The following is a 220,388-nucleotide window of genomic DNA, read 5'->3' as shown; positions in this document are numbered from 1 at the left end:
CGCTCAGCGGCATCGAGTCCTGGCTGCTCGACCACATCGCCCAGCCGTGAAGGGCCTCGACCGCGATCAAGGCGCCTCCGGCCTACTACGCCAGCCCACCGCACGCCGGCGCAGCCCCGCCCGGCAACGCACCGAGGCCCCGCGCTGCGGCATCACCGCAGGTCGTGGCTATGAACGGTCGCGGCGTCCCGGGGCTTGGTGCGGCGGCTTCCATCGTGCATGGCGTCCTACTCCCGAAGCTGACCCCAGCCCCAAAGTGTCGTCCTGCTGCCTAGGCCGCCTGGTCGCCCGCCATCGCTCAGTCAGCGTCTTCCAGGAAGGCGAGGAGGGCAGCGGTGAGTTCGGCGGGGCGGTCTTCGGGCAGCAGGTGGCCTGCGGTCTCGATGATGTGGAGTTGAGCGCCTGGGATGAGTTCGGCCAGTTCGCGGCCGCGGGCGGCGGGAACCCAAGTGTCGTCGGCGCCCCAGCACACCAGGACGGGAAGGTCGATGGTCGCGTAGCCGTCTTGGATGCGGTCGGTGTAGGACTGGTCGGCGCGGCGCTGGGTGAGCTGGCGGTAGAAGGCGGCCTGTCCGTCCGCACTGAGCCATGGGGCGGTGAGGGCGTCCATCACGTCCGGGTGCAGACCCGGGGAGCTCGCCGTGGCGACGTACTCGCGCAGCAGGGCTCGGTGCAGCGGTCCCGGCAGTCGTCGGAATACTTCGGTGTGTTCTGCGACCAGCGCGAAGAACTCGCTTCCCCACGGCGGCAGCGACACCGCGTCGACCAGGGCCAGACGCTTGTAGGGAACCCCGCGGTCGACGTGCGCGCCCAGTGCGACGGCGCCGCCTGAGTCGTGCGCGATGACATCCGGGCAGGTCAGCTCCCAATGCCGGAGAAGTTCGGCGAAGACCCCGGCGAGTGCGTCCAGGGACAGTTCCTGCCCCTGGTACATGGCGGAGGAGCCGTAGCCGGGCATGTCGAAGACGTACACCGAACGGCTGATGGCCATGGCTCGGGCGATGTCACGCCAGATAAACGAGGAGAACGGCGTACCGTGAAGCAGAACCAGGGGATCGGCACGGGGATCGCCCAGCCGCTCCCACCGGACCTCTCCCAAACCGCTTTTGTAACCCCTGCTCAGCGTCCACTCGCACATCGACTCGCGCCTCCAGTCTGGTGACCGATCGGCCGATCCAGCCCCGGCCGTGTTCCAGTCTGCCGAAAGTTGCCTCAAAAGACCTGAGGGAGCTGCTGGCGGTCCGGCCCGAGGAGAGCGGGGGCAACACTGCCTGGAGTGCGGGGAGTCGATGACGACGGTGGAAACCGCCGCCTCGCGGGCCCACAACTGGCACGGGCGATGCGCCGACTGCCAGGCCGAGCACCTCGCGCAAGCCGCTGACGCCGCGAACCAGGACTGACCGCCGCTCAACACCGCTACGCCACCGACGCCCGACCCGAACGCTCGGGCGTCGGTGCATCTCCCCGTCCAGGAGTTCAAAACCCAGCTGCCGTGCGGCCGAGCCCCACTTTGGGCTGGGGTCAGCTTCGGGAGTAGGACGCCTGGTCGGCCGGATCAGGCGACCCGGCGGGGGCGGTGTTCCCTCGCGTTCCAGCCCCGGACACTGCGGATACAAAACAGCCCCCGCCGTGTGGGGCGGGGGCTGAGCCCTGAAGGGGCCGTTCAGATCATTGTGTCCCCTCACAGGGTCACTACCGGCGTTCTACCTGCTCCTGGATGTTGTCGGGGGTGCCTTCAACGGCGCTGCTAGCTTGAGACGCGGAATCGGTGGACGGCCTCGGCCGCCATCGTTCGCCCCGATGCACAGCTGCATGGCTCACGTCCGTCGTTCGGAAAAGGAGAAGATGATGGCCAAGTACCTGCTGCTCAAGCATTACCGGGGTGCTCCGGCGTCGGTGAACGACGTGCCGATGGAGCAGTGGACGCCGGAGGAGATCTCGGCCCACATGCAGTACATGCGGGACTTCGCCGCTCGGCTGGCGGGCACCGGCGAGCTGGTCGACCATCAGGCGCTGTTGCCGGAGGGCACGTTCGTGCGTTCGGACGGGGAGGGCCGGCCGCCGGTCACCGACGGCCCGTTCGCCGAGACCAAGGACCTGATCGCCGGGTGGATGGTGATCGACGTCGAAAGTTACGAACGAGCGGTCGAGCTGGCCGGGGAGCTGTCCGCGGCTCCCGGGGCGGGCGGCGAGCCGATCCACGAGTGGCTCGAACTGCGCCCCTTCATGTCCGAGCGGCTCCTGGCGACCGAGTGAACGAGTCGCTGCTGCGGGAGCTGGTGCCCGCGGTGATTGGTGTCATCGTCCGCCGCGGGGCCGACTTCGCGGCGGCCGAGGACGCCGTGCAGGACGCCCTGGTCGAGGCCGTGCGCGTGTGGCCGGACGACCCGCCGCGGGACCCGAAGGGCTGGCTGGTCACGGCGGCGTGGCGCAAGTTCCTCGACGCCGCCCGCGCGGAGACGTCCCGGCGGCACCGCGAGGAGCGGGTGGACGGCGAGCCGGAGCCCGGCCAGGGCGGGGCGGTGGACGACACGCTCCAGCTCTACTTCCTGTGCGCGCACCCGTCCCTGACCCCGGCGTCGGCCGTCGCGCTTACGCTGCGCGCCGTCGGCGGCCTGACGACGCGCCAGATCGCGCAGGCGTACCTCGTGCCGGAGGCGACCATGGCCCAGCGGATCAGCAGGGCCAAGCGGACCGTGTCGGGCGTCCGGTTCAACCAGACCGGCGACGTCGCCACGGTGCTGCGCGTGCTGTACCTGGTGTTCAACGAGGGCTACTCCGGCGACGTCGACCTCGCCGCGGAGGCGATCCGGCTGACCCGCCAGCTCGCGGTCAGGACCCACCACGAGGAGGTCGCGGGCCTGCTCGCGCTGATGCTGCTGCACCACGCGCGGCGTCCGGCGCGGACCGGCCCGGACGGCAGGCTCGTGCCGCTCGCCGAGCAGGACCGCGGACTGTGGGACACCCGCCTGATCGCCGAGGGCCTCGACGTGCTCCAGGCCGCCCTCGCCCGCGACCGCCTGGGCGAGTTCCAGGCCCAGGCCGCCATCGCCGCCCTTCACGCCGACGCCCAGAAGGCCGAGGAGACCGACTGGGTGCAGATCGTCGAGTGGTACGACGAACTGGTCCGCCTCACCGGCAGCCCGGTGGCCCGCCTCAACAGGGCCGTCGCGGTCGGCGAGGCCGACGGCGCGCGGGCCGGTCTGGCCGCCCTGGCGGGCCTCGACCCCGCCCTGCCCAGGTACACCGCCGTCGAGGCGTACCTGCGCGAACGCGACGGCGACCCGGTGGCCGCGGCGCGGCTCTACGCCGAAGCCGCCCGATCGGCGTCCAGCCTGCCCGAACGCGACCACCTCACGCGGCAGGCCGCACGGCTCAACGCGCGACTGCGCGGTTGAGCCCGCGGCCGAGATCCGGGCGGACGCGTTCCGTCCGAACCGCATCGCCGCTCCCGGTCAGCTCGACTTGGGGAAGGCGGCGCGCGGGCCGGGGGAACGGGTCAGGAAGGCGACCGCGATCAGGGGAAGGGCCCCTATGGCCTGCATCACCGCGTACCAGGCCGGGCAGAGGCCGGGGATCAGGTCGACGCCGACGATCGCGATCGGCATGATCACGGTGATCGCGCGAACGCGCTCGTAGCTGCGCCGTTCCCCCTGCGCAGCGCGGACGGTCAGGCGGTGGAGCACCGGGGCGGCGGCGAGCAGGACGACCGCCCGGATCCACATGAACGCGGTCACCGTCTGGCCGCTGATCGACAGCAGGACGACGGTCGCGAGCACGATGGCGCAGACCACGCCGTAGAGCGTGACGCACTTCTTCGCCGTTTCGAACGCTTCACGGGTGCGGGGATCGTCGAGGCGTGTCGTGGCGTCGCTGGTGTTGAGCATGTCCTTCTTCCTCCGTCTCGTTGCGGTCTCGACGCTACGGAGCGCGAGGACGGCCCGGTATGGGCCTGGACCCACGGGTGGGTGGGGCTAGCCACACACCCGGGCTGACCAGGGGTGCGGCGGGTTCCGTTCGGTGCAGAGTGGGATCATCGAGTGGAAAGGCGGGGAACGATGCGACAGGTGGGCTCGTGGGCGGTCCGTGCCGGTGCGGGGTTCGTGCGGGCGTGCGTGGTGGCGGCCGTCAGCATGCTCGTCCCGGCCGTCTGGGCCGCCGCCGTGGTGCTGGGGGTCTGGTGGGGAGCCCTGGTCGGCGATCCCGCTGGCGGTGTGGACGTCCATCGGCACGCTCGTTCTGGCCCGCCCGGTCTGCCGGATGGCGCGGTCCCTCGTCGCGAGGTGGACGGGCACCGTGATCCCCGCCGGGTACTGGGAGGCCGGGCCGGTGACGCGGATGTCCACCGGCTACTGGTGGAACGGCTTCACCTACGCGAGCAGCAAGCGTCAGGCGCGCCAGGAGCAGGAGTGGCGGGTCAGGTGGAAGGACCCCGCCAACTGGCGTGACCTGCGGTTCACGGGCATCGTGCCGTTCACCGCGGGACTGGTCGCGCTGGTCCCGCCGGCCGGGGTGGCCGCGGCGGTCCTCGGGCTGGGACGGGAAGGGCTCGCCGCGCGCCTGGCCGGGGCGTTCGGCCTGGTCGTGGCCGTCGCCGCGGCGCCGTACGCCTGGCGGCCGCTCGAACCCGTGGCCGTCCGCTTCCTGCGCCCGTCGCCCGCGATGGCGCTGGCGGACCGGGTGGACGAGCTGACCGCCCAGCGCGCGGACATGACGGTCGCGCAGGCCGCCGAGCTCCGCCGGATCGAGCGGGACCTGCACGACGGGGCGCAGGCCCGGCTGGTCGCGCTCGGGCTGTCCCTGGTGACCGCGGAGAAGCTGATCGAGGCTGACCCCGAGCAGGCCAAGGCGCTGCTGCGGGACGCGCGGGGCGGCGCCACCGCCTCGCTGGCCGAGCTGCGCGAGCTGGTGCAGGGCATCAGCCCGCCGGTGCTCACCGAACGGGGGCTCGTGGACGCCGTCCGGCTCCTCGCCCTGGACCTCCCGCTCGACGTCGAGGTCAGCGCCGACGTCCGGCAGCCCCTGGACGCCCCGATCGAGTCGGCCGTCTACTTCGGCGTCGCCGAGCTGCTGACCAACGCGGTCCGGCATGCCGGGGCGTCCCGGGCGCGGGTCTCGCTCGTCCGGGACGAGGCCGGGATCGCGGTCGAGGTCGAGGACGACGGCCGGGGCGGGGCCGACCCGCGGTCCGGCGGCGGGCTCGCGGGCCTGCGCCGCCGCCTCGCGGTCTTCGACGGCACCCTGGAGATCGCCAGCCCGCCGGGCGGCCCGACCCGTGTGAGGATGGCGGTGCCATGCGAATCGTCGTAGCCGAAGACCTCTACCTGCTGCGCGACGGCATGGTCCGCCTGATCGAGGCGTGCGGGCACGAGGTGGTGGCGACGGCGGCCACCGGGCCCGAGACGCTCGACGCGCTGCGGACGTGGCGTCCGGACGTGTCCGTCATCGACGTCCGGATGCCGCCGACCCAGACCGACGAGGGCCTGAAGGCCGCCCTCGCCGCGCGCGCCGAGATGCCCGGCCTGCCGGTCCTGATCCTCTCCCAGCACGTCCAGCAGCTCTACGCCCGGGAGCTCCTGGCCGACGGGTCCGGCGGCGTCGGCTACCTGCTCAAGGAGAGCGTGTTCGACGCCGACCAGTTCATCGGCGCGCTGGAACGCGTCGCGTCCGGCGGAACCGCCATGGACCCGGCCGTCATCGCCAAACTGCTGAGCGGCGGCTCCCCGGGCCGGATGCTCGACCGACTTACCGAACGCGAGCGCTCCGTGCTGGCCCTGATGGCCGAGGGCCTGTCCAACCAGGCCATCAGCCGCCGCCTCTTCCTCAGCGAGAGCGCGGTCGGCAAGTACACGACGTCCATGTTCGGCAAGCTCGGCATCACCGACGACGAGGACGGCAACCGCCGCGTCCTCGCCGTCCTCACCTACCTGAACGAGCACTGAGCCTGAACGGACACCGAGGGCCGGGCCAATGGTCCGGCGCGGTAGCGGCTGATACCAACGCGTTCCGTGACCAATCGATAATCTGAGCGTCATGGTGTTCGACTCCACGCTGCTGGATCTCCAGCCTTATGTCGGGTTTGACGCGGATCTTTACGTCCGGCGGACGCGTTGCAGCTGGGAGGACCTCGGCTGGCGGTCCCTGCTCGTCCACCGGTTCGAGCACGTCCCGGTCGTCGAGCACATGGAGCTGCCCGGCAAGGCGGACCCGCAACTGGTGCTGCCGGTCGCGGGACGGGCGGAGATGGAGGAACGAGGCGCCGGGGGAGTGAGGCGCTTCACGTGGGCTCCGGGACGGCTCGAATTGCAGATCCCGGATCAGCCCCTCACCTGCCGATATCGCGGGGACGGGACGATGCGGAGCGTTCAGGTCCACATTCCGCGCGGCACGTTCGACGTGGTCGCGGAACAGATGGGCGGACGGCCGGTGGACTACGAGGCCATGGCCGCGTCCCTGGCCGCAGGTGATCCGCTGATCGAGGAGGCCGTCCGGGCGGCCGGCGGCCTCGGCGAGGCCAGCGATCTGTACGCCGAGTCCGTGGCCGCCTTTCTGGCGGTGCACCTGCTGACCCGCCATTCGCCTGCCGCGGATCCGCGCCCGCCGGCGCGGGAGGACGCACGCGTCCACGCCGCCGTCGCGGTGATGCGCGACCGGCTGGCGGACCAGGTCACCCTGGCCGACATCGCCGACGAGGTGCACCTCAGCGTCTACCACCTCGTCCGGGTCTTCAAGGAGTCGACCGGGACGACACCGCACCGGTTCCTCACCCGGCTGCGGATCGAGGAGGCGAAGCGGCTGCTGCGCGTCACCGATCTGGCCATCGCCCAGATCGCGCCGCGGTGCGGTTTCGCCAGTCCGGGCGCGCTGTCGGCCGCCTTCTTGCGGCACACCGGAGAGCGTCCCTCGGACTACCGCAATTCCTGACCGCTGCTCCGCAATCTCGCGCATTGGGGCGGCGGCGGCCCGCGCCTAGGGTCTCTTCCATGATCGACATTCCTGGGGACGAGGCCGCGGCGGCGCCTGGAGTCGAGCCGTTCGCCGTCCGCATTCCCGACCGCGACTTGGCTGATCTGCGCACCCGCCTGGACCGGGTCCGGCTTCCCGAGCCGGAGACGGTTCCGGACGCGACGCAGGGATTGGAGCTGGAGCGGCTCACGGCGTTGTTGGACGTGTGGCGGCAGCACGATTGGCGTGCGACGGAAGCCCGCTGGAACGCGATTCCGCATTACCGGACGCTCATCGACGGGCTCGGCATCGCGTTCTGGCACGTTCGCTCGCCGGAGCCGACGGCTCTGCCCCTGCTGATGACGCATGGCTGGCCCGGGTCGGTGCTCGAGTTCGAGAACGTGCTCGGGCCGCTCACCGACCCGGTCGCGTACGGCGGTTCCGCACGCGACGCCTTCCACGTGGTCGTTCCGGCGCTGCCGGGCTTCGGGTTCAGCGACCGTCCACGCGAACAGGGCTGGAATCCGGGCCGTACGGCTCGCGCGTGGGCCGAGTTGATGACCGTCCTCGGCTACGAGCGGTTCGGGGCGCACGGCGGCGACTGGGGCGCGTACGTCAGCAACGAGCTCGCGCTCATCGCGCCCGAGCGCGTCGCGGGCCTGCACCTGACGATGCCGCTGGCCTCGCCGCTGCCGGAGGACCGGGACTCCGCCGACCCGGCCGAGCAGCGCCTGCTGGACCGGCGCGACCTGCACATGTCGGACGGCTACGGCTTCGGGCTGCTGATGGGCACCCGTCCGCAGACGCTCGGCTACTCCCTGCTCGACTCGCCCGCCGGGCTCGCCGCCTGGCTCGGCGAGAAGTTCGCCGCCTACTCCGACACCCGGCCCGAGACCGGCGGCGGCGTGAGCCTGGCGCGGCAGGTCGACAACATCGCGCTGTACTGGCTGACCGGCACCGGCGCCTCCAGCGCCCGGTGGTACTGGGAGGCGATGCGGTGGGTGCCGCGCAGCGCGGAGGCCGAGAACGCGCAACCGGTGTCCGTCCCGACCGCCTGCTCGCTGTTCCCGGCCGACCCCTGGCCGACCGCGCGCCGCTGGGCCCAGCGCCGCTACCAGGATCTGCGCTCGTGGAACGAGCTGGACCGCGGCGGCCATTTCCCCGGCCTCGAACAGCCCGACCTCCTGGTCTCGGAAATCAGAGACGCGTTCCGTCACGCACGAGATGTGGTCCCCATTTCCTGAACGGCATCACGGCAGGGCAGCGGGCCTGGAATCCCGCGGCCTTTCACGACGGAACACGGTCGAGGAGATCGGATTCTTGCGCGCCCAAGGGGAGTCGACGTTCGTCCCGTTCGTCGAAGGGAAACTCGATGACGCCCCGGAGCACTTCTGATCGCGGTCGCCCACCTCGACGGTGACGCCGCCTGGTGGAGCGAGGGCCCCGAAGGAACGGACCCGTACCTGGCGGACTGGTGTCATGTCACGGGTCGTCGGGCGTGGGCACGTTCCTGCTGCTGCTCTGGCAGATCACCGGGGACGCCCGCTACCTCGACCACGCGCGGAAGGCCGCGGTCGCCGTCCTCGAAGACGCGCCGCGTTCCTACCACGGCGCCTGCCACGGGCTTTCCGCCAACGGCCATCTCCTGCTCGACCTCGCGCAGGCCCTCGGCGAGGACGCCTACGCCCGGCAGGCCGAGGACCTGGCCACCGGCCTCGCAGTCCGTTCCGCGCGGCGGGCCGGACGGCACCTGTTCGGCAACCCGCTGGGACGCCGCGCGACCTTCGGGCACGCGGACGGCATCGCGGGCGCGCTGGGGTTCCTGCTGCGGCTGCGCCACGGCGGTCCCCGCCCTTCACGCCCGTCCCGCCGGCGCCGGCGGCGGGCCCCGAGTCCTGCGGCAGTCAGCCGCAGCCCGCACGCATAACCACGGAGGAGGTGAACCGGACATGAGCAACAGCCAGATCCTGATCGCGCTGCAAAAGATGCGCGACGAGCAGAAGACGGTCGCGCACCCGAACCAGGGGAACGCGCCGGGCGGCTCCCGCGCCAGCCGCCCCTGGACGATCTGATCCAGGCGGACCCCCGTGGGGCGCGCCACCGGCTCGGCTCGGTCGCGCGTGCGGATCTGACGATCGTCATGGACGGGGCCCGCCCTGAGATCGGGACGCACGACGAACTGCTGACCCGTTCGGTCTGCTACATCCACCTGGTGAACCACTGGCTCGCCCGCACGGCCCCCGAACAGCAGGAAGCGTCCCACTGACCCAAGGACCACGGGCGGGAACGGGTCTCGCGCGGCGGCTCTGGAGCGCTACTTCCGGCGGGCTTCGAGCGCGTCCAGGATCAAGTCCAGGCCGTAGCCGAACTCGCCGGTGTGGTCGTAGCCGGGCCGCAGGGCGTGGTCCACGATCATCTCCGTGAGGTACGGCAAGTCGTCCGCCGGCAGGTGCTCAAGGATGCCGCCCGCGACCTCGCCCACGTCGTCCGGCGTCGTCACCGGCAGGTTCGCCTCCTGGAGAACGAAGCCGCCGACGTAGCTGTCGATGAGCGAGACTGCGTGCGCGGCCATCGGCAGCGAGAACCCCGCCCGCCGGAGGACGCCGAGGACGGCGTCGTGGTGGCGCAGCGTCGCGGGCCCCGGGTTGCGACGGGAGTCCATGAGGCCGAGCGCCCAGCTGTGCCGCGCCAGGACCTCCCGCGCGGACGCGGCGCGCGCACGGATCGCGTCGCGCCAGTCGTCCGACCCGTCCCGGGGCAGCTCGATCGCCGCGAACACCACGTCCACCACGCCGTCGAGGATCGCCTCCTTGTTCCGTACGTGGTGGTAGAGCGACATCGCCTCCACACCGAGCTCCTGCGCGACCCGCCGCATCGTGATCGCGTCCACGCCGCCGCGGTCCGCGACCCGGACGGCGGCCTCCAGCACGCGCGCTCTGCTGAGCGGCCGCCGGGTCGGTGGCGAGGGTGGCACGGCGGCTCCCGGGGACGGGCGTATTGACAGGCTTACGAGTGTAAGCCACCCTTACGACCGTAAGCCAACTTACGCTTGTAAGTGGGCTGGAACCCGTTCGACGTCCGACACGCCCCCAGGGGCACGGAGGGAGACCCTCATGCCGATGCCGAGGTGGTGGGGGCACATCAACAAGCGGGTGTTCAATCCCCGCGCGATCGCGGGCGGGAAGTGGCCGGTGCTGATCCACGTGGGCCGCGTCTCCGGCGCGACGTACCGCACTCCGCTCGACGCGCATCCCGTCGAGGGCGGCTACCTGTTCATCCTGGTCTATGGATCGGGCTCCGACTGGGTGCGGAACGTCCTGGCCGCCGACGGCGCGCGGCTGCGGGTCGAGGGACGTGACGTGGAACTCGCCGCCCCGCGCCTCGTCGGGAAAGACGAGGCGTGGCAGGCCCTCCCCGACGGGGTGACCCGTCCACCGAAACTGCTCCGCATCACCGAGTTCCTCCGCATGGACCTGGCCGCGGGCTGACGCGGGCAGTTCGTTCGACCGCACCTCGGACGACCGACTTCCCTCACCTTGTGGCCGACGGTTTGCTGCGCGGGCGGAGATGCGCGCAGGCTGGAGGCACCGCTCTGAGGATTCTCGCGCCCGCTGGCCAGACGGGCCGTCCCATGGTGTGAAGTGAAACGCGACCGCGCTGGAACGAGCGGCGCAGTGAGGCCCGGCGTCCCATGGCCGACGACACGTCCCCGCACGATTCCTTCTGGCACGATCCCGCGCCCGGTGCTCTGGACGACCCCGAAACCGTGAGCGGCCAAGCCGAAGATGCCGAGTACTGGCTGCCAGGTGACGCGGTGGTCGAATTGCAGGATCTGCTGCTGGCCGCCGACGGCGTCGAAGGATTCATGCAGGACATGGCGTACTTGGCCGCCGGAACGGTCGGCGACGGCCTATCGTGCGGGATCACGTTGAAGACGGACGATCAGCCGGTGACGGCGGCGTCCTCCGACGCGCTCGCGCGGAAGGTGGACGAGGTCCAGTACGAGCTGCGGCATGGGCCGTGCCTGCATTCGATGCGTACCGGACAGCGGGTGCTCCTCAACGATCTGCGGCACGCGGACGAGTGGACCGACTACGCCGCCCACGCCCTGGAGCACGGTGTCGGCGCATCGCTGTCGGTCCCGCTGCATCCCGGCCGGGACACCGGCGCGCAGGGGGCGCTGAACCTGTACGCTCCCGTCGCCGACGCCTTCGGGCCCGACCAGATCCGCCGGGCCGAACGGTACGCGCAGGTGGTCTCGGGCGCGGTGGCGGTGGCCATCCGCATCGCCGGCCAGGCCGCGCTGACCGCCAATCTCCAGACGGCGCTCGCCTCGCGCGCCGCGATCGACCAGGCCATCGGCGTCATCATGGCCCGCCGCCGGTGCCCGCCCGGCCAGGCGTTCGAGATCCTGCGGCAGACCTCGCAGAACACCAACGTCAAGCTCCGCGACGTCGCCGCGGCCCTGCTCGCCGACGCGGCCCGCCGTCCGCCCCGCCCTCCCGGCTCCCCGCCCAACGACCACCGATAGCGGAGAGGGCCTGCCGTTTGACGTCGCGGCCTCCAGGCGCGCATCCTGGCTCACAGGTCCGCGGCTTCGCGCCCGGATCCGGGTCCGACAGCGCTAGGCCCTCCCGCACCGATGGATGCTGCCCGGAGGCCCGCAATGCGCGATCGTCCGACCGAAGAAGTCGAATTCCGCTCCGAAGCCGGATCTGAAGACCAGGCGGTACTGGTGTTCCCCGACCAGGTGGACATCGCCAACGCCTCGGAAGTGCGCGCCCACGCGCTGCGTCTGCTCGATCAGGGCGTGCACAGCCTGGAACTGGATCTGACGCAATGCCGGTTCTGCGACTCCAGCGGTGTGAACGTCATCCTGCGCTCGCACATCCGCGCCAAGGCCCTCGGCGTCCACCTCGCGGTCCGGCTGCCACCCACCGGCGTCGTCGCACGCGTCTGCCAGGTCGCCGGCGTCACCCGCGTCGTCCCTCAAGCCCCCGCCCGCTGAACGACCCGGACGCGCCCGCAGCGACGGGCTAGGAATCCGAGGGCGCGGAGTCCTGGGTGAGGGGAGCGAGCGCGGCCAGGAAATGGTCGAAAGCCTGATCGGCTCGCGGTGTGTCACCTGTCGCCTCGATGTCCATGATGAGGCCGCGGACGACCGCGAGCACGAGGGTGCCGAGTTCGGGACGGCCGATGCTTCGCATGCCGTCTTCAAGTGGACGCAGCCAGTCCGTGGTGGCCTCCCGGCGGAAACCCGGCCACAACCGCTGCTCGGCGTCCTCGCGGAGCTTGCCGAACATGCTGAGATACGGCCGACCGGTCGGCCCGGTCATGGCCTGCCAAGCCCGCCGCAGGGTGACCGGATACGGCTCGTCCGCCCGCGGGGCCACGAGTTCCCCGAAGAAGTCGCGCTGGCGGCGGCGCGCCCGTTCCAAGGTCTCCCGCAGCAGCGCGTCCCGGGTCCCGAAGTGGTAGATCAGCATCCGGGTCGAGGTGCCGGAGGCCGTCGCGAACGGCTCCAGGCGGTCGGGCAGCCCGTGCGCGAGCGCGTGATCGACGCACGCGTCGAGGATTCGGTCGCGGATCTCTGGCTGCTTGTGCCGTCCCATCACCGTACTTTTTCACGTAACTGGCGGTACGTCTATCGTTGAGCCAGGTGATATCCCGATCGAGGAGGCAGAGATGCGTGTGGTGTTCGTCCATGGGGCGTGCGTTCGGGACGGGTCGTGGTGGTGGCACCTGGCCGCCGAGGCGCTGCGCGAGCGCGGCATCGGCAGCGCCGCCCCGGCGCTGCCGAGCTGCGGTGAAGGCGACCGGCCGGCCGGGCCGCAGGGCCCCGGGCTGCCCGAGGACGTCGCAGCGGTGCGCGCCGTCCTGAGCGAGGGGGACGAGCCGACCGTGGTCGTGGCGCACAGCTACGGCGGCATCGTCGCCGCCGAGGCGGCGGCGGGCGTGGCGGCGGTGCGGCACCTGGTGCTGGTGTCGAGCTACCTGCCCGAGCCGGGGGAGTCGCTGTCGACGTTCGGCGCCGAGACGCCGCCGCCGTTCCTGGACTTCGACCCCGACGGCGGCACGTTCGGCGCCCGTCCCGAACTGTTCGCCGAGACGTTCGTCCAGGACTGCCCGCCCGACATCGCCCGCGGCGCGGCGGACCTCCTGACCCGGCAGACCCTGGCCGTGACCCAGCAGCCCGTACGGGCGGCGGCGTGGCGCGACGTACCCACGACGTATGTGGTGTGCACCGAGGACCGGGGCACCCCGGCGGCGGCACAACGCGAGTTCTCCCGCCGCGCGGACAAGGTCATCGAGGTGAACGCGGGCCACCACCCGTTCCTGTCACAGCCGCACACCATCGCCGGCATCATCGCGAACCTGCTTTGAACCCCCCACGCCGATTCGCCGTCGTCCGTCGCTGACCTGGGGGGACGGCGCGCTCGAACAAACTCGAACAAACGCGAACGGGGGTGGCGGTTGCCCGCGCCGACCGGGGCGATCAAGTGTCAGGCGATCGCACATTCGGCGACGTTCCTTGAAAGGGGAACCATGACAAGGGCACGCAGAATCGCACTCACGGCGACGGTGCTGGCCGGGGTCAGCTCCATCGCCGGCATCGCCCAGGCCGACGCCACACCACAGCCCGAGACCGCGGCGGGACCGAGCTGCGGCTGGCAGCCCAGCACCAACGGCGGCGGGTCCATGCGCACCAACAAGCCGATGTTCCTGAGGGACGGCCCTGCCGCGGCCTGCGACACGATGGGCTGGGACCCCATGTCCACCGGACAGCTGCTGTGGGTCCGGTGCAAGACCCGCAACGACTCGGGCAACACCTGGTACTACGTCCGTCCGGAACCGCCGGCCGGAGAATACTGGGACCCCGGATGGATCTACTCCGGAAACGTCACCAGCGTCCCCTCCGGAATTCCTTCGTGCTGAAAGACGGCCCAGTCGCGCCGCACGTCCAGCCTGGATCCCGGCCGACAGCATCGACGTTCACGGAGAGAAAGGGGAATGCGTGACTTCGCGAATCCGAACGGCTGCGGCCGTCGCGCTGGGCGGGATCGTCCTGGCGCTGGGGGCCGGCGCGCTGCCCGCCCAGGCGGCGACCTCCGCGCCCCAGGCCCAGCAGCGGGAGGCTGTCTGCGACTGGACCCCGGGTGGGTCCGGCTGGGGAACGGCGTACACCACCAAGGAGATCCGCCTGCGGACCGGACCCTACGCCTCCTGTGACTTCATCGGACTGAGTGACATGGACGTCCATACACAGCTGGTCGTCTGGTGCAAGTTCCGCAATTCCTCCGGCAACACCTGGTACTACGTCGCCGTGCCCGGCACGAGCTGGAAACCGGGCTGGATCTATTCCGGGAACATGGGCAGCGTCGACAGAACGATGCCCACCTGCACCCTGAACTGATCAGGTGATCGACGTGTGACCGGTGGCGGGGCCGTCCTACGGGGGTCGGTCCCGCCACCGCGTTCCACTGCGCCGGACGTTCCCAAGGGCCGCGGAACGTCCGGCGGCATTTTCGCTGAGAGTGGGGTCAGGGCAGCATCCGCGCCAGATCGGTGAGCGCGTCGGCGCGCGGCTGGAGGTTCTGCGGGGTCGGCGCGTCGGAGTAGGCCGAGATCAGGACGCCGGAGGAGATCTCCCAGGCGGGTGCCCGGCCGTCCGTCATCGCCTCCCGTATCGCGGGGGTGAGCAGGCGCGCCGCCTCGTGCTCGCCGGGTCCTCGGACCAGGAACCTCTTGTCGAACGCCAGGTCGCCCGTGCCGACACCGCGTACCGGCATGAAGAGCGCGCCGATGCTCGTACGCCTGACGACCTCGACGTCCGGGTACTCCGCGCCGAGCGACAGGAAGTAGCGGGTCAGGTTGCGGGTCTTCGAAGGGCCGTCGGAATTCGCGGCCGACCTCTCGCTCCACTGATGCCAGACCAGCCATATCGCGTACGGCTGCTCGGTGGCGAACACCAGCTTGGCACGCCTGGAACGTGCGGCCTCCGCCACCGGTTCCGGCATCGACCCGGAGACCGCGACCGGTCGCCAGCCGAGCTCGGCCGCGTGCGTGCGGAGCCGTTCCTTGCGCCTGCCGTCGCTCACCACCGTCCAGACGATGCCCACCGCCACCAGGGCCACGAAGCCCACGACCACGCCGTTGAAGACGGGCAGGTGCTCGGACCAGACGGCCGACGGTGCGATGAGCGGAAGGGATTCTGGGAGCCGGGAACCTGCGATCATGCTCGTTTTCGATGCGTTCGCGCGGCGGCGGGTTCGCTGCGAACGCGGGGACCGGTTCAGCCGAGCGCGATGTCGCCCGACCGGGATTCGACGGCGTCCAGCGCGGCCAGTGCGGCGTCGTCGAGTTCGATCGTTCCGGCGGCGACGTTGGCCTCCAGATGCCCGGCGTTCGCGGTGCCGGGGATGAGCAGCGTGTTCGGCGCGTGGTGGAGCAGCCAGGCGAGGCCGATCTGCGAGGGCGTACGGCCGAGGGACCGCGCGACGGCGGCGACGGCGGGATCGTCGGTCACCTTCGGCATGGTGGGGAAGGCGCCGCCGAGCGGGAAGAACGGCACCCAGGCGATCTGCTCCTGGGCGCAGAGCCGCAGCAGTTCCTCGTCGCCGCGGGACACCAGGCTGTAGGAGTTCTGGACGCAGGCGATGCCGGCGGGCAGGGCCCGGCGCAGCCCGTCGAGGGTGACCGAGCCCAGGCCGATCGCGCCGATCTTCCCCTCGTCCCGCAGGGCGGTCATCACCGCGAGCTGGTCGTCGAGGTCCACCACCTGGTCGCCCTCGGCGCGCAGGCCCGGCCCGGCGTCCAGGCGGCGCAGGTTCACCACCGGGATCTGGTCGAGGCCGAGTGCCGCGAGGTTGTCCTCGACGCTCGCCCGCAGCTGCTCGGGCCGCTGGGCGGGACGCAGCGGAACGGCGCCGCCCGGGTCGGGATCGGCGCCGACCTTGCTGACGACCGTGACGCCGTCCCCGGGCCGGAACGCGTCGCGGATGAGCCCGTTCACGAACCCGTCGCCGTAGAACTGGGCGGTGTCGACGTGGTCGACGCCGAGCTCGACCGCTCGCCGAAGGAGCGCGATCGCGGCGTCGCGGTCGGCGTGCAGGCGTTCCAGTTGCATCGCGCCGTACCCGACGCGGGAGACCGTGCGGCCCGCGATCGTCCCGGCCCCGCCGGGCCGCGGGACGCCGGTGGCCGTGAGCTGCGAGGAGGAAGTGCCGGACAGGGGCATGACAGGTCCAATCCATGTGGGACGATAAAGGAGCGGAGGCACCTCCGCTTTCCTCGACCGACTGTAGCACTTTTACCGGAGGGCCCTCCGCTTTGCCGTCCCGAAGCCCGAGACCCGCACGCGGCGAACCCGGCGAGCAGGAGCGCGCCCCTCGCGCGGACGCCCTGCGCAACCGGGACAAGCTCCTCCAGTCCGCGCGCGCCGCGTTCGCCGCCGCCGAAGGCGCCGTCTCGCTCGAAGGCGTCGCCAGGGAAGCCGGTGTCGGCATCGGCACGCTGTACCGCCACTTCCCGACCCGCGAGGCCCTGGTGGAGGCCGTGTACGCCGCCGAGCTCGATGACGTGGTCGGCAGCGCCCCCGCACTGCTCCAGAAGTTCCCGCCGGACGTGGCCTTCCGGGCCTGGATGGAGCGCTACGCCGCCTTCATCGCGACCAAGCGCGGCATGGCCGACACTCTCCGCGCGAGCCTGGCCTCAGGGCGGATCGTCCGAGCGGCCACCCGGGAACGCATCACCGCCGCCATCGGCACGCTTCTCGCTGACGGGGCCGAGCACGGGACGCTACGCGCCGACGTCGAGCCGGATGACATCACCGTGATGCTGCTGGGGGCCTTCCTCGCCGCCGACACCGCCGAGCAGACCGGACGGCTGATCGACCTGGTCATGGACGCCCTGCGCCCGGCACCGGCAGGCTGACGCCCCCCGGCCAGGGGCCCCGCGCGGCGCGGCGTTCACCAGCCGATACCGGCCGCCACCGGCCGGTGGTCGCTGCCGGTTGCCGGCAGTACCCACGAACTCTTCGGCTCCACGCCGCGGGTCAGGATCTGGTCGATCCGCGCTATCGGGAAGGACGCCGGCCAGGTGAAGCCGAAGCCGGCACCGGCCGCCTCCTGCGCCGAGCGGAGCCGTGACATGAGGCCGGCGAACGCGCGGTCGTCCATGGTGCCGTTCAGGTCGCCGAGCACCACCACCCGCTTGTTCTGCTCGGCGGCGACGGCCTCGCCGAGCGCCTGCGCGTTCCTGTCCCGGTGGCCCGTCGTGAAGCCCCCTCTGGGATTGACCCGTGCGGAGCCCAGGTGGGCCACGTACACCGCGAGCGGCCCGTGCTTCGTGGCCACCGTCGTGCGCAGCGCCCGGGTGTAGGGCAACGTGGCCTCGGCCGACTTGGTGGCCGCCAGCGGCCCGTAGTCCATCTTGGTGTCGACCGGCTTGCTGTCCGACAGCGGCAGCTTGCTCCACAGCCCGACCGTGCCCTGCACCGTGTGGTGCGGGTACGCCTTCGCCAGTTCCTTCTCGTACGTGCCGCGGGCCTGCGGGGTCAGCTCCTCCAGCGCGAGCACGTCCGCCTTGGAGGCGATCAGGTCGCGGGCGGTGCCGGCCGGATCGGGGTTGTCGGCGCCGACGTTGTGGCTGGCCACCGTGAGGTCGCCGCCCCCGCCCGACTTGTCGGTGAGCAGCCCGCCGAACAGGCCCAGCCACACCGCGACCGGCAGCAGCAGCGCCACCGCCGCGGACGCGGAGCGGCGCCACAGCGCCCCGACCAGCAGCACCGGAACGCCCACGCCGAACCAGGGCAGGAACGTCTCCACCAGGCTGCCGAGGTTCCCGATCCGGTTCGGGACGTACGAGTGCAGCAGCATGAACAGGCCCAGCAGCAGCGCCAGCGCGGCGAGCACCAGGCCGCGCTTCCAGGCCCCCGGCCCGGAGCAGGACCGGACCGCCCGGTGGATGCCCGCGCGCCGCGTACCGGAGCCGGTCTCGGTGCCCCCGGCGTCGGCCCTTTCGGCCTCCGCCGTGTCAACCGGTGCCAACGTCTGTCCTCGCTCGCTGCTGGTCACTGCTTCTACCACCTCACAGAATCCTTCTGATCTCCTGGAACTCAGGCTCACAGCACTCGACCGCGCACGCGCCCACGACAGGAAACCTGTGCGCGCCGGGTTGCCGGTCGCCGTTCGTCAGCGCCGGCCCGTGACGGCCCGGGTCTCCTGCTCGACGATCTCCCACAGCGGCGCGCCGTCGGCGTTGACGAGGATGGCGCCGACCCAGCCGGTGTCGGGATAGATGCTCCAGTTGGCGCCGACTCCGGGGTTGGCGCCAGCGCGGCTCCACAGCCACTGGCCGCCGATGAGGCTGATCGGCATCTGGTACGCCCCGAACGACGCGTCGGCGGGAACCGTCCGGCGCGAGGCCGTCCGGCGGGCGCTCGCCCGGCGGGCCAGGCCGCCTCCTCCCTCGGGAGCGAGGGGGATCTTGGGCCCGGTGAACAGCTCGGCGTAGTGCCTGTCCAGCAACGTACCGTCGCCCAGCGCACGCGCGAACCGCACCAGATCCGGCGCGGTGGCGAAACCGCCGTCCCCGGGCGCGTCGATGAAGGCGCGCCCCGGGTTCTTGCCCAGGACGTACGGGTCCGGGCTGCCCTTGTCCAGGTTGCGGACCGCGTCCACGTGGCTGCCGTCGGCCAGTGCCATGTACGGGTGCGCGATGTGTTCGTCGCTGAGCCACTGCGGCCGGGTGTAGAACCCCGAGCCGGTCATGCCGCAGCGCTTGAAGATGTTCTCCTGGACGTAGTCCCAGTACGTCATGCCCGTCACGGCCTCGATGATCTGCGCGGGGATGGCGACCTCGGCGCCGGAGTGGCTGCTGGGCGTTCCGGGAGGGGCCTCCGGCGTCGCCTGCCGGGCCCACTGCTCGTAGAACTCGTGCACTTCCTTCTGGCTCTGGAAGACGCGCCGCACGTCCTCATCCGGGGTCTTCATCCCGGAGGTGCCGGTGAGCATGTGGTGGATGGTCACCTTCTCGGCGATCTCCTTGGCGTAGCCCTTCAGGTGGGCGCCCACCGTGTCCGAGAGCTGTAGTTTGCCCTCCTGCGCCAGTTGCAGGATGGCCACCGCGTGGAACGGCTTGCCCGCCGAGCTGAGGCTGAAGGCGATGTTCTCGCCGTTGGGGACCTTCTTCTCCTTGTCGGCCATGCCGTAGCTGCGCGACAGCACCGTCCGGCCCCGGTACGACAGCATCACCACGCCGGAGAACTTGCCCTCGGCGGCCAGCTTCGCCACGTACCGGTCGTACGCCCCGCCGGGCTTGGTGTCCGGCGGGATGTCGGAGCGCCTCGGGGCCGAGGCGGCGTGGCCGGGCCGGGCGCCCGCCAGCGACCCGCCGGCCGCCACCACGCCGGCGGCGGCCAACCCGCCGCCCCACCCCAGCAGCCGCCGCCGCTCGACGCCACTCACCGAATCCGAGCCCATGCACCCAGTCCTCTCCTGATCGGCGAACCGCGGCCGTTGACGCGCTGCGGTCCGTCCCTCCAGTCAAGGCGGAAGACTGTTGCGACGGCGTATGCGGTTTTCGATATGCCCGCGATACATCCCGAGCCTTAGGATCAAGGACGCGCGCACAGCGCGGTGTCGGCGACCTTCAGGATGCGCCGGAAATCGTCCATGTCGGCGGGCTCGGCGGTGACCGACAGCGCGACGGCCGCACCGAGGCGCGCCCGCCCCCGTGCCCGGCCCCGGTCGAGAACGCCCGCGAGCATCGAGTAGCCGTGCATCTGACCCGCATGGCCGACGAGATCGCCGCAGGACAGGCGGTTGACCTCCAGGCCGAGCCCGTACTCGTCCACGGCGCCGCTCGCGGGGACCGTCCGGCGCATCTCGGCCAGCACGGCGGGACGCAGCAGCCGTCCCGCAGCAGGGCGCCGAAGAACCGGTCGATCTCGGCGGGCGTGGACACCATGTCCCCGGCCGCGTCGAGGTAGCCGGTGTCCTGCTCGGTCACGTCGATCAGGCCGGGCGCCCTCAGGTACCCGCGCGGGTGCGGGCCCCGGATGCGGTACTCCGACGGCTCCGGCGAGTAGGTGTGCCGCAGCCCGAGCGGCCGGACGATCCGGCGGGCGACCTCGTCGCGCCAGCTCCGCGCCTTCGTGACCTTCTCGATCAGCTCGCCGAGCAGCAGGTAGCCGGTGTTGGTGTACGACCAGCGCGCCGTGGTGGGCTCCAGCGACAGCGCGTACCGGATCAGCTCGCCGCGGTCGCGGTGCCGGAACCTGCGTTCCGCCCACGCGCGCCCGCTCGGCAGCAGCGTCCCGGGGTCGGGCAGGCCGCTGGTGTGCTGGAGCAGCTGCCGGACGGTGATCGTCCGCCCGTCGCCGCCGCGCCCGCGGACCACGCCGGGCAGGTACGTCTCGACCGGCGCGTCCAGTGCGACCCGCCCCTCGCCGACCAGTTGGAGAACGACGGTCGCGACGAACGCCTTGGTCGTCGAGCCGACGCGCACCATCGCGTGCCGGGGGACCGGGCGGCCGGTCCGCACGTCCCCGACGCCGCTGCGCACCGTCACCTCCGCGCGCCCGGCCCTGGTCATGATCGCGCCCGGCATCCCGGTGTCGCGCACCGCCCCGTCCAGCTCCCGCTGAAGCGGGGTGGACGAGGCGCGGGCCGCGGGGACGAACGCGGGGCCGAACGTGGGGGCGAGCCCGCAGAGTGCCGTGGTCGCCATGGTCATCGTCGCCAGCCGCCGGAAGCGCACACCGGTTCCTCTCGTTCGGGGGCGGGGCCATCGCGTGGACGCGCCGCCCTCTGCCGTTCCGCCGTCAAAAGTACGGACGGGCGGCGCGCTCGACCGGCAGGCCAGGCGGTGTATCCGGCTACGTGCCCGCTTCCCCCTCGCCCCCCGCCTGGCTACACCTCGGAGATGCCGAACACGTTCATCATCTGCGCGAGGGTCCGGTAGTAGCCGGCGAGGACGACCAGCTCCAGGACGCCTTCGCGTCCGAGCGCGGCGGCGGCCTCGCGGTACTCGGCGTCCGTCAGGGCGTCGTCGCCGTCCAGCAGGCGGGCGCACAACGCGTGGGCCATGGCTTCGGCCGGGTCGCCGCCGGTGAACGTGCCGTCGCGCAGGCCCGCCAGTTCGGCGTCGGTCAGCCCGGCGGCGCGTGCGATCGGCTCGTGCGCGTGCCGTTCGAACGCGCTGCCGGTGGCGGTGGCGACCGTGAGGACCGCGATCTCGCGGACGCGGTCGCTGAGGGTCGTGCGGTAGCGGATCGCGGCCCCGAGCTCCTGGAGCGGGTCGCCGAGCGCGGGGCCGTGCAGCATGACGCCGAACGGGCCGTTGAGGGCGCCGTCGCGGTCCTGGAGGGCGAAGTGCTGCGGCCCGCCGGCGCGGGGCCCGGAGACGATGCGGTGGTAGAGGGCGAGCTGGTCCTCGTCCAGGTCGGCCGGGGTGAGCTTGGGCAGGCGTGGTGCGGTCACGGTGTCCTCGGCGGTGGGGCGGGAGCGGGGACGCGCGGGCGTCCGGCGGGCGCGGCTTCGGGCGCGGCTTCGGGCGGGGCGGCGGGTGCGTCGGTGGCGCAGCGGATGAGCAACCGGGCCGTGAGCGTGATGTGGGCGGCGAGCCGTTCGGCGGCGAGGTCGGGGTCGCGGGCGAGCGCGGGCTCCATCAGCGCGCGGTGGTCGGACGCGGCGGTCTCGGGGGAGCGGCGGCCGAGCGAGACCGACCACTGCCGGTAGAGCTCGGCCTCCTCGCGGTGGGCGCGGGCGACCGCGACGAGGCGCCGGTTGCCGCAGCCCGCGATCAGCGCGTGGTGGAACGCGGCGTGCGCGGCGTTCCACGCGTCGGACGGGTGGCCTGGCTCGCCGCCCGGACGGTCGGCGGCGTCCAGCAGAGGGGTGCGTTCGAGCACGTGGAACGCCGCGACCACGCCGGCCTCCCATGCGGTGTCGCCGTCGCGGACCGACAGCCACAGCGCGCGCGTCTCGACCACCAGGCGGGCCTCGACGAGCTCGGCCAGGTCGCGGTGCGAGAGCGGGACGACGTGGAAGCCCTGGTGCGGGCGGGAGACGACCAGCCCCTCGGAGGTCAGGGCGACCAGCGCCTCGCGGATCGCTCCGGCGCTGGCGGCGTAGCGCTCGCGCAGCTCGCCGAACTTGAGGCGGCGGCCCGGAGCGAGCCGGCCGCCGAAGATGTCGGCGCGCAGCCGGGCGTACACCTCGCGGGCACGCGTCGAGCCGTCTTCGTCCCGGACCATGCGAGCACCGTAGCAGTTTACGACTCTCAGAAAAACTTTCGAAACATTGTTGACGTGTTGAATCTGTCTCCGTAACGATGCTGGGACACCCGAACCCCCTCGGACCTGCGAAGACGGGAGAGCACCGTGGACAGACCTCATGGCGCGGGCCGCGCGTGGCTCATGACCGTCCTGCTCATGGCCGCCATGGCGCTGACGTTCTGGGACAAGGCCGTCCTCGGGCTCGCGGCCGTCCCGATCATGAAGGAGCTGGGGCTGAGCAACGCGGCGTACGGCGCCGCGAGCAGCAGTTTCTACCTGCTGTTCAGCGTGGCCGCCGTGCTGGTCGGGCTGATGACCGACCGGGTCCGCAGCAGGTGGGTCTTCGTCGTGCTGGCGCTGCTGTGGGCCGTCGCGCAGGGCTCGGTGCTGCTCGCCGGAACGGTGGCGGGCCTGTTCGCGAGCCGGGTGATGATCGGCGCGGCCGAGGGGCCGGCCAACCCGCTGGCCGTCCACACGGTGCACGGCTGGTTCCCGCCCGAGCGCCGCAGCCTGCCGACCGCGCTCACCCAGATCGCGTCCGGCATCGGGGCGCTGACCTCGGCGCCCGTCCTCACCTGGGTGATCGTCGAGCACGGCTGGCGGTGGGGGTTCCTCACCACCGCCCTGCTGAGCGCCTGCTGGGCGGTGCTGTACGCGGTCTTCGGGAAGGACCGCCCCGCCGAGCCCGTCCCGGAACGCGTCCCCGCTCCCGTCACGGAGGCCGCGTCCGCGGAGGGCGTGCCCGTCGCCGCGGGGGAGGGGGCCACGTACCGGCGGATCCTGCTCAGCCGCACGTTCGCCGGGGCGGTCGCGATGACGTTCGCCGCCGCGTGGTGCCTGGCGGTCGTGCTGGCGTGGCTGGTCCCGTACTTCGTGAAGGTCGTCGGGTACGACGCGCAGGCGGCCGGCAACATGATCATCCCGCCGAACCTCGTCAGCATCGCCGCGATCCTCGCCCTCGGCGCCGCGTCCGGGCGGCTGCTGAACCGGGGCGTCCCCGACCGGCTGCCGCTCGGCGTCCTCACCGGCGCGACGGTCGCGGCGGGCGGCCTGTGCGCGCTGCTCGTACCGCACCTCGGCACCGGCGCGGCGCTGCTGTGCGGGGTGAGCCTGGCCGCCGGGCTGCCGATGGTGGCGATGACCTCGGCGTTCAACGCCGTCGGGCGGATCTGCCCGCCCGGCCGGCGGGGCGCGGTGATGGGCACGCTGAACGGCCTGTACTCCCTCGGCAGCGTCGGCGGCCCGTACGCGATGGGCCTGATCCTGGACGCCGCGCCCGACGCCGCGACCGGCTACGGCCGGGGCTTCACGATCACCGGCCTGATCGTCGTCGCGGGCGGCGTCTGCGCCGCGCTGTGCGTGGACCCGGGAGGCGACCGCGCCCGGCTCACCGGAACCGGCCCGGGCAGGACCCGCGAGCACCCGGCCGGGCCGCCGTCCCGGCCGCTGAACCAGACAGGAGTCTGAACATGACCGACGTCCATGACGTGATCGTCGTCGGGGGAGGCCCCTCCGGGCTGACCGTGGCGAGCGAGCTGGCCCTCGCCGGCGTGCGGGTCGCCGTGCTGGAGCGCCGCACCGCGCCGGTGGAGTCGCGGGCCGGGACCGTCCTGCCGCGCGTGCTGGAGCTGTTCGACGCGCGCGGGATCGCCGGCCGCTTCCTCGAACGCGCGCGGACGATCAAGGACAACCCGTTGATTCCCGTGCACATCTGGGCCGGGATGAAGCCGGTGCACTGGCACCACCTGGACTCCCGGTTCGGGTTCCGCCTGATCATGCCGCAGAACATGACGGAGGAGCTGCTGCTGGAGTACGCCCGCGAGCTGGGCGTGGACGTCCGGCGGGGCGCGCTGGTGGAACGGGTCGTCCAGGACGGCGCCGGCGTGCGCGTCACCGTCGCGGACGGCACGGGACGCACCGAGCTGCGCGCCCGCTACGCGGTCGGCGCGGACGGCGGGCGCAGCCTGGTGCGGCGCGAGGCGGGGATCGGGTTCGAGGGGCACGGCGCGACGTTCACCGGGATCGTCGCCGACCTGCGCACCGGCGGCCTGGGCGCGGACGGGCGGCTGATGACCGACAACGAGCACGGCTGGGTCACCTCGTTCCCCTTCGGCCACGACGAGGACGGCACGCCGGTGACGCGGTTCAACATCGTGCACGCCGAGCGGCGCCGCGCCCCGCAGGACGAGCCGGTGACCGAGGCGGAGGTGCTCGGCTGCCTGCGCGACGTCCTGGAACGGGACGTGCCGTGCGACGGGCTGCGGTGGGCGTCCCGGTTCACCGACGCGCTCCGGCTGGCCACCGCGTTCCGGGACCGGCGGATCCTGCTGGTCGGCGAGTCGGCCCGCATCCACTACCCGTCGAGCGGCGTCGGGATGAACTTCTGCATCCAGGACGCGTTCAACCTGGGCTGGAAGCTCGCGGCGGTCGTGAACGGGCACGCCGGCGAGGACCTGCTCGACACCTACGAGCAGGAGCGCCGTCCGGTCGCCGAGGAACTGCTGCGCAGTGTGGAGTCCCAGTGCGCGGTGCAGTTCGACTTCACCCGCGAGGGCGTGGCGTTCAAGCGGATGTTCCAGACGCACCTGCTGCCGATGCCGGACGTCAACCGCCGCATCGCGCTGGAGCTGAACGGCCTGACGGTCGGCTACCCGGCCGAGCCCGGCGCCCACCCGCTGACCGGGCGGCGCGCACCCGACCTCGAACTGGTCACGCCGGACGGCGTCCGGCGGGTCGGGGAGCTGCTGCGCGACCAGCGGTTCCTGCTGATCGACTGCACCGGCGACGGCGCCTACGCGGGCCTGGAGACCGGCGCGCCGCCGGTCCGCGCCGTCAGCGGCGTGCCGGTCATGACCGGGCCGGAGCTGCGGGCGGTGCGCAGCCTGCTGATCCGTCCCGACGCGTACGTGGCGTGGGCGGACGAGGGCGATCCCGATCCGAAGGCGGCGTCCGCCCAGGTCGAGCGGTGGATCGGGGACGGCGATGAGCGAGCGGATCCTCGTGCGCGGCGGCCACGTCCTCAGCCTGGACCCGGCGGTCGGCGACCTGCCGCAGGGCGACGTCCTGGTGGAGGACGGCGTGATCCGCGCGATCGCGCCCGCCATCGACCTCGGCGGCGACGCCTCCGGGACCCGGGTCGTGGACGCCACGTCCATGATCGTGATGCCGGGGTTCGTGGACACCCACCGGCACACGTGGCAGACGGCCGTCCGCCACTTCTACGCCGACACCGACCCGCTCCAGTACTTCGCCGAGATGCTCGGCCCGGTCGGCGCGGGATACCGGCCGGACGACGTGTACGCGGGCAACCTGCTCGGCGCGGTGTCGGCGGTCGACTCCGGCGTCACCACGCTGGTCGACTGGTCGCACGTCCAGAACACGCCGGAGCACTCCGACGCCGCGATCGCGGCGCTGGCCGACTCCGGCATCCGCGGGGTCTTCGCCCACGGCTGGCCGCTCGCGCCGGAGTGGACCCGCGACAGCGCGCTCGGCCACCCCGAGGACATCCGCCGCCTGCGCGAGCGCTACTTCGCCTCCGACGACCAGCTCCTCACCCTGGCGATGGCGGCGCGCGGCCCCGAGATGGCGCGGCGGGACGTGTGGCTCGGCGACCTGCGCCTCGCGCGCGAGCTCGGCATCCGCACGACCGTCCACGTCGGCGCGTACGCGCACAACGCCCACCACCGGGCCGTCGCGCAGATGCGGGACGCGGGCGTGCTCGGCGCGGACATGACGTTCGTGCACTGCTGCCAGAGCCACGACGACGAGATCGAGATGATCGGCGAGGCGGGGGCGAGCGTGTCGCTCGGCGTCCAGTGCGAGCTGAACTCGCCGGGCATGGGGGACGTCCCGCTCGACCGGCTGCTCGCGGCGGGCGTCCGGCCGAGCCTGAGCGGCGACACCGAGACCAAGTGCGCGGGCGACATGTTCACGCAGATGCGGGTGCTGCTGGCCTACCACCGCTCGTGGACGGGCGGCGGCCACTCCCGCACGCCCGCTCCGGCGCCGCTCGGGACGCGCGACGTGCTGGAGTTCGCGACGCTCGCCGGCGCGCGGGCGGCGGGGCTCGACCGCCGGACCGGCTCGCTCACTCCGGGCAAGCAGGCCGACCTGATCCTCGTCCGCGGCTCCGACCTCAACCTGGCGCCGGTGTCGGACCCGGCGGGCGCGCTCGTCCTCGCCGCCCATCCCGGCAACGTCGACACCGTCCTGGTCGGCGGCCGGATCCTCAAGCGGGACGGGAAGCTGGTGGGCCTCGACGTCGACCGGGTGCGCGACCTCGCGCGGGTCTCGCAGCGGCGGGTCCTGGCGGCCATCGAGGCGGGCCGCCGGTGACGCCGCGGAGCGGCGCACGGCCGCAGGCGCGGGTGCGCGCCCAGGCGCGGATGCGCGTGCGGTCAGGCCACCGGGGCGTCGGTGGCGTTGCGGATCAGCAGCCCGGCGGTGTGCGCGATGTGCTCGCGGAGCCGTTCGGCGGCCAGGTCGCCGTCGCGTGCGATCGCCGCGTCCAGCAGGGCCCGGTGCTCGCCCGCGATGTCGCGGTCGGGTTCCTGGCCGAACGACACCGACCACTGCCGGTACAGCTCGGCCTCCTCGCGCATGGCGCGCGCGGTCGCCAGCAGCCTGCGGTTGCGGCAGCCTTCGAGCAGCGCCAGGTGGAACGCGGCGTGCGCGGCCGCCCAGTCGTCGGAGGGCCGGTCGGTGTCGTCCGGGCCGAAGAACGGCGTGCGGTCCAGGACGTGGTGGGCGGCCACGGCGCGCGACTCCCACGCCATGTCGCCGTCGCGCACCGACAGCCGGAACACCAGCGACTCGATCTCGACCCGCGCGTCGGTGAGGTCGGCGAGGTCCTCGTGCGACAGCGGAACGACCATGAACCCATGGTGCGACTGGGTCGTCACGAACCCTTCGCTGACGAGCCTGGTCAGCGCCTCGCGCGCGCCTCCGACGCTGCATCCGTACCGTTCGCACAGCTCGGGGAACTTCAGCCGCTGGCCGGGCGCCAGGCGTCCGCCCAGGATGTCGCCGCGCAGCCGCCCGTAGACCTCTCCGGCGCGGGTCGTCCCGCCCTCTCGCTTGGCCATGGCCCCCAACCTAGCAGTCTGCGAATAACCTCCATGCTTTCGAAAACCGGTCGGTCCGTCCGATGAGCCGGCGCCATGCCGTCCGCGTGAAGGAGGGGCTGCGCTACGCCTCTCCCCAGGGGACGGACCTCTTCCTCGATCTCTACATCCCCGAGCCCGCGCCCGCGCCGGGCGACGGACCCGAGCCAGGCGGCGGGTCCGAGCCGGGCGGCGGGCCCGGTGCGCCGCCCGTCGTGCTCTACCTGCACGGCGGCGGCTGGCTGACCGGTGCCCGCGGGGACCATGCCGAACGGCTCGTCCGGCTCGCCGAGCACGGGGTCGCCGTCGCCAGCGCCGACTACCGGTTCGCCCACGTCGCGCCCTTCCCCGCCCAGCTCCACGACGTCCGGACCGCGGTCCGCTGGCTGCGCCGCGAGGGTCCGGCGCACGGGCTCGCGGCCGGACGGGTCGGGGTCTGGGGCGCGTCCGCCGGAGCCCAGCTCGCCGCCCACCTGGCCGTGGCCTCCGCCGGTGACGACCCCGGCGGCGACTACGGCCACGGCGACGGCTGCGAGGACGGCGCGGTGCAGGCGATGGCGGGCTACTTCGGCGCGTACGACGTCACGGCTCGTTCCGCCGAGGCGGTGCCGAATCCCGCGCTGCCCGTTCCCGAGGAGATACGCGCGGCGGTCTGGCCTGCGGGCCTGCCCGTTCCGCCGAGCGCGCGGTTGCGTCACGCGCTGCTCGCGGGCGTTGCGGAAGCCGACCTCGGCGAGGAGCATCTGCGCGCCCTGAGCCCCGTCCACCACGTCGGGCGGGGGTGCCCGCCGCTGTTCCTCCTGCACGGGACGGGGGACGCGATCGTGTCTGCGCAGCAGAGCCGCTGGCTGGCGGAGGCGGCGCGGCAGGCCGGGGCCACCGCCCGAGTCGTCCTCCTGGACGGCGCCAACCATGAGGACCCCGCCTTCGACGCCCACGAGATCGTCGCCTCCGTCGCGGAATTCTTCCTCGGGCATCTCGTTTGTTAACTTTCGAATCTATGACTCACATTCGCAAGCTGATAGGTTACTGACATGCGCATCGCCAATCTCTCCGGCCGCCTCGTCCTGGTCCGCCCCGACGGGACCGCGGTCGACGTCGAACGGGCCAGTGCCGGACGCTTCGCCTCCGAGCCCCAGCGGATCTACGAACGCTGGGCCGAGTTCGCCGAGTGGGCCGCGGACGCCGACCTCCCGAACGGCGTCGCGTTCGACCCCGCGGAGCTGGGCTCGCCCGCGCCCGCCCCGCGCCAGGTGCTCGCCATCGGCCTGAACTACCGCGCGCACGCGGGGGAGTCGGGCTTCGAGGTCCCGGACCGCACGCCGCCGGTGTTCACCAAGTACGTCAGCAGCATCAGCGGCCCGGTCACCACCGTCCGCCTGCCCGAGGGCGGCCACACCGACTGGGAGGTCGAGCTCGTCGCCGTCATCGGGACGGGCGGGTACCGGGTGGCCGAGGCCGACGCGTGGTCGCACGTCGCCGGGCTCGCCGTCGGGCAGGACCTGTCCGAACGGATCACCCAGCTCGACGGGCCCGCGCCGCAGTTCAGCCTGGGCAAGTCGTTCCCCGGCTTCGCGCCCGTCGGCCCCTGGCTGGTGACGCCGGACGAGCTCGCCGACCCCGACGACCTGGAGCTCGGCTGCGCGATCAACGGCGAGGAGGTGCAGAAGGGCCGCACCCGCGACCTGATCTTCCCCGTGCCCGCACTGATCGCCAAGCTGTCGGCCGTCCTGCCGCTGCTCCCCGGAGACGTGATCTTCACCGGGACGCCCGCCGGGGTCGGGCAGGGCCGCGACCCCCAGCGCTTCCTCGCGCCCGGAGACGTGCTGGTCAGCCACGTCGAGGGCATCGGCGAACTCCGCCAGACCTTCACCGCCTGACGAACGGAGCGGTCACCATGGCTCTGCACCGACTGTCATCGGTCACGATGGGCGTCCCCGACCCCGCCGCGACCGCGTCCTACTACACCGAGTTCGGCCTCGCGCCCGACGGCGACGGCTGGTTCGCCACCCGGGACGGCGGGCGCCAGCTCCGGATCGTCCACGCGCCCACCCGGCGGCTGGTCGAGGTGCGGATCGGCGTGGACGATCCCGACGACCTCACCGCCGCGGCGTACCGGCTGAGCCGCTTCGGCATCGACGCGTCCGTGTCGCCGGGCGCGTCCCTGACGGCAGTGGAGATCGCCACGGGCGTCCGCGCGGTGCTCCAGGTGGAGCCGCGCCTCGTCCAGCCTCCGGTGCCGCCCACCCCGTACAACGGGCCGGGCCGGGTCGAACGGCCCGGAGTGCGCGCGCCCGGCATCCTGCGCACCGACCCGGTCCGTCCGCGCAAGCTCGGCCACGCCGTCCTCGGCACCACCGACCTCGCCATCACGATGGGCTTCTTCCGCGACGGCCTCGGCTTCCGGACCAGCGATCTGATGGGCGACGCCGGGGCGTTCCTGCGCTGCTCGACCGACCACCACAACATCCTCGTCCTGACGGCGCCCGTCGCGTTCCTGCACCACACCTCCTGGCAGGTGGACGACGTGGACGACATCGGACGCGGCGCGACGGCCATGCTGGAGGACCATCCCGAACGGCACGTCTGGGGCCTCGGCCGCCACCACGCCGGGTCCAACTTCTTCTGGTACCTCAAGGACCCGGCGGGCAACTTCAGCGAGTACTACTCCGACATGGACTCCATCCCCGACGACCGCCCCTGGACGCCCGAGGTGTTCGAGGGCGCGAAGGGCCTGTTCAACTGGGGCCCGCCGCCCCCGCCCTCCTTCATCAAGCCCGACGACCTCGCCGGACTGATGACCGGCGCGCACACCACCGCCTGAGGACCCATGGACAAAGTGATCGCTTCCGCCGCCCTCGCGGTGGCGGACATCGGGGACGGCGCGTCCCTCGCCGTCGGGGGCTTCGGCCTCTGCGGCGTCCCGGAGACCCTGATCAGGGCCCTGTACGACGCGGGCCCGGCCGGGCTGCGGCTCGCGTCCAACAACTGCGGCGTGGACGGCCGCGGCCTCGGCGTCCTCCTGGAGGCCGGCCGGGTCGCCCGCGTCACGGCGTCGTACGTGGGGGAGAACAAGGAGTTCGCGCGGCAGTACCTCGCCGGTGAGCTGGAGGTCGAGCTGATCCCGCAGGGCACCCTGGCCGAACGGCTGCGCGCGGGCGGCGCGGGGATTCCCGCCTTCTACACGCCCGCGGGCGTCGGCACGCAGATCGCCGACGGCGGGCTGCCCTGGCGCCACGCGGCGGACGGGACGGTGGCGGCGGCCTCGCCCGCCAGGGAGACGCGCGTGATCGACGGCCGCGAGTACGTCCTGGAGAACGCCATCACGTGCGACTTCGCCCTCGTGCACGCCGCGCGCGGCGACCGGCACGGCAACCTGGTCTTCCACCGTTCTGCGGCGAACTTCAACCCGCTCGCCGCGATGGCCGGCCGCGTCACCGTCGCCGAGGTCGAGGAACTCGTCGAGCCGGGCGACCTGGACCCCGACCAGATCCACCTGCCCGGCGTGTTCGTCCAGCGGGTGGTCGCCCTCAGCCCCGCCGAGGCCGCCGACAAGCCCATCGAGAAGAGGACGGTGTCGGCCTGATGCCCTGGAACCGCGACGAGATGGCGGCCCGCGCCGCCGCCGAGCTGGCCGACGGAACCTACGTCAACCTGGGCATCGGCCTGCCGACGCTCGTCCCCAACCACATCCCGCCCGGCGTGCACGTCGTGCTGCACTCAGAGAACGGCATCCTCGGCACGGGCCCGTACCCCCGAGAGGACGGGATCGACCCGGACCTGATCAACGCGGGCAAGGAGACCGTCACGGCGCTCCCCGGCGCCGCGTTCTTCGACTCCGCGCTGTCGTTCGGCATGATCCGCGGCGGGCACCTCGACGTCGCCGTGCTCGGCGCCATGCAGGTCTCCGCCCGCGGGGACCTGGCCAACTGGATGATCCCCGGCAGGATGGTCAAGGGCATGGGCGGCGCCATGGACCTCGTCCACGGCGCCCGCCGCGTCATCGTCCTCACCGAGCACACCGCCAAGGACGGCACGCCCAAGATCGTTGAGGAGTGCGCGCTGCCGCTCACCGGCCGCGCCTGCGTGCACCGCGTCATCACCGACCTGGCCGTTCTCGACGTCACTCCGGACGGCCTGCGGCTCGCCGAGACCGCGCCGGGCGTCACCGAGGACGACGTCCGCGCCGCCACGGCCGCGCCGCTCCTCACCGGAAGCACCGCAGCCCTTCAGCCCTCGTCCTGAACACCGGCTCAACGATCGGGCCCGGCCACCGCGCTCGCGGTGGCCGGGCCCTGGCGTGTCACGGGGCCGTCACGGGTTGACGACCGTCATCCAGATCGGCTCGCTGCGGCTCTGCATGGCCGCCACGGCCTGCGCAGCCTCGGCGAGCGGGAACCGGTGGGTGATCAGCTCATCGGCGTTCAGGACACCGCGCTCCAGAAGGCCGAGCACGTGCTCGGCGTCGGTGCGGGTGCAGGCGCGGGTGCCGACGATCCGCCAGCAGTTGGTCATCAGGACCCGGGCCGGGACGCGCACCACGCCGGGGTTGCCGCCCATGTGCACCATCGTTCCGCCGGTGGCCAGCGCGGCGGTCGCCTGCTCCGCCACCGCCCCGGCGGGCACGTAGTCCAGGACGGCGTGCGCGCCGCCCGGCGCCAGGTCCCGCAGGCGGCGGGTCAGGTCCTGCGAGGTCTCCCAGTCTTCGGGGAGCTCTTCGAGCGCGAGCGTCTCGGTGGGCAGCGGGCCCGCGAGGCGGCGCACGTCGCGGAGCCGTTCGGCACTGCGGCCGACGAGGACGAGCCGGGCCACGCCGAAGTGGGGCGCCAGCTTGACGGTGGCCGTGCCCATCGCGCCGGTGGCGGCGGTGACGACCAGCGTCGCCCCGAGCGGCAGGTCGGCGAGCTTGAGCGCGCGCACGGCGTTGGCCAGGTCGTGCACCTTGGCGGCCACGTCGAAGCCGACCGCGTCGGGCAGCGGGTCCAGGAGCCAGTGCGGCACGCGGACGTACTCGGCGAGGCCGCCGTCGTGGTACTCCTCGTACAGCGGCATCGGCACGTGGCCGAAGGCGGCATGGCCGACCATGGCCTGCTCGGCGCACATCATCTCCCGGTCGGTGCGGCAGTACACGCAGGACCGGCACGTCAGGTTGGGGTGCACGCGCACCCGGTCGCCGAGCGCGAACCCCGGCACGTCCGCGCCGACGGCGGCGACGGTGCCGGCGGCCTCGTGGCCGAGCGTGGTGGGCAGGTGCTTGAACGCGCCCGCCTCCAGCAGCCGCATCATCCCGGGCGCGATGCCGGCCGAGGCGACCTTGACCAGCACGTCGAACGGGCCGGGCTCGGGCACGGGGATCGTGGTGAGGTGCAGCTCGGTGGAGCCCTGGTGGGCGCGGGCTGCGAGCATGGCGTTCATCGGGCTCGTCTCTCTTCGGCGGCGGGCAAGCGGCGGTCGAGGAACGCGTGGGTGCGGCCCCAGGCGGTCGCGGCGGCCTCCTCCCGGTACAGGTGCGGGCGGGCGTCACAGGCGAAGGCGTGCCCGGCGCCCGGGTAGAGATGCTGCTCGAAGTCGGCTCCGGCCTCGCGGAGCGCGGCCTGGATCGCGGCGACGTCGTCCGGCGGGATGACCGGGTCCTCGGCCCCGACATGCAGCATCAGCGGCGCGTCGATCGCCTCGGCGCGGTCCAGGACGGCGTGCGGCCCGGCCGCGATGCCGGGGCCGTAGAACACGACGGCCGCGGCGAGGCCCGGGATCGCGGTGGCCGCCGTGAACGCCGCGCGGCCCCCGAAGCAGAAGCCGACGAGAGCGGCGGCGCCCGGCGCGATGCCTTCTGAGGCGGCCAGGTGGTCCAGGACGGCGCGGACGTCGGTCGCGATGGCGTCCGGTCCGATGGCGCCGATCAACGGCATCGCCTCGGCGTGCCGGTCGTAGCCGAGAACCCCGGCGCCGTTGCGGTGGAACAGGTCGGGCGCGAGGGCGAGACGGCCGCGCGCGGCGAAGCGCCGGGTGATGTCCTGGACGTGGTCGTTGACGCCGAAGGCTTCCTGGAGGACGACGACGGCGCTCCCGGCCCGCGCCCCGGACCCGCCCGCGGGGACGGGCTCGGCCGTGTAGACGCGCATCGGCCCGTCGGCGGTGTCGAGGGTGATCCACGACGCCGTGGTGGGACGGCTCGTGTCCGCGTGGTTCATGCGGGTGCTCCTTCAGGTGGCGGGCAGGGCGTCGTAGTACGCGGCGGCGCCGGGGTGCAGCGGGATCGGAGCGCGGCCCATCGCGGCCGGGTCCAGCGGGTACGTGACCGGGCTGCGTTCGGGGGAAGGTGGCGGTACTGGCGCTCGATGGTGCCGCGCGTCTCGCCGAGCACCCAGGCGATGGCGTAGGCGACGTCGTCGGGGAGATCGGAGCGCGTCATCACCAGGAAGTCGGAGAAGTCCAGAGTGCGAAAGCGCGGGCTCCCGGGGAAGTGGCCCTCCTCGACGATGGCCTCGGGCCAGGAGAAGTCGCCGCGCAGCCCGTCCAGGACGTCCCGCTCGACCTCCAGGAAGTGCAGGTCGCCGCCGAACTCCTGCCAGTGCGGCAGCATCACCGCCTCGTGGATCACCGCGTCCGCGCGGCCGGCCTTCACGTGGGCGAACGTCTCGAACGGCCGCTCGTCCGACAGGAACCGTCCGCCCCAGCCGAGGACGTCGACGCCGGACCGGTCCAGCAGCGCGTGCGCGGCGAGCCCGACGTGGTTCTCCCCGTCGTTGACCGAGGTCGCCAGCGTCAGGGCCGGCCTGCGCGCACGCAACCGCTCGAACGAGGTGATGTCCCACGACCGGTGCACGCCCATCACCAGGCGGTCCCGTTGCGGTACGACGCCGAGCGCCCTCAGCTCCGGGAAGCCCTCGCCGGCGTAGACGCCGCGCCCGTCCAGCGCGGCGGCGGCGAACGCGGCGGGGGTGGTCAGGGCCACGTGGACCTCCCCGCGCCCGACCGCCCGCACCGCGTCGACGCAGCCCCGGCCGTTCCACACGGCCATCCTGGTGTGCGGTCCGCAGCGGTCGGTGAGCTCTTGCGAGATCCAGCCGCAGACCCGGTGCAGGTTCGCCGTCCCCCAGTCGCCGCGCAGGTGCAGCGTGACGGACCGGCCGATCTTCGGCTCGGGCGGGCGCCCGCCCGCCGTGTCGTCTCCCATGGTTCCCCGCTTCACTCTGCCGTCCGCCGGAGCCGCTCGATCTCGTCGGCCGGGAGCCGCTCGGCCGTTCCGGTGGCCTCGGCGACCTGCGGGACCTCCCGCGCGGACACGACGGTGATGTGCGCGCTCGGCCCGCGGTGGATGCTGGTGAACGCCACGCCCACGGGGATCCGGGCGAAGTCGCCGGGCTCCAGCCGGACCGTTCCACGCTGGGTGACCAGGGTCCGGTGCCCGCGGAGCTGGTAGTCGATCTGCTCGGCATTGCGGATCCTGCGGTAGACGCGGCCGTCGGACGACTCGGCGAAGGTACGGCCGATGAGCACGTCCGCCGACCGGTACAGCCAGGTGGTCCCGGGCTCGTCGCCGGGACGCAGGATCTGGAGCCGTTCATCGTGCTCTTCGGCGTACTCCAGCAGCGCGAGCTCGTCGGCCCGGGCGGGGACGATGTCGTGGCCGGGGCCGCCGAGGCACTCGGTGACCAGCTCGTTGACCACGGCGGGCTCCCAGCCCGGGAACGGCGGGATCGCCGGCCGCGAGGTGCGGTCGGCGGGCCGTTCCTCGGTGACGGGTGCGGGCACGTAGAACAGCACGTGGATGTCCTGGCGCCCGTAGTTGTCATGCGCGACCCCGACCGGCAGCCGGGAGAAGTCGCCCGGCTCCAGATCGACGCTGCCGGCCTCCGACATCAGGGTCCGCGCGCCCGTCACCTGGTAGGAGATCTCGTCCACGTCGCAGTTGCGGTGGTAGAACGGCTGCCGTCCCACCATCGACTGCCATTCCAGGCGCATGAAGTCGCTCTCGTAGACGCCGCGCGGCGGTCCGAAGGAGTGCTCCTGGTATTCGGGGTTGAAATGGACGACCTCGATCGGCGGATGGTCGCGCCAGTACTTGCGTCCGCTCGGGCCCGTCGACGGCTCGGCGAGCAGCAGTTCCTCCTGCCGTCGCAGGACGCGGGGAGCGGTATTGAAAGGGAACGTCTCGAAGTGTTCGTGAACGGTGCCCAAGGCCGGTTCTCCTTAACGGTCAAGCCTGGTCGGCGGTGGGGGCGTGCCGTGCGTGTGGAACGACTCGATCGTCCGCAGCCCCCACGCCTGGCCCTTCGCCCGTTCTTCCTGCGACCAGGTGATGGGCTTCCGGTCGGGCGCGAGCACCAGCCGCGCGCCCGCGTTGACCAGCTCGATCCGGTTGCCGCCGGGCTCGTAGACGTAGAGGAAGAAGGTCTGCTGGATCGCGTGCTTGTGCGGGCCGGTCTCGATGAACACGCCCTGGTCCAGCGCGATGTCGGCGGCGCGCAGGATGTCCTCGCGGGTGTCGAGCGCGAAGGCGATGTGGTGCAGCCGCCCGTTGCCGCCGGTCCAGTCCTCGGTGTAGACGGCGTCGTAGCCCTTGTTGGTGAAGGTGAGCCAACTGCCGCTGGTGGTGCCGTCCTCCAGAACGATCTCCTCGGTCACCAGTCCGCCGAGCACGTCGCGCAGGAAGTCGCGGTTGCGTCCGACGTCGGCGCCGAGGTAATTGACATGGTCGAGGCGGCGCACGCTCGCGCCCCGGGCCGGATATGCCTGGGCCTGGTTCTTCAGTGCCGGGCGCAGTTCGGGCGGCGCCTCGTACGGCTCGCTCTCCCAGTACAGGCCCAGTTCGTGCCCGTCGGGATCACGGAACACATAGGTGGGGCCGTAACCGGAATCGCCGTCCCGCCACCCGATGCCGAGCCCGGCGTCCTCGATGGCCCGCGCCCGGCTGTCCAACGCCTCCTGGCTGCTCGCCCGGAAGGTCGTACGGCCGATGCCCGAGGTGCGGTGGGCGGTGAGTTTGACGGTGTGGTGCTCGTAGTCGTCCCATGCGCGCAGGAACACCGAGTCCCCGTGCGCGCCGTTCACGGTCATGCCGAGAAAGGTGGTGAAGAACTCCAGGCTGCGTTCCGGCTGCGGCGTGTAGAGCTCCAGGTTTCCCAGATGGGCTATCTCGTGTCGCAAAGGCATGTCGTTCTCCTTGTGTCCTGTGAAACCGCCGAACGCTGAACGTCGAACGCCGGCCGTTACGCGGAGGCCGTGCCGTCGAACAGCTTCCGGGCGGTGCGGACCACGCCCGAACGCAGCACGCGGGGCGGATCGGCGCGCGTGTCCAGCTCCACCTCGACCGTCAGGTGGCCGGAGGGGTGCTCGATGTCCACCCGCGAGGTGCCGGGCGGCCAGGACGAGGTCAGCTCGTGGCCCACGGCGCCGGGCATCAGCAGTCCGGTGGCGGCGCTGATGGCGGCGAGCACGCCGAGCGCGGCGTGCGGGCGTACGGGGATGAACGAGCGGACGCACAGCATCCCGCCGTCCGCGGGCGGCGCCACCAGCACGGTCTTGGGGACCGAGCCGCCGGAGACGTCGCCGAGCCCCATCAGTTCGGCGGCGCGCGTGCGCAGCGCGTCGATCCGTTCCAGCAGCCGATCGTCGGCGGCCAGGGCGGCGTGCGGTTCGCGGCCGGTCAGGCCGAACGCGTCCGCGGTCGCGACGACCACCGGCATCCCGTTGTCCACGCAGGTGACCTCGATGCCGTCCACCAGGTCGCGCAGCCGCCCGGTGGGCAGCGGCGCGGCGTCCGCGGCGGGGAAGTCCAGCACGATCGGCGCGGCGGTGCCGGGCACGCCGGAGATCGCCGTGTCGCCGTCGTAGCGGACGCCGCCGCCCGGCGTGGCGAACCGCGCCGTGGCGGTGCCGCCGGAGTTGACCATCCGGATCCGCACCGAGGTGTCGGAGCCGCCGGGGCGGACCAGGCCGCGTTCCACCGCGAACGGGCCGACGCCGGCGAGGATGTTGCCGCAGTTCTGCCGGTCGGTGACGGTCGCCTCGCCCACCCCGACCTGGAGGAAGAGGTAGTCGACGTCGGCGTCCGGGGCGGTCGAGGGGGAGACCACCGCGACCTTGCTGGTCAGCGAGTCCGCGCCGCCGAGGCCGTCGATCTGCCGGGGGTCGGGGCTGCCCATGATCCGCAGCAGCGTCGCGTCCCGCTCCGCCCGGTCGGCGGGCAGGTCGCCGGCCAGGAAGTACAGGCCCTTGGAGGTGCCGCCCCGCATCATCATGCAGCGGACGCCCGCGGCGCCGCGGTCAGCGGGCGGCACGGCCGGGCCCTTGCTCGGGACGTTCACCGCGTCCGGCGTCCTCGGTCTCGGACGGCCGGGCGGTGTGCTCGGCGTGGCTGACGTAGGAGATGCCGAAGCCGGCGAGCCGGTCGCGCAGCCCGTACCGGTCGAGGCCGAGCTCGCCGCGCTGGAACGCGGCGCGGCTGGCGGCCTCCTTGTCGGCCCTGGCCCGCGCCGCGCTCAGCGCCCGTCCGACGTCCTCGCGGGGAACGCACAGCACGCCGTCCTCGTCGGCGAGCACCGCGTCGCCGGGCCGGACGAGCCGGCCGCCGATCACGACGGGCACGTTGACCGATCCGGCGGTGGCCTTGACGGTGCCCTGCGCGCTGACGGCGGCCGACCACGCGGGGAAGCCCATCGCCCGCAGCTCGGCCACGTCCCGGACGCCGGTGGACAGGACGGCGCCGCGCACTCCGCGTCGCCGCAGCGCGGTCGCGAACAGCTCGCCGAACAGGCCGTCGGTGCAGGGCGAGGTGGTGGTCACGACCAGCACGTCGCCCTCCCGGCACTGCTCCACCGCGACGTGGATCATCAGGTTGTCGCCGGGCCAGCACAGCACGGTCACGGCGGTGCCGCCGATCCGCGCGCCGGGCCAGACCGGCCGCAGGCCGGGGCCGAGGTAGCCGGTGCGGCCCATCGCCTCGTGCACGGTCGCCACGCCGAACGCGCCGAGCCGTTCGACCTCGCCGATGTCGGCCCGCGGCGGGTCGGTGACCACGACCGCGTTCACGACAGCTCCGCCGTGACCTGCGGGTACAGCCTCATGTACGCCTCGCCCATGGTGGCGTGGGCCAGGCCGAGGTTCGGACCGGCGTTGCGCTTGAGCTGCACGCCGCGCCGCTTGGCCAGGTCGGTGTAGTAGTCCCACATGTGCTGCTGCGCGGGCAGGCACCGCATCGCCTCGCGCTTGCGCTCGAACACCGGCGTGACGTCCAGCAGAACGTTCGGGGTGAAGCCCGACATCTCCGGCTGGTGCGGCTCGAAGCAGAACACCGGCGGAGCCCCGAGCGGCTCGCCCGGCGCCTCGTACCCGATGGCCTGGGCGAGCACGCGGGCCTGCAACGCCATCCGCGCCGCCGCCGGGTGGTCGCCGTTGTAGGGGTCGACCAGGGTGTGGGTCAGCACCGTGGTGGGCGTGACCTCCCGGTAGATCCGTACGAGCCGGTCGACCAGTTCCCGCGACTCCAGCAGCGGGTAGTCGCCGGCGTCCAGGAACACCGTCGTCGCGCCGAGCGCCGCGGCGGCCGCCTCGGCCTCGGCCCGCCGCAGCTCCTTGATCTCCTCCAGTTTCCTGCCCTCGCGCCAGGCGCGCGCCGATTCGCCGCGCTCGCCGTAGCTCAGGCACACCACGGTGACCTCGTCGCCGCGTTCGGCCGCCAGCGCGATGGCGCCGCCCGCGCGCCACACGAAGTCGCCGGCGTGCGCGCTGACCACGAGCAGGGACCCGCGGTCCCCTCCTCGGTCCGGTGCGGTCATCGTCTCTCTCCTTAGCCGGTGGAACGTTGTGGAGACGATGCGAACCTAGAAGTCTGTCGCCGAAATTGTCAATAGTTTTGGCGACAATCTAGAATGCCTGGTCAGCGCGCATTTCCGGGCAGGCGAACGCCGGGCGCCCGCGCGAGGCGCCGAGGGGGACGGGCGTCGTTCCGGCTAGCCGACCGACACGGCCTTGGCGGTCGCTCCCGGATCGGCCGAGGCGGAGGGCTCGCGGCCGAGCATCGCGATGGTGGCGGCGCCGAGCACGGCGGGGACCATGAAGGCGAAGAACCCCGCCCGGTGCGAGGAGAACGTGTCGGTGGCGATGGACAGGTAGGTGGGGCCGACGATGGCGCCCAGCCGTCCGACGCCCAGGCCCACACCGAGGCCGGTGCCGCGCAGCCGCGGCGGGTAGAAGGCGGTCATGCAGGCGATGACCATGTTCTGGCAGCCGAGCGAGCCGAGCCCCGCCAGGGCCGACATCACCAGCAGCAGCGGGCGCGGCTGCGGCGTGCTGAGGACGAACAGCGCGACCGCCGCGAGCAGGAAGCAGCCGAAGGTGACGAGCTTGAGCCGGCCGCGGTCGCCGAGCAGCGAGACGCCGAGGCCGCCGAAGCTGGCGCCGAGCGTGAACGCGATCGAGAACTCCAGGGACGAGCCGAGGTCGTAGCCCGACTTCATCATCACCGTGGGCAGCCAGGCGGTGGTGCTGAAGACCAGCGCCATGCTCATGAACGCCGCGACCCAGAACAGGACCGTGGTGCGCCGGCTCTCGGGGACGAGGAGCTGGAGCACCCGGTTGCGTCCGGCGGGGGTCCTGCCGTGGGCCGCATCGTGCGACGGCGGGCCCGCCGGGATGACCCGCCAGATCAGCGGGACCAGGATGATCGGCACGGCGCCGAACAGGAACAGCCGCTGGAACGGCGTCTCCGGCAGCAGCAGCCGGCCCAGCAGGGCGGACACGGTGCCGCCGACGCCGATGGCGCCCATGGTGATGGCCAGGTGCAGGGTGCGGCGGTTGGCCGGGGCCGAGTCGGTGACGTACGCGCCGACCAGCGGGGCCAGCGCGCCGATGCCGACGCCGGTGCAGAACCGCGCCGCGGCGAACGACGACAGGTCCGGGACGAGCCCCGCGACCAGCATCGACAGCGAGATCCACGTGACCGCGGCGGCGATCGGGGTGCGCCGTCCCCAGCGGTCTGCGGCCCAGCCCGCCAGGATCGACCCGAACGGCATGCCGAGGGCCGTCACGCTGCCGAGCATGCCCAGCGTTCCGGAGTCGGGATGCCATTCGCGGTGGTGCATCAGGCTGGGGCCGATGGTCCCGATGGCGAACAGGTCGTAGCCGTCCACGAACAGGATGAGGCAGGCCAAGGCGAGGACGCCCGCCTGTCCTCTCCCGCGGGCGGACGGTGCGGTTGCGGTCATGGGATCTCCTTACGCTGGTCAGCGCGGCCTTCGGCCGGTGCGGTCGAGGGCCTGGACGTACGGGGCCGAGGGGGTGGGAGCCCGATCCATGCGGAGGCGACCGGACGGCGGGGGAGCCGGTCGAGACGGACCCGCTGAGAGGGCGAACGGGTCGGAAGAACGAGCGGGGCAGAAGGGCGGGCCCGTCAGGGGTGGCCCACGGCCTTGCGCAGCACGTCCCGCGGAACGGCTCCGTCGCCGTCCCGCCAGGCCAGATGCTGGTCGGGCCGTACCAGTGCCAGCTTGGAGCCGGGGATGTCGAAGGTGTCCAGGGGGACGCCGCCCTCGTCGGCCGCCTTGGCGAACTCCGCGGCGGCCGGAGCCGTCAGGTCGCCGACCAGGGTGAAGCCGCGGCCGAGGTGGTCGTAGAGGGAGTCGCCGGGCCCCAGCCATCGGTGCGGCAGCCGTTCGCCCGCCGTCCCGGTGACGATCGGGGAGCCGGCGTAGGTGTGCCCGAGCACCAGGTCCAGGCTGTGGAACTCGCCGTCCTTGGCGCGGTGCACGGCGGCGGCGACGGCCGGGCGGGCGGCGGCGAACGCGGCGTCGTCCCCGGCCAGGCGCGGATCGGCCAGCTCGGGCGCGAGCGTGGCCATGTTGCGCGCGGCCTCCGCGATCGTCGCCTCGGCGACCGGCCGGCGCTCGGCCTGGTAGCTGTCCAGCAGGGCGGCGGGGGCCCAGCCGTTCAGCACGGCGGCGAGCTTCCAGCCGAGGTTGACCGCGTCGCCGATGCCGGTGTTGAAGCCGTGGCCGCCCCAGGGCGGGTTCTGGTGCGCGGAGTCTCCGGCGAGGAAGACGCGGCCGCGCGCGTACCGGTCGGCCAGCAGCATCCGCGCCGTCCACGGGTCGGTGGCCAGGATCTCGGCCTCGATGTCCGCGCCGACCAGGTTGCGGACGAGGCCGAGCGGGTCGGCCTCGCCGGCCGCCTGCGTGACGCCCTGCCCGATGCACCACCAGGTGTCGGCCAGGTCCAGCCGTCCGACCAGGCCGGGCTGGGCCGGGTTCAGGACCCAGTAGTGGACCGCCGGGCCGTGCGGGACGCGCTCGGCGAGGCCGGGCGCGCGGAAGACGACGTTGAAGTTGGGTCGTGAGTCGTTCGCGCCCTCGTAGCGGGAGCCGATGTGCGCGCGGGTCACGCTGCGCGAGCCGTCGCCGCCCACGGCGTACCCGGCCCTGATCTCGCGAACGGCGCCGCCGGGGCCCGCGAGCGCGACCGTGACGCCCTCGGCGCCGTCGGCCATGCCGGTCACCCGCCACCCGGTCAGCAGCGCGGCGTGCGGCGACGCCTCGACGGCCTCCCGGAGCACCTGCTCCACCAGCGGCTGCGGCACCTGCTGCCCGGGTTCGGCGACCAGGTCGTCGCCCGCCAGGTCCAGGCCGAAGCAGCGGTCGAACCGGGTGATCTCCCGGCCGAGCAGGGTCGTGGCGAACACAGCCTCGTCCGACCAGGCGACGGGCAGCGCGGCGCGCTCGCGGATCACCCGGGCCAGACCCCATCGGCGGAACAGCTCCATGGTGCGCGCCGAGGTGGTCTTGGCGCGCGGACGGAGCCAGGAGACCTCCTCGCGGGGCTCGACGACCAGGCTGCGCACGCCGTGGTGGGCCAGTTCCAGCGCGGTCGCCAGCCCTACCGGGCCGCCGCCGGCGACCAGCACGGGCACCGGGTCGGCGAGGTCGGCACTGAGCATCCCCAACTCCTAATTCAGCATGATGATTGCGGTGATAGTGCTCCCAGCACAGCGGACACGTCAAGGGCTCAGCACGATAATGTGCATGATGATTATGGGGAATCGGTTCCGGGGGAGGAGCCGGAGGCTCGCGCGCACCGGCCGGCTGGTGTCGGCAACGGCCGGGCAGATGGTCGATACGATTATCAACAATCTCGTGGCTAATCTATGGCCCGCGGACGGTCCCGGGCCATGGCCGGCGGCACAGTGGCGACACAGCGGCAGGAGAGACCCGACATGCCCCTTGACGGCAAGGCCGGTACGGCCGATCAGCGCAACGCGGCCGCGCAGCAGCGGGCCCTGGACGGCGTGCGCGCGTGCATCCACAGCGGCGAGTACGCGCCGGGGCAGCGGCTGGTGGAGTCGGACCTCATGGAACGCTTCGGCGTCACCCGCGCGGCCGTACGGCTCGCCCTCGCGGACCTGACGACCGAGGGCCTGGTGGAACGGGTCCCCAACAAGGGCGCCCGGGTCCGCGTGGTCAGCGTGGCCGAGGCCGTCGAGATCACCGAGTGCCGGATGGCGCTGGAGGGCCTGTGCGCCGCCAAGGCCGCCGCGCGCGCCACCTCCGCCGACCACGCCGCGCTGCGCGAGCTGGTCGAGCGCATGCGCGCCGCGATCGCCGCCGGCGACCTGCTCGGCTACTCGGATCTGAACCACCTCATGCACCGCCGGATCCTGGACATCTCGGCCCAGCGCACCGCCATCTCGACCATCGAACGGCTCCGCGGGCAGCTCGTCCGCTACCAGTTCCGCCTCGCGTTGCAGCCCGGACGCCCGCAGACCTCGCTGGCCGAGCACGAGAGGATCGTGGAGGCGGTGGTCGCGGGAGACGCCGCCGCGGCCGAGCACGCCATGCGCGAGCACCTGCGGCAAGTGATCGCCGGCCTCGCCACGCCCCCCGCGCCCTGAGGAACGTCCGCCGCGTCCGGTGACCGCGCCGCGGTCCCCCTGCCGGGTCTGATGCCCGGCCCAACCGCCGCGCCAGCCGCCGCGGGGTCCGGCGGCGGCTAGGCATCGATGACTCCGAGCTTCTCGGTGATCTCCGTTCCGGCCTGCTCGACCGCCGCGACCACCCGGGGCACCCGCTCGTCGGGCACCCGGTGGGACAGGGCGGCGACGCTGACCGCCGCGACCACCTCGCCGTCGGCGTTGCGGATCGGCGCGGCGACGCCGAGCACGTCGGCGTCCAGCTCGCCGCGCGAGACCGCCGTCCCGCGCTCGCGGATCGCCGCCAGCCGCTCGCGCAGCACCCCGGCGTCGGTGACGGTGGCTCCGGTGAACTTGGGAAGGCCGCTGTGCAGCAGGATCTCGTCGATCTCCGCGTCCGGCGCCCAGGCCAGCAGGACCATCGCGGACGCTCCCGCGTTGACCGGCAGGACGTGGCCCCGCTCGTAGGAGAGCCGGACGGGACGGTCGGTCTCCTCCCGTTCCAGGCAGACCACCGTGGCGCCGGTCCGGCGGGTCAGCAGCACCGCCTCGCCGACCCGGTCGGCCAGCTCCCGCATCACCGGCCGAGCGATCTCCGACAGCCCGAGCCCCTTGCGGGCCAGCCGCGCCAGCTCGAACACGCGCGGCCCGAGCCGGTAGCCCGCCGGCCGGTGCTCCTCGATGAGGCCCGAGGACACCAGGCTCTGGAGATACCGGTACGCGGTCGACCGGGCGACGCCGAGGTGGTCGGCGACCTCCTGCCCGCCGACCGTGAGCCGGGCGTCCTCGAACAGCAGCAAGATGTCCAGCGCGCGGTCGGCGGTGGAGTTGCGCTCGCGGTAGCCGCCCGCCTGCTCGGCTCGTTGTCCTGCCATACAGGAGAAGCTACATGAGATGCAGGTCTCCGTCTGCGCCGGTCACTCGATTATTCTCATCTCTCAGGACACTAGTCACAATATACGAGACAGGCTAGGCTGCCTGGACTTTCGCAAGCGTCAGGAGAGCGCAGTGGTCGATCTCAAGCTTCTTTGCCCTGGCGGTAACTTCACCAACGTCGGCAGCCTGATCGCGCACGGCATGGCCCGCGGGGGACTGCCGCGCGGTTCGACGGTCTCGGTGGTCACCGGCACGCCGTACGCCGAACTGGCCCTGAACGGCCCCGACCTGGTCAGGCAGGGCCGCTACCAGGTGGCGATCACCACCCCGGCGTGGCATCTGGCCGGTCAGGAAGGGCTGCGCACGCTGGCTCGCTTCGCGCACGACGACCAGCTCGTGCTGGCGGTGCGCAAGGAGCACGGCGTGCGCAGCCTGCACGACGTGCGCGAACGCCGCCTGGGGTTGAAGATCTCGATGCCGACGCGGGACTCGGGCCATCCGGCCGCGATCGCGCTGGAACGGCTGTTCGGCCTGTACGGCTTCACGGTCGCCGACCTGGAGTCGTGGGGCGGACGGATCCTTCACGACCGGCCCAAGTACCCCAACCTGCCCGAGTCGGTCCCGGTCGACCCGTCGTTCGACGCGGTCTTCGACGAGGCCGTCATGACCTGGCGGTGGAAGCGGATCAGCGAGACCTACGACCTGGACTACCTGCCGATCGAGCAGGACGTCCTGGCCCGCTGCGCCGAGCTCGGCATGTGGCCGGGAGTGCTGCGCGAGGGGCGGCTGCGAGGCGTCGAACGGGACGTGCCGACGATCGACTTCTCCGGCTGGATCCTCTACTGCGGCGAGGACCTGCCGGACGGTACCGCGCGCGGCGCCCTGGAGGCGCTGGAGGAGCAGAGGGACCAGATCTCCGGGCGGTTCACCGGGCCCACGGCCGCGATGACCAGCCCGATCGACATGCGCCGGCTGCCGCTGGATCCGCCGGTGCCGCTGCACCCCGGCGCCGCGGCCTTCTACACCGAGAGGGGCTACCTCTGACATGGGCATCGTGCACGAGCACCTGGACGCCTTCCCGTTCACCGAACCTCCCATGGTCCTGGAACGCCGGGAGGAGCTGCTGATCGGCGAACCGCTGCCGATCCGCGCCCGCGCCCTGCGCGACCACGACCCCCTGGAGGTCGTCCACTTCAGTCCCGAGTACGTCGACCGCGGCCGCACCCATCCGAAGGGCCTGTTCCAGAGCGACTCCCTGCGGATGGAGATCCAGACGATGACGGGGCGGCAGGGCTTCTACCACCGCAACGCCGACGTGGAGGAGTTCTCCTACCAGGTGACCGGCAGCCGGGTCCTGATCAGCGAACTCGGAACGATCACCCACACCGCCGGCGACTTCTCCCGCATCCCGACCGGGGTGGCGCACGACAACCTCGGCGACGGCGACATCCACCTGCTCTTCTACAGCCCCGGCCCGGTCGTCGAGCGCCTCCCCGCGACCCGTACCGCCGAGTACCTGGCCACCCCGTTCCCCGGCTGGGAACCGGCCGTCCAGAACGAGATGATCACCGAGATGCGCGGCGGGCAGGGCGAGGGCATCCACGTCGCGGCCGCCGACGAACGGCTGCTCATCGACCGGGCCAAGCGCACCGACGCCCGCCTGCGCCTCGTGCGCTGCGGGCAGACGGCCTGGCTGTACGAGACGCCGCGGATCCTGATCGGGCAGGTCGTGGCCGAGTCGTCCGACGGGCGCGTCTTCCGCCGCCACCTCGACGCCGACGAGATCCAGTACCAGGCCGGCGGGACCCGCACCCTCGTCACGCAGCGCGGAACGGTCGAGCTCGTCCCGGGCGACTTCGTCCGCATCCCGCGCGGGGTCGCCTTCACCGGCGTCCACTCCGAGCCGAGCACCCACCTCGCGGTGGCCACCGCCGAGGCGATGCCGCAGGTGGCCGAGGCGGCGAAGAAGGCCCGCGCCATCACCCCCGCCGAACTGGAGGCCCTGCGGTGACCGACATGCTCGCGGTCCGCGTCCGGGAAGGCTCCCTCGACCTGCACCTGGAGAAGGTGCCGGTGCCCGAGCCGGGCCCCCGGGACGTCCTGGTCAAGGTCGCCTCCGCGGGGCTGGCGCCCAGCATCACCAAGCACCTGGCGCGCGGACGGTTCACGCACCTGCCCAGCACGCCCGGACACGAGGTGGCGGGCACGGTGGTCGAGGCGGGGGCCGACGCGCGGACCGGCTCCGGCCGGCCGCTACCGGGCGCGCGCGTCCGGGTGCATCCGATGCTGTCGTGCGGGATGTGCCGGTACTGCACGACCGCGCGGCAGCAGATGTGCGCCGAGGCCGCGATGATCGGGAACGCCGCGTTCGGCACCGGCCCCATGGAGCTGTACGCCCGCTACCACGACGGCGGGCTCGCCGAGTACGTCCGGGTGCCGGACCGGCTGGTCGACCCGCTGCCCGACCACGTCGGCTTCGACGTCGCCGCCAAGCTCCACGAGCTGGGCAACGCCCACCGCGCGCTGAACGGCGCGGACCTGCACCCCGGCGCGGCCGTCGTGGTCACCGCGGCGACCGGCGCGATGGGCACCGCGACCGTCAAGCTGGCTGAGTCGTTCCAGGTCGGCGAGCTGGTCCTGGTCGGCAGGTCGGCCGAGCGGCTGGAGGCGGTGCGGCCTCTCGCCGGCTCCGTGCCCGTCCGCACGGTCGCCCTGGAGGACCTCGGGCCCGGCTGGGCGGAGACGGGCGCGCTGACCGCCCGGCTCCGCGAGCTGCTGCCCGGCGGCGCGGACGCGGTGCTGGACTACCTGCCGGGCGGCCCCGGCACGGCGCAGGCGGCGGAGGCGCTGGCGACCGGCGGCGCCCTGGTCCACATGGGCGGCAGCGGCGACGTCCTGCCGTTCCCCATCCGCGTCATCATGACCCGGTGCTGGAAGGTCGTCGGAACGCGCGGCTGCACCCGTGAGGACACCTCCGCGGTGCTCGGGCTGCTGGACTCCGGACGGCTCCGGGCGGACGAGCTGATCACTCACCGCTTCGCGCTCCGCGACGCCCCCGAGGCGATGGCGGCCGTCCTCGGCCGCGCCGAACCGATGTGGATGGCCGTCGTCAACCCGTAACCCCGACCCCGGCTCCGAAGGGACCCGGTCGGCCGCCGCGCCGACCGGGCCTTCGGCGCACCCTCAGGAGGGCTCGGGCCACCCGTACAAGGTTGATTCGATTTGCAGGACAAAAGTCTTGACCAGCAGGACTGTGAGTTGGAAACTCGCTGTGACCTGCAACACCACAGTCGAGGAGCCGATCATGTCCAGAGCACCCAGCCCGGTGCCCGCCCCGCGTCGGCGGGGCCCGGCGCACCTGACCGGCCGGCGCGGATGACCGGGCCGAGAGCGCGCGCCGCGTGGCGCGGGGGGCTCGGGCTCGCGGCGCTGGCGCTGATCGTCCAGGCGCTCGCGTGGTGGGGCCCGCGCCGGTGGGCCGTGCCCGGACTGGGCCGGCTCGCCTCCCAGGTGGGCGAGCTGGTCACCGCGGAAGGGTTCGCCACCGCCGCCCTGGCGACGGTCACGGCGGTCGTGATGGCGGTGGTGGCCGGCCTGGCCGCGGCCGTGGTCATCGGCATCGCCTTCGGGTCCAGCCGCCTGGCCTACCGCGCCTTCGGGCTTCCCTTCGAGATCCTGCGTCCCGTCCCGGCGGTCGCGTTCATCCCGCTGGCGATCCTGGCGCTCGGCCAGGGCCGGACCATGGAGGTGGCGGTCGGCGCGTTCGGCTGCTGGTGGCCGATGCTGTTCAACACGATCTACGGTGTCGGGCAGGTCGACTCCCAGGCCCGCGACGCCGGCCGCGTCCTCGGCTGCGGGCGCTTCGCGCTGGTCGCGCGGGTGGTGCTGCCGTCGATGCTGCCGTTCTTGATGGCGGGCCTGCGCACCGCCGCGCCGCTCGCGCTGATCATCGTGATCGGCGCCGAGTACCTGGCCTCGGCCGGGCACGGGCTCGGCGGCGTGCTGATCCAGGCGACCTCCACCGGTGACATCGACGTGCTGTGGGCCACCGCCGTGCTGACCGGCGTCCTCGGCATCCTGATCGGGGCCGTCGTCGCGCTGGCGTCCAGGCTCGCCTGCCCCTGGGCCGCGGAGCAGGCCCGATGAGGCGCGCCGCCGGAATGCTGAGCGGCGCCGCGGTGATGGCCGTGATCCTCGCGGTGTGGCAGTGGCGGGTGACCGCACGGCCGGTGTTCTTCCTGCCCGCGCCGTCGGCGATCTGGGACCGGCTGCGCGCCGACTGGCTGTCGGGCCCCGACGCGCACCTGTTCGTCTCCGAGGCGGCCTGGGCGGCCGTCCGCCAGACGTTCGAGACCGCCCTGGCGGGCTGGCTCATCGCCTCCTGCGCCGGGATCGTCGCCGGCGCGGTGATCGGCGCGCTGCCCGCCGCCCGCGACTACACCGGAGCGCCGCTCCTGCTGCTGCGCAGCACGCCGCCGATCGTGGTGGTGCCGCTGTCCATCGCCGTCCTCGGAGTCGGCACCGCGATGCACCTGACCGTGGTCGTGTTCAGCTGCGTCTGGCCCGTGCTGCTCAACACCGCCGCCGGTGTCGCCCAGATCGAGCCGCTCCAGGTGGACGTGGCCAGGCTAAACCACCTCGGCCCGGTCAGGCGCTTCTTCCGCGTGCTGCTGCCGGCCGCGTCGCCGAAGATGTTCGCCGGGCTGCGGGTGGCGATGTCGCTGGCCATCGTCCTGTCGGTCGGCTCGGAGATGTTCGCCGGCGCGGGCGGCCTGGGCGGCGCCGCGCTCCAGGCCCAGAACACCTTCGACGTCTCCGCGCTGTGGGCGACCCTCGCCGTGCTGGCGTTCTTCGGCGTGCTGTTCAACGCCCTGTTCCTGCTCATCGAGAAATACGCCCTGCGCTGGCATGTCCTAAGGAGCACCCAGTGACCCCTCCCATCCTCGCGGTCGAGGGACTAGAGCACCGCTACGGGACCGGTGAACGGTCACACCAGGCGATCGCCTCCGTCGACTTCGAACTCCAGGCGGCGCAGGCCATGTCCATCGTCGGCCCGTCCGGCGCCGGCAAGACGACCCTGCTGCGCTGCCTCACCGGGCTCATCACCCCCACCGGCGGCACCGTGAGCTTCGAGGGCGAAGCGATCCGCGGGATCCCCAACGGCATCGGGGTCGTGTTCCAGGACTACAGCCGTTCGCTGTTCCCTTGGTTGAGCGTCCTGCGCAACGTGGAGTTCCCGCTGCGCGGCGGGCTCGGCAGAGCCGAACGGCACGAACGCGCCCGCGAGGCGCTGTCGATGGTCGGGCTCTCCGACGCGGCCCGCAAGTACCCCTGGCAACTGTCGGGAGGGATGCAGCAGCGCGTCGCGATCGCCCGCGCCCTGGTCACCCGGCCCCGGCTGCTGCTGATGGACGAGCCGTTCGCCTCCGTGGACGCCCAGACCCGCGCCGACCTGGAGGACCTGGTCCTGACCATCCGGGCCGAGACCGACACCAGCATCGTCGTCGTCACCCACGACATCGACGAGAGCGTCTACCTCGCCGACACCGTCCTCGTCCTGTCCGGCAGCCCCTCGCACGTCATGGCGACCGTCGCCGTCCACCTGCCCTACCCCCGCGACCAGGTCGGCACCAAGCGGCTTGAGGAGTACCTCGACACCCGCGCGAAGATCTACGACCTGATCCACAGCTGCTGAACGCCTTCCCCTTCGCAACGCCTTCCCCTTCGCAACGCCTTCCCCTTCGCCACGTCCCTGGAGCCGTCATGCGTTCTGTTCCCCATGCCCGAACGGCCTGCGTCCTCGCCGTGGCCGGAGCACTGGCCATCTCCGCCTCGGCCTGCTCCGGCTCCGACTCGGCCGGAAAGTCGGGCGACGCCAAACTGAAGATCCTGGTGTCGCCGCAGCCCAATGTCACCCCGATCTACATCGCCAAGCAGAAGGGCATCTTCGCCAAGCACGGGTTGGACGTGACCATCATGGCCGGGCAATCCGGCTCCTCCATCGTCGCCGCCCTGCAATCCGGCGGTGCCAACATCGGAATGGTCAATTACGTCACGGTCTTCTCCGGCGCCTCGCACGGCCTGAAACTGAAGTTCGTCGCGCAGTCGCGGGTGGGCCAGCCCGGGGCGGACGGGCTGTTCACCAAGAAGGGCAGCGCTATCCGTTCCATGGCCGACCTCAAGGGCAAGAAGATCGGCGTCCCCGGCATGGGGTCCGTCGCCGACCTGGTCACCGGCCTCCGGCTCGCCGAAGCCGGCATCGGCCCCAAGGACGTCAAGTTCGTCCAGGTGCCCGTGCCCAACGCCCTGTCCGCCCTCAACAACGGCCAGGTCGACGCGTCCTGGCTCACCGGCACCCAGGAGAGCCAGGCCAAGACGGCGGGCAACCCCCGGGTCGTCGACGTCTGGGCGGGCAGCGCCACCGGCTTCCCGATCGCCGGCTGGGCCGGAACGGACACCTGGATCAACGGCCACCGCAGCGCCGTCACCAAATTCCAGACCGCCCTGAAGGAAGCCTCCCAGCTCGCTCAGAACGACCCGCAACTCGTTCGCAAGACACTGCCCACGTTCATGCACCTCACCCCGGCGCAGGCGACGTCGATCGCCATTCCCACGACCTGGCCGACCGGCAACGACCCCGCCGCCATGAAACGCGTCGGCGACACGATGACCAAGCTCGGATTCCTCGACAAGCCAATCCAGCCGCAATCCGTCCTGGCCCAATCCGCCTGACACCGGAACGGGCACCGGACCGGTCCAGCCGAACCTCCGCGGAGCGCTGGCGGGGGAGGCCCAGCCCGCTCTAGCCTGTCCCGATGCGGTGGTGGACGGCCGGATGCCCGTCGGCGCTGGCCGCGCCCCGACCGGAATTCGTGGCCCAAGGCGAAGGAGGCCGATGAGCACGCAACTCACGATCTACAGCGTGAGCATCCAGAACGCGCAGTTCTGGGTCCGGCACCCGGCACCGGGCTCGGTGGAGGAGACCCGGCGGCGCGCCGAGGCCGTTGACGCGCAAGGGGAGGTGGACGCGTCCCGGACGATGGTCGAGGCCGTCGACGACATCTTCGGCGACCGTCCCAAGCATCCGGAGGGCGGCGACGCCTATGCCCGCGTCTGGCAGGACGTGATCGAGTACGGCGAGTCGACCCGCTTCGATTTCGGGCCTCTGCGGCGGGGCGCGCGTTATCTGGCGGAGGCGAGCGAGGAGTTCCAGGGCGCCGGAGTGCCTCGGGAGCTCACGCCCATGGGATTCATGTACGACAACCCGTTCACCGATACGCCGCAGGCGAGGAACGCTCCGATCATCGGCCACGTAAAGGCTGATCAGGTACCGCCCATGCGCGAGGCGTACGCCGCGATCGTCGACCAGGTCGAGGCGGCCGACCTGGTCAAGGTCCTGTTGGCCGCAGTGGACGAGACGCTCAACTTCAACGCGTTCGCACGCGATTTCCCCGAAGGACCACTGCCGCTCCAGGACCTGGTCACCTTCTACGGCTGACCCGAACCACACCGAGCCCGTGCCCGCCTCCGAAAAGGCGGGCACGGGCTTCTCGTTGTACTACTCAGCTCCGGAACGCGCGATCGTTCTGGAGGCGTGCCGCATGGTCAATACCACCACTGCTGGTTCCATGGGCCACAGTCCCACAACTGCACCTTGCCGCCATTGCCGCCGGTATTGGTGTCCGCATCCAGACACCGCTGGAAACGCACATTGTAAACCGAACCATCCGGGCGGAGAACCCACCACTGCTGGTTCCAGGGACCGCAGTCCCAGAGCTGGACCTTGCCTCCGTTGCCGCCGGTGTTGATGTCCGCGTCCAGGCACCGCTGGAAACGCATGTTGTAGATCGAGCCGTCCGGCCGGACGTCCCAGTCCTGCTGGTTCCAGGGACCGCAGTCCCACAGTTGGACCACGCCGCCGTTGCCGCCGGTGTTGATGTCCGCATCCAGACACCGCTGGAATCGCGCGTTATAGAAGTGCCGTATCCCTAGCGCGCTTTTGGCGCCCTGACCACCCGACGCGGCCGGACGCGGCGCCGGGGTGGGGGCCGGGACCGGAGCCGCCGATGCCACCGCGGTCGGAGCCGCCAGGCCGCCGACCACGAGGCCGATAACGGCCGACAGCGCGGCGATCCGCCTTGGTCTGCCCATAAGAACTCCATCAGAGGACATCGAGGGCCGATGGGGGAGCGGCGCGTTCATCCCGGGGCCCCACCGGAATGCACAAACGCCACGAACAATCATTAAGCGCAGCCACTACGCTCGAAGCGCTACGACCGAAACGCTATGGCTGTTGCGCTACACGCAGAAGGTAAACCGCGCCTTCCGCACCGGCAAGAGCCCAAGAATTCCGGGAAGGCGGAGACGGGAAAGGACGATGGCGCGGACGAACGGCGCATCCTTCCTAGGCGCGGCGATCGAACTGCTGCCCAGCGCGGCGCCCGCAGCGTCACCTCCCGGACGCTGGACGCCCGGGCCGGCGTGCCCACCGGCACCGCGCCGCACCGTTTCCGCAACCGAACAGAACTGTTCCGCCGGCTTGCCCACCGCGCCCTGGAGCGCTACCGGCAGCGCGACCACCGCCCCGTTCCGTCAGGCGGGGGAGTCGGACACATGGACGTGGGCGCCGATGTCGTCGCTGTGGGCGGCGTCCAGGACGGAGTCCAAGAGGCCGGGGAAGCGGGCGTCCAGGTCGTCGCGGCGTAGTTCGACGAAGCAGCGGGTGCCCTCTTGGCGGGTACGGGTGAGACCGGCGTCGCGCAGGACCCGCAGGTGGTGGCTGAGGGTCGATTTGGCCACGGGGGCGTGGAGTTGGCCCCATCCGCGTTCGCGGCCGTCGGCCAGCACGCGCACCAGTCCGACCCGGATCGGGTCGCTGAGTGCTCCCAGGACCGCGACCAGAGTCATCTCGCCCGGTTCCGGATGGCGTGCCTGCTTCATACCGCCGATGCTACCTTGTTCGATGTTTGACGAACATCGAACAATGGAGATGGGCAGTGACCGTTCGGCTTCACGACGGCGTCGAGGGGGAGTTCGCGGGGAAGGTCGTGGTCGTCACCGGCGCGGGCTCGGGGATCGGCCGCGCCGCGGCCGGGGCGTTCGCGGCCGCCGGGGCCAGGGTGCTGGGCGTCGGCCGCCGCAAGGACGCGCTGGAGGAGACGGCGGCCGGCCATCCGCGGATCGAAGCGCATCCGGCGGACCTGCGCGTGCCCGAGGCCGCCGGGCAGGTGGTCGAAGCCGCGGTCGCGCGGTGGGGCGGGGTGGACGTCCTGGTCAACAACGCCGGCGCGACCAAGATGATGCCGTTGGACCAGACCACGGCCGACGGCATCGGCGAGGTGTTCGACCTCAACGTCACCGCGCCCAGCCTGCTGGCCCGTGCCGCGCTGCCGCACCTGCGCCGCGGCGCGGGTTCGATCGTCAACGTCTCCAGCACCTACGGGCACCGGCCGCTGCCGGGCGCCGCGCATTACGCCGCTTCCAAGGCCGCGCTGGAGCAGTTGACCCGGAGCTGGGCGGTGGAGCTGGCCGCGGACGGAATCCGCGTGAACGCGCTGGCCCCCGGCCCCACCGAGAGCCAGGCGCTGGCCGCCGCCGGGCTGGACGAGCCGTCCATCGCCCGGATCAAGGCCGAGGAGGCCGCCCGCATCCCGCTGGGGCGCCGCGGCGAACCCGCGGAGGTCGCGGTGTGGATCCTGCGGCTGGCCGACCCGGCCTCGACCTGGCTCACCGGCCAGGTCCTCACCATCGACGGCGGCCTGGAACTCTCCTGACCGCGCCCCCGCCCCCGCCTGGCACGGCCGGACGGGGACGGCTGGAGCGTGCGGGTCCGTTCCCGCGCGCCGACCGAAACGCGCGCCGGCCAGCCCGCCGACCTGGTACTGCCCGCGCTCCGCGCTAGCGCCGGGTGACCGAGCGGATCCAGGTGAGCTGCTGGGCGATCTCGCCGGCCTCGGCGATCTTGGCCCGGTCGGAGCCGTCGAAGACGCCGAGGAGGGTTTCGGTACCGCGCGGGGAGATGCTCATCACCGGGCCTCCGGAGTCGCCGCCGGCGGGGATCCCCGACACCTTCTCCATGCAGAAGTCCGAGCCGCCCGGGGTGGTGTAGCCCTTGCAACGCGGGTCGTTCGGCCGTACGACCCGCAGGTCCGACTGCTTGAGCACGGGGGACTGGCAGGCGTTCTCGTCCCGGGTGCAGGTGGCGCCCCACCCGTACTGCCGGACGACTTGACCGCGTTGGACGCGGGCCGTGGCCAGGCGCGCCGTACGGACCTTCATCGGCGGGACCTTGATGAGCATCATGTCGGCGCGCGCACTCCCCACGCGCCGGCCGCGCACCGGGCGCACCGTGGTGCCCTTCCGCATGTCGAGGTTGCCGACCCTGAACGAGATCCGCTTGTCGGCGATCGGCTGCGCCTGCTCGTAGAAGCAGTGCGAGGCGCTGATGATCCACTGGCGTGTGACCGCCGTCCCGGTGCACGCCGGTTTGCCGTCGACGAGCATGCGCACCGCCCACGGGCCGTAGGTGCTCTTCGACCCGCCGATGACGGCGGAGGCCGGCGCGGCGGTCATCACCGAACCGGTCACCAGCACCAGTGCGGTCGGCAGCAGCACACGAACGCGAGACATCATGCGGAACAGTTCCTCTCCTCGGTCACGGACGTACGGGTGGTGAGATACTCCGCCGCACCGAAAAGTTCCGAAGAGCTGTCCGTAAACCCGGGCAACGCTGGTGGCTCCCGCAGCGCGCCTCCCGCCACCCGGCCCGCGTGCCCGCGTGCCCGCTCTGAGACCACCGCGCGTTCGGGGAGAACGGGGGGCTGTGTGCTTTCTCAGGTGGTGTGGAGAGTGCGGAAGCGGTCGGGGCTCGCGGGGTCTCTGTCGACGACTTGGATCGGCGTCCTGGACCATTGCCAAACGCTGATGCCCGGCGTGCGGAAGAACTGAATCCGCCCGCGGGTGCCCTCCACTGCAACGCGCGGCCAGGAATCGGCAATGCGCGCCCGGTCCGTACCCTGTGAACGGAGCACATCGGCGAGAACGGTCACCGTGTCGTATCCCTCGAAGGCGACGAACGAGGGCGCTTCCGCAAGCCGTTCACGGAGGGTCGCCTCGACTCGTGCGCCGAGCGGGCTGAGGCGTTCGGGCAGATAGCGCAAGAACGGAATCGCGGCGCCGTCGCCGCCCAGCAGGCTTGCCCATTCGGCGAATTCAGGCTGCCCGGCCGGAGCACCGATCAAGACCTCGCTGAGGCGCTGGTCGCGGCGTACGGATTTGACGATCGACACCGCCGGCTCCGGAGCCCCGACCAGAAGGAGAAGGGCTGTCGCGCGATGTTCGACCAGTTCATCGCACACGGCCGAGGGGGAGAGCGCGCGCATGTCGAGCTCGATGACCGTGCCGCCGCGTGGAGCGAGGTAGTCCCGCAGAACGCGGGTTCCAGACGCCCAGTAGACGCTCGGTTCGGCCGCTACGGCGATTCGGCTGTGACCCGCGCTGAGGAGGAATTCCGCGTAGATCTGCCAGCCGCGTGACTGCGCCGGAGCGAGGCGCGCCACCCAATCCGTCGGCTGTTCGGTGAGCGCGTCGAGAACGGCCGACGAGCAGAGGAACGGAAATCCCAGAGCGTCGGCCCTGGTGGCGGCGGCGCGGGCGACGACGCTGTGATATTCCCCCGCCAAAGCGGCCACGCCCAGCCGCGCCAATTCCTCTACGGCCGCCTCGGCCCTTCGCGGATCGGCCGCGGTGTCTCGGACCACCAGCTCCAGTGGCTTTCCGGCGATCCCGCCAGTGTCATTGACCTCGCGAACGGCCAGTTCGAGCCCAGCGAGCAAGTGCCGGCCCGCCTCGACCCACCCAGGACGAGCCAGCGGAACGAGCGCGCCGATCTGAACGGGTGATCCGTCAGTCCGTTCCGCTCCGGGCGGCGATGGGGGCGTGGTCATGCGCTGGCGTCTCCGTTTGGCGATTCGGTTTAGTTAGCCCAGCTCGCGAAGTGGCGAGGCCCGATGCTACGCGTTCCTCCGAACGCGGGCATCCGGATGAGGCCCCGCGGCCTCTTGAATCGGAGGCTCGCGTGTGTCTTGATGGGCATGGTGCCGCGCCCCCGCCGTTGTGGTCCTTCTTTGCGTTCGTCCACTCGCCGCAGGCGCGGACGACGACCCGCCGGCCCGGATACCGGGCGCCGGAGCTCCGGCAAGGTCACTGCTCAGCCCGGGCGTGTCGTCCCGCCCCGAGAGCGGCGGGGACGGCGCCCTCGCGGTATCGCCGCGCGGGCGCCTCGGAACGAGATGCCCCCTGTGTCCGTACCCCGAACGGGAGGCGTTCCGATGAGAAGGACCCGCATGATCCTCGCCTCGCTGGCACTGGTCGCGTGCTCCGCACCCGGCACGGCCGCCGGCGTTGCCGACAAACCAGACCCGGCCCCGGCGGTCGCCGCGCCCAGCGCTCCCCGCGAGCTGGTCACCGGCCTGAACGTGCCGTGGGGCATCGCGTTCCTCCCGGGCGGCGACGCGCTCGTCACCGAACGCGGCACCGCCCGGCTCCTCCGCGTCACCCCGCAGGGCGGCGTGACCACCGTCGGAACGATCGCGGGCGTCGTGCCGCGCGGCGAGGGCGGCCTGATGGGCGTCGCGGTCTCTCCCGACTACGCCACCGACAAGGCGATCTTCGTCCACTTCACGGCCGCGTCCGACAACCGGGTGGTGCGCTACCGCTACGACACGACGCTCAGCGACGCCACCCCGATCATCACCGGTATCGAGAAGGGCGCCAACCACAACGGCGGCCGCCTGGCGTTCGGGCCCGACGGCTACCTGTACGTCGCCACCGGCGAGGTCTACCGGCGCGAACTGGCCCAGGACAAGAACTCCATGGCCGGGAAGATCCTGCGCGTCACCAAGGACGGCCGGCCCGCCCCCGGCAACCCGTTCGGCTCCCGGCTCTGGACGCTCGGCCACCGCAACGTGCAGGGCCTGGCGTGGGACGAGCAGGGCCGCATGTTCGCCACCGAGTTCGGCCAGGACCTGTACGACGAGGTCAACCGGATCGAGAAGGGCGGCAACTACGGCTGGCCCGTCGTCGAGGGCAACGGCGGCGACCCGAGGTTCGTCAACCCGCTCATCACCTGGCGCACGTCCGAGGCGTCCCCGTCCGGCCTCGCCTACACCCCCGGCTCCCTCTGGGCGGCCGCCCTCGGCGGCCGTCGCCTCTGGCAGGTTCCCGTGACGAACGGCCAGGTCGGCACACCCGTCGCGCACTTCCAGAACACCTATGGCCGCCTGCGCGCCGCCGTCCGCGCCCCGGACGGGTCGGTGTGGATCAGCACCAGCAACCGCGAGAGCCGAGGCACCCCCGGCCCGAACGACGACAGGATCCTCGTCTTCACTCCCTGACACACCCCCGCCGGAGCCCCGCGGCACACCGCCACCGGTGTGCCGCGGCAGTGCGGCCCGTCACCTTCCTGACGGACACCCCCGCGCTCCGCACACCAGGCCAGGCCGATCCCGAACACATGGCCGCCGACCCCATGGGCACGGTGGAGTCTCCGGTCATGCGGCCAGCCGGGTCAGAGATCTCGACGTAGCCCGCGACCTGTCCGGCTGGTCCGGCTCATAGTGGATCGGCACCGCGCGCCGGGCGTCGAGGATCTCCGCGGCCGCGGCGGCCTGCCTCAGGTCCAGCGCGGCGGGCAGTGGGCTCAACGGCTGGCGGTACGGCGCGTCGACCACCGCGCCGCCCCCCGGGGCAGGACCCCGTCCTGACCGCACGCCAGAACGGGCACCGACCGAGCGCGCCGAGCAGGCCGAGCAGGCCGAGCGCGCCCCGGCGCGCAGGTCAGCGGGCTTCGGCGTTGTCGGGTGGGGTGCTGGTGAGGATGTGCGTGGCCCGTTCGAGTAGGTCGCGGAGCTGGTCGAGTTCGTCGGGGGTGTAGGCGTCGACGAGGCGCTGTTCGACGGCCACGGCGGCGGCGTCGGCCTTGCGCAGCAGTGACCGGCCGGCGCGGGACAGGCGGGTGACCAGCACCTGGGAGTGGTCCGGTGAGGGGCGGCGTTCGATCAGGCCGCGGGACTCCAGGGTCTTGAGGACGGTGGTCATGCTCTGCGGGGTGACCGCGCAGAAGCGGGCGAGCCGCGCGCCGGAGATGCCGGGGGACAGCGACAGCGCGTACATCGCGGCGTACTGCGGAACGGTCAGGCCGTAGGGGCGCAGCACGCGCGTCTTCTCCGCGATGAGCGCCTGCTCGGCGCGCTTGATCGTGTTGCCGGGGCGCCATGCCACCGACTCGTCGACCTGCTCCTCGGCTCCCACGCGCGCCTCCGCGTCCCGCGACCATCAGGCCCCTGATGTGCAGCCGAACTCTACCACCCGACTTGACGCGCTCCCCGACATGCAGCCATGCTCTGATGTCCATCAAGGTATTGATGGTTGTGGAACGGGAGGGGTCGAGCTTGTTCACCGAGGTAGCCGCGGTGCGGGGGAGGCCGGGGCCGACGCTCGCCGTGGTCTGCGCGGCCGTGTCGGTCCTGCCGGTGACCGCCACCGGCGCGGCGGAGGCGCAGGCGGACATCGGCGCCGACCTGCACGCCGGCCTGGCCGGCACGCAGTGGGTGGTGAACGCGTTCTTCCTGACCTTCGCCGCGTTCATGGCGTCCACCGGAGCGCTCGCCGACCGCGTCGGACGGCGCAGGATGTTCACCGGCGGGCTGGCCGTGTTCGCGGTGTCGATGCTGATGGCGGCGCTGGCACCGGACATCGGCCTGGTCGTGGCGGCCCGCGCGCTCGCGGGTGCGGGCGCGGCGGCGGCCACCACCGGCGGCAGCGCACTGCTCGCGCACGCGTTCCCCGGCGCCGCCGGGCGGGCCAAGGCGTTCGCCTTGTACGGCACGGTCCTCGGGCTCGGTCTCGCGTTCGGGCCGGTGCTCGCCGGGCTGCTGATCACCACGCTGGGGTGGCGGAGCCTGTTCGCCATCCCGGCGTTCGCGCTGCTGCCGAGCCTGCTGGCCGCGCCGCTGCTGAACGAGTCGCGGCGACCCGGCGGCGGGCCGATGGACTGGGGCGGCGCGGTCACGTTCACCCTCGGGCTCGGCGGCTTCACCCTCGGCGTGGTCGAGGGCCCGGAGCTGGGCTGGGGGCATCCGGTCGTGCTGGCGGGCCTGGCCGGGTGCGTGGTCCTGCTGGCCGCGTTCGGCGTGGTCGAACGGCGCCACCCGGCCCCGCTGGTGGACCTGTCGCTGCTGGCCCGGCCGCGTTTCGTGGCGATCTCGGCGATGCCGTTCCTGCTCGCCTTCGGCTTCCTCGCGCCGACCATCGTGCTGCCGCCGTACTTGATGGCCACCTTGGGCTACACCGCCCAGCAGGCCGGGCTCGCGCTGATGCTGCTCACCGGACCGACGCTGATCATGCCGCCGCTCACCGGCGCCCTGGCGCGCCGCCTCTCCCAGCGAAGCCTGCTGGTGGCCACGTTGCTGCTGGTCGCGGCCGGTACCGCGCTGCTGGCCCTGGTTCCGGGCGGCGCGGGTCCCGCGGCGCTCGCCGGGCCGCTGATCCTCATCGGGACCGGGTTCGGCATCTCGCTGGCGATCATGGACGGAGCCGCGGTCTCCGCCGTCCACGCCTCCCAGGCGGGCATGGCGGCCGGGCTGTTCAACACCGTGCGGATCACCGGGGAGGTCATCGCCATCTCGGTGCTCGGCGCCCTGCTGTCCGCGCTGACCCGAGCGAACCTCACCGCCCGCTACGGGACGACCGCCGCGGCGGCGGCGACCGCGCACCTGCTCCAGGGCGACATGGCCGGTGCGGTCCCGGCCGGTGCCGACCCGACGGCCTTCGGCCGCGCCGCCACCAGCGGATACACCGGCGCTCTGCACGCCGCGCTCTGGAGCCTGAGCGCGCTGTCCCTGCTCGGCGCGCTGGCGGTCGGCCGCATGATGCGCCGACCCGACGCCGGGCCCGTCGCCCCCGGCGGCGACACCCGCCTCCCTGATGACCGGGCTCCAGCCCTCCGCGGGCGGCCGTACGGGGGTGTGAGCGGAGAGGAGGACATCGATGGCAACGCGTAAATGGATCCTGCTGGTCCTGTGCGGCGCGGAGCTCCTCGTCGGTGTCGACTTCGCGATCGTGAACGTCGCGCTCCCGGCCGTTCAGAAGGGGCTGGGCTTCTCCGGCGACGGGCTCCAGTGGGTGGTCACCGCGCTCGCCTTGCCGTTCGGCGGCTTCCTGCTGGTGGGCGGACGGGCCGCCGACCTGTTCGGACGCAAGCGCGTCTTGGTGGTCGGGTTGGCGCTGTTGACGGCGTCCTCGCTGGTGGCCGGGCTCGCCGTCGCACCGTGGATGCTGGTCGCCATGCGGGCGGTGCAGGGACTGGGGTCGGCGCTGGTCGCCCCGGCCGCCCTGTCCCTAATCACGACAGCCTTTCCGGAGGGCCGCGAACGGGAGCGGGCGCTCGGGGTCGCCGGTGCGGTGCTCCCGTTCGGATTCGTGGCCGGGATGGTCCTGGGCGGCCTGCTCACCGCGGTGAGCTGGCGGGCGACGATGCTCGTCAACGTGCCCGCGGGGGCGTTGGTCCTGCTCGGCGCGGTCCGTTCGCTGCCGGCCGACCGCGGCGGGTCCGCCCCGCGACGGCTGGACGTTCCAGGAGCCGTGAGCGGTACGGCCGCGCTGGTGGCCCTGATCTACGGGATCACCAAGATCGGTCCTACGGGGCCGTTCGCCGGGGAGGTCGTGGTGAGCCTCGCGGCGGGCGCGGCCCTCGGCGTGGTGTTCCTGGTGATCGAAGCGCGCACGCCCGCGCCGCTGGTGCCGCTCCGGGTGCTCGTCCAGAGGACGGTGTGGGCGTCGAACGTCCCCGGACTGATCACGTTCGCCGTCTCAGTCGGAGTGATCTACACCCTCAGCCTCTACCTTCAACGGGTCCTGGCCTGCACTCCATGGCAGACCGGGCTGGTCTTCGTGCTGATGGGGCTGGCGTCCATCGCGGCCGGCCGTCTGGCGCCCCGGGCTATCGCCCGGTTCGGCCCGCGGGCGACGCTGGCGGGAGGGTTGCTCGTCCAGGCCGCCGGAACGGTCCTGCTCGTCCTCCTGTCGCCGAACGCGACGAGCCTGGCGATCGTGCTGCCCGGATGCGGGGTCATCGGGTTCGGGCACATCACGTCCGTCGTCGCGTTCCGGACCGCCGCCACCGCCGGACAGCCCGACCACGAACAGGGCCTCGCCACCGCGCTCACGAACCTCGCCCAGCAGATCGGCGCGTCCGTCGGCGTCGCATTCTTCACCGCTATGGCGCAGTCGACCGAACCGGCGAAGAACGCCGAGGCGCGGCTGGTCAGCGGGACCCGCGACGCCGCCGTTCTCAGCGCCGCCCTCCTGTGCCTCGCCGCCCTCTTCACCGTCGTGGCCCTACGCGGGACGAGCACGCGTTCCCGTTCCCAAGGCAAGGCCACGCGAGCCGACCGCCGCGTGCCGACCTGACGCCCTCACGACCGGGACGGCGACGCCCGCCGCAGGGTCATGGTCACCCGCGATCGACCGCAGGGCCTTGCCGTTCAACGCCGCGGGCGGCTGGATGGTCCGGCTGGTCAGGGCTTGCGGGCGACGGCGCAGAACTGGTCGATCGGTTCGGGCGGCCCGAAGGGGGTGGCTTCCGGACGCCACAGTGGACAGGACACGACACCCGGCTCGACCAGGTCCAGGCCGTTGAACAGCTCCGCGATCTGGGCGGGGGAGCGGTGGACGCCGGGCGGTTTGCCGAACCGGTTCCACTGGCGGATCGCCTCGGCCATGCGCTCGCCGGTCACCTCGATCGTCGGGTGGGCGATCGCCAGGTAGCTGCCGGAGGGCACCGCGGCCATCAGGGTGTCGATGATGCCGCGGGCCTTGGCGTCGTCGGTGACGTGCCAGAGCACTCCCAGCAGCGTGATCGCCACCGGCCGGGTGAAGTCCAGGACCTGTGCGGCGCCGGACAGGATCGACTCGGGGTCGTTCATGTCGGCGTCGAGGTAGTGGGTGGCGCCCTCGGGGGCACTGGCCAGCAGCGCCCGCGCGTGCGTCAGCACCAGCGGGTCGTTGTCGACGTAGACGATCTTCGCGTCGGGCGCGAGGCGCTGCGCGACCTCGTGGGTGTTGTCCACGGTCGGCAGCCCCGTTCCGATGTCCAGGAACTGCCGGATGCCCGCCTCGCCGGCCAGGAACCGCACCGCCCGCCCCAGGAACAGGCGGTCGGCGCGAGCCTGGACGACGATGTCGGGCAGCGTCGCGGCGATCTGGTCGCCCAGCTCGCGGTCGACGGGATAATTCTCCCGCCCGCCCAGCCAGTAATCCCAGATCCGTGCTGAATGCGAAACGGTCGTGTCGATCTCGGGCGACGGCGGAACATCCGGCACAGGCGAGTCGGCGGCCATAATCCGTCTGCCTCCATTCGGCGGCGAACTCGGGGCGTGCCCCACCCTAAGGCTTATGCCACCGCAGGTCATTCGGCCTCGCAGCCCACTGCGACTTCACCACTCCACCCATTTCAACCGCGAGAACCTACAGGTCAACGACATCATTGCGCCTCCGTGCGGGGACGGCCGGGGGTGATGATGGCTGCGATCAGAGCTGCGGCGGTCGCCGCGACCGCCGCCAGGACGAAGCCGTCGGTGAATCCCGTCAAAGTCTCCCCGGCCAGGCTGGCCGCCGCGGCGCTGGAGATGACGGCGGCGCCGACGGAAGCGCCGAACTCGTGGAAAGTGCTGACGATGCCCGAGGCGATCCCCGATTCGTGCGGCGCCACCTGGCCCAGGGCGGTGGCGGAGGCGACGACGAAGAGCGCGCCCGTTCCCGCGCCCGCGATCGCCGTGCCGACCGTCACGCTGACCGGATGCAGCGACACGGCGGGAACGGCCATGCCGATCGCGGCGACCAGCAGGCCGCCCACCGCCAGCGGCCGCGTCCCGACGGTGGCGACGGCCCCTCCGGTGAGATGGGCCGCGAGCATCGTCGCCACCGCCACCGGCAGGAACAGCAGGCCCGTTCGCAGCGCGCCGTAGTCTTCGGCGTGCTGGAAGTAGAAGGTGCCCAGGAAGAACACCGCGATCATCAGCGCCGTCGCCATCACGATGAGGAAGGTGCCCGTGGCCACCGGCCGCCGTACCAGCAGGGCCACGTTCATCAAGGGCGACCTGACCGTCTTCTGCCAGACCGCGAACGCCGCGTAGCCGACCACGGCCGCCAGCACCAGCGTCCCGGTGGCGGCGGTGAGCCAGCCGTGGTCACCGGCGCGGATGAACGCGTAGATCAGGGCGACCGACGAGGCGGTGACCAGCACCGCGCCCGGCACGTCCAGCCGCGGCCGGTCCGAGGCCGTGCGCTGGTGCGGCAGCAGGCGGGCCAGGGCGACGAGGATGACCAGCCCGATGGGCACGTTGACGTAGAAGACCCACGGCCAGCCGGGTCCGGACGTGAGCACTCCGCCGAGGAGCACGCCCAGCGCCGCGCCTCCGCCGCCGAGCGCTGACCAGACGCCGAGCGCCTTGTTTCGTTCCTCCCCGTCGAACAGGCCCACCACCAGTGACAACGCCGACGGCGACAGCAGCGCCGCGCCGACGCCTTGGGCGATGCGGCCGCCCAGCAGCAGGCCCGGCGAGTCCGCCGCGTCGGCGATCCCGGTCGCCAGCGACGCCAGCGTGAACACCAGCAGGCCCGCCAGGACCACCCGCTTGGCGCCGAGCAGGTCGGCCAGCCGTCCGCCGAGCAGCATCAGGCCGCCGAACGTCAGGGTGTAGGCGCTGACCGTCCAGGTCACCGCCTGACGGCTCAGGCCGAGGTCGGTCTCGATGTGCGGCAGCGCGATGGCCACCACGGTGACGTCCAGGATCAGCATCAACTGCGCCACCCCGAGGAACCCCAGGATGCGCCATCGCAGCGGATGGACCCCGGGCCGCTGGCCGGTCGGTTCAGAGGTTGTTGAGGTCATGCCGACTCTCCTCGATCAACTCGTACGTCCATGTACGACTTATGAAGGGAGAGTAACACGTACTTTGCTGTACGAGTTATGATGTGGATCATGCCCGCCACCACCGGCCCGCGCCGCCGCGCAGACGCCGAACGCAACATCGCCCGCATCGTCTCCGCGGCCCGTTCCACCCTGAGCGCCGACCCGAACGCCAGCGTCGACGACATCGCCAAGGCCGCGGGCGTCGGCCGGATGACGCTGTACGGCCACTTCCGCACCCGGGCCGACCTGGTGGAGGCCGCGCTGGCCGACGCGCTCCGCGCCGGCGACCAGACGCTGGCGACGGTCGACCTCACCGGAGACCCGCGCCAGGCGCTGGCCCGGCTGCTGGAGTCCAGCTGGTCCCTGGTGGCGGAGTCCGCGGCCCTGCTGACCGCCGCCCAGGAGGTACTTCCGGCCGGTCGCGTCCGCGAGCTCCACACCGCCCCCGCCGAACGCGTCGAAGAGCTCGTCCGCCGGGGCCAGCGCGACGGCGTCTTCCGCACCGACCTGCCGATCACCTGGCTGGTGGGCGTCGTGCACTACGTCCTGAAGGGCGCCGCCGAGGAGAACCGCGCCGGCCGCATCAAAACCGCGGACATCGCCCACCTCGTCACAGCGACCGTCCTCCCGGCCCTGACCGCCTCCACACCAGCCCCCACCAACCGACCTAACGCACCCGCCCCTTGTCCCGCCAACCCCCGAGGTCTGCGCCCAACGCTCACCCGCCTTGGCCCAGGTCCCCGCAGTACCCGCCGAACATCGGGCGGATATGGCCGAGTTGGGGAGGTCGTTCGCGGCGACGCAGGTGTTCGCGGGCGAGGAACTGGAGCGCCTGCGAGGGTTCCCGGAGATCGGCCGGGACGAGGAGAAGAGGCATGCCCCGTTCCTCAACGAGGTGGACTCGCTTTATCAGGCTGGCAGGGCGATCACAGGACGAGCATGAGTTTGCCGCCGGGGCGGCGGGATTGGCTGAGCTCGGCCGCTTCCTGGATCTGGTCGAGGGTGTAGGTGCGGGCGACCGGTACGACCAGGATGCCTTCACCGGCGAGCCGGGCGAACTCATTGAACTGGTCGTAGCGGATCTCGGTGGTGATCCGGACGCCCAGTTCGGCTGCGGCGGCGAAGTCCGAGACGGTGAGGACACGGTCGGGATCCCCGGTCAGCTCGATCAAGGTCGGTAGCGAGCCGCCGGCCGGGCTGGGCTGGTCGGCGCGGTCGATCCGGCCCCGGTCGGCGCGGTGTCCAGGGCGCGGTCGACGTGGCCTCCGGCCAGTGCGCTGACGCGTTCGGCCATGCCCTCGCCGTAGGCGGTCACCTGGGCGCCGATCTCTTCCAGGGCTGCCGCCCGAGTCGGCCCGGCTGTGGCGATCACCCGAATACCCCGGTGCAGCGCGAAGCGCACCGCCGCCTCACCCACGGTGGTGCCCGCGCCGTGGACGAGCAGCAGCTCGCCCGGCTGGGCACCGAGGTCGTCGAGCGCGCGCCACGCCGTCTCGGCCGCCATCGGCAGCGCGGCGGCCTGCTCGGCGGTCACGCCCTCGGGGATGCGTGCCCATGCCGGCATCAGCGCGTACTCGGCGGCGCCGGCCGTCGGCCGTCGAAGGTGGCCGGGCCGAACACGCGGTCGCCGATCTGGACGCCGGTGACGCCCTCGCCGAGCGCGTCGACGGTGCCCGCGACCTCAAGGCCGAGCCCGCGCGGCAGCGGCGGCAGATGGTCGGCGAGGAGACCGTCGACGATGTGCCAGTCGGCCGGTGTCAGGCCGCACGCCCGCACGGCGATCCGGACCTGGCCGGGTCCCGGCTCCGGCTGTGGGACGTCGCGGAGCACGATCACGTCCGGGGAGCCGAACCGGTCGAATTGCAGAGCCTTCATGACGATCTCCTGGCTGATGACAGCATCTGTTGTCATCGACCGTACCAGCTGATGACAGCTCCTGTTGTCGTACCCTGGTGGGTATGCCGCGATGGGAATCTGACGCACAGGGCCGGCTCAAACGCGCGGCGCTCGAGCTGTTCGAGACGCAGGGGTTCGACCGCACCACGGTCGCGCAGATCGCAGGCGCCGCCGGCCTGAAGGAGCGCTCCTTCTATCGCTACTTCTCCGACAAGCGGGAAGTCCTCTTCGCCGGCAACGAACTCGAGGCCCACCTCGTCGCCCAGGTCGAGGCGGCCGACCCGGACCTCGCCCCGATCGAGGCGCTGCTGACCGCGCTGGGAACCGCCGAGGAGGTCTTCCGCCCACGCGAGTTCCTGCTGCGACGGGGAAGAGTGATCGCCGCCAACCCGGCACTGGCCGAGCGCGATCTGATCAAGCTCGCCGCCATCGCCGACGCGCTGGCACCGGCGCTCGAGCGCCGCGGCGTCGAGCCCGGCAAGGCTCGCTTCCTCATCGACGTGGTGCTGGCGATCCACCGGCGCGCCATGCCCCGCTGGCTGGCCGAGCCGGACACCACCCTCGCTCAGCTCATGACCCAGGCCGCCGCCGAGCTGCGCGAGGCGGTCACGCCGCCGGCTCCGACAGGCCGCTGAGTCCGCGGATAGCGCCACATCACGGCAGGTCAGGCATAACCGCCCGTTGTTCGGCGAGCACTACGGGGACCTCTACTCCGTGGTACTGTATAGTGGTACTCGGTAGTACGAGGTACTGGGAGGTGGGGAGGGTCCGCGATGGACGACCTGACGGAGATGTTGAAGGGCACGCTCGAAGGCTGCGTGCTCGAAATCATCGGCAGCGAGGAGACCTACGGGTACGCCATCACGCGCCGGCTGAACGAACTCGGCTTCGCCGACGTCGTCGAGGGGACGGTTTACACCATCCTGCTGCGGCTGGAGAAGAACGGTCTCGTCCAGGTGACGAAACGGCCGTCCGGGCAGGGGCCGCCGCGCAAGTTCTATGCGCTCAACGACGCGGGGCGCAAAGAACTCGCGACGTTCTGGGCCAAATGGGAGTACGTCACTTCACGGATCGACAAGCTCAAGGAGGGCGGGAGATGAACTTCTGGGAGACCGTGACGGGCAGCGATATCACCAGGGAATGGAAGGCGTTCGAAGCCCGAGCCGAGACGTTGCCGGCCGACTACCGGGCGGCGTGGGAAGAGATCAAGGGTCATCTCTTTCCCTACGCGGGCTTCACAGGTCGAAACCTGATGCCGATTCTCGACAATGCTCTGGGTCTGCTCGAAGAGACGGCGTCCGATGGGCAGAGCATTCACGAGGTGCTTGGCGACGACATCGGAGGCTTCTGTGCGGCGCTGGCCGGCGGGGAAGGGGCCCGGACCTATCGCGACCGGTGGCGCGACCAGTTGAACAGGAACGTCGCAAGGAAACTGGCCCGGCTGGGAGGCTGACGTGGGCATCCAGGACATCATCGAGGGCAAGAAGCAGTGGCGGGCGCACATGGCGCGGGTCAAGGCGCTCCCGCCGGACTACCAGATCGTCTACAAAGAGCTTCAGCGGTACATCTTCAAGGTCGGGCCGGTCGACCTGCTCAACGGGCCCCTGCTCTCAGAGATCATCGATTTCTTCGAAGAGGGCGTCGCGTCCAACAAAGGAGTCCTGGAACTCATCGGCAACGATGTCGCCGCCTTCTGCGACGACCTGATCAAGGACTCCCGCACCTACGCGGACCTCTATCAGGAATCCCTCAGCGCCAAACCCGGCACGCCCGAGAAGTAACACCCGCCGCGACCGCTGCCGAACGGCACCGCGAGAACGTCCACCACACCAAGGCCGAACTGAACGGCTGCCGTCCCGCCGCGACCGCCCCCTCCCGGATGCTGTACGAAACCGCCGACCGGGCCACCGGGCTTCTCCCGCTCAACGTCGAGGACGTGGTGTCCAGGGGTCAGTCGTCTGCGGGCTCGGCCGTCGTCGCGCGGGCGAGGGTGTCGGCCACTGTTGTGCAGGCGAGGCGGGCCACGGATCGCAGTTCGGCGTCGGGGGAGCCGGCGCGGCTGAGCACGGCCAGCGACTGGATGATGGCGACGACGAACGTGGCCAACTCGTCCAGGACGCGCGGATCGGCCGGCGCGGACGCCAGAGCCCCGCGGACCCGTCGGCGCTGGGCGTCGAGCAGGGCGCGCACATGGCCGCCGCTCTCCTCCCCGAGGATCGCCGACTGCGCGGCGGACTGGGCGATGAGGCACCCCGCGGGAACGGACGGGTCGGCGATGCGCGCCAGGACGATGTCCAGGAACGCCTCGACGGCCCGCACCGGATCGTCGGAGTGCGCGGCGAGCGCCTCCTCGTACTGAGCGCCGTAGATGGCCGCGTAGCGGTCGAGGCACTGGCGGAACAGGGCGTCCTTGCCGCCGAACGAGCCGTAGATCGAGCCTCGGCCCAGGCCCGTGGCGGCGCCCAGGGCGTCGAGTGAGGCGTCGGTGTACCCGCGCTGCCAGAACACGCGCATCGCCTGGTCCAGGGCAACGTCGACGTCGAACTGCTTGCGGCCTGACATGCCACACCTCCCGGATTCGTGGGCCGCCGTGATTCTACCCACATGTTGGACTGAACGGTCAAACTATCTTTGACCGTTCAGTCCATGATGGTTTAACGTGCTGGACGTACGCGCGAGGGAGAACCACCTAATCGAAGGGAAACGCCGTGAAGGCATCCATGGTCGAAGGTCCCGGATCGGTCAGCGGAGCGCCGCACCTGCCGCCCGGCTTCACCGACACCTTCACCAGTCGCTATGTCGACACCGGCGACGTGCGGCTGCACGCGGTCACCGGCGGCCAGGGCCCCGCGCTGCTGCTGCTGGCGGGCTGGCCGCAGAGCTGGTACGCCTGGCGACTGATCATGCCCGCGCTGGCCGCGGACTTCCAGGTCGTCGCGGTCGACCCCCGCGGCGTCGGGCTGTCGGACAAGCCGCGGGACGGCTACGACACCGGCACCCTCGCCGCCGACATGGTGGCGTTGATGGCGGCGCTCGGGCACCGGCGTTTCTCCATGGTCGGTCACGACGTCGGCATGTGGACCGGCTACGCGCTGGCCGCCGACCACCCCGAGCGGCTCGAACGCCTCGCCGTCGCCGAGGCCGCCATCCCGGGACTGTCCCCCTCACCGCCGCTCTTCCACGGCACCCAGGCCAACGACCGGCTCTGGCACTTCGCCTTCAACCGCCTCAGCGAGCTGAACGAGCTGCTCATCCAGGGCAAGGAGCGCGTCTTCTTCGGGCACCAGTTCGCCACCAAGGCCGTGCGCAAACTCCCCGACCACGCCGTCGAGCACTACGTCGGCCCCTCGCCACCGACCCCGACGCCCTGCGCGCCAGCTTCGCGTTCTACCGCGCCCTCGACACCACCATCGCGCAGAACGAGCGGCGCCAGACCCGGCGGCTGGCCATTCCCGTCCTGGCGATCGCCGGTGCGGGCAACTCCGGAGACCTGGTCGAGAAGACCATGCGGCTCGCCGCCGACGACGTGGAAAGCGTGATCATCCCCGACTGCGGCCACTACCCGGCCGAAGAGGCCCCGAGGAGATGCTGGCAGCCCTCAAACCGTTCCTGACCTCCACCGCGAGCCCGTCGCGCGGAGCCGCTTGACCTGCGCACCACCGGGCCCTCGCCCCGAACGAGCCAGCCGACCTGGCCCTGGTGCCCGGCCTCCAGGGTCACCGCCGAGCGCCGCACCCGCCAGGCAGAGCGCCGCCCCTGAAGAACCTGCTCCCGCACGCCCTGACGCACCAGGGGTTCCAGGCGGGGGAGTGACGCCCATGGCCCTGGTGCAGCGGGCGGCGTCGGCCCCGGCTCGCCAGCGGAGGGCCCCTGTCGCCGCTGCTTTGCGGCAGTTCCTTGACGGCGGTGGAACGGTATATCGCGGGCATATCAAAATTCGCATACGCCACCGCAACGGCCTTACGTCTTCTGTGGAGGTATGAACCACAGTGCATCACTGACAGCGCCAACTCGTCGCACGGGCAGGATCGTACTCGTCGGCCTAGGGATTCTCGGTGTAGCGATCGCTGCGTTCGTCGTTCGCCAATCGCTCGTGACGCTCGCCCCTTCGAGTTCGTCGGTCGGATTCGGCCAGGGGAACGGTAAGCAGAGCGCGCTGAACGAGGATGAGGGCGCCATTCCCGCCGGGAGGGCGGTCTCGGTGTTCGACGATGAAGTACCGGGGGTGGGCAGGCTCGATCCAGACCTTCTCGATGCCTTGCGACGGGCGGCAAAGCACGCGGAGGCCGACGGCATCAGGCTTCGGGTCAACAGCGGTTGGCGGTCGCCCGAGTATCAGCAGCGGTTGTTGCAGGACGCTGTCGCCAAGTACGGCTCGCAGGAAGAGGCCGCGCGGTGGGTGGCCACCGCGGACACGTCCGCCCATGTGTCCGGTAAGGCGGTCGACATCGGCCCGCCCGCTGCCGCGGCCTGGCTGTCTGAGAACGGCGCCGCGTACGGGCTGTGTCAGATCTACGCCAACGAGTCGTGGCATTACGAACTGCGTCCCGAAGCCGCCACCGACGGCTGCCCGCCAATGTATGCGGACCCGACCGAGGACCCGAGGATGCAGCGGTGAATCGGCTCGCTACCGTGCTTCGGCACCGTTCCGGCACCTTTCGGCCGCCGACTCTGCAGACGCTGCCTGCGGCGGTGACGGCGAACGTGGCGGAAGTCCGCGCGCGGACGCGGAGCACGATCATGGCCGTGGTCAAAGCCGACGGTTACGGCCACGGGGCCGTCACGGTCGCCAGAGCGGCCGTTGCCGCCGGTGCCGGGTGGCTCGGGACGACGAGCGTCGCGGAGGCTACAGCGTTGCGCGCCGCGGGGTTGGCGGTGCCGATCCTCACCTGGCTGCACCCCTCCGGGATCGACGCCGAGGAGGCGGCGGACGCCAGGGTCGACGTCGCGGTCGGGTCAGTGGACGAACTCGGCGCGCTCCTTGCGCAAGCCGCGCCGAGGGCTCCTGCGGCGGTGCGGGTTCATCTGCACATGGACACCGGAATGTCCCGTGGCGGCTGCCCCCGCAGGCAGTGGAACGACCTGATCGGACTCGCCCAGCAGGGGCAACAGGCTCGCAGAATCCGTGTCGCCGGGGTCATGGGGCACCTTCCGTTGGCCGACCGAGCCGATCCCGCGGCGAACGCACCGGCGGTCGCCTGTATGCGCGACGCGCAGAAGGCGGTCCAGGCGGCAGGGCTCGGTTCGCCGCTGGCCCATCTTGCGGCCACATCCGGGGCGCTGACCGACCCGGCGACACATTTCGGCATGGTCCGCGTCGGAGCGGGGCTCGTCGGCATCGACCCCTCCGAGACCGTGGAGTTGTACGGGGCGTCCCGGCTGACCGCGCCGATCGTTCACACGACGGCGGTCGGGGCCCGCACGCCGGTCGGTTACGCCGGCACGTACGTCACCGACCGTCCCACCCATCTGAGCGTCCTGCCCGTCGGCTACGCGGACGGGATCCCGCGTGAGTGCTCGCCCCAGGCGGGCGTAGAGATCGGCGGGCGCCGCTTCCCCGTCGCCGGACGGGTCTCGATGGACCAGATCGTCATCGACACCGGCGCCGAATCGTTCCCGGTCGGCACGTCCGCGACCGTGTTCGGCCCGGACGGGGGAGCGGTCCCGACCGTCCACGACTGGGCTCGCTGGGCCGGGACCATTCCGCACACCATCGTCACCGGCATCGGGCCGCGTGTGAGAAGGAGCACCGTATGACACGGCGAATCGTGGTGATCGGCGGCGGAGAGAACGCCGAGCACGACGTGTCCCTGGCCACGGCCGCAGCGGTCGCGGAGGCGCTGCGTTCCAGCGGGTTCCGCGTTGACGAGCTGACCATCGACCGCGACGGGACGTGGCGGCGAGGAGCCGATGCGCTCGGGCCGCAGGCCATCAGTTCCCTGGCGGCGGCACTGAACGCCATCGAACGCGCCGACGCCGTCTTCCCCGCAATCCACGGCCCGTGCGGCGAGGACGGGACCCTCGCGGCGTTGTGCGCCCTCACGCACACGCCGATGGTCGGCTCCGGCCTGCGCGCCGGAGCGCTCGGCATGGACAAATGGGCTACCAAGCTCGTGGCCGAGGCCGTCGGGATCCGCACCGCTCCCGGCCGGCTGGTGGCGGCGGCAGAGATCACCGACGTCGAGTTCGAGAAGGACGTGGTGGTGAAACCGGCCTCGGCCGGATCGAGCTACGGCGTCACCTTGGCCCGCGACGCCTCCCAGCTACGCGACGCGCTGGACTGCGCGGCGCGGTTCGACGACCGGGTCATGATCGAGGAAGTCGTCGCGGGCAGGGAGATCGACGTGGCCGTCCTGCGCGAGGCGGACGGCCGTCGATGGGCGGCGCCACCGCTGGAGATCCACACCGAGGGCCCCTTCGACACCGTGTCGAAGTACGACGGTTCGGCCCGGTTCGGTGTGCCCGCCGACGTCCACGGCGCGGAGCTGGCGGCCCTGACCGGGGCGGCGCTGCGGATGTTCGACGCGCTCGGCTGCGCGGGGGTCGCCCGCGTCGACTTCTTCCTCACCGACCAGGGCCCCGTCCTCAACGAGATCAACACCATGCCGGGAATGACGGCCGAGTCCCAGGTGCCGAGGATGTTCGCCGCCGCCGGGCTGCCGTACGAGCGGCTGGTGGCCCGCCTGGTCGACGCCGCCACCGTCCCCGGCCCCCCGGAAACCGCGAGTTGATCGCACAAGTCCATGCCCCGTCCGGCCGTCCGGCCCGTACGAGGTCGACCAGGAGGGCGCGAACGGACAGCCGACGCTGTTTTGACTCGCACCCCGACGATCGCCGCTCCCAACGGCCGACCGCGCCGGGCCTCGGGTCCGGGACTCGGGTCCGTGATCACCGGCCCCGGTGTCCCGGCCCCGAGTCCCGGCCCGACGGTCACCTCTCCGTCCCGACGCGCCCTGCGCGCCGCCGATGGCGAACGGCACGCCGTTGCGCTTGCTGAAGCGGCAAAGAACTTTGCTGTCGAGGGCGCGGATGGCGCACTCTCTGAGCATGACGAACAACCAGGAAGCCGCACTGCTGTCCGCCGCGCCGGACACGGCGGACGTGGCGGCGGAAGTCGACGTTCTCGTGGTCGGTGGCGGACTGTCCGGTTTGGGGGCGGCGCTCACGCTGGTCCGGGCGCGCCGTTCGGTCCTTGTCGTGGACGCGGGCCAGCCGCGCAACGCTCCGGCGGCCCACTCGCACGGTTTCCTCACCCGCGACGGCGTTTCCCCGCTCAAGCTGTTGGAGATCGGTCGGCTCGAAGTACGCGGCTACGGCGGCACGATCGTCGAGGGCGAGGTCGTTTCGGTGGAGCGGACGGCGGACGGCGGGTTCGAGGCCGTCCTGTCGGACGGCAGCTCCCGCCGTGCGCGCCGGGTGCTGGTGACCACCGGCCTGGTTGACGAGCTGCCCGACATCCCGGGGCTGCGCGAGCGGTGGGGCCGCGACGTGGTGCACTGCCCCTACTGCTTCGGCTGGGAGGTGCGCGACCGCCCGCTCGGTGTGCTGGCCACCGGCCCGCTGGCCGCGGCGCAGGCGCTGATGTGGCGGCAGTGGAGCGATGATGTGATCTTGCTGCGGCACACCGCGCCCGATCTGACCGATGAGCAGCGGAGGCAGTTGGGCGCCCGCGGCATCGGCGTCGTGGACGGCGAGGTGGTCGGAATCGAGGTCAAAGGCGAGAACATCACCGGCGTTCGCCTGGCCTCGGGGGAGGTCGTTCCGCGTGGCGTGGTGGTGGTCGGCCCGTGGTTCGCCGCCCGGCACGGCCTGCTCGACGGGCTGGGCGCCGCCGTGATCGAGCATTCGGCCGGCATCGGTGACCAGGTGCAGGCCGATCCCGCCGGGCTGGCGGCGCCCGGGGTGTACGTCGCGGGCAATGTCACCGACGTCACCGCCGGTGTGATGCAGTCCGCCGCGTCCGGTGTGACCGCCGCGGCCGCGATCAACGCCGACCTGACCGCCGAGGACACCGCCCGCGCCGTCACGGCACACGCAGGCGCCGCCCGCGCCTGACGCTCGGCGCCGCTCGCCCGCCTCTTCACGTCCGGACGCCCGCCGCTTCACGTCCAGACGCCCGGCAGCTCACCCCGACGTTCCTTCAGCTCCATTGCGAGCCGTGCCGCGTCCAATGACAACGGTCTCGTCCCGGACGCGCCGGCCGCGAAAACGCGTTCCCATCGATTGGAGAAACGCATGACCGAGACAACGACCAGCACCGGCGCTCTGTTCGAGCAGGAGTGGCGCGAATGGCGGGCCGGCTGGGAGCAGTTCCTGACGCAGCCCTTCGGCTGGCTCGCCGTGACGTCCACGACCTGGGTGGAACCGGAACCGGGCCACTACCCCGGCCTGCCTGGGCTGTGGTGGCAGGAAGGCGACGAACTCCACATCGATCCGCAAGGGCTGGCGATGTCGTACGGCGGTGAGTCCTTCACCACCGTCCGCGCATTGAACCTGAGTGATGCTCCAGACGACGTCCGGATAACCGCCAGGGACCTGCAAATCGGAGTCACCTACCGGGACCAATATCTGCTCGTCGTCTACGATCCCCGCGCTCTGGCCCGGACCGGTTTCCGGGGTGTGCCGACCTACGCCCCCGATCCTCGCTGGGTACTGGAAGGACGGTTTGAAGCCCACGGCGCGGCGAAGACGGTTTCGCTCGACAGCGTGGGAACCGACAGCCACACCTATGCCTCGCCCGGCATCGTCAGATTCGCCCACGCGGGCCAGGAGCACACCCTCGTCCTCACCAGTTCCGCGAACGGCATGGCCACCGTGTTCAGCGACACGACCAGCGGTGACACCACCTACGGCGCGGGCCGCTCGCTGACGATCCCCAAGCCGGACCGGAACGGGACCGTGGTGCTGGACTTCAACCGCGCGCTGAACCTCCCGTGCGCGTTCAACGACGTGCCCGTCTGCCCGGTGGCTCCGCCGCAGAACCGGCTTCCCTTCGCCGTCGAAGCAGGCGAGAAGACCCCGCCGGACTCGCCCGCATGATCCCCGGGCCAGTTCGCTTCCGAGGCGGCGAACGAGCTCTTAGCGAACTCACCGCCGGAACCAACTAGTGTTCTGCGGCCCCTGCGAACAGAGCGGCACGTTCAAACGGGGGAACGCCCCCTGCACGCCGGTACGGCGTCCTACTCCCGAAGCTGTCCCCAGCCCAAAGTAGGCTCAGATGATCGCGGACTCGCAGGTCGCGTGGTGTCCGGCGCATTCGTCTAACGACCGTCTGATGAACGCGGCCGGGAGCACCTTCAGACGGGCCGCCGTGTCCGGTTCAACCGTTCATCTTGCCGTTCATTTTCCCATAGCGTTCAGCTACCTCACGCGACACGTTTGATGAACGGAGGCGCTCTTCGATGGCGCTCATCGGCCTGGTCCGGGTCAGCACCGACAAGCAGAACATTTAGCGGCAGCACGACGCTCTCGACCCAAGACCTACTGGGGCGTCTCATCAGGAAGCTCGGATTTCGTGGCTCACGGCCTCGAGGTAGTCGTTGATGGCTCGGTGGTTTTTCGTGAGGCATTCGATCTTCTCTGCCATGCGGTCGCGTTCGTGTTCGAGTGTCGCAATCATGTCTGGGGTGACGTACGGCAGGTAGATCTCCCTTGAGCTGTCCAGGCAGGGAAGGATCTGCTTGATGATCCGGGTGGGCAGGCCGACTTCGAGGAGGCCCCGCACTTGCCGCACCCGGTCGACAACGTAGGCCTCGTAGCTCCGGTACCCGTTGGGGAGCCGTTCGGAGTGGATCAGCCCCTGTTCCTCGTAGTAGCGAAGCATCCGCACCGGCGTGTCCGTGCGCTGGGAGAGCTCACCGATCTTCATCCCCACACCCTTCGTGTCTGGCCTCCGATGCAGCCGGACTTGACCCTCACACTAATGTCACACATTGATGGTGAGGGTATGACACGAACGGATTCACCACCATCCCCTTCCGCCGCCGACGCACGGTTCCCTCTCGCGGGTCTGCTGGCTCTGGCTGTCACGGGGTTCATCACGCTCCTGACGGAGACGATGCCCGCTGGGTTGCTGTCGCAGATGAGCCGCGGCCTGGGAGTGAGCGAGGCGGCTGCGGGGCAGAGCGTCACGGTCTTCGCGATCGGGGCGATTCTCGCGGCGGTCCCTCTCACGAGAGCCACGATCGGCTGGCGACGCAAGCACCTGCTGCTGTTCGCGATCTCCGGGTTCGCGGTCGCCAACACGGTCACGGCCTTTTCCGACAGTTTCGCGCTCACCCTGGCCGCGCGGTTCCTCGGCGGGATCGTCGGCGGCATGCTCTGGGCGCTCCTTGCCGGTTACGCCCGGAGGATGGTTCCCGCGCACCAGCGCGGCAAGGCCATGGCCATCGCGATGGCGGGCGCTATCGTTGCATTGTCCGTCGGGGTCCCCGCAGCCGCGTTCCTCGCCAAGGCCGTCGAATGGCGATTCGCGTTCGGGATCATCACGCTGGTCACTCTCGCACTGATCGCATGGGTGATCGCCGCCGTTCCGAACTTCCCCGGCCAATCCAAGGGCGCACGACTGCCGCTGGCCCACACGTTCCGTCTGCCCGGAGTCGCCCCGATCCTCGTCGTGACGTTGACGTTCGTGTTCGCACACAACATCCTCTTCACCTACATCGCCCCGTTCCTGGCCCCGCTCGGCATGGCGGGTCAGATCGATTCGGTGCTGCTCACCTTCGGCCTGGTCTCGCTCGTGAGCATCTGGCTCACCGGCGTACTCATCGACAGGCACCTGCGCATGCTCATGATCCTGGCCTGCGCGCTCCTAGCCACAGCCGCTCTCATCCTGAGCGTCTTCTCTGGCACCCCCGCCCTCGTGTACGCCAGTGCAGCCCTGTGGGGACTCGCGTTCGGCGGTGCGTCAACCCTGCTGCAAACCGCGATCGCTGACGCCGCAGGCGCAGCGGGCGACGTCGCACAAGCACTCCTCACCACATGCTGGAACATCGCGATCGCCGCAGGCGGGATCATCGGCGGTATCACCCTCAACGTGCTGGGACCCCCCTCCTTGAGCTGGATCACACTCGCGCTCCTGCTCCCGGCGCTCGCTATCGTCATCGGCGCACGTCGACACGGATTCACCAACCGCACATTCGAACGCGAGACCGCTTCTGAACCGGACGCGCGACACCAGACAGCCGAAAACGGCGCGCTGGCGTGATCGGTGGCGTCGCCTCTTGCATCCGCCGCCTTGTGGCGAGGACGAGGCGCAAGTCCTTCGATTTTCCCGGTAGAGGCCGCGGAGCGCCACCGCGCTCCTAATGCAGAGTTGTGGAGCTGCGACGATTCGTGACAACTCCCTGCGCTTTGAAGCTGGACGGTTCCGGACTTGTGCGGGGGCGGGGCCTCGTAGCCTTGGTCGGCGGACGGGCCGCACCTGCCCGCAATGGCCCCGTCGCGAGGCCCCGCGCGGGGTCCCCGTACAAGTCGGGAACCGGCCAGCGGCATCGATCCCGGCCGCCCGAGCGGCTCGACGGAACCGACCTCCGCGCGCTGATCATGCCCTGGCCGCCCTCTCGACACCGTCAGACGGCGAGGTCGACGTCGAGGTCCAGGTGCGCCTCCATGTCGATTTCGATGGTTCCGTACAGGTTGGCGTGCGACCAGAACAGCGGGGACAGGGCGCGACGGTCGGCATCGGTGAGCCGGCCGGCCCATGCGGGGTCCTTCAGGATCGACTGGACCAGCAGCGTGTTGATGAACACCAGCGCCGACCGCAGCAGGTGCAGGCAGAGCATGGACACCTCCTGGTTCTCCCGGTCGGTGCCGGTCAGCCTGCCGTCCTTGCCGTAGAACAGGTCGGTGTTGGCGCTGTTCCAGTTCTCCACCACCTGCAGGCCCTCGTGGATCTCCCGGCGCAGATCCTCCGAGGCCATGTACTCGGCGATGAACACGCTCTTGACCGCGCGGCCGACCCCATCGATCGCCCCGTAGGTGGGGTGCTTGGGGCCGCCGCGAGTGAAGCGGCGCAGTCTTAACTCATCGCTACTTTGGGGCTGGGGACAGCTTCGGGAGTAGGACGCCGGTACGCGCGATTCGTGGCGGCCACGAACCGTAACGGTGGTCTAGCTCGTCGCTACTTCGGGGTTGGGGACACGTTCGGGGGCGGGGGGCCGCGGCGGGCAGAGGGCGCCATGGCCCCGCGCCCGGGTTTGCATATGTCAGCGATATGCCGTGCCGCATAACCTTCAGGGATGCGCGTGCTGATCGTGGAGGACGAGCCCTACCTGGCCGAAGCCGTCCGTGACGGCCTCCGGCTGGAGGCCATCGCCGCCGACATCGCCGGCGACGGCGACTCCGCCCTGGAGCTGCTCAGTGTCAACTCCTACGATCTCGCGGTCCTGGACCGTGACATCCCCGGGCCCTCCGGGGACGAGGTCGCCCGGCGGATCGTCGCCTCCGGCAGCGGCATCCCGATCCTCATGCTCACCGCCGCCGACCGGATCGACGACAAGGCCACCGGATTCGAACTCGGCGCCGACGACTACCTCACCAAACCCTTCGACCTCCGCGAACTCGTCCTGCGGCTGCGGGCCCTGGACCGCAGGCGCGCCCACGCCAGGCCCCCGATCAGCGAGATCGCGGGCCTGCGGCTGGACCCGTTCCGCCGGGAGGTGTTCCGCGATGGACGGTACGTCGCGCTCACCCGCAAGCAGTTCGCCGTGCTGGAGGTCCTCGTCGCCGCCGGCGGCGGTGTCGTCAGCGCCGAAGAGCTCCTGGAACGGGCTTGGGACGCCAACGCCGACCCGTTCACCAACGCCGTCCGCATCACCGTCTCGGCCCTGCGCAAACGACTCGGCGAACCATGGCTGATCGCCACGGTGCCCGGCGTCGGCTACCGGATCGACACCACCCACCCAGGCAGTACCGATGAATAGACGCCCGGGGCTCAGCGCCCGGCTGAAACTCACCCTCAGCTACGCGGGCTTCCTGCTCCTCGTCGGCGCTCTCCTGCTGGCCGTGGTGTGGGTGTTCCTGCTGCGCTACGTTCCCGACGGTACGACTCCGGGCGGGCCGCAGGGCTTTCGGCACGGGGGGCCGCCCCCGCTGGTGTCTCCCGACCGTTCCGCCCTCCAGCGCGCGTTCGTCCCCCGCGCGGCCCAGGCGATGACCGTCCTCCTGTTGTTCGGCCTGCTGGGAGGATGGCTCCTCGCCGGCCGGATGCTCGCGCCACTCAGGCGGATCGCGGACGCGGCGCGGTTGGCCGCGGACGGGTCGCTGTCCCACCGGATCCGGATGGAGGGCCCCAGCGACGAGTTCCGCGAGCTGGCCGACGTGTTCGACAACATGCTCGAACAGCTCCAGTCCCACGTCGCCGAGCAGCAGAGGTTCGCCGCGAACGCCTCGCACGAACTGCGCACCCCGCTGGCGATCTCGCGGACGCTCCTGGACGTCGCCCGCAACGACCCCGCGGGCGACCAGGAGGAACTCATCGAACGCCTCCACATCGTCAACACGCGGGCGATCGACCTCATCGAGGCCCTCCTGCTGCTCAGCCGAGGCGACCGCAGGAGCTTCGCCCGCGAGCCCGTCGATCTGTCCCTCCTCGCCGAAGAGGCCGCCGAGACGCTGCTTCCCCTCGCCGAACAGCGCCGGATCGCCCTCGACGTCACCGGCGAGACGACCCAGACCGTCGGGTCCGCGGAACTCCTGCTGCGGGTGGTGACCAACCTCGTGCAGAACGCCATCGTCCACAATCTGCCCGTTCGCGGCACCGTGACGGTCCACACCGAGTCGCAGCCCCACGCGAGCGTGCTCCGCGTCGAGAACACCGGTTATCCGATCCCGCCGGACCTGATTCCGACGCTCACCGAGCCCTTCCAACGCGGAACGCAACGCATACGCATCGACGAGCACGCCGGTGTCGGCCTCGGACTGGCCATCGTGCACAGCATCGTCCGAGCCCACGACGGGACGCTGGATCTCACCCCCCGTCCCGCCGGCGGCCTTCTCGTCACGATCCGCCTGCCCCACCCGCCGCAAGGACCGCTCCCGCCCCGGGTCCGCTGACCCGTCGCTCGGAAATCCGGCCAAGGCCAAAGGCACGTCCGCGACGCGTGCTGGGCCGCGCGGCGATGGCACGTCGTCAACGGGCGGGATGGCTCACTTGGCGGTCCCGTCCGGCGCCGTACCCGGCACCCGCCATGGCGATGCTGAGGACGACCAGGACCACGAGCGGAAGCGCCCAGCCGTTCGCGCTGTCGTGCAGGATGCCGAGCAGGAGAGGCCCGGCCGCCGCCACGAGGTAGCCGACGGACTGCGCCATGCCTGCCAGCGCGGCGGCCTCGCCGGGGCCGGCGGCGCGTTCACTCTGGAAGGTCAGCGCCAGGACGAGGCACACGCCGCCGCCCAGACCGAGCAGCGTGCACGCCAGGACGGACAGCGCGGGGGCGGACAGCAGCACGGCGAAGCCGCCCGCCATGAGGACCGAGGCCCCGGCCGCCGTCCAGCGCTGGTCGAGACGCCCCCGGGTGAGCAGGGGCAGAAGGCCGCTGGCCGCCAGCGCGATCAACTGGTAGTAGAAGAGCATCCATCCGGCCGCGGTACTGGACGTTCCATGGTGGATCAGGATGCTGGGCAGCCACGCGACGGCGGTGTAGAAGGCCAGGGATTGCAGGCCCATGAAGACGCTGACCTGCCATGCGACCCGCGACCGCCAGGGGACCGGACTGTGGGTCGCGCCGCTGGACGCTTGGGGCCTGTCGCCCCGGATCCGGGGCAGCCAGAAGAGGAACGCCGCGACGGTGAAGGCGACACCCCATGCCAGGGCGGTGTGCCAGGAACCCGGCAAGGTGTGGGCGAGCGGCGCGGAGATCCCGGAGGAGACCGCGGCCGTGACGCCCATGACGGTGACGTAGAGGGCGCTGACGCCGTGAATGCGGTGCGCGGGCACGCTCCGCCTGATCAGTGCGGGCAGCAGGACGTTGCCGAACGCGATGGCGGCGGAGAGGATCACCGTCCCCGCGAACAGGCAGACCACGGAGGGAAGCGACCGGACCACCGTTCCGACGGCCAGCGCGCCGAGGGCCGCCACCAGCAGGCGCGCGCTGCCGAACCGGTGAGAGGCCCGCGCCACCAGAGGCGACGTCGCGGCGAACGTCAGCAGGGGCAGGGTGCTCAGCAGCCCGCCCCAGCTCGACGACAGGCCGCTGTCGCGCTCGATCGCCGGGAGCAGCGTGCCGACACCGGTGAGACCGGTACGCAGGTTCGCCGCCACGAGGCAGATCGCGAAGACGAGCCCGATCGTCACGGCGGGACGGTCGCCGTCAGCGGCCCGCCGCGTCGAGGTGGAGTGCTGATCGGATACCGACGTCCGCTCCGGACTCACCGCCCCTCCGCCTCTCGTGGTGCCTTGGCCTCGTGGTCGCGAGTGAGCCGGACGATGGCGGCCGCCGCCTCGCGGGCGCCGTTCGCATCCCGGGCCTCGATCGCGTCGACGAGCCGCCTGTGCAGTCCGGCATGCTCCTCGGCTCCGACGGCGTCCCACGGCAGGCCCCCCAGGGCCGAGCTGAGAGCCGTACCGAGGTAGTCGTACACCTCGATCAGCAGGTCGTTCCCGCTCGCCCGGACGACGGCCCGATGGAACAGGGCGTCGACCTTTCCGGCCGCGGCCATGTCCTCCCCGGCACAGGCCGCGTCGGCTTCGGCCAGCAGCTCTCTCAGCTGGTGCAACTCGTCCTCGCTGCGGCGCAGGGCGGCGGCTCCCGAGGCGTACTCCTCAAGGACGGTCCGCAGTTCGAGAACGTTGTCCCGCTGCGCCGAACTCGCGCGCCGCACCATGACCGACTGGAGCTCACTCGACGAGCGGACGTACGTGCCGTCCCCGACCCGGGGCTCCAGCAGCCCCAGGTGCACGAGCGCGCCGAGCGCCTCCCGCAGCGTGCTGCGGCCGACCCCGAGCTCCTCGATGAGGGTCTGCTCCGGCGGGATCCGCGTCCCCACGGGCCATCCCCCTGCCTCTATGTGCGAACGGAGGCTGTCCACGAGCTGCGAGGACAGACTCGCCGACCTCCGCGGCGTACTGATGCGCTTCATGGTGGACAGCATACATACATCAGACATTTGAACATCACATGGCCGGCCTCCGGGCTGCCGTACGAGCGGCCGGTCGCCCGCCTGGACGACGCCGCCCTCCGCGCCCGCACCCGCGCGCCCGGGACTTGAGCCTGTGAAGCCATGACCCCGCGCCCGAGAAGGCTGGGGCGACGTCGTGAGAAGCAGAGGAGATCGCGGCCACCGTGCCGGGGCGCGGGTCCCGTTTGGATATGTCGGCGATATGCCGTACTGCTTAGGCTTCGGGTATATGGGTGCTGATCGCGGAGGACGGGTCCTGCCCAGCTTGCGGTCTTGGACCGTGACATCCCGGGCACTCCGGGGACGAGGTCGCCCGGCCAATGCCGATCCGTTCACCAACGCCGTCCGCATAACCGTCTCAGCCTTGCGCGAAAAGCTCGGCAAACGATGGCTCATCGCCACGGTGCCCGGCGCCGGGCACCGCACCGGCATTCGACCGGACACCGGACGTGAGGGAGGAGATCGTGGATAGAGCCCCCGGTTTGAGTGTTCGCCTCAAACTCACTCTCAGCTACGTCGGCTTCGTCATGCTCGCGGGTGCCTTGCTGCTCGCGGCCTCGTGGCTGTTCCTCCTGCGAGGCACGTCCGCCGTTTACCGCGTTCCCGAACTCTCCGATTTCCAGCGTGTCTTCTCCCTCGGCAGCTTCGGCCCAGCCGTCTTCGTCCCAGCGGCAGCCGTAGTGCTGGCGTTCCTGCTCGTGTTCGGCCTGGTGGGAGGGTGGATCCTCGCCGGACGGATGCTCGCGCCGCTGACTCGTGTCACGGACGCAACGCACATGGCCGCGAACGGGTCGCTCGCCCACCGGATCCGGCTACCCGGCCGCAGAGACGAGTTCCGTCAACTCGCCGACGCCTTCGACACCATGCTCGAACAGCTCGAATCCCACGTCGCCGAGCAGCAGAGGTTCGCCGCGAACGCCTCGCACGAACTGCGCACCCCGCTGGCGATCTCCAAGACACTCCTGGACGTCGCCCGCAACGACACGGAGCGGGAGCAGGACGAGCTCATCGAACGCCTCCACACCGTCAATTCCCGGGCGATCGATCTGATCGAGGCCCTTCTCCTGCTCAGCCGCGGCGACCGCCAGAACTTCACTCGCGAGCCCGTCGACCTGTCCCTCATCGCCGAAGAGGCCACCGAGACGCTGCTTCCCCTCGCCGAACAGCGCCAGATCACCCTCGACGTCACCGGCGAGGCAACACCCACCGTCGGCTCCGCGGCGCTCATCCTGCGGATGGTGACCAACCTGGTCCAGAACGCCATCGTCCACAATCTCGCCACCGGCGGCACTGTAACGGTCCACACCGAATCGCAGCCCGACGCGAGCGTGCTGAGGGTCGAGAACACCGGCCATCAGGTCCCATCGGAACTCATACCGACGCTCACCGAGCCCTTCCAACGCGGAACGCAACGCATACGCACCGACGAGCACGCCGGTGTCGGCCTCGGACTGGCCATCGTGCACAGCATCGTCCGAGCCCACGACGGGACCATCGACCTCACCCCCCGTCCCACCGGCGGCCTCCTCGTCACGATCCGCCTGCCTCGCACATCGCACGGATCGTCCCCGAACGGCGCCGCCAGATCGTCGATCGAAAACACGGCGGCCGGCTCCACGGGGGAGACCCCGCCGGTGGCGTAGCGTCCCCGGAACGGCCGCTACACGGATCCGGGAAGCCCGGGCTCCTGCCTTTGAGTTCGCCTTTGCGCTTGGCCAGAGGCAGGCGTATCGCGGGCGTATCGAAATACGCATACGCCGCCGCAACATTCTTCCGTCTTCAGTGGAGGCATGGACCGCACCGGTCCGTGCCGAGGGCAATGGCGTCCCGGCCTCAGAAGGTGACCCACGAAAAGGGGAGAAGGCCATGGATAACGACGGAGCATGGGACCGGCGTTCGCTGCTTCGGGGCGCCGCCGTGGTGGCCGGCGCCGCCGCGACCACACCGCTGCTGGGGGAGGCGGCCAGGGCGCAGGCCAGTAGCAGGGACGCGGACGCGCTGTTCAGGGCCGGGAAGTTCGAGCAGGCCGGCCGCGCGTACGAGGAGATCCTCAAGACAGACCCCGCGAACCTGCACGCGGCCCGCCAGCGCGGCTACGTCGGGCTGCTGGGCAACAAGTTCCCCGACGCGGAGAAGTACCTCACGATGGCCCTCGAACTGGCGCCCGACGACAAGCAGACCAACCGGTTCCTGGGCGACTGCTATACCCGGCAGGACAAACTCTCCCTCGCCGTACCGCGCTGGCGGGCGGCCGGCCAGGAAACCCGGGCCGAATGGTTCGCGGCGGTCCGCGGCAAGCCGTATCAGATCCACGGCGACATCGGCCGTGTGCCGTGGAAGCAGATGGACCCGTCACCACTGGTGGAGGTCTCGGTCAACGGCGGTCCCCCGAAACGCTTCATGTTCTACACCGGCGCCCCGTGGCTGGGCATGTCCGCCAAAACGGCCGAGGAAGCCGGACTGCGCGCCGTGGCCAAGCAGCAGATCGAGTACAAGAACGGCACCGCATGGATGTACTTCGGGGTGGCGGACTCGTTCAAGCTGGGCGGCATCGAACTGCGCAACGTCCCCGTCGAGTGGACGCAGACCGACCAGGACGATCCCGCGTCCGGCGACGGCATCATCGGCACGTGGATCTTCTACCACTTCCTGACCACCTTCGACTACGCGGGCCGGTCGCTGATCCTGCGCCGCCGGACCCCCGAGGCGGCCAGGAAAGTACGCGCCGACGCCGTCCGGGCGGGTGCGAAACCCCTGCCGCTGTGGCTGGCCCGCGAGCAGTACGTGCACAGCACGGGCAGTTTCGCCGGCTCCGGCCCACGGATGGTGGGCGTCAACATCGGCGGAGTCAGCGAGTGCGCCGCCGTCATGAAGGGGGAGGTGGCCAAGCGGTTGCGGATCCGCACCGACTACGACCGCCCGCTCGAAACCTTCGGCCATAGCCACCCAACGGTCGTCTACCCCTGCTACCCGTCGGAGATCCGCATCGGCAACGCCGTCGCCAAGGACGTCTACTGCAACGCGGCCCCACAGATGCAGGCCGACGAATACGGATTCGAAACGCTGGGCGGCTTCTTCCACTCCTTCTTCAAGCCGTACAACATCACCCTCGACTTCACCGACATGAACATCTACATCGCCCGCGGCAAAGCCACCTGAACGCCATGCGCCGACACACCGACCCAATACATAACTCATTCTTAAGCTTCTTGCAGTAAAGAGTAACTGGACCTTCCTCTTGCGGTACGGAACGTTGGGCGGCATGATCTCGCGCATCGGTTCCGCTCACGTTCTCGCTCTGGCGGGCACCGTCGTGCTGTGGGCCTCGGCATTCCCCGCCATCCGGGTCGGCATCGACGGTCTGGGAGTGGCGGCGCTGTCGTTCCTGAGGATCGTGGTCGCGGCGATGGCGCTGGCGCTGGTGGCGCCGTTGGCCAAGGTGCGCCTGCCCAGGCGCCGCGACCTGCCGATGATCGCTTTGTGCGGGGCCACCGGCGTCACCGCCTACCAGGCCCTGCTCAACTGGGGCGAGGTCCAGGTGGCGGCCGGGACCGCGAGTCTGCTGATCGCGATCGCGCCCGTTTTCAGCGTCCTGCTGGGAAGTGCGTTCCTCGGCGAACGGCTGACCCGCGACATCATCGTCGGCAGCACCATCGCACTCGTCGGCGCGGCGATGGTCAGCCTGGCCAAGGGCACCAGCGGATTCACCGTCTCCGCCCTCATCGTCCTGGCCGCCGCCGCCGTCCAAGGGACCTACCACTTCGCCACCAAGCCCCTGCTCCGCCGCTACACCGGCCTGGAGGTCGCCACCTACGCGATGGTCGCGGGAACCCTCTTCGCCCTGCCCCTGGTCCCCGCCGCGTGGTCCGCCACCCTCCACGCGCCGGCGGGCGCGTTGGCGTCCGCGATCTACCTCGGCCTGCTGCCGTCCGCGCTCGGCTTCGTCATCTGGGCCTACGCCGTCGCCCGCCTGCCGCTCGCGACCTCCACGGCGGCCCTGTACCTGGTGCCGCCGGTGGCGCTGATCGTCTCGTTCGTCTGGCTCGGCGAGGTGCCCCACCTCGTCGAGCTGATGGGCGGCGCGGTCAGCGTGGCAGGGGTGATCCTCATCAACCGGCACAGGCGGCAGGCTCCGCCTCCTTCCGGAACCTCGTACGGCGACGCGCCCGAGGCCGCCTTCGACCAGGCGGCGAGCCGTCCGGCGCCGACACGGTGAGGATTCTGCTGGTCGAAGGCATCAGGGACACACTTGGAACCCTCGACCCGTTCCGAGCCATCCGAGTAAGGAGCCGTCCGTGCTCGACGTACGCCGCCTGCGGATCCTCCAGCACCTGGCCGCCTACGGCACCGTCGCGGCCACCGCCGAGGCCCTGCACCTGACGCCACCGGCGGTCTCCCAGCATCTCGCCGCCTTGCAGAAGGAAGCGGGCACGCCCGTGGTGGAGAAGGTGGGCCGCACGCTGCGGCTGACCGCGGCCGGGGAACTGCTGGTGGCCCACGCCGAGATCATCCTCGCGGAGCTCGCGGCGGCCGAGGCCGGCCTGGCAGCCCTGCAAACCGGCCGCCGCGGCATCGTACGGATCACCGCCTTCGCCTCCGCCGCCCGCGCCCTCATCGCGCCCCTGTGGCAGCGCCTGGCCGCCACGGACGCCGATCCGGCCCCTTCCCTGCGCCTCTCCGTCCAGGAACCCGACGAAGCCCTCGACCAACTGCGCAAGCGCTCCACCGATCTCGCCCTGGTGCACAGCTACACCGTGCTGCCGCGCAACTTCCCCGCCGCGTGCGAGCAAGCCGTACTGATGGAGGAGCCGGTGCTGCTCGCCCTGCACCCCGCCCAGGCCGAGGCGCTGCACCTGGCCACCGGGCAGCCCGCGGACCTCTCGCGCCTGTCAGATGTGCCGTGGCTGACGCCCGGGCCGGAGACCTCGTGCTACGAGATGGTCCAGCGAGCCTGCGGCACCGCCGGCTTCGTCCCGGACATCCGCGCCCGCAGCAGCGACTTCGCCGTACTGGCCGCCCTGGTCGCGGCAGGAGCGGGCGCCGCCCTGATCCCTCGCATGGCGTTGCCGGAAACCACCGCGCCCCTCAGCCTCCACCCCCTGACCCACCCCGTGTCCCGGACCATCTTCACCGTCAGCCGAGCGGGAACCACCAAGCGCCCCGACGTACGCCGCGTGCTCGAACTGCTACACACCTCGGCCGCCGGTGAACGTTCCTGGATGCGGCGCTAGGGGGTGGTGGTGGGGAGGGGGATGGCGGAGAAGACGGCGTCGGGGTCGATGGTGCTCTTGAGCTTGAGCAGGCGGGCGGTGTTGGGGCCGTAGGCGTGGGCTGTCTGGGCGGTGTCGTCCGGGCCCAGGAGGTTGGGGTAGCCGCCGGGGAGGGCGTACGGGGCGAGGGCCGCGGACGCCGACTCGATCCATCGGCGGTGCGCTTCGCCGCCGGCGGCATCGGTGCGGACGGCGATGAGTTCGACCATCAGGTGCGGCTCGCGTGCCGCGAAGGCGGTGGCGGACGCCGGGATCCGGGCGGCGGCGCCGTGGAAGTGGTGCAGCGAGAGCGCCGACAGCGGTGACGGCAGCGCCGCGCCGTGCTGGGTGAGCGCCGCGACGACCTCGGGCGTCAGCTCGCGCACCGAACGGGTGCCCATGGTGATGTGCCGTCCGGGCGGGAACATGGCCTCGCGTGCGGCGATCGCGGCCGCCAGCGGACCGCTGTCCAGTTGGACGGCCAGCGGCGTGCCCAGCCGGGTCAGCGCCTGCAACGGCGCGTCGTCGGCGTCGGCCGCGCCGGACCAGGTGGGCAGGACCATCACGGCCGGTTCACCGTCCGGGCCGGCGCCCACGGCGGACTGGACGGTCAGCTCGTCCGGTGAGGCCGCCAGGGCTTCACGGAGCCCGCCGAACACCTGCTCCGCCTGCGTCCGCGGGTAGAGCACCACGCCCGTCACGACGGACGGCACCGCGTGCAACCGGATCCGGGCCGAGACCACCACGCCGAAGTTGCCCCCGCCGCCGCGGAGCGCCCAGAACAGGTCGGGCTCGTGTTCGGCGTCGGTGTCCACCACGGAACCGTCGGCCAGCACCACCTCGGCGCCGACCAGGTTGTCGGCGGCCAGGCCGGCGCGTCCGGCCAGCGGCCCGTAGCCGCCGCCGAGGGTCAGGCCGACGATGCCCACCGAGCCGATGGTGCCGGTCGCAGCGACGAGGCCGAACGGCTCGGCCGCCGCGAGGACGTCGCCGGCCGTGGCACCGCCGCCGACCACGGCGTGGCGCCGCTCCGGATCGACCCGAACGTCGCGCATCCCGGACAGGTCCAGCGTCAGCCCGCCGTCGCGCAGGGCGCTTCCGGCCCAGTCGTGGCCGCCTCCCCGCACCGTCAGCGGCAGCCCGAACTCGCGCGCCGTCCGCACGCCCGCCTGGACGTCGGCCACGTCCGCGCACCGGACGACCACCGCGGGACGGCGGACGACCGCCGCGTTCCACAGCGCCACCGCGGCGGCGTACCCGGGCCCCTCGGTCAGCACCCGTTCTGCCGGGATCAGCGCCCGTAGCGCTCGGGCGGCGTCCTGCGCAGCCCGTCCAGCGGCTTCGCTCTGCATCGTCATGGCGTGGCCCCCGATTGTTGAGTTGATCGTCCGGTGGGGAGAGTACAAATCCATTCATCAGAGTGCAACTCTGATGAATGGACAAGTGGCCTGACCTGGGCGGTAGGATTCCGTGGTGCCTTCGACCTCCACCGGCCGCCGCGCCGAGTACGCCGAGCTGACCCGCGAGGCGATCATCACCGCCGCGCGGGAGCTGTTCGCCGAACGCGGGTACTTCGCGACGTCCGTCAACCAGATCGCCGAGCGCGCCAGGGTGGCGCCCGCGACCGTCTACGCCGTCACCGGCGGCAAGCACGGCCTCATCGCGACCCTGGTGGAGCGGTGGAGCGTCGCGCCGATCGTCGCCGAGCGCGGCGCCCTGATCACCGCGTCCCGCGACGCGCGCGAGGTGCTGCGGCTCACCGCCGAGGTCGTCCGGGACATGCGCGTCGAGTACGGCGACATCATGCGCACGGCGCGCAGCGTGGCCCCGCACGACGAGGCCGTCGCCGAGTCCCTGCGCACCGCGACCCGCCGCTACCGGTCAGCGCTGGACGCCGTCGCCGACCACCTCCACGCCATCGGCGCGCTCGGCGTCGACACCGCCCTCGCCGCCGACGTCCTGTGGTTCCACTTCGGCTTCACCGGCTACGAGACCCTGGTCCAAGAGAACGGCTGGCCCTACGACCGCGCCGCCGCCTGGCTGGCGGCCCAAGCCGAACACGCCCTCGGAATACGCCTGTCCTGACCCGGCCGGGCCCCGTACGGGCGAGAACGCGAACGGTCATCTGACGTCCTCCCGTACCGCGTGAGGACGGCGGCGCCGACCTGCTCGGCCGACAGGCACTCCAGGTAGGCGGGTGACCCGCCGCCGGGGAAGAGCCGCTCGCCGGCGCCGACGTCGAACCGCGCGTCGGGGAACGGCTGGAGCCACACGACATCGAGGGCCGGGGTGAGCGGTACCCCGGGATCGTCGCTCGGTGCGCCCAGCCCGGACGGCAACGGCCGCCGCCTACGCCCGCCCAGCGCGGTCAGGCAGACGTTGGTGACGAGCCGGTAGCAGTACGCGACCAGCTCACCTCAATAAGCCTCAAAATCCACGCCCCCATCATGGGGCCACGCGGCAGATCAGCCGCCGTCGCCAAGAGCACACCCGCTCTCGAATCGTTCAACAATTCTTCTAGCCCTTGCATAGTTGTCGGGGTCATCTGGCCCAATGCGTCGCGACCACGAGGGCGATACTCGGGGGTGGGACAGCCTGCGTTCTCGGCTTGGATGTGGGTGCTGACCTGGTGAGTTGCCCTCGGTGCCTGGAAGCCCGAGGGCAACTCGCGTTTGTGGTGGACGTGGTGCCTCTTCCGCCACCGGTGAAGGGCGCATAGCGTCCCAATCACTGGTCGTCGATGCGTTGGGCTGGGCTTCCAGGAACGACACGCACCGGCCCGTTGCTGATCGGCTATCGGTGCATCAACAACACCACATCCAAGCCGTGATCGTTGCAGGGAGCAGATTCACATGCCTGCCCATGCGCTGTCCCTCGCCGTCGGAGGACTCACCGTCCTGGCGTTCGTCGGGCTCACCATGTTCATCGTCCACGCCACTCCCGTCGGGGCGCGGGCGCGGGTGCTGACCGCGACGGCGTCGTTGATGGCGTGCGTGCCGGCCATCCTGTTCGCCCTCTACGGCCGGTGAGTCTCATGGCCGTCGGAGGCGACGCGCGGGGGACCGGCCCGCACGCGGCACACGTCCGCGACTACTGGGGGATGCTCTCCCGCGAGGAGCAGAGCACCCTTCGCGCCCGTACCGCCACCGGCCTCGCCATCCAAGGTGAGGACATCCATGTCGAAGGCGCACCGGTGGACCAGGTGGCCATCATCCGCAGCGGCTGGGCCAAGGCCACGGTGAACAAGGCCGGGCGGAGCCCCGTCCTGCGCCTGTACGGCCCCGGCGAACTCATCGGTGTGGCGGCCGTGCTCACCGGGGCCGACTCGGCCGAGACCGTCACCGTCATCTCCGGCGGGCTGCACATGATGAGCCTGCCCGCGCGCAGCTTCGCCGACTTCCTGCACCGCGCGCCCCACGCCTCGTCCGCCCTGCATCACGTGCAGCTGGCCCGGCTGCTGGAGGCCGATCGGCTCCGTACGATCCGCGACTATCCCACCGCCTCGCAACGCCTGGCCGGCCTGCTGGTGGAACTGTGCCGCCCCGAGAACGGCCCGATCCACCATTCCGACGGCCTACGGATCACCGTTCCCGGCGGGGAGCTGTCCCAGGGAGAGCTCGGCGGTTGGATCGGCGACTCCCGCAAAACCGTGGTCCGGGCCCTTGCCGAACTGCGTGCCGCGGGCCTGGTGTCATGCCATCTGCGTCGCCACGTCACCATTGAGGACACCAGTACGCTCCGCCGGTTCGCCGACGCGGCCGACGACGGCTCAGCCCTGCCCGCGTGACCGCGATGCCCCCCTGCGCGAACTCCCCATCATCCGTTCGACACCGGGTTGCGGGGGAGTTGCCAGTTGCCGCCGCGGTCCGCCTTGGAGAAGCGTGCGGCGAGGTCGGGGACGTGCAGGAAGCAGGCCAGTGCGGTGGCGGCCTGGAAGGCGTCGATGGCACGTTGGGACATCGGCATGCCCAGACGCAGCAGGCGCGGATTGACCTCACCCTGGATCTCGCTGACGAACGGCCGTAGCACGGTGTCGTAGTTCGCCAGCGCCGTCGGCAGATCGTCCGGATGCCGGTTGATCTCACCCGCCAGAACGTGGGCGCCGACCAGGCCGCCCGAGATTCCCATGCCGCTGTAGGGGGAGGCGCAGTGCGCGGCGTCCCCGGCCAGGACCACACGCCCGCTGGACCAGATGTCGGCGCGTACCTGGACGATCTCCTGCGAGTAGAAGAACGGGCTCGTGCTCATCCCGTCGATGAAGCGCTCGGCCTGCCATCCGGCGTCGCGGAACCTGTCGGCCCAGAACTCCTGCTGCCGCTCGACGGGCGCGCGATGGATCGCCGAGGACTCCTCGGAGTCGTCCCGCATCACGAAGTACGCCTGGGTCTCGGTCGGGTTGTGGCTGCGGCGCATGATCTGGCGTCCGCCCGGGGCCATGTAGGTGTCCCGGATGTTGCTGTCGGACGCGATGCGCGGGACGAACCAGTAGGCCATGTGGATTCCGACCCGCCAGTACGGGTCGGAGCCTTCGGGGAGGAGCGCCCGCCGGATCCGCGATCCCTGGCCGTCCGCGCCGACCAGGAGGTCGAACTCGCCGGAGGACCCGTCGGAGAAGTGCGCGACGACCCTGTCCCCGTCCTGCTCGTAGCCGTCGACGCTCTTGCCGAAGACGTACTCGGCGTCGTCCTTCGTCGCGTCGTGCAGGATGCGCACCAGATCGCCGCGCATGATCTCGTACTCGGACGTCAGGGTCTGCCGGCCCCGCCCCGAGGTGTTGGCCATGATCGTCGCCTTGGCCCTGCCGCGGGCGTCGACGAACGCGACGCCCGCCTCGTCCACGAGCTTGCCTCGGACGGCGTCCAGGAGACCCATGGCAGCGATGGCCTGGATGCCCTGCCCCCGGAGGTCGACCTGGGCTCCACTGGCCCGAAGCGCCGGGAAGCGTTCGACAACGGTCACCCGGTGGCCGCCCCGGGCGAGCCAGTAGGCCAGAGCCTGCCCCGTGACCCCGCCACCGGCGACGAGTACCCGCAGCGACCGCGTTCCCGATCCGCCTGCCATGGCCACCACCCCAAAATCTATCGCTGAAAGGTTCCTTTCCACCGTCACCTATCAGCGATAGATTGTCAAAGTGACAAAGATCAACCGTGAGACGGTCATCGCCGAGGCGCTCGATCTGCTCGACGAGGTCGGACTGGACGCCGTCAGCACGAGACGGCTCGCGAAGCGGCTCGGCGTCGAGCAGCCATCGCTCTACTGGCACTTCCGCACCAAGAACGAGCTCCTCGCCGCCATGGCGGAGGCAGCGATGGCACCCCACGCCACCGCGGCCCTGCCGACGCCCGACGACGACTGGCGCGACTGGTTCCTGGACAACACGCGCAACTTCAGGCGCACCCTGCTGATGCGCCGGGACGGCGCACGCCTCCACGCCGGCAGCACCCCCACCGGAGACCTCGACCGGATCCGCCGCAAGATGAACTTCCTCGTCGCCTCCGGCGTCCCCGAGCACGACGCGCAGATGGCCATGCTCACCGCCAGCCGTTTCACGGTCGGCAGCGTCCTGGAGGAGCAGGCGGACACCGCCCACCCGGACACCGGTTCCGACCTACCGGCTGACGTGCCGGCGATCGATCACGAGTCGGCGTTCGAGGCGGGCCTCGCCCTCATCCTGAACGGCCTGCTATCCCGCACCACGCCGTAGACCGCGCACCACGCCGTAGACCGCGCAGCACGTCGTAGACCCCGCACCACGTCGTAGACCGCGCAGCACGTGCTGTACGTCCGGCAACCCGTCCGCCTCGCCCTGCACGTCCACGGCGGCGTATGAGCACGGGTGTACGGTCGGTCGCTCCGTTCCTACAGCGAACCGCTCCGCAGAACGTGATCGAGCGCTGCCCGGCCTGCGGGCCCCCACGTCGGCTTGCCGCCAGGCAGGCCCCGGTCTCCGTTCTGGCCGATCTGCATGAGGACCAGGCTTTTCAGAGCAGCCAGCCCGCGGGCGCGCCGGATCGTCCCCTCGTCCGCACACGCATAGACGTCGAAGAAACGTGAGGCGGTGCCCTCAGGAAGGATCACCCACGCGGCCGCGAGGTCCCATGCAGGGTCGCCGGCGAACATGTCACCGAAGTCGATCACACCTGAGAGCGTCCCGTCCGAGACGACGACATTCGCGGGATGAAGGTCGCCGTGCACCCACACCGGCGGCCCCTGCCACTCGGGCGCAGCAACGGCGCCGTTCCAGACTGCCCGCACGTCGTCGGCGATGTCGCCGGGGACAACGGCTTCAAAGAATTGGTCGAAGCCGTCCGTGTATTCCTTGGGGTGGGCGCCGCGGTCCGTACTGATCGGCGCCTCGCTGGGCGCTTCCACGTGAAGTGCCTTGAGGAACACTGCCAGCGCGTCGGCAGCGTGGTCGCCGCGGCTGATCGAGGAGTGGTCCAGCGGCTCGCCGGGAATCCACGCCATCACGGTCCAGGGCTTGGGGAAGCGCGCGGACGGTTCGCCGAGCCGCACCGGGGTCGGGATCGGGAGCGGCAGGCGCGGAGCCAGGACGGGCAGCCACCGACGTTCCTTGTGCTGGAGGTCCGGAGCCCGTTCCGTGCGCGGCATGCGTACGACCAACTCGTCCCGAGGCGCCACTGCTGGTTGTCCCAGCCACCCGAAACCTCGCGGATGGCCAACCCGGCAAGATCCGGATGCTGCTCCTGGAGCAGGTCGCGGACCAGGTCTGCGGTGATCTCGATTTCGGAGTCGATCATGTGAATCCACTGTACCGGGGGAGGCGAAACGGCTCTCCAACAGCAGCCGGTGGTGCGTTTGCCTCAGGGATGACTGGCACCACCCGCTGGGGGAGCGCCGACCGGGACGGGTCCCGGCGTCGCGGCACTACCGTCTGCCGGGATACGAGACGAGCCAAGCCCCCGTTGCGGGAGGCGAAATGGGCGAGCAGCCGCAGGACGCGGGATTCGGGAACGACCGGCCGCCAGCCGAAGGTGACCGCTCTGGCCAGGAGCCGACGGCTCCCGCCGGAAAGCGACCCGGCCTCCCGCGCCCCACGCTGCCGACCGACCCACAAGCAGAGCGGCAGGCAGCACCGGGGGAGTCCTCCGGTGTGGCGGCGCTGTGGGCCACGCGGCGCCGTCTCCTCCTCGGGGTGGGCGGCCTCCTGGTGGCCGCCGCCGTTCCCGCGGGGATCCTGGCCGCCCGCGACCGCTCCGCCCTGCGAGCGCTCGGCACCCTCCAGCACGGCAACGTGATCAGTGCCCTCAGCTTCAGCCCGGACGGTAAGACCCTTGCCTCCACCGAAACCGGAGGCGGCGCGGTGCGGGTGTGGGACGTGGCGGACCGCAAGGAGCGGGCCAGGACCGTCCCGAGCTCGATGGTCTTCACCCTGGCCTTCAGCCCCGACGGCCGCACGCTGACGACGGGCGGCATCGAAGGGGCCCAGTTCTGGGACGCCGCCACGCTGAACCTGCTGGGGGAGATCACCAGTCCCGGCGGCACCCCAGAAGAGACCTTCGTGACGATCGCCTTCAGCCCGAACGGAAGGTCATTCGCCGCGAGCGGTTTCGACGACAACCAGATTCGCTTCTACAATCCGGACACCCGTGAGCTGGACGGCCCGCCCTTGCCGGGGGCCGCACCTCCACCATGGCGTTCAGCCGGGACGGCGGCACACTCGTCAGCGACTATCAGTCCGTCTCGGGAGGCGACGCCAACAGCAGCGATGTTCTCGATCCGGGCAGCCTGCTGTTCTGGGACGTGGCCGCCCGCAAGCTGCGTTTCGTGCAGCCACTCAACGTCTCCATGGGTGCCGAGAACCTCGTGTTCAGCCCGGACGGCGCCATGGTCGCCGCCAGCGTCGGCCCTCCGACCAACGACGTCCGCCTCTTCAGGACCGCCACAGGCAACGCGCTCGTTCAAACGCTGGGCGGCAACGGCGGCACCATTACCGGCCTGGCGTACGGCGACGACGGCCACACCGTCGTGGTCTCCGACTGGACGGACCTGCACTTCTGGGACACGGCCACCCTCACCAAGCGGAACACCGTCACCATTCCAGAGGCCCCGCCCGCCAAGGGGCGGCAGCACGACGGGGCCACCGCCAAGCCCGGAAACAGAACCATCGGCCTGTTCGCCCAAAGCCCCGACGGCCACACTGTGGCCACCACCAACTCCCAGAACACCATCGCCCTCTGGCACCTGGGGTGAACCCGTACGGCGGGCCGCGTACTGAACGACGACGAACGCGTCCGAAAGCCAGGTCACCAGGGGACGGCCCCGTTGTCGCCGAACAACTGGCCGGTCGGGCCGTCGTCCGGCAGGGACGCCAGCCGGACGGCGATCGCCGCGACGCAGCTCTTCCAACTGATCGCGCTCGGGCGTACCACCGTGGTCGTTCCCGAGTCAGCCGGCGCCGACCTGCGCCGCGACCTCGCCGCCGTGCCGGTCCTGGACGCCCCGCCCGTGACGACGGTGATCGCCCGGCCACCGCACAGCCGCCTCCCTTCCCGCCCGGCCGGACGAAAACACTCGGGCAAGACGAGCCACTAGCCGTCCGAACCGGTGGCCGACTTCGGTGCTTCGACCACGAAGAACAGGAAGTTGGGATGGGTCGAAAGTTCCTGGAAGCCGTCCGGGAACAGCTCACGGGCCGCCGGATCGGGCTGCGGCTCGCTGATCGCAGCAAGGCGGAACCCGGCCGTAATGAAAGCGTCGGTCATCGCGTGCAACGGCCTGCGCCAGAGCTGGATCGGGACGGACCGTCCGTTGAGCATCCAGTCGAAGGTATAGCTGGTGGTCGCGTGGTAGTCGGGCCGAGGATCCCGGTGTGCGTAGGCGGTGAACGGGTGACTCACCGAGGCGATCAGCCGCCCGCCGGGCCGGAGCACACGTCGAAACTCGGCCAGCGTCGGCCCCCAGTCCTCCAGATAATGCAGAACGAGCGACGCCACCACGTCATCGAACGATTCGTCCTCGAACGGCAGGGGGTCGTTCAGATCGACCACGTGCAAGCAGGCGTCGTCACCAAGCCGCCTCCTAGCCATCGCCAGCATTCCGGCGCTGGCGTCAATACCGGTGACGACCGCGCCACGGTCGCGCAGGGCAGCGGTAAGTGGACCCGAACCGCAGCCGGCGTCCAGAATCCGACGGCCAGTCACGTCTCCCGCGAGCGCCAACATCGCAGGCCGCTCGTAGTAAGCGTTCACGAGGCTGTTCTCGTTCTCCGCCGAGTACGTTGCCGCGAAGCTGTCGTAGTCGTTCGTCCGGCCTGCAAACTGCATCGTTGCAGCCTAGATGTACTGGCGCGTAGTCACCATCGCCGCAGCCTCCGCCGACAACGCCTGCGCGCCGGAAGGCGACGATGCCGGGGGAGTGCGTGGACCGGCCGATCGATCACCGCCGGGGTGCGTGTGGCGGGTACCGAACACCTTCGCCGTGCGCGAGGGCGATCAGTGGTTTTGACCGACGCAGGAACGCCCGCCTCTCGGGACGGGCGTTCCTGGTATCGCGGTCGGTCAAGAGTGCTGGGTGATATTGACCATCCAGGTGATCCCGAACTGGTCCACGAGCGAGCCGGCTTCGTCACCCCACGACTGCTTCTCCAGAGGCAACGTCACGGTGCCGCCGACGGACAGCCTCTCGAAGTAGCCACGAAGTGCGGCGTCGTCGCCGCCGAGGAAGACCGCGACGTTGTTGCCCGGGGTGTGGGGCATCTCTTCCCGAACGTCCCACGCCATCAGCGTGTAGCCGTCCGGCGTGCGGAGCGTGGCGTGCATGATGTTGTCGGGGTGAGACACGTCCGGCGAGCCGTATTCGGCGTACGTGCCCATTTCCAGCTCGCCGCCGAGGACAGCCCGATAGAACTCGATCGCCTGCCGCGCGTTCCCGTTAAAGGCGAGGCACGGGTTGAGCTGAGACGCCATCTGATACTCCTTTGTGTAGGTGAATAACGACTGGGATCGCAGAAGCGGACACCGACAGGCGCCCGAACCAGGCAGCGCTAGACCACCGACGTTCGGCCTGCGGGAACTACCTGCGCGCCCAGACCGTATGGAGTGACCGCTCAGGGAAGCTGAAAGATCACTCCGTTAAGCGTCCCAACGAATCACGACATCCTGTGTCGTGTATTCCGTAGAGTTCTCGGAAGCACGCCGATCGGCTGGGCTCACTGGTGCTGCTGCTGCGCCAGCGCGGTCGGCTGTCGGCGGCCACGCTGGCTGGCTGCTCCCCGCACTAGCCGAACATCCTGAGACCACTCGTTGCCCGACCAGCGGCCAACTGCTCGTACAGGCCCGTCGCGGTTGTCGTAGACATACGGCGACACGAACCACACTCCGACGAGGTCCGCGAACGCGAGCCCCAGACCGCACCACAGTCACAAGCACATCGCGCGAACGCCCCGCCCAGCCCTCGGGGACTGCGACCAACGGTCCGTCGCCGCAGGATGGAAAGGGCCCGTGGCAGTTCAACAGGCGCTTTTCGCGTGCAGCCTATTCAGCATTCATCATCAACCCAGTCCGGTAGATGCCTCGTGACCGCTTGTGGTCGTTCTAACGGCTGCAATGGATCTTGTTACAGGTGACACTACTTACTGAGTCAGGTGTGGTTAGTTAGCGAGTTTCCAGCCAATCCGATCCGGCTTGCGGGTGCCGAATTGAAGGGCTACGCCCGCCGCCGGCGGTGACGAGCGCCAGAAAGGGGCCAGCACATGACAAAAATGATCAAAAAAGTGACCGTCGCACTCCGGACGAGCAAGAAGGAGGACGCCGCCAAGATACTCGACCGCGTCGAGCCCCAGACAGCGCACGGCAGTCGGGTCTTTCTCGGCCTTGCGGGCCGTGAACTGCGCTGTTCCCGCCGCGAAGGAAGCACGCTGGAAGCCGGCTCGACCGAGACGTTCGTCTTCGGCCAGGGCGCCACTGTCACATCCGCTGCGGCCAACGACCCGACGACTCGCACGATGGCGGACGTCCACTCCTATCCCGTGTACATCCGTTTCTATCCCATACCCAACGCGAGCGACCCCGGTGAGGACGACTGGTGCCTAGAGCATGTAAGAGTCGTCGTCGAGAGCAGCAAGGGCAGGAAGGTCGAACTCGTTGGGCTAGAAGGATCGGCGCGGATCTTCCTGGGCAGCGAGGGCGGGTATCTCCTGTACCTTCAGCCCGGCGGGCGGGGTCCCACCGTCGTGCGCGGCAGCGTCAACAGGCAGGGCCACCGGGTCGCGGGCAACGGCTTCACGGTGGCCAAGATCGACCCTGCCACCAACAAGGGCACATTCAAGGTCACGTTCAGTACCGCGTTCCTCGAACTGCCCATCGTCGTAGCCACCATCTTCGGCCCGTACCGGCCGCGCGCCAACGCTCATGTCGTCGAGGTCGCCACCACGCACGCCGTCGTCAGCACGGGCGACGACAACGGCAAGCCCGTCCATCGAGACTTCCATTTCACAGCCACGGCCGTGTCCGACAATTGATTCCGGGCCGCGCGCCACGCCTCCGACTCCCGCAGCCTCTCCTGCGCGACGACGTAGTCGCCGAGGTCCGCGTCGAGCGGTGCAGACACCGCGTTTCAGTCTGCGGCGAAGGCCAGCAGCTCGCGGTTCAACAGCGTCGCCGACCAGTCGCCCAGGGTGACCCTGCTTATTGCGGTGTGCAGCCGTCCGCGCCCGCCCGGCAGCAGGCTGAGACGCACGTCGATCCCGGGACCGGTGAGCGGATCGGTCCCGGTGGTGCTCATCTCGGCCCGTACAGCCTGCATCGTGGCGTCCACCTCGGTCTCGTCCGCCTCGCGCAGGCCGGCACGCCGAACCGCGGAACGGTGCCGGGTGCGTCGGGCGGCGGCACGCGCTGCATGCCGTCCCGAATGACCCGGGTGCGCAGCACGGGTGGAGTGCGAGCCGCCGCAGCGCGTCCCGCAGCGCTGCTGCGGCCTCTTCCTCGGTCCGTTCCGGTGAGCGCCACGTCGGCGTAGAAGTGCGCCGGGTACTACGACAAGCTCCCACATGCCCTGCTGCAACGGCAGCAGGGGAACGGGCGTCCAGGGCGGCGCGGCGCTCGATGTCGACCGGCAGCGCCCGCGCAGGTCCGTCCGACCGCCACGCCACCAGCGCCGGCAGCTCCGCCAGGGTGCTTTCCACCGTCACGTCCGCCGGCGCCAGTTCGACCGCGAGCCGTTTGCGGAGTAGCGCTGACATCCGCACGGCCAGCACCGAGTCCCCGCCCCGCGCAGGAAGCCGATGTCGTCGGGGACGGGGCCCGGCTCCGGCCCGAGCAGTTCGCCCCAGATCGTTTCCAGTTCCGCTGCAACTTGGGATCTTCTACCGACCCGCTCTGGGTGACCTGCCTGACCAGAACGGCTGGCGGATCAGCGCTGACGCCGGCTACGGGCCCTTGAACACCCTCGCCCGGGGGGGACCGCGACGGATCAGAGCGACCCGGGCCGAGGGGAGTCGCGGGTGGACTCTGCTGCCCGAGATTGCGTCGTGGCCGCCCAGCTGGCGAGGAGTTTGAGCCGGTCTTCGGATGCGGTGCCGGGTTCGGCGGTGTATGTGATCAGGTCGTGCACGGCTCGGCCGGGGAGGGGCAGGTCGAGGGACTGGAAGGTCAGTTCCAGGTGGCCGACGTCGGGGTGCTGGAGCCGTTTGATGCCGTCGTGGCGGATCAGGACGTCGTGCGCGGCCCACAGGCCGCGGAACTCGGGGCTGAGGGTGGACAGCTCGCCGACGAGTTCGCGCAGGGCCCGGTCGCGGGGCTCGCGCCCGGCCTCGGCGCGCAGCAGGGCGGCGGTGGCATTGCCGGCGGCGTCCCAGTCGACGAAGAAGTCAGGTGCGCCGGGGTCGAGGAAGACGTAGCGGGCGATGTTGGGGCGGCCGCGCTGGTCGGTGGTGGCGCTGTCGAACATCGGCGCGTACAGGGCTCGGGCCAGGGAGTTGCTGGCGACGACGTCTGTGCGGCCGTTGCGTACGAACGCCGAGGACATCGTCATGGAGTCGAGCAGCCACTGGACCTGGGGCGGGACCTCGACGTCCCTGCGACGCGACGGCGTACGGCTCGCGGGCCGCGATGACCGGGCCAGGTCGAACAGATAGGTGCGTTCGTCGTGGTCCAGTCGCAGGGCGCGAGCGACCGCGTCAAGGACGTCTTCGGACACGCCGCCGATGTGGCCCTTCTCCAGCCGCGTGTACCACTCCGTGCTCACGCCGGCGAGGACGGCGACCTCCTCGCGCCGCAGCCCGGCGACCCTGCGCCGGGCGCTGGTCGGCAGTCCGACCTGCGCCGGGGTGATCTTGGCGCGCCGGCTGGCGAGGAAGTGCCGGATCTCGTCGCGGTGTCCGGGCTGCTGATCCATGTCATTCACGGTATCCGCTGGTCCCAGCGCGAGGGGGGTCGAGGTCATACCCCCATAAGCGCGACCTTCTCCGGTGGCGGCGATCGCGGTCTCCTGGGATCGAACGATCCGAGTGGTGATGAGAAATGAGCACGACTGCGGGACGTTATCGACGGCCCTGGCGAGCCGCAGCAGGGCCGGCGCACCGTCTTCGCGGTCGGGGTGATCGTCAAGGCACCGCTGACGGCGATGCCGACACTGCGCCTGCCGAGCCGGTTGACGCCGCGGCCGACCGGGGCGTTCACCACAAGGCGCCACGGCCGAAGAACATGCAATGGAGGTAGGGGACATGACGAGCAAGACGCTGACAGCTCCGGCGGTGGCGCTGGGCACGTGGGCCTGGGGAGACAGCGGCGAGCTGGGCGACGGCTATTTCGGCAGTCAGCTGACCGCGCCCGGCCTGCGAGAGGTCGTCGAGAAAGCGCAATCGAACGGCTTCACCCTGTGGGACACCGCGGTGGTGTACGGCATGGGCCACTCGGAGACGGTGCTCGCTCAGGCGCTGAAGGGCTACGACCGGAGCGAGTACCAGCTGTCGACGAAGTTCACCCCGCAGATCGCGGGCGACGGCGACGATCCGGTCGCGGACATGCTGGAGCAGAGCCTCGACCGGATGGGCACCGACTACGTAGATCTGTACTGGATCCACAACCCCGCCGACGTGGCCCGTTGGACGCCGCTTCTGATTCCGCTGCTGGAAAGCGGCAGGATCAAGCATGTCGGCGTCTCGAACCACAACCTGAAAGAGATCGCTCTCGCCGATCAGATCCTCGGCGAGGCCGGCTTCCGTGTGGAGGCGGTCCAGAACCACTACAGCCTCCTGTACCGGAGCTCTGAGCGCGCGGGCATTCTCGACCACTGCCGCGAGCACGACGTGCGGTTCTTCTCCTACATGGTCCTTGAGCAAGGGGCGCTGACCGGCAGGTACAGCCCGGCCCATCCGTTGCCGGAGGGCAGCAGCCGGGCGGCCGTCTACAACGGCATCCTGCCCCAGCTTCAGACGCTGACGGACAGGATGCGGGCGATCGGCGAGGACCGAGGCGCGTCCGCCGCCGACGTCGCCACCGCCTGGGCCATCGCCAAGGGGGCCACCCCGATCATCGGGGTCACGAAGGCGAGTTACATCGACGGGCTGGTCCGAGCTCGCGGCATCGAGCTCGCCGACGAGGAGATCGCAGAGCTGGAGGCGCTGGCGGACGCGGCGGACGTCGACACGCGCGGCAGTTGGGAGCACGCCATGTAGCAGCCGTCGCCGGACCGACCGCGTGGGAAAGGAGGGGGAGATTCGTCCGCCGCTTCTGACGGCCGAACTCTCCCTCCCGGCCGGTACGAGTCGTTCCACGAGACCCCTCGCGGGTGAAGCTGGAGAGGTACTTCTCCCGGAGGGCCGGCGGCACGCCCCACCCTTGACGACTAATCCCCATCCCGGCATATCATCACGATATGGCGATTGATTCTGATTGTGGAATGACTTCGTTGGACGGGCTGGCGCCGGCGGCGGCGTTGTTCCACTCGCTGGCCGATCCGGTGCGGCTGTCGATCGTGCAGCGGCTGGCGCGGGGGGAGGCGCGGGTGGTGGACCTGACCCGCGAGCTGGGGCTGGCGCAGTCGACGGTGTCCAAGCATCTGGGCTGCCTGCGCGGCTGCAAGCTGGTCGCCTACCGCGCCGAGGGCCGTCAGTCGTTCTACTTCATCGCCGCCCCTGAACTGCTGGATCTGCTGCGCGCGGCCGAGCACCTGCTGGCCGCGACCGGCCGCGCCGTGGCGCTGTGCCCCACCTACGGCGCCACCGGCACCGGCCAGGTCGGGGCCTGCGCACCGCAGACCGCGGGGGCGGGGCGGTCATGACGGCCCTGTCGCTGGGGCCCTCGCCGCGGCGCCGGGCGGTACTGGCCCGCCGGGTGCGCCTGCTGGTGGCCGCCACCATCGCCTACAACCTGGGCGAGGCCGGCGTCGCGATCAGCGTCGGGACGGTGGCGTCCTCGGGCGCGTTGGTGGCGTTCGGCCTGGACTCGGTGATCGAGGTCGCCTCCGCGGCCGCGGTCGCCTGGCAGTTCTCGGCCCGGACCCCGAGCTGGTCGAGCGGCGCGAGAAGCGGGCGCTGCGGATCATCGCGGTCTCGTTCTTCGCGCTCGCCGCCTACGTGGCCGCCGACTCGGTCCGAGCGCTGGTCGGCGGGGGCGAGGCCGGACACTCCACCCCCGGCCTGGTGCTGGCCGCGCTCAGCCTGGTGATCATGCCGTTCCTCTCGCACGCGCAGCGGCGGGCGGGCCGCGAGCTGGGCTCGGCCAGCGCGGTCGCCGACTCCAAGCAGACCCTGCTGTGCACCTACCTGTCGGGCGTGCTGCTGGTCGGCCTGGCGGTCAACAGCCTGTTCGGCTGGACCTGGGCCGACCCGGTCGCAGCGCTGGTCATCGCCGCCGTCGCGGTCAAGGAAGGGCGCGAAGCCTGGCGCGGCGACACCTGCTGCGCCGTCCCCGCCGCGGCCGGGTCCACCGCCGCCGCGGCGGCCACCGGCGCCGACGCCGACTGCCTGTCCTGCCCGCCCGGGTGCGTCTGCTGCTCCTGATCGCGTCCCTTGACCTGCTTTCCCCTCAACGAACTCGGAGGACAACGTGGCGATCGCCGCGCTGGTCATTTCCCTGCTCTGGGTCGTGCTGGCGTTTGGGGCTGCGCAGTTTGCCGCAGTTCGAGTCCGGCGCGCTCGCCCGGCGGGCCCGGGCGTCTGCGTCTCGCGCGGCAGGTCCCCTTGGCGGTCGGCGAGTCGGGGTCAGCCGGTGAGTTCGATGGCGAACTTTTCGATGCGGGTGCGGATCTGGTCGCGGATGGGACGGACGGCGTCGATGCCTTGCCCGGCGGGGGCGTCGCGGTGTCCCGTCGGCGCCCGGGTTGGTCTGGCTCAGGGGTCGGTCTGGCCGTGTCTTCTGTTCGCGGGCCGGTACTTCAAGTCGGATCAGCGGTAGATCAGCATTCCGTGGTGGGTGCCGCCGATGCAGAAGAGGACGGGCCAGCCGGAAGTTTTGGTGTGCGACCGCGAGCGAGGTGCGGCCGTCCGGTGCGGTCCGCCCCTGCTTGCCGCAGGGGCGGACCGTCCTTCCTACGACAGATGCGTGATGGACACGGCGTTGACCCTGCCCCACGGGCAGTAGACGTAGGGGGAGGAGCCCAGTCCTCTCATCGTGCCGCTCGAGTTCGAGGCGCCCAGCGTGCACCACACCTCGACCTTCCACAGGTAGTTGCCGCGTGTGGTGCAGTGGCCGCGGCCCCACGTCCGCCCCTTGGTGGAGTAGCAGTCGGGAGTGGCGGCCTTGCTCTCTGCCGCAACAGCGACGGGGGCCGCAGCCAAGCTGACGGTCCCGGCCGCGGCCAGGGCAAGGGCGATCCCTGCGGCCTTGGTGCGTTGGGTGCGCATACAGACTCCATTCGTCCGGTGGTGCCTTCGATGGCGCTGCGCTTGGAGTTGCGCTGCCAGTAATGAGGCTCAGTCGCGGCTGCGCGGCCGACAAGATTCCCGACTGTTCGAGAACGTACGGGTTCGTACGGAGCGATATTCGCGCACCTCAATAGGGGTGTGTGAAACAGCGCACTCCGCGGACGGGAGTGGCGATCGCGGGCCCGAACGCCCGCCCCCCGCACCCGCCACAGCGCGCGCGGCGGGCCCCTGCGGTGGCAGCGGGGCGCGGCAGCGTCACCGCGTCCGGCACGGGACGAAGGCGAAGGCGACGGCGACCAGTGTGCCCTTGAGCCAGTGAACGGCATAAATGGCTCCGCATGAGGTGACGTGTCCGGCGTGGTGCCGGGATGGTTCACCAGCCCTTGGCCTCGCACTTGCGTGCGGTGTCGATGACCAAGCCCGAGACGACCGCGCACCAGGCCTGGTCTCCCGTTCTGTTCGGATGAAGTCTCAAGTCGGAACAGGTCGACGTTCCTGAGCAGTCCCGGTAGGTATCCGCCACTGACCGATGTCCGCACCTACCAGCCCTGCCCTCGCATCGCTGCGCGAACGCCACACTTGTCGCGACGAACCGTGTGCACCAGCGTTGATTTCCGGCACGGTTCGGGTAGAACCCGGTAGCCCAGCAGGAAGACGCGCTGAAGCAGTTGGCTATCGTGCCCCGCCACCGCGGACCCGTCCATGAGCAGGTCCACTTCCGCCTCCAGGAGCTCCTTGGAGTCGCGTTTGATGCCGCCGCTGTAGACGATGCTGCCGCGGATACATGTGGACGAAGCAGTTGGTGGCATTCGCTGAGGCGGACGGAGCGCCTCCCGGCATGAACAACGCCGTGGCGGTAAGTGAAGTTGATATCACGGCTCTCGTTCTGGAAGATTCCATTGGCTCCTTTGGCGCTCGTCTGCCCGGTTTCCTTGCCGAGTCGGTGCCCCGAGCCTCACCGCCGGGCGAACGAACGGGAAGGGTTCGCCGTGTAGGCCCCTGACCGACCTTGTCCGAGAACGTATTTTCGCAGGTCACAATCCAGTGCGGGCGGCTGTGACGACCCAGCGCCAGGGAAGTCCACCGTGTGTGAGCGGCCATGCGGGCGCAGGCCATCAAGGGCAGCTCGCAGGTAGGATGCGCAGTGTTCCGCACGTGCTTCGAGTCATTCCCTGACGGAAAGAACTGCCATGGGATCTGAGGATTCTTTTCCTTCTCCCCGCTGCCCGCAGGACGTCTCTGATTTCAAGAACGACCTGCGACGACTGAAGGCATGGTCGGGATTCTCGTACCGTGAATTGGAGCGGAGGGTCCAGGCCGCCGGAGATGTTCTGCCCGCCGCGACCATCGCCGACATGCTCAACCCCGCTCGCCCTCGGCTGCCACGAGAAGGACAGGTCCGGTCATTCGCCCGCGCCTGTGGAGGCACCGAGGAGGACCTCGAACCCTGGGTCTTGGCGCGCCGCCGGATCGCGATGAGCGATGCCGCACCCTCGTTGGCGGGGGAAGCGGCCAACGGGAATGGCGCGGGCTCTGCTGGCGAGAAGGCCCCGCCCACCGGTCGTCCCCGCCCGCAGGCCGATTCGACGACCATTCCTCCGAGCGGCCGAACCCCCGATCAGCGCCGACCGTCCGCTGCTCACCGTATGGCCTCGATCGCCGGATGCTGCACGGTGGGCGCCGCGTTAATGTTGACCGCGACAGCCAGCACCCCTCACCCTGGGGCGGCCTCCGGCCAGAAAGCCCGCCTGGCGTACGACCCGTCCTCCGTCGAATCCTCGCCTCGCTCGCCGGCACCGAGCCTGCCCGTCGCGGGACCGTACCGCATTCGCGCAGCGCATTCGGGTTTGTGCCTCTCCGAGCGTCGAGGCGCCAACAGCGGTCTCGTCCTACAGACCTCGTGCGCCCGGGTGTTCCCGCCAATGGCCCTGGAGCGACAGGCATCCGCCCGCTACCGCGTCATCATCGAACACCCTGGGTTCGGGCGGGGCTGCATGGGCATCTCCGAGGCACGCGAGACCCCCGGAGCCTATGTTTTCAACGATCACTGCGGAGATGAGAACAAGGGCGCAGAGGACTTCTCTTTCACACCTGTTAGCAGCCCCAGGCCCGGCTACACCATTCGTGTAGTCCGCAACGGGCTATGTCTTGGATTCCCTGAGAACACTCTGTGAGACGGTGCGCCACTGTTCCAGATGCCGTGTGACGGCAGCACCGGCCAGGTGTTCACCGTAATACGGCGATAAGTGCCTGTGTCACAACCCGAACCATCGCGAATCGCACCTTGGATGCGTTGCCGGCAAGCGATAGGTGACCGGTCTGGCGAGGGTGTTGGGGCTGGCTGGGTCGTGCCGGTGGTGCTTGCATGGATGGGGGGTGCCGCGCCTTGGACCGGTGAGTTGGCGATGGTGCATGCGGCAGGCGCGGGACGTGGCGAACGGGCTGGTGGGCTGCGGTGTTGTCCGAGTTGCGGGCGGGACTTGCCGGGGTGGATGCGAGCTGATGCGAGGTACCGCAGTTCGGCTTGTCGGGCGCGGCACTGGCGGTGGGTGCGCAGTAGTCGGGAAGTGGTGGCGAAGCTGTTGGACGTCTCGCCGGAGTCACGGGCGCGGTGTCCGGAGTGCGGAACCGAATGGGTGATCGGTGCTGAGCGGCAGAGCAGCGCGATCTATTGCAGTCCGGCGTGCCGCACCCGGGCCTGGAGATCGCGGTTAGCCGTTCGCCGCGGCGTCACCGTGACGGAGTTGCGAACGGTTGAATGATCCTCGAACGCCCCGGTCTGACCTGGGGGAAACGGTCCTATATCCAGCCTGTTGTTACTTGTCGCGATCAAGCACACACTCACGGTCAAGCGTTTCCGGGCGGTCCGGGAACCCCGTGAAGGGAGCAGGGATGGACGTCCCTGCTAGCAAGGTAGGGCAGGTGAGCGCCGACCGATACGAGCAGTTGGTGGCCGAGGCGCGGGAGCTGGTCACTGCAGCGACCGCTGCGCAGTTCGGGATCGGTGACCGGGCGCTGGAGATCGAGCCGATGACGGCGGCCGGCTCGGGCGGGACCAGCGACGAGGCATGGGGCGTGACCCGGTCGCTGCAGCGGTTCGCCGACGACATCGGGATGGGCTTCCACTCGATCAAGGAGTATCGGTGGACGGCCTCGCGCTGGCCCAAGCAGTACCGTCGGTCTCACCGAGCTGGCATCGGTGGACACGATGGTCGACGACACACCGGCCGGACGGCTGAAGGCCGCCGCGATCGCACTCGGCTGCGCCGAGACCCAGGCCATGAACGCGACCACCGAAGCAGCCAAAGCCGGGCAGAGTGACGCGGCCCCGATCGCGGCCGAGACCGTCGCGCAGATGGTCGACCCGACCGGCCAGAACGGATGCGTGCAGGCAGGCTGGTGGCTCTGGCACGCCGACCGGCTCCGGCACGTCATGAACGGTCGCGCCGAGCCCGGCACCCTGGCCTGGGCCGCGACCGGAACCGCAGCCGCGCTATGGCGGTTGCTCGCCGCCCACGCCCATGCCGTCCACGGCGCCGTCGACCAGGCCGAGCACACCGCACACCGTGCCACCGAAACCCTTCACGACGTCCTAGGCTTCCTCAAAGACCTGGACGACACCGACTTCCTCAGCGGATACAAACCACCCGAGCAAGACCGAACCACTCACCCCGAAGAGCCCCGCCGTCATGGACGGCGGGGCTCGGCCGTCTCCACACACAACTCACCGAAGATCATTCACCCCAGGGCGCTACTGACGCCATCGCGTATCGAAGGGTCGTGAGTTCGTCGCCCTGACGCGGGTTGGAAGCCCGTAACTGGCCGCGGTGATGGATGGCATGGCAGGCTCCTCTTCGTGGACCACCCGAGACCTCAGTCGCCGATGCGTCTTCGGGGACTTGTGGTGCCGGCCCTGCTGGTGGAGATGCTGGGCGATGGACGTTGGCGTCACCCCAGCGAGCAGGCACTCGACAGGGTCGTGCCCTGGAGGGACGAGCCAGTGCAGTTGTTCATGACGATCGACCAGATGGAGAGGGAAACGGCAGGGCTCTCCCGCGAAACTGAGGACGGCGAACTCGCGCGGATGTTCTGGGTGGCCCGGAGAGGCGCTCAGCCCGAGCCCGTCGAGTTGCCCTGGCTCGACCTCGACCGCGCTCTCCTGGTCGGCGGAGCCCGATACTCCGACTGCATCGCGATCGCGCTGGACTATCGCACCGACGCGGAGGACCCTCAGGTGGTCGTCTTCGGCGAGGAGATGGTCGACCTCCACCAAGGAAGTCGGGGGTTTGTGGGATGGCGCGTCGTCGCGCCGACCTTCCCGGCATTCGTTGCGGCCCTGAACCTGTCGGAGCCGGCGGACTGAATCACCACCCCGGGGCTGGCAGCCCGGGTTGTGACACAGGCACTAAGGACCCGCGCCAAGGATCTCTGGCGTGTGGGGAGGTCGAGCCCGACGGCTCCGAGATCGTTAGATTGGCATGGTTGAGGGTGTGGCGTTCGGTGCGTTCTCGCCCCACCGGCCAGATCACGGCCGATCCACCCTGTGCGTCCGGTCGGGTTGAGCGGCCACCCGTCGGCGTCGACGGGGAACGGGATGAGCGCGTTCGCGCGGCGCGTGGGCAGGTCGGGCAGCGCGGCCGGGGCGATGCACGGCTCGGCCCAGCCCGCGTGCACGGAGGCGTCCAGGCCCGCGCCGGGGCGCAGCTCGGGCGGGGTGATGTCCACTGGCGCGTACGCCGGGTACGGCGTCTCCCACGACCGCAACTCCACCTGCGGCGTGCTCGGCGCGGACGGCGCGGACGGCGCGGGCGGCAGGGTCGGCGCGGCGTCGCGGCCGCGGTGGATGACGGGCTTGTCCAGGTCCCGGTGCGTCAAGGCGACGGGCAGACCGTCCTCCTCCGCCAGGATCGTGGCCACCAGATCCCCCACGCAGGCGTGGTCTCCGCCTCGCATCCAACTCTTCCGTCACGTTAGAGTAGAGATCGTTCGACGGTCCGCCGCCGGCCACGGTCACGCGGGGTGGACCTTCCGGCAGACGACCCGGCGATCTGGACGCTGTCGTCCCCGTTGCCTGCCGCCTTGGGGTGTGCCGCTGACCGGCGCGCCCTGGTTCCCTGTGTCTGGAGTGTCTTGTCTCTGCCTGTCGTGCTGTCCCGCCACGTGGCGTCCGGGATCCCGATCACGCCTCGGCTGCTGCGCACCGAGGTACTGGCCGGGCTGGTGGTCGCGCTCGCGCTGATCCCCGAGGCGATCTCGTTCTCGATCATCGCCGGGGTGGATCCGACCGTCGGGCTGTCCGCCTCGTTCACCATGGCCGTCACCATCGCCATCGTCGGCGGGCGACCCGCGATGATCTCCGCCGCCACCGGTGCGATCGCCCTGGTCGTCGCGCCGCTGACCCGCGAGCACGGCCTCGGGTACCTGATCGCCGCGGTCATCCTCGGCGGCGTGTTCCAGGTGCTGCTCGGGGCGCTGGGCGTGGCGCGGCTGATGCGGTTCGTGCCCCGGTCGGTGATGGTCGGCTTCATCAACGCGCTGGCCATCCTGATCTTCATGGCGCAGGTACCCGAACTGCGGGACGTGCCCTGGCCGGTCTACCCGCTGGTCGCCGCCGGACTGACGCTCATGGTGCTGTTCCCGCGCCTCACCAGGGCCGTCCCGGCGCCGCTGGTGTCGATCGTCATCCTCACCACCATCACCCTGGCCGCCGGGATCGCCGTGCCCACGGTCGGCGACAAGGGCGCCCTGCCGTCCTCACTGCCCACCCCGGGCCTGCCGGACGTGCCGTTCACCCTCGACACCCTCACCCTCATCGCGCCCTACGCCCTGGCGCTCGCGCTCGTCGGCCTGATGGAGTCGCTGATGACCGCCAAACTGGTGGACGACCTCACCGACACCCACTCGGGCAAGACCCGCGAGTCCATCGGGCAGGGCATCGCCAACATCGTCACCGGCTTCTTCGGCGGCATGGGCGGCTGCGCGATGATCGGCCAAACGATGATCAACGTCAAGAACGGCGCCCTCACCCGGATCTCCACCTTCCTGGCCGGGGTGTTCCTGATGGTCGGCTGTATCGTCTTCGGCCCGATCGTCTCCGACATCCCCATGGCCGCGCTGGTCGCCGTCATGATCCTGGTCTCGGTCGGCACCTTCGACTGGCACTCGATCCGGCCCGCCACCCTGCGCCGCATGCCGCTCGGCGAGACGTCCGTGATGGTGATCACCGTGGCCGCGGTGGTCGCCACGCACAACCTGGCCATCGGCGTGGTCGTCGGCTCCATCACCGCCATGGTCATCTTCGCGCGGCGGGTGTCGCGGCTGGTGAACGTCTCGGCCGTGGTCGACCCCGACGGCGGCCAAGCCGTCTACGCGGTCACCGGCGAACTCTTCTTCGCCTCCAGCAACGACCTGGTCACCCAGTTCGACTACGCCGGCGACCCCGGCCACGTCGTCATCGACCTGACCGACGCCCACATCTGGGACGCCTCCAGCGTCGCCACCCTGGACGCCGTCACCGCCAAGTACGCCCAACGCGGCAAGACCGTCGAGATCATCGGCCTCAACCAGCCCAGCGCCCACATGCACGGCACCCTGTCCGGCGAGCTGACCGCAAGCCATTGATCGGCGAACAGGACCGCGCTCCTCTCGGCCCTAAGATGTTCCCGCTGAAAGGGGGCGCAATGGGGCAGGTGCGGATGCAGATCGGCGAGGTCGCCGAACAGACCGGCCTGAGCCTGCGCACCATCCGCTACTACGGCGAGGTCGGACTGGCCCCGCCCACCGCCCGCTCATCGGGCGGATTCCGCCTCTACACCGACGACGACGTCGCCCGCCTCCGGGTCATCATGCGGATGAAACCCCTCGACTTCAGCCTGGAGGAAATGCGCGACCTGCTGGAGATCCTCGACCGGCTCAGCGCCCCCGACACCTCCGGCACCGAACGCGCCGGCCTGCTCGACCGGCTGGCCGACTACCACCATTTGGTCCAGGAACGCACCGCCAAGATCCGCGCTCGCCTCACCGACGCCGAACAGTTCACCGCCGAACTGTCGGCCGAACTCGACAGCCACCGCTGCTGACCACAGCTTCTGAACAGCCCGGCGGCGAGGGCACGATCCGTGGCTGCTTGTTTCACAGGCGAGGACCTATGAAACACCTCGCCCGGCGGAAACCCTCCAGGACGAGCACCGTTTCACGGGTTGCTCCATACGAGTGGATACGCGAAACGCTCACATGTTCCGCTCGCGGTTGAACGATGCCGACTCCACTCGCGTGAAACCCCACGTCTGCCCCATGTCCACCTGCGCCGCCCCGCCCGTATCGCCGGGCCGCACCGGCAAGGGCAAGGTGGCCGTCCAGCACCACACCGCACGGTTCCAGCTCGTGCCGTCCCTTGGCCAAGGCCCTGGGCGTTCCCACCCCGCCGTGCGCAAGCCCGGCATGGTCCGGGTCGAACCGCCGTGCCCTGCGGCCGCCGGTACCGAACCGGCCGGGCGCCTGCGGATCGGCCACACCCGCGCCTCAACCGCCCGCCAATCCCTGGACGCCCAGCTCGACTCGGCTCCGGAAGGAAGGAGTCACCCGGATCTTCCACGAGAAGATCTCCACCCGCGCCACCAAACGGCCCGAGCGTCGAGCCATAGGGCTCGCACGAACCGTCCGGGATCGTGTTCATCGTGCTAGCGGGCATGTCGGGGATGGAACGCGAGTACATCCGCGACCGCACCCTGGAAGGCCACGAATCCGCCCGCACCCGCGGCAAGACCATCGGCGGAGCCAGCGGCACCGACGACGCCATGCTGTCGCACGCCCTCCACCTGCGAGACCAGAACATGAGCCTGCGCGACATCGCCGCCTGCCTGGTCATCACCAAAGGAAAGAAGAAGGGCCAGCACTCATCACCCGCCATCGTCCTGCGCATGCTCCGCGAGCACGGCCAGCAGGCAGCAAATGCCGGCGCGCTCTCATCCCGCAGCACTGACCAGGCTCAACTCACTCGCGTGTACCTGGTGACAGCTTCATTAACGACAGGCCTACTCAGGGGGCCGACCACGGCCGGTGTGTCACCGCCGTCGAAAACGGCCCCCGAAGAGACGACGTCAATTTGCTTCGGATGCGCCGTCCGGTGGGTCAGGGGTGCCGCGGAGGGCGGCGAGTTCGCGTTCCAGTAGGGCGGCGTGGTGTTGGGCCGCGCGGGTGCGTTCTTGTTCGGCTGCGGCGCGTTCGCGTTGCTGGGCGGCGTCGAGCCGCAGGGCTTCCAGGTCGGCACGAACAGTGTCCAGAACCGCGGTAGCGGCGCTGGCCTCCGCAGTGGCGGCGGCCGCACGTTCGCGGTCGTTGGCGGCTTGTTCGGTGGTTGCGGCGAGTTCGCGTTGGGTGGCCCGCAGTTGCGTACGCAGGGTGGCGAGTTCGGACGCGGCGGTCTGTGCCGCGTCGCGGGCCTGCTGTGCCGCGGCCTCGGCGGCGGTACGCACCTCGGCGAGCGCTGCCTCGGCTCGTTCGGCGCGGGCGTTGGCCTCGGCGAGTTCGCTCTCGCGGGCTTGCAGGGCGGCCTTGTCCTTGGCGTGGTCTCGGGCGAGGCGGTCGCGTTCCGCTGTGACCGCGTGTAGTCCGCGTTCGGCGGTCTGCTGTCCGGCGCGGGCGGTTTCGGCGTCCCGGGCGGCCTGAGCGGCCTGCTGCTCGGCGCGGCCGCGGGCCAGGTCGTGCTCGGCGACCCGCGCGTCTGCCTCCCGCTGCGCCTTGGCGACACGTTCATCGGCAAGCCGGTGCGCCTCGGCGGCCCGCCCATCGGCGGCCTCAGCGAGGGCCAGCGCCGTCTCGGCGCGCTGGTCGGCCGCGCGGATCCGGCGGGCGGCGGCCTCGGTGGCCTTCCGGTCCGCCTCGTCGGCGCGTTGCTCGGCGTCGGCGACGCGCTCCAGCAGTTCGGCGTTGATCTGCTCCAAGCCGTCTTCGGCATCCAACGCGGCCTGGAGCGACCGGGCCTGCTCGGTGTGCTCGGCGAGCAGTCGGGCCAACGTGTCCAGGGCAGGCCCGGCCTCGTCGGCCAAGACCTGCCGGCGCCGCTCGGTCGCGGCGCTCGCGCGGCGGCGGGCGTCACGGCGGGCGTTGCTGGCCTGAACCGCACAGGTACGGGGCGCCGGGCAGTACTTCAGCGGCTTCCCCCACGCCTCAGCCGGGCGGCAGATCCCGGCCGCAGAAACCGCACCGGCCGTACGGGGCGGGATCAGCCTGCGAGGCCGATGTGCCCCGCTCGGCGTCCGGCCGCGCGGCCGACTTGGAGCCGGGGCCGGTTTCTCCCTCTTCCCGCGCCTGGTCGAGTACGGCGCTGGCCGGCTCTTGCCGGGTTCCGGGGACGCTCGCCAGTACTTCACCTGCGCCGTCGGCTGCGCGGCCCCCACCTGGCTGTTCGGGCCTCTCATCGCCATCAGACATGATCACAAGCCTAGCATTCGATCAGATTAATCAATCACATCAAGATTGGATCGAATTGATGGGATAGTTGAGGAAGGCCTGAGACCACTTAAGGGTTATTAAGCGGTCTGCTATGGTCTCCGTTCGGAGGGGAGGGGAGGTGACCGTGAGATGCCCTGCCGACGCGAAGGGGACCGAAGCGAGCGCGCGGGCCCGTGGCCGCGCCTCATAACGATGCTCACCTGGACGCCAAGCATCCCTGCATCAAGAGCAGTTCCCGCGATGCCCGGACGCCTTGCTTCCGCGCTCCACTTGCTCCGCGATCGGTGCGGCGGTCCGTACGTGCGTGCAAGGCGCGCGGAAACGAGTCAGTCGACCTGCACCCGTTCGTTCCTGCTCAGCGCTCACCGGAGGTTCTGCACAGCCATGACCGGCACCATGTCCCGAACGGGGACGTCGTTCGCCGCGCACCGGCCCGAGATACTGCGGCCGTCCTCCACGAGGACCTCGCAATGGCGATGGTGCCATCTGGTGCGCCGTCCGACGTTCGGCCTGGAAGGTCCTGGAGGCGTTGACCTGCGGGTGCGGATGATCGACGGGACGACCGGCGTACGGCCCGCGGAGGACGGATGCTGACCGGACGGCTCCTCGCCGCTGGGAGCGGGAACGGCGAACTGGCCCGCGAGATCCCGCCGCTGCTGCACGATGCGCTCAGCACCTTGGATGCCGACCTCGGCGACCGCTTCGTCGGCTGGGTGCCGTCCCCGAACGGCCCGAAGACCCGCCGCTACCGACGCCGCCTGGAACTGCTGGCCGAAGCGGTCGAGCCGGACACCCTTCAGGTGGTGATCCGGTGGCTGGCCTCGGCGCATCGCGGTTCCACCGCCACCCGCCGCGGCTACTGCGACGACCTGCTGGCGGTGTGGGCACCGCTGGCCCGCGAACTGGGCCACCAGCAGTGGGCGTTCGGGCAATTGACAACCGCGCACCTGGAGATGTGGCGGCTGCGGATGAGCGAACGCGGCATCGCGCCGCGCACCATCAACCGGTACGTCGCCACGCTGTCCAGCCTGTACAGCTACGCCGCCGGAGTGCTGGACCCGCCGCCGCGCAACCCGGTCACCGAGGACGTACGCCCCCGGATCGACCAGGCCGACGCCTCCACAGCCACCCCGATCCTGGAGAAGGAAGAGGTCGCCAAGGTCGCCGCCCAGGCGAGCCGGCTGGCCGACCTGGTCCTGATCGTTCTGCTGTACGTGCTGGCTGGACGGGTCACCGAGATCTGCCGGGCCGATGCGAACGATCTGCGCATCCAGGGCCGCCGCACGTTCCTGCGAGTGCGCCGCAAGGGCGGTGAGGTCCGCGACCTGGAGATCCCGCACTTCCTCGCCGACCTGCTCGAACTCTATCTGGACGGCCGTACCGAGGGCCCACTGCTGCGCAACAGCCAGGGCGGACGGCTGGACCGGCACGGAGCCCTGTGGATCAGCAAGAGCCTCGGCCGCGCCGCCGGCGTGCTGAACGGCCACGCCACCGCCGACGGGGTGGACGGCCGCGACCTGACCCCGCATGTCTGGCGCGCCTCCCGCATCACCCACATGCTGGACGCCCTCTACCAGCAATCCGGCGAACAAGGAGTCATGGCCGGACTCGCCCAGGTGATGGTCTTCGCCAACCACAAGAGCCCCCAGACCACACTGCGCTATTGGGTCCGCCGCTCCCAGGCCGACCGCAACGCCGAACTCGCCCACAGCGGTGAACAAGTCCTAGCCAACGTCCTCCAGCAGTGGCTCAACCAGACCAACGACGCCCATAGCGCAGCCCACCTGTTCGCCAGTTCACCGGCCCCCACCGCCCCACACCCGGACCGCGACAACACCCGGACTGACCCGATCCACAACCGAAACAGCGATCCGCGCTGACGGGGGGGGCGGCTGGAAGGCATCAGAAAGGGAGCACGGCCTGACGGTTGGTCGTGGGGTGATCGGCGCCGGGATGGGCGGTCCTGGGGATTGCGGGTGACCTCGATCCAAGGACAAGCCGGCCGGCCTGGTCAACACTGCGGAGCGTTATCAAGGGCGGTGTCGGGGGGCTTGGCCTGCCGACGCGGGTGAGGGGTTTCAGGAGGGGCTTGGGGTTGCGCTGGCTCGGGTCTGGGCGAGGGCGTTGCTCCATGGCAGGAGCTGGTCGAGCATCGCCGCAAGGGCGGGGCCCTGGTGCTCGCCGGGGGTGAACTTGGCGCCGAAGTCGGCGAAGTCGGTGCGCATGTTCAGGGTGACCTGTGGGGCGACGTCGGCGAGTTGCAGGGCGCCCAGGACCGGACGCAGGGCCTCGACGGCGCGCACTCCGCCGTCCATGCCGTAGGAGACCAGACCGACGGCCTTGTTGTTCCATTCGGCGTAGACGCGGTCGAGGGCGTTCTTCAGCACGCCGGGGAAGGAGCGGTTGTACTCGGGGGTGATGATCACATAGCCGTCGTAGGCGGCGACGGTCCGGGCCCATTGCTGGGTGTAGGGGTGGGTGTAGCGGCCCATGGCGGGCGGGAACGGTTCGTCGATCTGTGGCAGGTCGACCTCGGCGAGGTCGATCAGTTCGTAGTCCGCGTCGCCGCGCTGTCGTGCCTGCTCCAGAACCCAGTGCGCGACGCGTTCGCCGGCTCGTCCGGTGCGGGTGCTGCCGAGAATGATGCCGATCTTCGTCATGATGCCTCCGATGGCTTGAGGGGGACCGTCGGACGGGTCGTCAGCGGTCGGTGGACGCGAGGAAGGTGTCGAGGGCGGCGAAGACCGCCTCCGGCTCCTCACGGAGGGGGAGGTGTCCCGCGCCGGGGATGAGGTGGAACCGCGAGTGCGGGAACGCGGCGGCGTACGCGCGGCCGTACTCGGGGGTGGCGACGGTGTCGTTCCCGCCCCAGATCACCAGCACCGGATGGGTGACGGCGGCGAGGCGGGGCAGCAGGTCGGGGTCGGCCAGGTCCGGACCGGCGTAGGTGCGCAGGGCCGCCATCGACGCGGGGGACGGCCCGCGCCCCGGGGCCTCCGCAGGGGCGGGGGCTCCTGGCGGTGGCCCGGTGGGCGCGGTGACCGGGTGCCCGGGCACGGCGGGGCCGATGGCGTCCATGAGGACGAGCCGGGAGATCCGGCCCTGCCGGTCGTCCAGGGCGGTCTGGGTGGCGACCCAGCCGCCGAAGGACGTGCCGATCACCGTCACGCCGGTGAGGTCGAGGTGGTCGAGCAGGTCCAGGTAGGCGGCGGCGAGACCGGGCACGGAGTCCAGGTCGTCGGGCCGCGCGGTGCCGTCCCAGCCCGGATGGGTGGGCGCCACGACGGTGTGCGTCGCCGCGAGGTGGTCCGCCAGGGGCGCGACGCCGGCGGGGCCGGGGCCGCCGTGCAGCAGCAGGACCGGGCTGCCGCGGCCGGCCTCGCGCACGTCGAGGTCGAGGCCGGGCCGCACGGGGACGGAACGGGGAGCGGGCATCGTCATCAACTCCTTTGTCAGGACGGGTCCGTGTCGGGCTCGGAGTGCGAGGCGAAGAAGGCGACCATGTCCTGCATGGCTCGCTCGCCGAACATCGTGTCCAGGCTGGTGGCGGACTCCAGGGCGACCTCGGCGCTGCGCGGGAAGAGCGTCTTCTCGTACGCGGTCAGGGCGGCCTCGGTGTCGCCGGGCTGCGCGGCGACGGCCAGGGCGAGTTCGGCGCCGTCGAGCATGGCCAGGTTGGCGCCCTCTCCCGCGAACGGGGACATCAGGTGCGCCGCGTCGCCGAGCAGCGTCACGCCCGGCACCCGGTCCCAGCGGTGCCCGACGGGCAGGGCGTGGATCCGGCGCGGGCCGATGGTGTCGGCGTCGGCGATCAGACCTCGCAGGTCCTCGGACCAGCCGTCGAAACGGGCGAGGATGGCGGCCTTGGCGGCGGCCGGGTCGGTGAAGTCGACCGTGTCCAGCCAGCCTTCGCCGACCTTGAGCGCGGCGTAGGCGTGCAGGCTGTCGTCGCTCTCCCGGTGCGCGAGGATGCCGCGTTCGTCGCCCAGGGCCATGAAGAACCCGCCGCCGACGACCGCCGCGCTGCGCGGGTGGCGGGCGTCGGCCTCGAACAGGTCGGTCTCGGCGAAGGAGACGCCGGTGTAGGCGGGCCGGGCGTCGGAGACCAGCGGCCGGACGCGGGACCAGGCGCCGTCCGCGCCGATCAGCAGGTCGGTGGTGATGGTCGCGCCGTCGGCGAACTCCACCTCGTGGCGGCCGTCGCCGAGCGCCCGCGCGCGGGCGACCCGCCGACCCCAGTGGACGGTGCCGGCGGGCAGCGAGCCGAGCAGCAGGTCGCGCAGGTCGCCCCGGTCCACCTCCGGGCGGCCTCGGGCATCGTCGTCCGGCTCGTCGACGAGCACGGTGGCGTCGGGGCTGAGCAGGCGCATCGCCTGCCCGCCCGCATGGATGATCTTGCGGAACCCGTCGTGGAGGCGGGCGGCGTGCAGCGCCTGCTGCCCGTTCTCCTCGTGGATGTCGAGCATTCCGCCCTGGGTCCGGGCGGCCGGCGAGTCCTCCAGCTCGAAGATCGCCGACTCGATGCCGTGGACGTGCAGGACGCGGGCGGCGGTCAGGCCGCCGAGCCCGGCTCCGATGATCGCGATCGGGACGTGATGGGTGCTCATGATTGCCTCCGATGGGACGGGAACGGTCTGCGGGCACCGGCGGAAATGGCGCCGGGACCGCGCGGAACGGCGAGGATCTGTGCGCACGGACCGGACGCACCGGAACGGTCGGCCGGGTGCGTACGTCACCCTCACCATAACGAACGCGTTCGTGCCGAACAAATTCCCAACGAACGTGTTCGCTTCGGCGCGTCCCGCACCCGGTGGCAGCGGACGGGCAGCCGGCCCGGACCTCAGCCCTGCGCGCCGGGGACGGGCGTTCCCACGATCCCGTTGACCAGGACGTCGAAGCTCCAGCGAAGCCGCTCCTCCGGGGAGCCGCCGACCAGGGCGGGCATGTGCGCGGCGATCGCCGGGTGCGTGTCCGCGGCGGCGTCCAACGCGTGTACGGCGGCGCTCCAGTCGTCCTCGGCGGCCGGGTCACGGTCCCGCGTCGACTGCTCGGCGGCGGTGGCCGTGGCGTCCTGGAGCAGCTTGTCCACGCCCCAGGCGACCTGCTCGGGCGTGGCGCCGCTGCGCGACAGCAGGTCGAGGATGCGGTTCACCAGGCGCAGGTAGTTCTCCCCGCTCGGCCGGGCGACCAGTGCGGACCGTGCGAGCTGCGGATGCTCCAGCAGCACCAGGGTGTAGGACCGCATCACCGCGCGGAGCCGCTCACGCCAGCCCTCGCCGCCGTCCCGGCCCGTCAGGTCGACCTCGCCGAGCAGGGCGTCCAGGACCGCCGCGTGCACCTCGGCGGTGTTGGCGACATAGACGTACAGCGACGCCGGGCCGGTGTCCAGTTCCTGGGCCAGGCGGCGCATCGTCACCTTCTCCAGCCCCTCCGACCGCATGACCCGGACCGCGGTCTCGATGATCCACCTGCGGGACAGGGCGGGCTTCGCCGGACGGTCCCGGCGGCTGATCGGCTCTCTCCTCGCACTCATGACGACGATCGTAACGAACGCGTTCGCCGGATCGGCGCTCCGTTCTGGGTGGAATCCGCCCACATACCCCCCTGTGAACGTGCAGGACCGGCCGACGTCGGCCATCGGGGTCGTCGGCCGCACGGAAACGGCCAGCGCGGACAGGATGGAGATCGGGAACCCAGCCGCCCGGATCGGAGCGCCCCCATGGCCGACAGCGCCGACCCGCCAGCGATCGACACGACCGTGCCGAGCTCGGCCCGCATCACCAACTACTGGCTGGGCGGGAAAGACCACTACCCGGTGGACCGCGAAGTCGGCGAAGCCATCGCCCGCATCCACCCCGACATCGTCGCGCTGGCACGCCAGGACCGGGCGTTCATCGGCCGTGCCGTCCGATTCCTCGCGCGGGACGCCGGTGTCCGCCAGTTCCTCGATATCGGCACCGGCCTTCCGACGATGGACAACACCCACCAGGTCGCGCAGCGCGTCGCTCCCGACGCGAAGATCGTGTACGTCGACAACGACCCGCTCGTCCTCGCGCACGCCCGCGCGCTGCTCACCAGCGCCCCGCAGGGGCGTACCGCCTACGTCGACGCCGACCTGCGCGAACCCGAGAACGTGCTCCATGCCGCGCGCGGCACGCTGGACCTGTCCGAACCGGTCGCCGTCATGCTGATCGGCGTCCTCCAGCACATCGTGGATGACGACGAAGCGACCTCCATCGTCCGGCGGCTCCTGGCGCCGCTCGCGCCCGGCAGCCACTTCGTCCTGGTCCACGACACCGCCGACTTCCACGGCCGCCGGGTCCTGGACGCCATGGACCGGTTCATGCAGGACGGCGGCCTCCCCATCTGCGCACGCGACCGCCGTCAGATGGAACGGCTCGTGGAGGGCCTGGAAATCCTGGAGCCCGGCATCGTCTCGACGTCCAGGTGGCGTATGGAGATCAACAGCCCCTGGGGCACGCCCGAACAGGTCGCCCACTACAGCGTCGTCGCCCGCAAACCCTGACCTCCGTCGTGATCACCGGAGCGGGGCGACCCGCTGGGCTGCGGCGGCGCGCCGCCGTGCTCGGCCTTGCCGCGCTGCTCGGCGTGCTCGCCGCGGCCCCGGCGGCCCTCGCCGCCCCGGACCCGGCCACCGCCCCGGCCCGTCCCGACCGCGCTGCCGGCAGCCGCCTGTGCGACGTGCGCGTCCTCGCCCACTTCGATCGGGCGGCGGGCCAGGTCGCCGAGAGCATCGCGCTGGAGCCCGGCGGCAGCGTGGTCATCGGCATGATCCCCGCCCGCCAGGTGGTACGGGTCGCGCGGGACGGGGCCGTCCGGGTACTCGCCACCATGCCGCTGCCTCCGGGCGGCGGCACCACTACCCCGATCGTCGGGGCCCCGGATGTCACCGGGGTAGCCCGGTCGGGCAGCGGCGCCGTGTACTTCCTCTACTCCTCCGGGCAGGGCGGCCTGACCGGGATCTGGCGGCTGAGCCGGTCCGGTGAGCCCCGGCTCGTCGTGCCGCTGCCCGCCGACTCGTTCCCCAACGCACTGGTCATCGACGGTGAGCGGCACCGCTTCCTGGTCACCGACTCCGCCGGCGGGCGCATCTGGCAGGCTCCGCTGAGCGGCGGCCGGGCCTCGGTGTGGTCGGCGGACCCGGCCCTGGCGCCCGCCGGCTTCTTCGGCGCCAACGGCATGAAGATCCACCACGGCGCCGTGTGGGCGTCCAACTCCGACCACGGCACCGTCGTCCGCATCCCGATGACCAAGGACGGTGGTTCCGGCCGTGCCGAGGTCCGGGCCACCGGGCTGGAGGGCATCGACGACTTCGACTTCACCGGCCGGGGCAACGAGATCCTCGCCGCGATCAACCAGAGCAGCGAGTTCGTGCGCGTGGACGCCGGCGGCGCCCGCGAGACCCTGCTGGACGCCGATGACGGCATGCAGGGGACCACAGCTGTCATCGTTCGAGGAAACCGGGTCTATGTGACCAACGGCGCGAACCTCGCCGGAAACGACCCGACCCTGATGCTCGCGAAGCTACAGCGGCACTGACGCGCCTGCGCGGGACCAGGGGACAGGTCCCATCCTCCAGCCGGTCGCCCTGACACGACCACTGGAGTCGGCTCGGTGGACCCTGGCTCAGAAGGCGGGTCGGTGGCCACGGACGGGGCTGACCTCCTCCAGGCGTTCCGCGAGGTCGAGGAGGAGGGACTCGGCCCACCATCGGCTGACCAGCTGGACGCCGAGAGGCAGGCCGTCGTGCGTGGCGCCGAACGGGAGCGCGACGGCGGGCAGGCCGGTCAGGTTGAACGGTACGGTCGCGCGCATCACCGCGCGGGCCGGCAGGGAGACACCGTCCACGTCGAGGCGGCTGCGGCCGTGAGGCGGCGCGGGAACGGGCGTCACGGGGCACAGCAGGACGTCGTGGTCGGCGAACCATGCGGCGAATCGCGTGCGCAGTCGCTCCACTTCGTGTTCGGCGGCGATGTAGTCGGCCAGCGGGACCTCGGCGGACTCCAGCGTGGCCGCGATGACCGGGTGCACCTCCGCCTCGCGGCCAGAGGTGACGGTGCGCAGGGCGGGCCGTACCTCTGCGGGGAACAGCGTCGCCGACAGCAGGGTGCAGTCTCGCTCGGCGAGCCATGGAAGCTCGGCCTCTCGGACGTCGTGCCCGAGCTCGGTCAGGGCCGTGGCCGCCGCGGCGACCGTGGCGGCGACCTGTTGACTGACCGGGCCGAACGCCGCGGTGGTCCAGCCGATGCGCAGCCGATGCCTGGCGCGGGTGCGGCCCGCGGTGGGCAGCGCCACGGCGTAGGGGTCGCTGCCGTCGGGCCCTTCCATGAGGGAGAGCGCCAAGCGCAGGTCGCGCACGCTGCGGGCCATCGGGCCGGCGTGCCACCAGCGGCGCGGCACGGTGGGAAAGTGGCCGGTCATCGGCACCCGGCCGTGGGTGGGTTTGATCGAGGCGATCCCTGTGTCGGCGGCGGGCCCGCGCACGGAGATGGCGACGTCGCTCCCGATGCCGAGGGGCGAGAGGCCGCTCGCGATGGCCGCCGACTCGCCGCCGCTGGAGCCCCCGGGAGTGCGCTGCGGGTCGTACGGGTTCAGGGACCTGCCGGTCAGGCGGTTGTCCGTCTCGGTCCAGTAGGACATCTCCGGCAGGTTCGTCTTGGCCAGCAGGATGCCGCCGGCCTGCCGGAGGCGGGCCACCGGGGTGGCATCGGTTTCGGGCACCCGGTCGGCGAAGAGCCTCGACCCCCAGGTGGTGGGCGCCCCGGCGGTGTCGAAGGAGTCCTTGACCGTGAAGGGGACTCCGCTGAGCGGGCCGCGGGCCGGTCGCGCCGCGGCGTGCAGAGCCTGCTCACCGAGAACGGTCACGAAGGCGTTCACTCGGTCTGCGACCGCCTCGATCCGGTCGAGATGGGCGGCCACCACCTCGACGGCGCTCACCGTGCCCGCTGAGATCAGGTTCGCGAGGCCGATCGCGTCGTGCCATACGAGATCGTTCGGCTCCATCGGTCCCAGGCCCTTCCTCCGTGACGAGCCGTTCTATGTCAGTCGTGTTCTTGTGCTGAGCCGGGCTGGGGTGTTCCGGCGCCGGTGAGGGTCCACATGGCCAGGAGGTCGAGTGCCTGCCTGGACGACGAGCCGGGCTCCGCGGTGTAGACGAAGAGGGTCGTGTCGGGGTCTCCCGGCGGGACCAACGTCTCGTACTGCACCGTCAGCTCACCGACCAGGGTGTGGTGGAGGCGTTTGGAGCCGTGCGTGCGCTGGTGGACCCGGTGCTTCTCCCACCAGTGATCGAATTCGGCGCTCTTTTCGCGCAGCTCTGCGATGAGCTCGTTCGTGACCTGATCGTCCGGGTCCCGTCCCGCCTCCAGACGCAGGCTCTCCACCGCGGCCCGTGCCTGGTCCTCCCAGTCGACGAACAAGGACTGGGGTTCCTCGCTGAGGAACATCCAGCGCGCGTAGTTGCGGTGGCGGACGGGCATCTGGTCGAAGTCGGTGAACAGCGCCTTGGCCATCCGGTTGCCCCCAGGACGTCGCTGCGGCGGCCGAGGACCAGCACCGGTTCGCCGTTGAGCGCGTCGATGAACTGGCGGAGACCGGGGCGGAGTCTCTGGACGCTTCGGTTGCGACGCCGCGACGGCGCGTCCGTCACTCCGACGAGGGTGTGCAGGTAAGCGCGCCCCGCCTCGTCGAGGCCCAGGGCGCGGCAGAGCGCGTCCACGACACCGGGTGAAGGGGAGACCGGGCGTCCTTGCTCCAGCCGGGCGTAATAGTCGGTCGATACTCCGGCCAGGCGGGCGACCTCTTCACGGCGCAGGCCCGGAACGCGCCGTGGACGGCTGTCCGGCGGAAGGCCGGCCTGCTCGGGATCCACTTGACCGCGGGCTTTCCGCAGGAAGTTCCCCAGCTCACGGTTGTTTCTGGCCATGCCAAGCAGTATCGCGGACGTGGGTGATTCCCGCGTGGCTCTCTCAGTCCTAGTCTTCCGCGTCCGCTGTCGCGTAGGGCCTGCTAGGGGCGTCCGTGAGGGCCGGGGGAGAGCCATGCTGGATGTACGGCCTCAGGGCGAGTGACAGGGGCGCGCTTATGTCCTCTGCCGCAATCGCGTAATGCCGGACCAACGGTTTTCCCGGAGTAAGCCGCCGCTTGCTCCGGACGGTTTTCCATGGGGAAGGAACTCGTATGAGTAAGGGCAAGGTTCTAATCGTCATGTCGGCTGCCGACGTGTGGGAGCGCACCGACGGATCGAAGTACCCGACGGGTTACTGGGCGGAGGAACTGGCCGCTCCGCACGAGAAGTTCGTGGAGGCCGATTACACGGTCGACTTCGCTTCTCCGGGCGGAGTGCTTCAGCCGCTGGACGAGCACAGCGCCGACCCGGAGGTCGCGGGGGAGGAGTGCGGTCGCCACGTGGCGCACGCCCAGAACGCGCTGAAGGAGTTCGGCCCGCTGCTGAAGCTCGACGAGATCGACATCGACGACTACGCCGCGGTGGTGCTGCCCGGCGGCCACGGCCCGGTCGTCGACCTCTTCCAGGACGCCGACCTGGGCCGTCTGCTGGCGAAGGCGGACAAGGACGGCAAGCCCATCGGCGCGGTCTGCCACGGGCCGGCCGCGCTGCTGAGCGCCAGGGACGAGGACGGCGGCTGGCTCTTCGCCGGCCGCAGGATGACGGCGTTCACCGACGAGGAGGAGCGGATGTTCGGCACGGCCGAGGGCGCTCCGTGGCTGCTCGCCTCCCGCCTGCGGGAACTGGGCGGGGTCCACGTCGAAGGGGCGGCCTACCAGCAGCACAACATCATCGACGGCAACCTCTTCACCGGCCAGAACCCCGCCTCCAGCGCCCGACTGGCCGAGGACATGATCGCCGCGCTGCGCTGACGCACCACGCGGCGCACGAAGGGCGGTCCGTTCACCCGTACGAGGTCCGCCCTTCGTGCGCCACCGGTGAACCAGCCAGACGGCGCACCGCAGAAGGAAGGGTTCCATGAAGACGATCACGCCGGACGACGTCATCGGCCGTGTGGAGAAGGGGCTGCTCATCGCCGGTCGGTGGCGGCCCGCGGCGGACGACGCCACGTTCGCGGTGCACGATCCGGCCACGGGCCGGCCGCTGTGCGAGGTGGCCGACGCCACGCCGGCCGACGCGGCGGCCGCCCTCGACGCCGCGCACGCGGCCCAGGCCGAGTGGGCGGCGGTCCCTCCCCGTCGCCGGGCCGAGATCCTGCGCCGCGCCCACGACCTCCTGCTGGAGCGCGTCGAGGAGTTCGCGCTGCTGATCACCGCGGAGATGGGCAAGTCCCTGGACGAGTCCCGGGCGGAGGTCCGCTACGGCGCCGGCTACCTGCGCTGGTTCGGCGAGGAGGCGGTGCGGATCGACGGCACCTGGAAGGTCAGCGAGGACGGCACCGCCCGCGTCCTGGTCACCCGCCAGCCGGTGGGGCCCTGCCTGCTGATCACCCCGTGGAACGCGCCGCTGGCGATGCCGGCCCGCAAGATCGGGCCTGCCGTGGCGGCCGGCTGCACCATGGTCGTCAAGCCCGCCCCGCAGACGCCGCTCACGACGGCGGCGCTCGCCGGCGTGCTCGCCGAGGCCGGCCTGCCCGACGGTGTGCTCAACGTCGTCCCCACCACCCGGGCCGCCGCGGTCACCGAACCTCTCCTCCGGGACGGCAGGCTGCGCAAACTGTCCTTCACCGGATCCACCCCCGTCGGGCGCCTCCTGCTCGCGCAGGCGGCCGGCACCGTGCTGCGCACCTCGATGGAGCTCGGCGGCAACGCACCGTTCATCGTGTGCGAGGACGCCGACCTCGATGCCGCGGTCGACGGCGCGATGACCGCCAAGCTGCGCAACATCGGAGAGGCGTGCATCGCCGCCAACCGCTTCCACGTCCACGCCGGTGTCGCCGAGGAGTTCACCCGGAGGCTGACCGCGCGCATGGAGGCGCTCACCCTCGGTCCGGGCACCGACCCGGCCACCGACCTCGGACCGCTGATCGACGAGCGCCAGCGCCGCCGCGTCGCCGGCCTGGTCGGCGACGCGATCGCCGCCGGCGCCCGGGTGCGGACGGGAGCGGTGCTGCCGGACGGCCCCGGCTACTTCTATCCCCCCACCGTGCTCACCGGCGTCCCCTCCGACACGCGGATCACCCGCGAGGAGATCTTCGGCCCGGTCGCGGCGATCCAGACCTTCACCACCGAGGACGAGGCGCTCCGCGCGGCCAACGACACCGAGTTCGGCCTCGTCGGCTACCTCTACACCCGGGACGTGAACCGGGCCCTGCGCATGAGCGAGCGGCTGGAGACCGGCATGGTCGGCCTCAACCGCGGCTACGTGTCCGATCCCAGCGCCCCGTTCGGCGGCATGAAGCAGTCCGGCATCGGCCGGGAAGGCGGCAACACCGGCATCGACGAGTACCTGGAGCAGAAGTACCTCGCCATCGACATGGCGCCTACCACGCGGGGGACCGGCGCCGCCGAGGACCGCGCGGAACCGGAGCACAGCCGATGAGCAGCACCGTCTTCGACTCCGCGCTGTTCCGCGACATGTTCGGAACGCCCCGGATGCGGGCCGTCTTCAGCGATGACACGTACCTGGAGACGGTGACCCGCGTCGAGGTGGCCCTGGCGCGGGCACAGGCCCGCGTCGGAGTCATCCCCGAAGCGCCGCGGACGCCATCGCCGCGGCCTGCGACCCCCAGCGGCTCGACCGTGAACGGCTGCGCCGCGAGGCCGACAACGTCGGATACCCGATCCTTCCCCTCGTCACCCAGCTCTCCGAGCAGTGCGGCGACGACGGCGGATACCTGCACTGGGGCGCCACCACCCAGGACATCATGGACACGGCGACCATGGTGCAGTGCGCCGACGGACTGTCCCTGATCAGCGACGCACTCGACGAACTCCGCGAACGGCTGCGCCGGCTGGCCGCCGCGCACATCGACACCGTCACCGCCGGACGGACCCACCTCCAGCACGCCCTGCCCATCACCTTCGGCTACCGTGCCGCGGTCTGGCTCTCCGCGCTGGACCGGCACGCCGAACGCCTCGCCGAGGTGCGACGACGCGACCTCATGGTGCAGTTCGGCGGCGCCGCCGGCACCCTGGCCTCCCTCGGTCCCGGCCCCGAGGGGCTGCGCGTGCGCGCCGAGCTCGCCGCGGAGCTGGGCCTGCGGGATCCGGAGATCACCTGGCACGTCGCACGCGACGGCCTCGCCTCGATCGTCGGACTCCTCGCCGCGATCGGCGCGTCCGTCGGCAAGATCGGCACGGACCTCGCCCTCATGTGCTCGACCGAGATCGCGGAGGCGGCGGAGCCCTACGCCCCCGGGCGGGGCGCCAGCTCCACCATGCCCCAGAAGCGCAACCCCATCTCCAGCGAGCTCATGATCGCCGCTGCCGGGCTTCTCCGGGAAAGGTCCTCGGCCATGCTGGACGCGGCGCTCCAGGACTTCGAGCGCGCCACGGGCCCCTGGCACATCGAATGGGCCGTCGTCCCGGAGACGTTCCTCCTCCTGTCCTCTTCTCTCGCCCAAGCCGTGCACGCCGTGTCCGGCCTGCGGATCGACACCGGGCGCATGCGTTCCAACGTCGACGCGACGGGAGGGCTCATCATGGCCGAGGCCGTCATGATGGCCCTCGCGCCTCAACTCGGCCGTCAGCGCGCCCATCACCTCGTCTACGCGGTATGCGCCCAGGCCGCGGAGAACTCGACCCCGCTCGTCGATGCGCTGCTGGAGCACCGGGACATCGTCGCGAGCCTCGGTGAACAGCGGATACGCGAGCTGTGCGACCCCGCCGCCTACCTCGGCAGCGCGAGGGCCATGACCCGTTCCGTCATAACCCGCTCCGACCGTCCCGAACCAGCGGACACAGCAGAACCTGCATAGCGCGCAGTTTCCATGGGTTCGCGCACGAAAGTGCATCCACTGCCGGGCCATATCCGGGTCAGCAGCTACCGCTGACTAACGTCCGCTGTCTCCCCGGGGGACGACTCTCGCCGGGACGACCCAGTCGGCGGCTACCGGCCGTTCGTCGGTGAGGGCCTCGCTCACTCGGGCTCCACGATGGGATCAGACGGTGAGGACGAGTTTGCCCTGGAGGTGGCCGGCGTCCAGCATCCGGTGCGCGTCGGCGACACGGTCGAACGGGAACGTTTCCTGCACGTGGACTTGGAGCTTGCCCTTTTCGACGAGTTCGACGAGACCTCGCAGGGCGACGGGATCGGGGTCGACCGCGATGCCGCTGAAACGCATACCGGCCGCCTCGTACTTGGCGATGAGCTCGGAGTCTCCCTCGGCGACCGCCGTCACCAGGTGGCCGCCTGGGCGTAGCACTCCGAGCGACCGTTCGACGGTGCCGCCGCCGAGCGTGTCGAGCACGACGTCGATGTCGCGGACCGCCTCGCTGAAGTCGACCGCCGTGTAATCGATCACCTCGTCGGCGCCGAGCCCCTCAACGAACTCGCGCTTGCTCCCGCCGGCGGTCGCGATCACGTACGCACCGAGCGCTTTCGCGAGCTGGATCGCGACGTGGCCGACCCCGCCGCCACCGCCGTGGACCAGCACACGGTCGCCCTTGGACACGCCGCCGAGGTCGACCAGGCCCTGCCACGCCGTCAGCCCGACGACCGGCAGCGCCGCCGCCTCGGCGTGCGAGAGCGACGCGGGCTTGCGTGCCAGGTGCAGCGCCGGCGCCGACACGACCTCGGCGTACGCGTTCGCCGCCCGGGGGAACAGCGGCATCCCGAACACCTCGTCGCCGGCCCTGAACCGCCACGTCTGCGGCGCCTCGACCACGCCGCTGATGTCCCAACCGAGGACGAACGGCGGCCGGCCGATCAGCGGGAACTCGCCGGCGCGCAGGCGCGCCTCCAGCGGGTTCAGCCCGATCGCCTTGACGCGTACCAGGACCTCGGTCGGGAGCGGCCGGGGCTCGGGCGCGTCCGCGATGGTGAGCACCTCGGGACCGCCGACCGTCTGCTGGGTGATGATTCGCATGACTCTCCTGGTTCTGATGGGGGAGAGGACCAGGCTATTTTTCCGATAGGAACCCGGAGGTACCTTGGCGTCATGAGCGGTTTCGGTCCGGGGGACCCCTTTCTCGCCGACTGCCCGGGGCGTCTGGCGGTCGAGTTGATCGCCGAGAAGTGGACGGTGGTCGTGCTCTACGGCCTCAGCAAGGGCCCGGTGCGCCACGGCGAACTGATCGAGTTGATCGGCGGCATCTCCCGCAAGATGCTCACCCAGACGCTCCGACGGCTTGAGGCGCACGGACTCGTCCGCCGCCACGCCTACGCCGAGGCGCCGCCCCGCGTCGAGTACGAACTCACCCCGCTCGGGGAGACGCTGATCGACCCGATCCACATGCTGACCGAGTGGGCGATGGCGAACGGCGACGCAGTACTCGATGCACTGGACGCCGCCTCCGAGCCGCTAGCCCATACCGACTGAAGCCCCCACCAGGGCACGGAACATCCTCTCCGCCACCGGCCCTACCGCGCGCACGGCTCCAGCACGAAGACGGGGATCAGGCGGTCGGTCGCCTCCTGGTATTCCGCGTACGCCGGATACGCGGCGACCGCGCGCTCCCACCACTCGGCCCTTTCGTCCCCGGATACCTCACGGGCCGTCATGTCCTGGCGTACGGCACCGTCCTGGAGTTCCACGTGCGGGTCGGACCTGACGTTGAAATACCAGTCCGGATGACGCGGAAAGCCGCCCTTCGACGCCACGGCCGCATACCGTCCCTCGTACTCCACGCGCATCAGCGGAATCTTACGAATCCTGCCGCTCCGCGCACCGCGCGTCGTGAGAATGACGACGGGAAGGCCCGTGTCCCAAAGCGTCGTTCCCCGCGTGCCGCCGGAACTCTCGTACAGCTCGACCTGTTCGCGTATCCACTGAGCCGGACTCGGCCCGTACTCGCCCTCAAGAGGCATGGCGGCCACCCCGTCGTCGCTTGCGGATGATGCTGCACAGTCCAGCCGTTCCACCGCAAGTGCCCTGGTCCGAGCGCTCTGACGCGAGCCCTTAACGGAACACCTTTCCCAAGGTCGCTCTTAGCGCCACCGACTCCTGCCAGCCTCCGAATTCGGAGAAGAAGTCGGAGCGAACGGGGGCGTCCCGGTTGGGCCCGTGGCGTCGCGGTTTACGCCGTCCCAGGTGGATCAACCGCTGCGGCCCAGGTGGCGTCCAGGATGTCGAAGGCACGGTGGGCGGCGGCCAGCGCGGCGGGGTGGGCGGCGTCGGCGCTCAGTCCCTCGTCCAGCCGCCGCCAGTTGTCGCGCGCCAGGACGCGGATCACCGCGACGATCTGGGCTGCGGCCAGCCTGGCGGTCAGGTCGTCGAGGTCGGCGCCGGGATGTTCGGGGAGAGCGGCGGCCAGGGCCTCCTGCTCGGCGTCGGCGTGCTGGGACAGGCGGGCCAGCAGGCTCGGCGTGGAGAAGACCATCCGGTGGTAGCCGAGCACCTGAGGGTGGTCGTTGAGCCCGGTGACGGCATCGCGCCGCGCGAGGCCGTCGGTGAAGTGGCGGCGCAGGGCCACCAGCGGCGGGTCGGCGGGCGCGGCCCGGACGACCCTGGCGTACTCGCCCCGGTGGTCGGTGATCCGGTGCAGGACCAGATCCTCCTTGGTGGCGAAGTACTTGAACAGCGTCGGCTTGGAGACCTCGGCGGCCGCGGCGATGTCCGCCACGGGCACCCGTTCGAAACCGCGTTCCAGGAAGAGCGCGATCGCCGCGTCCGAGATCGCCTGATGAGTACGCATCCGCTTGCGCTCGCGCAGCCCCGGCTCGCCCGTCATGCGCCCAACTTAGCAGTCTTGAAACTCGGTAAGCTATTTGACTCAGTATATACATTGACCGAGTTAAGCAACCTCGAACCAGGAGGCTTCAGTGACCGACGACGGGCTGGAGGCGGAGCGCGCGCATGCAGCCGCCGCACGCGACGGGCTCGAACGCATGGTGGAAGCGGCCCGTCACCAGGTAGAGATCGGCCAAGGGGCGGGCGCGGACCGGTACGCGCTCGAATCCCTGGGCCGTCTGCTGAAGAGCAACCTCAAACGGCTCGCGGAGGAGCCGGACGGGCCGCCCTTCTTCGGACGGCTCGACTTCAGCCCAGACGCCGCCACCGGTGACGCGGGCCATGCAGGCCGCCGGTACTACATCGGGCGGCGGCACGTTCCGGGCGGTCCGGAGCGTCCGCCGCTCGTCCTCGACTGGCGTGCGCCGGTGGCGAGGGCGTTCTACCAGGCGAGCCCGGGGGAGCCGCAGGGTGTGGCGCTGCGTCGCAGGTTCGGCTGGGACCTCAGCGGTCCTGCGGTGCTCACCGGGTTCGAGGACGAACGGCTCGACGGCGGCGAGCATCATCGGCGCAGCGGCATCGTGCACGCGGAGGTCGCGCGTCCTCGGCAGGGGCCGATGCGCGACATCGTCGCCACGATCCAGCCGGAGCAGGACGAACTCGTCCGAGCGGACCTCGATGAGTCGATCTGCATCCAGGGCGCGCCGGGCACGGGCAAGACCGCCGTCGGTCTGCACCGCGCCGCGTTCCTCCTCTACAACCACCGCAAGCGGCTGGAACGCAGCGGTGTGCTCATCGTCGGGCCCAACCCGGCGTTCCTGCGCTACATCGCCGCCGTTCTCCCGGCTCTCGGCGAGACAGACGTGGAACAGACCACCCTGAACGGGCTCCTCTCGCGCACACCCGTCCGAGCCGAGGACACGGAGGCCGCGGCGCTCGTCAAGCACGACGCACGGATGGCGGACGTGCTCCACCGGGCGCTGTACGCCGGAGTGGTCGCCCCTGAGGAAACACTCGTCGTACCGGATGGCGCCTATCGCTGGCGGATCTCGACCGAGGAACTGTGTGCGATCGTCACCGACGTTCGCAGCGAACAGGTTCCCTACGGGACCGGACGCGAGCGCGTGCGGGCCCGCGTCGTCGCGCTTGTGCAGCGGCAGGCGGAACGCCGCGGCCGTCCAGTGAACGGGGCGTGGCAGCGCAAGCTGGGCCGAAGCGCCCCCGTGAGCGCCTTCCTCGATCGGGTCTGGCCACGCGTCAAGCCAGAGGATCTCGTCGCGGCTCTGCTCGGCGACGGGCAAGGGCTCGCGCGAGCGGCGGACGGCGTCCTCACGACGGCGGAACAAGCGGCGATCCGTTGGAACCGTCGCCGTTCCGCCAGGTCAGCGCGCTGGACGGCGGCGGACGCGGTGCTCGTGGACGAGGCCGCCGGCCTCATCGAACCTGATCGCGGCGCGGGACACGTCATCGTCGACGAGGCTCAGGACCTGTCGCCGATGGAGTGCCGGGTGATCGCCCGGCGAACCGGGCGCGGGTCCATGACCGTCCTCGGCGACCTGGCGCAGGGCACCACACCGTGGGCCGCGCGCGGCTGGACCGAACAGCTCACGCACCTGGGCGTGCCGAAGGCGCGGATCGTTCCCCTGGCCGAGGGGTTCCGGGTGCCGGGTGCCGTCCTCGCCCTGGCCAACCGGGTCCTTTCCGCACTGGACGCCGACGTGCCGCCCGGCCGGTCCATGCGCGACGACGGCGAAGTCAGTTACCGCAAGGCGACCGTCCTCGCAGAGGAAGTGGTCGCCGCCGCCCGTGACGCCCTCGCGCGCGACGGCGCGGTCGGCGTGATCGCCGCCGACGACACGATCGGGCCGCTCGAAACGGCGCTCCGCGCGGCAGGGCTCGATCCGGGGGAGCCGGCCGGCGAGGCCCGGCTGTCACTGGTCCCCGCGAGCGTCGCGAAGGGCCTGGAGTACGACCACGTGATCGTCGCGGAACCCGCCGGGATCGTCACCGCAGAGCCGCGCGGCGCCAACCGCCTCTACGTGGTGCTCACCCGAGCAGTGTCACGCCTCGACATCGTCCATGCCCAGCCCCTCCCCGCGCCCCTCACCACCTGAGCCCGCCCCGCCCCGGGCCAAGCGAAGACGCACTCGAACGGCCCCGTACCTCCCAACCCCGCCGACAATCTCCCAGCCGACCAACCGCGATGCGCCTGAGGGGACTGCCGGGTCGGCCATATTGTCCGCCCCCGCCCGCTCCCTCGCCCCCGCCCGCGCGGTCGCAGCCGGGCGCTGCCGAACCGCCAGCCCTCCCCGCACTAGATCGGCTGGCCCTATCCGTCGCGGCCCCGGTCTGCGGCGGTTGGACGGGCCGCTGAGGCCCGTGTTAATCCCTGGATCCGGCAGGCCGTACGCGGGAAGGGATCGCCGTGGACGAGGCGCACTGCGAGACACCGACCCGTGCGATCAGTGCGCGGAGACCGATCAGTTCCCCAGTGGTACGGGCCCGTCTGGCAGTGAGCCTGCTGTACGTGATCATGGGCCTGATGGTCGGCGGTTGGGGTGCCCGCGTTCCGGAGATCAGGGAACGGGTGGGCGCCGGCGAGGCCAGTTGGGGTCTGGCGAACAGCGTGTCCGCGGTCGGGGATGTCGTCGCCCTGGGCCTGGTGGTCGTTCTGGTCGGCCGCGTGAACGCCCGCCGGATGTCGCTGGTCGGAGCCATGGGCGTGGTGCTGAGCGCTCCGTTCCTCGGGTTCGCCCCCACCCTGTCGGCCGTCGTGGCCGCCCTTCTCGGCTGGTATTCGTGTGCCCAGTTGATGGCGACGCCGATGGGCGCACAGGCCGTGGAGGTACAGCGGCGATATGGCAGGCCGCTGCTCGCCTCGTTCAACGCCTGCTTCAGCATCGCGGTGTTCGCAGGCGCGGGTCTGGGGGCCGGTGCGGCGGCGATCGGGTTGCGGCCGGGTATCCAGTTCGCCGTGACCGGTGCCGTTCTGGGGGTTCTTCTGTTGATCACTGGGCGCTGGCTGCCGGGTGAGCCTCCTCCGCCGGCGCGCCGCGGGACGCGCCGCACGCGGATCCGCGATCGTCTCACCCCTCAACTGCGCCTGATCGCCCTGCTGTCGTTCCTGTCCGGCTTCGTCATGAGCGTCAGCACACAGTGGAGTGCGCTGTACGTCGCGGACGAAGCCAGGGCGGGGGCGGCGTTGGGCGGGGCTTGCTACGCGGTTATGTCCGTAGCGGGAGTCCTGGCTCTGCTGGCCGGTGACAGGCTGACCGCACGCGTCGACCGGCGAGTGCTCTTACGGGGGACCTCCCTCCTCGCGGCGGGTGGGCTGGCGCTCGCCATCGTCGCCGGCACGCCGGTGGCCGCTATGGCCGGCCTGACGGTGTTCGCGATCGGCATCGCGGGTACCAGCCCGATCATCGACGGGTTCGCCGCACAGCAGCCGAACGTGACGGCCACCGAGGGGATCTCGGTCTCGGAAGCGGGCCAGATGCCCGGCTTCTTCATCTCCCCGGCGCTGATCGGAGCCCTCGCCGGAACGGTGGGCCTGAAATACGCGCTAATACTGCCCGTGCTGACACTGACCGGCACAGCACTGCTCGCCGCCCGTCTCAAAGCCACCCCTGGTTCGGTGTACTCCGACGGCGCAAGCACCAGCGGCCGCTGACAGGCCTGGGTGGCGGGTTAGGGGCGCAGACTCTCGGTCTGTGGGTCGTAACAGACGAGGCCGTGCTGTTGGGCGAGCTCGGCGACGAACACGGAGGCCTCGTCGGCCAAGCTGTGAACCATGTTGAGGTAGGCGATCGGGCCGTTGGCCTGGTCCATCAGGGGACTCATCGCCCAGGGAACCTCTTCGGCTTTCCCGGTTTCAGGCCAGCGCGCCAAGAGAGCGTGGACGTAGGCGCGGATGCGCGGCGTGGGCGGTTCGTCGTTGAGGTCCATCACGTCCATATGCGCCTGGAAGACCATATGCGCCTGGAAGACAATGCCGGCTATCGCATCGTCGGAGGGACGCTCGCCCTCCCAGATCGCCACATCGTAAGTCATGTGCCGTCTCCGGAGCCGAGGTGTTCACGTCATGTCGCCCTGATTGTCCCCGGCTAGGGTGACGGAATGGGAGCCGGTAGAAGCCGCCGTCTGCTGATCGGTGACGAGGTCTACCGCTGGCGGGTCGGGCATCGGCACGCGCGTGGGACGGATGAGACGGGCAGTCCGGGATACGACTGCGCGGAGACACTCGCGATCTGGCGCGAGGGCGAGCGCGGGAAGATCCGGTTCGTCTTCGAGAACGGGCCGGGACGGCTCGTTCCCGACGGATCCTTGCACTCGGGCGCCGTCCTGCGTCTCACCGGGCAGGGCAGGCCCGACACCTACCTGAACCTCAACCGGCCCGGAACCGTCCGCGCGCTGCTGGACGAGGCATTGGCGTGCGGCGCGACGTTCGACGCCCCTGTCGACCTCGACGGCTGGAACCTGATCCATCTCGTAGCGGCACGTCTCGGCCCGACCTGACCCGACGGCGGGCGCCCCGATCTCTGTCCGCACTCCGGACGCGATGTTCTGGAACGAGACGCGGAGCCTGGAGGGGCGCGATGTCTGCCCGACACAAGTCATCGGCGCCTGGCACGTCCCCACGAATGCCCAGGTGGGAACGTTCTATATGCGGAGTCGGCCGGATCCGCCCTACCGTCCTTGGCAGCGGGCCCGCACCCATCGTTCGTTCCACAGAGAGAGGTTTGTCCATGACCATCCTGGTTACTGGAGCGACCGGCACCGTGGGCAGGCACGTGGTCGATCGGCTCGTCGAGGCCGGACGGCCGGTGCGGGCGCTCACCCGCAACCCGCAGATGGCCGGGCTGCCCGACGGTGTCGACGTCGTCAAGGGCGACCTGAACCGTCCGGGCGACCTGGCGTTCGACGGTGTGCAGGGCGTGTTCCTGATCCCGGGCATATTCGGCCCAGAGGACGCGACCGGCCCGGCGGAGGCGTTCGTCAACCGCGCCGCGGCGGCAGGGGTCAGCCGGATCGTGTCGCTGACCAGCTCTGGCATCACGAGCCGACGGGCCGGCTTCTACGCGACGCTGCGGGCGGTGGAGGAGCTCGTCGAGAAGTCCGGAGCCGCTTGGACCCACGTACGGCCCGGCGAGTTCGCCATCAACAAGCTCGACTTCTGGGCCGAGTCCATCCGCACGGAGAACGTCGTCCGCAATGCCTATCCCGACGGCGTCGGCGTGCCGATCCACGAGGCCGACATCGCCGAGGTCGCCACGATCGCCCTGCTGGAGGACGGGCACGCGGGCCGGGCGTACGACCTGACGGGACCGGAGGCGCTCACGCACCGGGAGCAGGTGGAGGCGATCGGCACCGGGCTCGGCCGTGCGATCGCGTTCGAGGGACTGACGTACGGGCAGGCCCGCCACGCCTACATCGAGGCCGGGCTCCCAGCGGAGGTCGCCGACTTCATCTTGGGCTACCAGGCCGAGTACGCCGAGGAACCCCCATCGGTCTCACCCACGTTCGAACAGGTCACCGGCAGAAAGGGCCGCACGCTCGCGCAGTGGGCGGCCGACCACGCGGCTGAACTGGCCCCAGCCGCCTGACGATCGGGGGAGAAGGCCGGGGCGGTGCTGCGGGGTCACGGCCCGCCGCACCGCCCCGCCCGTTGGCGCCTCCTGCGAGCGTTGGGCCTTCGTCACGGCGTGCGGCGTTGGCGCTGATGGGGCCTGTTGCAGTCGAGCCGTGTTGGTTAGGGAGCCGTTCTAGCGAGTGCGGGCAGGGGCTGACCGTCCCGAACGGACGGCGACCGGTGTGGCGCGCGAGCAGAGGGGTCATGCCGATAGGAGTGCGTTCGCTGCTAGTGCGCCGATGGCCAGGCTGGAAACGAGGCCCGTTACGACGCGGCCGCGGTGCCCTGTGATGAACCGTCCCAGCATGGCCCCGCTGACGGCCAGCAGGACGAACCAGCTGGCCGATGCGGTGAAGATCGCTGCGATGTAACCGCACTGGGTGGCGGCGGTGACGTTGGCGGTGTCGTCGCGGCTGAGCACGAGGCTGGTGAAGTAGATGATCGTGTACGGGTTGAGCAGCGTCATCCCGAGGAAGCCGGCGTAGGCGCCTGCGGAGCGGGTCAGGACGGCGGGGTGGATCGGCGCTTGGGCGCTGCTTTCCTGGCGGCGTCGGAAGGTCGTTATGGCGATGCGGACGGCCAGGGTGGAGAGCACTAGGGCGGCGAGCCATTTCAGGGGCTGGGTAATGGGTTCGACCAGGTGCGCGGCGGCTGCGCCGCCCAGGACCGCTGTCAGCGCGTAGAGGCCGTCCGCGGTGGCGATGCCCAGGGCCGCTGCGATGCCCACACGAAGTGAGGTGTGAGCGGCCAGGCTCACCATCAGCGCCGCGATGGCGCCGATGGGAAGCGCGAGCGCGTAGCCGGCGGCGAGGCCAGAGAGGATCGATTCGGTCATGTTGTGCACGCGGTCCCTGTCTTTGATCGGCGCGGTTCCGTACGGGTGGTGCCAGGGCGTTGGAGCCGCGTGCTTCATGGGGACGAATCGTCGGCCGGGGTGGCGTTTGGGGCGCGGGTTGGTCGCTTGCGTCGTCCGGCAATGAGCGGGGAGGTGATCGTCAGCGCGTATATGCCGAGGGTCGGCCAGCAGAGGCGGCCGTGCCCGTGGTGGTGCAGCGGCAGGAAGACGGGTGGACGGCGTCCGCAGCCGCGGGAGGACCCCGCAAAGAGCAGGGACGCCAGCAGATCATGCGCCGACAGCACCGAGGCCAGGTGGGAACGTGACGGTGGCCGGACGGCACCCGGCGGGTACGGCGGGCGCGGATTGCGGGTGGATGCGGCCGCTACCGCGGCGTGCATGTGGAATGCGTCCGGGCGGGTTCGGCCCGTTCGGACGTGGTCAGCGCAGGAGTTTTCAGGCACTGCGGTGGTCTCCCATAGCGGGACGCGCCCACCGCGAGCCAGCAGGTCAGCCGGTGGGCGAAGCGAAGTGGTCGGCGTCTGGCGCGCATGCCAAGGCGCGCCGCAGAGTTGCGGCGTTCACCAGCAGCGCCTCCAACACTTCGCCGGGAAACCACCCGGCACCTCAGGCCATCCTCACCCGCGCTTTCCCGGCCTTCAACCCCTGCCGTTCCGAGGACCAGGCGAGCGCACCGGTTCCTTTTATGCGGTGACGAGGGTTACCTGGGGACGCGCCGTTGCCTGCGGGGCAGATGGCCCTGGGGTGCAGAGGTGTCCGGTTCGGTTCGGGGGCCTGGTGGAGGTGGGAGGTTGGCGGGAAGGGGGTTGGGGGGAGGGGGCCCAGCGGGGCTTGATGATCTTGTTGGTACTGTCGCGGCAAGAGCGAGCAGCGGACGGTATGGGTCACATGATCTTGACGAACATCACCCGGCGCTACACCCGCATCGACTCCTGGTTCTACGACCGTTTCATCGCCGATGCCGTGCTGGCCGGCACGGCGTCTCTCGTCGAGGACATCGTCGCCGCGGTCCCTGCTGGCGGTTCGGTTCTGGAGGTCGGTTCCGGCGGTGGTCAGTTCGCCGTACGGCTCGCCGAGGCCGCTCCCGCTCTGCGCATCACCGGCGTGGACCTGTCCCGCGAGCAGGTGAGCCGGGCCGCGCAGCGTGCTCGGCACCAGCCCAATGTCAGCTTTCAGGCGGGGTCGGCGCTTGACCTCTCCTTTCCCGCCGACCGTTTCGACGCCGCCGTCAGCATCGGGTCCATCAAGCACTGGCCCGACCAGGCCAAGGGCGTCGCCGAGATGCTCCGCGTCCTGCGTCCTGGCGGCCTGCTCCTGGTCGTGGAGGTCGATCGCGGGTGCACGTTGCGTGATGCCCGGTCGTTCGTGGCGCGGTTCAGGACCCCTCGCCCCCTGCGTGCTCCCGCCCTGATGGGGTTCCGTACCTATATCGCAGGTCAAGGGCTTGATCTGGACGATGCGCGCAAGCTCGTCGCACCGCTTGCGTTCACCGATTCGCGCGTCGAACGCACACCCGCCGATCCGATGCTCCTCATCTCCGGCACCAAGGCGGGCTCGTCATGAGGCTCGCCGTGTTCGGGGCCACCGGCCGGACGGGGCGGTGCGTCCTTCAGCAGGCCCTGGACGGCGGTCACCAGGTGACCGCGTTCGTCCGCGATCCGTCGAAGCTGTCGATCGACCATCCCGCCCTGACGGTGTCGACGCAGCCGCTCGACGATCCGACGGCCCTCGCCGCTGCCTTGGCCGACCACGACGCCGCGGCCTCCGCGCTGGGACCGAACACGTCCCGCCAAGCCCGCGCCGCGATCACCACTACGCTGACCCGGCACATCATCAAGGCCCTGACCGAGTCCGGCACCCGGCGTTTCGTGGCCGTCAGCGCCGCGCCGGTGGGTCCCGTTCCTCCCGATGAGCCCTTCCTGGGCCGCAAGCTCTTCATTCCCTTGATCAAGGCGGCATTCGCCCCTGTCTACGCCGATCTGGCGACCATGGAGGCCGAGATCCGCGCCAGCGCCCTTGCGTGGACGATCGTTCGCCCGCCGCGCCTGACCAACGGCCGTGGCCGCAACTCCTACCGTCAGGCCTCGAAGCCAACCTGCCCAAGGGCCATCAGATCTCCCGCTCCGACCTGGCCCACGCCGTCCTGGCCTTCATCCAAGACCCGCCACAACGGAACAGACCATCGGCATCGCCTACTGACCAGGCAGCATCCCCGTGGTGCTCTTCCGCCACCTCGTACGCCGAGCCTGGCGGTAGAGCACCACGGCTGATGCTTCCGTTGGTCAGTCGCTGTGCCTCACGGGCCTTTTCGGTTGCTCAGGCGAAGTCACGCCGGGGCTTGCCGAACCAGCGGGAGAGGTGGTCGTCCAGGTCCCGCTGGTCGTCGCCGATCCAGGCGACGTGGCCGTCGGGACGGAGCAGGAGGCACGGAACGTCCAGTGCCGCAGTGGGATCGGCGAGGTAGTCGACCCGGTCCGACCAGCCGCCGACGGTCAGGCGTTCGGTGCGGTCCAGCAGCAGGCCGCGGCCGCGGTGCATCAGGTCGTAGAGGCGGCCCTGTTTCACGTCGATGTCGCGCAGGCGGCGGCCGAGCAGGTCGGGTCCTTCGCCGAAGTCGTAGCGGATGCCGGTCGCGGTGATCTTCTCGATCAGGTGGCGGTTCACCTCGTCGAAGTCCATCAGTTCGGTGAGCAGCCTGCGCACGGCCTGCGGGCCCGGTTCGGTGGACGACAGTTCCATCTGGGCGCGTGTGTTGTCGAGCACGTCCTCGGCGACCGGATGGCGTTCGGCGTGATAGGTGTCCAGGAGTGTTTCCGGCGCCCAGCCGCGGATCTGCGCGGCCAGTTTCCAGCCGAGGTTGAACGCGTCCTGAACGCCCAGATTGAGGCCCTGTCCGCCGGTGGGCGGGTGGATGTGCGCCGCGTCGCCGGCCAGCAGCACCCGGCCGACCCGGTAACGTTCGGCCAGCCGGGTCGCGTCGCCGAAACGGGACAGCCAGCGCGGGGAGTGCACGCCGAAATCGGTTCCGGCGATGGCGCGCAACTGTTGTTTGAAATCCTCAAGGGTGGGCGGTTCCGTGCGGTCGCTGACTCCCGCGGCGGGGACCACGACGCTGTAGACGCCTTCGCCGAAGGGCCGGAGCCAGAATCGCTGATGGGTCTCTTTGAGTTCGGCGACTTTGGCGGCGATCTCCTCCTGCGGCACTCCCACTTTCATCTCGCCCATCAGCGTGTCGGTACGCGAGGGCTCGCCGGGGAAGCCGACGCCGAGCAGTTTGCGCACCGTACTGCGCGCGCCGTCACAGCCGACGAGGTAGCGCGAACGCAGCCGTTCGCCGTCGGACAGTTCGACGGTCACGCCCTCGTCGTCCTGCGCGAAGCCGGCCACGGCGCAACCGTGCCGGACCTGCGCCCCGAGTTCGGACGCGTGTTCTTCAAGCAGGCGTTCGATGACCGGCTGGCGGATGCCCAGCAGGTAGGCGTGCGCGGAATCCAGGTCCTTGGGCGCGGGCTTGGCGATGGCGGCGAAGAAGCCGGCGGCCGGACGCTTCCTTCCGTGTGGGAGAACGCGGTCCAGCAGCCCGCGCATCGCCATCAGTTCGAGACTGCGGATGTGCAGGCCGACTATGCGGACGAACGACTTGGGCTCGGTCTCCTTCTCCAGAACGAGTACCCGCACGCCGTGCAGCCGTAGTTCGGCGGCCAGCATCGCACCGGTCGGCCCGCACCCGGCGATGATCACGTCGAATACGAGGGGAGTGCGATCGGTGCCGGAGGTCCGCGACCGGGTTTCGGGGACGTCGCCCGCTGTGGAGTCGCGCTCGACCGTGTCGTTCGACGACGGCTCGGCGGTGAACTGCGGAGAGTGCATAGGTGTTGCCTTTCGGGAGTGCCTTGTTGGCGGGGCGCTCCCGGCGACACCTATGTCAATCGCCCGTCCGTGACCGGAAGGGGGAGCACCCACATCGCTACAGCGTTCATGGGTCTCACCTCCTCGGGCGGCGTCACGGACGACTGCAAGCTACAAGCCCGATCCTCATCCCGTCCAACCCTTTTCCGGCAACGTCGATCACGCTCCTCGAACGGGGCCCGTTGTCGGCCGCGTCACCCGTCACGCGCACACCGTCGGCCATGTGAGCGATGAGCGGCGGAGCCGTGAACGGCTCGTCGCCAGGGGTGGCGCAGGGCCCGCGGGCTGGGTTCGTACGGGCCCTCTACCTGGGCCTATGATCGGAAAAATGGCATTGCAACTTGTTCACGTGAACATCAAGGCTCGGAACGACTCGGCGCTCGGCCGGTTCTGGGCGGACGTCCTCGGCTGGGGTATGTCCAGTGAGGGTCCCGGTGTGACCAACCTGGAGCCCAAGGGCTTCGTCTGGCCGGACCCCGCCGCTTTCTACATCGACTTCGTCACCGTCCCGGACCCCGAAACGGTGAAGTACCGCGCGCGCCTCGATCTCGCCACCACCTCCGAGGCCCACCACGCGGAGTTGGTCGCGCGTTTGAAGGAACTCGGTGCGACGCCCGCGGACGTGGGGCAGGGCGATGTCGCGTGGACGGCCCTGACCGACCCGGAGGGCAACCTGTTCGGCGTGCTGGAGCCCCAGGAGATCTACAAGGACACCGGGCAGATCGCCCGCGTGGCGGTCGCCTGCTCGGATCCGCGGGCGATGGCCCGGTTCTGGGACGAGGCGATCGACTGGACCCTGCACGAGGTGACCGACGAGCGCGCGGTGTTCCGTTCGCCCTTGGGGGTCGGCCCGTACCTGGAGTTCGTCCGCACGCCCGACGCGCAGATCGTGTGGAACCGCGTCCATCTCGACGTGCTGCCGCACACCGGTGGTGACCAGGCGGCGGAGGTGGCCCGGCTGGAGGGGCTCGGCGCGAGGTTCGCCGACGTCGGCCAGGGCGATGTCTCGTGGAAGGTCATGGCCGACCCGGAGGGCAACGAGTTCTGCGTGCTCGGACGGGGCTGACCGGGGATCTCGGTCGGAAAGCCGTTTGAGCCCTTCCCTGCCGTTGCCGTAGATTGCCTGCGGCCTGTCGCAGTGAAGACAAAGGACGAAACCGCGTGACCCCGCCTGCTCTTCAGATCTGACACCTTCTTCCGCTCACCCGTAGCCGACGCTCCCGTCGGCTCTGCCGGGCTGCCCATGTGCGCCCAGGCATTCAGCGCTTGAGGCCGCGCGCAATCGGCCTCGTGTCAGGTCTTGAGAGAGCATGTCTTCACAACCTCATACCGTGCTGCCCTGGACCGTTCGCCGGACCAGGCTGCCCCTGCTGTCGCTGCGGTGCGCGGACTGCCGTTCGGAGTCCGCCACCACCGGCGAGGGCAGGTTCCGCGTCAACGCCAACGGCAAGCTGCTGGACGCGTGGCTGCTGGTCCGCTGCGTGTCCTGCGAACGGACCAGCAAGCTCACCGTGCACGAGCGAACACCGGTCAGGTCGTTCGATCAGGCCGTGCTCCACGGCTACCGCGTCAACGATCCGGAATTGGTGGCGTCCACGCTGCTGGATCCGGTGCTCGCCCGCCGCAACCGCTTCACGCTGGACTGGACGGGCGCCTGGCGGCTGGACGTCCCGTCCACCTGGCTGGACGATGCGTGGCCGTTCAAGGTGGAGGTCGTCTTCGACGATCCGGTACCGGTCCGCCCCGAACGGCTCATCGCGCAAGGGCTCGGCCTCAGCAGGAACGAGGTGCTGCGCCGGGTCAAGAGCGACGTTCCGCTGCGTCGTTCGAGAACCGCCGGATTCACCTTCACCGTGCTGGCGGGGGACTAGCGGGGATATAGCCGCGGCGGGCCACTCGGGCCCGCCGCGGCTTCACTTCCCGGGCCAGAAAGCGAAGGGCTTGCCGCCCGGTCGTCAGTGCGGGGTCAGGAGGCGTAGGTGGTGACCTTCCACAGGTAGCCGTCCGGGTCGCTGAAATAGCCGAAGTACCCGCCCCACGGTGCGGCGGCCGCCTCCTTGACCACGCTGCCGCCGGCGGCCACCGCATTGCGCATCATCTCGTCCACGACCTCCCTGGAGTCGGGGCTGAAGTGGAACGAAGCGCCGCGGAACCCGGAGCCCTGCGCGGAGACACCGGCGTCCTGCGCCGCTGCCTCCCATTCGTAGAGCGCCAGCCGCGATGATCCCTCGCCCAGGTCGAACGAGACGAAATGGCGGGCCTCCTTGTCGGCCTTGCAGCCCAGCGCCTCATAGAACTCCTTGGCGCGGGCCAGATCCTTGACGCCGAGCATGATGGTGCTCATTCGCAGTGACACGGTTCTCTCCCAGTGGTCTCGGTGGAGGCACCCGCCGCCCGAACGGGCCGGGCGGGGGCTATTCCGCGTACGGCTGGTCGGTTCCGTGGGCGCTGTAGCCGAGGCTCCAGATGTAGCCGTCCGGGTCCGCGAAGGTGCCGCCGTACCCGCCCCAGGGCAGGGCGCCGGCGGGCTTGAGGATCGTGGCGCCGGCCTTCCGCGCCTCGGCGATGATCTCGTCCACCCGCGCCTCGCTGCGGACGACGTAGGTGAGGACCAGTCCGCTGAAGCCGCTGCCCTCGGGGCTGGTGCCCACCTGGTCGGCCAGTCCGTCGCGGCTGTAGAACCCGACGGGCGAGGCTCCATCCGACTCGAAGAACACCGAGATGCCGTAGTCGTCCTTGACCTTCCAGCCGAGCCCTTCGGTGTAGAACCGCTTGGACGCCTCCATGTCCCGGACGCCCAGGAGGATCGAACTGACGTGCGCTTTCATGGCCTGTCTCCTTGATGCTCGATGTGGTCGTACCGTCTGGACCGGCAGGCCGGACGGCCAGGGCCGTCACATCGGCGCCTGTTCACCGGTCAATCAGTAATGACCGGCCGAACGGAGGAATGTGACAGATGGACGAGCAGGATTGGGTGCGCGAGCGGTTCGCCGAGCACCAGGACCGCTTGCACGCGGTGGCGTACCGGATGCTCGGCTCGCCCGGCGAGGCCGAGGACGCGGTGCAGGAGGCGTGGCTGCGGGTCAGCCGCGCCGACACCGGCCAGGTGGAGAACCCGGGAGGGTGGCTGACGACGATCGTCGCCCGGGTCTGCCTGAACATGCTCGAAGCACGCCGGATCCGGCCCGAGGAGCCCGCCGGGGCGCTGCCGGCCGAACCGCACGCGCGGCACGCGAGCATCCGTCCGAACGGGCAGGACGGCCCTGAGGACGAGGCGCTGCTGGCCGATTCGGTCGGCGTCGCGCTGATGGTGGTGCTGGACGCGCTGGCTCCGGCCGAACGGCTCGCGTTCGTCCTGCACGACGTCTTCGCCGTGTCGTTCGCCGAGATCGGCGGCATCATCGACCGTTCCCCGACGGCGGCCCGGCAGATCGCCAGCCGCGCCCGGCGCCGGGTGCAAGGGGCGGCGGGCGCGTCCGACGCCGCGCGATCGGCGAAGCGGGAGATCATCGAAGCCTTCCTCGCCGCCTCCCGGGGCGGGGATTTCGCCGCCCTGCTCGAACTGCTCGATCCGGACGCCGTCGCCGGCGACCTCCGCGGCGGCCAGGAGGTGGCGGCCTTCTTCGCCGGACGGGCCCAGGCCGCCCGGCTCGCGCTGGTGGACGGCGTTCCGGCGGCCGTTTGGTCGCACCTGGGCCGACCCAAGGCGGTCATCACCTTCACCGTCGACGAGAAGATCACCCGCATCGACATCGACACCGACCCCGAACGCGTCCGGACCCTCGACATCGTCGTTCTCCCCGCCGACGCGCCAACGGACCGGCGGCCGATGGAGGACGGTCCTCACCAGGCGGAACGCCGATCCGCGGGCCCGGCTCAGCCTGCCGCGCGATCCTCTGACGCGGCGGGGAACGGCTCGTAGTCGTCGATGGCCATGGAGTTGAAGACGCGTGCGCTCTTGGTGGTGAGGCGGAGGAGGGCGCGGCTGGGGCCGGCGGGCAGGGCGGAGATCAGCCGGGCGCCCTGGGCCAGTCCCCAGACGCCGAGGCGGGAGGTGGGGATCAGGGTCTTCGCGGCGCTCAGCGCGGCCGCGCGGCTGCCGCGTGCGTGCTCGGCCATCGCGCGCTCGTAGGCGGGGAACGCGCGCTCGTGGTCGCCGCCCGCCCGTGCCAGCTCCCCGGCGAGGACGTACGCGCCGACGACGGCCAGGGTGGTGCTGCCGCCGACGGCCGGGCCGGGGCAGTAGCCGGCGTCGCCGACGAGCGCCGTCCTTCCCCGCGACCAGGTGTCCAGGCGGAGCTGGGTGATCGAGTCGAAGTAGAACGCCGGGGTGCGGTCGAGCTCGTCCAGCCAGCGGTCCACGTCGGGGTGCATCCCGGCGAACGCGCCGCGCAGCAGCTCCTTCTGCCGGGGCACGTCGCGGTGGTGGCAGTCGAGTTCGCGCTCGCTGCGGAACAGGAACAGCGCCCGCGCGTCGCCGCGGTGCCGCGCGCCGTACATGCCGGCGGTGCGGCCGACGCCGACGTGGAGGAGCAGCTCCCCGTCGAGGCCGGAGAGGTTGGGCAGGGTCAGCACCCCGAGGTAGGCCCCGATGAAGGCGCTGAAGGCGGACTCCTCGCCGAAGACGAGGCGGCGCACGTTGGAGTGCAGCCCGTCCGCGCCGACGACGAGGTCGAAGCGGCGCGGCGCGGCGTTCTCGAACCGCACCTCGCCGTCGGGGGAGATCGCGGTGATCGAGTCGTCGAAGACGTACTCGACGCCGTCGCGCCCGGCGTCGTAGTAGATCTCGCTCAGGTCGTCCCGCATGATCTCGACGTGCCGGTCGGACGCGGCGCCGAAGATCTTGGACAGGTCCACCCGGACGGGACGCCGCGAGCCCTCCCGGTGGACGGTCATCCGGTCGGCGCCGGTGGCCCGTTCCTCGACGCGCGGGAGCACGCCCATCTTCTCGGAGATGTCCATGGCGGGCCGGAACAGGTCGACCGCGTGGCCGCCGGTCTTGCGCAGGGCCGGGGCGCGTTCGACGACGGTGACGGAGAAGCCGTGCCTGGTGAGCCAGTACGCCAGGACCGGACCGGCGACGCTGGCGCCGGAGATGAGGATCCGCATGAGCCTGCCTCCTTACTTAACGATAGGTAAGTATAGGCCAGGACTTACCTATCGTTAAGTCAGATAGGCTGGCCGCATGCGGCGGCCCTCTGACACCAAGCAGCGGATCCAGGAGGTCGCGCGCGAGCTGTTCGCCAAGCAGGGCGTGCAGCGGACGAGCCTTCAGGACATCGCCGACCGGCTGGGCATCACCAAACCGGCGCTCTACTACCACTTCTCCTCGCGCGAGGAACTCGTCCGCAGCATCGTGCAGCCGATCCTCGACGAGGAGAAGGCGTTCCTGGCGGGTCAGGAGGCGCTGGCCGAGGTCAAGCCCCGCGCCCTGCTGGAGGGCTACTTCGACTTCCACTACCGCCACCGCAAAGAGATCGTCCTCATGCTCAGCGAGCTGACCACCCTCGCCGACCTCGGCGTGATCGATCTCGTGCTGGACTGGCGCGAACGGCTGGTCAAGCTGCTGTACGGCCCCGAACCCACGCTGGCGCAGGCCACCCGCGCCGTGATCGCCTTCGGCGGCATCCAGGACTGCACGATCCAGTTCCCCGACGTACCGGAGGACGAGCTCCGCCGCGCGGCCGTCGACGGCGCCTGCGCGGCCCTGGGCATCGCCCCGTAACGGCACACGGCCCGGCGGAAGCGGCCCCAGCCGTCCGGCCGGGGACGGGTGTCAGTGGGTATCAGCCGCGGTCCTGCCAGGTGCAGAGGCAGACTCGGTTGCCTTCGGGGTTGGCGAGCACCCAGAAGCTCGGCGCCTCCGCGTCGCTGACCAGGCTGACCAGCGTGCCGCCTGCGGCGAGCGCCGCGTCGATCTCGCGCGGAGCCCATCTTCACGGGCCCGGTGAAGGCGGCAGGCCGATCCGGCTGCGCGATACCGCGCGGCTAGGTGCGGGCGACGGCTTCGCTCTCCGTTGTGTCGGCGGGGGCGGGCGGCTTGGGGCGGCCGGGCAGGAGCAGGCACAGCGGGACGGCGACGGTGGTGAACGCGACCGACCACCAGAAGGCGTCGTCGAAGCCGTCGGCCATGGCGCTCTGGGTGCGGGCGCCGCCGGTGGTGTGCTGGAGGATGACGGCGAGCACGGCGGTGCCCACCGAGCCGCCGACCTGCTGGGCGACGCGGGAGATGATGCTGGCGTCGGGGATGTCCCGGTGCCCGAGGCCGAAGAAGGCGGCGCCGGTGAGCGGGACGACCGCGGTGGCCACGCCGATGCCGCGTACGACCAGCGCGGCCATGAGCAGCACCTTGCTGGTGTCGGCGGTGGCGAAGGCGAACGGCACGGTGCCCGCGGTGGCCAGGGCGAATCCGGCGAACGCGACCCAGCGGGGGCCGAGCTGGTCGGTGTAGTGGCCGGCCCGGGTGCGTGCGATGAGCGCGCCGATGCCCTGCGGGATGAGGAGCATCCCGGCGCCGAGGGCGTCCTGTCCGCGTACCTGCTGGAAGTACAGCGGCAGCAGCAGCATCGCCCCGTACAGGGTGGCCCCGGACAGGAACCCCAGGGCGGAGGCGGAGGCCAGCGCGCGGTGGCGGAACAGCCGCAGGTTGACCAGGGCGCCGGAGGTGCGGGTCAGCGCCCAGGCGGTGAAGCCGCCGACCAGGGCGAGCCCGCCGACCAGCGGTACGAGCACCTCGGCGCTGGCGAAGCCGCCCGTGCTGCCCTCGACCCGCGACAGCCCGTAGACGACGGCGGCGACGCCGGGGGAGAGCAGGAGCAGGCCGACGACGTCCAGGCGGGCGCGGGGACGGTCCGAGGCGGGACGGTCGTCGGGCAGGTTGCGCCAGGCGAGCCAGCCGCCGACGACGCAGAACGGGATGTTGACCAGGAAGATCCAGCGCCAGTCGGCCAGGCTCAGGATGGCGCCCCCAGCACCGGGCCGAGGATGGGGCCGAGCGCGGTGGGCAGGGTGACCGTGGCCATGATCTTGCCGATGTTGCGGCCCTTGGCGGCCTGCATGACCAGCGTGGCCATGAGCGGCATCATGACGCCGCCGCCGACGCCCTGGACGGCGCGGAAGGCGATGAGGCTGGTGGCGTTCCACGCCACCGCGCACAGGACCGAGCCGAGCAGGAACAGGCCCAGCGCGGCGATCCACAGCCGCTTGCCGCCGAGCCGCGACTGGGCCCATCCGGCGATCGGGATGGTGACGAACAGGGCCAGCAGGTAGGCGGTGCTGACCCACTGGATCGTGGCCAGCGGGGCGTGGAACGCCTTGGCCAGGTCGTTCAGGGCGACGGTGACGATGGTGGAGTCGAAGACGACGGCGAGGGTGCCGACGATGATCGTGAACGCCATCCGCCACAGGGCGGGATCTATGCGGTCCGGGTCCGCCTGCGCGGGTCCGGGCCCGTGGGAAGTGCTCATCGGGCAGCTCCTAAGAGAGACGACTCTATCTTATGCCGCCAGCGTAGGGCGCTACGTTAAGATAGGCAAATCTATCCAAGGGAGGTACGGATGCCGGAGCGGCGCCGCGGGGCGGTACTGGAGAAGGCGCTCCTCGATGCGGCCTGGGAAGAGCTCACCGAGAGCGGTTACGCCAGGTTCACCATGGACGCCGTCGTCCAGCGGGCGGGCACCAGCCCTTCGGTCCTCTACCGCCGCTGGTCCGACCGCGACCAGCTCGTGCGGGCGGCCATCGCCCACATCCTGGAGGAGTCCCGCATCGACGCGCCCGACACGGGCAGCCTGCGGGAGGACGTCCTCACCCTGATGCGGGAGATCAACGCCACCCGCGTCCAGCTCGTGACGGTCATGAGCGTGCAGCTCGCCGGCTACTACCAGGAGACCGGCGCCGGCCCCGGCGACCTGTTCGCCGCGGCCCGCGACAAGACCGCCGACACCCTCTTCGAACGCGCCGTCGACCGCGGCGAGATCAGACCGGAACGCCTCACCCGGCGCATCAAGTCGCTGCCCTTCGACCTGCTGCGCCACGAGTTCCTCACGACCTTCGCCCCGTGCCCGACCACGTCCTCGAAGAGATCGTCGACACGATCTTCCTCCCCCTCCTCCGCTGACCACGGTCCCCACCCGGCCCCCGGCCCGGCCCCGGGCCGCGCTTCGCCGAAGCGGGACATCGATCGAAAGGACGCAGGACAGTGACGTCCGAGCAGACCGACGTGTTCGACTACGACGCGGAGTTGCGTCAGCACAACGAACTGTTCCGCGCCGCCGCCCGCGTCGGCTCCCACGACCGTGTGCTCGACATCGGCTGCGGGACGGGCCAGTCCACACGCGAGGCCGCCCGCGCCGCCGTCAACGGAAGCGCGGTGGGCGTCGACCCGTCCGCGCGAATGCTCGAACGGGCCCGTCGGCTGAGTGATGGCCAGGGGCTGACCAACATCGCCTACCAGCAGGCGGACGCCCAGGTTCACCCTTTCCCGCCGGCGCACTACGATCTCGCCATCAGCAGGTTCGGGACGATGTTCTTCGCTGATCCGGTCGCCGCGTTCACCAATATCGCCCGTGCTCTGCGCCCCGCAGCGCGTCTGGTGCTGCTGGTCTGGCAGGACCGCGAACGCAACGAATGGGCCTCCGCGATCCGCCAGCCCCGTCCCGCCGCGATGCCCGAACCCGCCCCTCCCGCCCGCGTTCCAGACCCGTTCTCGCTCGCGGACCCGTCCATCACCGAAGGCACTCTGACGGCGGCAGGATTCACGGAAGTCGGCTTCACCGACGTGCGCGAACCCGTTTACTACGGCCCGGACACCGCCACCGCGTTCGATAACGTGCTCCGCCTCTGGGACAAGGAACTGCTCGCCACCCTCGATGCCGCGACGGTCGAGCAGGCACGCGCGCGACTACACGCCACCCTCGCCGCCCACAGCACCGACAGCGGCGTGTATTTCGACTCGCGCGCCTGGATCGTCACAGCCCACCGCGCCTGACCATCCGCTTCGTTGGACGCCGCGGATCACGTGTATCGCGGGCGTATCGAAAAACGCATACGCCACCGCAATGGTCTTCCGTCTTGGGTGGAGGCGCGGACCACGGCGGTCCGTACCGAAGTCATGCTGCTTCGGTCGCGGAGGGGAACACGAAAGGGAGCGCGTCTTGTCGCAGAAGAACGTTCGTCGGCCGCTGAGGAGGGCGGGGCTGGCGGCCGGGGCCGCCATGCTGATGGTGGCCTCGGCCTGGCCCGCCGCCGCCGACCCGGCGCCCACCGCGCGAATACGGGCGGGAACGTGCAGAAGGCGATGGAGGATCTGGCCAAAGCCCACGGCGTAGTGGGGTCCGTCGGCGGGGCCTACGTCGACGGCAAACCCATCGGGGTGGGCAGCGCCGGCTCCCGGCTGCTGGGCGGCAAGGGCGGAAAAATACCGGCGAACTCCCGCTTCCGGATCGGGTCGCAGACCAAGGAAATGGTGGCGACCGTTGTGCTGCAACTGGTCGGGGAAGGCAGGTTGGGCGTGGACGACAAGCTCGCCGACCTGCTGCCGGAGGTGGCGGAGAACGACCTGGTGGAACGGGCCGGCGAGATCACGGTACGGCAGATGATCCGGCACACCTCAGGAATTCCTGACTGGTACGCCGGAAAGCCGAACCCGGACGGGAGCGAGGGAGAGGACCCCTCGTTCGACGTGTTCGACTTCACCACCCACTACCGGCCGCTCGATCTGGTGAAGTGGAGCCGCGCCCGTCCCCGGACCGGGGAACCGGGCGAGAAGTGGTCCTACTCCAACACCAACTACACCCTTCTCGGCATGGTCGTCGAGAGGGTGACCGGCCACGACCTGGCCGCCGAACTGCACGGGCGCCTGTTCGGCCCGCTCGGGATGACCAAGACGTACCTTCCCCTCAAGCCGCCGGAGGCATCAAGGGGCCGCACGGCCACGGCTACTACCCCGACGCCAACGGCAGGCCGCGCGACGTCGACCGGTTCAACGCCAGCATCGCCGGGGCGGCCGGGGGAGTGGTGTCCACCGCGCACGACGTCAGCGCGTACAAGCGGGCGTTCACCCAGGGCAAGCTGCTGCCGCCGGAACTCCAGCGAATCCTGACCGACCGGCCGCCCGGTGATCGGCGGCCCCTGGACAGGACCCGCGGCGTCTGCGGCGACGATCTCTACATCATGGGCGGGAACGGCCCCGGCTTCCTCGCCATGACCTTCTACTCGGAAGACGGCCGCCGCCAGTTCGCGGTGTCGGCCACCCTGAGCGGCAAGGACACCTCCGGGGCGGGCCAAGCCATGGGCAAGGCCATGGAGACCGTCTTCTGCCCGTCCTCGTAGCGGCGCCTCCAGGCCCCTGCGCTGAACCCGCGCGCCCGCTCGGCCGGCACCTGACCCGGAAATGCGCTCGACCGTACCCACCGGTCGCGAACTGCCGGGCTGGGCGCCGGGCCGGGCGGGACGTGCGGGCGAAGCCCTGGTGACCCCTCGCCACCTGGCCGTCTCGTCCCATATCGTGTGCCGGATGCCGAACGCCGACAACCGGGGGAAAACGCGCAGGCCCGGTCCCGAGGCTTTCCAGATCGCGATCAAGCGGATTCCACGCGAACGCCGCCGCGAGCTCAGCCGCCGGTCGTGGCGGCGGATGAGCCGCACGCAGTGGATCATCGCGAGCCCGTTCCTGCTGCTCGTGGCGTTCGTGATGCTGGGCCTGACGATCTGTCCGCCGCTGTACGCGCTGTTCGGAACGGACGTCCCCGGCATGGTCAACGCGGCCGGGAACAAGGGCCCGGCGCCGACGAGCGAACGGGTCACGGCGGTGGTCATCTGGGTGCCCTGGATGGCGTTCTTCGGTTTCGCGGTCTGGCGGAACGTGCGCGTACGGCTGCTCGCTCCGTGCCTGGCCGTGGACCCGGAAGGACTGTGGCCGGTGTTCGGCGGGCGCGTCCAGGGCGGGCTGGAGTGGAAGCGCCTCGCGGCGGTCGGCTTCGCCGACGGGAGGCACGTGGAGCTGTTCCCCGTCGATCCCATCAAGGACGCGCCTCATCCGACGTTGCTGGACGGCCTGGTCGTCAACGGCAGGCCGCCCGCGCGCGGCCTGCGCGGCAAACGCTACGTCGTCGAACTCGCCGACGACGTGGAGCCGTCCGAGCTCAACGCCCTGCGCGAGGCGATCGCGAGGTTCGGCGGCCCCGGCAAGATCCTGGTCCCTGAAGGCCCCGCTCCTGAACGCGTCCCCGCCCCGCCGGTCGTCCGGGAACAGGCGGCCGCTCGGGCGGGGCGTGCGATGACCGGTCATCGGCTGCGCGCGGTGGCGACGGCCGCCGGCACGATGACCAGTGCCAGGATGCCGCCGCCGATGGTAAGGAGCGGGTAGCCGGCAGCGGCGACGACGAGGCCCGAGGCCATGCCGCCGGTGGCGCCGGCGATCGCGATGGCGACATCGACCAGGCCCTGGGTCCTGGCGCGGGCGGCCAGGGGAACGGCGTCGGTGATGATCGCCGTTCCGGCGACGATGCCGAAGTTCCAGCCCAGCCCCAGCAGCGCGAGGGCCGCCACGAGCGGGGTGACGGAGTCGCTGGGGGCGTTGGCGGCGACGATCCCGGCGGCGAGCAGCGTCAGCCCGGAGGCGGCGGCGATCGTGAGGCGGCCATGGCGGTCCACGAGTCGGCCGGTCAGGGGCGAGGGCAGGTACATCGCGGCGATGTGGACGGCGATGACGAGGCCGGAGGCGCCGGTGCCGTGGCCGTGGTCGTGCATGTGGACGGGGGTCATCGTCATGATCGCGACCATGACCAGCTGGGTGAGCACCATGACCAGCGCGCCGGTCAGCAGGAGGGAGCGGTGTCCTTCGACCGCCGGCCCAGGCCGGCCGGCGGCGTCGCCCGGCCGCGCCGCCTCTGCGGCGGTGCGTTCGGCTTCCAGGGCGCCGGCCAGCAGCAACGGGTCGGGGCGCAGCCAGATGGCCAGGATCAGGGCGGCCATCGCGTAGGCGGCGCCGGCGAGAAGGAACGGCCCGGCCAGGTAGGGGATGCCGAGGGTGTGAGCGAGGTCGCCGGTGGGTGCGGCGAGGCTGGGGCCGACCACGCCGCCCAGGGTGGTGGCGACGAGCACGGTGGACACGGCGCTGGCGCGGTGCGCGGGGGATGCCAGATCGGCTCCGGCGTAGCGGGCTTGCAGGTTGGTGGCCGTACCGGCGCCGTAGACGAACAGCGAGAGGAACAGCAGGACGGCGTTGCCGGCGACGGCCGCGGCGATGACGCCCGCGCTGCCGACGGCACCGGCCAGGTAGCCGGCGGCGAGGCCGGGGCGGCGGCCGCGGGCTTGCGAGAGGCGCCCGACGGCGAGGGCCGCCAGCGCGGAACCGGCGGTGCCCAGCGCGCTGGGCAGACCGGCAAGGCCGGTGGAGCCGAGCATCTCCTGCGCGAGCAGGGCGCCGACCGCCACCCCGGCCGCCAGTCCAGCGCCGCTGAGGACCTGGGCGGCGACCAGGACGATCAGGATGCGGCGCTGCACCTGGGCATGGGAGAGGTCCTCGGTCCGGGCGGGCACGGTGTTGGTCACAGGAGGGTGTTCCTTCGATAGACCCGCCCGGACGGCGCCACCGTCGCGATCGCGACGGTGCGGCGGGCGTCGGGGGAGCGGCGTCGGGGGCCGAGGAGATCATGGAGGCCGGGTTCGGGCGGCGTCGGCGGGCCGGGCGCCGGTCCGCCGACGCCGCCCGGTCAGCGGGGGTCGCCGAAGTCCAGGCGGTCGGCCAGCCCGGCGGCGGTGAAGGCGGCCAGCAGTTCGTCACGGCCCTCGGTGAAGTGCGCCCAGCCGTCGTAGTGGACGGGAACCACCCGGCGGGCGCCGAGGATCGTGGCGGCCTCGGCGGCCTGGGCGCTGTCGAGGACGATGAGCGCGTTGTCGAAGAGGACGGTGAAGCGGGGGGCCCCGGCGAAGAGGATCGCGGTGTCCACCGGGCCGAACCGTTCGGCGATCTGCCCGACCAGGTCGAGCGAGGCGTTGTCGCCGCTGACGTAGATCGTGGGCAGGCCGTCACCGGTCAGGACGAATCCGACGACCTGGCCGGTGATCGGTTCGACCTCCTCGCGCGTGCCGGGCCCGTGGACGGCCGGCACGCCCGTCACGGTGACCGTGCCGCCGCCGGGACGGTCCAGCTCGACCGGCTCCCAGTCGGCCAGTCCCTTGGCCCCGTTCCCGAGACGCCGCCCGCCCCGAGCGTGGTGAGGGTGAGCGGGACGTCGGCGAGCAGTGCCCGGCCGGCGTCGTCGAGGTTGTCCGGGTGCTCGTCGTGAGAGAGCAGGACCACGTCAATACGGCCGAGGTCGTCCGGTGCGGCGCGGGAGGGGGCCACCTTGGTCAGCCGGCCGCCCGGCACGCGGTACTCGCGGGGAGGGTCGAACGTCGGGTCCGTCAGGAACCGCAGGCCACCGTACTCGAAGAGGGCGGTCGGGCCGCCGAGGGCGCGGACGGGGATCTGCTCGGTGGTCGCGCTGGTACCGGCCATACAACACCTCACGGATGACAAGGGGCTTATCCGTGAAGCACGGTAACGACTTCTCACGGAAGAGTGCAACCCCTACCATGAGAGCCATGAGCGAGCCCCTGACCGCCGAGTCCGCGTTGCCGCCCGCGCCGGGGGCGGAGGACCATCTCGCCCTCGACTTCGTCAACAGCGCCATCGCGCTGCCCGCGGGGCACTTCGTCGATCTCCTCGGCACCCCCGCGGCGACGAACCGGTGGCTCACCGAACGCGGCCTCGCCCCGGCCGATGCCGGGGTGCAGGAGATGTGCGCGGCGCAGTTGCGCTCGCTGCGTGAACACCTCAAGGCCCTGTTCGCCGCTCACGTCGCCGGGCTGCCCGCTCTGCCCGCGGCCCTGTCCGCCGTCAACGACGCGTTGAGCCGGGCCCCCACGGCCGCCCTGCTGTACTGGGACGAGAAGGACGGCCCCTACCGCGCGACCCCTTGCCCCACCAACGAGATCCTCGACCACGCCCTCGCGACCCTCGCGGCCAACGCGGCCGACCTCCTGACCGGTCCCGATGCCGAGCGCCTCACCGCCTGCGGTTCGCCCCCGTGCAACCGCTACCTGCTGCGCCACGGCCGCCGCCACTGGTGCTCCATCCGCTGCGGCGACCGTGCCCGCGCCGCACGCGCCTACGCCCGGCGCGCCCAGCCGAACGCGGACTGACGAACGCGGACCGGCGAACATGCCGGCCCGAGGCGCGCCGTCCATGTCCGGCTTCCTTGGACGCTCTAGCGGGAGCGCCAGACGGTGCCGCGCCGTTCGTACTCCAGGACCTGCTCGGTGTACAGCGCCGTCTGGGGGCCGTAGAAGCGTTCGATCAGCCACAGGGCGAGGTCGATGCCCGAGGTGACGCCGCCGGAGGTGATCAGGTTCCCGTCGTCGACGACCCGGGCCGCGACGATCTTGCCGCCCTGGGCTTCGAGGAGCTTGACGGCGGCGTGGTGGGTCGTGCAGGGCCGCCCGGCGGTGATCTTCGCGGCGGCCAGCAGGAGGGCTCCGGTGCACACCGACGCGATGATCATTCCGGGGCGGTCGGCGGCGTCCGCCAGGGCTTTGGGCAGGACGCCGCGGCGGATCTCCTCGGCCACCGCGGACCCGGGGCCCAGCCCACCGCCGGGCACGACGATCATGTCCGCGGAACGGGGCGACCACGGAGTGCGGACGGCGATGTCGATCCCGGCGGCGGTGGTGACCGTGCGGGGGCCGTCGGCGGTCACGAAGCTCTGCTTGATCGGGTGCTGGTCGTGGGGGACGATGCCGAAGGTCTCCACCGGGCCGGCGAAGTCCTGCTCCTCCACGCCGTCGTACAGGACGGTGTGCACCCGCAGGAGCCTGCCGGGCGGGCGGGGCGCCGACGAGGCCGGGGACGCGGCGCCGAGCACGCCGAAGCCGAGGCCGGTCGTGGCGACCGTGCCTGAGCGGAGAACGTCACGCCTGTTCATGCGGTAACTCCTTCGGTGAGGTTGGCGGGGGCCGGTGGCGGGGTCATGGGGTCCTCATCGTGTGATCCGATGGCGCCGGTTCGGCGGCCGGTGAGCGGCGCTGTAGCCGGCGCAGTGCGAGCAGGCCGCCCACGCCGGGGATGAGTGCGCGCCATACGGCTCCCCGCGCGCCCTCGTCGGCGGCGTGCCACGTGGTGGCGATGGCGACCAGGTAGGCGGTGCCGTGCAGCGGCCCGCCGAGGGAGGTGACCGGCTGGGCGTGCACGAGGGCGAGGTTGGCCAGCAGCACCAGCAGGGTGGCGGCCTCGGCGGCGGCGGCGATCCGCAGCGTGCGCATCGCGCTCACGCTCCCGTGGTGGAGCCGGGACGGACGATCATCAGCACCACCACGACCGCCCAGAGCAGGTTGAAGACCCCGGTGATCATGGTCAGCCGCCGCGCCGCCGCGCGCTCGGCACCGGCGGGCTCGCCGGCCGTTCCGCCTGCCGTTCGGCGGGCCGCGGTCAGGGAGAGCAGCCGCCGCTGGCCGGGCAGGATGCCCAGGGCCAGCACGCCGGCCGCGAGGACGGTGAGCGCGATGGAGGCGACCAGCCAGGCGTCGCCGAGGACGCCGAGCCGGGCGCCGGTGGCGAACCCGAAGACCGGAACGGCGATGCCCACCACGGTGTAGCCGCGGCAGACCCGGTGCAGGAACACGGTCGGCCGCGCCTCCCGGGCCGCGGGGGCGGTGGCGTGGCGGGGGAACAGCGAGGCGGCGACGGCGATCGGCCCGACCGCCAGGATCGCCGCGAGGACATGGACCGACAACAGCAGCTTGGTCACGGCACGGAACCTTCCAAAGGATTGGCTGCCAATAGGTAGGCAGCGTACCCGTCACTTCTGGTGGGTAGGCTACCAACCATGAGGACGGACGCCGTACGGGGGCATCTGGACGGGCTGCTGCTGTCGGTGCTGGAAGACGGCCCGCTGCACGGTTACGCGATCATCACCGCGGTCCAGGAACGCAGCGAGGGAGCGCTGGAGCTGCGCAAGGGCACCGTCTATCCGGCGCTCAACCGGCTGGAGCGGATCGGCCTGCTGCGCAGCACCTGGCAGACAGCGGGCGAACGGCGGCGCCGCTGCTACGAGCTCACCGACGCGGGCCGCCGCGGCCTGGCCACCGAGCGGACCGCGTGGCGAGAGTTCACCACCGCGATCGGCGCCGTCCTGAACCCCGCCCCCGAGCCGGGGAACGCGACGTGACCGCGCCGCACGTCCGCGCCGACCCGATCGAGGAGTACCTCACCGACCTGTCCGCGGCGCTGCACGGCCCCGCCCGGGCCAAGGCACGGATGGTCGGTGAGCTGCGCGAAGGGCTCATGGACGCCGCCGCGGACCTGTCGCCCGAGCAGCCGGGCGGGCAGGCGTACGGTGAGCGGGCGACCCGTCAGGCCATCGGCGAGTTCGGCACGGTCGCCGAGCTCGCCCCGCATTTCCAGCGCGAGCTCACCATCGCGCAGACCCGGCACACCGCCGGGGCCATCGCGCTCCTGGTGCCGCTGCTGTTCGCCTGCTGGAACCTGGCGGAGATCACGGACGGCTCCGCCGACGGCCGCCTCCCCGGGCTCGTCCAGACGGCGGCCGCGCACCTGGGAGGCGTGGCGGCCGCCACCGCGCTGCTGGGCGCGGCGTGCCTCGCCGCCACCGGCACGCTCGCGCGGCGCGTGCCCACCCCGCGGCGGCTGCCCGCCGTGATGGCCTGGACCGGCACCACGGCCGCCACCGCGCTGGCGATCAGCGCGCTCACCCTCACCGTCGCCTCGCTTCTGGTGTCCGACCTGCCGATGACCGTGCTCGCCGGCGCGCTCACCTTCCTCTGCCACGCCAAGATCGCCGCCTCCGCCCGGCTCTGCCGCCACTGCGCCCGGCTGTCGCCGAGCGGCGCTGTCGCGGGCGGCCGGGACGAAGCCTGATCCGGCCGGAACGGAGGCGGAGGCGGACATGCCTGAAACCTCGGGGCCACGGTCGGGCCCGTTCCCGGAAACCGGCGTGTTGTCAGTCGACGACGATCGCGACCTTGCCGCGTACGTGACCGGTGTCCATCAGGCGGTGTGCCTCGGCGGCCTGGTCCAGGGGGAACGTGTGCGAGATCTCCACGCGCAGCTTGCCCTCGACGTACCAGTTGGCGAGTTCGGCCAGGCGTTCGGCGGAACGCTGCGTGCTGATGGCTGAGACCCCCAGCTCCGGCGCCCGGTCGAAGTCGGTGACGGTGCCGATCCGTCCCCGGTCGGCGACGAGCTCCAGCGACGCGTCCAGCGCCGGGCCGCCGACGCAGTCGAGGGCGGCCGTGACCTGGCCGGGGGCCGCCTTCCGTACGCGTTCGACCAGTCCTTCGCCGTAGGCGACCGGGAGGGCCCCGAGCGAACGCAGGTAGTCGTGGTTGCGCGGGCTGGCGGTGCCGATGACGGCGGCCCCGCGGATCCTGGCGAGCTGGACGGCCACGGTGCCGACGCCACCGGCCGCCGCGTGGACGAGCAGGGTGTCCTCGGCGCCGACCCGCAGCGACTCGACGGCGGTGTACGCGGTCTGGGCGGAGGCCGAGAACGCGCCGGCGGCCTCCCACGGCATCTGCGGCGGCTTGGCCGCGACCTGATCGACCGGGACCACCACGTACTCGGCGTGGCAGGCCAGCAGCGCCCAGCCCAGCACCTCACTGCCCACCGGGAAACCGGCGGCTCCCTCGCCGACCTGGTCGACGATCCCCGCGAAATCGTTGCCGATCTTCCTGGGGAAGGACGGGTCCTGGCCGGGCAGCGTCAGGCCGCGGCGGACCGCGCCGTCGAACGGCTGGATGCCCGCGGCCTTGACCCGCACCCGGATCTGCCCCGGCCCCGCCTGCGGAGTCTCGACCTCGAGCAGTTCCACGACCTCCGGGCCGCCGAACGAGTTGACTGCTGCCGCCTTCATGACCGTGGCTCTCCTCCGGGTTCGCGCGGCGCCGTACGGCGGGTCCGCCGGCGCGTCCGGCCATCCTCCGACCTCAACACTGCTTGAGGTCAAACCCCGCGAGGGCGTCGCCGGCGCCTCACACGTGGGCGGCGTCACTTTCGTTTGACTTCACACTCAAATGAATATAGGTATTGCTCCATGGAAAGTGGGAGCAGGCGTCCGTACCGCATGGGCGCCCGTACCGCGGCCATGGAGGCCACACGTGCGCGGGTGATGAAGGCGGCGGCCGCGCTGTGGACGCGCCGGTGGTACGACGACGTCACGTTGCAGCACATCGCCGACGAGGCCGGTGTGTCGGTGCAGACGGTCGTCAACCACTTCGGCGGCAAGGACGGCCTGGCCGACGCCGTCGCCGACCGGGCGGCGTCGCAGGCGGAGGTCAGCCGCCAGGCGCCGGTCGGGGACGTGGCGGCGATCGTGGCCGCGCTGTTCGAGGACTACGAACGGCACGGCGACGCCAACGCGCTCTGGACCGCGCAGATCGACCGCGTCCCGGCGATCGCACGGGCGGCCGCCCACGCGCGCGGCCAGCACCGGGAGTGGCTGGAACGGGTCTTCGCCGACCGGCTCCCGGCCTCGGGCCCCGCCCGCGAGCACGCGCTGAACCTGCACTACGCCGCCACCGACGTCTACCTGTGGAAGCTGTGGCGGCGCGATCTCGGCCTGTCGCGCGAGGACGCCGAACGTGCCATGCGCGACCTGCTGACCTCAATCGACCCGCGAAAGAGAGACCATGAGTAGCAATTTCCTGTTCGCCACCTGGTCCGGCGGCGGAGCCGTGCCGCCGACCCTCTCGGTCGCCCGCGCGCTGCGCGAACGGGGCCACGGCGTCCGGGTGCTGGCCGACAGGTCGCTGCACGACGAGGTCGCCGCCACCGGCGCGGAACCGGTCGCCTGGACGACGGCGCCCCAGGGCGACACCACGGACCCGGTCAAGGACATCCTCAAGGACTTCGAGGCCCGCACGCCGATGGGCGCGTTCGCGCGGCTGCGGGACCGCCTCGTGTGCGGGCCCGCGGCCGATTTCGCCCGGGACACCCTGGCCGAACTGCACGCCCGTTCGGCCGACGTGCTGGTCACCGACTTCTCGCTGCTCGGTACGGTCACTGCCGGAGAAGCCGCCGGGATCCCCGTCGCCGGTCTCGGGACGACCCTGTATCCGTTCGCCACTCCGGGAGCGCCGCCGTTCGGTCCGGGCCTCAAGCCCGCCACCGGCGCGCTGGGACGCGTGCGCGATCGGGTCCTGACGACGCTGACCACCAAGCCGTGGGCCAAGGGACTGCCCGCGCTCAACGCCGCCCGTGTCGCCAACGGCCTCGCGCCGCTGGACTCGGTCATGGACGCGTTCGGCCGCGTCGACCGGTTCCTCGTGCTGTCCCCCCGCGCGCTCGACTACCCCAGCCGACGCTTCCCGTCCTACGTTCGCCACGTCGGGCCGCGGCTCGACGACCCCGCCTGGGTCGGGGAGCTGGAGCTGCCGGAGGGGGACGCGCCGCTGGCGCTGGCGAGCCTGAGCTCGACGTTCATGGACCAGCGCGCGTTGCTCCAACGCATCGCCGAGGCCCTCGGCACGCTGCCGGTGCGCGGGCTGCTGACCACCGGCCCGGCCGTGGACCCGGCGACGGTCCCCGCGCCCGGCAACGTCCTGGTCACCGCGGCCGCCCCGCACAGCGCCGCGCTGTCCCACGCCGCGGTGACGGTCACGCACGCCGGCCACGGAACGGTCGTCAAGTCCCTGGCCGCGGGCGTTCCCCTGGTCTGCATGCCGTTGGGACGGGACCAGGGCGAGGTGGCGCGGCGCGTCGACCTCGCCGGCGCGGGGATCACCGTGGGCAAGGGCGCCTCACCTCGTACGATCGCCCGCGCGGTCGAGAAGGTCCTGCACGACCCGTCCTACCGTCGCGAAGCGCGGCGGCTGGCGGACGAGATCGCCGCCGAGACGGCCACCGACCGCGCGGTCGCCGAACTCGAAGCCCTCGCCGAACGAGCCGGACGCGGAGACTCGGTCATCAGCAAAGGCTGACGGCGGGTTCCGGCGCGGTTCACGGCGCGGGCCGCCGCCCGGGGGCCTCGCCGAGGGGCGTTGACGCCGCCGGCTCGGGGCGTCGTGCGGTGGGGGACGGCCGCGCGGACAGCAGCAGGGCGGGGAGCAGCCCGAGCGCGGCGAGGACGGCGAGGGCCAGCAGGGCCGATCGGGACGCATGGACGGACGCGGACAGCGTTCCGAGCGGTCCGGCGCCCGCCGTCTGCATCAGGCTCGCGGCGACCGCGATGCCGAGCGTCGGACCGATGTTCACGGCGGTCTGCTTGAGCCCGCCGACGGCCCCCGCGTACCCCGCCGGCGCGTCGCCGACGACCGTGCCGGTGGCGGTGACCATCACGGCGGCGAAGCCGACGCCCAGCAGCGCGAACGCCGCGCTCGTCGCACCCCAGACGGCGGTCGGGACGCCGGCGGACGCGTCGGCGGAGGGGAGGCCGCACATGCCGAGGATTCCGAGAACGACCAGGACCGAGCCGGTCGCGGCGGTGCGGCGCGGCCCGTACCGGCGCAGCGCCATGCCCGTGGCCGGCGCGCCCAGCACCATGAACACGGTCAGCGGGAGGACGTGCAGCGCCGCGGCCAGCGGGCCCAGCCCGAGCGCGTCCTGGAGCAGGAAGCTGACGACGAACAGCGCGCCGAACATGCCGCCCGTGGTGACGAGCAGGATCGCCATGGCCGCCGTCACCGGGGCCGGACGTGCGACGGCGGGCGGCACGATCGGATGCGCGGCCCGGCGTTCGTGGACGATCAGGAACGCCGCGCCGCCCGCCGTAAAGGCCAGGCCCGCGAGCGTCGGCCGTCCCGTCCAGCCGTGCGCCGGTACGCCGACCAGGGTGTGGACCCCGATCGCGAGAACGGCCGCGACCAGTACCGCGCCCGTGGCGTTGAGCCGCTGCGCCGCGCGGCGCGCCGGCGCGGGCACGCGCACCGCCACGGCCACCGCGGCGATCGCCAGCGCGACGGGCACGTTGATCGCGAAGACGCCGCGCCAGCCCGACTGCGCCACCAGGACCCCGCCGAGCAGCGGCCCGGCCGCGCCCGCCACCCCGATGGCGCTGGTGCGTACGGCCACGGCGCTCCCCAGCCGGTCGGCCGGGTAGGCCAGGCGCAGCAACGCCAGCGTCGCCGGTTGCAGCAGGGCCCCGAACACGCCCTGCACCACGCGCAGGGCGATGACCCAGCCGATCCCCGGCGCGAACGCGATCCCGGCCGAGGAGGCCGCGAAACCGGCCAGGCCGCACACCAGCAGCCGCCGGTGGCCGTACCGGTCGCCCAGGCGTCCGGCGATGACCAGCAGCGCGGCCACGGCCAGCAGGTACCCGGTGCTGGTCCACTGCATCTGCGCCACGCTCGCGCCGAGATCCTCCCGGACGCTCGGCTGCGCGACCATCAGGACCGTTCCGTCCAGCGCGACGAGCATCGCGCCCGCCGCGCTGACCAGCAGGGCCAGGCGCCGCCGCCGCTCCGTCCCGCTCACGCGCCCACTTCGCCCAGGTGCGCGTCGAGGACCGCATCGAGGAGCCGGTCGAGCTGGTCGAACGACTCGGGCCTGTCGGGCGCGTCGGGTCCGCCGGGCCCGTCGGCGGAACGCGGCGAATCGTCCGTGCCCAGCGCCAGCCCGATGCTGCCCCAGCTCCAGAGCTGGGTGAGGCCGTGCACGTTGCTCCACAGCGCGACCGCGGTCGTCTCGGCGGGAACGCCTCGGCGCGCCCCGTTCTCCTCCTGATGCCGGGCGACGAGTTCGGTGACCCGCCTGAACAGCGGCAGGCTCGCCTCCCGCAACGGGGTCCGGCCCGCCGCCCGTTCCTGTCCGCGCAGCAGGTCGTGCCGGAACATCAACTCGAACATGCCGGGCCGGTCCTGCGCGTACCGCACGTACGCGCAGGCCAGCGCGCGCAACCGCGCCCGCGGCGACCGCGCCCCGTCCAGGGCCTCGGCGGAACGTTCGGCAAGGTCAGCGAAGCCGCGCCGGGCGATCGCCGACAGCAGCGCCTGGTGCGAGGGGAAGTACCGGCGCGGCGCGCCATGCGAGACCCCCGCCCGGCGGGCGATCTCCCGCAGCCCGAGCGCCGCGACGCCCTCGGTCAGGACGAGCTCCACCCCGACGTCCACCAGCCGTTCCCGAAGCGACCCCTCAGTCTCCATAGACATTGTCTACCACTGAGTTGTAGACAATGTCTACGCCCCTGCCACACGGGGCGCCGGTTCTGATCAAGTACCTCGCTGCGCTTCGGCTCAGGCCGGGGTTGGCGGGCCGATGAGTCGGGGGCGCGACGCGAGCGTTCCGACGACCAGTTGGCAGCAGGTGACGACGCCGAGGATGAGCAGAGGGGCCGTCCAGTCATGGGTCATGTCATGCAGCAGGCCGATCGCGGGGGCCCGAGGGCGGCCACGGCGTATCCAAGGCATTGGGCCATTCCCGAGAGCGCCGCGGCGGAGTGATGGTCTCGCGTCCGGAGCCCGAAGAGGGAGAGCGCGAGCACGAGGTTGACGCCGCTGGCCAGACCGGCGGCCCATGACCATATCCAGCCCAGTTGCGGTGCGCCCACCAGACCGAGGATCGAGGCGAGCATGAGAGCGCCGCCGCTGATCGCGATGGGTCGCTGGTCCCGCAGCCGGTGGAGGAGCCACGAGCAGACCAGGCTTCCGGCCAAGCTGCCGAAGTTGAGGAACGACTGGTGGAGGCCGGCTTCGACGGGGGAGGCTCCGGCCGCCTGTTCTATGGGCGACAACCAGGCCAGAAGCACATAGAAGAACATCGACTGCAACCCCATGGCGATCGTGACCTGCCACCCGATGGCGCTACGCCAGGGGCTTGCCCGGCGGTCGCGCTCCGGCCGCGGGGCCGGCGGTTCGGCCGCGAGTCCCGGGCGGAGCAGGAGCGGGACGAAGCCGAGGAACGCCACGGCGGCGAGGACGGCCCAGACGCCGATGGCGAGTCGCCAGCCTGCTTCCGTATGCGTGGCGATCGGTGCGGCGAGGCCGGCGGCGCCTGCGGCGAGACAGGACTGCACCGCGGAGTACGCGCCTGTGATGGGGCCGATCCGAGTCGGGAAGTCCCGCTTGACCAGCGAGGGCAGAGCCACGTTGAGCACGGCGATGGCGGCACCGACCATGGCGGTGCCCCACCACAGGAGCCAGCCGGGCTGAAGCGAGCGGATGACGGTGCCGATGGCCAGGAGCAGGACGGCTCCTGCCAGTGTGCGTTCGAGCCCCAGCCGCTTGGCGACCGACGGCGCGACGGGTGAGACGAGCGCGAAGGCGAGCAGCGGGACGCTGGTGAGCGCCGACACCGAGAACGCTGAGAGCCGGAGATCGTCCCGGACGTCGTTCACGACCGGTCCGACGGAGGTGAGCGGCGCTCGAAGGTTGGCGGCGACCAAGAGGACGCCGAAGAGCGCGAACGCCCGCCGGCGCGCGAGCGCCGTGCGGGACGCCAGGGCGGACGTGCTCATCGGGGCGTCTCGGGAGGGGGCTCGACGCTGGGCAGCTCTTCGGACAGGAGCACCGACCGCAGCGCCGCTTGCGCGGCGGCCTCGTCGTTCCCGGCTTCCACCGCGGCCACGACCGCTTCGTGGGCGGCGTCCAGTTCACCCCGCCGCCGGGCGAACTGCTCGTAGGTGGCGTCCGCGGGGGTGACGCGGTGGACGCTCTCCTCGATGCCCCCGGTGCCCCGGTAGAGGTCGCACAGGAGCGGATTGCCCGAAGCCTCCATCAGGACGTGGTGGAACGTCAGGTCGGCTTCCATGTATTCGGCGCCCGACTTGGCCTTCAGACGTGCGGTGTGCGCCTCGCGAAGGGCGACACGTTGCTCCGGAGTCGCGCGCAGCGCGGCCAGTCGCGCGCCCTCGCGTTCGAGGAGGCGGCGGACCTCTTCGACGTGAACCGCCCGTTCGGTGGTGGCTCGACGCCGCAGAGCGGGAGCCAGGGCGTCAGAGGCGGTGACGTACGTGCCGTCGCCGGCACGCGCGCGCAGCATGCCGGCGTGCACCAAGGCTCGAATGCCCTCACGAACGCTGTTGCGGCTGACGCCGAGTTCCTGGGCGAGCTGAAGTTCGGTTGGCAGCTTCGTCCCGACGGTGAACTCGCCGGAGCCGATCCGCTGACGCAACTGCTCCGCGACTCGCGCGGCCAGGGGAATGTTGCTCTCGATCCTCGCCACGGAGCGATGCTAACACGAAAGGGCCAAATGTTGGACATTAGGATAATGTGTGCCCGCGTAAGCCCGAAGGCACGTCGGGAGGCGGCGGACGCGGGGACGGCCTCAGACCAGGGGCCCGTTCCCGCCGTTCCATCCGAACGAGGTGTCCGGTGAGCATGCCGTGCAGGTGCTGGACTGATTGAAGGGAGCCTCATGACACGGCGTAGGGCAGACGGCAGCGCGGGTGACGCGGACTACGGCACGATCGGCGGCGCGTACGCCGCCTACCGGCGGCCGGAACCGCGTATCGCCGCCCTCATCGAGGAAGCGCTGGCCGGTGCGCGCACTGTGGTCAACGTGGGCGCCGGCGCCGGATCCTATGAGTCGGCGGCATTCGAGGTCACCCCGGTGGAACCGTCGGCGTCCATGCGGGCCCAGCGGCCGGCGCACCTCGCCGAGGCGGTCGACGCGGTCGCTGAGCATCTGCCGTTCGGCGATGACGCCTTCGACGCCGCGATGGCCACCTTCAGCGTGCACCAGTGGAGCGACCTGAAGGCCGGGCTGCTGGAGATGCGGCGGGTCGCACGCGGCCCGGTCGTCATCCTCACCTGCGACCCGGACCGGGTCCGCGACTTCTGGCTGTACGAGTACGCACCGCGGGTGCTCGACACCGAGGCCCGGCGCTACCCGCCGATCCGCGACATCACCGGAACCCTGGGCGGACGCTGCGCGGTCACCACGGTGCCGATCCCCGCCGACTGCGTCGACGGGTTCAACGAGGCGTACTACGCCCGTCCCGAGCGCCTGCTCGACCCGGCCGCCCGCCAGTCCTGCTCGGCATGGAGCTTCGTCGAACCGGAGGCGGCCCGCCGATACGCCGAGCACCTGAGGCAGGACCTGGCCTCCGGCGCCTGGGACGAACGGCACGGCCACCTACGCCATCAGCCGTACCTGAACGGCTCGCTCGTCCTGATCCGCGCCGACTGACACGCACCGCGGCCCATCTGTCAGACGGCGGGATCGGCGGGCGGGTGATCGGCACCCACGTTGGTGCCGTCAGGGCTGGGTTTCGAGCCATTCCTGGAAAGTGGGGCCGGCGAGCTTGGCGTGCGGGCCGGGCAGGAACGCGCCGTCGGCCGCGATCTCGGCATCGGGGATGTCGGGGTTGTCGATGCCGACGACCTTGACGCCCCGGCGGGCACCGAGGAGTCTGGCCGCCTCGACCATGGTCTCCTTGCGCGGTCCGGCGATCTCGGGGATCGGTGTTCCGGGAGCGGGTCGGTCGGGCGCGTCGGGCGCGTCGGCGGCGGTGGCCAGGTCGGCCAGTTCCTCGGCCACGGTGCGGCAGGCCACGAGTTGCGTCGGCACGGCCGGGATGTAGGCGACGTCGCCCTGCTGCCAGTCCAGGAGCTGGCCGACGAATTCGTGGAACTGCGCTGCCCGGAGAATGCGGGCGGGCAGGGGGCCGGACAGGTTCGCCTCCTCGTGCACCTGCTGGGAGGCGATGAAACCGGCGGTGGCCTTGTCGGCGCCGATGATGGACACGGCGACGATCCGGCCGACTCCCGCCTTCTCACCGAACTCGTGCAGATTGCGCGTCGCCGTGCGGAAGAACTCCGTGGCGGCCTCCTGATCGGAGCCGTGCCACGACGCGGCGTCGATGATGACATCGACCCCGGCGAGCGCCTCGGCCAGGCCCTCGCGGGTGATGATGTCCACGCCGGTGGCCCGGGACATCGGAACGACCTGGTGCCCCCGTTCGGCGAGAACGTCCACGACGTGGCGTCCCAGCCGCCCGGTCGCTCCCGCCACCGCGAACTTACTGATGCTCATGTTGCAGACCTTTCTGGATGTCGAACGGCTCTCACTCGGCTTCTGACGACCACGAGACGACGGCGCCCCGCCCCCTGTGACAGCGCGGTCGTGTGACGTGGGCCACCGGCCTCGGGCGTCACAAAGCGCTGGACCGCGACGTCTCGTGCGTGTGGAAGAGCTGAGAAAGAACGGGCAGGAGCCAGGCATGAGTCATCGCAGCGAACGAAGCGCGGACACGGCAAAGTCGCTCGATGATCGGACGGACTCGGTGGATTCCGCCACCGAGGTGTTCGTCGCGCATCGCAATCTGCTGTTCACCGTTGCTTACGAGATGCTCGGTTCGGCGGCGGATGCCGAGGACGTCTTGCAGGAGACCTGGTTGCGGTGGGTGGGCGTCGACCTGGCCACGGTGCGGGAGCGGCGCGCCTATCTGGTGCGGATCACCACTCGGCAGGCGCTGGACCGGCTTCGTGCGCTCGGCCGCCGCAAGGAGTCCTACGTCGGCCCCTGGTTGCCTGAGCCGTTGTTGACGGCGCCTGATGTGGCGGAGGATGTGGAGTTGGCGGAGAGTGTGTCGTTGGCGATGTTGTTGGTGTTGGAGACGCTTGCGCCGGTGGAGCGGGCGGTGTTCGTGTTGCGTGAGGTTTTCGGTGTGGAGTATGAGGAGATCGCGGGTGCGGTGGACAAGTCGCCTGCGGCGGTGCGGCAGATCGCGCACCGGGCGCGGGCCCATGTCGCCGCCCGCCGTCCACGTGGAGCGGTGTCCCCGGACGAATCCCGAGCCGCACTCAAAGCGTTCCAGACCGCGGTCGAGACCGGCGAGTTGCAGGATCTGCTCGACATCCTCGCGCCGGACGTCGTCGCACTGAGCGACGGCGGCGGAGTCAAGCACGCCCTGTTGCAGCCCATCGTGGGCGCGGACAAGGTGGCCCGCCTGCTGGCCGTCGGCTGGTGGAACCGCGACGCCGAGAGGAAGGTCGAGCAGGTACAGGTCAACGGCGGTCCGGGGCTGCTCGTCCGGATCAACGGGGAGATCGACGGCGTGGTGGCCGTGCGCGTCGACAACGGCTACGTCACCGGCTTCTACCATGTCCGCAACCCCGAGAAGCTGTCGCATGTGGACCGGGAGACCGCCGTGAGCCGCTGAGTCCGGGCCCGGCGTCCGGGCATTTAGTCACGAATCTTGACTATCCATGATCGTGACTATATGGTGGACGCAGTCGATCCCGCCCCCCAACCGGGATCACCGGCCAAGGAGACGAGCCATGACCAGCTTCGACTACACCCTCACCCGTACCGTGGACGCCCCCGTCGGAAAGGTCTGGGCCGCCTGGACCGTCGCCGAGGACTACGGCAAGTGGGCCAGCGCCGAGGACGTCGTCCTCGACGTGCGGCCCGGCGGCGCGTGGAGCGCGGTCATGGTCATCCCGGGCGGCGCCCGCTTCCCGCTGTCCGGCGCCTACACCGAGGTCGTTCCCGACAAGCGCCTGGTGATGGGCATGAACGTCCCCGGCCGCGACGAGCCCGTCCTCATGACCCTCGAACTGGAAGCCGAGGGCGACCGCACGCGGGTCACCCTCTCGCAGACCTTCGACTCCGCCGAAGAGCGCGACCAGGCCGAGCAGGGCAGCAACATGCTCCTAGACGGCCTGACCGGCTTCCTGGCCGCCGCCTAGGCCGTCCGGAACGCATCCGCGGCTCGTCCGTCCGGCTGTGCGGGCTCCGAGCGACCTGGCTCGGAGCCCGTACAGCCGGATCGCGGCGCGGCGGCGCGGCAAGGCGGCGCGGCGCGGCGGGGAGCGGCGGGGTCAGCGGCTGACGGCGGTCTCCCGCTCGACGCGCGACAGCTTCTCGGGGTTGCGCACGACGTAGAGCCCGGTGATCAGCCCGTCGTCGACCCGTACCGCGACGACGTCGTCGATCTCCCCGTCGACCCGGACGATCAGGGCCGGGCCGCCGTTGATCTGCACCGGCTCGACCTCCAGCCCGCCGGCGAACCTGGGCATGCCGGCGGTCAGCAGGCGGGCCACCCGGTCGGCCCCCACGATGGGCCGGACCACGGCCTGCTTGACTCCGCCGCCGTCGCCCAGCAGGACGACGTCCGGGGCGAGCATGTCGAGCAGGCTTTGCAGGTCGCCCGTTTCGATCGCCCGCTGGAACGCTTTGAGTGCGGCTCGGGATTCGTCCGGGGACACCGCTCCACGTGGACGGCGGGCGGCGACATGGGCCCGCGCCCGGTGCGCGATCTGCCGCACCGCCGCAGGCGACTTGTCCACCGCACCCGCGATCTCCTCATACTCCACACCGAAAACCTCACGCAACACGAACACCGCCCGCTCCACCGGCGCAAGCGTCTCCAACACCAACAACATCGCCAACGACACACTCTCCGCCAACTCCACATCCTCCGCCACATCAGGCGCCGTCAACAACGGCTCAGGCAACCAGGGGCCGACGTAGGACTCCTTGCGGCGGCGGAGTGTGCGCAGACGGCTCAACGCTTGGCGGGTGGTGATCCGGACGAGGTAGGCGCGCTGGTCGCGCACGGTTTCGAGGTCGACGTCCACCCACCGCAGCCAGGTCTCCTGCAAGACGTCCTCGGCATCCGCCGCCGAACCGAGCATCTCGTAAGCAACGGTGAACAGCAGATTGCGATGCGCGACGAACGGCTCGGTGGCGGAGTCCATGCGGCCTCCTTCAGCGGACGGTTCCGCCGTGTCCGTGGTCCGTTCGCTCATGTCCGGCTCCTACCTGCTCGTTCTCGTCCGTGCCATCCACAAGACACCGGTCCCGGCCGTTCTGTGACACCCGCGGTCGGTGGCGTACGTCACTCGGTCGCGCTGTCACAGGGGCCGGGGCGGCGGCATCTCCATGTTCGTCAGACGCCGCGCGGACGATCCGGGCGGCGCGCGTCACCACGAGTGAGGACGAAGTCATGGGAACCCGTTTCGACCTGATGACCAACGCGTTGGGCGCCAAGCTCGCCAAGCGGATCGCCGGCATCAACTCGGTGATCGAGCAGTCGTCGCTGCCGAAGACCGTTCAGCATCTGGCGATGCTGCGCGCCAGCCAGATCAACGGCTGCGGCTTCTGCGTCGACCTCCACACCAAGGAGGCCGCGGCGGACGGCGAGACCGCGGTCCGGCTCAACCTGGTCGCCGTCTGGCGCGAGTCCACGGTGTTCACAGGCGCCGAGCGGGCCGCGCTGGCGCTCGCCGAGGAGGGCACCCGGATCGCCGACGCGCACCCCGGCGTGTCCGACCGGACCTGGGCCGAGGTGCGCGAGCACTACGACGACGACCAGATCGCCATGCTGGTCTCCCTCATCGCCCTGATCAACGCCACGAACCGGCTCAACGTGATCGTGTGCAACCCGGGAGGCTCCTACGAGGCCGGCATGCTCGCCGCCGCGTCGAGCTGATCGCCGGTCCCGGCCATGCCCGGCCCGGATCGTACGATCCGGGCCGGGCATGGCGCGGCTCGTCCGCGAGACCCCCGTCAGGCGCCGACGTACTCGGCGAGGTGCTCGCCGGTGACGGTGGAACGGGCGGCGACGAGCTCGGCGGGGGTGCCCTCGAACACGATCCGGCCGCCGTCGTGGCCCGCGCCGGGGCCGAGGTCGATGATCCAGTCGGCGTGCGCCATGACGGCCTGGTGGTGCTCGATGACGATCACCGACTTGCCGGAGTCGACGAGCCGGTCGAGCAGCCCGAGGAGCTGCTCGACGTCGGCGAGGTGCAGGCCGGTCGTGGGCTCGTCCAGCACGTAGACGCCGCCCTTCTCGGCCATGTGGGTGGCCAGCTTGAGCCGCTGCCGCTCGCCGCCGGACAGGGTGGTGAGCGGCTGGCCGAGGCTGAGGTAGCCGAGCCCGACGTCGGCGAGCCGGCCGAGAATGGCGTGCGCGGCCGGCGTGCGGGCCTCGCCCGCGCCGAAGAACTCCTCGGCCTCGACCACCGACATCGCGAGCACCTCGCTGATGTCGCGCCCGCCGAGGTGGTGGTCGAGCACCGACGCCTCGAACCGCTTGCCCTCGCACTCCTCGCAGGTGGTGGCGACGCCGGCCATCATCGCCAGGTCGGTGTAGATGACGCCGGCGCCGTTGCAGTTGGGGCAGGCGCCCTCGGAGTTGGCGCTGAACAGCGCCGGCTTCACGCCGTTGGCCTTGGCGAACGCCTTGCGGATCGGGTCGAGCAGCCCGGTGTAGGTCGCCGGGTTGCTGCGCCGCGAGCCGCGGATCGCGCTCTGGTCGATCGACACCACGCCCGCGCCGGCCGGGATCGATCCGTGCACCAGCGAGCTCTTGCCCGAGCCGGCGACTCCGGTGATGACGGTGAGGACGCCGAGGGGGATGTCCACGTCGACGTCGCGCAGGTTGTTGGCCGTCGCGCCGCGGATCTCCAGCGCGCCGGTGGGCTTGCGCACGTCCTCCTTGAGGACGGCCCGGTCGTCGAGGTGGCGGCCGGTGACGGTGTCGCTGGCCCGCAGCCCCTCGACGGTGCCCTCGAAGCAGACGGAGCCGCCCGCCGTACCCGCGCCGGGGCCGAGGTCCACGACGTGGTCGGCGATCGCGATGGTCTCCGGCTTGTGCTCCACGACGAGCACCGTGTTGCCCTTGTCCCGCAGCCGCAGCAGCAGGTTGTTCATCCGCTGGATGTCGTGGGGGTGCAGGCCGATGGTGGGCTCGTCGAACACGTAGGTGGTGTCGGTGAGCGAGGACCCGAGGTGGCGGATCATCTTGACGCGCTGCGCCTCGCCGCCCGACAGCGTGCCCGCCGGCCGGTCGAGCGAGAGGTAGCCGAGCCCGATCTCCACGAACGAGTCGAGGGTGTGCCGCAGCGAGGCGAGCAGCGGCGCCACCGACGGCTCGTCCAGGCCGCCGACCCATTCGGCCAGGTCGCTGATCTGCATCGCGCAGGCGTCGGCGATGCTGACCCCGCCGATGCGCGAGGAACGGGCCGCCTCGCCGAGCCGGGTGCCGCCGCACTCGGGCAGGCGGTGAAGGTGACCGCCCGGTCCACGAACGCCCGGATGTGCGGCTGCATCGCCTCGCGGTCCTTGGCCAGGAACGACTTCTGGATCTTCGGGACGAGCCCCTCGTAGGTGAGGTTGATGCCCTCGACCTTGACCTTGGTCGGCTCGCGGTAGAGGAAGTCGTGCATCTCGGTCTCGGTGAACTCGCGGATCGGCTTGTTCGGGTCGAGGAAGCCCGACTCGGTGAAGATCCGCACCGTCCAGTGGCCGTCCGCCTTGTAGCCGGGGATAGTGATCGCGCCCTCGGCGATCGACTTGGAGTCGTCGAAGAACTGGGTGAGGTCGAAGTCGGAGACCTTGCCCCGGCCCTCGCAGCGGGTGCACATGCCGCCGGTGCGGCTGAAGGTCTGCTTCACGGTCTTGCGGGCGCCGCGTTCGACGGTGATCGCGCCGCTCGCCCGGACGGAGGGGACGTTGAACGAGAACGCGCCGGGCGGCCCGATGTGCGGCTGCCCGAGGCGGCTGAACAGGATGCGCAGCATCGCGTTGGCGTCGGTGGCGGTGCCGACCGTGGAGCGGGGGTCGGCGCCCATCCGCTGCTGGTCGACGATGATCGCGGTGGTCAGCCCGTCGAGCACGTCGACCTCGGGCCGCGCCAGCGTCGGCATGAAGCCCTGCACGAACGCGCTGTACGTCTCGTTGATCATCCGCTGCGACTCGGCGGCGATCGTGCTGAACACCAGCGAGCTCTTGCCCGAGCCGGAGACGCCGGTGAACACCGTCAGCCGGCGCTTGGGGAGCTCGACGCTGACGTCCTTGAGGTTGTTCTCGCGGGCGCCGTGCACGCGGATGAGGTCGTGGCTGTCGGCGACGTGCGGCGCAGGCGACTGCGCGTCCGTGTCCGTGGTCTTGCCCATCGTGTCTCCATCTGTTGGCGGGAACGGCCTCCGCGGTCCCCGTCGGCGTCGCCTGGCGCGATCCGCTCCGAGCAGTATGTCGGGTTTCTCTCCGTGCTCCGGCCCACCTGACCTGCGGCGCGCCGCCCGTCCGCACGCCGCGCGCCGGAGCGTGCGCCGCGCGCCGTGAACCGTGGTGTCAGGTCGGCCTGCGGCCGTCGCGCATCGGCTCGGGGCCCGGCGGTCCGTCCACCTCCCGCCACGCCTGGACGCGGCGCCGCGCGCGGGCGCGAGGGAGCGCGGGGCCCTCACTCCACGGGCCGGAAGCGGCTCGGCGGTGGTATCCATGGCGATCACGCTAGCGGGGGCCGGTGCGGGCCGCTTCTCGAATCCTGACCGGTCCGGCCGCCTCTCGCGGGCCGCCCCGGTGGGTGAGCTGCTTGACCATGCGGAGCATGGTGGTGGTCTCCATGCGCTCCATCCCGGACAGGCGGCCGAGCCTGCCGCTGAGGTAGGCGTAGAGGCTCGGGATGTCGGGGGTCGTGGCCGCGGCCACGAGGTTGGACGGGCCGCCGGTGGCGCAGGCGAAGCAGATCTCGCGGTGGGTGGCGAGGGTGCGTCCCAGGCGGTCCAGCTCGCCGGGCGCGGCCGTGATCCAGAGCAGGGCGGTCACGCCGTAGCCGAAGCGTCCGGGGTCGTAGTCCACGTCGATGTAGAGGGCTCCGGAGCCGAGCAGTTCCCGGAGGCGCCGCTTGACGGTGAACTCCGAGAACCCGGTGGCCTTGCGCAGCTCGGGGTAGGTGGCTCGGCCATCGTGTTCCAGGGCGGCGACGAGCGCCTCATCGTCGGGCGCGATGCGGGCGGGCCCGTTCGGGGCGGACGGGCCGCGCAGCGCGGCGGCCTCGGCGGGGGCGAGGGCGCCGCGCTTGTTGAACCATCCCGCCGGGCCGCCGTAGAAGCGGTGCAGGAGCTGCTGGGCGTGGATCTGCACGATGCTCGGCGTTCGGGGCAGCCTGCCGAGCAGCAGGTCGTCCTGATCGGCCGGGGTGCGCGGGCGGGTCAGGCAGATGATCTCGGTCCCGCCGGAGCCGAGGCCGATATAGGCGGTGTCGGGGCGCTGGGCGAGGGCGTCGGCGATCGGCTCGGCGGCGGCGGGCGCGCATCGCAGCCGCAGGATCCACTGGTCCTCGCCGAGCCGCATGCCGTCGCGCATGCCGACGACGCGCAGCCCCGCCTCGGCGCGCAGCCGGTTGAAGCGGCGGGCGACGGTCCGGTCGGAGACGCCGAGGACGCCGCCGATCCGGCTGAACGACGCCCTGGAGTCGAGTTCCAGCGCGTGGACGAGCTTGCGGTCCAGATCATCGAAGTTGACGGGTTTCATCGCGGATATGGGCCGATACGTCGGATTCCGGTGAGCATGGAGCAAGGTTAGGCCGGATCGGCCGCCGCTCTCCCAGAGTCGGGGAACGGGTTCCCGTCGCGAGAGGAGAGCGGAATGCACCAGGGTGCCGGCTGTCGCAGGGGGCGCGGCCATGGCGGTTGAACCGGGCCGGGAGGCCGATCAGGTACGGGCCGTACGGACCCGCGCGTCGCCCCGGCCGCCGTCCGCCGCCGCGGCGTCTTCGGGTGCGCTGGCGGTGTGGGGCGTGCTGCTGATCGCGGCGAACCTGCGGGCGGGGCTGACGGTCGTGGGTCCGCTGCTGGACACCGTTCAGGCGGAGCTGGGCCTGTCGCCGGTCTCGGCCGGACTGCTGAACTCGTTGCCGCTGCTGGCGTTCGCCGTCGTCTCGCCGCTCGTGCCCGCGGTGGGCGCGCGGCTCGGACCGGAACGGGCGCTGGCGTGGGCGATGGTGACGCTGGCGGCGGGGACCGTCCTGCGCAGCGTGCCGTCCCCGGCGGCGCTGTTCGCCGGGACGGTACTGATGGGGGCGGGGATCGCGGTCGGCAACGTCCTGCTGCCCAGCCTGATCAAGCGGGACTTCCCCCACTCGATCGGGATGATGACCGGGGCGTACGCCGCGGTGATGGGCGGCGCGGCGGCCGTGACCTCGGGTGTCGCGGTCCCGCTCGGCCACGCGGTCGGCGGCTGGCAGGGCGCCTGGGGGAGCTGGGCGGTGGCGGCGGTCGCGGCGCTGGCCGTGTGGCGGCCGCAGGTGCCGGGCCGCCCGGCCGGCCCGCCCGCCGGCGCGCGCGCCGCGCGGCCCCGGCTGCCCTGGCGGTCGGGCCGGGCGTGGGCGGTGACGGGCTTCATGGGGCTCCAGTCGTTCGCCTTCTACACCGTGGTGGGGTGGCTGCCGAGCCTGCTGCACGATCACGGGGTCGGCGGGACGGCGGCCGGGTGGCTGCTGTTCCTGTTCCAGGCCGTGGCGGTCGCCGTCGGCCTGGTCGTCCCCGCGTTCCTGCGGCGGACCCGCGACCAGCGGCTGCCGGCCGCGGTCAGCTCGCTGGTCTGCCTGGGCGGCTACGCGGGCCTGCTCCTGGCCCCGCAGTGGGCGCCGGTCTGGAGCGTCGTGCTCGGCCTGGGCGGCGGTACGTGCCTGGTGCTGGCCCTGAGCTTCCTGAGCCTGCGCGCCGCGGACCACGCCTCGGCGGGCGGCCTGTCTGCGATGGCCCAGTCCGGCGGCTACCTGGTCGCCGCCGCGGGGCCCCCGGTGTTCGGCGCGCTGCACTCCGCGACGGGGGGCTGGGGCGCTTCGCTGACGCTGCTGTGCGGGGCCGGGGCCGTCCAGGTCCTGCTCGCCCTGGCCGCCGGCCGCGGCACCGTCGCCGCCGTCCGACAGCCGCCGCGCAGCCGCCGGTGACGGATGCGGAGGCCGGACGGTGCCCTCAGTCGGGCGTGAGGAGATCGGCCAGCCGGAGGGTGTCTTCGAGGTAGCGGTCGTAGGGGAAGCCGGCCGCGACGAGCTTGGCGCGGAACTCGTCGTAGAGCGGCTTTCCGGCGGTGTGGAAGGCGTTGCGGCCCGCGTCGGTGAGCCTGACCAGGCGCCGGCGCGCGTGTGCGGGGTCGACGGTGACCTGGACCAGGCCGTCCGCTTCGAGCGGTCGCAGCGCCCGGCTGATCGCGGGGTCGGACACCGACAGCGCCTGCGCCAGCCGGTGCTGCGTCGCCGGCTCGATGTCCTCCAGCGTTCCCAGCAGCCGTATCTGGCTGTAGGTGAGGCCGTCCCGGTCGTCGGTGCGCCGCCGGGTCGCCTCGCCCAGCAGCATGACCACGCGGTGCAGCAGGTCTGCGAGTCCTTCGTCCACGGAGCCAGCATAGCAGTGTGTTGACAAGTTAATATTAACTGCGCAAGATTGAGGGCATGGACAACGTCAGTTACCTCGCCCAGTCGGCCTTTCCCCTGGTCTGGATCGCGGTCCCGGCCATCGGCGCCCACCTGCGGGCCCGCCGCGCCACCTCCCCCGGGAACGGCTGGAGATCTGGCAGCGCTGGTGGGCCATCGGCGCGTTCGGCATCGGCAGCCTGTGGATGACGGTCGCGTTCCTCGCCTTCCCGGACGTCATGGCCACCGCGATCGGCTTCCACCGGACGCCCTTCCTGTTCGAGATCGCCTTCGCCAACCTCGGGCTGGCCGTCATGGGCTTCCGCGCCGCCTCCGCCTCGGCGCGCGAGCGCATCACCATCGGGCTCGGCGGCGGGATGTTCCTCTGGGGTGCCGTGGTCGGCCACCTCTACCAGTGGTTCGCCAACGGCGACCACGCCCCCGGCAACACCGGGGGCGTCCTCGCCAACGACATCCTGATCCCGGCGGTCATGATCATCCTGGCGGTGCGGTCCCAGCGGCTCGCGGCCGCGCCCCGGCCGAGGCCGGCCTCCGCGCCCGGCGCGTCGGCCACGGCGTGAGCCGCGCCTCAGGCCAGGTCGCGCAGGACCCGGTCGTCCGGACTGCCCGGCTCGGGGAAGTACACGTACAGAACGTGTCCTTCGGGGCCGGCGAGGGAGAGGGTCTCGAAGTCCAGGCGCAGGACGCCGACCCCGTCGACGCGCAGCCTCTTGTGGCCGACCACCCGGTCGTACACCTCGTGGGAGTCCCACAGCGACCGGAACGTCTCGCTGCGGGCGCGCATGCTCGCCACGAAGCCGTCCAGCTCCGTACGGCGCGCCGCCACGGTGGCGCGCAGGCCCGCGACGGCCTGCACGGTGATCTCGGTCCAGTCGGGGTAGACGTCCCGCGCGCGGGGGTCGAGGAAGGTGAACTCGATCAGGTTGCGGCCCGGGCTCCAGGCCGGGTTGACCCGGGCGGCCAGGGGTGTGCCGGCGAGGACGTCGCGGCGCGGGCCGACGACGAAGGCGGGCAGGTCGGCCCACCGCTCCAGCAGGTGCAGCACCCCAGGCCGTACGGAACGGGTGAGCGCGGCGGCGCCGTCGGCCGGGTCCAGCGACGGCATCGCCAGGGACCACAGGTAGGACCGCTCGGTATCGTCCAGCCGCAGCGCGCGGGCCAGGGCCTCAAGGATCTCGCGGGAGGGGTGCCGGTCGCGTCCCTGCTCGATCCTGGTGTAGTAGGACGGGCTGACTCCGGCCAGCAGCGCCAGCTCCTCACGGCGGAGCCCCTTGACCCGCCGCCGGGTGGTGCTCACGACACCGGCGGAGGCCGCGTCGACCTTCTCCCTGCGGCTGCGCAGGAAGGAGCCGAGCTCGTTGCCACTACCCACCCGACGACTTTACCGCTGGTCGGCGGGGCCCCGCCCTCGGCCGCCCCGGAGGCTGACCCTGCGAGAGCCACCCTCAGGAGGGAATGGCACGTTCCGAGCGGGGCGGTGAGGATGGCGGCATGTCGAACGAAACAACCCGTACCCCGGTGTGGATGATCACCGGATGCTCCAGCGGCCTGGGCCGCGCCCTGGCCGAACACGCCCTCGAACGCGGCGACCGGGTGGCCGTCACCGCCCGCGACCGCGATACCGTGACCGATCTCGCCGCCCGCCACCCCGGCCGGGCGCTGGCGCTGGCGCTGGACGTCACCGACCCCGCCTCGGTGAACGCGGCCGTCCGGGCGTGCGAGGCTGAGTTCGGCCGCGTCGACGTCCTGGTCAACAACGCCGGGTACGGCTACCTGGCCGCGATCGAGGAGGGCGAGGACCCCGCGGTCCGCGCGCTCTTCGACACCAACGTGCACGGCGTGGTGACGGTGCTCAAGGCGGTGCTGCCCGGTATGCGGGCCCGCCGCGCGGGCCGGATCGTCAACGTCTCGTCCTTCGGCGGCCTGGCGGCCTTCGCCGCGACCGGGTACTACCACGCCACCAAGTTCGCCGTCGAAGGGCTGTCGGAGTCGCTCGCGGCGGAGGTCGCGCCGCTCGGGATCGCGGTGACGATCGTCGAGCCCGGCGGCCTGCGCACGCGGTGGGCGGGGGCCTCGATGCAGCAGTCGCCCGTCCGCCTGGACGACTACGAGCAGACCGCGGGCAAGCGCCGCGACTCCACCCTGGCGGTGTCCGGCCGCCAGCCCGGAGACCCGGTCCGGGCCGCCGCCGCGATCGCCGCGGTCGTGGACGCGGACGCGCCGCCGCTGCGCCTGCTGCTCGGCTCGGACGCCCTGGCCGGAGCACGCGCCCGCATGGACCGCGTCCGCCAGGAGATCGACGCCAACCAGGCCCTGACCGAAAGCGCGGACCTGGAGAAGGCGTCGGCGCGTTCGTCGTGACCGGAGCCGAACCGCTCAGTCGGCGAGTTCGGCGGCCTCCTGCCTGAGGGCGCGGACCAGCGCGTTCGTGGAGGCCGTGGCGGGGCCGGGCGGCCGGACGAGGCTGACGCGCCTCACCTCCTCGGTGACGCCTTCGACCACGACGAGCCGCACGCCGGGCGGGACGGCGGGGAGCAGCGTCGACGGGGCGGTGGTGACGCCCGCTCCGGCGGCGACCAGGTGCAGTTTGGTGAGCCAGTCGCGGACGGCATGGCAGGTCCGCGGCCGTCCCGGCAGGCCGGGCCAGACGCCGAGCAGCGGCTCGTCCGCGGTGGCCGGGCTGGAGATCCGGGGCTCGCCGGCGATCTCCTCGGCGGCGACGGTGTCGCGTCCGGCGAACCGGCCGCCCGCCGGCACGGCCACCGCCAGGCGGACCTCCAGCAGCGGCTCGGCACGCAGCGGCGGGTCGTCGGTGTCGGGGGGAGCGGTGCGGCGGCCGGGAGGAGAGCAGGGCGAGGTCGAGGGTGCCGCTGCGCAGCACCCGTACCAGCGAGGGCGCGGTGCCCTCCCGCGTGGACACCCGGACGTGGGGGTGTTCGCGGCGCAGGGCCGCCAGCGCGCGGGACACGATCACCGCCCCGACGCTGAGGGGGAGAACCCGAGCCGGACGCGGCCGTCCTCGCCCTCCGCGCCGCGCAGCTCCCGGTCGGCCGCGTCGAGCGCGTCCAGCGCGACGACGGCGTGCCGCAGCAGGGCGCGGCCTGCTGCGGTGAGCCGCACGCCGCCGGGGTGGCGGTCGAAGAGCCTGGCGCCGGACGCCTGCTGCTCCAGCACGGCCACCTGCCGGGACAACGTCTACGTGCGCGAGGGAACGACCCCCGAGCACCGCCGGAACGTCTCGCTGGGCATCCACCGGTCCATGGTGGACGTGCTGAAGATCCGGAGGGCGACCAGTTCCACTTCATCCTCGAACTCAAGCCCGAGAACGGCCAGATGCAGCCCGTGTTCTTCGGGATCGAGTGCGGCGACCGCACGCTGGCCATCCAGTTGTTCCTCAACCACCGCGAACCCGGGGTGAAGGCGGACCTGTTCGCGGCCGTCCGCGAGAACCTCCGGCTGCTCGCGGACGTGCTGGAGGAGGACATCCTGCTGTGCGTGGTCGAGACGAACAGCGAGAACTGGTGGGCCGCCGGACGGATCGTCAACCCCGAGACCGGCTACGACGAGCGCATGCCCCAGATCGTCACCGACGCCCCCGCCCCCGAACTGAAACCCCGCCCGCCCGACCGTCGAAGGACCTGAGTTTGAGGCTTTCTTTCGCTCTTCCTCCCCACAACCGCCACATCTGCCGCCGAAAGGTTCAATTAGCACTTCAATGAGATGATTGAACCTAGCGGAGAGCGGTCCAGAAAGGAGCGGTGGGTGAAGTTCTTTCTTGAAGTCGACATGGGTGAGACGGCCTTCGACGGCCACGCCGTCGAGGAGCTGGGGCGGATCATGCGGTATTGGGGCGGGAACGTGCGGCACTACGAGATGAGGCCCGGCGCCGGTTCGGTCGTGTACGACTCGTCGTACAACGATGTCGGGCGCTGGGGCATCGTCGAGGACGCTGGGGCGCAGTAACGAACGGCCGCCGTCGCGGAGTCCACCGGCGTGCAGCCCTCAGGAAAAAGGTCGGGGCCCGTGGCGTACCGCTGGAGCACCAGGACCTCCGCTGCTGGAACCGTGTGCGAGTTGTTCTCGAACAAAGTGCTGCCGTGCCCCGGGCGTTCCAGAGGAACGCCCGGGGCACCGCTTACGGGAGGCCGTTGACCTGGACGGGCTTGTTGGTGTCGGTAATGCCTCCAACACCGAGTTGGCCGCTGTTGTTAGAGCCCCACGTCCACACCGATCCGTCTGGCCGGATGCAGGCCGAGTGTCCGGTGCCGCCGGTGATGCCTGTTCCAGCGGTGAGCCCGGGTATTTCGACAGGAGTCGCGGAGTTCCCTTCTGTGGAACCGCTACCGAGCTGGCCGGCGTCATTCCGTCCCCACGCGTAGATGCCGCTGCCGGGACGGAGGGCCAGACTGTGCCAGATTCCGGCCCCCACGCTGCCCACCCCGGTCAGCTCGCTTACCCGGATGGGAGTGTTGTGCTGGATGGTGGTGCCGTCGCCGAGCTGGCCATTGGAGTTGCCACCCCAAGCCCACACACTGCCATCGGTTTTCACGGCGAGCGAGTGAGTCACTCCGGCGGCGACTGCATCCGGACGCGTGGAGACGCCTGATAGCCCGCTCACCTGGACGGGTGCGCTCCTCGCGGTGGTGGTGCCGTCGCCGAGCTGCCCGTTCTGGTTCAAGCCCCAAGCCCAGACTGTGCCATCCGACTTGACCGCCAAAGAGTGGTTGAACCCTGCGGCCAGGCTCTTGATGTCGCTGAGGCCGCTGACCTTGCTGGCGACGGATGTGCCATTGCCCCAGCTCCATACGGTCCCGTCGCCTTTGAGGGCCAGTGACAGGTCGCGCCGGGTCGCGACCGCAGTCACCTGGTCGAGGCCGCTGACTCGAATGGGGCTCGCCCTTGTGGTCGTGGTCCCGTCACCGAGCTGTCCCTGGTTGTTGGCACCCCACGCCCATACCGTTCCATCGGACTTCACCGCCAGGGAGTGATGGTCTCCGGCCGCGATGCTGCCGGACGTCCTGGCGACCCCGGTCAGCCCGTTGACCCGCACGGGGGTGCTGCTGCTGACCGTGCTCGCGTTGCCGAGCTGACCGGTGGAGTTGGCGCCCCAAGCCCATAGCGTGCCGTCGTTCTTGACGGCGACGGTGTGGTTGCTGCCCGCGGCGATCCCGTGGCTTTCACGCAGTGTGACGACGTTCTTGAACGTCTGGCTGACGGCTTTGCCGACCGAGTCCTGAGCCGTGAAGCGCAGAGTGACCTTGACGCCGGGCTGGTTGGGGGTGCTAAGGGCGGCGACGAAGTCATCGCCCGAGCTGCGGGTGGTGGACACCGGCTGCCACGTCTCGCCGCCGTCGTAGGACGCCGAGGTCTGCACCCCGGTCAGTCCTGACTGGGCTGCGCCCGGCTGGTGGTAGCCGTTCACATGAAGTGACGTGATGGTGTTGGCAGGGATCGTATAGCCGATGTCGTGCGGCAGCGAGTAATCCAGGAGCAGCAGGGGCGTGGCGGCGCAGCCCTCGGTGTTCGGACTGCCGGCGTCTCCGCAGGCATACCCGGACGGAGCCGCGTCACCGCCGGGGGCTTTCGAAGTGAACTCCCAGGTGGTGTCCACTTCGTAGTCGGTGAACCGAGGGAGCGGCGACTTGTAGACCAGCCGGTACTGGTATGTCGAGTCATCGGACGGCACGTCGTACAACGGCAGTTTCGTCTCCGGGTCGACGCGGGGCTGCACCGCGGTCCCGCCACGACTGAGCGTCGCGGTCAGGGAGGTGCCCGGAGCCATAGTCCCGTTGTCGGAGAGGGCGGGGCCGCCCATCTCACTGTGGCCCTCCCCGCCAAGGATCACCGGCGCCGAGTAGAGGGTGTTGCCTTGCCGACCCAAGAAAAGGGGTGTGGGACGAGCGCCGAAGCCTTCCCTCGGTCGATTCGACCGTGCGTACTGCCCGGGCCGCATCGGCGCGGCGCCCCGGGTCTCGGTGCGCGAGGAGCCTTCCGCGAAGCTGTCCCAGCGCGTCCATGCCCAGTACGCCTGGGTGTCGTCGTAGGGCATCACGGCGCGTTGCCAGCGCAGACCGGAATCGACCGGATAATACTCTCGTCTGGTGATCGGCCCCAGTATCCGTATCCCGACACCTGGATGCTGTGCCGCATGTCGGTGGGGCTTGGAACATTGGTCTCGAAGTGCCGTGAAGCCTTGGTCGCAGGCAGGACGACGTTGCGCACGGCGGTGTTGGAGGCGGTCATGGTGATCTGGGGATCGCTCGGGATCTGGCCGCGCCAGAACTTGGCGACGTTCCACACCTCGTCGAGCTTGGGAGAGCTGGTCAGCCGGATCTCGGCCGACTGCCCGACCTGAAGCCCGGTGGCCCGCAGCAGTGCGAGGCCGTCCGCTCGGGACAGCGTGGCGACCGGCAGGATCTCTCCGCCGGCGGCAAGCTCGGTGCGGCTGTCGTACCCGTCGCGTGCATCGAGGACGAGGGCCCGGCGTAGCCTGCGTCCTTCAATCGCCGGGCGAGGGTGGTCCCGGCCTCTCCCGTTGCGGGGCGCTGGATGAGCGCGACTCTTCCGCCGCCCTGGGCGGGCAGTTGCCCGGGACCGCCGTCACCTGCGTAGACCAGGCCGGCCTGGTACTGGCCTGCCGCGAACATCTCCAGCTTGGGCTCCAAGCGTGTCGCGAACTCACGGTCGAAGGCAAGGTAGGTGGCGTGCTGTCTGAGGTTGCCGTAATCCAGTGTGACCTGGGGCTTGAGCCACTGGCCGTAGTACCCGAAGCTGAAGGTGCCGGTAGTCAGCGGTGTGGAGGTCGGCAGAACGTACACCTGTTCGGCGGCATTCAACGTGCTGACGCCCATCGGCGCGTGGTCGTCAGAGGTGCGCAGCCAACTGAGACCCGATTTCGCCATGAGGCTCGGGTTCGCGGTGTTCACACGGATGGGTGTGGTCTTTCGGGCGTCGAAATCGACCGTCACGTCGCTAACGATGCGCATCTCCGGATGGATGGCATACATATCGCCCGCGCCGGTGGCTCCCGTGGCACCGAGCCGCCCGTTGAGCCCGAAGGCGTACCGTCCTTCCGGCAGATACAGCGCACCGTTGCCGTTCAAAACATACTCCGCCGATTCCCGGTCGGGATCGTCCAGCGGGAAGACGGTGAGGGCCTGACCGCCGAGCGCGGTGCCGTCGCGGTCGATCGCCCTGAAGGTCACCTTCCGGGTGGGCTTGACCATTTCTAGGCCGAGTGCCGTGGTCACGGTCTGCTCGCCCGTTCTGGCGATGAGCTTGCCCTGGTAGCGGCCGAAGGCGCCGGTAGGAGTCGATGCCGTGAGTTGCACCTGGCCGGTCCCCTCGGCGGGGACCGTCAGCGTCGAGGCGCTGAGTTGGATGTCGAGCACGACGCCTTTGGCGTTCCTGGCCGAGGCGCTGAGCGTGAGTGTCACTGGAGCATTGCCGGTGTTCCTGTAGGTCACGGTCCTGCTGAACTGGCGGGGCTGCTCGCTGGTCGATTTACCGAGGTTCAGCGTGTCCGGTTCCGCGAGGACGGTCTGTGTGACGGCCTTGTCGACCTGGACGCGCCCTGCGCCGGACTGATAGGCCGTGAGGCCGATGTCCTTGGCCGACCCGACGAGTGCCGCTTTGATGCGCGTTCCGTTCCAGTCGGGGTGCTGCTGCTTGAGAAGGGCGGCGGATCCGGCGACGTGCGGAGTGGCCATCGAGGTTCCCGAGGCGGAGGTGTAGTTGGCGTCGACCGGGTTGCCCATCGACGTGCCCTCCGCGCGGGCGGCGACGATGTCGACACCGGGAGCGGAGATCTCTGGCTTGACGCCGCCGTCGCTCTTACGCGGCCCCACCGACGAGTAACCCCAGCCTTGGTCGGACTTGGTGACCGCGCCGACGGTCAGAGCCGAGGGGGCGATGCCCGGTGATTCGATCGTCTGCGCGCGCGGCCCTGAGTTCCCGGCGGCGACGACGAACAGTGCGCCAGTGGACTCCGACAGGTCTTCCACGGCCTGGGCCATGACATCACTGCTCTCGTCTTCGACGGCCCCGCCCAGGCTCATGTTGACGATGTCGGCGTGCTTCTCCTCGGCGGCCCATCGCATACCGGCGATGATGTCGGACGTCGGACCACTGCCCTGGCTGTCGAAGACCTTCCCGATGAGCAGGTCGGCCTCCGGGGCGACGCCCCTGCGCGTCGGCGTGCCCGCCAGCCCCCGGCCACCGATGATGGAGGCCACATGCGTACCGTGCCCATGCCCGTCCGTAAGCGGACTGGTGTCGCCGGGGACGAAACTCTTGCCGCCGACCACCGAGTTCCCGAAGTCAAGGCCGGGATCGAGGCCGGTGTCAAGAACGGCCACCTTGACGCCCTGGCCCTTGAAACCGGCCTCCCAAGCCTTGGGCGATCCTATCCGGGGGACGCTTTGGTCCAGGGTGGCGTGCACAGTGGCATCGAGTAGAAGTCGCCGTGCTTCCCCACGAAGCGCCGGCTTCGTTCCATTGCGCGCGACCTCGGCGTTGGTAAGCGCAGACCAGGCGGTTCCGCGCTTCTTCCGGTCCACGGCGAAGGACACCAAATCTGTGCCTTCGATCGCCCGCCGTGTCTTGCCGCCGGGAATCGCTTTCGCGTGCCGACGAAGCGTTGACTCCGATAGACGCTTCTTGCCTTTCCGGCGATCGCGATAGTCAATGATAACCGGCAGTGGCTTGCCGGAGTCCGCCAGCCCTTCACGAGCCAGCCGGGTGACATTGAACAGTTCTCGGTCAGCGAGTTTGGCGGCGACCAATGGCTGGGCGTCACTGGGGACGACATAACGTTTGGCGCCGTCGATCGTCATCCGATAGCTGATACCGGGCCGCGGATCGTTGATGACGACGTCACCGGAGGCTGCGTCGTACAGGACTGTGTCGCCAGTGATCAGCGCGACGGGCCGCCGCGGGGAGGGGGTGTGCGGGGAGGCAGATGGTGCGCTGGGCGGCTCGGCGGCCACCGGCGTCGCCAGTGCGGCCGAGAGCATGACGAGGCAACCGGACAGGAGAGCGAACGCGCGCTTCGATGGTCGAGGGTTCACCACTACTCCGCTGGACGAGGGGGCCGCGCAAATCCACGGCCCTTGGCGGTTCCGATAAACCAGGCCGACATCGCCATTTGGGGGTCCTGGAGATCAACCCACAAGCCGTCTGGCCACAATCGGTCGATGACCTACAAAAAGGGTCGAGGTGTTTGTCAACACGGCAACGTTTTTGGATACAGCTCAGTCAAAAACTGGTTATCATCCAGCAATACTTATTGTCACGATACAGTGACTTTCTGTGTATGCCCCGTCAATGTTCTTCGAGCTGATCGGCTTCCGCACTACCAGCGGGGCGCAGGCGCCGCCGATATTCCCGGTGAGGTGCGGTGTCCGGCTTAATGAAGCGGTGGGCTGGTCACAATGCCCCAGCAGCGCAGGCCGCATCGCACTCCTGAGCGCCGACGTCAGGACCGCCTAAGGACCACCGCTCTTTGGCGGATCATGCGGTATTGGGGCGGACCCCGTTGTGCGGCGAGTCGTTCACGGCCGCCCCGACGCCGGACCTCGTTTCGTAGTGGCGCAGGTTCTCCGCTGGAGCGGACACCGGGGCGCGGTAGCGGGCGGACGGCCGTCGGCGCGGAGTTCTCGGAGTTCTCGGAGAAAGGTCGGCGGTCGTGTCGATCCGGGGCGTTCCCGCTCGACCTAGGGGTGAGAGGGTCCTGAGGGAGGGCCCGGACGAGCCAGGGAGACGCGACCGTGAAGTACATGCTGATCATGCGGGCCACCGAGGAGGCGTACGCCGGGATGGCGGACGTCGACTTCGGCGCGATGCTGGAGACCGTCGGCCGGTACAACGACGAGATGATCCGGGCCGGAGTGCTGGTCGCCGCGGAGGGGCTGGCCGACGCCGCCGAGGGCGTGGTCGTCGACTACTCCGCCGAGCCGCCCGTGGTCACCGACGGGCCGTACGGCGAGACCAAGGAGCTGTTCGGCGGGTTCTACATCCTCAACGTGGCCTCGAAGGAGGAGGCCGTCGAGTGGGCCAAGCGGTCGCCGATGACGGGGCCCGGGCTGAAGACCGAGATCCGCAGGGTCACCACGATCGACGAGTTCCCGCAGGACAACGAGTGGATCCGGAAGGAGCGGGCGTGGCGCGAGGCGACCGGCCAGCTCTGAGCGGGGCGGGGGATGGCCGGCCGCACGGGCCGTGAGGCCGTCGCCGCGGTCTGGCGGATCGAGTCGGCGCGGATCGTCGGCGCGCTCGCGCGGTACACCGGCGACTTCGCGCTGGCCGAGGACCTCGCGCAGGAGGCGCTGGCCGAGGCGCTGGTGTCCTGGCCGCGCGACGGCGTGCCGCGCAGTCCCGCGGGGTGGCTGCTCACCGCCGGGCGGCGGCGGGCGATCGACGCGTTCCGCAGGCGGTCGGCCCTTGACGAGCGGTACGCCGCCCTCGCCCGCGGGCTGGGGGAGGGCGGCGCCGCCTCGGGCGGCGCGCCCGCCGATCCGGTCCGGGACGCCCCGGACGTTCCGTGGGACCCGGACCGGATCGACGACGACGTGCTGGCGCTGATGTTCGTCTCCTGCCATCCGGTGCTGTCGCGGGAGGCGCGGGTGGCGCTGACGCTGAGGGTGGTCGGCGGCCTGACGAGCGACGAGATCGCCAGGGCGTTCCTGGTGCCGACCGCGACCGTGCAGGCGCGGATCACGCGGGCGAAGAGGACGCTCGGCGCGGCCCGGGTGCCGTTCGAGGTCCCTCCGGCGCGGGAACGGGCCGGACGGCTCGGCTCCGTCCTCAACGTGGTCTACCTCGTCTTCACCGAGGGTTCGTCGGCGAGCTCGGGCGGCGACCTGATCCGGTTCGACCTGGCGGGCGAGGCGCAGCGCCTCGCGCGGGTGCTGAGCCGGCTGATGCCGGACGAGCCCGAGGTGCACGGCCTGCTGGCGCTGCTGGAGCTGACCGCGGCGCGGTTCCCGGCCCGTACCGGGCCGGACGGGCGGCCGGTGCTGCTGGAGCACCAGGACCGCCGCCGCTGGGACCGCGCCGCGATCCGCCGCGGCCGGGCGGCCCTGGCGCGCGCGGAGCGGGCGGGCCGGGGCCTGGGCGCGTACGGCCTCCAGGCGGCGATCGCCGAATGCCATGCCGTCGCCCCGTCGGTCGAGGCGACGGACTGGGAGCGCGTCGTGCTCGTCTACGAGGCGCTCGGCCGGCTCGCGCCGTCGCCGGTGGTCGATCTGAACCGGGCGGTGGCGGTGTCCATGGCGCGGGGGCCGGCCGCGGCGCTGCCGATCGTGGACGGGCTCGCGGCCGCCGGGGCGCTGCCGGGTTCGCACCTGCTGCCGAGCGTCCGCGGGGAGCTGCTCATCCGCCTGGGCCGTGCCGGGGAGGCGCGCTCCGAGCTGGAGCGCGCCGTACGGCTGTGCGGCAACGAGCCTGAGCGTGCGGTGCTGGAGCGCAAACTCGCCGACCTGGGCTGAGAGGCCCGTCACCGGCGGTCTCCCGCGCCGTGGGCGGCGGCGAGGTCCTCGCGCGCGTCGTTCCCGGGCGGCTCGGCGGGCTCGGTCCTGGCGGGGCGGACGAGGAGGAGGACCAGGGCCGCGGCGGCGAGGGCCGTGAGGCCGGCGGCGGTGAAGACGCGGTCGAGGCCGGAGGCGAAGGCTTCGCGGACGAGCGCGGACAGCTCGGGGCGGCGGGCGGTGATCTCCGCGGCCCGGCCGCCGGCGAGGGCGGCCGCGGTGCCGTCCGGGAGTCCGGCGGCGGAGGCGGCGGCCGAGAGCCGCGCGGTGAACAGGGTGCCGAACGCGGCGAGGCCGACGGCGAGGCCGAGCTGGCGGAACGTGTTGACCGCGGCCCCGGCCATCCCGGCGCGGCGGGCGGGCACGGCGGCGAGGGCCGCCGAGACCAGGACGGGGGTGGCGGCCCCGACGCCGAGCCCGGTGGTGACCATGCCGGCGAGGAGCGTCCACGGCCCGGAGCCGGGCCCGACGAGGGTCATCAGGAGCGCGCCGGCGCCGATGAGGGCGAGCCCGCCGCCGATCGGGTAGGCGGGGGAGGCGCGGTGGAGCCACCGCCCGGCGGCGAGGGACACCGCGAAGGCCGAGAGGGACATCGGGACCGTGACCAGGCCCGCCTCGATCGCGCCGAGCCCGAGCACGGACTGGAGCCAGATCGAGGTGAACGCCAGGTGCGCGAACGCCCCGCCGCTCAGCACCGCCGCGGCGGTCATCAGCGCCGTGAACGATCCCCGGCGGAACAGGCGCAGGTCCAGCATCGGGGCGGTCCGGGCGCGTTCGACGGCGAGGAAGACGCCGAGCGCGCAGGCCCCGCCGATCAGCGCGGCGAGGGTCCGCGGGGCGCTCCAGCCGTGCTCGCCGCCGGAGATCAGCCCGTAGACCAGGGCGGACGCGGCGACCGTGAACGTCAGCGCGCCCGCCAGGTCGACGGGACCGGCGGCGGGGTCGGCGGACTCGGTGACCACGGCGCGGGTGAGGGCCACGGCCGCGACGGCGACGGGGACGTTGACCAGGAAGATCGCGGGCCAGCCGAACCCCTCGGTGAGGAGCCCGCCGAGCAGGGGGCCGGACGCGGCGGCGAGGCCGTTGACCGCGCCCCACACGCCGAAGGCGATGCCGCGGCGGCGGCCGTGGTAGACGGTGGCGATCAGGGCGGCGGTGGTGGCGAACATGGCCGCGCCGCCGGCGCCCTGGACGGCGCGCGCGGCGACGAGGGCGCCGGCGTTGGGCGACAGGCCGCAGGCCAGGGACGCGGCGGTGAACACCGCGAGCCCGAGCAGGTAGAGCCGGCGGCGTCCGAAGCGGTCGGCCAGCGAGCCGGTGAGCATCAGCAGCGCGGCCAGCGCGAGCGCGTAGCCGTCGATGACCCATTGCAGGCCGGCGAACGACGAGTGCAGCGACGTCGCGATGTCGGGCAGCGCGACGTTCACGATCGTCACGTCGACCAGCAGCATGAACGTGCCGAGGCAGATCGCCACCAGGGGCCACCACGGCCAGGACGAGCGGGTCGGCGGCATGGGAGTCTCCTTCCATCGGGTTCTGCGCCCACTGTCGACAACATCCGGCCCGGGTCCGAAGGGAACCGACGGCCTTCGACGTGATCCGACATCCCGTATCCTCCGGATGGTGACTCTCGACAGTTTCGATGACCTCGACCGCGGCCTGCTGCACGCCTTGCAGATCGACGGGCGGGCCCCGTTCCGGCGGATCGGGGAGGTGCTGGGGGTCTCCGACCAGACCGTGGCCCGCCGCTACGCCCGGCTGCGGCGGAGCCGGTCGCTGCGGGTGCTCGGGCTCAGCGACCCGGCCGTGGTGAACCAGGTGCAGTGGACGGTGCGCGTGCGGGCCACGCCGGAGGCGGCGGCGGAGATCGCCGACGCCCTGGCCCGGCGCTCGGACACGAGCTGGATCAGCCTGTGCTCGGGCGGGACGGAGATCTTCTGCACGGCCTTCGGCGACGGCGTCGATCCGCTGCTGCTCGAAGCGCTGCCGCGGACCCGCCACGTCCTCGACGTCCGCGCCCACCAGGTCCTGCACGTCTTCGACGGGGGAGCCGGTAAGCCGTTCACCAAGCACGGGCCGCTCACGGCGTCCCAGGTCGCCCGGCTCAGCGAGCACCTGCCCGTCCCGTCCGGGCCGGCCCCGCGGCTGGACGGCGCCGACCGGCGCATCCTGGAGGTGCTGCGCGAGGACGGCCGCGCCACGGTGGAGGAGCTGATGGCCGCCGCGCGGGTCTCGGCGAGCACCGCGCGCCGGCGGCTGCACGACCTGCGCGCCGGCGGCGTGCTGCACTTCGACGTGGACGTCGACCTCCGCGTCTTCGAGCTGCCGGTGCGCACGATGCTCTGGCTCACCGCCCGGGCCGCCGACCTCGACGCGGTCGGGCGGGCGCTGGCGACGCACGCCGAGGTGGCGTTCGCGGCGGCGACCACGGGGCCGGGCAACGTCCTCGCCAGCGTGTCCACCCGCGACACCGCGGCCCTGTACCGCTACCTCACCACCGAGGTCGCGGCCCTTCCCGGCGTCGGCGCGGTCGAGACCGCGCCGGTCGTGCGCAACGTCAAGGCGGCCGTCACCCACTACGGCGCCCGCCTCCCGCGGGCCCGCGGCGGCGGTCAGGGCGGCGTCGGACGGGGACAGGGTTTGGTTACTTAGCGTTGTTTTGGCTGGTCAGGGCGTTGTACGTTGGGCCGCGTCGAAGCCCGTGCCGGACGGGGGGGATCCCGCCTCGCGGGGTTGATGGGGCGCCGTGCGCCCCGTGACCGAGAGGTGGTGGATCGTTGCGGGGATCCGTCAGGTGGCGCCGGTTCGCGTTGTTCCTGGTTCCTTCGCTCGCCGCGCTGGCCGTGCTGGGGTTCGGGATGGCCGAGGGGGCGGTGCCGGTGTCGTTCGCGCTGTCGGGCCGGCAGATGCAGGTGTCGGCCGACCGGCTCTCGGGGCGGGGGTTCGGGCTGTACCCGGTCGTGGTGCGTTCGGCGAACGGCCGCAGGCACCAGGTGATGATGCTGACGATGCGCACGGCCGAGATCTACGGGCTCTGCCAGTCGGCGACCGTGGACACGCCGCTCGGCCGCTACGTGCTGCGGCTGAGCGCCGCCGACCGCGCCCGGCCCGCGCCGGTCAGCGGGCTCGGCATCTCGGCCACCGACGTCAAGGCCGATGTCGACTTCGGGTCGCTGGTGCTCAACGAGGACGCGCGGACGCTTGGGTCGGCGGGCTCCCGCGGCGACTACGGCGTGGGCGCCGCGGAGTTCACGGTGAAACGGGTCCGGGTCCACGCGTGGATGGTCGCGGGCGGCACGCTCCGGGTGAAGGGGCTGAAAGTGGCGATCGGACGTGACGTTCCAACATGCTTCTAGCCGATTGGGGCCGGCGGGCCGCAGCGTTCGGCGAGTGGGCGCGCGGGCGGCCGTTCGCGGCGGGGTGCCTGCTGGTGGCGTCGGGTGCGGAGATCATGCTCATGCCGGTGGTGAGGGCGCGGCTGGTGGTGCACACCGGCGTGGGCGGGTACGCGGGGTTCCTGCTGGGGCTGTTCCTGATCGCGATGGGCGCGGCGGTGTGCTTCGCGGTGGACCAGCGGTCGGTCATCGCGGTGCTCGCGGTGCTGGCCGCGCTCGCGGCGTTCGTGCTGACGAACCTGGGCGGCATGCTGATCGGGTCGCTGACGGCGATCGTGGGCGCCGCGCTGGCGTTCGCGTGGACGCCGCGCGCGGACGGGTAGCGAGCGGCCGCCCGGGGCGCTAGTCGCGCAGGAAGTCGCGGAGCGCGATCAGGAACTGGTAGCCGGTGTCCTCCAGGACGAAGTGCCCGGCGTTCCGGTAGAGGTGGACCTGCGCGGCCGGGAAGTGCTTGCGCCATCGGCGCAGGAACGCCCGGTCGAAGACGGGGTCGAGACCTCCCCAGCCGATCAGCATCGGGAGCTGGGAGAACCGGCCGAGCGATGCGCCGGTGTCCCGGAGGACGGGCCAGGCGGGGTCGCCGGGGCCGAGCGGGATGTCCTGGACGAACCGCTGGATGGGGCGGCGCTGCTCGGGCGTGCCGTACGGCGCGAGGTACGCCGCGCGGACGGGTTTGGGCAGCATGCGCCGCATTCCGAGCGGCGGGCAGGTCGCGAGCCTGAGGAAGGCGTTGTGGCGCAGGAACAGCCGTTCGCCGAGGCGCGTGTCGCGCAGCACCCAGAACGGGACGCGCAGGACGGGCCGTACCTTGCCGCCGTGGGGGTTGGGGAACGCCGCGGTGTTGAGGACGACCAGGCGGGAGACGCGTTCGGGATGGCGGCAGGCCCAGGCCATGCCGATCGGGCCGCCCCAGTCGTGCATCACGAGCGTCCAGCCGCGGTCGGGCGCGCCCCGCTCGGCGATCAGGTGCCCGGTGAGCGCGTCCAGGTCGTCGACGCGTGAGGCGAGCGTGTAGGTGTAGCGGTCCTCGCCGGGGGTGTCGGACAGGCCCATCCCGATGTGGTCGGGCGCGACGCAGCGGTACCGGTCGCGCAGGGCCAGGACGGGGCGCCGCCACAGGTAGCTCCAGGTGGGGTTGCCGTGCACGAACAGCACGGGGTCCCCGTTCCCCTCGTCCAGGTAGTGCTGGCGGACGCCGTGGCCGTCCGGATGGTCGTACCAGTGGGAGTCGAACGGGTACTCGGGGAAGTCGGTCACCGTGCGGCTCCTCGGTGCGGGTCGGCGAGATGGACGGCGAGGCGGGCCATGCCGTCGTGCGTGGTCACGTGCGGGCGGTAGCCGAGGTCGCGGCGCGCGGCGGACAGGTCGAACCAGTGCGCGGTCGACGCGTGCCTCACCAGGAACCGGGTGAGCGGCGGTTCCCAGGGGACGCCGGGCAGGCGGTACGCGTACTCCAGCAGGGCGCCCGCCGCCAGGGCTGGCCAGACCGGCATCCGCCGCGTCACCGGGGGCAGTCCGGCCGCCTCCAGCAGGGAGTTGACCCAGACGCCCAGGCCGCAGGGCTCGCCCTGGGCGATGAAGTAGACGCGGCCGTTGATCGGCGAATCGGGCCCGAGCCGGTCCAGGGCCAGCAGGTGGGCGTCGGCGGCGTTGTCGATGTAGACGGTGTCGACGGGCTTGTCGGCCGCGCCCAGCAGGAACAGCAGGCGGTGCCGCGCGACGAGCCGGGGCAGGAAGTGCGGGTCGCCGGGGCCCCAGATCATGTGCGGGCGCAGCGCGACCGCGGGCACGAGCCGTCCGGCGGCGCCCAGCACGAGCCCTTCGGCCGCGGCCTTGGTGCGGGAGTAGGGGTCGGGCTGGCGGCGCGAGTAGGGGACGGACTCGTCCACGCCCTCCAGGTCCCGGCCGCCGTGGACCACGCTCGGCGAGGAGGTGTGGACGAGCCGGGCGCCGATGCGGGAGCAGGCGGCCAGCACGTTGCGGGTGCCCTCCACGTTGATCTGCCGGAACTCGCGGGTCGGGCCTTTCGCGACCGTCTTGGCGGCGCAGTGGACGACCGCGTCGCACCCGTCGGCCGCGGCCCGTACCGCCGCCGCGTCGCGGACGTCGGCCTGGTGCTGGGTGACGCCGAGGCCGTCCAGGGCCGCGGACCGGCGGCGGTTCAGCGAGACGACGGTGTCGCCGCGTGCGGCGAGCCGCCGGCAGACGGCCTGCCCCAGGAAGCCGGCGCCGCCGGTCACCAGCACCTTCATGCCCGTCCCCGTCCGGTCGGGAGGCGGCCGGCCGCCCAGACGGCCAGCTCGGCGCGGCGGATCTTGGAGTTGTGCCGGGCGTCCACGGGGAAGCGGCGGGCGAACAGCACGCGCAGGCCCGGGACCGGCCGGCGTTCGGCGGCCAGCGCCGAGATGTCGTCGGCGATGCGGCGCCGTTCGCGGGGCGAGGGCTTGCCTTCGGGTTCGACGCAGAGGACGGGGATCTGCGCGCCCGGCGGTCCGACGCCGACCAGCGCGGTGCGGTGGACGCCCGGCACGGCGGCGAGGACGGGCTCGACCTGGTCGGTGTAGAGCTCGCCGTCGGCGGTGCGGACCCGTTCGGACGCGCGCCCGGCGAACCACAGCCGTCCCCGCTCGTCGAACCGGCCGAGGTCGCCCATGCGGTGCACGATCCGTTCGCCGTCGACGATGCGGGCGCGGCGGGTGGCCGCGGGCTGGTGGAGGTAGGGGTCGCTGACGGCGGGGGAGGCGACGGTGATCTCGCCGAGGGTGCCGGGCGGCACCATCAGCTCGTCGCTCCACCGGTGGACGGGCTGGTCGCCGACGCCGATGACGCGGACGAGGACGCCGGGCAGCGGCGCGCCGAGGCAGGTGCCGTCGCCGCGCGCGGTGGCGGCGCCGGTCTCGGCGAGCTCGCGGGCCTCGATCGCGGCCACCGGCATGCACTCGGTGGCCCCGTACACCGACAGCAGCCGCGCCTCGCCGGTCAGGTTGCGGCGCAGCCGTTCGGCCACCGCGAGCGGCAGGGGGGCGCCGGCGGTCAGCACCTCGGTGACCGAGTCGAGCGTGACGCCGCGGGCGTCGCAGTACCGGGCGATCTTGTCGAGCAGCGCGGGGGCGGCGAACAGCCCGGCGACCCGGTGCCGCCGGAGGTCGCGGACGAGCGCGGCCGGGTCGGCGCGGGCGGGGTGGCGCGGGTCCATGTCGGGGATCACCGCGGTGGCGCCGAACGCCGCGCAGGCCAGCGTGAACGGCGGGAACGTCGACATCACCGGTGTTCCGGGCCGCCACACCTCCAGCGGCGCCATCAGCTCGAACTGCGCGGCCAGATGCCGGTACCGCAGCGGCACGCCCTTGGGCGGCCCGGTGGACCCGGACGTGTAGGCGATCACGGCGAGCCGGTCGGGGGTGGGCAGCGTCCAGTCGCCGGCGCGCGGCGGTGTGGCGGCGCGCAGCCCGGCGAGGGTGTGGCCGAGCCAGAACCGGCGGGGCCCGACGGTGACGGCGACGCGCGTCTCGCGGCGCGCCCAGCCGAGCAGCAGGCGGGCGGCCTGCGCCCGCGGGACGCCGATGAACGCCTCGGGCGCCGCCTCCCGCAGGCACGCCCGTACCGCCGCAGGCGCGAGGCCGGGATCGACCACCACCGGGACGGCGCGTATCCGGAACACCGCCAGGACGAGCGTCACCAGTTCGTCGCCGGGCGGCACGAGGATGACGGTGCGGGTGCCGGGGCGCAGGCCCGCCCGTTCCAGGACCAGCGCGGTGTGGTCCACGCTCTCGGCCATCTGCGCGTAGGTGGTCGCGGTGGGCGTGCGGCCGGTGGTGAGGCAGGCGGTTACGTCGGGCCGCTCGCGCAGCTGCTCCTCCACGAGGGCCGCGATGTCGGTCACCATCGCAGCACCATGAAGCTGACGCTGACGCCGCTGGCCAGGCCGATCAGCGCGACCAGGTCGCCGGCGCGCACCCGGCCCGCGGCGGTGGCCTGCGCCAGTTGCAGGGGGAGGCTGGCGGTGGCGACGTTGCCGTGGTCGGCGATGGTGACGACGACCTTGTCCTTGGGGACGCCGAAGTACTCGCAGAACCTCCAGGTGCTGTCCAGGCTCGCCTGGTGCATGCAGACCGCGGCGAGGTCGTCCCAGGCCAGCCCCATCCCGGTCAGGACGCCGGTGAACGTGTCGCGTTCGATGGTGATGAACGCCTGGGCGAGCCGCGTCCCGTCGACGGTGAAGGACCCGATGCGGATGTCGCCGTCGCGGTAGACGATCGGGACGGTGGCGGCCGGCCAGGCCGACGAGCGGGCGAGGGTGTGGTGGGTCAGCAGGCCGGGCTCCTCGCCGGCCTCCAGCAGCAGCGCGACCCCGGCGTCCGAGACGGTGTAGGAGGCGACGGCGTCGGTGAACGCCGCCTCGCCGTCCAGGACGCGCGGCATGGTCCTGGTGCCGGTCTCGCCGGAGACGATCAGCACGGTGCGGTAGCGGCCGGCGGCGATGAACGCGTCGGCCGCCTCGATGGCGTTGCACACGCTGTTGCAGGCGTTGCGGGTCTCGAAGACCGGGCAGTTCATGCCCAGCTCGCAGGCCACCAGGTGGGCGGTGGCGGGCTCGACGAAGTCGAGGCTGAGCCCCGCGTACAGCAGCAAGTCGATCCGGGCGGGGTCGGTGCCGGTGCGTTTGAGGAGCTTGCCCGCGGCGGTGACGGCCAGGTCGGAGGGGCGCTGGGTCGCGGCGGCCACGTGGCGGCGCTGGACGCCGCTGTACTTGGCGATCAGTCCGCGGGGGAAGTCCAGTCCGGGGTTGTCGGCGGCGATCCGGTCTTCGAGCTGGGCGGTGGTGAGGGTGCGTTCGGGGAGGTGGGCGGTGACGCCGGTGATCCGGGTGTGCACGGTCCTGGCGTGCGCGGCCGGGGTGTGCGCGGCCGGGGTGTGCGCGCCGTTCACGTCGGGGTTCCCGCGGTCGTCGAGGTCGGCATCGCGTCGGCGTCTCCAGATCCGTTGGGGTCGGCGGGGTCGGGGACGTGCGGGCCGCCGGGCAGGCCGCCGGCGCGGGGGCCGGGCGGCGGTGGCCCGGCCCCGAGGGCGGCCGGGCGAGGGCGATCTGCTCCTGGACGAACTGGGCGAGCCCGGCGATGGTGCCGCCCCTGTTGAGCAGCTCCATCGGTGAGATGTCCAGGTCGAACAGGTCGCCGAGGGAGGTGATCAGTTCGGCGGCCATCAGGGAGTCCAGGCCGTACTCGTCCAGGCGGCGGTTGCGGTCGAGGCGGTCGGGGTCGATGTGCAGGACGGCGCCGATGCGCCCGGCCAGTTCGTCGGCGATGGCCGCCAGGGCCTGGCCGCTGGGCAGCGCGGCGAGTTCGGACCGGAGCCGCTCGGTGGCCCGGCCGCCGTCGTGCCCGGCGGGAACGAGCCGTCCGCAGCGCGGCGCCCGAACGACGCGGAAGAACTTGCCCGCCGTTCCCCAGCTCATGTGGCCCGCCGAGGCGACGTCGGCGCCCGCGGCCGCCAGCTCGTCGAGGGTGGCCAGCGCCTGGACGGAGGTGATGCCCTCCAGGCCGAGGGAGCCGAGGAACGCGCCGAGGTCGTTGCGGTCGACGTAGCCGGTGTCGCTGATGGCGCCCCAGGCCACGGCCAGTCCGGCGGCGCCGTCACCGCGCCGCCGGCGCACGAGCGCCTCCATGAACAGGTTTCCGGCGACGTAGGCGGACTGGCGGACGTTCCCGACGCAGGCGGCCATGGAGGAGTAGACGCAGAACAGCTCCAGGTCCCGGTCGCGCGTGAGGGCGTCCAGGACGAGGGTTCCGGCCATCTTGGGCACCAGCACGGCGGCGAGCCGTTCGTCGGGCAGGTCGGTCAGCGCCTCGTCGTCCAGGTGCATGGCCGCGTGGACGACGCCCCGCAGCCGGTGCCCGGAGCCGTCGCCGCCGGAGCCGCCGGAGCCGTCGGTATGGGCGCGGTCGATCTGCTCCACGATGCGCGCTATCGCGGCGGCGTCGCCGCAGTCGGCGGCGTGGACGGTCGCCTCGACGCCCCGTTCGGCGAGCGCGGACACCAGCGCGGACGCGCCGGGCGCGTCGCCGCCGCGCCGGGAGACCAGCGCCAGGCGGCGGGCGCCCCGGTCGGCCAGGTGCCGGGCGGTGGCGGCGCCGAAGCCGCTCAGCCCGCCGGTGACCAGGTAGGCGCCGTCGGGGTCGAGGCGCGGGGGAGCGGGGCGCCGTTCGACCGGAATCGGGTCGTCGGACGGGTCGAGCTCCACGATGACCTTGCCGATGTGCCGCGAGTGCTGGAGGCACTCGAACGCCTCGGCCACGCGCGCGGCGGGGAAGACGGTGTGCGGCAGGGGCCGGTAGCGCCCGGCGCGGACGTGTTCGGCGACGTCCTCGAACAGGGCCTCGGCCTCGGCGGGCCGGTGCAGCAGGGTGCTGAGGTCCACCACGGCGAACAGGGCGTTGCCGCTGAGCGGGTGCAGGGGCAGCGAGCCGTCCTCCACCAGGTCGCGCTTGCCGAGCTCGATGAACCGGCCGCCGGGCGCCAGCAGTTCGGTGCTGCGGGTCAGGCCCTCCCCGGCGAGCGAGTTGACCACCACGTCCACCCCGCGCCCGCCGGTGGCCCGCGTGACGTCGGCGGCGAAGTCCAGGGTGCGCGAGTTGAACACGTGCCGGACGCCCAGGCAGCGCAGCAGGTCGCGCTTGATGTCGGAGCCGGCCGTGGCGATGACGCGGGCGCCGCGCAGGCGCGCGTGCTGGACGACGGCCAGCCCGACCGCGCCCGCGCCCCCGTGCACCAGCACGGTCTCGCCTTCCCGGAGCCGCGCGACCGTCTCCAGGGCGTGGTGCACGGTGGCGAACGCGACCGGCATGGTGGCGGCTCCGGCGAGGCTCGTGCCGTCCGGGACGGGGAAGACCGCGCCCGCGTGGGTGGTGAGCGAGGACGCCAGCGCACCGGACGCGAACCCCGCGACCCGGTCTCCGGCCGCCAGGCCCGCGACGCCTTCTCCGACGGCGGTGACGGTCCCGGCGAACTCGAAGCCCACGCCGTCCTGGGTGAGGCCGCCCTCGATGGCCTCGGCGGGCAGCAGCCCGGTGGCCTGCATGATGTCGCGGTAGTTCAGCGCGGCGGCGCGTACCGCGACCGTGACCGCGCCCGGTCCGGGCGGGCCCGGCGGGTCGGCCTCGGTCCAGGCGAGCCGGTAGGACAGCCCGCCGCCGCGGACCTCGATGCGGAACGAGTCGCCTTCGGCGGCGGGGACGGTCCTCGGGCCGTACGGGACTTCCCGGGGCACGAAACGCCCGTTCGCCGTCAGGGCGACCTCGTCCTCCTCGGCGCCGTCCTCGCCGCCGGGGCGAGCAGTTCCAGCACCAGCCGATGGGCGTCCGCCGCGACGGCCGCGTCCGCCGCGGGGGTGGTGCGTTCGAGGCTGATCCTGCGCGTGTCCACGGTCGTGTGCTCGTTGGCCAGGGTCCGTACGAGTCCCCAGACGGCCGCGTCGGTGGGGGCCACGGGCCGTTCGGGTGCGGGCAGGGCTCCGCTGGGGCGGGTGACCAGCACCAGCGAGCGGCCGGTCCGTTCAGGGATGCGGCGGTAGGCCAGCGCGATGGCGCGCAGGATCGCGGCGCGCCGTACGGTCTGCTCGACCGCCTGTGCGCCGGGGCCGTCGCCGGACGCGGCCGGTGGTGTGTCAGGGTCGCCGAGGAGCAGCGTGACCGTGACCGGGCCGCCGTGGTCGCCGTGGTCGCCGTGGTCGCCGTCGTCGTCTCCGCGCAGCAGCGCTTCCCACAGTGCGGGGTCGGTGCCGGCCTGCGCGGCGTGCGCCGCCCGCACGGCCGCGGCGCCGTGCCGGTCGAGGAGCGCCGCGGTGGCGCGGGCGAGCGGGAGTTCGCCGGTGGTCTCGGCGACGACCACGTGCCGGCCGCGCGCCGAGGGGACGGCTTCGGGGGACGGCTCGGCCGCGGGGGCGGCGTCCGCGGCGGTGCGGGCCAGCAGCACGGACGCGTCGGCGGCGGCGGGCCCCCGGTCGTCGCCGGTCTGGACGAGGTCGGGGAAGCCGCAGTCCCGCAGCAGCGCGGGCCACCGCTCCCGGTCGATCATCACGGCGGCGTCCCGGTCGGGGTCGCCGGCGGCGGCCCAGAAGCTGTCCAGCGTGCCGAACAGCGGGAGCAGCATGGTCGGTGCGTGGTACTCGAAGGCGAGCAGGTGGCCGCCCGGAGCCAGCAGCGCTGCGGCGCGCCGCAGCGCGGCCCGGATCTCCGTGCCGGTGTGCAGGGCGTTGCCGGCGACCAGCAGGTCGTAGCCGCCGGGCGTGAAGCCCTGCGGCGCCGGGTCGGCGTCCAGGTCGAACGTGCGGTAGTCGAGGAAGTCGTAGCCGGTGAAGCGCTGCTGGGCGCCGTCGAGGAAGAACGCCGAGACGTCGGTGAAGGTGTAGCGGGCGCGTTCGGGCGGCAGGACCGGCAGCAGCGCGGCGGTCAGGCCGCCGGTGCCCGCGCCGACCTCCAGGATCCGCAGCGGCCGGTCGGCGGGCCAGGCGGCCACGATCTGCTCCAGCAGCGCGCGGGCGACGCGGTTGTGGAAGCGGCACACCGGGTGGAGGTCGTAGAACCGCCGTAGCTGTTCGGCCGCCCCGCCGTCCAGGAGCATCTGCAACGGGTCGCGTTCCCCGTCCAGGATGGCGGGCAGGTTCCGCATCAGGTGCGCGCCCGGCGCGATGTGGGAGATCCACGCGGGTTGGCCCTCCACGGACTCCCGCCACAGGTCGGCCATCCGCGCGTCGTCGGGAGCAGCCGCCACCGTTCGTTCCGTGCCACGGGCGGCTTCCCGGGCGGCGCCCCGGCCGGTGCTTCGAGCTGGGCCGCGAGGTCGTGGTCGCGCATGAGCGGCAGGGCCAGAGCCGCCCACCTTCCCAGCCACGGGGCCGTCCGCCCGTCGGTCAGGTCGGCGAGGGTGAACGGGGCGGTCGCGTCGTCCAGCAGTCCGGCGATCAGGTCGCGGGTGACGTGGGCGAGCATCGCGGTGCTCTCCTGGCGGGCCCGCTCGTAGTCGAAGCCGTGCCAGGCGCTCCGCAGCCGGTCGATCTGGTCGGCCGCGCCCGCGGCGAGCCGTTCGGGGACGGCAGCGGGCTCGGGGCGGCGGGCCGGTGCTCGTGCGGGGCGGCGCGCATCACGGTGCGGTAGGTCTGGACGGTGGACGGGTCGCGTCCCGGCAGACGGCGCAGGCGGACGCCGCGCAGTTCGGCGGTCACCGTGCCGTCGGGGTCGGTGACGGTGATGTCCCAGCACTTCTCGTCGGCCATCAGGGTCCGGTCGCGCACGTGCACCCATCCCTGCGCGGACGGTGCGCGCCAGACGCGGACGGCGCCGAACTTCGCCGGCAGGAACGTCGGGCCCGCGGCGGCGTGGGCGGCGAGCAGCGGCGCTCCGGCCTGGAGCGCGCCGTCCAGCAGCGCGGGGTGCACCTCCAGGCCCGCCGCCGATCCCGCGGTCGGGTGGGTGTGGCGGTACGCGGCCAGGACTTCGCCGGCGCCGGCCCACAGTTCCTCAAGGACCTGGAAGGCGGGGCCGTAGCTCAGTCCGGCCTGTTCGCACGCCTGGTAGTGCTGTTCGCGGTCCACGCGCCGTCCGCAGCGTTCCCGGACGGCGGGGATGTCGATCGGGTCGGGCGCCCGGCCTTGCAGTGTGCGGACGCGTCCGCGTGCGTGCTGCCGGGGAGGGCTCGGCGCGTCGCCGGTGTCGGCGCCCGTGCGGGTGCTGGTGATGTCGATCGCGCCGTCCCGCTGGGCCACGGAGGTCTGGAGGCGCACGTCGGTCGCGTTCGCCCAGTCCACGACGAGCATCCGGGTCAGGTCCAGGCGGACGACCTCGGCGGGTCCGCCGAGCGCGCGCCGTCCGGCCGCCAGGGCCATCTCCACGTAGCCGGTCCCGGGCCAGACGATCGCGCCTCCCACCCGGTGGTCGGGCAGCCAGGGCGCGAGGACGGGTTCGACCGGGCCCTGCCAGCACGGGGCGGCGGCGGGGAGCCGTTCGCCCAGGAGGGGGTGGTCCAGGCGGCCGTCTCCGCTGGTGCGCATCCACACCTGGGGGTTGAGCCGCCAGTGCCGTTCGCGCTGCCACGGGTAGGCGGGCAGCGACACCACCCGGCCCGGGCACGGGAAGAAGGCGTCCCAGGCGGGCTCCGCGCCGGACGCGAGCAGGTCGGTCACCGCCCGTTCCATGGCGTCGGGCCCGGCGGCGTCGCGGCGCAGGGTCGCCGTCGCGGGCGCGGGGTCGGCGGGGCGCCGGACGCGTCCGTACGGCCGATCCGCGTCAGGTAGGCGTGCAGGACCGGGTGGGGGCCGACCTCCACCAGAACGTCCACGTCCTCGGCCAGCAGCCGCTGGACGGCCGGGGCGAACAGGACCGGCTCGCGGACGTTGCGCCACCAGTACCCGGCGTCGAGATCGGGGCCGGTCACCAGCTCGCCGGTGACGGTGGAGGCGAGGGGCGTCTCGGGCGCCGAGGGCGCAGCGCGGTCAACGCACTGGTCAGCGGGGCCCGTACGGGGTCCATGGCGGGGCTGTGGAAGGCGTGGTCCAGGTCGAGCATCCGGAAGAAGACGTTCGCGGCGGCCAGCTCGCGGCCGAGGGCCCGCAGCCGTTCCTCGGGGCCGGTGACCGTGACGTCGTGGTCGCTGTTGACCGCGGCCAGGTGCAGGCCGTCGTGCGCGGCCAGCGCCTGTGCGGCGTCGTCGGGGGCGAGGCCGACGGCGGCCATGCGTCCGTTCCCGGCGGTGGGGGCCTGGGCCCGGCTGCGCGCGGCGACCACCAGGGCCGCGTCCTCCAGCGTCAGCGCGCCGGCCGCCCATGCGGCGGCGGTCTCGCCGACGCTGTGCCCGACCGCGCCGGCCGGTACGATGCCGCGGGCGCGCAGCATCGCGGTCAGGCCCACCTGCACCGCGAACAGCAGCGGTTGGGCGACCTCGGTGGCCTCCAGCCGCCATGCGCCGGGCGGGGCGGCCAGCCGCTCGGCCACCGACCAGCCGAGGTGGGGGAGCAGCGCGGCGTCGGCCCGTTCGACGGTCTCCGCGAACCCGGCGTCGGCGGTGAGCAGGTCGGCGCCCATCCCCGCCCACTGCGACCCGTTGCCGCAGTACACGAGCCCGACCCGGCCCCGGTCGGCCGCACGCGCGCGGGGTCCGTCGCCGGAGGCCGCCAGCAGCCGTTCGGCGGCCTCGGCGGGGTCGCGGGCCGTCACCGCTGCGCGGTACGGGTGCTTGCCTCGCCGGACGCAGCTCGTGTACGCCAGATCGTAGAAGTCCCGCGGCGGGGTGTCGGCCAGCCGGTCCGCCATCCGCTGGACCGCGTCGTTCAGCGCCTCGGGCGATCCGGCCGACACGATCACCGGCAGGGCCGGCGGCGTCCCGGCCTCCGCGTCCGGCGCGGCCCGTACGGCGCGTTCCGCGATCGTCGCCTCCGGGCGCGGGCGCGGCGGCGCGGCCGGTCGCGGCTGGGGCGGTGCGGAGGTCACGATGACGTGGGCGTTGGCGCCTCCGAATCCTGCGGAGCTGACGCCCACGTACGGGGGCTCGCCGCCGTCCAGGGGCCGCGGCGGGTGACGATCTCCAGGCCCAGCCGTCGAAGTCGATGTCGGGGTTGGGGGAGCCGGCGTGCAGGGACGCCGGGATCCGCCGGTGCCGTACGACCAGCAGCGCCTTGAGCAGGCCCGCCATGCCCGACGCGGGTTCCAGGTGCCCGAGGTTGGTCTTCACCGATCCGATCGGCAGGGCCCGCCGGTACGGCGCGCGCCGAGGGCGCGGCCGATCGCCAGGCATTCGGCGGCGTCCCCGGCGCGGGTGCCGGTGCCGTGGGCCTCCAGGTAGGCGAGTTCGTCGGGGGCGATCCCGGCCTGCCCGTACACCCGCCGCAGCAGTGCTTCCTGGGCGTGCGGGTTGGGCCGTGCGAGCCCGGTGGTGCGGCCGTCGCAGTTGCCGCCCCACCCGGCGATCACCCCGTGCACGCGGTCGCCGTCGGCGAGCGCGTCGGACAGCCGTTTGAGCACGACGACCGCGCCGCCCTCGCCTCGTACGAACCCGTCGGCCTCGGCGGAGAACGAGGCGCACCGTCCCGCGCGCGACAGCATCGACGCCTGCGAGAAGCCGACGTACGACATGGGGCCCAGCAGCAGGTTCACCCCGCCGGCCAGCGCGACCCGCCCGCCGCGCGCGCCGTTGCCGCTGCGCCCCTGGTCGTGGTCGCGCTCGGGATCGGCGGTGTCGGCGGGGTCGGCGGGGTCGGCGGTGAGTTCCCGGCAGGCGCGTTCGAGGGCGGTCAGGGAGGAGGAGCACGCGGTGTCGATCGCCATGCTCGGTCCGCGCAGGTCGAAGGCGTGCGAGACCCGGTTCGCCGCGATCGACAGCGCCCCGCCGGCGATGGTGTAGGCGTTCATCCCGCCCGGCGCGTAGACGTTCGCCAGGCCGTAGGAGGTGTCGGAGACGCCGATGAACACTGCGGTGTCGGTCCCGGCCAGGCGCGCCGGGTCGAGGCCCGCGTCGTCCAGCGCCTCGGCGGTGGTCTCCAGCAGCAGCCGTTGCTGGGGGTCGATCTCGACGGCCTCCTTGGGGGAGATCCCGAAGTAGGCGGCGTCGAAGGCCGTCAGGTCGTCCAGGAACGCGCCGGCGGCGGTGTAGCTCTTGCCCGGCCGGGGCGCGGCCTCGTCGACGAAGCGTTCCACCTCGAAGCGGTCCCGCGGGACCCGTCCCACCAGGTCGCGACCGGCCGCCAGCGCCGACCACAGCGCGTCGAGGTCGTTGACGCCGCCCGGCAGCCGGCACCCGACCCCGACGATCGCCACCGACCGGTCACCGCTGCTGTTCGTCCGCCGCATACCCGTGTCGCCCTTCTCGCCGGTACGGCCGAAATCGACACCCCGCCGGCCACGCGAGATCACCGACAACTACGGAGTGTGACCGGTCGTCCCTAACCGAGGGTGACGGCGGCGAGGAGAAACACAAAGGCCGTCCCGCCTCGATCACCTCTCCGCGAAGGGGGCATAAAGTCACCCTCTTCCGCGGGTGGAGGCCGCATCCCCGCGCGGTGCGGCCCGGCGCGCGGCGCGCGGGGCGTTCAGGCGAGGGGCACGGGGCGTGGCCTCGCGGCGAGTTCAGCGTGGCCGCCCGGACATGCGGCCGGACGGGCGGGCGGCGGGCGGGCGGCGGGCAGGCGGGCGACGGGCAGGCGGGCGACGGCCGAAGCACGGCGGCGCGGCCGGGCGCGGGCGACGCGGCCGCCCGTGCCCGGCCGCGCTCCGCCGGTGCGTGGTCGGGTCAGCGGCTCCCTTCCACAGGTGACAGGCCGTGACGGCGGGCGCCGATCGCCTGCTCGCTCGCGCGGGCCTCGGACGCGGCCGAGAACGGTTCGCGGCGGGCCTCGACCGCCAGGCGGGTCTCCTCGGCGATGAGGTCGGCGTTGATCTGGGCCGCGGCGCCGGCGGCGGCCGCGGCGGCGGAGCCGACCTGGGCGGCCAGGTCGGCGACGTTGCCCGCGAGCCACACGCCGGCCGCGCCGGAACGGCCGGTCGCGTCGGCGGGGAAGTACTCGCCGGCGCCCGAGGGGTGAGGGGCCGGGGTGAGGCCGAGGTCGGTGAGGAAGCCGGCGCGCGCCGCCATCCGCGGCGCGACCGTGACGACCTGGCGGGCGACCACCGTGCCGTCGCTCAGGCGCAGTCCCACCAGGCGGTCGCCGTCGATCTCCAGGGACGCGACCTGGCCGTCCACCACGCCGATGCCGCGGGCGGCGAGCTGCTCGGCCTCCTCCGCGGTCGGGGGCGCCATGGTGTGGGTGAAGAACGTGACGTCGGCGCTCCACTGCCGGAACAGCAGCGCCTGGTGCACCGACATCGGGCCGCTGGCGAGCACGCCGACGGCCTGGTCGCGGACCTCCCAGCCGTGGCAGTACGGGCAGTGCACCACGTCGCGGCCCCATCGGGACCGCAGGCCGGGCACGTCCGGCAGCTCGTCCACCAGGCCGGTCGCGACCAGCAGCCGGCGCGCGCGGACGCCGCGGCCGTCGGCCAGCGCCACCGCGAACCCGCCGCTCTCGCGGGCCGCGGCGCGGACCTCGCCGGTCACCACGTGGCCGCCGTAGCGGCGGACCTCGGTACGGCCGCGTTCCAGCAGTTCCAGGGGCGGGACGCCGTCGTGGCCGAGCAGCCCGTGCACGCCGTCGGCCGGGGCGTTGCGGGGGGTGCCCGCGTCGAGCACCACCACCGACCGGCGCGCCCGTGCGAGCATCAGCGCGCCGCTCAGTCCGGCGGCGCCGCCGCCGACCACCACCACGTCATAGCGGTCGTTCAGTACATCGGTCATCGTGACCACCTCCCGGGACACCTTGCGCCAGCGCGTCCGAATCTGCAAACCTCTTTGCCGTTATGACAAACTCGGGGGATGGACGACGATCTCGACGAGGCGCTCGACGCGGTCGGGCCGCGGCTGCGCGCGCTGCGGCAGCGGCGCGAGACCACGCTGACCGAGCTGTCGGCGGCGACCGGCATCTCGGTGAGCACGCTGTCGCGGCTGGAGTCCGGCGGCCGGCGGCCGACCCTCGAACTGCTGCTCCCGCTGGCCAGGGCGCACGGCGTCACGCTGGACGAGCTGGTGGACGCCCCGCCCACGGGCGACCCGCGCATCCACCTGCGCCCGGTGACCCGCCACGGCATGACGATGCTGCCGCTGACCCGCCGGGCGGGCGGCATCCAGGCGTACAAGCTGGTGATCGAGCCCGGGAGCCGGTCCGCTGAGCCCGATCCGCAGACGCACGAGGGCTACGAGTGGCTGTACGTCCTCAACGGGCGGCTGCGGGTCGTTCTCGGCGAGCACGACCTGGTGCTCGCGCCGGGGGAGGCCGCCGAGTTCGACACCCGCGTGCCGCACTGGTTCGGGGCCGCCGACGCCGAGCCGGTGGAGTTCCTCAGCCTGTTCGGCAAGCAGGGGGAGCGCGCGCACCTGCGCGCCCGCCCGAAGGCGAAGGGCTCCCCAAGGCCCGAACGGCGGCGAAACCGGCTGATTCAGGGTCCCGTGCCGCAACCCGGACGGCTCGTGGGGGGTCTCATGAGTGGGGGCGGATCACGGCAGGGGGCGCTTCATGCAGTTCATCGAGTCGAGTGTGGTCGGCGTGCGGTCGGCCGTCCTGACCCTGGGATGCCGGACCTCGCCGTTGCGGTTCGTGCTGTTTCCCATGGTCCACGTGGGGAGCGCGGCTTCTACGACGAGGTCGCCGAGCGCGTCGCGCGGTGCGCGCTGATCGTGGCGGAGGGCGCGCCGTCCGGCAGCGCCCCCGTCCAGGAGCGGATGGCGAGGCTCCGCTGGGACGGCCTGGTCGACCAGTCGGCCGCCCTGGACCTGGAGTCGCTGGGCGTGCCGGTCGTCTTCGAGAGCGGGCGCCCCGGGCCCGCGCGGTCGAGCGCGGAACGGCTGCTGGACGGCGCGGTGGACTCGGCGGCGGCCGTCGGCCTGCGCCTGCTCGGCCGCTACCGGGACCCGCGCGGCCTGCCGAGCCTGGACGAGGCCGGCGAGCACGACGACCGCTGGGTGCAGGGCCGGGTGGCCGGCGCGATCCGCCGGACGGTCGTCGACGACCGCGACGAACGGCTCGTCGCGACGCTGGCGGACGTCCACCGGGAGCGCCGCGGCGAGCCGGTCTCGGTGGCCGTCGTGTACGGCGCCGCGCACATGTACGCCGTCGTCGCGGCGCTGCGCGCGAGGTTCCGCTACTACGTCCAGGACGCCGAATGGCTGATGGTCCGCGGCGGCTGACGCCGCGCCGCGGGTCTCCATGCCCGCGGCGGGCCGGATCGCCCTCGGTGGGCGGTCCGGCCCGTTCCGGCGGGCTAGCAGGGGGCGGTGGTGCTCCACAGGTCGGTGCTGTGGGAGCCGGTCAGGGCGGCGATGCGGGCCAGGACGTCGCGGGCGGGCCGCGAGGGGATGCGGCGCCCGTCGCGGAGGCGGAGGGCGACGTGGTCGCCGCCGGCTTCGGCGGGGCCGATGACCGCCTGGTACGGCACGAGTCGGACCCGGCGGACGCGCGCGCCCAGGCCGCCGTCCTCGGGCCCGGTGACCTCGGCGCGCAGGCCGAGGTCGGCGCAGCGCCGGGCGAGGTCCTCGGCGTTCGGCAGCTCGGCGGCGGTGACGGGCAGGACGGCCACCTGGACGGGGGCGAGCCAGGCGGGGAGCGCGCCGCCGTGGGTGTCGAGGAGGTGGGCGACGGCCCGTTCGACGCTGCCGATCACGCTACGGTGGATCATGACGGGCCGGTGCGCGCCGCCGTCCGCGCCGACGTAGCGCAGGCCGAACCGTTCGGGCTGGTGGAAGTCGACCTGGACGGTGGACAGGGTGGACTCGCGGCCGGCGCCGTCGGCGATCTGGACGTCGATCTTGGGGCCGTAGAAGGCGGCCTCGCCCTCGGCCGCCTCGTAGGGCAGGCCGGAGCCGTCGAGGACGGCGGTCAGCAGGGCGGTGGCGCGCCGCCACATCTCCGGGTCGGCGACGTACTTGCCGCCGGGGCCGGGCAGGGAGAGCCGGTAGCGGGCGGCGCTGATGCCGAGCGCCTCGTACGCCCGGCGGATCATCTCCAGCGCGGCGCCGGCCTCCCCGGCCGCCTGGTCGGGGTGCAGAAGACGTGCGCGTCGTTGAGGTGGATGGCGCGGACGCGGGTGAGGCCGCCGAGGACGCCGGAGGGCTCGGAGCGGTACATGGCTCCGAGCTCGGCCATGCGCAGGGGCAGTTCGCGGTGGCTGCGGGAGCGGGAACGGTAGATCACCGCGTGGTGGGGGCACAGGCTCGGCCGCAGGACGAACTGCTCGCCGCCGACGTCCATCGCGGGGAACATGTCGCCGCCGTAGTGGGAAAGGTGCCCCGATATCTCGTACAGCTCCCGTTTGCCGAGCACGGGGGAGTGAACGTGCCGGTAGCCCGCGCGCCGTTCGGCGGTGCGGACGTACTCCTCCAGCGCGTGCCGCACGGCGGCGCCGTCGGGGAGCCAGTACGGCAGTCCCGCGCCGATGAGCGGGTCGGTGCCGAACAGGCCGAGTTCGCGGCCGAGCTTGCGGTGGTCGTGCATGGCGGTCTCCTCGCGTTCCTCGCGTCCGTCGCGGGACGGGGCGAGTGACCGCGAGACGAAGCCCGGGGCACTCGCCCGGGGCTTCGGATCAGGTCGTCTGTCAGCGCGCCGGGACACTCTCCGGCGTCGTCGTCATCGCGGCGCGCTTCATGCGGCTCAGGCTAACAGCCGCCCCGCCCCCGCCCAGGCCCGCAGCGGCGGGGACGGTCCGGGCGGGGTCCGGCGGTTCAGCGGAAGTCGTCGGCGTGGTCGCGGGCCCAGGTCCGGAACGTGCGGGCGGGGCGGCCGAGGAGGCGTTCGACGGTGTCGGTGACCCGTTCGGGGGTGTCGACGAACGACTTCCACGCGCGGAGCCTGGCGTCCACGAAGGCGGGGTCGCCCCACGCGGCCGTGAGGCGTTCGCGCGCGGTCTCGGCGGGGAGCTCGTCCAGCGGACGTCGCGGCCGACGGCCTCGCCGATGATCTTCACCTGGTCGGCGTGCGTGACCGCTCGGGGCCGGTGACGAGGTAGCGGGCGCCGTCGTGCCCGGCGGAGGTGAGCACGTGCACGGCCACGTCGGCGATGTCGCGCTCGTGGACGAGGGACCGCGCGGCCGCCCGTAGGGCATGCTGACCACGCCGGCGCGGACCTGGTCCGCCCAGGCCAGGGTGTTGGTGGCGAAGTCGATCGCCCGCACGAACGTCCAGCGCAGCCCGGTGCGCCTGATCAGCCGTTCGATCTCCTGGTGGTAGATCACGGGCTCCTCGCCCTCGGCGAGGTCGGGGACGTCGGCCGACAGGTACACCACGCGGCGGGCGTGCGCGGCGATCAGCTCGATGACGCGGGGGTCGGCCGGGAGGCCGGGCCACATCAGGTAGACGCTCTCCACGCCGCGCAGCGCGGGTTCCAGCGTCTCGGGCGAGGCGAGGTCCCGGCCACGGCCTCGGCGCGCGCGGGCAGTTCGGCGCGGCGGGGGTCGCGGACCAGCGCCCGCACGGGCAGTCCCGCGCGCGCCAGGCTGGAGACGATGTGCTTGCCCACGTTGCCGGTCGCGCCGGTCACCAGAGTCGTGCTCACGCACCGACCCTAAAACCTCAAGTGCGGTAGAGGTAAAGCGGCGGCGCGGGCGGGAGAGCGCGTAGCGGTGCGGGCGCGCGGGGGCCGCCGCCGTGCGCGATCATGTCCTGCGGGACGCCGCGCTCGCCACGGCGGCGCGGGAGACGACGAGAGGGGGCCGGGATGACCGGCACCGCAGGACGGCCCGTGTGGACGGCGCGTCCGGAGACGCCCGGCGATCTCGCCGACGTCGCCGCGATCCGCGCGATCAACCTCGCCGCGTTCCCCACGCCGGAGGAGGCCGACCTGGTCGACGCGCTGCGCGCCGACCCGGACGCGTGGATCGGCGGGCTGTCGATGCTCGCCGAGCCGCCGGGCGGCGCGCCCGCCGGGTACGCGCTGCTGACCCGCTGCACGGTCGGCGGCGACCCGGCGCTCGCGCTGGGCCCGTGCGCGGTCCTGCCCGCCCGGCAGCGGACGGGCGCCGGGTCGGCCGCGATCCGGGCGGCGCTGGACGCCGCGCGGGCGATGGGCGAGAACCTCGTGGTCGTCCTCGGGCACGCCGCGTACTACCCGAGGTTCGGTTTCCGGCGGGCCTCCCTGTCCGGGATCGCGACGGCGTTCGAGGTGCCGGACGAGGCGCTGATGGCGTTGCACCTGGACCCCTCGCGGCCCGCCCCGTCGGGCGTCATCCGCTACGCCGACGCGTTCGGCGTCTGAGCCGGGCCTGCCGTCCGGGCCTGCCGTCCGGGCCTGCCGTCCGGGCCTGCCGTCCGGGCCTGCCGTCCGGGCCTGCCGTCCGGGCCTGCCGTCCGGGCCTGCCGTCCGGGCCTGCCGTCCGGGCCTGCCGTCCGGGCCTGCCGTCCGGGCCCGCCGTCCGGGCCCGCCGTTGGGGTCGGCCGTGGCCGCCTTCCGGCGGTGCTCGGGAGGCGGCCACGGCGGGCGGCCACGGCGGGCGGGCCCGGCGCGGCGTGTCGGGGACGTGTTCGGCGGGGCGCGGGTCAGGGGTGGGCGGGGGCGGGGGCGGTGTAGGCGCGCAGGTGTTCGGCGGTCAGGGTGGCGCCGTTGGCGACGAGGTCGGCGGGGGTGCCCTCGAAGACGACGCGTCCGCCGTCGTGGCCGGCGCCGGGGCCGAGGTCGATGATCCAGTCGGCGTGCGCCATGACGGCCTGGTGGTGCTCGATGACGATGACGGTGTTGCCGTCGTCGACGAGGCGGTCGAGCAGGGCGAGGAGCTGGTCGACGTCGGCGAGGTGCAGGCCGGTGGTGGGCTCGTCCAGGATGTAGGTGGTGCCGTTGCGGGCCATGTTGATGGCGAGCTTGAGGCGCTGGCGCTCGCCGCCGGACAGGGTGGTGAGCGGCTGGCCGAGGCCGAGGTAGCCGAGGCCGACCGCGGTGAGGCGGTCGAGGATCGTGCGGGCCTGGCCGGTGGTGAAGAACTCGCGGGCCTCGGCGACGCGCATGGCGAGCACCTCGCTGATGTCGCGGCCGCGCAGCCGGTAGGCCAGCACCTCGGGGGTGAAGCGCTTGCCGTCGCACGTGTCGCAGACGGAGGCGACCTCGGCCATCATCTGGAGGTCGGTGTAGACCAGGCCGATGCCCTTGCAGGCGGGGCAGGCGCCGACGGAGTTGGCGCTGAACAGGCCGGGTTTGACGCCGTTGGCCTTGGCGAACGCGGCGCGGATCGGGTCGAGCAGGCCGGTGTAGGTGGCGGGGTTGCTGCGCTTGGAGCCGCGGATGGCCGACTGGTCGGCGACGATGACGCCGTCGCGGCCGGGCAGCGTGCCGTGGATGAGCGAGCTCTTGCCCGACCCGGCGACGCCGGTGACGACGGTGAGGACGCCGAGGGGGACGTCCACGTCGACGTCGCGCAGGTTGTGCAGGTTCGCGCCGCGGATCGGGATGTGGCCGGACGGCTCGCGGGGCTTGTCGCGCAGGGCGGCGCGGTGGCCGAGGTAGCGGCCGGTGAGGGTGCCGGAGGCGCGCAGGCCGGGCAGGTCGCCGGCGTAGCAGAGCCGTCCGCCGGCGGTTCCGGCGCCGGGGCCGAGGTCCACGACGTGGTCGGCGATCTCGATGGTCTCGGGCTTGTGCTCGACGACCAGGACGGTGTTGCCCTTGTCGCGCAGCTTGAGCAGCAGCTCGTTCATCCGCTGGATGTCGTGGGGGTGCAGGCCGATGGTGGGCTCGTCGAACACGTAGGTGACGTCGGTGAGCGGGGAGCCGAGGTGGCGGACCATGCGGACGCGCTGCGCCTCGCCGCCCGAGAGGGTGGAGGACTCGCGGTCCAGGCTGAGGTAGCCGAGGCCGATCTCCACGAGGGAGTCGAGGGTCTCGCGCAGGGTGTCCAGGACGGGCCCGACCGAGGCGTCGCCGATGCCCCGGACGAACGCGGCCAGGTCGCTGATCTGCATCGCCGAGCACTGGGCGATGGTGCGGCCGTCGATCTCGGCGGTACGGGCGGCGCGGTTGAGCCGGGAGCCGCCGCATTCGGGGCAGCGGGCCCGGGTGAAGGCGCGGTCGGCGAACGCGCGCGCCTGGGGCTGCATCGACTCGCGGTCCTTGGCCAGGTAGAGCCGGCGGACCTTGGTGACCAGGCCCTCGTAGGTGAGGTTGCTCCGCCCGATCTTGATCTTGGTGGCGGGCTTGTGGAGCAGGTCGTCCCACTGCTCGGGGGTGTAGTCGGCGAGCCTGGCGTCGGGGTCGAACAGGCCCGAGTGCGCCATGAGCTGCCAGTGGTAGGTGTCGACGCCGAAGCCGGGGACGGTGACGGCGCCCTCGTTCAGCGACCTGCCGGTGTCGACGAGCGCGGCGACGTCGATGTCGGTGACCTTGCCGAGGCCCTCGCATCCGGGGCACATCCCCTCGGCGCGGTTGAAGCTGAAGCAGAACGGCGGGCCGACGTGCGGAGCGCCGAGCCGGCTGAACAGAATCCGCAGCAGGGTGTGGGCGTCGGTGGCGGTGCCGACGGTGGAGCGGGCGTTGGCGCCCATCCGCTCCTGGTCGACGATGATCGCGGCGCTGAGGTTGCGCAGCGCGTCGACCTCGGGACGGGCCTGGCTCGGCATGAAGTTCTGCACGAACGCGGTGTAGGTCTCGTTGATCAGGCGGCGGGACTCGGCGGCGATCGTGTCGAAGACCAGCGAGGACTTGCCGGACCCGGACACGCCGGTGAACACGGTGAGGCGGCGCTTGGGCAGGTCGAGGGAGACGCCGGTCAGGTTGTTCTCGCGCGCGCCCCGTACCTGGATGGCGTCGTGGCCGTCGGCGGCGGCGTGCCGGGGGTCGCGGAGGTCCGTGGCGCCGGGCGATCCCTGCCCGCCGCCGGTGCCTGTGCCTGTGCCTGGAGCGTCGGTGGCGTCGTCGTCGCGGCGGATGGTGTCGGTCTGGTGGGCGGCGTTGATGGCGGATTCCTTTCGGTCGTGGAAGGTGAGCGGTACGGCGGGGCCGGTTCGGGCGGCGCTCTACGGCGCCGTGCGGCGGGCGCCTTCGCGGGTCGCGGGTCCGGAGGGCAGGCTCCGCCTCGGCGGCTCGTTCCCGCCGGGCCTCCTGCCTTCAAGTATTTCATTGAAGTACCACTGGATAGTTGGCCGATCAGCGTCCCTGCCAGCGCGGATGCGAGTGGCGGTAACCTTAAAGTCGCCGTGAGGGTTATGGGGGAGGGGGAGCGGCGATGGGCGGGGAGAGCAGGGCGCTGCGGCCCGTCGACCTGGCGAGGGCGGCGGGGATCTCGACGCAGCAGGTCCGCAACTACCTGGACGCGGGGTGCTGCCCCCGCGGGACGGACCGCGGCGGGGTACCGGGTGTTCGCGGCGGTGCACCGGGACGCGCTGCTGACCTACCGGGCGCTGGCGCGGGGTTCGGGACGGGACGCGCGCAGGAGGTCATGCTGGCGGTGCACGGGGGCGACGTCGCGGAGGCGCTCGCGCTGGTGGACGCCGGGCACGCGGCGCTGCACGAGGAGCGGCTGTCGCTGCGGGCGGCGGGCGAGGCGCTGGAGGCGGTGGCGTCCGGGCGCGCGCCGGACGAGGCGTTCCCGGCGCGGGCGGGGATGCGGATCGGCGAGGTCGCGCGCCTGCTCGGCGTTCGGACGTCGGCGCTGCGCGTGTGGGAGGACGCCGGGCTGCTGGCGCCCGGCCGGGAGCCGGGCACGGGCTACCGGGTCTTCGGCCCCGCCGACGTGCGCGACGCCCGCATGGTCGACCTGCTGCGGCGCAGCCGCCATCCGGTGCCGCTGATCCGCCCGATCCTGGACGGGCTGCGCCGTACGGGCAGCAGCGACGCGCTCCGCGAGGCCATCGCCCAGCGCGGGCAGGCCCTGACGCGCCGGGCGTCGGCGATGCTGGCCGCCTGCGCCCTGCTGCACGCCTACCTCTCCCGCGAGGACGTCACGGCCCCCGTCCCCCGGACCCGCACGACCCGGCCTTCGCGGGTTGCGCGCCCGACCCGGTGAATGCGCCGGGCCTGGTGGATGCGCCGGGCCTGGTGGATGCGGTGGCCGCGACGGGCGCGACGGGCGCGGTGGGCGCGGTAGGTGCGGGGGATCCGACGGACGCGGTGGGCGCGGTGGACTCGCTGGAGGCGGGAGAAGCGGAAACGCGGCGGACGCGGCGTGCGCCTGGCCGGTAGGCGGCGCACCGGTACGGCTCCGGCCTGACGTCGCGAGCGGTCGCGGTTGCGGCCGGGCTCCGGGCGGCGGGGTGTTCCGGAGGAGGTCGCGGCGGACGCCGTCGTGCCGTTCGCCCAGGTCGGGGCGGTCGGCGGGGGTCTCGCGGTCGACGGTCGTGGGCTCGTGCGGACGTCCAGCAGGCCGGTTAGCAAGTTAGTCAGCTAGTTTGCTAGCATCGTCGTCATGGGCGATGAGGAGGTCAAGCAGTTCAACGTGTATCTGCCGGTGGGGCTGATCAAGCAGGTCAAGCATCACGCCATCGAGTCGGGCATGTCCCTGTCGGCGCTGGTCGCCGACGCGTTGCGCGCCTACCTCGACGACGCCCACCCGCAGGGTTCATCTGGAAAGGAGACGTGACATGGCGACCGACGGGATCGAGGCGGTCTTCCTGGAGACGCACAACTGGGGGAGGTCCGCGAAGTTCTTCCAGGCGCTGGGGTACGAGCTGGAGGTCACCGCGGGAGACGGTTCGGGGGTGCTCCGCAACGGCGAGGGCCCGTACCTGGTGGTGTCGGAGGTCCCCGCGGACCGCGAGCCGCGGGTGCAGGTGGCGCTGAAGGTGGCCGACGCGGAGGGGTTCAGCCCCGACCCGGTCGTCGAGGTGGTCGCGCCGTTCGAGGACACCCACTACGGGACCAAGGAGATGACCGTCCGTGATCCGGACGGGCGGCTGTGGAGTCTCCAGGCCCCGGGCAAGGGCTGAGGCAGGTCTTCCGGGACCGGGCCGCGCGGGCGTCCGGCGCGTGCCCGTCCCGGGGCCCGGCCGGTGCGCCCGTCCGATCGGTCGTCCGGCCGTCCGCCGTCGCGCGCAGTCGCGCAGTCGCCGCGCGGAGTTTTCGGCGGCGGGAGGGGCCCGATCGAGCGAGGCGGCCGGGGACGGCCAAGGGACGGTGAGGGGCGGGGCGGGGTCGGTGTCCGGCTGGTGAGGTGAGGAGGGGTGGGGATGAGTAGGTGGCGCGGGAATCCGTGGGCGGTGCTGTTGACGCTCAGCCTGGGGTTCTTCATGACGTTGCTGGACATGACGGTCGTCAACGTCGCCATTCCCAGCATGATCGAGGGTCTGGGCGCGTCGCTGGACGAGGCGCTGTGGGTGATCAACGTGTACGTCCTGGTCGTGGCGGCGCTGCTGATCGCGTCCGGCCGGATGGGTGATCTTCGCGGGCCGCGCACGATGTTCGTGTGGGGGCTGGTGCTGTTCACGGCGGCGTCGGTGCTGTGCGGGCTGGCGCAGGATCCGGGGCAGCTGATCGCCGCGCGGGCCGTGCAGGGGCTGGGCGCGGCGGCGATGGTGCCGCAGACGATGACGATCATCATCGGCACGTTCCCGGCCGAGCGCCGGGGCGCGGCGCTCGGGGTGTGGGGCGCGGTCGCGGGCGCGGCGACGATCGCGGGGCCGACGCTCGGCGGGTTCCTGGTCGGCGCCGCGGGGTGGCGGTGGATCTTCTTCGTGAACGTCCCGATCGGCGCGGTCGTGCTCGTGATGGCCGTGACGCTGGTGCCCGACTCGCGGCCGGGTGTGCGCCGCGGGCTGGACGTGCCGGGCGTCGGGCTCGTGACGGCGGCGCTGTTCTGCCTGGCGTTCGGGCTCACCGAGGGGCAGCGGTACCGCTGGGGCGCGGGGATCTGGGCGCTGCTGGGCGCGGCGGTCGTGCTGCTGGCGGTGTTCCTGGTCTACCAGGGGGCCCGGCAGCGCGGTGAGCCGCTGCTGCCGTTCGCGCTCTTCCGCGACCGCGACTACGCGGTGATGAACGTGGTGTCGGCGGCCGTCCAGGTCGGGATGCTCGGGCTGTTCCTGCCGGTGATGCTCTACCTCCAGTCGGTGCTGGGCTTCGGCGCGCTGGAGGCGGGGCTGGTGATGGCGCCGGCGATGGTGGTGTCGGCGGTGCTGTCGCCGGTCGCGGGGCGGCTGGCGGACCGGGTCGGCGGCAAGTACGTGCTGATGGGCGGCCTGGCGCTGTTCGCGGCCGGGCTGGCGTGGCTGGCGGCGGTGGTCGACGTCGGCCGTGCGTGGTACGAGTTCCAGCCGCCGCTGCTCGTGGCCGGGTTCGGGATCGGCTGCGTGTTCGGCCCGATGGTCACGGTCGCGATGTACGGGGTGGAGCCCCGGATGGCCGGGGCCGCGTCCGGCGTGCTGAACACGGTCCGGCAGATCGGCACGATCGTAGGCAGCGCCGCGGTCGGCGCGGTGCTCCAGAACCGTCTGGCCGCCTCGCTCCGGGAGGAGGCCGCCGCGCGGGCCGCCTCGCTTCCGCCGGGTGTGCGCGGCGGGTTCCTGGCCGGGTTCGATGACGCGGCCGGGGCGGCCTGGACGTCGGGGCCGGGCGGGGCGGCGCGCCGGTCCGGGTGCCGCCGGGAACGCCGCCGGACGTCGCCGAGCACCTGCGGCGGGTGGCGGCGTCGACGTTCGAGCACGGGTTCGTCCACGCGATGCTGCCGACGCTCGCGCTCCCCATCGCCGTGATCGCGCTCGGCGCCGCCGCCTGCGTCCTGGTGCGCCGCCGCCCGGCGGGCGCGCCGCACGCGGCCCCGGCCGCGGCTCCCACCGACGTCGGCACCCCGTCCTGACGAGCGCGACGCCGCCCGCCGCCTCCCCGGCCGGCGGCCGTGCTCATGAGCGCGGCGGAGGGCGTCCGGCGCACTCATGACCGCGCCGGCGGATGCGCGGCGGGGTCAGGTGACCAGGGGGATGAAGATGGTGTCGACGATCTCCTGGATGTCCGCCGGGGACATCGGCTCCAGGTTCATGAGCACCTCGTGCCTGAGCAGGTCGTAGGGCAGGCGCGTGATCCGCGGGGTGAGTCTCGCGCCGTCGATCTCTCCTCGTTCGACGGCGCGGCGCGTCACGGACTCGATCAGCGACCATCTCTGGTCGATCAGGGTCGAGCGCAGTTCGGCGGGGGTGGTCCCGGTCTCCTCGAAGTAGGCGGCCAGCTGCGCGGTCATGGCCGCGGCGAACATCGTGAACGACTCGTTGAGCCGTTCGAGCAGCGCGACGGTGTCGTCGCGCAGGGACCCGGTGTCGGGGTCGGCGAGCGTGAACCGGTCGCTGGCGCGGACGATCGCGTCGCGGACGAGCGTGTCCTTGGTGGCCCAGTGGCGGTTGACGACCGGCCGGCTGGTGCCGGCGCGCTGCGCGACGGCGGCGAAGGTGAGCGCGGCGTACCCGCGTTCCATCAGCTCGTCCCACGCGGCGTCCAGCAGCGCGGCCTTCAGTTCCGCGCCGTGCCGGCGGCGCCGGGGGCCGGGGTCCGGACTTGTACGATGCATGCTTGCATCTTACACTCGCTGGGCCTGCGGCGGGCGGGCGGCGCGCCTCTGCGCCGGTCGGGTTCGCCGGCCTCGCCCGCGCCGCCGCCGAACCATGGGAGGGAATGCGATGAGCGCCAACGCCGAGGTCCGGTCGCCTGACCGGGTGACGGTCGATGTGCACACGATGGGCCGCACGTTCGACGAGTCCGCGGTCGACCGGTGGGAGCTGGAGGCCGCGCGGCGGGCCCTGAGGAACCTGAAGTCCGTCGCCGGCGGCCGGGTGATGATGGATCTCCTGGCCGAGCAGATCGAGGCGGGGGACCGCTTCCAGAAGGCGCTCGTCGAGGCTTCGGGCGGCGCCTACCGCGAGTCGCGCACCGGGTTCACGGTCCGCGGGCTGAGCGGCACCGACCTGGCGGCCTGGTTTCAGGGGCAGGCGGCCACCGGCCGGTTCCAGGACAAGACGCTGCTGCTCAACGCCCACCCCGAGCACTACGTCGAGCCGCCGGACTACACCGGCGGGATGGTGGAGACGATCGGCGGTCACCTCACGCGGTTCACGGTGTCGGTGGCGCGCGAGCTGCCGGCGCGGGTCGCCGCGTTCCTCGACCCGTCCTACCCGGTGACGCTGATGAACGCCCTGCTCGGCCTGGACGACGGGACGCCGTTCGCGTACTGCCTGCACCAGGCGCGCGACACCGCCGCCGGCGCGGACGTGGTGGTGCGCGTCGTCTACCCGTCCGCCGCCCCGGACTCGATGATCGAGGGGCACTGCGAGCACCTGGCGATCGAGTTCCGCAGCTGGATCCGGAACGCGGCGGCCGCGACCCGGTGAGGCCGGGGTCCGGCATCGGTCGTCCCCCGGTCCCCGGGGCGGCGAGGGTTCTCCCGGCATGCGCCGGTCGGAGGAAGGACGTGCTCATGGAATTCACGGGAAAGAGGGCGCTGGTGACCGGCTCCGGTGCGATCGGCGGCCTGGGGCACGCGGTGGCAAGGATCCTCGCCGCCCGCGGCGCGGAGGTGCTGATCACCGGACGCGACTCGGAACGCGGCGCCCGGGTGGTCGAGGACATCGGCGGCCGCGCCCGCTTCCTGCGCGCCGACCTGCGCGACGGCGAGGGCGCGCGGCGGCTCGCCGACGAGGCCGGGCCGGTGGACGTCCTGGTCAACAACGCGGCGGTCCTGCTCGGCGCGGCGCGGGACCTGGACGCCTACGACGAGGCGTTCGCGGTCAACGTGCGGGCGCCGTTCGTGCTCACCGAGGCCCTGGCGCCGGGGATGGCCGCGAACGGGGGCGGCAGCGTCGTCAACATCTCCTCGACGGCCGCCGGGATCGGCATGCCCGGCATGGCGGTCTACGGCGCGACCAAGGCGGCGCTGGAGTCCCTGACGCGCGCGTGGGCGGCGGAGCTCGCCGCGGCGAAGGTCCGCGTCAACGCGGTGTCGCCGGGCCCGATGCGTTCCTCGAAGGCGACCGCGACGCTGGGCCCGGACGTCGGCGGCTTCGGCGAGACGGTGCCGATGGCGCGCGCCGCCGACCCGGCCGAGGTCGCCGAGGTGGTCGCCTTCGTGGCCGGCGACCGGGCCGGTTTCATGACCGGCGCGACCGTCGCGGCCGACGGGGGCCGGTCCGCGATCTGACCCCCGCCGCGCCGCCCCCGTGTCGCCCCGTGTCGCCTCCGTGGTGCGTTCGCGCTCGCGGCCGGGGGAGAGGCGTTGCCGGGGCCGGTCCGCGCAGGCCGTCGGGCCGCGCGGGTGGTCAGGAGTGCGGGTGGTCAGGGGGTGAGGGGCGGCAGGTCGAGGCGGGCGAGCCGGGACGGGTCGGCGAGGATGTCGATCCGTTGGACGCGTCCGCCGGTGATGGCGAACGCCATGACGGCCACGGGCCGCCCGTCGCGGACGGTGACCAGGCCGAGCGCGCCGTTGACCAGCGCGGGCCGGGCGTGGGCGGCGAACCTGCGGAAGGCCAGCGCGCGGCCCGCGACGGCCGCGGCGCCGCGGACGGGCCCGCCTGCGCCGGCCGTTCCGGCCGTTCCGGCGAGGGCCGCGCCGGTGTCGGCGCGCAGGACGACGTCGGGGTCCAGGACGGCGACCAGGGCGTCGAAGTCGCCGCCGCGCGCCGCGGCGAGGAACGCCTCGACGACCTTCCGGCGGCGGGCGGGGTCGTCCTCGGGCGCGGGCGCCGCCTCCCGCACGCGGCGGCGGGCGCGGCTGGCGAGCTGGCGGGCGGCGGCCGGGGACCGGCCGAGGACGGAGGCGATGTCGGCGAACGGCACGGCGAACATGTCGTGCAGGACGAACGCGAGCCGTTCGGCGGGGTCCAGCGTGTCCAGGACGACCAGCAGGGCGAGACCGACCGAGTCGGTCAGCAGCGCCGCGTGCTCGGGGTCGGCGTCCCAGGCGCCGCCGCCCGCGTCCGCACCGTTCACCCCATACGTCTCGTACGGCCCGTACGGTCCGTGCTGGGGGCGGGGTGGTCGGCGCGGGTGACGATCGGGTCGGGGACGTGCGCGGCGAGGGGTTCCTCGCGGCGGGCGCGGCGGGCGCGGAGCAGGTCCAGGCAGATCCGGCCGACGACGGTGGTGAGCCATCCGGCGAGGTTGGCGATGTCGCGGGTGTCGGTGCGGCTGAGCCGCAGCCAGCCTTCCTGGACGGCGTCGTCGGCCTCGCTGAGCGAGCCCAGCATCCGGTAGGCGACGGTCCGCAGGCGGGGGCGCTGCTCCTCGAAGAACGCGGCCAGCCGCTGGTGATCGTCGTGCATCGTTCGCGTGCTCCCCCGTGACATCCTGGCTGCCCGCTCCAGTGTGCCCGGGCGGCCGGCGGACCGGCGCGGGCGGGTCCCGGGCGGGCGGGCCCTGGGCGGTGGGATCGTGTTCGCGCCCGGCGGGGAGGCGTTCCGCCGGGCGCGGCGTGGAGGGAGTGGTGCGTGTGGCGCTGTCGAGGCGCGGGGCGGTTCGGGTCAGGGCCCTGGCCGATCCGGGGCCGGACGCGGCCGGGCGGCGGCTGGTGTGGCTGGCGTCGGGCGAGGAGGGGTTCCGCTGGGCGCGGCGTTCCTGCGGCTGCCGGATCGCGGCGGGCGAAGGGAGCCGGGCGAACTGGACGTCCAGGTCCACCCGGCCGAGCGGCGCCGCGGCGTCGGTTCGCTGCTGCTGGAGGCGGCGGTGGAGGCCGCCCGGCGGGACGGGCGCGGCGCGGTCGTCGCGGAGGCGCGGACCGCCTCGGCGGGTCCGGGAGGCGCGGCGGGGTCGGTGGGGGCGGCGGGGTCGGGCGGTGGTGCGTCGGTGGGCGCGGTCCCGGGTGGCGGTCCGGCCGGACCGGTCGGGCGGTCGGGGCGGTTCCGGGTGCGGGTGGGGGCGACGCGGGGTTCGTGGAGGCGGGGGGCGGTTCGCCGTCCGGTGCGGAGCGGGATGCGGCCGCGACCGGTGCGGGCTTGGTGGACGCGAAGACGGGGCCGCGCAGGGGCGCGGAGCCGGGTTCGGCGGCGCGCGGCGCGAGTGCGGTGGACGCGGTGTCGG

220 protein-coding genes and 16 pseudogenes (1 of these 236 running past the window's edge) are annotated in these 220,388 nt (G+C 71.8%); 125 read left to right on the top strand and 111 right to left on the bottom strand.

Going from position 1 to position 220,388, the window contains the following annotated elements; translation table 11 throughout:
• Positions 1–50 carry the end of an alpha/beta hydrolase gene (locus GEV43_RS42400; protein ID WP_160826323.1) on the top strand. It extends 868 nt beyond the left edge of the window, so the window shows 50 of its 918 coding nt (coding positions 869–918); its start codon lies off the left edge, out of view; the stop codon is at positions 48–50.
• Between the two features lie 248 nt (positions 51–298).
• Here GEV43_RS42400 and GEV43_RS42395 read toward each other — a convergent pair whose 3' ends face one another.
• Positions 299–1,138 (bottom strand): alpha/beta fold hydrolase, encoded by an 840-nt coding sequence (locus GEV43_RS42395; protein WP_160826322.1) that lies wholly within the window; start codon positions 1,136–1,138, stop codon positions 299–301.
• Between the two features lie 710 nt (positions 1,139–1,848).
• On the opposite strand from GEV43_RS42395, the gene GEV43_RS42390 reads away from it, so the two are divergent.
• Both GEV43_RS42390 and GEV43_RS42385 read left to right on the top strand, forming a co-directional pair.
• Positions 1,849–2,256 carry a YciI family protein gene (locus GEV43_RS42390; protein ID WP_160826980.1) on the top strand — a complete coding sequence of 136 codons (408 nt, stop codon included), beginning with the start codon at positions 1,849–1,851 and terminating at the stop codon, positions 2,254–2,256.
• Positions 2,253–3,398 carry an RNA polymerase sigma factor gene (locus GEV43_RS42385; protein WP_160826321.1) on the top strand — a complete coding sequence of 382 codons (1,146 nt, stop codon included), beginning with the start codon at positions 2,253–2,255 and terminating at the stop codon, positions 3,396–3,398. Before GEV43_RS42390 ends, GEV43_RS42385 begins: the two co-directional genes overlap by 4 nt.
• Positions 3,399–3,455: 57 nt before the next feature.
• Here the strand turns inward: GEV43_RS42385 and GEV43_RS42380 are convergent, their stop codons facing one another.
• Positions 3,456–3,887: a hypothetical protein gene (locus tag GEV43_RS42380; RefSeq protein ID WP_160826320.1), complete on the bottom strand. Its 432-nt coding sequence runs from the start codon at positions 3,885–3,887 to the stop codon at positions 3,456–3,458.
• A gap of 325 nt (positions 3,888–4,212) precedes the next feature.
• Here GEV43_RS42380 and GEV43_RS55640 point away from each other — a divergent pair, with 325 nt between their 5' ends.
• The 7 genes from GEV43_RS55640 to GEV43_RS54345 all read left to right on the top strand — a co-directional run bounded on the left by GEV43_RS55640 (position 4,213) and on the right by GEV43_RS54345 (position 9,211).
• Positions 4,213–5,310, top strand: a complete 1,098-nt coding sequence (locus GEV43_RS55640; protein ID WP_309240273.1) for a sensor histidine kinase — start codon at positions 4,213–4,215, stop codon at positions 5,308–5,310.
• Positions 5,295–5,942 carry a response regulator transcription factor gene (locus tag GEV43_RS42370; RefSeq protein WP_160826319.1) on the top strand — a complete coding sequence of 216 codons (648 nt, stop codon included), beginning with the start codon at positions 5,295–5,297 and terminating at the stop codon, positions 5,940–5,942. Before GEV43_RS55640 ends, GEV43_RS42370 begins: the two co-directional genes overlap by 16 nt.
• A 91-nt stretch (positions 5,943–6,033) precedes the next feature.
• Entirely contained in the window at positions 6,034–6,924 is an 891-nt protein-coding gene (locus tag GEV43_RS42365) for an AraC family transcriptional regulator (RefSeq protein WP_160826318.1), read from the top strand.
• Between the two features lie 59 nt (positions 6,925–6,983).
• Positions 6,984–8,189: an epoxide hydrolase family protein gene (locus GEV43_RS42360; protein ID WP_160826317.1), complete on the top strand. Its 1,206-nt coding sequence runs from the start codon at positions 6,984–6,986 to the stop codon at positions 8,187–8,189.
• 185 nt (positions 8,190–8,374) lie between these two features.
• The gene (locus GEV43_RS42355; RefSeq protein WP_309240272.1) at positions 8,375–8,872 is read left to right on the top strand and encodes a lanthionine synthetase LanC family protein; all 498 of its coding nucleotides are present in this window, start codon (positions 8,375–8,377) and stop codon (positions 8,870–8,872) included.
• A 22-nt stretch (positions 8,873–8,894) separates the two neighbouring features.
• Positions 8,895–9,017, top strand: coding sequence for a hypothetical protein (locus tag GEV43_RS54350; RefSeq protein ID WP_302931437.1), 123 nt, complete (start codon positions 8,895–8,897; stop codon positions 9,015–9,017).
• Between the two features lie 68 nt (positions 9,018–9,085).
• Positions 9,086–9,211, top strand: a complete 126-nt coding sequence (locus tag GEV43_RS54345; protein ID WP_302931436.1) for a hypothetical protein — start codon at positions 9,086–9,088, stop codon at positions 9,209–9,211.
• Positions 9,212–9,259: 48 nt separating this feature from the next.
• Here GEV43_RS54345 and GEV43_RS42350 read toward each other — a convergent pair whose 3' ends face one another.
• Positions 9,260–9,919, bottom strand: coding sequence for a TetR/AcrR family transcriptional regulator (locus GEV43_RS42350; RefSeq protein ID WP_309240271.1), 660 nt, complete (start codon positions 9,917–9,919; stop codon positions 9,260–9,262).
• 139 nt (positions 9,920–10,058) lie between these two features.
• Between GEV43_RS42350 and GEV43_RS42345 the strand changes: the two genes are divergently transcribed.
• From GEV43_RS42345 to GEV43_RS42335, 3 genes are all read left to right on the top strand, one after another.
• Positions 10,059–10,433: a nitroreductase family deazaflavin-dependent oxidoreductase gene (locus GEV43_RS42345; RefSeq protein ID WP_160826315.1), complete on the top strand. Its 375-nt coding sequence runs from the start codon at positions 10,059–10,061 to the stop codon at positions 10,431–10,433.
• Positions 10,434–10,636: 203 nt separating this feature from the next.
• Positions 10,637–11,476, top strand: coding sequence for a GAF and ANTAR domain-containing protein (locus GEV43_RS42340; RefSeq protein WP_160826314.1), 840 nt, complete (start codon positions 10,637–10,639; stop codon positions 11,474–11,476).
• Between the two features lie 135 nt (positions 11,477–11,611).
• Positions 11,612–11,953 (top strand): STAS domain-containing protein, encoded by a 342-nt coding sequence (locus GEV43_RS42335; protein ID WP_160826313.1) that lies wholly within the window; start codon positions 11,612–11,614, stop codon positions 11,951–11,953.
• 28 nt (positions 11,954–11,981) lie between these two features.
• Here the strand turns inward: GEV43_RS42335 and GEV43_RS42330 are convergent, their stop codons facing one another.
• On the bottom strand, positions 11,982–12,557 hold the full coding sequence (locus tag GEV43_RS42330; RefSeq protein WP_160826312.1) for a TetR/AcrR family transcriptional regulator: 576 nt from the start codon (positions 12,555–12,557) through the stop codon (positions 11,982–11,984).
• Between the two features lie 73 nt (positions 12,558–12,630).
• On the opposite strand from GEV43_RS42330, the gene GEV43_RS42325 reads away from it, so the two are divergent.
• The 3 genes from GEV43_RS42325 (at position 12,631) to GEV43_RS42315 (ending at position 14,359) form a co-directional block, all read left to right on the top strand.
• A complete protein-coding gene (locus GEV43_RS42325; protein WP_160826311.1) occupies positions 12,631–13,329 on the top strand; it encodes an alpha/beta hydrolase in 699 nt (232 codons plus the stop codon).
• 162 nt (positions 13,330–13,491) lie between these two features.
• On the top strand, positions 13,492–13,881 hold the full coding sequence (locus GEV43_RS42320) for a hypothetical protein (protein ID WP_160826310.1): 390 nt from the start codon (positions 13,492–13,494) through the stop codon (positions 13,879–13,881).
• A gap of 79 nt (positions 13,882–13,960) precedes the next feature.
• Positions 13,961–14,359: a hypothetical protein gene (locus GEV43_RS42315; RefSeq protein ID WP_160826309.1), complete on the top strand. Its 399-nt coding sequence runs from the start codon at positions 13,961–13,963 to the stop codon at positions 14,357–14,359.
• Positions 14,360–14,486: 127 nt separating this feature from the next.
• Here GEV43_RS42315 and GEV43_RS42310 read toward each other — a convergent pair whose 3' ends face one another.
• The gene (locus GEV43_RS42310) at positions 14,487–15,182 is read right to left on the bottom strand and encodes a hypothetical protein (protein WP_160826308.1); all 696 of its coding nucleotides are present in this window, start codon (positions 15,180–15,182) and stop codon (positions 14,487–14,489) included.
• A gap of 56 nt (positions 15,183–15,238) precedes the next feature.
• Positions 15,239–16,183, bottom strand: a complete 945-nt coding sequence (locus tag GEV43_RS42305) for an aldo/keto reductase (RefSeq protein ID WP_160826307.1) — start codon at positions 16,181–16,183, stop codon at positions 15,239–15,241.
• 92 nt (positions 16,184–16,275) lie between these two features.
• Here GEV43_RS42305 and GEV43_RS42300 point away from each other — a divergent pair, with 92 nt between their 5' ends.
• Entirely contained in the window at positions 16,276–16,878 is a 603-nt protein-coding gene (locus tag GEV43_RS42300) for a TetR/AcrR family transcriptional regulator (RefSeq protein ID WP_241684473.1), read from the top strand.
• Positions 16,879–16,913: 35 nt separating this feature from the next.
• Here GEV43_RS42300 and GEV43_RS42295 read toward each other — a convergent pair whose 3' ends face one another.
• The 5 genes from GEV43_RS42295 to GEV43_RS42275 form a co-directional block, all read right to left on the bottom strand.
• Positions 16,914–17,912, bottom strand: coding sequence for an endonuclease/exonuclease/phosphatase family protein (locus GEV43_RS42295; protein ID WP_375539155.1), 999 nt, complete (start codon positions 17,910–17,912; stop codon positions 16,914–16,916).
• Positions 17,913–18,137: 225 nt separating this feature from the next.
• A complete protein-coding gene (locus tag GEV43_RS42290; RefSeq protein ID WP_160826304.1) occupies positions 18,138–19,427 on the bottom strand; it encodes a serine hydrolase in 1,290 nt (429 codons plus the stop codon).
• Positions 19,428–19,596: 169 nt separating this feature from the next.
• Complete coding sequence (locus GEV43_RS42285; RefSeq protein WP_160826303.1) at positions 19,597–20,706, bottom strand: serine hydrolase; 1,110 nt, start codon at positions 20,704–20,706, stop codon at positions 19,597–19,599.
• 152 nt (positions 20,707–20,858) lie between these two features.
• Entirely contained in the window at positions 20,859–21,428 is a 570-nt protein-coding gene (locus GEV43_RS42280; RefSeq protein ID WP_160826302.1) for a carboxymuconolactone decarboxylase family protein, read from the bottom strand.
• Positions 21,425–22,204: a GntR family transcriptional regulator gene (locus tag GEV43_RS42275; RefSeq protein WP_160826301.1), complete on the bottom strand. Its 780-nt coding sequence runs from the start codon at positions 22,202–22,204 to the stop codon at positions 21,425–21,427. The genes GEV43_RS42280 and GEV43_RS42275 overlap by 4 nt, the downstream gene beginning before the upstream one ends.
• Positions 22,205–22,330: 126 nt before the next feature.
• Between GEV43_RS42275 and GEV43_RS42270 the strand changes: the two genes are divergently transcribed.
• The 3 genes and pseudogenes from GEV43_RS42270 (at position 22,331) to GEV43_RS42260 (ending at position 26,560) form a co-directional block, all read left to right on the top strand.
• Positions 22,331–23,692 carry an MFS transporter gene (locus GEV43_RS42270; RefSeq protein ID WP_160826300.1) on the top strand — a complete coding sequence of 454 codons (1,362 nt, stop codon included), beginning with the start codon at positions 22,331–22,333 and terminating at the stop codon, positions 23,690–23,692.
• A 2-nt stretch (positions 23,693–23,694) separates the two neighbouring features.
• Positions 23,695–25,140: pseudogene (locus tag GEV43_RS56780) on the top strand (FAD-dependent monooxygenase); the annotation flags it as partial.
• A gap of 67 nt (positions 25,141–25,207) precedes the next feature.
• The gene (locus tag GEV43_RS42260) at positions 25,208–26,560 is read left to right on the top strand and encodes an amidohydrolase family protein (RefSeq protein ID WP_160826299.1); all 1,353 of its coding nucleotides are present in this window, start codon (positions 25,208–25,210) and stop codon (positions 26,558–26,560) included.
• Between the two features lie 62 nt (positions 26,561–26,622).
• Here the strand turns inward: GEV43_RS42260 and GEV43_RS42255 are convergent, their stop codons facing one another.
• Complete coding sequence (locus GEV43_RS42255; protein WP_160826298.1) at positions 26,623–27,309, bottom strand: GntR family transcriptional regulator; 687 nt, start codon at positions 27,307–27,309, stop codon at positions 26,623–26,625.
• Positions 27,310–27,371: 62 nt separating this feature from the next.
• On the opposite strand from GEV43_RS42255, the gene GEV43_RS42250 reads away from it, so the two are divergent.
• Genes GEV43_RS42250 through GEV43_RS42230 form a run of 5 tightly spaced genes read left to right on the top strand, consistent with a single transcriptional unit; the run spans position 27,372 to position 31,572 of the window.
• Positions 27,372–28,316 (top strand): alpha/beta hydrolase, encoded by a 945-nt coding sequence (locus tag GEV43_RS42250; RefSeq protein WP_160826297.1) that lies wholly within the window; start codon positions 27,372–27,374, stop codon positions 28,314–28,316.
• Between the two features lie 45 nt (positions 28,317–28,361).
• On the top strand, positions 28,362–29,207 hold the full coding sequence (locus GEV43_RS42245) for a fumarylacetoacetate hydrolase family protein (RefSeq protein ID WP_160826296.1): 846 nt from the start codon (positions 28,362–28,364) through the stop codon (positions 29,205–29,207).
• A 17-nt stretch (positions 29,208–29,224) separates the two neighbouring features.
• Entirely contained in the window at positions 29,225–30,151 is a 927-nt protein-coding gene (locus GEV43_RS42240) for a VOC family protein (protein WP_160826295.1), read from the top strand.
• A 6-nt stretch (positions 30,152–30,157) separates the two neighbouring features.
• Positions 30,158–30,913 carry a CoA transferase subunit A gene (locus tag GEV43_RS42235; protein ID WP_160826294.1) on the top strand — a complete coding sequence of 252 codons (756 nt, stop codon included), beginning with the start codon at positions 30,158–30,160 and terminating at the stop codon, positions 30,911–30,913.
• Positions 30,913–31,572 carry a CoA transferase subunit B gene (locus GEV43_RS42230; RefSeq protein ID WP_160826293.1) on the top strand — a complete coding sequence of 220 codons (660 nt, stop codon included), beginning with the start codon at positions 30,913–30,915 and terminating at the stop codon, positions 31,570–31,572. Before GEV43_RS42235 ends, GEV43_RS42230 begins: the two co-directional genes overlap by 1 nt.
• 69 nt (positions 31,573–31,641) lie before the next feature.
• On the opposite strand, the gene GEV43_RS42225 is transcribed toward GEV43_RS42230, so the two are convergent.
• From GEV43_RS42225 to GEV43_RS42180, 10 genes are all read right to left on the bottom strand, one after another.
• Complete coding sequence (locus tag GEV43_RS42225; protein WP_160826292.1) at positions 31,642–32,742, bottom strand: alcohol dehydrogenase catalytic domain-containing protein; 1,101 nt, start codon at positions 32,740–32,742, stop codon at positions 31,642–31,644.
• Positions 32,739–33,518: a dienelactone hydrolase family protein gene (locus GEV43_RS42220; RefSeq protein WP_160826291.1), complete on the bottom strand. Its 780-nt coding sequence runs from the start codon at positions 33,516–33,518 to the stop codon at positions 32,739–32,741. Before GEV43_RS42220 ends, GEV43_RS42225 begins: the two co-directional genes overlap by 4 nt.
• Positions 33,515–34,504, bottom strand: a complete 990-nt coding sequence (locus tag GEV43_RS42215; protein WP_241684472.1) for a TAXI family TRAP transporter solute-binding subunit — start codon at positions 34,502–34,504, stop codon at positions 33,515–33,517. The genes GEV43_RS42220 and GEV43_RS42215 overlap by 4 nt, the downstream gene beginning before the upstream one ends.
• A gap of 11 nt (positions 34,505–34,515) precedes the next feature.
• A complete protein-coding gene (locus GEV43_RS42210; protein ID WP_160826290.1) occupies positions 34,516–35,508 on the bottom strand; it encodes a hypothetical protein in 993 nt (330 codons plus the stop codon).
• Between the two features lie 12 nt (positions 35,509–35,520).
• Entirely contained in the window at positions 35,521–36,483 is a 963-nt protein-coding gene (locus GEV43_RS42205; RefSeq protein ID WP_160826289.1) for a VOC family protein, read from the bottom strand.
• Between the two features lie 56 nt (positions 36,484–36,539).
• Positions 36,540–37,637: a 4-oxalomesaconate tautomerase gene (locus GEV43_RS42200; RefSeq protein ID WP_309240270.1), complete on the bottom strand. Its 1,098-nt coding sequence runs from the start codon at positions 37,635–37,637 to the stop codon at positions 36,540–36,542.
• Positions 37,597–38,361, bottom strand: a complete 765-nt coding sequence (locus tag GEV43_RS42195; protein WP_160826288.1) for a 4-carboxy-4-hydroxy-2-oxoadipate aldolase/oxaloacetate decarboxylase — start codon at positions 38,359–38,361, stop codon at positions 37,597–37,599. The genes GEV43_RS42200 and GEV43_RS42195 overlap by 41 nt, the downstream gene beginning before the upstream one ends.
• On the bottom strand, positions 38,358–39,107 hold the full coding sequence (locus tag GEV43_RS48815; RefSeq protein WP_160826287.1) for a PIG-L deacetylase family protein: 750 nt from the start codon (positions 39,105–39,107) through the stop codon (positions 38,358–38,360). The genes GEV43_RS42195 and GEV43_RS48815 overlap by 4 nt, the downstream gene beginning before the upstream one ends.
• 174 nt (positions 39,108–39,281) lie before the next feature.
• On the bottom strand, positions 39,282–40,535 hold the full coding sequence (locus GEV43_RS42185) for an MFS transporter (RefSeq protein ID WP_160826286.1): 1,254 nt from the start codon (positions 40,533–40,535) through the stop codon (positions 39,282–39,284).
• Positions 40,536–40,720: 185 nt separating this feature from the next.
• Positions 40,721–42,259, bottom strand: coding sequence for an FAD-dependent monooxygenase (locus tag GEV43_RS42180; protein ID WP_160826285.1), 1,539 nt, complete (start codon positions 42,257–42,259; stop codon positions 40,721–40,723).
• A 276-nt stretch (positions 42,260–42,535) separates the two neighbouring features.
• Here GEV43_RS42180 and GEV43_RS42175 point away from each other — a divergent pair, with 276 nt between their 5' ends.
• The gene (locus tag GEV43_RS42175; protein WP_160826284.1) at positions 42,536–43,210 is read left to right on the top strand and encodes a GntR family transcriptional regulator; all 675 of its coding nucleotides are present in this window, start codon (positions 42,536–42,538) and stop codon (positions 43,208–43,210) included.
• Between the two features lie 98 nt (positions 43,211–43,308).
• Here the strand turns inward: GEV43_RS42175 and GEV43_RS42170 are convergent, their stop codons facing one another.
• Positions 43,309–44,103 carry an IclR family transcriptional regulator gene (locus tag GEV43_RS42170; protein WP_160826283.1) on the bottom strand — a complete coding sequence of 265 codons (795 nt, stop codon included), beginning with the start codon at positions 44,101–44,103 and terminating at the stop codon, positions 43,309–43,311.
• A 133-nt stretch (positions 44,104–44,236) separates the two neighbouring features.
• Between GEV43_RS42170 and GEV43_RS42165 the strand changes: the two genes are divergently transcribed.
• From GEV43_RS42165 to GEV43_RS42130, 8 genes are all read left to right on the top strand, one after another.
• Entirely contained in the window at positions 44,237–45,148 is a 912-nt protein-coding gene (locus GEV43_RS42165) for a TAXI family TRAP transporter solute-binding subunit (RefSeq protein WP_160826282.1), read from the top strand.
• Between the two features lies 1 nt (position 45,149).
• Positions 45,150–46,115, top strand: coding sequence for a hypothetical protein (locus GEV43_RS42160; protein WP_160826281.1), 966 nt, complete (start codon positions 45,150–45,152; stop codon positions 46,113–46,115).
• A gap of 5 nt (positions 46,116–46,120) precedes the next feature.
• Entirely contained in the window at positions 46,121–47,224 is a 1,104-nt protein-coding gene (locus GEV43_RS42155) for an alcohol dehydrogenase catalytic domain-containing protein (protein WP_175251241.1), read from the top strand.
• A 255-nt stretch (positions 47,225–47,479) separates the two neighbouring features.
• Positions 47,480–48,250 carry an ABC transporter permease gene (locus tag GEV43_RS42150; protein ID WP_160826279.1) on the top strand — a complete coding sequence of 257 codons (771 nt, stop codon included), beginning with the start codon at positions 47,480–47,482 and terminating at the stop codon, positions 48,248–48,250.
• Positions 48,247–49,035 carry an ABC transporter permease gene (locus GEV43_RS42145; RefSeq protein ID WP_160826278.1) on the top strand — a complete coding sequence of 263 codons (789 nt, stop codon included), beginning with the start codon at positions 48,247–48,249 and terminating at the stop codon, positions 49,033–49,035. The genes GEV43_RS42150 and GEV43_RS42145 overlap by 4 nt, the downstream gene beginning before the upstream one ends.
• On the top strand, positions 49,032–49,799 hold the full coding sequence (locus tag GEV43_RS42140) for an ABC transporter ATP-binding protein (protein WP_309240269.1): 768 nt from the start codon (positions 49,032–49,034) through the stop codon (positions 49,797–49,799). The genes GEV43_RS42145 and GEV43_RS42140 overlap by 4 nt, the downstream gene beginning before the upstream one ends.
• Before the next feature lie 110 nt (positions 49,800–49,909).
• Positions 49,910–50,836 carry an ABC transporter substrate-binding protein gene (locus tag GEV43_RS42135; protein WP_160826277.1) on the top strand — a complete coding sequence of 309 codons (927 nt, stop codon included), beginning with the start codon at positions 49,910–49,912 and terminating at the stop codon, positions 50,834–50,836.
• 163 nt (positions 50,837–50,999) lie between these two features.
• Positions 51,000–51,602 carry a hypothetical protein gene (locus GEV43_RS42130; RefSeq protein WP_160826276.1) on the top strand — a complete coding sequence of 201 codons (603 nt, stop codon included), beginning with the start codon at positions 51,000–51,002 and terminating at the stop codon, positions 51,600–51,602.
• Between the two features lie 107 nt (positions 51,603–51,709).
• Here the strand turns inward: GEV43_RS42130 and GEV43_RS42125 are convergent, their stop codons facing one another.
• The 3 genes from GEV43_RS42125 to GEV43_RS42115 all read right to left on the bottom strand — a co-directional run bounded on the left by GEV43_RS42125 (position 51,710) and on the right by GEV43_RS42115 (position 53,044).
• Positions 51,710–52,255, bottom strand: coding sequence for an RICIN domain-containing protein (locus GEV43_RS42125; RefSeq protein WP_160826275.1), 546 nt, complete (start codon positions 52,253–52,255; stop codon positions 51,710–51,712).
• A gap of 147 nt (positions 52,256–52,402) precedes the next feature.
• Positions 52,403–52,684 carry a hypothetical protein gene (locus tag GEV43_RS52655; protein ID WP_241684470.1) on the bottom strand — a complete coding sequence of 94 codons (282 nt, stop codon included), beginning with the start codon at positions 52,682–52,684 and terminating at the stop codon, positions 52,403–52,405.
• 12 nt (positions 52,685–52,696) lie between these two features.
• Positions 52,697–53,044, bottom strand: a complete 348-nt coding sequence (locus GEV43_RS42115; protein ID WP_175251201.1) for a helix-turn-helix transcriptional regulator — start codon at positions 53,042–53,044, stop codon at positions 52,697–52,699.
• Positions 53,045–53,100: 56 nt separating this feature from the next.
• On the opposite strand from GEV43_RS42115, the gene GEV43_RS42110 reads away from it, so the two are divergent.
• On the top strand, positions 53,101–53,877 hold the full coding sequence (locus GEV43_RS42110) for an SDR family NAD(P)-dependent oxidoreductase (protein WP_160826273.1): 777 nt from the start codon (positions 53,101–53,103) through the stop codon (positions 53,875–53,877).
• A 124-nt stretch (positions 53,878–54,001) separates the two neighbouring features.
• Here GEV43_RS42110 and GEV43_RS42105 read toward each other — a convergent pair whose 3' ends face one another.
• Both GEV43_RS42105 and GEV43_RS42100 read right to left on the bottom strand, forming a co-directional pair.
• Positions 54,002–54,736: a trypsin-like serine protease gene (locus GEV43_RS42105; RefSeq protein WP_160826272.1), complete on the bottom strand. Its 735-nt coding sequence runs from the start codon at positions 54,734–54,736 to the stop codon at positions 54,002–54,004.
• A 200-nt stretch (positions 54,737–54,936) separates the two neighbouring features.
• Positions 54,937–56,049: an ABC transporter substrate-binding protein gene (locus tag GEV43_RS42100; protein WP_160826271.1), complete on the bottom strand. Its 1,113-nt coding sequence runs from the start codon at positions 56,047–56,049 to the stop codon at positions 54,937–54,939.
• Between the two features lie 384 nt (positions 56,050–56,433).
• Between GEV43_RS42100 and GEV43_RS42095 the strand changes: the two genes are divergently transcribed.
• Positions 56,434–57,498 (top strand): sorbosone dehydrogenase family protein, encoded by a 1,065-nt coding sequence (locus GEV43_RS42095; RefSeq protein WP_206681672.1) that lies wholly within the window; start codon positions 56,434–56,436, stop codon positions 57,496–57,498.
• A gap of 156 nt (positions 57,499–57,654) precedes the next feature.
• Here the strand turns inward: GEV43_RS42095 and GEV43_RS42090 are convergent, their stop codons facing one another.
• Positions 57,655–57,807 (bottom strand): hypothetical protein, encoded by a 153-nt coding sequence (locus tag GEV43_RS42090; protein ID WP_206681671.1) that lies wholly within the window; start codon positions 57,805–57,807, stop codon positions 57,655–57,657.
• Between the two features lie 133 nt (positions 57,808–57,940).
• Positions 57,941–58,414: a MarR family winged helix-turn-helix transcriptional regulator gene (locus GEV43_RS42085; protein WP_160826269.1), complete on the bottom strand. Its 474-nt coding sequence runs from the start codon at positions 58,412–58,414 to the stop codon at positions 57,941–57,943.
• A 140-nt stretch (positions 58,415–58,554) separates the two neighbouring features.
• Between GEV43_RS42085 and GEV43_RS42080 the strand changes: the two genes are divergently transcribed.
• Together GEV43_RS42080 and GEV43_RS42075 are read left to right on the top strand one after the other, a co-directional pair.
• Positions 58,555–60,165 carry an MFS transporter gene (locus GEV43_RS42080; RefSeq protein WP_241684469.1) on the top strand — a complete coding sequence of 537 codons (1,611 nt, stop codon included), beginning with the start codon at positions 58,555–58,557 and terminating at the stop codon, positions 60,163–60,165.
• A complete protein-coding gene (locus tag GEV43_RS42075) occupies positions 60,152–61,573 on the top strand; it encodes an MFS transporter (protein ID WP_160826268.1) in 1,422 nt (473 codons plus the stop codon). Before GEV43_RS42080 ends, GEV43_RS42075 begins: the two co-directional genes overlap by 14 nt.
• Before the next feature lie 107 nt (positions 61,574–61,680).
• On the opposite strand, the gene GEV43_RS42070 is transcribed toward GEV43_RS42075, so the two are convergent.
• Positions 61,681–62,502, bottom strand: a complete 822-nt coding sequence (locus tag GEV43_RS42070; RefSeq protein WP_160826267.1) for an SAM-dependent methyltransferase — start codon at positions 62,500–62,502, stop codon at positions 61,681–61,683.
• A gap of 143 nt (positions 62,503–62,645) precedes the next feature.
• Positions 62,646–64,055 carry an MFS transporter gene (locus GEV43_RS42065; RefSeq protein ID WP_160826266.1) on the bottom strand — a complete coding sequence of 470 codons (1,410 nt, stop codon included), beginning with the start codon at positions 64,053–64,055 and terminating at the stop codon, positions 62,646–62,648.
• Positions 64,056–64,133: 78 nt separating this feature from the next.
• On the opposite strand from GEV43_RS42065, the pseudogene GEV43_RS55635 reads away from it, so the two are divergent.
• A pseudogene (locus GEV43_RS55635) lies at positions 64,134–64,292 on the top strand (TetR/AcrR family transcriptional regulator); the annotation flags it as partial.
• 502 nt (positions 64,293–64,794) lie between these two features.
• Here the strand turns inward: GEV43_RS55635 and GEV43_RS52645 are convergent.
• The 4 genes from GEV43_RS52645 to GEV43_RS48800 are packed head-to-tail and all read right to left on the bottom strand — an operon-like array spanning position 64,795 to position 65,951.
• Positions 64,795–64,953: a hypothetical protein gene (locus GEV43_RS52645; RefSeq protein ID WP_241684718.1), complete on the bottom strand. Its 159-nt coding sequence runs from the start codon at positions 64,951–64,953 to the stop codon at positions 64,795–64,797.
• Between the two features lie 49 nt (positions 64,954–65,002).
• Positions 65,003–65,248, bottom strand: a complete 246-nt coding sequence (locus tag GEV43_RS48810; RefSeq protein WP_206681670.1) for a zinc-binding dehydrogenase — start codon at positions 65,246–65,248, stop codon at positions 65,003–65,005.
• A complete protein-coding gene (locus tag GEV43_RS48805; RefSeq protein WP_206681669.1) occupies positions 65,245–65,640 on the bottom strand; it encodes a hypothetical protein in 396 nt (131 codons plus the stop codon). Before GEV43_RS48805 ends, GEV43_RS48810 begins: the two co-directional genes overlap by 4 nt.
• Positions 65,640–65,951 carry an alcohol dehydrogenase catalytic domain-containing protein gene (locus tag GEV43_RS48800; RefSeq protein WP_206681668.1) on the bottom strand — a complete coding sequence of 104 codons (312 nt, stop codon included), beginning with the start codon at positions 65,949–65,951 and terminating at the stop codon, positions 65,640–65,642. Before GEV43_RS48800 ends, GEV43_RS48805 begins: the two co-directional genes overlap by 1 nt.
• 83 nt (positions 65,952–66,034) lie before the next feature.
• Here GEV43_RS48800 and GEV43_RS42050 point away from each other — a divergent pair, with 83 nt between their 5' ends.
• The 4 genes from GEV43_RS42050 to GEV43_RS42035 all read left to right on the top strand — a co-directional run bounded on the left by GEV43_RS42050 (position 66,035) and on the right by GEV43_RS42035 (position 67,753).
• Positions 66,035–66,607, top strand: a complete 573-nt coding sequence (locus GEV43_RS42050) for a TetR family transcriptional regulator (RefSeq protein WP_160826264.1) — start codon at positions 66,035–66,037, stop codon at positions 66,605–66,607.
• Between the two features lie 138 nt (positions 66,608–66,745).
• Positions 66,746–67,072 carry a PadR family transcriptional regulator gene (locus GEV43_RS42045; RefSeq protein WP_160826263.1) on the top strand — a complete coding sequence of 109 codons (327 nt, stop codon included), beginning with the start codon at positions 66,746–66,748 and terminating at the stop codon, positions 67,070–67,072.
• Positions 67,069–67,425 (top strand): DUF1048 domain-containing protein, encoded by a 357-nt coding sequence (locus GEV43_RS42040; RefSeq protein WP_160826262.1) that lies wholly within the window; start codon positions 67,069–67,071, stop codon positions 67,423–67,425. The genes GEV43_RS42045 and GEV43_RS42040 overlap by 4 nt, the downstream gene beginning before the upstream one ends.
• Before the next feature lies 1 nt (position 67,426).
• Positions 67,427–67,753: a DUF1048 domain-containing protein gene (locus GEV43_RS42035; RefSeq protein WP_160826261.1), complete on the top strand. Its 327-nt coding sequence runs from the start codon at positions 67,427–67,429 to the stop codon at positions 67,751–67,753.
• Between the two features lie 169 nt (positions 67,754–67,922).
• Here GEV43_RS42035 and GEV43_RS42030 read toward each other — a convergent pair whose 3' ends face one another.
• A complete protein-coding gene (locus GEV43_RS42030; protein WP_160826260.1) occupies positions 67,923–68,534 on the bottom strand; it encodes a TetR/AcrR family transcriptional regulator in 612 nt (203 codons plus the stop codon).
• Positions 68,535–68,680: 146 nt separating this feature from the next.
• On the opposite strand from GEV43_RS42030, the gene GEV43_RS42025 reads away from it, so the two are divergent.
• The 6 genes from GEV43_RS42025 (at position 68,681) to GEV43_RS42000 (ending at position 75,011) form a co-directional block, all read left to right on the top strand.
• Positions 68,681–69,511: an alpha/beta fold hydrolase gene (locus GEV43_RS42025; protein ID WP_206681667.1), complete on the top strand. Its 831-nt coding sequence runs from the start codon at positions 68,681–68,683 to the stop codon at positions 69,509–69,511.
• A 440-nt stretch (positions 69,512–69,951) separates the two neighbouring features.
• Positions 69,952–70,590, top strand: a complete 639-nt coding sequence (locus GEV43_RS42020; protein WP_160826259.1) for a M15 family metallopeptidase — start codon at positions 69,952–69,954, stop codon at positions 70,588–70,590.
• A complete protein-coding gene (gene alr, locus GEV43_RS42015; protein WP_309240268.1) occupies positions 70,476–71,729 on the top strand; it encodes an alanine racemase in 1,254 nt (417 codons plus the stop codon). The genes GEV43_RS42020 and alr overlap by 115 nt, the downstream gene beginning before the upstream one ends.
• Positions 71,726–72,703, top strand: a complete 978-nt coding sequence (locus GEV43_RS42010; RefSeq protein WP_160826257.1) for a D-alanine--D-alanine ligase — start codon at positions 71,726–71,728, stop codon at positions 72,701–72,703. Before alr ends, GEV43_RS42010 begins: the two co-directional genes overlap by 4 nt.
• Positions 72,704–72,938: 235 nt before the next feature.
• Entirely contained in the window at positions 72,939–74,027 is a 1,089-nt protein-coding gene (locus GEV43_RS42005; protein WP_241684467.1) for an NAD(P)/FAD-dependent oxidoreductase, read from the top strand.
• Positions 74,028–74,207: 180 nt separating this feature from the next.
• Positions 74,208–75,011 (top strand): DUF1684 domain-containing protein, encoded by an 804-nt coding sequence (locus GEV43_RS42000; protein ID WP_160826256.1) that lies wholly within the window; start codon positions 74,208–74,210, stop codon positions 75,009–75,011.
• 457 nt (positions 75,012–75,468) lie between these two features.
• On the opposite strand, the gene GEV43_RS41995 is transcribed toward GEV43_RS42000, so the two are convergent.
• Positions 75,469–75,840 carry a MerR family transcriptional regulator gene (locus GEV43_RS41995; protein ID WP_160826255.1) on the bottom strand — a complete coding sequence of 124 codons (372 nt, stop codon included), beginning with the start codon at positions 75,838–75,840 and terminating at the stop codon, positions 75,469–75,471.
• Between the two features lie 78 nt (positions 75,841–75,918).
• Here GEV43_RS41995 and GEV43_RS41990 point away from each other — a divergent pair, with 78 nt between their 5' ends.
• Positions 75,919–77,178 (top strand): MFS transporter, encoded by a 1,260-nt coding sequence (locus GEV43_RS41990; protein ID WP_241684466.1) that lies wholly within the window; start codon positions 75,919–75,921, stop codon positions 77,176–77,178.
• 364 nt (positions 77,179–77,542) lie between these two features.
• Here the strand turns inward: GEV43_RS41990 and GEV43_RS41985 are convergent, their stop codons facing one another.
• Positions 77,543–77,989 (bottom strand): Tn3 family transposase, encoded by a 447-nt coding sequence (locus GEV43_RS41985; protein ID WP_160826973.1) that lies wholly within the window; start codon positions 77,987–77,989, stop codon positions 77,543–77,545.
• Positions 77,990–78,211: 222 nt separating this feature from the next.
• Here GEV43_RS41985 and GEV43_RS41980 point away from each other — a divergent pair, with 222 nt between their 5' ends.
• The gene (locus tag GEV43_RS41980) at positions 78,212–78,895 is read left to right on the top strand and encodes a response regulator transcription factor (protein WP_160826253.1); all 684 of its coding nucleotides are present in this window, start codon (positions 78,212–78,214) and stop codon (positions 78,893–78,895) included.
• Positions 78,888–80,027 (top strand): HAMP domain-containing sensor histidine kinase, encoded by a 1,140-nt coding sequence (locus GEV43_RS41975; RefSeq protein ID WP_160826252.1) that lies wholly within the window; start codon positions 78,888–78,890, stop codon positions 80,025–80,027. The genes GEV43_RS41980 and GEV43_RS41975 overlap by 8 nt, the downstream gene beginning before the upstream one ends.
• 76 nt (positions 80,028–80,103) lie before the next feature.
• Here the strand turns inward: GEV43_RS41975 and GEV43_RS41970 are convergent, their stop codons facing one another.
• A complete protein-coding gene (locus GEV43_RS41970) occupies positions 80,104–81,267 on the bottom strand; it encodes an MFS transporter (protein ID WP_206681665.1) in 1,164 nt (387 codons plus the stop codon).
• 74 nt (positions 81,268–81,341) lie between these two features.
• Positions 81,342–82,052, bottom strand: a complete 711-nt coding sequence (locus tag GEV43_RS41965) for a FadR/GntR family transcriptional regulator (protein WP_160826250.1) — start codon at positions 82,050–82,052, stop codon at positions 81,342–81,344.
• A 352-nt stretch (positions 82,053–82,404) separates the two neighbouring features.
• On the opposite strand from GEV43_RS41965, the pseudogene GEV43_RS47760 reads away from it, so the two are divergent.
• The 5 genes and pseudogenes from GEV43_RS47760 to GEV43_RS41940 all read left to right on the top strand — a co-directional run.
• A pseudogene (locus GEV43_RS47760) lies at positions 82,405–82,563 on the top strand (response regulator transcription factor); the annotation flags it as partial.
• Positions 82,541–83,734 (top strand): HAMP domain-containing sensor histidine kinase, encoded by a 1,194-nt coding sequence (locus GEV43_RS41955; RefSeq protein ID WP_309240267.1) that lies wholly within the window; start codon positions 82,541–82,543, stop codon positions 83,732–83,734. The pseudogene GEV43_RS47760 and the gene GEV43_RS41955, both read left to right, overlap by 23 nt.
• A gap of 139 nt (positions 83,735–83,873) precedes the next feature.
• The gene (locus tag GEV43_RS41950) at positions 83,874–85,250 is read left to right on the top strand and encodes an aspartyl protease family protein (RefSeq protein WP_160826249.1); all 1,377 of its coding nucleotides are present in this window, start codon (positions 83,874–83,876) and stop codon (positions 85,248–85,250) included.
• A 103-nt stretch (positions 85,251–85,353) separates the two neighbouring features.
• On the top strand, positions 85,354–86,307 hold the full coding sequence (locus GEV43_RS41945) for a DMT family transporter (protein ID WP_160826248.1): 954 nt from the start codon (positions 85,354–85,356) through the stop codon (positions 86,305–86,307).
• Positions 86,308–86,386: 79 nt separating this feature from the next.
• Positions 86,387–87,322 carry a LysR family transcriptional regulator gene (locus GEV43_RS41940; protein WP_160826247.1) on the top strand — a complete coding sequence of 312 codons (936 nt, stop codon included), beginning with the start codon at positions 86,387–86,389 and terminating at the stop codon, positions 87,320–87,322.
• Here the strand turns inward: GEV43_RS41940 and GEV43_RS41935 are convergent.
• The gene (locus tag GEV43_RS41935) at positions 87,319–88,698 is read right to left on the bottom strand and encodes an FAD-binding oxidoreductase (protein ID WP_241684465.1); all 1,380 of its coding nucleotides are present in this window, start codon (positions 88,696–88,698) and stop codon (positions 87,319–87,321) included. The two genes, GEV43_RS41940 and GEV43_RS41935, sit on opposite strands and share 4 nt — an antisense overlap.
• Positions 88,699–88,813: 115 nt before the next feature.
• Between GEV43_RS41935 and GEV43_RS41930 the strand changes: the two genes are divergently transcribed.
• From GEV43_RS41930 to GEV43_RS41920, 3 genes are all read left to right on the top strand, one after another.
• Complete coding sequence (locus GEV43_RS41930) at positions 88,814–89,425, top strand: TetR/AcrR family transcriptional regulator (RefSeq protein WP_206681664.1); 612 nt, start codon at positions 88,814–88,816, stop codon at positions 89,423–89,425.
• Between the two features lie 767 nt (positions 89,426–90,192).
• Positions 90,193–90,369 carry a hypothetical protein gene (locus tag GEV43_RS41925; RefSeq protein WP_160826245.1) on the top strand — a complete coding sequence of 59 codons (177 nt, stop codon included), beginning with the start codon at positions 90,193–90,195 and terminating at the stop codon, positions 90,367–90,369.
• 71 nt (positions 90,370–90,440) lie between these two features.
• The gene (locus GEV43_RS41920) at positions 90,441–91,127 is read left to right on the top strand and encodes a Crp/Fnr family transcriptional regulator (RefSeq protein ID WP_160826244.1); all 687 of its coding nucleotides are present in this window, start codon (positions 90,441–90,443) and stop codon (positions 91,125–91,127) included.
• Between the two features lie 29 nt (positions 91,128–91,156).
• Here the strand turns inward: GEV43_RS41920 and GEV43_RS41915 are convergent, their stop codons facing one another.
• Positions 91,157–92,401, bottom strand: a complete 1,245-nt coding sequence (locus tag GEV43_RS41915) for an FAD-dependent oxidoreductase (RefSeq protein ID WP_160826243.1) — start codon at positions 92,399–92,401, stop codon at positions 91,157–91,159.
• Positions 92,402–92,471: 70 nt separating this feature from the next.
• Here GEV43_RS41915 and GEV43_RS41910 point away from each other — a divergent pair, with 70 nt between their 5' ends.
• Positions 92,472–93,044: a TetR/AcrR family transcriptional regulator C-terminal domain-containing protein gene (locus GEV43_RS41910; RefSeq protein WP_160826242.1), complete on the top strand. Its 573-nt coding sequence runs from the start codon at positions 92,472–92,474 to the stop codon at positions 93,042–93,044.
• 155 nt (positions 93,045–93,199) lie between these two features.
• Here GEV43_RS41910 and GEV43_RS41905 read toward each other — a convergent pair.
• Positions 93,200–94,101: pseudogene (locus tag GEV43_RS41905) on the bottom strand (aminoglycoside phosphotransferase family protein).
• 179 nt (positions 94,102–94,280) lie between these two features.
• Between GEV43_RS41905 and GEV43_RS56775 the strand changes: the two are divergent.
• From GEV43_RS56775 to GEV43_RS41890, 3 genes and pseudogenes are all read left to right on the top strand, one after another.
• Positions 94,281–94,667 (top strand): annotated as a pseudogene (locus GEV43_RS56775) (hypothetical protein); the annotation flags it as partial.
• A 326-nt stretch (positions 94,668–94,993) separates the two neighbouring features.
• Positions 94,994–95,554, top strand: a complete 561-nt coding sequence (locus GEV43_RS52640) for a WD40 repeat domain-containing protein (RefSeq protein WP_241684464.1) — start codon at positions 94,994–94,996, stop codon at positions 95,552–95,554.
• Positions 95,555–95,626: 72 nt separating this feature from the next.
• Positions 95,627–95,896 carry a hypothetical protein gene (locus GEV43_RS41890; protein WP_206681662.1) on the top strand — a complete coding sequence of 90 codons (270 nt, stop codon included), beginning with the start codon at positions 95,627–95,629 and terminating at the stop codon, positions 95,894–95,896.
• On the opposite strand, the gene GEV43_RS41885 is transcribed toward GEV43_RS41890, so the two are convergent.
• Both GEV43_RS41885 and GEV43_RS41880 read right to left on the bottom strand, forming a co-directional pair.
• Entirely contained in the window at positions 95,893–96,627 is a 735-nt protein-coding gene (locus tag GEV43_RS41885) for a class I SAM-dependent methyltransferase (protein ID WP_160826240.1), read from the bottom strand. The genes GEV43_RS41890 and GEV43_RS41885 overlap by 4 nt on opposite strands.
• A 234-nt stretch (positions 96,628–96,861) precedes the next feature.
• Positions 96,862–97,269 carry a VOC family protein gene (locus GEV43_RS41880; RefSeq protein ID WP_160826239.1) on the bottom strand — a complete coding sequence of 136 codons (408 nt, stop codon included), beginning with the start codon at positions 97,267–97,269 and terminating at the stop codon, positions 96,862–96,864.
• 785 nt (positions 97,270–98,054) lie between these two features.
• Between GEV43_RS41880 and GEV43_RS41875 the strand changes: the two genes are divergently transcribed.
• On the top strand, positions 98,055–98,822 hold the full coding sequence (locus GEV43_RS41875) for a hypothetical protein (RefSeq protein WP_160826238.1): 768 nt from the start codon (positions 98,055–98,057) through the stop codon (positions 98,820–98,822).
• A gap of 95 nt (positions 98,823–98,917) precedes the next feature.
• Here GEV43_RS41875 and GEV43_RS41870 read toward each other — a convergent pair whose 3' ends face one another.
• Both GEV43_RS41870 and GEV43_RS41865 read right to left on the bottom strand, forming a co-directional pair.
• Positions 98,918–99,106, bottom strand: coding sequence for a hypothetical protein (locus GEV43_RS41870; RefSeq protein ID WP_160826237.1), 189 nt, complete (start codon positions 99,104–99,106; stop codon positions 98,918–98,920).
• Positions 99,107–99,772: 666 nt separating this feature from the next.
• Positions 99,773–100,696, bottom strand: a complete 924-nt coding sequence (locus GEV43_RS41865; RefSeq protein WP_160826236.1) for a helix-turn-helix transcriptional regulator — start codon at positions 100,694–100,696, stop codon at positions 99,773–99,775.
• Positions 100,697–101,024: 328 nt separating this feature from the next.
• Here GEV43_RS41865 and GEV43_RS41860 point away from each other — a divergent pair, with 328 nt between their 5' ends.
• From GEV43_RS41860 to GEV43_RS55630, 3 genes and pseudogenes are all read left to right on the top strand, one after another.
• A complete protein-coding gene (locus GEV43_RS41860; RefSeq protein WP_160826235.1) occupies positions 101,025–101,978 on the top strand; it encodes an aldo/keto reductase in 954 nt (317 codons plus the stop codon).
• A 224-nt stretch (positions 101,979–102,202) separates the two neighbouring features.
• Entirely contained in the window at positions 102,203–102,583 is a 381-nt protein-coding gene (locus tag GEV43_RS41855) for a helix-turn-helix transcriptional regulator (protein ID WP_160826234.1), read from the top strand.
• A pseudogene (locus GEV43_RS55630) lies at positions 102,580–103,304 on the top strand (cation transporter). The gene GEV43_RS41855 and the pseudogene GEV43_RS55630 overlap by 4 nt, the downstream one beginning before the upstream one ends.
• Before the next feature lie 528 nt (positions 103,305–103,832).
• Here the strand turns inward: GEV43_RS55630 and GEV43_RS41840 are convergent.
• Positions 103,833–104,147 (bottom strand): hypothetical protein, encoded by a 315-nt coding sequence (locus GEV43_RS41840; protein WP_160826233.1) that lies wholly within the window; start codon positions 104,145–104,147, stop codon positions 103,833–103,835.
• A gap of 3,229 nt (positions 104,148–107,376) precedes the next feature.
• On the opposite strand from GEV43_RS41840, the gene GEV43_RS54335 reads away from it, so the two are divergent.
• The 5 genes from GEV43_RS54335 (at position 107,377) to GEV43_RS48795 (ending at position 112,339) form a co-directional block, all read left to right on the top strand.
• Positions 107,377–107,952, top strand: coding sequence for a hypothetical protein (locus GEV43_RS54335; protein WP_206681661.1), 576 nt, complete (start codon positions 107,377–107,379; stop codon positions 107,950–107,952).
• Positions 107,953–108,072: 120 nt separating this feature from the next.
• Entirely contained in the window at positions 108,073–108,531 is a 459-nt protein-coding gene (locus GEV43_RS41830) for a hypothetical protein (RefSeq protein WP_160826231.1), read from the top strand.
• Positions 108,532–109,298: 767 nt separating this feature from the next.
• On the top strand, positions 109,299–110,789 hold the full coding sequence (locus GEV43_RS41825; RefSeq protein WP_160826230.1) for a SulP family inorganic anion transporter: 1,491 nt from the start codon (positions 109,299–109,301) through the stop codon (positions 110,787–110,789).
• A gap of 59 nt (positions 110,790–110,848) precedes the next feature.
• Positions 110,849–111,247 (top strand): MerR family transcriptional regulator, encoded by a 399-nt coding sequence (locus GEV43_RS41820; protein WP_160826229.1) that lies wholly within the window; start codon positions 110,849–110,851, stop codon positions 111,245–111,247.
• Between the two features lie 588 nt (positions 111,248–111,835).
• The gene (locus tag GEV43_RS48795) at positions 111,836–112,339 is read left to right on the top strand and encodes a hypothetical protein (RefSeq protein ID WP_206681660.1); all 504 of its coding nucleotides are present in this window, start codon (positions 111,836–111,838) and stop codon (positions 112,337–112,339) included.
• Here the strand turns inward: GEV43_RS48795 and GEV43_RS41810 are convergent.
• The gene (locus GEV43_RS41810; RefSeq protein WP_160826228.1) at positions 112,268–113,215 is read right to left on the bottom strand and encodes a hypothetical protein; all 948 of its coding nucleotides are present in this window, start codon (positions 113,213–113,215) and stop codon (positions 112,268–112,270) included. The genes GEV43_RS48795 and GEV43_RS41810 overlap by 72 nt on opposite strands.
• Before the next feature lie 790 nt (positions 113,216–114,005).
• Here GEV43_RS41810 and GEV43_RS41805 point away from each other — a divergent pair.
• Together GEV43_RS41805 and GEV43_RS41800 are read left to right on the top strand one after the other, a co-directional pair.
• Positions 114,006–114,215, top strand: a complete 210-nt coding sequence (locus tag GEV43_RS41805) for a hypothetical protein (protein ID WP_160826227.1) — start codon at positions 114,006–114,008, stop codon at positions 114,213–114,215.
• A complete protein-coding gene (locus tag GEV43_RS41800) occupies positions 114,209–115,501 on the top strand; it encodes a tyrosine-type recombinase/integrase (protein WP_160826226.1) in 1,293 nt (430 codons plus the stop codon). Before GEV43_RS41805 ends, GEV43_RS41800 begins: the two co-directional genes overlap by 7 nt.
• A 198-nt stretch (positions 115,502–115,699) precedes the next feature.
• Here the strand turns inward: GEV43_RS41800 and GEV43_RS41795 are convergent, their stop codons facing one another.
• From GEV43_RS41795 to GEV43_RS41780, 4 genes are all read right to left on the bottom strand, one after another.
• Positions 115,700–116,281 carry an NADPH-dependent FMN reductase gene (locus GEV43_RS41795; protein WP_160826225.1) on the bottom strand — a complete coding sequence of 194 codons (582 nt, stop codon included), beginning with the start codon at positions 116,279–116,281 and terminating at the stop codon, positions 115,700–115,702.
• A gap of 40 nt (positions 116,282–116,321) precedes the next feature.
• Positions 116,322–117,062, bottom strand: a complete 741-nt coding sequence (locus GEV43_RS41790; protein WP_160826224.1) for an alpha/beta fold hydrolase — start codon at positions 117,060–117,062, stop codon at positions 116,322–116,324.
• An 11-nt stretch (positions 117,063–117,073) separates the two neighbouring features.
• Positions 117,074–118,228, bottom strand: a complete 1,155-nt coding sequence (locus GEV43_RS41785) for an NAD(P)/FAD-dependent oxidoreductase (RefSeq protein ID WP_160826223.1) — start codon at positions 118,226–118,228, stop codon at positions 117,074–117,076.
• Positions 118,229–118,461: 233 nt separating this feature from the next.
• A complete protein-coding gene (locus tag GEV43_RS41780; RefSeq protein ID WP_160826222.1) occupies positions 118,462–119,154 on the bottom strand; it encodes a TetR/AcrR family transcriptional regulator in 693 nt (230 codons plus the stop codon).
• Between the two features lie 186 nt (positions 119,155–119,340).
• On the opposite strand from GEV43_RS41780, the gene GEV43_RS41775 reads away from it, so the two are divergent.
• Positions 119,341–120,147: an SAM-dependent methyltransferase gene (locus GEV43_RS41775; protein ID WP_160826221.1), complete on the top strand. Its 807-nt coding sequence runs from the start codon at positions 119,341–119,343 to the stop codon at positions 120,145–120,147.
• An 8-nt stretch (positions 120,148–120,155) separates the two neighbouring features.
• On the top strand, positions 120,156–121,181 hold the full coding sequence (locus tag GEV43_RS41770; protein WP_206681659.1) for a hypothetical protein: 1,026 nt from the start codon (positions 120,156–120,158) through the stop codon (positions 121,179–121,181).
• Positions 121,182–121,268: 87 nt separating this feature from the next.
• Here the strand turns inward: GEV43_RS41770 and GEV43_RS41765 are convergent, their stop codons facing one another.
• From GEV43_RS41765 to GEV43_RS52615, 3 genes and pseudogenes are all read right to left on the bottom strand, one after another.
• Entirely contained in the window at positions 121,269–122,645 is a 1,377-nt protein-coding gene (locus tag GEV43_RS41765) for an amidase (RefSeq protein WP_160826220.1), read from the bottom strand.
• A gap of 38 nt (positions 122,646–122,683) precedes the next feature.
• Positions 122,684–123,154, bottom strand: coding sequence for a hypothetical protein (locus GEV43_RS52620; RefSeq protein ID WP_241684462.1), 471 nt, complete (start codon positions 123,152–123,154; stop codon positions 122,684–122,686).
• 212 nt (positions 123,155–123,366) lie between these two features.
• Positions 123,367–123,567, bottom strand: a pseudogene (locus GEV43_RS52615) (helix-turn-helix domain-containing protein); the annotation flags it as partial.
• 254 nt (positions 123,568–123,821) lie between these two features.
• On the opposite strand from GEV43_RS52615, the gene GEV43_RS41755 reads away from it, so the two are divergent.
• From GEV43_RS41755 to GEV43_RS41745, 3 genes are all read left to right on the top strand, one after another.
• The gene (locus GEV43_RS41755) at positions 123,822–124,520 is read left to right on the top strand and encodes a type 1 glutamine amidotransferase domain-containing protein (protein WP_160826219.1); all 699 of its coding nucleotides are present in this window, start codon (positions 123,822–123,824) and stop codon (positions 124,518–124,520) included.
• Between the two features lie 106 nt (positions 124,521–124,626).
• The gene (locus tag GEV43_RS41750) at positions 124,627–126,150 is read left to right on the top strand and encodes an NAD-dependent succinate-semialdehyde dehydrogenase (protein WP_160826218.1); all 1,524 of its coding nucleotides are present in this window, start codon (positions 124,627–124,629) and stop codon (positions 126,148–126,150) included.
• A gap of 166 nt (positions 126,151–126,316) precedes the next feature.
• Positions 126,317–127,528, top strand: a complete 1,212-nt coding sequence (locus tag GEV43_RS41745; RefSeq protein WP_309240362.1) for an adenylosuccinate lyase family protein — start codon at positions 126,317–126,319, stop codon at positions 127,526–127,528.
• A 183-nt stretch (positions 127,529–127,711) separates the two neighbouring features.
• Here the strand turns inward: GEV43_RS41745 and GEV43_RS41740 are convergent, their stop codons facing one another.
• Positions 127,712–128,638, bottom strand: a complete 927-nt coding sequence (locus tag GEV43_RS41740) for an NADP-dependent oxidoreductase (RefSeq protein ID WP_160826217.1) — start codon at positions 128,636–128,638, stop codon at positions 127,712–127,714.
• A gap of 72 nt (positions 128,639–128,710) precedes the next feature.
• Between GEV43_RS41740 and GEV43_RS41735 the strand changes: the two genes are divergently transcribed.
• Positions 128,711–129,091 carry a helix-turn-helix domain-containing protein gene (locus GEV43_RS41735; RefSeq protein WP_160826216.1) on the top strand — a complete coding sequence of 127 codons (381 nt, stop codon included), beginning with the start codon at positions 128,711–128,713 and terminating at the stop codon, positions 129,089–129,091.
• Between the two features lie 41 nt (positions 129,092–129,132).
• On the opposite strand, the gene GEV43_RS41730 is transcribed toward GEV43_RS41735, so the two are convergent.
• Positions 129,133–129,579, bottom strand: coding sequence for a nitroreductase family deazaflavin-dependent oxidoreductase (locus tag GEV43_RS41730; protein WP_160826969.1), 447 nt, complete (start codon positions 129,577–129,579; stop codon positions 129,133–129,135).
• A 209-nt stretch (positions 129,580–129,788) separates the two neighbouring features.
• Entirely contained in the window at positions 129,789–130,442 is a 654-nt protein-coding gene (locus tag GEV43_RS41725) for a TetR/AcrR family transcriptional regulator (protein ID WP_160826215.1), read from the bottom strand.
• 91 nt (positions 130,443–130,533) lie between these two features.
• Between GEV43_RS41725 and GEV43_RS41720 the strand changes: the two genes are divergently transcribed.
• Both GEV43_RS41720 and GEV43_RS41715 read left to right on the top strand, forming a co-directional pair.
• Positions 130,534–132,555, top strand: coding sequence for an AAA family ATPase (locus GEV43_RS41720; RefSeq protein ID WP_309240265.1), 2,022 nt, complete (start codon positions 130,534–130,536; stop codon positions 132,553–132,555).
• 398 nt (positions 132,556–132,953) lie between these two features.
• Positions 132,954–134,111 carry an MFS transporter gene (locus tag GEV43_RS41715; RefSeq protein WP_160826214.1) on the top strand — a complete coding sequence of 386 codons (1,158 nt, stop codon included), beginning with the start codon at positions 132,954–132,956 and terminating at the stop codon, positions 134,109–134,111.
• A gap of 17 nt (positions 134,112–134,128) precedes the next feature.
• On the opposite strand, the gene GEV43_RS41710 is transcribed toward GEV43_RS41715, so the two are convergent.
• Positions 134,129–134,491 carry a hypothetical protein gene (locus GEV43_RS41710; RefSeq protein WP_160826213.1) on the bottom strand — a complete coding sequence of 121 codons (363 nt, stop codon included), beginning with the start codon at positions 134,489–134,491 and terminating at the stop codon, positions 134,129–134,131.
• A gap of 66 nt (positions 134,492–134,557) precedes the next feature.
• Here GEV43_RS41710 and GEV43_RS41705 point away from each other — a divergent pair, with 66 nt between their 5' ends.
• Both GEV43_RS41705 and GEV43_RS41700 read left to right on the top strand, forming a co-directional pair.
• The gene (locus GEV43_RS41705) at positions 134,558–134,956 is read left to right on the top strand and encodes a hypothetical protein (protein WP_160826212.1); all 399 of its coding nucleotides are present in this window, start codon (positions 134,558–134,560) and stop codon (positions 134,954–134,956) included.
• A gap of 230 nt (positions 134,957–135,186) precedes the next feature.
• Positions 135,187–136,044, top strand: a complete 858-nt coding sequence (locus GEV43_RS41700; protein ID WP_160826211.1) for an NAD(P)H-binding protein — start codon at positions 135,187–135,189, stop codon at positions 136,042–136,044.
• 228 nt (positions 136,045–136,272) lie between these two features.
• Here GEV43_RS41700 and GEV43_RS41695 read toward each other — a convergent pair whose 3' ends face one another.
• On the bottom strand, positions 136,273–136,905 hold the full coding sequence (locus GEV43_RS41695) for a LysE family transporter (protein ID WP_160826967.1): 633 nt from the start codon (positions 136,903–136,905) through the stop codon (positions 136,273–136,275).
• 909 nt (positions 136,906–137,814) lie between these two features.
• Between GEV43_RS41695 and GEV43_RS41690 the strand changes: the two genes are divergently transcribed.
• Complete coding sequence (locus GEV43_RS41690; protein WP_160826210.1) at positions 137,815–138,489, top strand: class I SAM-dependent methyltransferase; 675 nt, start codon at positions 137,815–137,817, stop codon at positions 138,487–138,489.
• Positions 138,486–139,196, top strand: coding sequence for an NAD(P)-dependent oxidoreductase (locus tag GEV43_RS41685; protein ID WP_160826209.1), 711 nt, complete (start codon positions 138,486–138,488; stop codon positions 139,194–139,196). The genes GEV43_RS41690 and GEV43_RS41685 overlap by 4 nt, the downstream gene beginning before the upstream one ends.
• Positions 139,197–139,242: 46 nt before the next feature.
• On the opposite strand, the gene rox is transcribed toward GEV43_RS41685, so the two are convergent.
• A complete protein-coding gene (gene rox, locus GEV43_RS41680) occupies positions 139,243–140,796 on the bottom strand; it encodes a rifampin monooxygenase (protein WP_160826208.1) in 1,554 nt (517 codons plus the stop codon).
• 367 nt (positions 140,797–141,163) lie between these two features.
• Here rox and GEV43_RS41675 point away from each other — a divergent pair, with 367 nt between their 5' ends.
• Together GEV43_RS41675 and GEV43_RS41670 are read left to right on the top strand one after the other, a co-directional pair.
• Positions 141,164–141,901 carry a VOC family protein gene (locus GEV43_RS41675; RefSeq protein WP_160826207.1) on the top strand — a complete coding sequence of 246 codons (738 nt, stop codon included), beginning with the start codon at positions 141,164–141,166 and terminating at the stop codon, positions 141,899–141,901.
• A gap of 265 nt (positions 141,902–142,166) precedes the next feature.
• Positions 142,167–142,706 carry a DUF1062 domain-containing protein gene (locus GEV43_RS41670; protein WP_309240264.1) on the top strand — a complete coding sequence of 180 codons (540 nt, stop codon included), beginning with the start codon at positions 142,167–142,169 and terminating at the stop codon, positions 142,704–142,706.
• A 95-nt stretch (positions 142,707–142,801) separates the two neighbouring features.
• Here the strand turns inward: GEV43_RS41670 and GEV43_RS41665 are convergent, their stop codons facing one another.
• Both GEV43_RS41665 and GEV43_RS41660 read right to left on the bottom strand, forming a co-directional pair.
• Positions 142,802–143,191, bottom strand: coding sequence for a VOC family protein (locus tag GEV43_RS41665; RefSeq protein WP_160826205.1), 390 nt, complete (start codon positions 143,189–143,191; stop codon positions 142,802–142,804).
• Positions 143,192–143,249: 58 nt separating this feature from the next.
• Entirely contained in the window at positions 143,250–143,663 is a 414-nt protein-coding gene (locus GEV43_RS41660) for a VOC family protein (protein ID WP_160826204.1), read from the bottom strand.
• 128 nt (positions 143,664–143,791) lie between these two features.
• Between GEV43_RS41660 and GEV43_RS41655 the strand changes: the two genes are divergently transcribed.
• Positions 143,792–144,757 carry a sigma-70 family RNA polymerase sigma factor gene (locus GEV43_RS41655; protein ID WP_160826203.1) on the top strand — a complete coding sequence of 322 codons (966 nt, stop codon included), beginning with the start codon at positions 143,792–143,794 and terminating at the stop codon, positions 144,755–144,757.
• Here GEV43_RS41655 and GEV43_RS41650 read toward each other — a convergent pair.
• Positions 144,712–145,944 (bottom strand): FAD-dependent monooxygenase, encoded by a 1,233-nt coding sequence (locus GEV43_RS41650; RefSeq protein ID WP_160826202.1) that lies wholly within the window; start codon positions 145,942–145,944, stop codon positions 144,712–144,714. The two genes, GEV43_RS41655 and GEV43_RS41650, sit on opposite strands and share 46 nt — an antisense overlap.
• Before the next feature lie 76 nt (positions 145,945–146,020).
• Between GEV43_RS41650 and GEV43_RS41645 the strand changes: the two genes are divergently transcribed.
• Positions 146,021–146,560, top strand: coding sequence for a TetR/AcrR family transcriptional regulator (locus GEV43_RS41645; protein ID WP_160826201.1), 540 nt, complete (start codon positions 146,021–146,023; stop codon positions 146,558–146,560).
• 61 nt (positions 146,561–146,621) lie between these two features.
• On the opposite strand, the gene GEV43_RS56770 is transcribed toward GEV43_RS41645, so the two are convergent.
• Entirely contained in the window at positions 146,622–146,753 is a 132-nt protein-coding gene (locus tag GEV43_RS56770) for a hypothetical protein (protein WP_375539154.1), read from the bottom strand.
• 70 nt (positions 146,754–146,823) lie between these two features.
• Positions 146,824–148,232, bottom strand: a pseudogene (locus tag GEV43_RS52610) (MDR family MFS transporter).
• A 159-nt stretch (positions 148,233–148,391) separates the two neighbouring features.
• Here GEV43_RS52610 and GEV43_RS41630 point away from each other — a divergent pair.
• The 5 genes from GEV43_RS41630 (at position 148,392) to GEV43_RS41610 (ending at position 152,200) form a co-directional block, all read left to right on the top strand.
• Positions 148,392–149,036, top strand: coding sequence for a TetR/AcrR family transcriptional regulator (locus GEV43_RS41630; RefSeq protein WP_206681656.1), 645 nt, complete (start codon positions 148,392–148,394; stop codon positions 149,034–149,036).
• The gene (locus GEV43_RS41625; protein ID WP_309240263.1) at positions 149,033–149,821 is read left to right on the top strand and encodes a class I SAM-dependent methyltransferase; all 789 of its coding nucleotides are present in this window, start codon (positions 149,033–149,035) and stop codon (positions 149,819–149,821) included. The genes GEV43_RS41630 and GEV43_RS41625 overlap by 4 nt, the downstream gene beginning before the upstream one ends.
• 297 nt (positions 149,822–150,118) lie before the next feature.
• Complete coding sequence (locus GEV43_RS41620) at positions 150,119–150,934, top strand: serine hydrolase (RefSeq protein WP_160826200.1); 816 nt, start codon at positions 150,119–150,121, stop codon at positions 150,932–150,934.
• Positions 150,850–151,164 carry a hypothetical protein gene (locus GEV43_RS41615; protein ID WP_160826199.1) on the top strand — a complete coding sequence of 105 codons (315 nt, stop codon included), beginning with the start codon at positions 150,850–150,852 and terminating at the stop codon, positions 151,162–151,164. The genes GEV43_RS41620 and GEV43_RS41615 overlap by 85 nt, the downstream gene beginning before the upstream one ends.
• Before the next feature lie 184 nt (positions 151,165–151,348).
• Complete coding sequence (locus tag GEV43_RS41610; protein WP_160826198.1) at positions 151,349–152,200, top strand: hypothetical protein; 852 nt, start codon at positions 151,349–151,351, stop codon at positions 152,198–152,200.
• Here GEV43_RS41610 and GEV43_RS41605 read toward each other — a convergent pair.
• The 3 genes from GEV43_RS41605 to GEV43_RS52600 all read right to left on the bottom strand — a co-directional run bounded on the left by GEV43_RS41605 (position 152,119) and on the right by GEV43_RS52600 (position 154,336).
• Positions 152,119–153,387 (bottom strand): MFS transporter, encoded by a 1,269-nt coding sequence (locus GEV43_RS41605; protein WP_160826197.1) that lies wholly within the window; start codon positions 153,385–153,387, stop codon positions 152,119–152,121. The genes GEV43_RS41610 and GEV43_RS41605 overlap by 82 nt on opposite strands.
• A gap of 161 nt (positions 153,388–153,548) precedes the next feature.
• Positions 153,549–153,986, bottom strand: a complete 438-nt coding sequence (locus GEV43_RS52605) for an MBL fold metallo-hydrolase (protein WP_241684557.1) — start codon at positions 153,984–153,986, stop codon at positions 153,549–153,551.
• Positions 153,953–154,336 (bottom strand): MBL fold metallo-hydrolase, encoded by a 384-nt coding sequence (locus GEV43_RS52600; RefSeq protein ID WP_241684461.1) that lies wholly within the window; start codon positions 154,334–154,336, stop codon positions 153,953–153,955. Before GEV43_RS52600 ends, GEV43_RS52605 begins: the two co-directional genes overlap by 34 nt.
• A gap of 86 nt (positions 154,337–154,422) precedes the next feature.
• On the opposite strand from GEV43_RS52600, the gene GEV43_RS41595 reads away from it, so the two are divergent.
• On the top strand, positions 154,423–155,022 hold the full coding sequence (locus GEV43_RS41595; RefSeq protein ID WP_160826196.1) for an ABATE domain-containing protein: 600 nt from the start codon (positions 154,423–154,425) through the stop codon (positions 155,020–155,022).
• Between the two features lie 65 nt (positions 155,023–155,087).
• On the opposite strand, the gene GEV43_RS41590 is transcribed toward GEV43_RS41595, so the two are convergent.
• The 3 genes from GEV43_RS41590 to GEV43_RS41580 are packed head-to-tail and all read right to left on the bottom strand — an operon-like array spanning position 155,088 to position 156,623.
• Positions 155,088–155,801 (bottom strand): DJ-1/PfpI family protein, encoded by a 714-nt coding sequence (locus GEV43_RS41590; protein WP_160826195.1) that lies wholly within the window; start codon positions 155,799–155,801, stop codon positions 155,088–155,090.
• Positions 155,802–155,844: 43 nt separating this feature from the next.
• Entirely contained in the window at positions 155,845–156,138 is a 294-nt protein-coding gene (locus GEV43_RS41585) for a hypothetical protein (RefSeq protein ID WP_160826965.1), read from the bottom strand.
• Between the two features lie 5 nt (positions 156,139–156,143).
• Positions 156,144–156,623 carry a DUF2269 family protein gene (locus GEV43_RS41580; protein WP_160826194.1) on the bottom strand — a complete coding sequence of 160 codons (480 nt, stop codon included), beginning with the start codon at positions 156,621–156,623 and terminating at the stop codon, positions 156,144–156,146.
• A 78-nt stretch (positions 156,624–156,701) separates the two neighbouring features.
• On the opposite strand from GEV43_RS41580, the gene GEV43_RS41575 reads away from it, so the two are divergent.
• Both GEV43_RS41575 and GEV43_RS41570 read left to right on the top strand, forming a co-directional pair.
• Complete coding sequence (locus GEV43_RS41575) at positions 156,702–157,043, top strand: helix-turn-helix transcriptional regulator (protein WP_160826193.1); 342 nt, start codon at positions 156,702–156,704, stop codon at positions 157,041–157,043.
• Entirely contained in the window at positions 157,040–157,753 is a 714-nt protein-coding gene (locus GEV43_RS41570; protein ID WP_160826192.1) for a hypothetical protein, read from the top strand. The genes GEV43_RS41575 and GEV43_RS41570 overlap by 4 nt, the downstream gene beginning before the upstream one ends.
• Positions 157,754–157,835: 82 nt before the next feature.
• Here GEV43_RS41570 and GEV43_RS41565 read toward each other — a convergent pair whose 3' ends face one another.
• The gene (locus tag GEV43_RS41565; RefSeq protein WP_160826191.1) at positions 157,836–158,747 is read right to left on the bottom strand and encodes an NADP-dependent oxidoreductase; all 912 of its coding nucleotides are present in this window, start codon (positions 158,745–158,747) and stop codon (positions 157,836–157,838) included.
• A 231-nt stretch (positions 158,748–158,978) separates the two neighbouring features.
• Here GEV43_RS41565 and GEV43_RS41560 point away from each other — a divergent pair, with 231 nt between their 5' ends.
• Both GEV43_RS41560 and GEV43_RS41555 read left to right on the top strand, forming a co-directional pair.
• Positions 158,979–159,530: a TetR/AcrR family transcriptional regulator gene (locus GEV43_RS41560; protein WP_160826190.1), complete on the top strand. Its 552-nt coding sequence runs from the start codon at positions 158,979–158,981 to the stop codon at positions 159,528–159,530.
• Positions 159,523–160,812, top strand: coding sequence for a glycosyltransferase (locus GEV43_RS41555; RefSeq protein WP_160826189.1), 1,290 nt, complete (start codon positions 159,523–159,525; stop codon positions 160,810–160,812). The genes GEV43_RS41560 and GEV43_RS41555 overlap by 8 nt, the downstream gene beginning before the upstream one ends.
• Positions 160,813–160,831: 19 nt before the next feature.
• Here the strand turns inward: GEV43_RS41555 and GEV43_RS41550 are convergent, their stop codons facing one another.
• The 4 genes from GEV43_RS41550 to GEV43_RS41535 all read right to left on the bottom strand — a co-directional run bounded on the left by GEV43_RS41550 (position 160,832) and on the right by GEV43_RS41535 (position 164,992).
• Positions 160,832–162,307 carry an MFS transporter gene (locus tag GEV43_RS41550; protein WP_160826188.1) on the bottom strand — a complete coding sequence of 492 codons (1,476 nt, stop codon included), beginning with the start codon at positions 162,305–162,307 and terminating at the stop codon, positions 160,832–160,834.
• Positions 162,304–162,975: a TetR/AcrR family transcriptional regulator gene (locus GEV43_RS41545; RefSeq protein WP_160826187.1), complete on the bottom strand. Its 672-nt coding sequence runs from the start codon at positions 162,973–162,975 to the stop codon at positions 162,304–162,306. The genes GEV43_RS41550 and GEV43_RS41545 overlap by 4 nt, the downstream gene beginning before the upstream one ends.
• Positions 162,976–163,178: 203 nt before the next feature.
• A complete protein-coding gene (locus GEV43_RS41540; protein WP_206681654.1) occupies positions 163,179–164,285 on the bottom strand; it encodes an MFS transporter in 1,107 nt (368 codons plus the stop codon).
• Positions 164,282–164,992 carry a FadR/GntR family transcriptional regulator gene (locus GEV43_RS41535; protein WP_160826186.1) on the bottom strand — a complete coding sequence of 237 codons (711 nt, stop codon included), beginning with the start codon at positions 164,990–164,992 and terminating at the stop codon, positions 164,282–164,284. Before GEV43_RS41535 ends, GEV43_RS41540 begins: the two co-directional genes overlap by 4 nt.
• Before the next feature lie 192 nt (positions 164,993–165,184).
• Here GEV43_RS41535 and GEV43_RS41530 point away from each other — a divergent pair, with 192 nt between their 5' ends.
• Positions 165,185–165,958 (top strand): class I SAM-dependent methyltransferase, encoded by a 774-nt coding sequence (locus GEV43_RS41530; RefSeq protein ID WP_160826185.1) that lies wholly within the window; start codon positions 165,185–165,187, stop codon positions 165,956–165,958.
• A 69-nt stretch (positions 165,959–166,027) separates the two neighbouring features.
• On the opposite strand, the gene GEV43_RS41525 is transcribed toward GEV43_RS41530, so the two are convergent.
• Positions 166,028–166,804, bottom strand: a complete 777-nt coding sequence (locus GEV43_RS41525; protein WP_160826184.1) for an SDR family oxidoreductase — start codon at positions 166,802–166,804, stop codon at positions 166,028–166,030.
• 187 nt (positions 166,805–166,991) lie between these two features.
• Between GEV43_RS41525 and GEV43_RS41520 the strand changes: the two genes are divergently transcribed.
• Together GEV43_RS41520 and GEV43_RS41515 are read left to right on the top strand one after the other, a co-directional pair.
• The gene (locus GEV43_RS41520) at positions 166,992–167,933 is read left to right on the top strand and encodes an RNA polymerase sigma-70 factor (RefSeq protein ID WP_160826183.1); all 942 of its coding nucleotides are present in this window, start codon (positions 166,992–166,994) and stop codon (positions 167,931–167,933) included.
• A gap of 118 nt (positions 167,934–168,051) precedes the next feature.
• Positions 168,052–168,462 (top strand): SRPBCC domain-containing protein, encoded by a 411-nt coding sequence (locus GEV43_RS41515; RefSeq protein ID WP_160826182.1) that lies wholly within the window; start codon positions 168,052–168,054, stop codon positions 168,460–168,462.
• Positions 168,463–168,594: 132 nt separating this feature from the next.
• On the opposite strand, the gene GEV43_RS41510 is transcribed toward GEV43_RS41515, so the two are convergent.
• The gene (locus GEV43_RS41510) at positions 168,595–169,473 is read right to left on the bottom strand and encodes an RNA polymerase sigma-70 factor (protein WP_241684460.1); all 879 of its coding nucleotides are present in this window, start codon (positions 169,471–169,473) and stop codon (positions 168,595–168,597) included.
• Positions 169,474–169,721: 248 nt separating this feature from the next.
• Here GEV43_RS41510 and GEV43_RS41505 point away from each other — a divergent pair, with 248 nt between their 5' ends.
• Positions 169,722–170,207 (top strand): carboxymuconolactone decarboxylase family protein, encoded by a 486-nt coding sequence (locus GEV43_RS41505; protein ID WP_160826180.1) that lies wholly within the window; start codon positions 169,722–169,724, stop codon positions 170,205–170,207.
• A 77-nt stretch (positions 170,208–170,284) separates the two neighbouring features.
• On the opposite strand, the pseudogene GEV43_RS41500 reads toward GEV43_RS41505, so the two are convergent.
• Positions 170,285–172,674 (bottom strand): annotated as a pseudogene (locus GEV43_RS41500) (ATP-binding cassette domain-containing protein).
• A gap of 337 nt (positions 172,675–173,011) precedes the next feature.
• A complete protein-coding gene (locus GEV43_RS41495) occupies positions 173,012–174,034 on the bottom strand; it encodes an Lrp/AsnC family transcriptional regulator (protein ID WP_160826179.1) in 1,023 nt (340 codons plus the stop codon).
• Positions 174,035–174,185: 151 nt separating this feature from the next.
• Between GEV43_RS41495 and GEV43_RS41490 the strand changes: the two genes are divergently transcribed.
• On the top strand, positions 174,186–175,454 hold the full coding sequence (locus GEV43_RS41490) for an MFS transporter (RefSeq protein ID WP_160826178.1): 1,269 nt from the start codon (positions 174,186–174,188) through the stop codon (positions 175,452–175,454).
• A gap of 25 nt (positions 175,455–175,479) precedes the next feature.
• Here the strand turns inward: GEV43_RS41490 and GEV43_RS41485 are convergent, their stop codons facing one another.
• The gene (locus tag GEV43_RS41485; protein WP_160826177.1) at positions 175,480–175,899 is read right to left on the bottom strand and encodes a MarR family transcriptional regulator; all 420 of its coding nucleotides are present in this window, start codon (positions 175,897–175,899) and stop codon (positions 175,480–175,482) included.
• Between the two features lie 100 nt (positions 175,900–175,999).
• Here GEV43_RS41485 and GEV43_RS41480 point away from each other — a divergent pair, with 100 nt between their 5' ends.
• On the top strand, positions 176,000–176,497 hold the full coding sequence (locus GEV43_RS41480; RefSeq protein WP_309240361.1) for a DUF6790 family protein: 498 nt from the start codon (positions 176,000–176,002) through the stop codon (positions 176,495–176,497).
• Between the two features lie 8 nt (positions 176,498–176,505).
• Here the strand turns inward: GEV43_RS41480 and GEV43_RS41475 are convergent, their stop codons facing one another.
• Positions 176,506–177,309, bottom strand: a complete 804-nt coding sequence (locus tag GEV43_RS41475) for a helix-turn-helix domain-containing protein (protein WP_160826176.1) — start codon at positions 177,307–177,309, stop codon at positions 176,506–176,508.
• A gap of 119 nt (positions 177,310–177,428) precedes the next feature.
• Here GEV43_RS41475 and GEV43_RS41470 point away from each other — a divergent pair, with 119 nt between their 5' ends.
• A complete protein-coding gene (locus GEV43_RS41470) occupies positions 177,429–178,298 on the top strand; it encodes an oxidoreductase (RefSeq protein ID WP_160826175.1) in 870 nt (289 codons plus the stop codon).
• Between the two features lie 15 nt (positions 178,299–178,313).
• Here GEV43_RS41470 and GEV43_RS48780 read toward each other — a convergent pair.
• From GEV43_RS48780 to GEV43_RS48775, 3 genes and pseudogenes are all read right to left on the bottom strand, one after another.
• Positions 178,314–178,748: pseudogene (locus GEV43_RS48780) on the bottom strand (LysR substrate-binding domain-containing protein); the annotation flags it as partial.
• A gap of 85 nt (positions 178,749–178,833) precedes the next feature.
• A pseudogene (locus tag GEV43_RS56765) lies at positions 178,834–178,905 on the bottom strand (hypothetical protein); the annotation flags it as partial.
• Between the two features lie 2 nt (positions 178,906–178,907).
• The gene (locus GEV43_RS48775; RefSeq protein ID WP_302931429.1) at positions 178,908–179,129 is read right to left on the bottom strand and encodes a LysR family transcriptional regulator; all 222 of its coding nucleotides are present in this window, start codon (positions 179,127–179,129) and stop codon (positions 178,908–178,910) included.
• Here GEV43_RS48775 and GEV43_RS52595 point away from each other — a divergent pair.
• Complete coding sequence (locus GEV43_RS52595; RefSeq protein ID WP_206681651.1) at positions 179,067–179,579, top strand: tautomerase family protein; 513 nt, start codon at positions 179,067–179,069, stop codon at positions 179,577–179,579. The genes GEV43_RS48775 and GEV43_RS52595 overlap by 63 nt on opposite strands.
• 120 nt (positions 179,580–179,699) lie before the next feature.
• Positions 179,700–179,900 (top strand): hypothetical protein, encoded by a 201-nt coding sequence (locus GEV43_RS47090; RefSeq protein WP_164717273.1) that lies wholly within the window; start codon positions 179,700–179,702, stop codon positions 179,898–179,900.
• Between the two features lie 172 nt (positions 179,901–180,072).
• Here the strand turns inward: GEV43_RS47090 and GEV43_RS41455 are convergent, their stop codons facing one another.
• Genes GEV43_RS41455 through GEV43_RS41445 form a run of 3 tightly spaced genes read right to left on the bottom strand, consistent with a single transcriptional unit; the run spans position 180,073 to position 185,005 of the window.
• A complete protein-coding gene (locus GEV43_RS41455) occupies positions 180,073–181,986 on the bottom strand; it encodes a hypothetical protein (protein WP_160826174.1) in 1,914 nt (637 codons plus the stop codon).
• Positions 181,986–182,237 carry a hypothetical protein gene (locus GEV43_RS41450; protein WP_160826173.1) on the bottom strand — a complete coding sequence of 84 codons (252 nt, stop codon included), beginning with the start codon at positions 182,235–182,237 and terminating at the stop codon, positions 181,986–181,988. The genes GEV43_RS41455 and GEV43_RS41450 overlap by 1 nt, the downstream gene beginning before the upstream one ends.
• Before the next feature lie 23 nt (positions 182,238–182,260).
• The gene (locus GEV43_RS41445) at positions 182,261–185,005 is read right to left on the bottom strand and encodes a S8 family serine peptidase (protein WP_160826172.1); all 2,745 of its coding nucleotides are present in this window, start codon (positions 185,003–185,005) and stop codon (positions 182,261–182,263) included.
• Between the two features lie 699 nt (positions 185,006–185,704).
• Here GEV43_RS41445 and GEV43_RS41440 point away from each other — a divergent pair.
• Positions 185,705–186,124, top strand: a complete 420-nt coding sequence (locus GEV43_RS41440) for a YciI family protein (RefSeq protein WP_160826171.1) — start codon at positions 185,705–185,707, stop codon at positions 186,122–186,124.
• Between the two features lie 12 nt (positions 186,125–186,136).
• On the top strand, positions 186,137–187,423 hold the full coding sequence (locus tag GEV43_RS41435; RefSeq protein WP_160826170.1) for an RNA polymerase sigma factor: 1,287 nt from the start codon (positions 186,137–186,139) through the stop codon (positions 187,421–187,423).
• 8 nt (positions 187,424–187,431) lie between these two features.
• On the opposite strand, the gene GEV43_RS41430 is transcribed toward GEV43_RS41435, so the two are convergent.
• A complete protein-coding gene (locus tag GEV43_RS41430) occupies positions 187,432–188,976 on the bottom strand; it encodes an MFS transporter (protein WP_160826169.1) in 1,545 nt (514 codons plus the stop codon).
• Between the two features lie 106 nt (positions 188,977–189,082).
• On the opposite strand from GEV43_RS41430, the gene GEV43_RS41425 reads away from it, so the two are divergent.
• The 3 genes from GEV43_RS41425 to GEV43_RS41415 all read left to right on the top strand — a co-directional run bounded on the left by GEV43_RS41425 (position 189,083) and on the right by GEV43_RS41415 (position 191,180).
• Positions 189,083–190,114: an AsnC family transcriptional regulator gene (locus GEV43_RS41425; RefSeq protein ID WP_160826168.1), complete on the top strand. Its 1,032-nt coding sequence runs from the start codon at positions 189,083–189,085 to the stop codon at positions 190,112–190,114.
• A gap of 158 nt (positions 190,115–190,272) precedes the next feature.
• Positions 190,273–190,818: a DUF6230 family protein gene (locus GEV43_RS41420; protein ID WP_160826167.1), complete on the top strand. Its 546-nt coding sequence runs from the start codon at positions 190,273–190,275 to the stop codon at positions 190,816–190,818.
• Positions 190,809–191,180: a DUF6114 domain-containing protein gene (locus tag GEV43_RS41415; protein ID WP_160826166.1), complete on the top strand. Its 372-nt coding sequence runs from the start codon at positions 190,809–190,811 to the stop codon at positions 191,178–191,180. Before GEV43_RS41420 ends, GEV43_RS41415 begins: the two co-directional genes overlap by 10 nt.
• A gap of 19 nt (positions 191,181–191,199) precedes the next feature.
• Here GEV43_RS41415 and GEV43_RS41410 read toward each other — a convergent pair whose 3' ends face one another.
• From GEV43_RS41410 to GEV43_RS41385, 11 genes and pseudogenes are all read right to left on the bottom strand, one after another.
• A complete protein-coding gene (locus GEV43_RS41410; protein ID WP_160826165.1) occupies positions 191,200–192,114 on the bottom strand; it encodes an alpha/beta fold hydrolase in 915 nt (304 codons plus the stop codon).
• Entirely contained in the window at positions 192,111–193,109 is a 999-nt protein-coding gene (locus tag GEV43_RS41405) for an NAD-dependent epimerase/dehydratase family protein (protein ID WP_160826164.1), read from the bottom strand. Before GEV43_RS41405 ends, GEV43_RS41410 begins: the two co-directional genes overlap by 4 nt.
• On the bottom strand, positions 193,106–194,743 hold the full coding sequence (locus tag GEV43_RS52590; RefSeq protein ID WP_160826964.1) for a fatty acid CoA ligase family protein: 1,638 nt from the start codon (positions 194,741–194,743) through the stop codon (positions 193,106–193,108). The genes GEV43_RS41405 and GEV43_RS52590 overlap by 4 nt, the downstream gene beginning before the upstream one ends.
• Positions 194,737–195,786 (bottom strand): 3-oxoacyl-[acyl-carrier-protein] synthase III C-terminal domain-containing protein, encoded by a 1,050-nt coding sequence (locus GEV43_RS55625; protein ID WP_309240262.1) that lies wholly within the window; start codon positions 195,784–195,786, stop codon positions 194,737–194,739. Before GEV43_RS55625 ends, GEV43_RS52590 begins: the two co-directional genes overlap by 7 nt.
• A gap of 226 nt (positions 195,787–196,012) precedes the next feature.
• Positions 196,013–197,935, bottom strand: a pseudogene (locus GEV43_RS56760) (SDR family NAD(P)-dependent oxidoreductase); the annotation flags it as partial.
• Between the two features lie 206 nt (positions 197,936–198,141).
• Positions 198,142–199,626, bottom strand: coding sequence for a methyltransferase (locus GEV43_RS48765; RefSeq protein ID WP_206681649.1), 1,485 nt, complete (start codon positions 199,624–199,626; stop codon positions 198,142–198,144).
• Positions 199,524–199,844 (bottom strand): hypothetical protein, encoded by a 321-nt coding sequence (locus tag GEV43_RS48760; RefSeq protein ID WP_206681648.1) that lies wholly within the window; start codon positions 199,842–199,844, stop codon positions 199,524–199,526. Before GEV43_RS48760 ends, GEV43_RS48765 begins: the two co-directional genes overlap by 103 nt.
• A complete protein-coding gene (locus tag GEV43_RS48755; RefSeq protein ID WP_206681647.1) occupies positions 199,817–201,034 on the bottom strand; it encodes a polyketide synthase dehydratase domain-containing protein in 1,218 nt (405 codons plus the stop codon). The genes GEV43_RS48760 and GEV43_RS48755 overlap by 28 nt, the downstream gene beginning before the upstream one ends.
• Positions 201,031–202,385 (bottom strand): annotated as a pseudogene (locus GEV43_RS48750) (acyltransferase domain-containing protein). Before GEV43_RS48750 ends, GEV43_RS48755 begins: the two are co-directional and overlap by 4 nt.
• A gap of 151 nt (positions 202,386–202,536) precedes the next feature.
• A pseudogene (locus tag GEV43_RS48745) lies at positions 202,537–203,693 on the bottom strand (polyketide synthase); the annotation flags it as partial.
• 439 nt (positions 203,694–204,132) lie between these two features.
• Positions 204,133–205,173 (bottom strand): NAD(P)/FAD-dependent oxidoreductase, encoded by a 1,041-nt coding sequence (locus GEV43_RS41385; protein WP_160826163.1) that lies wholly within the window; start codon positions 205,171–205,173, stop codon positions 204,133–204,135.
• A gap of 78 nt (positions 205,174–205,251) precedes the next feature.
• On the opposite strand from GEV43_RS41385, the pseudogene GEV43_RS41380 reads away from it, so the two are divergent.
• A pseudogene (locus tag GEV43_RS41380) lies at positions 205,252–205,842 on the top strand (helix-turn-helix domain-containing protein); the annotation flags it as partial.
• An 851-nt stretch (positions 205,843–206,693) separates the two neighbouring features.
• Here the strand turns inward: GEV43_RS41380 and GEV43_RS56755 are convergent.
• The 4 genes and pseudogenes from GEV43_RS56755 to GEV43_RS52565 all read right to left on the bottom strand — a co-directional run bounded on the left by GEV43_RS56755 (position 206,694) and on the right by GEV43_RS52565 (position 208,979).
• On the bottom strand, positions 206,694–207,107 hold the full coding sequence (locus GEV43_RS56755; RefSeq protein WP_241684548.1) for a His/Gly/Thr/Pro-type tRNA ligase C-terminal domain-containing protein: 414 nt from the start codon (positions 207,105–207,107) through the stop codon (positions 206,694–206,696).
• Positions 207,108–207,679, bottom strand: a pseudogene (locus GEV43_RS56750) (aminoacyl--tRNA ligase-related protein); the annotation flags it as partial.
• Positions 207,680–208,149: 470 nt separating this feature from the next.
• Positions 208,150–208,791, bottom strand: coding sequence for a nucleoside-diphosphate sugar epimerase (locus GEV43_RS41370; protein ID WP_241684456.1), 642 nt, complete (start codon positions 208,789–208,791; stop codon positions 208,150–208,152).
• Positions 208,773–208,979, bottom strand: coding sequence for an NAD(P)H-binding protein (locus GEV43_RS52565; protein WP_309240261.1), 207 nt, complete (start codon positions 208,977–208,979; stop codon positions 208,773–208,775). The genes GEV43_RS41370 and GEV43_RS52565 overlap by 19 nt, the downstream gene beginning before the upstream one ends.
• A 162-nt stretch (positions 208,980–209,141) precedes the next feature.
• On the opposite strand from GEV43_RS52565, the gene GEV43_RS41365 reads away from it, so the two are divergent.
• Positions 209,142–209,678: a GNAT family N-acetyltransferase gene (locus GEV43_RS41365; RefSeq protein ID WP_160826162.1), complete on the top strand. Its 537-nt coding sequence runs from the start codon at positions 209,142–209,144 to the stop codon at positions 209,676–209,678.
• Positions 209,679–209,959: 281 nt separating this feature from the next.
• Here GEV43_RS41365 and GEV43_RS41360 read toward each other — a convergent pair whose 3' ends face one another.
• Positions 209,960–212,206 (bottom strand): excinuclease ABC subunit UvrA, encoded by a 2,247-nt coding sequence (locus GEV43_RS41360; protein WP_160826962.1) that lies wholly within the window; start codon positions 212,204–212,206, stop codon positions 209,960–209,962.
• A 422-nt stretch (positions 212,207–212,628) separates the two neighbouring features.
• Here GEV43_RS41360 and GEV43_RS41355 point away from each other — a divergent pair, with 422 nt between their 5' ends.
• The 5 genes from GEV43_RS41355 (at position 212,629) to GEV43_RS48740 (ending at position 216,189) form a co-directional block, all read left to right on the top strand.
• Complete coding sequence (locus tag GEV43_RS41355) at positions 212,629–213,408, top strand: MerR family transcriptional regulator (protein WP_241684455.1); 780 nt, start codon at positions 212,629–212,631, stop codon at positions 213,406–213,408.
• A 399-nt stretch (positions 213,409–213,807) separates the two neighbouring features.
• A complete protein-coding gene (locus GEV43_RS41350; RefSeq protein ID WP_160826161.1) occupies positions 213,808–213,981 on the top strand; it encodes a CopG family transcriptional regulator in 174 nt (57 codons plus the stop codon).
• A gap of 1 nt (position 213,982) precedes the next feature.
• The gene (locus tag GEV43_RS41345) at positions 213,983–214,327 is read left to right on the top strand and encodes a VOC family protein (RefSeq protein ID WP_160826160.1); all 345 of its coding nucleotides are present in this window, start codon (positions 213,983–213,985) and stop codon (positions 214,325–214,327) included.
• A gap of 240 nt (positions 214,328–214,567) precedes the next feature.
• A complete protein-coding gene (locus GEV43_RS41340; RefSeq protein ID WP_206681645.1) occupies positions 214,568–216,085 on the top strand; it encodes a DHA2 family efflux MFS transporter permease subunit in 1,518 nt (505 codons plus the stop codon).
• The gene (locus GEV43_RS48740) at positions 216,052–216,189 is read left to right on the top strand and encodes a hypothetical protein (RefSeq protein ID WP_206681644.1); all 138 of its coding nucleotides are present in this window, start codon (positions 216,052–216,054) and stop codon (positions 216,187–216,189) included. The genes GEV43_RS41340 and GEV43_RS48740 overlap by 34 nt, the downstream gene beginning before the upstream one ends.
• A 105-nt stretch (positions 216,190–216,294) precedes the next feature.
• Here the strand turns inward: GEV43_RS48740 and GEV43_RS41335 are convergent, their stop codons facing one another.
• Positions 216,295–216,891, bottom strand: coding sequence for a TetR/AcrR family transcriptional regulator (locus GEV43_RS41335; protein ID WP_160826159.1), 597 nt, complete (start codon positions 216,889–216,891; stop codon positions 216,295–216,297).
• Positions 216,892–217,000: 109 nt separating this feature from the next.
• On the opposite strand from GEV43_RS41335, the gene GEV43_RS41330 reads away from it, so the two are divergent.
• Positions 217,001–217,708, top strand: coding sequence for a hypothetical protein (locus tag GEV43_RS41330; protein WP_160826158.1), 708 nt, complete (start codon positions 217,001–217,003; stop codon positions 217,706–217,708).
• Between the two features lie 86 nt (positions 217,709–217,794).
• The gene (locus GEV43_RS41325) at positions 217,795–218,514 is read left to right on the top strand and encodes an SDR family NAD(P)-dependent oxidoreductase (RefSeq protein WP_160826157.1); all 720 of its coding nucleotides are present in this window, start codon (positions 217,795–217,797) and stop codon (positions 218,512–218,514) included.
• 134 nt (positions 218,515–218,648) lie between these two features.
• Here GEV43_RS41325 and GEV43_RS41320 read toward each other — a convergent pair whose 3' ends face one another.
• Positions 218,649–219,302 (bottom strand): sigma factor-like helix-turn-helix DNA-binding protein, encoded by a 654-nt coding sequence (locus GEV43_RS41320; protein ID WP_375539144.1) that lies wholly within the window; start codon positions 219,300–219,302, stop codon positions 218,649–218,651.
• Positions 219,299–219,634 carry a sigma factor gene (locus GEV43_RS56745; protein ID WP_375539143.1) on the bottom strand — a complete coding sequence of 112 codons (336 nt, stop codon included), beginning with the start codon at positions 219,632–219,634 and terminating at the stop codon, positions 219,299–219,301. Before GEV43_RS56745 ends, GEV43_RS41320 begins: the two co-directional genes overlap by 4 nt.
• A gap of 7 nt (positions 219,635–219,641) precedes the next feature.
• On the opposite strand from GEV43_RS56745, the gene GEV43_RS55620 reads away from it, so the two are divergent.
• The coding region (locus GEV43_RS55620) for a GNAT family N-acetyltransferase (RefSeq protein WP_309240260.1) at positions 219,642–220,388 on the top strand (747 nt) is incomplete at its 3' end.

The sequence above is a fragment of the Actinomadura sp. J1-007 genome, from assembly GCF_009793335.1.
GTDB lineage: Bacteria > Actinomycetota > Actinomycetes > Streptosporangiales > Streptosporangiaceae > Spirillospora > Spirillospora yumaensis.
This window is presented reverse-complemented; position numbering and strand designations above follow the sequence as displayed.

Coding starts and splice junctions, on each gene's coding strand:
- GEV43_RS42160 (WP_160826281.1), top strand. CDS start 45,150: ATGGGCATCGTGCACGAGCACCTGGACGCCTTCCCGTTCACCGAACCT.
- GEV43_RS42310 (WP_160826308.1), bottom strand. CDS start 15,182: ATGATCGCAGGTTCCCGGCTCCCAGAATCCCTTCCGCTCATCGCACCG.
- GEV43_RS41585 (WP_160826965.1), bottom strand. CDS start 156,138: ATGCGCACGCTGCGGATCGCCGCCGCCGCCGAGGCCGCCACCCTGCTG.
- GEV43_RS41515 (WP_160826182.1), top strand. CDS start 168,052: ATGACCAGCTTCGACTACACCCTCACCCGTACCGTGGACGCCCCCGTC.
- GEV43_RS42030 (WP_160826260.1), bottom strand. CDS start 68,534: ATGTCAGGCCGCAAGCAGTTCGACGTCGACGTTGCCCTGGACCAGGCG.
- GEV43_RS48815 (WP_160826287.1), bottom strand. CDS start 39,107: ATGACCGCACCGGACCGAGGAGGGGACCGCGGGTCCCTGCTCGTGGTC.
- GEV43_RS41990 (WP_241684466.1), top strand. CDS start 75,919: ATGACACGAACGGATTCACCACCATCCCCTTCCGCCGCCGACGCACGG.
- GEV43_RS42150 (WP_160826279.1), top strand. CDS start 47,480: ATGACCGGGCCGAGAGCGCGCGCCGCGTGGCGCGGGGGGCTCGGGCTC.
- GEV43_RS41730 (WP_160826969.1), bottom strand. CDS start 129,579: ATGCCTCTTGAGGGCGAGTACGGGCCGAGTCCGGCTCAGTGGATACGC.
- GEV43_RS41470 (WP_160826175.1), top strand. CDS start 177,429: ATGTCGAACGAAACAACCCGTACCCCGGTGTGGATGATCACCGGATGC.
- GEV43_RS41545 (WP_160826187.1), bottom strand. CDS start 162,975: ATGGAGACTGAGGGGTCGCTTCGGGAACGGCTGGTGGACGTCGGGGTG.
- GEV43_RS56745 (WP_375539143.1), bottom strand. CDS start 219,634: ATGCACGACGATCACCAGCGGCTGGCCGCGTTCTTCGAGGAGCAGCGC.
- GEV43_RS42275 (WP_160826301.1), bottom strand. CDS start 22,204: ATGGTCCGGGACGAAGACGGCTCGACGCGTGCCCGCGAGGTGTACGCC.
- GEV43_RS42105 (WP_160826272.1), bottom strand. CDS start 54,736: ATGATGTCTCGCGTTCGTGTGCTGCTGCCGACCGCACTGGTGCTGGTG.
- GEV43_RS41755 (WP_160826219.1), top strand. CDS start 123,822: ATGAGTAAGGGCAAGGTTCTAATCGTCATGTCGGCTGCCGACGTGTGG.
- GEV43_RS42255 (WP_160826298.1), bottom strand. CDS start 27,309: ATGGCCAAGCGAGAGGGCGGGACGACCCGCGCCGGAGAGGTCTACGGG.
- GEV43_RS42230 (WP_160826293.1), top strand. CDS start 30,913: ATGCCCTGGAACCGCGACGAGATGGCGGCCCGCGCCGCCGCCGAGCTG.
- GEV43_RS42175 (WP_160826284.1), top strand. CDS start 42,536: ATGCCCCTTGACGGCAAGGCCGGTACGGCCGATCAGCGCAACGCGGCC.
- GEV43_RS41660 (WP_160826204.1), bottom strand. CDS start 143,663: ATGAAAGCGCACGTCAGTTCGATCCTCCTGGGCGTCCGGGACATGGAG.
- GEV43_RS41560 (WP_160826190.1), top strand. CDS start 158,979: ATGGAGGCCACACGTGCGCGGGTGATGAAGGCGGCGGCCGCGCTGTGG.
- GEV43_RS41565 (WP_160826191.1), bottom strand. CDS start 158,747: ATGAAGGCGGCAGCAGTCAACTCGTTCGGCGGCCCGGAGGTCGTGGAA.
- GEV43_RS42380 (WP_160826320.1), bottom strand. CDS start 3,887: ATGCTCAACACCAGCGACGCCACGACACGCCTCGACGATCCCCGCACC.
- GEV43_RS41790 (WP_160826224.1), bottom strand. CDS start 117,062: ATGACGATGCCCGCTCCCCGTTCCGTCCCCGTGCGGCCCGGCCTCGAC.
- GEV43_RS42155 (WP_175251241.1), top strand. CDS start 46,121: ATGCTCGCGGTCCGCGTCCGGGAAGGCTCCCTCGACCTGCACCTGGAG.
- GEV43_RS42010 (WP_160826257.1), top strand. CDS start 71,726: ATGACACGGCGAATCGTGGTGATCGGCGGCGGAGAGAACGCCGAGCAC.
- GEV43_RS42340 (WP_160826314.1), top strand. CDS start 10,637: ATGGCCGACGACACGTCCCCGCACGATTCCTTCTGGCACGATCCCGCG.
- GEV43_RS41855 (WP_160826234.1), top strand. CDS start 102,203: ATGACTTCGTTGGACGGGCTGGCGCCGGCGGCGGCGTTGTTCCACTCG.
- GEV43_RS41885 (WP_160826240.1), bottom strand. CDS start 96,627: ATGCAGTTTGCAGGCCGGACGAACGACTACGACAGCTTCGCGGCAACG.
- GEV43_RS41875 (WP_160826238.1), top strand. CDS start 98,055: ATGACAAAAATGATCAAAAAAGTGACCGTCGCACTCCGGACGAGCAAG.
- GEV43_RS41590 (WP_160826195.1), bottom strand. CDS start 155,801: ATGAACAGGCGTGACGTTCTCCGCTCAGGCACGGTCGCCACGACCGGC.
- GEV43_RS41685 (WP_160826209.1), top strand. CDS start 138,486: ATGAGGCTCGCCGTGTTCGGGGCCACCGGCCGGACGGGGCGGTGCGTC.
- GEV43_RS41505 (WP_160826180.1), top strand. CDS start 169,722: ATGGGAACCCGTTTCGACCTGATGACCAACGCGTTGGGCGCCAAGCTC.
- GEV43_RS41935 (WP_241684465.1), bottom strand. CDS start 88,698: ATGACGATGCAGAGCGAAGCCGCTGGACGGGCTGCGCAGGACGCCGCC.
- GEV43_RS42125 (WP_160826275.1), bottom strand. CDS start 52,255: ATGGGCAGACCAAGGCGGATCGCCGCGCTGTCGGCCGTTATCGGCCTC.
- GEV43_RS41575 (WP_160826193.1), top strand. CDS start 156,702: ATGAGGACGGACGCCGTACGGGGGCATCTGGACGGGCTGCTGCTGTCG.
- GEV43_RS41525 (WP_160826184.1), bottom strand. CDS start 166,804: ATGAGCATCAGTAAGTTCGCGGTGGCGGGAGCGACCGGGCGGCTGGGA.
- GEV43_RS41490 (WP_160826178.1), top strand. CDS start 174,186: ATGGCGGTTGAACCGGGCCGGGAGGCCGATCAGGTACGGGCCGTACGG.
- GEV43_RS42205 (WP_160826289.1), bottom strand. CDS start 36,483: ATGCCTTTGCGACACGAGATAGCCCATCTGGGAAACCTGGAGCTCTAC.
- GEV43_RS41750 (WP_160826218.1), top strand. CDS start 124,627: ATGAAGACGATCACGCCGGACGACGTCATCGGCCGTGTGGAGAAGGGG.
- GEV43_RS42360 (WP_160826317.1), top strand. CDS start 6,984: ATGATCGACATTCCTGGGGACGAGGCCGCGGCGGCGCCTGGAGTCGAG.
- GEV43_RS42095 (WP_206681672.1), top strand. CDS start 56,434: ATGAGAAGGACCCGCATGATCCTCGCCTCGCTGGCACTGGTCGCGTGC.
- GEV43_RS41800 (WP_160826226.1), top strand. CDS start 114,209: ATGCTGACCGGACGGCTCCTCGCCGCTGGGAGCGGGAACGGCGAACTG.
- GEV43_RS42335 (WP_160826313.1), top strand. CDS start 11,612: ATGCGCGATCGTCCGACCGAAGAAGTCGAATTCCGCTCCGAAGCCGGA.
- GEV43_RS42115 (WP_175251201.1), bottom strand. CDS start 53,044: ATGAAGCAGGCACGCCATCCGGAACCGGGCGAGATGACTCTGGTCGCG.
- GEV43_RS41405 (WP_160826164.1), bottom strand. CDS start 193,109: ATGAAGGTGCTGGTGACCGGCGGCGCCGGCTTCCTGGGGCAGGCCGTC.
- GEV43_RS54350 (WP_302931437.1), top strand. CDS start 8,895: ATGAGCAACAGCCAGATCCTGATCGCGCTGCAAAAGATGCGCGACGAG.
- GEV43_RS41555 (WP_160826189.1), top strand. CDS start 159,523: ATGAGTAGCAATTTCCTGTTCGCCACCTGGTCCGGCGGCGGAGCCGTG.
- GEV43_RS41870 (WP_160826237.1), bottom strand. CDS start 99,106: ATGCAGGCTGTACGGGCCGAGATGAGCACCACCGGGACCGATCCGCTC.
- GEV43_RS41630 (WP_206681656.1), top strand. CDS start 148,392: ATGCCGGAGCGGCGCCGCGGGGCGGTACTGGAGAAGGCGCTCCTCGAT.
- GEV43_RS41820 (WP_160826229.1), top strand. CDS start 110,849: ATGGGGCAGGTGCGGATGCAGATCGGCGAGGTCGCCGAACAGACCGGC.
- GEV43_RS41765 (WP_160826220.1), bottom strand. CDS start 122,645: ATGGAGCCGAACGATCTCGTATGGCACGACGCGATCGGCCTCGCGAAC.
- GEV43_RS42330 (WP_160826312.1), bottom strand. CDS start 12,557: ATGGGACGGCACAAGCAGCCAGAGATCCGCGACCGAATCCTCGACGCG.
- GEV43_RS42305 (WP_160826307.1), bottom strand. CDS start 16,183: ATGCCCCTGTCCGGCACTTCCTCCTCGCAGCTCACGGCCACCGGCGTC.
- GEV43_RS41775 (WP_160826221.1), top strand. CDS start 119,341: ATGGCCGACAGCGCCGACCCGCCAGCGATCGACACGACCGTGCCGAGC.
- GEV43_RS41455 (WP_160826174.1), bottom strand. CDS start 181,986: ATGCCCTACGACGACACCCAGGCGTACTGGGCATGGACGCGCTGGGAC.
- GEV43_RS42215 (WP_241684472.1), bottom strand. CDS start 34,504: ATGGGAGACGACACGGCGGGCGGGCGCCCGCCCGAGCCGAAGATCGGC.
- GEV43_RS42235 (WP_160826294.1), top strand. CDS start 30,158: ATGGACAAAGTGATCGCTTCCGCCGCCCTCGCGGTGGCGGACATCGGG.
- GEV43_RS41510 (WP_241684460.1), bottom strand. CDS start 169,473: ATGGACTCCGCCACCGAGCCGTTCGTCGCGCATCGCAATCTGCTGTTC.
- GEV43_RS41805 (WP_160826227.1), top strand. CDS start 114,006: ATGACCGGCACCATGTCCCGAACGGGGACGTCGTTCGCCGCGCACCGG.
- GEV43_RS41690 (WP_160826210.1), top strand. CDS start 137,815: ATGATCTTGACGAACATCACCCGGCGCTACACCCGCATCGACTCCTGG.
- GEV43_RS42000 (WP_160826256.1), top strand. CDS start 74,208: ATGACCGAGACAACGACCAGCACCGGCGCTCTGTTCGAGCAGGAGTGG.
- GEV43_RS42345 (WP_160826315.1), top strand. CDS start 10,059: ATGCCGATGCCGAGGTGGTGGGGGCACATCAACAAGCGGGTGTTCAAT.
- GEV43_RS41840 (WP_160826233.1), bottom strand. CDS start 104,147: ATGCGCACCCAACGCACCAAGGCCGCAGGGATCGCCCTTGCCCTGGCC.
- GEV43_RS41965 (WP_160826250.1), bottom strand. CDS start 82,052: ATGAAGCGCATCAGTACGCCGCGGAGGTCGGCGAGTCTGTCCTCGCAG.
- GEV43_RS41430 (WP_160826169.1), bottom strand. CDS start 188,976: ATGCCGCCGACCCGCTCGTCCTGGCCGTGGTGGCCCCTGGTGGCGATC.
- GEV43_RS42005 (WP_241684467.1), top strand. CDS start 72,939: ATGGCGAACGGCACGCCGTTGCGCTTGCTGAAGCGGCAAAGAACTTTG.
- GEV43_RS41695 (WP_160826967.1), bottom strand. CDS start 136,905: ATGACCGAATCGATCCTCTCTGGCCTCGCCGCCGGCTACGCGCTCGCG.
- GEV43_RS41785 (WP_160826223.1), bottom strand. CDS start 118,228: ATGAGCACCCATCACGTCCCGATCGCGATCATCGGAGCCGGGCTCGGC.
- GEV43_RS42050 (WP_160826264.1), top strand. CDS start 66,035: ATGCCGCGATGGGAATCTGACGCACAGGGCCGGCTCAAACGCGCGGCG.
- GEV43_RS41530 (WP_160826185.1), top strand. CDS start 165,185: ATGACACGGCGTAGGGCAGACGGCAGCGCGGGTGACGCGGACTACGGC.
- GEV43_RS52645 (WP_241684718.1), bottom strand. CDS start 64,953: ATGCCTCTTCTCCTCGTCCCGGCCGATCTCCGGGAACCCTCGCAGGCG.
- GEV43_RS41610 (WP_160826198.1), top strand. CDS start 151,349: ATGCCGAACGCCGACAACCGGGGGAAAACGCGCAGGCCCGGTCCCGAG.
- GEV43_RS42020 (WP_160826259.1), top strand. CDS start 69,952: ATGAACCACAGTGCATCACTGACAGCGCCAACTCGTCGCACGGGCAGG.
- GEV43_RS41920 (WP_160826244.1), top strand. CDS start 90,441: ATGCTCTCCCGCGAGGAGCAGAGCACCCTTCGCGCCCGTACCGCCACC.
- GEV43_RS41520 (WP_160826183.1), top strand. CDS start 166,992: ATGAGTCATCGCAGCGAACGAAGCGCGGACACGGCAAAGTCGCTCGAT.
- GEV43_RS41980 (WP_160826253.1), top strand. CDS start 78,212: ATGCGCGTGCTGATCGTGGAGGACGAGCCCTACCTGGCCGAAGCCGTC.
- GEV43_RS42075 (WP_160826268.1), top strand. CDS start 60,152: ATGGCAACGCGTAAATGGATCCTGCTGGTCCTGTGCGGCGCGGAGCTC.
- GEV43_RS42390 (WP_160826980.1), top strand. CDS start 1,849: ATGGCCAAGTACCTGCTGCTCAAGCATTACCGGGGTGCTCCGGCGTCG.
- GEV43_RS52620 (WP_241684462.1), bottom strand. CDS start 123,154: ATGGCCAAGGCGCTGTTCACCGACTTCGACCAGATGCCCGTCCGCCAC.
- GEV43_RS42370 (WP_160826319.1), top strand. CDS start 5,295: ATGCGAATCGTCGTAGCCGAAGACCTCTACCTGCTGCGCGACGGCATG.
- GEV43_RS41700 (WP_160826211.1), top strand. CDS start 135,187: ATGACCATCCTGGTTACTGGAGCGACCGGCACCGTGGGCAGGCACGTG.
- GEV43_RS42365 (WP_160826318.1), top strand. CDS start 6,034: ATGGTGTTCGACTCCACGCTGCTGGATCTCCAGCCTTATGTCGGGTTT.
- GEV43_RS42240 (WP_160826295.1), top strand. CDS start 29,225: ATGGCTCTGCACCGACTGTCATCGGTCACGATGGGCGTCCCCGACCCC.
- GEV43_RS41795 (WP_160826225.1), bottom strand. CDS start 116,281: ATGACGAAGATCGGCATCATTCTCGGCAGCACCCGCACCGGACGAGCC.
- GEV43_RS42130 (WP_160826276.1), top strand. CDS start 51,000: ATGAGCACGCAACTCACGATCTACAGCGTGAGCATCCAGAACGCGCAG.
- GEV43_RS42225 (WP_160826292.1), bottom strand. CDS start 32,742: ATGAACGCCATGCTCGCAGCCCGCGCCCACCAGGGCTCCACCGAGCTG.
- GEV43_RS42260 (WP_160826299.1), top strand. CDS start 25,208: ATGAGCGAGCGGATCCTCGTGCGCGGCGGCCACGTCCTCAGCCTGGAC.
- GEV43_RS41325 (WP_160826157.1), top strand. CDS start 217,795: ATGGAATTCACGGGAAAGAGGGCGCTGGTGACCGGCTCCGGTGCGATC.
- GEV43_RS41740 (WP_160826217.1), bottom strand. CDS start 128,638: ATGCGAATCATCACCCAGCAGACGGTCGGCGGTCCCGAGGTGCTCACC.
- GEV43_RS42170 (WP_160826283.1), bottom strand. CDS start 44,103: ATGGCAGGACAACGAGCCGAGCAGGCGGGCGGCTACCGCGAGCGCAAC.
- GEV43_RS41435 (WP_160826170.1), top strand. CDS start 186,137: ATGGCCGGCCGCACGGGCCGTGAGGCCGTCGCCGCGGTCTGGCGGATC.
- GEV43_RS42045 (WP_160826263.1), top strand. CDS start 66,746: ATGGACGACCTGACGGAGATGTTGAAGGGCACGCTCGAAGGCTGCGTG.
- GEV43_RS41385 (WP_160826163.1), bottom strand. CDS start 205,173: ATGACCGATGTACTGAACGACCGCTATGACGTGGTGGTGGTCGGCGGC.
- GEV43_RS41735 (WP_160826216.1), top strand. CDS start 128,711: ATGAGCGGTTTCGGTCCGGGGGACCCCTTTCTCGCCGACTGCCCGGGG.
- GEV43_RS48805 (WP_206681669.1), bottom strand. CDS start 65,640: ATGCCGGCATGGGCACGCATCCCCGAGGGCGTGACCGCCGAGCAGGCC.
- GEV43_RS41865 (WP_160826236.1), bottom strand. CDS start 100,696: ATGGATCAGCAGCCCGGACACCGCGACGAGATCCGGCACTTCCTCGCC.
- GEV43_RS42040 (WP_160826262.1), top strand. CDS start 67,069: ATGAACTTCTGGGAGACCGTGACGGGCAGCGATATCACCAGGGAATGG.
- GEV43_RS48800 (WP_206681668.1), bottom strand. CDS start 65,951: ATGAAGGCTCTGCAATTCGACCGGTTCGGCTCCCCGGACGTGATCGTG.
- GEV43_RS41650 (WP_160826202.1), bottom strand. CDS start 145,944: ATGCGGATCCTCATCTCCGGCGCCAGCGTCGCCGGTCCGGTCCTGGCG.
- GEV43_RS42320 (WP_160826310.1), top strand. CDS start 13,492: ATGACAAGGGCACGCAGAATCGCACTCACGGCGACGGTGCTGGCCGGG.
- GEV43_RS41705 (WP_160826212.1), top strand. CDS start 134,558: ATGGGAGCCGGTAGAAGCCGCCGTCTGCTGATCGGTGACGAGGTCTAC.
- GEV43_RS41675 (WP_160826207.1), top strand. CDS start 141,164: ATGGCATTGCAACTTGTTCACGTGAACATCAAGGCTCGGAACGACTCG.
- GEV43_RS41710 (WP_160826213.1), bottom strand. CDS start 134,491: ATGACTTACGATGTGGCGATCTGGGAGGGCGAGCGTCCCTCCGACGAT.
- GEV43_RS42185 (WP_160826286.1), bottom strand. CDS start 40,535: ATGACCGCAACCGCACCGTCCGCCCGCGGGAGAGGACAGGCGGGCGTC.
- GEV43_RS41335 (WP_160826159.1), bottom strand. CDS start 216,891: ATGCATCGTACAAGTCCGGACCCCGGCCCCCGGCGCCGCCGGCACGGC.
- GEV43_RS41540 (WP_206681654.1), bottom strand. CDS start 164,285: ATGAGCACGTCCGCCCTGGCGTCCCGCACGGCGCTCGCGCGCCGGCGG.
- GEV43_RS41915 (WP_160826243.1), bottom strand. CDS start 92,401: ATGGCAGGCGGATCGGGAACGCGGTCGCTGCGGGTACTCGTCGCCGGT.
- GEV43_RS42395 (WP_160826322.1), bottom strand. CDS start 1,138: ATGTGCGAGTGGACGCTGAGCAGGGGTTACAAAAGCGGTTTGGGAGAG.
- GEV43_RS41340 (WP_206681645.1), top strand. CDS start 214,568: ATGAGTAGGTGGCGCGGGAATCCGTGGGCGGTGCTGTTGACGCTCAGC.
- GEV43_RS41355 (WP_241684455.1), top strand. CDS start 212,629: ATGGGCGGGGAGAGCAGGGCGCTGCGGCCCGTCGACCTGGCGAGGGCG.
- GEV43_RS41495 (WP_160826179.1), bottom strand. CDS start 174,034: ATGAAACCCGTCAACTTCGATGATCTGGACCGCAAGCTCGTCCACGCG.
- GEV43_RS41345 (WP_160826160.1), top strand. CDS start 213,983: ATGGCGACCGACGGGATCGAGGCGGTCTTCCTGGAGACGCACAACTGG.
- GEV43_RS41995 (WP_160826255.1), bottom strand. CDS start 75,840: ATGAAGATCGGTGAGCTCTCCCAGCGCACGGACACGCCGGTGCGGATG.
- GEV43_RS41880 (WP_160826239.1), bottom strand. CDS start 97,269: ATGGCGTCTCAGCTCAACCCGTGCCTCGCCTTTAACGGGAACGCGCGG.
- GEV43_RS42070 (WP_160826267.1), bottom strand. CDS start 62,502: ATGGCCGCCGACTCGCCTGTGCCGGATGTTCCGCCGTCGCCCGAGATC.
- GEV43_RS42180 (WP_160826285.1), bottom strand. CDS start 42,259: ATGCTCAGTGCCGACCTCGCCGACCCGGTGCCCGTGCTGGTCGCCGGC.
- GEV43_RS42290 (WP_160826304.1), bottom strand. CDS start 19,427: ATGGGCTCGGATTCGGTGAGTGGCGTCGAGCGGCGGCGGCTGCTGGGG.
- GEV43_RS41365 (WP_160826162.1), top strand. CDS start 209,142: ATGACCGGCACCGCAGGACGGCCCGTGTGGACGGCGCGTCCGGAGACG.
- GEV43_RS56755 (WP_241684548.1), bottom strand. CDS start 207,107: ATGATCCACCGTAGCGTGATCGGCAGCGTCGAACGGGCCGTCGCCCAC.
- GEV43_RS41945 (WP_160826248.1), top strand. CDS start 85,354: ATGATCTCGCGCATCGGTTCCGCTCACGTTCTCGCTCTGGCGGGCACC.
- GEV43_RS41330 (WP_160826158.1), top strand. CDS start 217,001: ATGAGCGCCAACGCCGAGGTCCGGTCGCCTGACCGGGTGACGGTCGAT.
- rox (WP_160826208.1), bottom strand. CDS start 140,796: ATGCACTCTCCGCAGTTCACCGCCGAGCCGTCGTCGAACGACACGGTC.
- GEV43_RS52640 (WP_241684464.1), top strand. CDS start 94,994: ATGGCGTTCAGCCGGGACGGCGGCACACTCGTCAGCGACTATCAGTCC.
- GEV43_RS42325 (WP_160826311.1), top strand. CDS start 12,631: ATGCGTGTGGTGTTCGTCCATGGGGCGTGCGTTCGGGACGGGTCGTGG.
- GEV43_RS41860 (WP_160826235.1), top strand. CDS start 101,025: ATGACGAGCAAGACGCTGACAGCTCCGGCGGTGGCGCTGGGCACGTGG.
- GEV43_RS41645 (WP_160826201.1), top strand. CDS start 146,021: ATGCGGCGGCCCTCTGACACCAAGCAGCGGATCCAGGAGGTCGCGCGC.
- GEV43_RS54335 (WP_206681661.1), top strand. CDS start 107,377: ATGGTCGACGACACACCGGCCGGACGGCTGAAGGCCGCCGCGATCGCA.
- GEV43_RS54345 (WP_302931436.1), top strand. CDS start 9,086: ATGGACGGGGCCCGCCCTGAGATCGGGACGCACGACGAACTGCTGACC.
- GEV43_RS41415 (WP_160826166.1), top strand. CDS start 190,809: ATGCTTCTAGCCGATTGGGGCCGGCGGGCCGCAGCGTTCGGCGAGTGG.
- GEV43_RS42250 (WP_160826297.1), top strand. CDS start 27,372: ATGAGCCGGCGCCATGCCGTCCGCGTGAAGGAGGGGCTGCGCTACGCC.
- GEV43_RS41975 (WP_160826252.1), top strand. CDS start 78,888: ATGAATAGACGCCCGGGGCTCAGCGCCCGGCTGAAACTCACCCTCAGC.
- GEV43_RS41350 (WP_160826161.1), top strand. CDS start 213,808: ATGGGCGATGAGGAGGTCAAGCAGTTCAACGTGTATCTGCCGGTGGGG.
- GEV43_RS42065 (WP_160826266.1), bottom strand. CDS start 64,055: ATGACCTCAACAACCTCTGAACCGACCGGCCAGCGGCCCGGGGTCCAT.
- GEV43_RS42220 (WP_160826291.1), bottom strand. CDS start 33,518: ATGAACCACGCGGACACGAGCCGTCCCACCACGGCGTCGTGGATCACC.
- GEV43_RS48760 (WP_206681648.1), bottom strand. CDS start 199,844: ATGCTCGCCCACGTCACCCGCGACCTGATCGCCGGACTGCTGGACGAC.
- GEV43_RS41595 (WP_160826196.1), top strand. CDS start 154,423: ATGAGCGAGCCCCTGACCGCCGAGTCCGCGTTGCCGCCCGCGCCGGGG.
- GEV43_RS41725 (WP_160826215.1), bottom strand. CDS start 130,442: ATGACGGGCGAGCCGGGGCTGCGCGAGCGCAAGCGGATGCGTACTCAT.
- GEV43_RS41425 (WP_160826168.1), top strand. CDS start 189,083: ATGGTGACTCTCGACAGTTTCGATGACCTCGACCGCGGCCTGCTGCAC.
- GEV43_RS41925 (WP_160826245.1), top strand. CDS start 90,193: ATGCCTGCCCATGCGCTGTCCCTCGCCGTCGGAGGACTCACCGTCCTG.
- GEV43_RS41780 (WP_160826222.1), bottom strand. CDS start 119,154: ATGAGTGCGAGGAGAGAGCCGATCAGCCGCCGGGACCGTCCGGCGAAG.
- GEV43_RS52600 (WP_241684461.1), bottom strand. CDS start 154,336: ATGGCCGGTACCAGCGCGACCACCGAGCAGATCCCCGTCCGCGCCCTC.
- GEV43_RS42145 (WP_160826278.1), top strand. CDS start 48,247: ATGAGGCGCGCCGCCGGAATGCTGAGCGGCGCCGCGGTGATGGCCGTG.
- GEV43_RS48740 (WP_206681644.1), top strand. CDS start 216,052: ATGCTGCCGACGCTCGCGCTCCCCATCGCCGTGATCGCGCTCGGCGCC.
- GEV43_RS41655 (WP_160826203.1), top strand. CDS start 143,792: ATGGACGAGCAGGATTGGGTGCGCGAGCGGTTCGCCGAGCACCAGGAC.
- GEV43_RS42100 (WP_160826271.1), bottom strand. CDS start 56,049: ATGACCACGCCCCCATCGCCGCCCGGAGCGGAACGGACTGACGGATCA.
- GEV43_RS42245 (WP_160826296.1), top strand. CDS start 28,362: ATGCGCATCGCCAATCTCTCCGGCCGCCTCGTCCTGGTCCGCCCCGAC.
- GEV43_RS52590 (WP_160826964.1), bottom strand. CDS start 194,743: ATGGTGACCGACATCGCGGCCCTCGTGGAGGAGCAGCTGCGCGAGCGG.